This is a genomic window from Georgfuchsia toluolica, from assembly GCF_907163265.1.
In the GTDB taxonomy this organism is placed as follows: Bacteria; Pseudomonadota; Gammaproteobacteria; order Burkholderiales; family Rhodocyclaceae; genus Georgfuchsia; species Georgfuchsia toluolica.
The window spans coordinates 1,609,887-1,839,882 of sequence record NZ_CAJQUM010000001.1 but is presented as its reverse complement, the minus strand read 5'-3'; the positions used below and the strand labels follow the sequence as shown (position 1 = coordinate 1,839,882).

Genomic DNA, 229,996 nt, shown 5'->3' with positions numbered 1-229,996 from the left:
TGGCCTTGACGTCGGCGATGAATTTCTCGACGTTGAAAGTGCGCTCGGGAATATAGATCAGGTGGGGCCCGTCGTCAGGGAACTTCTTGCCGAGCGCGGATGCCGCCGTGAGAAATCCCGCATGGCGCCCCATGACCACGGCCAGATAAACACCCGGCAGCGAAGCGTTGTCCAGATTGGCGCCCATGAATGCCTGCGCCACGAAGCGCGCTGCCGAAGGAAAGCCCGGCGTGTGATCGTTGCCGACCAGATCGTTGTCGATGGTCTTCGGAATGTGAATGCAGCGTAGCGGGTAGCCCGCGCGCCGGGCTTCTTCGCTGACAATGCGAACCGTGTCGGAGGAATCGTTGCCACCGATGTAAAAGAAGTAGCCGATGTCATGCGCCTTGAGAACCTTGAATATCTCCTGGCAGTAACGCAGGTCGGGCTTGTCGCGTGTTGAACCCAGCGCCGAGGAGGGCGTGCTGGCCACCATTTCGATGTTGTGGCTAGTTTCCTGGGTGAGGTCGAGGAAGTCCTCATTGACGATTCCGGAAACCCCGTGATAGGCGCCATAGACCAGTTCGACGTTGCGAAACTTGCGTGCTTCCAGGACAACGCCCGCCATCGATTGGTTAATGACGGCGGTTGGCCCGCCACCCTGAGCGACTAATACCTTCCCGTGCGGCATGATTTGAAACTCCTTTCGTTTGATCGGATTGTGGAGACAGTCCGGGATAGATACGGGTGTGTCTCAAGGGTTTCGCTTGATGGAGCGGATGTCAGCAAGTTGCGTGAATTATATTCGCCATTGAATGCTTCCATCCGAAATCCGATCCGGGTATGGGGATCGATTTTGGACAGTTGCAGGGCGAGATATTCCTGTCGTGGCATGTTAAAATTAACAGTTGAATTAGTTCATTTAATTTTGATAGGGGAGTTTATGGCACCGGGATTGATTTTTGCATTGGCCTGCGCTGTAGTGGCGGTTATCTATGGCTTTATATCGAGCCAGTGGATACTTGCACAGCCAGCGGGCAACGAGCGCATGCGGCAGATCGCTGCGGCCATCCAGGAAGGCGCACAGGCCTACCTCAAGCGCCAATATACGACGATTGGCATGGTCGGCATTGCGCTGTTTGTCATCATCGGAGTGCTCCCCGGCCTTGGTTGGACCACGGCCGCCGGTTTTCTCATTGGTGCCATCCTTTCAGGGGCAGCCGGCTTTATCGGCATGAACGTCTCGGTCCGCGCCAATGTGCGCACGGCTGAGGCCGCGCGCAGCGGCCTTGCCAAGGCGCTTGACGTTGCGTTCAAGGGCGGCGCCATTACCGGCATGCTGGTCGTCGGTCTTGGCCTTCTCGGTGTTGCCGGTTACTACGCCTTTCTCAAATCCGGGGCGGGACCCGATGTACCGTTCGAACAAATATTGCATCCGTTGATTGGTCTCGGTTTTGGTTCCTCGCTGATTTCAATCTTCGCCCGTCTCGGCGGCGGCATTTTCACCAAGGGTGCCGACGTCGGCGCCGACCTCGTTGGCAAGGTCGAAGCCGGCATCCCGGAAGATGATCCACGCAACCCGGCGGTAATTGCCGACAATGTCGGCGACAACGTCGGCGACTGTGCCGGCATGGCAGCTGACTTGTTCGAAACCTACGCGGTTACTACCATTGCCACCATGTTGCTCGGTGCGCTGTTGTTCAGGGCGCAGGCCGAGGTCGCGGTGGTTTATCCGCTGGCACTGGGTGGTTTCTCGATCATTGCCTCTATCGTTGGCACTATGTTCGTCAAGGCGCGGCCCGGCGGCAAGATCATGAACGCGCTGTATCGTGGCCTCGCGGTTGCCGGCGCAATGGCACTGATCGCCTTTTATCCGATCACCAACTATATGCTTCCTGCCGGTCTGATGGCGGCGGATGGTCATGTGGTCAGTTCCACTGCGTTGTATGGCGCCGCCGTGATCGGCCTCATTCTTACCGGCCTCATGGTGTACATCACCGAGTACTACACTGGCACCGAGTTCAAGCCGGTGCAGCATGTCGCCCAGGCTTCGACTACTGGCCATGGTACCAACATCATTGCCGGCCTCGGCGTGTCGATGAAGGCCACCGCGTGGCCGGTACTGGCGGTGTGCGCCGCGATCTGGTCGTCCTATGAACTCGGCGGTCTCTACGGCATCGCGATCGCCGCGACCTCGATGTTGTCGATGTCCGGCATCATCGTCGCGCTCGACGCCTACGGCCCGATCACGGACAACGCCGGCGGCATTGCTGAAATGGCCGAACTGCCTGACAGCGTGCGTGCCGTCACCGATCCGCTTGATGCAGTAGGCAACACCACCAAGGCGGTGACCAAGGGTTATGCCATCGGCTCCGCCGGTTTGGCCGCGCTGGTGCTGTTCGCCGACTTTACGCACGGTCTCGAAGGGCTGGGCAAGCATGTGACATTCGAACTTTCCGATCCCGCCGTGATCATCGGACTCTTTATCGGCGGCATGGTGCCCTACCTGTTCGCCGCCATGGGCATGGAAGCCGTCGGCCGCGCTGCAGGTGCGGTGGTGGTTGAAGTACGCCGCCAGTTCAAGGAGATCAAGGGCATCATGGAAGGCAAGGCCAAGCCGGAGTACGGTACCTGCGTCGACATGCTGACCAAGGCTGCGATCAAGGAAATGATGATTCCCTCGCTGCTACCCGTGCTGGTGCCTGTGGTCACCGCTTTCGGCATGAATGCATTGATGGGTCCCGGTGCCGGCGTGCGCGCCCTGGGCGGCGTGTTGATGGGCACCATCGTCACCGGCCTCTTCGTCGCCATTTCCATGACCACCGGCGGCGGCTGCTGGGACAATGCCAAGAAGTACATCGAGGATGGACATTTCGGCGGCAAGGGTTCGGAAGCGCACAAGGCTGCCGTGACCGGCGACACCGTGGGCGACCCCTACAAGGACACGGCCGGTCCGGCGGTGAATCCGCTGATCAAGATCATCAACATCGTGGCGCTACTGATTCTGCCTTTGGTTGCCTGATGGTTGCCTGATCTTTTTGTTCTGCAAAACGGCAGCCGCGGCTGCCGTTTTTGTTTGTAATTCTGAGTACAACATCGTATTTGCTTTCGAGAAGGACGACCATGACATTCGATAGCTTGCCCTCAGCCAAGGCTCTGCTCGCAGCGCGCTACCAGTCCGGCATCGAACTGCCCGGCGGACCATGGAACGAGGTTATTGCCACCATGCTGAACCATCGTTCCGCACGCGCCTACAAGCCCGACCCGTTGCCACAGGGAACGCTGGAACGACTCATCGCCGCAGCGCAGTCAGCGTCAACTTCCTCCAATCTGCAGGCCTGGAGTGTGGTTGCCATCGAGGATCCGGCCAGCAAGCAAGTGCTTTATGAAGTTGCCGGCAGCGGACAGCGTCATATCCGCCAGGCGCCACTGGTACTTGTTTGGCTCGCCGATCTGCATCGCCTCGAAGTGGTTGCCGCCAGCCGCAACATCAAGCCCGAAGCCCTGAGCTACATTGAAATGCTGCTGGTGGGGGTGATCGATGCTGCGCTCGCCGCACAAAACTTTGTTGTTGCCGCGGAATCGCTTGGCCTGGGCACGGTCTACATCGGCTCGCTGCGCAACAAGATCGATGTCGTTGCCGATCTGCTCAAACTGCCGCCCCAAGTCATGCCAGTGTTTGGTCTCTGTGTCGGCTATCCCGACCCGTCGCGGCCCGGGACAATTCGTCCCCGACTTGAGCCCGGCGCGGTATTGCATCATGAGACCTACAATCGCGCCGTGCAGTTGCCGACGATACAGCGCTATGACAAAATCATGAATGCCTGGTATGCAGAGCAGGGCATCAAGGCTCCCGATAGTTGGACCGGGCAAACTGCACGGCGCATCGAGAACGCTGCATCGCTTTCGGGGCGAGATATCATGCACGAGCTATTACTGAAAATGGGCTTCGGGTTGCGCTAAAGCGCTGAGGATTGACTTTGCGCAATAGCGGTTTTTCGTCGCTTTGCGATAATAAATTTCATACGGAGCCTCGTCTTCCATGACGGAGTTGCCGAGCATGTGCAGTGCTTTCCCAGGGATTGGTCCATGACAAACGTCAAATATCCTCAACCCTCTGACCTGCCCGCAGCGCTTCGGGATGCTCTGCGCAAAATAAATTCCCGGGCCGAGGCCCACGTTGATCCCATTGGTATAGCGACGCCTTTGCTGCATGCCCAGATGGCCTGGCTTGCCCATCCCCAGGAATTGGGTGAGGCCATCGCCGACTTCTCTATGAAAATGTGGAATTTGCAGGTTCACTCCTGGCTGCGTGCGCTGGGGCAGCCCAGTCCCGATGTGGAAAAGCCCCACCCCGATGACGCGCGCTTTACCGATCCGATGTGGACCGATTTCGCCACATGGGACATCGTCAAGGAGTGGTATCTCACCTTTACCCACCATGCGCAGAACATGCTCTACGAAACCCCCGGCCTTGCCAACAAGGAAAGGCGCCGGGCAGCATTCTGGTGGCGCAAGTCGCTCAACGCCCTGGCGCCGACCAACTTTTTCTGGACCAATCCCGTGGCCCAGCGCAAGGCGCTGGAAACCCGCGGCGAAAGCCTGATTCGCGGCATGCGCAACTTTCTCGCCGACCTCGAAGCCGGCAACGTGCGCTTGACTAACCCAAACGATTTCCATGTCGGCAAGAATTTGGCGATCACGCCGGGCAAGGTAGTGTTCCGCAACCGCATGCTGGAAGTGATTCATTACGTCCCCACGCAGGCCAGGGTACATACGATGCCAGTAGTGATCGTCACGCCCTGGATCAACAAGTTCTACATCCTTGACCTTACTCCCAAGAAGAGCATGATCAAATACCTGCTCGACCAGGGACTGGATGTCTATATCACCAGCTGGAAAAATCCCACTGACGAATACCGGGGCGTCACTTTCGATGACTACCTGCTCGAAGGAATAGACCGGATCGTGCAGATTGCGCGTGAACTGTCCGGTGCGGACAAGGTGAATGCGGTCGGCTATTGCATTGGCGGCGCCGCGCTTGCTACCTATATGGCATGGGCCAACCTCCGCTGGGGCGAGCAGAATATGCCCGTGGCCAGCGCCACCTTTCTCGCCACCCTGGTCGATTATCACCATCCCGGGGATATCGAAGTGTTCCTCGATCCGGGCACGGTGGACTGGCTGATCCGTTCCATGGAAGAAAAGGGCTACCTCGACGGCAGTGAAATGGCCGCCTCATTCCGTCTGCTGCGTTCCAACAGCCTGATCTGGCATTACGTCGTGCATGGTTATCTGTATGGCGAAACTCCGCCGCCCTTCGACGTGCTCTACTGGAACATGGATACCACGCGCATGCCGGCGGTCATGCACGGTTGGTATCTGCGCGAGTTTTATCTGGAAAACAAGCTGATCAGGCCTGACGCCCTGAACGTGGCTGGTAAGCCGATCAGCCTGGAACGCATTATCCAGCCGGTCTATGCGGTAGCGGCCGAGGACGACCACATTGCGCCATGGCGCCAGGCCTTCCGCATCGCCAACGCGGTGGAAGGCGACAAGCGTTTTGTTCTCTCCTCGTCGGGCCACATTTTCGGCATCGTCAATCCGGTAGTGCAACCGCCGAAAAGGGAGTTCCGCACCGGGTCGGCATCGCGCCTTGACACCCCGGAAAGCTGGAAGGGAAAAGCTACCGAACATGTTGGAAGCTGGTGGCCGGACTGGATGGATTGGCTCAAGCCCATGTCCGGTACTCTGCGGCTGGCGCCGAAGGTGGATAGCAAAGACTATCCGGCGCTCGGCGATGCGCCGGGGACGTATGTGCTGGAACCGTAAATCACAACAAGTTCTTACAATTCCTGAATTGCGCCGCAAGATTATGTTTCTAGAATGGAAGCTGATCACAACAGTGTTACAGGGAGGTTTGACATGAAAGTATCCCATTCTATTTTTAGTGCTGCCGCGATCGGCGTTCTGCTGCTTGCGCTGGCTGCACCATCTGCATCATTCGCGCGCGAAGAGGCATGCTATCCCGGTGAGCACATGCGGATCGCCATGGAAGATCGGGGGCAGTGGGTCAAGAATCAAATGGCCAGGGAGGCCGCCTGGCTTGAAATCAAGGCCTCCCAGGAGGGCGCATGGGAAGCTTTTGCGGCAGCCAACCTGGAGCTGTCAAATGCATTCGGCAACCGTAAGCCGCTACCACCCGATGTCGACGCTGCCACTGCCATCCGGCAGCGTGCGGAACATGCGGCGGCTTTTGCCCAAAGCCTTTCCAAACTCGCCGCTGCGACAGAAAAGCTGCAAGCGGTATTGAACGAGGATCAGCGCAAGGTTCTTGACCGGATCGTGAGCTTGCACTCTCAATTTCGGGGTGGACACTTCTCCGAAGGCATGGAAGACCACGAGTATTGTCAACACGGATCAGAAATGTCGCCACACGCCTCCAGATCATCACCGAAAGCAGCCGCGCCAGTCAAGCCGAAAAAATGACCTGTGACGCACGAACATGATCGCTTCTTGCAACGCCCATTGCGCTCATGCAACTTATGAATACTGACATGATCGAAAGAAGCGTCAGGCAGTGTCGGCAAAATATTGAGCAAAGCGTTTACATACAATAAAGGATACAAGCCATGAAACGGATCAAATTGCTAATCGTGTTGCTTATGCTGCTGGGGGTGTCCGGCATCGGCACCGCTTGGGCGGGCAGGGGCCACCATGGGAGTGGCGGGCATTTCGGCGTGATGATCGGCATCCCTTGGGAACCGTGGTATTACCCGGCACCTTACTATTACCCGCCGCCTTACTACTACCCGCCTTACTATTCGCCGGTTATTGTGCAGCCACAGCCGCAGGTCTATATCGAACAGCAGCAAGTGCCTGCCGCCCCGCCTGAATCTGCTACAACCACGCCCGCCAACAACTATTGGTACTACTGTGCCACGGCCAGGGGCTATTATCCCTACATCAAGGAATGCCCTGGCGGATGGCAGAGGGTATTACCACAACCTCCGGGCCAGCGCTGAGCCAAACCAGGAATCATTGCCATGAAATCCCCCATTTTCATTCTCGCCGGTATGCTGTCCCTGATGCTTGCCGGGTGCGTTTCCGTCCCGACTGGCCCCACCGTGATGGCCCTGCCCGGGAGCGGCAAAACCTTCGACCAGTTCCGTTACGATGATGCCGAATGCCGCCACTATGCGCAGTCCCAGATTGGCGGGACCGACGCGAACCAGGCCGCGACCGATGCCGGTGTGCGCAGTGCTGTCGTGGGAACGGCAGTTGGCGCAGCCGCCGGCGCAGTCATGGGCGGACATGAAGGAGCCGGGGTTGGCGCCGGCACCGGGTTGCTGGTAGGCAGCATGGCAGGCACCAGCGCCGCCCAAAGCTCCGCCTATGGAGCTCAACGCAACTACGACAACGCTTATATCCAGTGCATGTATGCAAGGGGTGAGCAAGTGCCAGTGCCCGCTTCCATGTCGCGCAGCAGACAGGCACCCGCTGCCCCCGCAGGAACTTATTACCCGCCTCCGCCCCCTCCGGGATATGTGCCGCCACCTCCGCAACCGGGGTACCCATCGCGTTGATCAGAAAATATCTGTTCCTGATTTGGCCGACTGACTATATCAATTCGCCGGGCCGCTAAATTTACAGGAGCATGAGTAACGGCGAATCATGCGAGGCTGTTGCGGCCATTGGAGATTCGCCGTGAAGAATATTATCGCTGTCATGCTCGCTGCTTGCAGCATTCCCGCCTGGTCCCAGTCAGCCTTTGTGGCGAGTGCGGCCAAAGAAGCCGGTGCCATTGCCAGTCCGAGCGGACTCGTTTACCGATCACTGAAAAAGGGTGCTGGAAGCGCCCCGGTGGCTACGGATACCGCGGGTTATTCCTTGCTGGACCGAGGGGTACAGAAGATGAACCGGGTGGCAAAGCCAAGCTGACTTGCCCGCCATCCATTGCTTATGGTGAACGTGGCGCAGGCGGTGTAATCCCTCCCAATGCAACTTTGCAGTTCGAGATCGAACTGCTGTCAATCGTTCGCCATTAGTTCTGCATACTTCATCGATACAGGAAATGCCTCGGCTTCAAAATCATCCCAAGGTCTTCATGATGCAGCCACACCTGATGACTCCGTTGCACTTCAGAGTTGAATTCACCCGGCTAAATATATCAATGCTGTCTTATTATGCCTTAAGCATGGCGGAGAGGGCGGGATTCGAACCCGCGGTAGGCTATGAACCTACACACGCTTTCCAGGCGTGCGACTTAAACCGCTCATCCACCTCTCCGGTTCTGAAGCGCCGCGAATTCTAGCAGAAGCCCTGCACGGCCAGCGGCAGGTTTGCTGTCCATGGTGCTGAAATCTGCCGCTTATGGGGAGTCCGGGAAGAAGGGTTTTGGCCTAGGGCGTGAGGACGGTATTGCGCGCCTTGGCCGACAACTGCGGATAGTCGAGGCTGTAATGCAGCCCACGGCTTTCCTTGCGTTTTTGCGCGCAACGCACGATGAGGTGCGCGTTGAGAACGAGATTGCGCAACTCGATTAGATCATTGCTGATGCGGAAGTTGGCGTAATACTCGGCAATTTCGCGTTCAAGCAAACGGATGCGGTGCAAGGCGCGGGCCAGTCGCTTGTCGGTGCGGACTATGCCGACATAGTCCCACATGAATCGGCGCAATTCCTCCCAGTTGTGGGAAATGACGACTTCTTCATCGGCATCTGCGACGCGGCTTTCGTCCCAGTGCGGCAGCTTGGGTGCGGCCGGCGGCTTTTGCTGTTCGCAAATATCCTTCGCAGCGGCTTGCGACAACACCACGCATTCGAGCAATGAGTTGCTGGCGAGGCGGTTGGCGCCATGCAGCCCGGTGCAGGCGGCTTCGCCGAGCGCATAGAGGGCGGGCACATCGGTGCGTGCCGAGAGATCGGTGACGATGCCGCCGCAGGAGAAATGGGCGGCGGGTACGACTGGAATCCACTGCTTGGCGATGTCGATGCCAAGTTCCAGGCAGCGGTTGTAGATATTGGGGAAGTGTTCGCGCAGGAAGTCGGCGGAGCGATGCGTTATGTCGAGATAGACGCAATCAACGCCATGCTTCTTCATCTGGTAGTCGATGGCGCGCGCGACGATGTCGCGCGTGGCGAGTTCGCCGCGCGGATCGTGCTGGTCCATGAAGCGCGTGCCGTCGGGCAGGCGCAGCAGGCCGCCTTCACCACGCACAGCCTCGGAGATGAGGAAGGACTTGGCCTGCGGGTGATAAAGACAGGTGGGATGAAACTGGATGAACTCCATGTTGGCGACGCGGCAGCCGGCGCGCCAGGCCATGGCAACCCCATCGCCGGTGGCGATGTCGGGGTTGGTGGTGTAAAGGTAGGCCTTGCCTGCGCCGCCAGTGGCAAGCACGGTATAGGGCGCGCCGATGGTAACGACATGGCCGCTTTGTAGGTCGAGGACGTAAGCGCCCCAGCAGCGTTGGCGTTTCAGTCCCAGTTTGGCGCCGGTGATGAGATCGACGGCGATGTGATCTTCGAGTATGGAAATATTGGGGTGTTTGCGCACGATTTCCGTGAGCGTCTGTTGCACGGCGTTGCCGGTGGCATCGGCGGCGTGGATGATGCGGCGGTGGCTATGTCCGCCTTCGCGCGTGAGGTGGAAACCAAACTTGGTTTCGTCACGCGTGAAAGGCACGCCTTTGTCGATCAGCCAGCGCACTGCTTCGGCGCTGTGTTCGACGATGTAGCGCGTGGCGGCTTCGTCGCACAGGCCCGCGCCGGCGATGAGCGTGTCGTCAATATGTGACTTGATCGAATCGGTGGTGTCGAGTACGGCGGCGATTCCTCCCTGGGCTTTGGCCGAGGAGGAGTCTTCCAGCTTGCGCTTGGTGACAAGTGCCACTTTGTGCGTTTCGGCGAGGCGCAGGGCGAGCGACTGGCCCGCCAGGCCGCTGCCCAGGATCAGCACATCGTAGTATTTGATGGGAGAGTGAGGTGAAGGGTGAGACATGAGCGCGCAACTATAACATGTGGAACTTATCAGGTTGCTGCTGGTCTTCTGAGAATGGGCAGGAGAGGGGGTGTCTGTTAGCGGCAAATAGAGTGGCTGCAAGGGCTTCGGATATACTTCGCAAGCGGATCAGATAGAAAATGGGCGTCAATAACAACCGAGGGAATCCTGCGGATGGGAGAGCGCAAAGCGGACCAGGCACTGGTGCAACGCATCCAGGCCGGCGACCAGCAGGCTTTTGGGCTATTGGTGACGAAGTATCAGCGCAAGCTGATGCGGTTGATCATGCGACTGGTGCGTAATCCGGCCGAGGCTGAGGAAGTGACGCAGGAGGCCTTCATCAAGGCCTACCGTGCCTTGCCCGGCTTTCGCGGCGAGAGTGCGTTCTACACCTGGCTATACCGCATTGGTATCAATGCTGCAAAGAACTGGCTGATGGCCAATGAGCGCAAGGTATCAACATTGACCAACGCGGACAATGAGGAAGCGGAAGATTTCGACAGCGGTGAGTTGCTGCGCGATACGGATACACCGGAGCATATTCTGATGTCGCGGCAGATTGCCGAGACAGTGAATGCGGCCTTGGATCGCCTGCCGGAAGACCTGCGCATCGCGGTTACGCTGCGTGAAATAGACGGTCTTTCTTATGAAGAAATCGCGACCGCGACAAACTGCCCGATCGGCACCGTGCGCTCCCGGATTTTCCGCGCGCGCGAGGCAATTGCAGAAGAGTTGAAGCCCTTGCTGGATGTTGCGCCTGACAGGAGATGGTGATGAAAACGAAAATTTCGGCCCTGATTGACGGCGAACTCGATACCCACGAGATGCGCGAGGTTTGTATTTCGATGCATGAAGACAAAGAGTTGCGGCGTATTTCTTGCACCTATGCGCTGATCGGCGACGCCTTGCGTCGCGAGCCGCATCTCGCGACCGAGATTACTGGCACGGTACTCGACCATCTGGCTGACGAACCGGTAGTGCTGGCGCCGCAGGGGATTGTCAATCCATAGCGCGAGCGCGGGGCGGGTGCTGTTACATACGTTTGCAAAACGGAGTGGACCTAAACGCATGTCGCACTTCAGAATAATCATTTCTTGCATTCAAAGAGGAACCCCGGAATATGACAAATATGATTAGAAATGCGTTGGCGGCGGCGTGCCTGATGCTGGCAGCAGCACTCGCGTCCGCGCAATCACGGGACCTGCCCGACTTCACCGACCTGGTAGAAAAGCAGGGGCCTGCGGTGGTTAACATCAGCACGACCCAGGTCGTTCATGCGATGCGCGGGGGGCCGCAGTTCCAGTCTCCCTTCGGCGACGACGATCCGATGGCGGAATTATTCCGCCGTTTCGGCCAGCACCCGATGCCTGGTATTCCACACGACTATGAAAGCAAGTCGCTCGGTTCCGGCTTTATCGTTGGCGCGGACGGCTTGATCCTGACCAATGCGCACGTCGTGAATGACGCGGACGAGGTTCTGGTCAGGTTGACCGACAAGCGCGAGTTCAAGGCCAAGGTGCTGGGCGCCGACAGGCGCACCGACGTGGCGCTGATCAAGATCAACGCCAGAGGCCTGCCGGTGGTCAAACTCGGCGACGCGTCGAAACTTAAAGTCGGGGAATGGGTAGTGGCCATCGGCTCACCGTTCGGTTTTGACAATTCGGTCACGGCTGGCATTGTCAGCGCCAAAGGCCGTCAGTTGCCGCAGGAAAACTATGTGCCTTTCATCCAGACCGATGCGGCCATCAACCCCGGTAATTCCGGCGGGCCGCTGTTCAATATGAGGGGCGAGGTGGTTGGCATCAATTCGCAGATTTTCAGTCGCAGCGGCGGTTACATGGGCCTTTCCTTCGCCATTCCGATCGACGTGGCGCTGGATATCAAGAATCAGTTGCAGACAAATGGCCGCGTATCGCGCGGACGTATCGGCGTGGCGGTACAGGAATTAACCAAAGAGATGGCCGAATCCTTCGGTCTCTCCAAGCTTGAGGGCGCGCTGGTGGCCAAGGTGGAGAAAGGCTCCCCGGCCGACAAGGCAGGTTTGGCCGATGGCGATGTGATCCTCAAGTTCGACGGCAAGGCGGTGGCGCAGTCGGCGGATTTGTCGCGCTATGTTGGATCAACCAGGCCGGGTACGCAATCGATATTGCAGGTCTGGCGTGACGGCAAGCTGAAGACGCTGACAGTCACCGTGGGCGAGATGCCCAGCGAAGATGCCAAGCCGGGCGGGCATCCCGGCAAACGCCGCGGAAAAGCGGCCGAACCGCAGGCCAGCAATCGCTTTGGTCTTGCCCTTTCCGACCTGACGGCCGAACAGAAGCAGCAGGCCGGTATTGACAATGGCATACTTGTCGAAGACGTGAGAAATGGCCTGCGCGGCGATCTGCAGCCCGGCGACCTGATTCTGGGCCTGATGCACAAGGGGGTTCAGACCGAGGTGAAATCGGTCGAGCAGTTCAACAGCCTGCTCGGCAAGATCGACAAGTCGGCGACGCTGACCTTGCTCGTGAAGCGCGGCGAAGCCCAGGTTTTCGTGACCATCAAGGGTGTTGGTGAGAAATAATATCTCTCCCCGGTTCGGCCTGTGGCCCGAACCGCTCCCGTGGGGCCAAGTCAATCTTGTCCCATGGGGATTTCCTTCGGTCAGGGCGGCTTAGGCATTGACTTGTAATCTGACATTTTATGGCCGTACCTACTGTCATCTTTGCGATGACATGCTCGCCGCGCTGGAATCCCTGCGCGGCGAGTTTATTTTCGAGGTGGCGGTGGTCGATGTCGATACCGATTCGGCACTGGAGGCGCGCTATGACGAACTGGTGCCGGTGCTGGCCGATGAAGGCGGCGTGGAGTTGTGTCACTACTTCCTCGACGTGCCGAAAGTGCGTGAGTATTTGGCCCGCTTCCAGTAAAATCGCCCTTCAGTGAAGCACACCCGCCAACCTACCGTAAGGTGCTGAAGAAGCACCTTTTTTATTTTGAAGCACATCCGCAACTTCTCCATCATCGCCCATATCGACCACGGCAAATCGACCTTGGCGGATCGCATCATTCAGCGTTGCGGCGGTCTCTCCGAGCGCGAGATGGAAGCCCAGGTGCTCGACTCGATGGACCTGGAAAAGGAGCGCGGCATCACCATCAAGGCGCAGACTGCGGCACTCTCGTATACAGCGCGTGATGGTCAGCGTTACAACCTGAACCTGATCGACACGCCGGGACATGTGGACTTCTCCTACGAAGTCTCGCGTTCGCTCTCGGCCTGCGAAGGCGCGCTGCTGGTGGTGGATGCCTCGCAAGGCGTCGAGGCGCAGACCGTGGCCAACTGCTATACGGCGATCGAGCTTGGCGTCGAAGTGGTGCCGGTGCTGAACAAGATGGATCTGCCACAGGCCGATCCCGACAACGCCCGGCAGGAAATCGAGGACGTGATCGGCATCGACGCGACCGATGCCATTCCCTGTTCGGCCAAGTCCGGCATGGGCGTGGATGATGTGCTCGAAGCGGTCATCGCCCGCATTCCGCCGCCAAAGGGCGATCCCGAAGCGCCGTTGAAGGCGCTGATCATCGACTCCTGGTTCGACAACTATGTCGGCGTGGTGATGCTGGTGCGGGTGGTGGACGGCCGCCTGAAATCGAAGGACAGGATCAGGCTGATGGCGGCCGGCAGCGTGCATTTGTGCGAACAGGTCGGCGTGTTTACGCCCAAATCGCAGCCAAAGGAAACGCTCGCGGCGGGCGAGGTAGGTTTCATCATCTCCGGCATCAAGGAGATCAAGGCGGCCAAAGTGGGCGACACAGTGACGCTGGCGGACAAGCCCGCCGCGGAGGCGTTGCCCGGCTTCAAGGAAATCAAGCCGCAGGTGTTTGCGGGCCTCTATCCAATCGAGTCGAATCAATACGACACTCTGCGCGACGCGCTGGAGAAGCTGCATCTCAACGATGCCTCGCTGCATTACGAACCCGAAGTTTCGCAGGCGCTGGGTTTCGGCTTTCGCTGCGGCTTTCTCGGCCTCTTGCACATGGAAATCGTGCAGGAACGGCTGGAACGCGAGTTCGACCAGGACCTGATTACTACCGCGCCGACCGTGATTTACGAAGTGCTGCTGCACGATGGCTCGCTGATCCAGATAGAGAATCCGTCAAAGCTGCCGGAAGTGCAGAAAATCGAGGAAATTCGCGAGCCGATCATCACCACCAAGATTTTCGTACCGCAGGAATACCTTGGCGCAGTCATCACGCTGTGCGAGCAGAAGCGTGGTCGGCAGATGGATATCGCCTACCATGGTCGCCAGGTGCAATTGACATACGAAATGCCAATGGCCGAAGTGGTGATGGATTTCTTCGACAAGCTGAAGTCGGTTTCGCGCGGCTATGCCTCGCTCGATTACGAATTCAAGGAATATCGCACTGCCGATGTGGTGAAGCTCGACGTGCTGATCAACGGCGACAAGGTCGATGCGCTGTCCTTGATCGTGCATCGCGCCAATGCTCCGTATCGCGGCCGCGAACTGGCCGCCAAGATGCGCCAGTTGATTCCGCGCCAGATGTACGACGTGGCGATCCAGGCCGCGATCGGTTCCAACATCGTCGCACGCGAGAACGTCAAGGCGATGCGCAAGGATGTGTTGGCCAAGTGCTATGGCGGCGACATCACGCGCAAAAAGAAATTGCTCGAGAAACAGAAGGCCGGCAAGAAACGCATGAAGCAGGTTGGCCGTGTCGAAATTCCGCAGGAAGCCTTCCTCGCGGTGCTGAGAGTAGGTGACAAATGAACTTTGCCCTGATTCTGTTCGTGCTGCTGGTCGCCACTGGCCTGCTCTGGCTGGTCGATCATTTCATTTCGCGCAAACGCCGCCAGCCGGGGACGCCAAATCCGTGGTGGGTCGAATATGGCGCCAGTTTTTTTCCGGTGATCCTTGTTGTCTTCTTTTTGCGTTCCTTCCTGGTTGAGCCCTACAAGATTCCCTCCGGCTCGATGGTTCCGACCCTGCATGTGGGCGATTTCATCCTGGTCAATAAATATACTTATGGCATCCGCCTGCCGGTGATCAACAAGAAGGTCATCGAGCTCAACGCGCCGCAACGCGGCGACGTGATGGTGTTCCGTTATCCGGTGAACCCATCGCTCGACTATATCAAGCGCGTGGTCGGCCTGCCCGGCGACAAAATCGCTTATTTCAACAAGCAACTCATGATCAATGGCAAGCCGGTCCCGCTCGATAAAGACCAGCCCTACCTCGGCGCGGGACTGTTCTATACGCCGCGCTATCAGGAGCAGCTCGGCGCGGTGAAACATTCAATCCTGCTCGACCGTGAAACAGAGGCCCCAATTCTGCCCATTACGCGGTTTCCCCACATCGAGAATTGCCACTACAATGCGAACGGCGTCGAGTGCGTGGTGCCGCCCGGCCATTACTTCATGATGGGCGATAATCGCGACAACTCGCAGGACAGCCGCTACTGGGGGTTTGTGCCGGACGAGAACATCGTCGGCAGGGCTTTCTTCATCTGGTTCAACTTCAGCGACCTGAAGCGCATCGGGTCGTTCAAATAGGGGGAAGACGATGAGGCTTTTGAAGGCAAGGCAAAATGGCATGTCGATAACCGGCTTGCTGGTGGTGTGCGTGATTCTCGGCTTTGTGGGGATTCTAGCCGCCAAGATTGTTCCGGAAGTCAGCGAGTACATGGACATTGTCAGGGAGGTCAAGGCAGTGGCCGCCGATCCGGCCGTGCGCGGCTCGGTGCACGACATCAAGGTCGCGTTTGAAAAACGAGCTGATGTCGCCTACATCAAAAGCATTACGCCCGAGGACCTGGATATTTCCAAGGATGGCGATCAGATCGTGATCTCGTTCGCCTATACCAAGAAAATTCCCCTGTTTGCGAATGCCAGCCTGTTGCTGGACTTTCAGGGTAGTTCGTCCCAGCAGAAGGAAGAATGACGCCGACGCTGGATAGCGTTGAATACGCAATCGGCCATCGCTTTGCCAAGCGCGAACTGCTTGTCCAGGCGCTGACCCACCGCAGCCACAGTACGCCGCATAACGAACGGCTGGAATTTCTCGGCGACAGCGTGCTCAATTGCAGCGTTGCCGCTTTGCTGTACCGCAGCTTCCCCGAGTTGAAAGAAGGCGAATTATCCCGTCTGCGCGCCAGCCTGGTCAAACAGGGCGCCCTGGCTGAAGTGGCCATGCGCATCAAGCTCGGCAGTCATATCAAATTTGGCGAGGGAGAGCTGAAGAGCGGCGGCGAGCGCCGTCCCTCCACCCTTGCCGATGCACTCGAAGCCGTCTTCGGCGCCATCTATCTCGACGCCGGTTTCGATGCTGCGGCCAAGGTGATCGAGTTGCTCTACCAGCCTTTGTTGTGTTGCATTGATCCGGCTGTTGCGGGCAAGGATGCGAAAACGGAGTTGCAGGAATTGCTTCAGGGCCGGCGTCTTGAACTGCCGCGCTACGAACTGCGGGCAACACGCGGCGAAGCGCATGCACAGCAGTTCGATGTGGATTGCCTGATTCCCGATCTCGGCATCAGCAGCAGCGGCTCCGGCGCCAGCCGCCGCATCGCGGAACAGGAAGCGGCCAAGCGCGTGCTGGAACAGATCAAAAACAAATGAGCAACGATTTTCATACTGGGTATCTTGCCGTGGTCGGCCGCCCCAACGTCGGCAAGTCGACCCTGGTCAATCGCCTGATCGGCGCCCGTGTCAGCATTACTTCGAGGAAAGCGCAGACCACGCGCCACCGCATTCACGGGGTGCTGACCACGGACGATTGCCAATTCATTTTCGTCGACACTCCCGGCTTCCAGGCAAGCCACAAGAATGCGCTGAACCGCCTCATGAACCGCAGCGTGTCGCAGACGCTGGTTGATGTCGATGTCGTGCTGTTCGTGATCGAGGCGGGACGCTGGGGCAAGGGCGAACATGACTTGCTGCCGCAATTGCCATCTGAGCGTCCGGTGTTGCTGCTCATCAACAAGATCGACCGCCTCGCCGACAAGACGGCACTGCTGCCCTTCATCCAGAAGGTCGCTGCCGAATATGCCTTTGCTGAAATTCTGCCGCTCTCCGCGGAATCCGGTTCCGGCATCGACGAGTTATTGAAGACGGCGGGCAAATACCTGCCCGTGGGCGAGCCGGTTTTCTCAGCAGACGACATTACCGACCGTTCCGAGCGTTTTCTTGCTGCCGAATTGCTGCGCGAGAAATTGTTCCGTAATCTTGGCGAAGAGTTGCCCTATGGCATCGCCGTCGAGATTGAAAAATTCGAACAGGAGAACGATTTGCGCCGCATCTTCGCCGCCGTGATCGTGGACAAGGAAGCCTACAAGTCCATGGTGATCGGCAAGGATGGCGAGCGTTTAAAACGCATCTCCACCGACGCGCGCCGCGACATGGAAAAATTGTTCGGCGGCAAGGTCTGGCTCGAAACCTGGGTCAAGGTCAAGAGCGGCTGGGCCGACGATGAGGGCGCCTTGAAGTCGCTGGGCTACGAATGAGTGCCGTCCGCCGGGCCGCCCGCGCAAGCGCGGTAAAACATGCCCCCCCTCCCTGCCTCCCCCTCCACGAGGGGGGGGTGACTAATCGCCCCCGCCCTTGGGGCGGGGGAAGAGGGGTGGGCGCAATTATTTCCCAAGGGGAGCGCAAGCGCTCCCCCTTCCTTGGGGCGAAGGCAGGAATTCGCCGAGCATCGCTCGGCGCTGCCGAAGCGGGCGAGCTGTGCAAAGCGAGCCCTTCGGGAGATGGGGGGAAGATACTCCGGTGAGCGCAAAACAGCGTATTGACGGCGCGCGTGTCTTCCTGCTGCATGCGCAGCCCTATAGCGAGACCAGCCTGGTGCTCGATGTGTTCGCGCGCGACTACGGCCGTCTGCCGGTGCTGGCGCGCGGTGCACGACGGCCGCGCTCGGCCTTGCGCGGCGTCTTGATCGGCTTTCAATTGCTCGAACTGGGCTGGTTCGGCGGCGGCGAAGTCAAGACCCTGGCCCGTGCGGAATGGTGCGGCGGCACACCATTGCTGCAGGGGCGTTGCCTGCTGCTCGGCTATTACCTCAACGAACTATTACTCAAACTGCTGCCGCGCGAAGACGCCCATCCGGTGCTGTTCGACAGCTATGCCGCAGCGGTGGGCGCATTGGCAACCGGGGCAGCGGATGCGCCGGAGTTGCGCCGCTTCGAGAAATCTCTGCTCAAGGAAATCGGCTACGGCCTGACCTTCGACCATGACGCCTATGGCGCTCCGGTACAACCGGAGTTGCGTTACAGCTATCTGGTCGAACGCGGTCTGATCGCCGTCGAGGGCAATGAACGATTTACCTTGTCGGGCAAGACGCTGCTCGACATGGACGCCGACGATTACCGCGATCCGCGCACCCTGGCCGAGAGCAAGCAGTTGATGCGGCAACTGGTTGCGCACCAACTCGGCGGCCAGCCATTACAGTCGCGCCGCGTCTTTATGGAGCTTCAGGAACTATGATTGAACTCGGGGTCAACATCGACCACGTCGCGACGCTGCGTCAGACACGTGGCACCAACTATCCCGATCCAGTGCGCGCCGCGCTGCTGGCTGAGGAAGCAGGAGCAGATGCGATCACGCTGCATTTGCGGGAAGACCGACGTCATATCCAGGATCGCGATGTCGAAACCCTGCGCGGCAAGCTGGCAACGCGCATGAATCTTGAATCGGCGGTGACGGATGAAATGATCGCCTTCGCCTTGCATATCAGGCCGCACGACGTTTGCCTGGTGCCGGAAAAACGCGAAGAGCTGACCACCGAAGGCGGCCTTGATGTTGTCACCGGCTACGATCGCGTGCAGTCCGCGGTAAGGCGCCTGACCGACGCGGGGATACGCGTCTCGCTCTTCATCGATGCCGATGTGGCACAGATCGACGCGGCCAGGCGCTGCGGCGCACCGGTGATTGAAATCCACACCGGCGCCTATGCCGATGCCGTGGGCGCTGCCGAGCAGCGCGAATTGAAGCGGATTCAGGAAGCGGTGGCTTACGGCCGCCAGCTTGGGCTCAAGGTCAATGCCGGGCACGGCCTGCATTTCGGCAACGTGCAGCCGATTGCGGCGATTGCCGGCATCGCCGAACTCAACATCGGCCACGCACTGGTTGCGGAAGCGGTATTCATGGGCTGGCAGCCAGCGATTCTCGAAATGAAGCGATTGATGATCGAGGCGCGCCGATGATTTTTGGCGTGGGCACCGATATCGCCCAGATTTCGCGGCTCGGTGACCTGTACCAGCGTCAGGGCGAACGCACCCTGGAAAAGATTCTTACGCCGTCGGAACGGGCGGCCTGCAAGGCCAGCGCCGATCCCGCGCGCTTTCTGGCCAAGCGCTTTGCCGCGAAGGAAGCCTTGGGCAAGGCCTACGGTACGGGCGTTCGCGCACCGGTATTGCTGCCCAATATCGCCATTGAACACGATGAACTGGGCAAACCTTTTTTTGTTTTCTCCGCCCCACTGGCGGCAGTATTTGCCGAGCGCGGCCTGATTGCGCACCTGTCCATTTCCGACGAACGCGAGTTTGTCGTTGCTTTTGTCATTTTGGAACAGCCGTGAAAAAAGTGCCGTGTTTGCCCTTGGGCCCGCTGATGATCGACTGCGCCGGCACCGCCTTGAGCGATCTGGAGCGTGAACGTCTGCTGCATCCCCTTGTCGGTGGCGTGATCCTGTTCGCGCGCAACTATGAATCGCCGGCCCAGCTTGAGGCCTTATGCGCCAGGATCCATGCCTTACGCGAACCACCGTTGCCAATCGCCGTCGACCACGAGGGCGGGCGCGTACAGCGCTTTCGCGGGGGCTTTACGCGCCTGCCACCGATGGGCCGCCTCGGCGAATGGTGGCAGCGCGACGCATCTGCGGCGCTGGAGGCGGCGCGCGGCATCGGTTATGTATTGGCGGCCGAGTTGCGTGCGCGCGGCGTCGATTTCTCCTTTACGCCGGTGCTCGATCTCGACTGGGGCCGCAGCAACGTGATCGGCGACCGCGCCTTTCACCCGGAGGCGGAAGCCGTGATCCAGCTTTCCAATGCATTGATTGAAGGTCTCCATGCCGCTGGTATGGGCGCCTGCGGCAAACATTTTCCCGGCCACGGCTGGGTCGAGGCCGACTCGCATGTGGCGATTCCGGTTGATGAGCGTTCGCTTGCCGAAATCGAGATCGATATGCAGCCTTACAAGGCACTGAAGCTGGACGCCGTAATGCCGGCCCATGTGATTTATCCGCAAGTGGATAGCCGCCCGGCAGGGTTCTCGCCGGTGTGGATTGACAAGCTGCGCCATGACTGCAAATTCGATGGCGTGATTTTCAGCGACGACCTGTCGATGGAAGGCGCCAGCGTCGCCGGTGACATCGTTGCGCGCGCCAATGCCGCATGGAACGCAGGCTGCGACATGCTCCTGGTATGCAATGCGCCGGATGCCGTGGGCGAGTTGCTGGCTCGCTGGCAACCGGTGCTCGACCCGGTTCGCGCCAAACGCATCGAACGTCTGCTGCCGCGGCAGCCTGCACCCAATTGGACCGTGCTGGAGAACGATAGCCGTCGTCGAACAGCGTTGACTGCCATTGAGTCCATGATCGGCTAACACGCATGGTCGCTGGCGCCACCCCCAAGGATGAAAAGGCGCAAAGGCAATCGAACGCCCCCACCCCATACCCCGCCCCGGGGCGAGGCTACCAGTCGGCTCGCTGCGCTCGATATCACTATGGGGCTGTTTCTGCTTTTTCCATGCTAAACAAGAACACACACTAAGCAATCGCGCGTTTGATTTCCTGTTGCCAGCGAGTCAGGCGAGCGCGACGTTCCGTATCTGAAATCGATGGTTCGAAGCGCCGGTCGATCTGCCAGTGGCTTGCCACGTCCTCGGGCGATTGCCAGAACCCGACGGCAAGACCCGCCAGATAAGCCGCGCCGAGCGCGGTGGTTTCGGTGACGCGTGGGCGCACCACGGTGACGCCGAGCAGGTCGGCCTGGATCTGCAGCAGCAGATTGTTGTGCGCTGCGCCGCCATCGACGCGCAGTTCGGCGAGCCTGACCCCGGAGTCGTTTTCCATCGCCGCGAGCAGGTCGGCGCTTTGCAAGGCGATGGCATCGAGCGCGGCGCGCGCGATATGCGCCCGCGTCGTGCCGCGCGTCATGCCGGTCAGCGCTGCACGCGCATCGGGCTTCCACCAGGGCGCGCCAAGGCCGGCGAAGGCCGGGATCAACGTGACGCCGCCGCTGTCCGCTACGCTCATGGCGAGCGCTTCAACCTCGCCCGCGGCTTGAATGATGCCGAGTCCGTCGCGCAGCCACTGGATGATGGCGCCGCCCATGAACACGCTGCCTTCGAGCGCGTAGCTGGTTTCCGTGCCGAGCTTCCATAGCACCGTGGTGAGCAGCCGGTGGGCCGAGGGTATGGCCTGCTGTCCCGTATTCATCAGCATGAAACAGCCGGTGCCATAGGTATTCTTCGTCATGCCCGGCGCGAGGCAGGCCTGGCCGAAAGTGGCGGCCTGCTGGTCGCCGGCGATGCCGGCAATTGGAATCGCTGCGCCTAACCAATGGGCATCGCACTCGCCATATACCGTGCTGCTGGCCACCACCCGCGGCAACAACTCAGGTGGGATATCGAGCAGCGCCAGCAGTTCATCATCCCAATCGTTCGCATGGATGTTGTAGAGCAGGGTGCGCGAGGCATTCGAGGCATCGGTGATGTGCAGCCGGCCACCGCTGAGGTTCCAGACCAGCCAGCTATCGATGGTACCGAAGGCAAGTTCGCCGCGGCGCGCGCGCCCCCTTGCATCCGGAATATTGTCGAGCAGCCAGGCGAGCTTGGTGCCGGAAAAATAGGGGTCGAGCAACAGGCCGCTGCGCGCGCTGAATTCCGCTTCGTGGCCGGCCGCGCGCAATGCTTCGCATAGCGGCGCGGTGCGCCGGTCCTGCCAGACGATGGCGCGATAAAGCGGCCGGCCCGTGGCGCGCTCCCACAGCACCGTGGTCTCGCGCTGGTTGGCGATGCCGATGGCGGCGACCGCATGCGCCTCGATATTGGCCTGCTGCAATACGCTGCGGGCGACGTCGAGCTGGCTTTGCCATATCTCTTCGGCGTCGTGTTCCACCCAGCCCGGCTGCGGAAAATGCTGTGCGAATTCGCGCTGTGCCACGGCGCGCGGATTGCCCGCATGATCGAACAAGATCGCGCGCGAACTGGTGGTGCCCTGATCGAGCGCCAGAATGAATTGTTCGCCGGGCGTCATCGATTTCGCTCCAGCCACAGGGTGAATTCGTCGCGCTGTTTCCTGTTCATCGACAATCCCGCCTTGGTTCGCCGCCACATAATATCGTCCGCATCATGCGCCCATTCCTGCTCGATGAAGTAACGTACATCGCGCTCGCACAGCCCGCCGCCGAAATCGCAGCCGGGATCGGCGCCGCTGTCGATCATGCGATCCGGCAGCAAGGCTTGCGCGGTCCATGCTGGTGCCATTTTCGGAAAGGTCGGCGCGAGCCTGTCCAGCGCCTTTTCCGCAAGGCGGCGATAAGTGGTGAGCTTGCCGCCGATGATGGTCAACAATGGCGCATCGCCCGTCCTGGGCTGGTCCAGCACGAAACGGTATTCACGGCTGACCTGCGACAGGTTTTCCTTGCCGTCGTCGAGCAGCGGGCGCACCCCGGCGAATGTCCACACCGCATCCTGCGGTCGGATCGGATTGCGCAGGTAGCGGTTCGTGGCGCGGCACAGATACGCCACTTCCTCGGTGCTGGCGGCTGGTAATTCGTCGGGATCGCGCACGCGCACTTCGGTTGTGCCGATCAGCGTGAAATTGTCGTGAAAGGGCAGCAGGAAAACGATGCGACCATCGTCGTTCTGCAAGGTGTAGGCGTGGTCGCCAGCATAGAGACGCGGCACCACGATGTGGCTGCCGCGCACCAGCTGGATGCCGATGTCCTCCCTGCCGCCCAGCAGCGTGTGCATCCGCGCCGCCCAGGGTCCGGCGGCATTGGCAATGGCGCGGAAGCGCATGTCGAACACGAGCGCATCTGCGGTCCGCAGCGTGCAAACCCATATGCCATTCTCGCGCCGCGCGCTAAGAAGGCGAGTGCGCGGCAGGATCGACGCGCCGTGGTGCGCGGCATCGCGCACATTTTCAATAGTCAGTCGCGCATCGTTGGTCTGGACATCGGAGTAAACGTGGCCATTGCGGCAGGCCGCTTGCAGCGGGGCGCCGTAAGGACTGTCGGCAAAAGCCACTGCTGCGCTCGGCGGCAGGGTTTTCGCGCCGCCGAGATGGTCATAGAGCCAGAGGCCGAGTCCGATCAGCCATGCCGGACGCGATGTTGAAGAATGCGGCATGACGAAGCGCAGCGGATGCGTCAGATGCGGCGCAATGCGCAACAGGATTTCGCGTTCCTGCAGCGATTCGCGCACCAGCCGGAAATCATAGTGTTCCAGATAGCGCAGCCCGCCGTGGATCAGCTTGCTGCTCGCCCATGAGGTCGCGCCCGCTATGTCGCCTTTTTCGCACAGCGCCACGGCAAGCCCGCGTCCAGCCGCGTCGCGGGCAATGCCGGCGCCATTGATGCCGCCACCAACGATCAGCAGGTCGTGGATACGCGCCGGGTCGCTCATGGTATCCCCCCAAGGATTTTGCCGAAAGGTAACACTGCCTTCACCCTTGCGTAACTATTGACATTTATCAATAACATGGGGCCAGCCGGATGTATAGTGACTATATAACTTTAGTTATAAATGGTTTTTTAATTCCTGTTTCAAAGCAGGTTTGGGGTGCCATATAAAAATTTATATATGGGCGATTTTGGACAAGAAATTTTGGACAAGAAGTGAGCGGCCTACCGGTTGAAGAGGGGGTTTATCATTCCCTCTTCAACAATCTGCTGAACGGACTGGCCTATTGCCGCATTATCTACGAGGACGGCAAGCCGGTCGATTACGTTTACCTCGCGGTCAACGCAGCTTTTACCGGTCAAACCGGGTTGGCCAATGTGGTCGGCAAACGTGCGTCCGAGGCGATCCCGGGCCTGAGTGAACTGGATGGCGACCTGATCCGGATCTACGGACGGGTGGTGGCGACCGGCAGGCCGGAACGGTTCGATTACTTCGTCGTTGCCCTGCAAACATGGTTTCATCTGTCGGTCTACAGCCCCGCGCAGGATCACTTCGTCACGATCTTCGATGTCATCTCCGAGCGCAAGGTGGCCGAGGCAAAAATCCAGCGGCTGTCGCGCTTCAATGCGGCGCTGAACCAGTGCAACCAGGCCATGGTGCGCTGTACCAGCGAGAGGGAACTGTTTCCGCAAATCTGCCGCGCCGCGGTAGAGTTCGGTGGTATGACTATGGCATGGATCGGCGTGATCGACGGTGCGACCCTCAAGGTGCTGCCGGTCGACAGTTTTGGCGATGACAACGGATATCTGAGCAACATCGACATTTCGATCGATGCCGCCAGCCGATTCGGGTGCGGCCCCACCGGCATCGCCCTGCGCGAGAACCGGCCATACTGGTGCCAGGATTTTCGCGATTTTCCTGTAGCCATCCCCGGGCATGAGCGTACCGCACGCGCCGGTTTTGGTTCTTCCGCCGCGCTGCCATTGCACCGGAATGGCGCCGTAATCGGTACTTTCAACCTGTATTCGGACGAGATCAATGCCTTCGATAATGAACTGCGTGAACTGCTGGCCGGCATGGCGACGGATATCAGCTTTACGCTTGACAACTTTGCCCGCGAATCGCAGCGCAAGCGGGCGGAGGAGGAATTGCGGGCGGCGGAAGAGCGATACCGCAGTCTGGTCGAGCAGTCGATTGCCGCCACCTACATTATCCAGGACGACAAATTTGCCTATGTCAATCCGCGCTGTGCCGAGATCATGGGGCGAGGCCAGATAGACGTATTGACCGGCACCAATCCATTGCAGTGGATCGCGCCAGCTGACCGTGACAGGATTGCGGAGGATCTAAGGCAACTGATGGGCGGCAAAACGCAGAAAATCACGCACGAATTTGTGGTCCTGTGCCGGGACGGGAGCATGGTACGGATCGGAGCGAATGCCAGTCGCGCGACGTACCAGGGCCGGCCCGCGATCATCGGCCTGCTGCAGGACATCTCTGAAAGGAAGCGTACCGAAGAGATGACCGAGCGCCACATGATGCAGCTCAAAACCGCAGTCATGAGTACCGTGGGGGTGGCGACGACCATCAGTGGGATGCGCGACCCGTATACTGCCGGTCACGAACGTCGTGTGGCAGAGGTCGCTGCTGCCATCGGCAGCGAACTTGGTTTTGACACGCAGCGGCTGGAGGGCTTGCGGATCGCCGCCAGTTTGCATGACATCGGCAAGATAAAAATTCCGTCAGAAATCCTCTCCAAGCCCGGCAAACTCAGCGCGGTCGAGTATCGGATGATCCAGGGGCATGCCAATGCGAGCTACGATGTGCTGAAGGAGGTGGAATGGTTCTGGCCGGTAGCCGAGGTTGCACTACAGCACCATGAGCGCATGGATGGCAGCGGCTACCCGCAGGGACTCAAGGGCGAGGAAATACTTCTCGAAGCACGCATCATGGCGGTGGCGGACGTGGTCGAGGCAATGTCCTCGCACCGGCCCTACCGTGCCGGCCTCAGGGTCGATCAGGCCCTGGATGAAATCGAGAGCGGGCGCGGGACATTGTACGATCCCGAAGTTGCTGATGCCTGCCTGAAAATATTTCGTGAAAAAGGGGTACACCGTTTCAGCCTGGCGGACATCTAGGATATTGGTATACTGTGCGCACTATACTAACGAGAAAGCTAGTGCGCAAACAGGATGAACCATCGCGGCGTGGACGAGTGTACGCAATCGCGTTTTTATCGTTGCTCGGATTTTTCGGTGGTGCCGCTGCGGAAGAATTAAAAATTGGCGGTAGTGGCGCCGGACTCGGCACCATGCGATTGCTCGGCAACGAATTTACGGCGGCGAATCCGGATGTCACGATCAGCCTATCCCTATTACAAGCGCCTGTTCTTCGTGGCCGGCGCACAGTGCAGCCCGGCCGTTGAACGCTTCATCGCCTTTGCGCAGTCTCCTGGCGGACAAAAAATTCTTGCCCGCAACGGATAGTGGATTCCCTGAGACCGGTAGCGCTTTAATGTCAATAGAATATAAATTTCTCATTATTCTGAAGCGTTTGGCGCGAGTGTTTTCCCTGGTGGTGGGGATCGGATTGCCGATCATGTACTTCGGCCTGAAGTACTCGAACCTTGTCGAGCACGTCGAGACTATGGCCATCATCAAGGCACAAAGCGTTACTTCCCTGGTCACCGCCAACCCGGATTTATGGGTCCACGAGCAACAGCGCATGGAAGAAGTGCTGCTGCTGTCGCCACCGCCACTCGGCGTCGACCGCGCAACCGTCAGCGATGCCGTCGGCAATTCCATCGTCACTGCCGGCTACATTCCTGCCGGGCCAACTTTGGCGCGCTCGTTCCCGATCTACGACTCAGGGCGGGTCGTCGGTCAGGTCGAGATTACACATTCGTCTCGCGCATTATGGTTCGGCACGCTGCTGGTGGCGTTGCTGAGCGCGCTGCTCGGTTGCGCGGTGTATGCCACGCTGCTGTTCCTGCCGTTGCGCGCGCTGCGGCGCATGGGTTTTGCGCTGGAGGCGGAAAAAGCCGCGCTGAGCATACGCGAGGAACGCTTCCATCTCCTCTTCAACCGGGCCAGCGATGGAATCATGATCCTGTCGCTGGCCGGCAAAATTCTTGAGGTCAACGAGTCCTTTGCCCGGATGCACGGTTACAGCGTGGAAGAAATGCTGAACATGAGACTGGAGAATCTGGATACTCTGGAAACCTTGCGCCTGGCTCCCGAAAGGATACGGAGTTCCCAAGCAGGACAATCCATATTTTTCGAGGCGGAGCACTATCACAAGGATGGCCATGTTTTCCCGCTCGAAGTATCGTTAAGCCAGATAGCCGTGGGCAGTGAAACCCTGATTCAGGCCTTCCATCGCGATATCACCCAGCGCAGGCAGACAGAAAATGCGCTGCGTGCCGCGGAAGATCAATTCCGCGGCCTGGTCGAACAGTCGATCGCCGGCATCTACATCATCCAGGACGGCAGGTTCGCCTATGTCAATCCGCGCTTCGCTGCGATACGCGGCTTCAGTGCGGCGGAAGAATTGATCGGTCAGGATCCGTTGCCCTTGATTGCCGAGAAGGACCGCAGCATCATCGCGGAACATAATCGCTGCCTGCTTGCGGGCGAAAAGCGCGACGTCGACTACGGTTTCACCGCGCTGCGCAAGGATGGCTCAAGCATCGAGGTCGGCGTGCACAGCTCCCTGGCAAGCTACCATGGCCGGCCCGCGATTATCGGCCTGCAGCAGGACATCTCGGAGAAAAAACGCGCCGAGGAGGCAATCCGGCATTACATCGCACAACTCAAGACCGCATTCATGAGCACGGTGGAGGTGGCGACGGTCTTGAGCGAGTTGCGCGACCCCTATACCGCCGGTCATGAGCGGCGCGTGGGTAAGATCGCAGTCGCCATCGGGACCGAACTTGGCCTCGATGAGCAGCGGCTGGAAGGCTTGAAGGTTGCCGGCTATCTGCATGACATTGGCAAGATCATCATTCCGTCGGAAATCCTTTCCAAGCCCGGCCGACTCGGCGCGATCGAATATCAGTTGATACAGGGACATTCCCAGGCGAGTTACGATGTGCTGAAAGCGGTGGAGTGGCCATGGCCGGTGGCCGAAGTTGTGCTACAGCACCATGAGCGCCTGGACGGCAGCGGCTATCCGCAGGGTCTCAAGGGTGAGGACATCCTGCTCGAAGCGCGCATCCTGGCGGTAGCGGATGTGGTCGAGGCCATGTCCTCGCACCGGCCCTACCGCTCGGGGCTGGGGGCTGAAAAAGCACTGGCCGAGATCGAGCATGGGCGCGGCAGCGCGTACGACGTGGCGGTCGTCGATGCCTGTCTGCGTTTGTTCCGGGAGAAAGCGTATGTGCTGCCGAATCAGATTGCCGACGCTTGAGACAATCTGTTACGGCTGTAGCGTCGCTTCCTCGACGAGCACCTTGTAAGAATAGCCTGCGCCGAAATCCTTGTTGGTGTGGACGATGCCTTTTGCCGTGACGACATCGCCGACCTTCGTTACGCCCTTGGTTGTCACGAGAATGTCATTGGTATCGTTTGCGGCGGAACCCGAACCATCGCGCAGATGAACCCAGTTTTTCCCCATGATCCCCGCGTTGTACTTGACGACCTTGCCGCGCACCAGCACTGTCTTGTCCTTCAGTTCAGCGCTCTTAGTAACGATTTCTGCAACCGTCCGCGCATTCGCGCCGCTGGCCTTGGCGACATGGATATCGCCGGCATCCTGCGTCTTGGCGGTGGCAGGGTGAGCCGCTGCCGGATTAGTAGCCGCGCCCGGGGCGTTTCCTCCCGCACCACCCAGAGTGCCGAAAAGAATCGTCGGGAAAGTCTTTTTCAACGATTTGCTCTCGAAATTACTCATGACCATCACATTTTCGATCGTGACCTTGTCGCCTGTCTTGACCGGAGCCTTTTGTACCGCAGCCCATGTCTCGCCATTCGTGGTCCTGAGGCGGAGGTAGGTATAACTATCGACGTCCTTGACCTCAAGTACCTCACCCTTGGCGGTGGCAGCCAGAGGTGCGACGGGGGCAGGTTTTTCTGCTGCAAAAATGGTGGTGGCAAAAACAATGGCGATAATCGTCAACAGTGCTTTCATGGTTTGATGCTCCTTAATGACAAGCTGCGAAGCATAACATTGACGCCATGAAATGACCCATTGATGGATCAAGAACCCAGGGTAATTGCCTCAAACCGGGCCATGGTTCGAGGAAGGCCTGGCTAAAGCGGCAAGACATTCACACATTGAATAAACGGCTATTCCATAATGTGCGCAATTGCCCGATATGCGAGGCCACCCTATATGAAGTATCGGCGTTAAACATGTTTCTTGTAGCCAGTGCGGGCCACAGGGTATAATCCGCGCGCCTGTCCGGAGACCCGGCAGGCGAATCAGGGGATGCTGGCTCTATCAAACCGGGGCGGCGTTCTTCACTAAACCGAGTTTGAGAGAAAAAACATGACCATTACTACCGTCACCAAGGCCGGCATCGTCTCCGATTATCAACGTGCTATTGGCGATACCGGTTCTCCTGAAGTACAAGTGGCCCTGCTCACGGCGCGTATCAACGACCTGACGGGGCATTTCAAGGCGCACGTCAAGGATCACCACTCGCGTCGCGGATTGCTGCGCATGGTGAATCGCCGTCGCAAACTGCTCGATTACCTGAAAAACAGGAACGTAGATAGCTACCGTGCGCTGATCGAGCGTCTCGGTCTGCGCAAGTAAGTCGGCACACGTGCTACTGGCATTTGTTGTCGCGTGAGTGAACATGCCGGCGTTGGCTCAAGCCACGCCGGTTTTTGCTTTTTTATGGGCGGTAGTTGATTGCAACTGCGTGTGACGCCCGCTGTGAATGATGAAAGGAAAATCCCTTGTTAACCCCAATTCGTAAAACTTTTGCCTACGGTACCCATACCGTCACGCTGGAAACCGGTGAAGTGGCGCGCCAGGCCGGCGGCGCCGTGATGGTAAGCATGGACGACACCGTTGTGCTGGCAACTGTCGTCGGCGCGCGCGCGGCCAAACCCGGCCAGGACTTCTTCCCATTGACGGTCGATTACGTCGAGAAGACGTATGCGGCTGGCCGTATACCCGGCGGTTTCTTCAAGCGCGAAGGGCGCCCGTCGGAAAAGGAGACCCTGACTTGCCGTCTGATCGACCGGCCAATCCGCCCATTGTTCCCTGAAGGTTTCTACAACGAAGTGCAGGTGGTGTGCACCGTGATGTCGAGCAACCCCGAAATCGATCCCGATATCCCGGCATTGATCGGCGCCTCGGCAGCATTGGCGATTTCCGGCATTCCCTTCGATGGCCCGATCGGTGCCGCGCGCGTCGGTTACCTCGATGGCCAGTACGTGCTGTGTCCGACCTTCTCGCAGCTCAAGGAAAGCCAGTTGAATCTCGTCGTTGCCGGTACGGCGGCGGCAGTGCTGATGGTTGAATCGGAAGCGCAACAACTCTCCGAAGAAGTCATGCTCGGCGCGGTGGTGTTCGGCCACGACCAGATGCAGGCTGCGATCAAAGCCATCAACGAACTTGTCGAAGTCGCCGGCAAGCCGGAGTGGGACTGGCAGCCCGCCGCCAAGGATCAAGCGTTGATTGCCCGCATCCAGGAACTTGCCGAAGCCGATTTGCGCGAAGCCTACCGCATCACCAGCAAGCAGGCGCGCACCCAAAAGACGCGCGAAATCAGCGCCAAGGTAGTGACTGCCCTGTGTGAAGGCGAAGGCGCGGCCGACGTCAACACAGTCAATAACCATCTCTTCGACCTCGAAGCCAAGATCGTGCGCAATCAGATTCTCGACGGCCTGCCGCGCATCGATGGCCGCGACACGCGCACCGTGCGTCCGATCTCGATCCGCAATGGCGTGCTGCCGCGCACCCATGGTTCAGCGCTGTTTACGCGCGGCGAGACCCAGGCCATGGTGGTGGCGACGCTCGGCACCAATCGTGACGAGCAGATCATCGATGCGCTGCAAGGCGAATACCGCGAGCGCTTCCTGCTCCACTACAACATGCCACCCTACGCCACGGGCGAATGCGGCCGCGTCGGTACGCCGAAGCGGCGTGAAATCGGCCACGGCCGCCTTGCCAAGCGTGCCTTGGCAGCCGTGCTGCCCTCGGCCGAGGAGTTTGCCTACAGCATGCGCGTGGTCTCGGAAATCACCGAGTCCAACGGCTCGTCATCAATGGCTTCCGTATGCGGTGGTTCGCTCGCGTTGATGGACGCCGGTGTGCCGCTCAAGGCGCACGTCGCGGGTATCGCCATGGGCCTGATCAAGGAAGGCGGCCGCTTCGCGGTGCTGACCGACATCCTCGGCGACGAGGACCACCTTGGCGACATGGACTTCAAGGTGGCGGGTACGGATACCGGTGTTACCGCACTACAGATGGATATCAAGATACAGGGCATCACCAAGGAAATCATGCAGGTTGCGCTGGCCCAGGCCAAAGACGCGCGTTTGCATATCCTCGGTTTGATGAAGGATTCAATGTCGGGTGCGCGTGAGGATGTCTCTGCCTATGCGCCGCGCATGATCACGATCAAGATCAACCCGGAAAAAATCCGCGACGTGATCGGCAAGGGCGGATCAACGATCCGCGCACTGACCGAGGAAACCGGCTGCGTGATCGACATCAAGGACGACGGCAGCGTGACCATTTCGTCGGTCAATGCGGATGCCGCGCAGGTGGCGAAGAAGCGTATCGAGGACATCACGGCGGAAGTTGAAGTGGGCCGCATCTACGAAGGCACCGTGCTGCGCCTGCTCGACTTTGGCGCCATCGTGCAGGTGCTGCCGGGCAAGGATGGCCTGCTGCATATTTCGCAGATCGCCAACGAGCGCGTCAATGCCGTCGCCGATTACCTCAAGGAAGGCCAGAGCGTTAAGGTCAAGGTCATCGAAACCGATGACAAGGGCCGTGTTCGCCTGTCGATGAAGGCGGCGCTGGCCGATGCGGCACCGGCGCAGGCAGCCCCACAACAGTAAGCTTGGATTACATCCAGCAAAAAAGGACGCCGCGGCGTCCTTTTTTGTTGCTGACTTGCTTTCAGCTTACGACGTAACGTCGCTTTGTGAGTTAGTCTTCGCGAAAAGCAGGTGGCGAAATTTATTTCGCTACCTGCTTTTCGCGTATTTCTTCCAGCGTCTTGCAGTCAATGCACAAGGTGGCCGTCGGACGCGCTTCGAGGCGCTTCAGACCGATCTCGATGCCGCAGCTTTCGCAATAGCCGTAGTCACCGGATTCGATCAATGCCAGTGATTCATTGACCTTCTTGATCAACTTGCGTTCGCGGTCGCGGTTGCGCAGTTCGAGCGCAATGTCCGATTCCTGGCTGGCGCGATCGTTGGGGTCGGCGAATACCGTGGCCTCGTCCTGCATCGTATGCACGGTGCGATCGATATCATCGGCCAACTCATCCTTCAGCGCTTCGAGAATCTTGCGAAAGTGCATGAGTTGTTTCGAATTCATATATTCCTCACCTTTTTTGGCAGCATAGGGAGGGAATTGTTTCTTGTGCAGCAAATCTTCAGCCATCGAATGAATCCGTCTGCGTGGAAAATGCATTTTATAAACGAAACCCCGACACACTGCAAGCCGCTATATAAGGCTGGAGCGTGCCGGAACGAGGGGCGCATTATTCCACCGTTCACCGGAAATATGCGAATTTTCGACAGAAAGAATTTGACCGGGCAGCATGCCGCCGCTAGAATCGCGGCCTGCTCGGGGTGTAGCGCAGTCTGGTAGCGCGCTTGCTTTGGGAGCAAGATGTCGGAGGTTCGAATCCTCTCACCCCGACCAGGTCTCTCACCCCGACTGCCGTGCCGCAGGCCGCCCGTAGCTCAACCGGATAGAGCACCGGCCTTCTAAGCCGGGGGTTGTGGGTTCGAGTCCCGCCGGGCGGACCAGTTTTAAACGGCGGTGGCCGTAGCTCAGTTGGTAGAGTCCCGGATTGTGATTCCGGTTGTCGTGGGTTCGAGTCCCATCGGCCACCCCAAATAAAGAACGCGCTTAAAGCGCGTTTTTTATTTGGGGTGGCCGCGAAACGTACTCCCGCCCCCTCCCAACCTCCCCCTCTCGGGGGAGGCGACAGATCAGTTCGCTGCGCTCAATGTTTACCCATGCGCAAGTTCAACATTCGAGATTCAAGGTTGTTGCGGTTTTAACCTTGGGCCTTGAACCTTGAACTTTTTGACTTGCTTACCCGCGCGTATTCGATTGCGGGGAGAATTCGGCCAGTTCGACCTTCGGTGCCGGCTTCCAGCCTTTCTTGCGATGTTCGGTCACGACGTTGGTGAAAATACCGCCGCGCACGTTGAAGCGCGCCGTCAGGCGCATGAAGCGGGGCCGGGTGGCCTTGACCAAATCGTCGAGAATGCGGTTGGTCACATCCTCGTGAAAATGTCCCTCGTCACGAAAACTCCAGATATACAGCTTTAGACTCTTCAGTTCGACACAGCTTTTGTCGGCGATGTAGTCCAGCATCAGCGTGGCAAAATCCGGTTGCCCGGTCTTGGGGCAAAGGCAGGTGAACTCGGGGATTTCCATATGGATCTGGTAATCCCGATGCGGGGCCGGATTGGGGAAGGTTTGCAGCGCCTTGTTGGGCTTGGTATGCATTAGTCTCTTACCACTGAAGTCTTGACAAAATTGGCGAAAAATTTCGAGCGAAGCGAGCAAATCAGTCACCTTCCCCGTGAGGGGGAGGTGGGGAGGGGGCGGGCCTTTATGCTGCTTTCCCGGCCGGGAGACCGATCCCTCAAGCGAAGTCTTACCTGCTTGGTTCCGGCTTGGTCGGCATAGGTCAATTCCGATGGCGTAGTGCGGAGCGATTATAATGCAGCGTCGCCTGGCTCTACCCCGGGAAGGGTGGTCGAGCCGATCTCCGAACCAGAAAACCTACACGAGCAAAACTTCGCGTGCGCCTGACCAAACTCAAACTCGCCGGTTTCAAATCCTTTGTCGATCCCACCTCGGTAGTTTTCCCGGGTCAGTTGGCCGGGGTGGTCGGCCCCAATGGCTGCGGCAAGTCCAACATCATCGACGCGGTGCGCTGGGTGCTGGGTGAATCCAAGGCCTCCGAGCTGCGCGGCGAATCGATCCAGGACGTGATCTTCAAGGGCTCGGGCACGCGCAAGGAAGTCAGCCGCGCCAGCGTCGAATTGCATTTCGACAACAGCCTGGGCCGGGCCACGGGCCAGTGGTCACAATACGGCGAGATCGTGGTCAAGCGTTTGCTCGACCGCGAGGGCAATTCGAGCTACTACCTCAACAACCTGCACGTGCGCCGCCGCGACGTGATCGACCTGTTCCTCGGCACCGGCCTCGGTCCGCGCGCCTATGCCATCATCGGCCAGGGCATGATCTCGCGCATCGTCGAAGCCAAGCCCGACGAACTGCGCATGTTCCTCGAGGAAGCCGCCGGCGTCACAAAATACAAGGAACGGCGGCGCGAAACCGAAAATCGCCTCGAAGACGCGCGCGAAAACCTGGCCCGTGTCGATGACATCCGCAACGAACTCGATGGCCAGATCCATCGTCTGCAGGCCCAGGCCGAAGTCGCACAACGTTATCGCGATGCCCAGGCCCAACTCGCGCAACGGCAGAACCTGCTCTGGCTCAAGAAACGCAATGATGCGCGCAGGGATGTACAGCGCATTTCCACTGACATCGACAAGATGGTGCTGCGCGTCGATGAAGAAAGTGCACAGTTGCGCGAAACCGAAGCCGGTCTCGAACATGCACGCGAAGTTCACTTCGCCGCATCCGACGCCTTGCATGCCGAACAGGCGCAGATGTATGCGGCCAATGCCGAAGTTGGCCGTCTCGAAACGGAAATCGCGCACATGCACGATTCGCGTGCACGCCTGGAACAGCGCCTGGCCCAACTCGGTGGCGAAGACGAACACTGGCGCGCGCAGTTGGCGCAATTGGAGCAGGAGCGCGATCGCTGGCAGTCCTTGCAGGAAAACGCACAGACGCGTGTGGCGACTGCGGCAGCACGCCATGAAGCGGAAGCGCAACACCTGCCCGAGGCTGAACAGGCATTGCAAGCCGCCGTGGCGGAAGTCACCGCGGCGCGGCGCCAACAAAGCGAAGCCGAGCAGGGCGCGCGCCTGGCCGATGCCGATCGCGGCCACGCGCAACGGGCATTGGAGAATCTCAATGCCCGTCGCATCAAGCTGGAACAGGAAAAATCCGCGCTGATTGCGCCCGATGCCGCGCTGCTGGCGGCGGCACAGGAACGTCACACAACGGCGCAGGAAGAACTCACCCGGCAACAAACAGCCTTGTCCGCGCTGCAAGGCCGGATACCTACGTTGGAAGCCGAGCTGCGCACTGCGCGCGAACGCTTGCAGGTCGCTCACCGCGCGGCGACGGAAGCACGCGCGCGCCGTGATGCGCTTCAGCAATTGCAGCAGCGCGTGCGCCAGACCGGCGACATCGGCGAGTGGTTGCGCGGCAAGGGCCTCGCCGATGCGTCACCGTTGTGGAAGTCGATTCAGGTTGATGCCGGCTGGGAAACCGCTGTCGAGGCGATATTGCGTGAACGCTTGGCGGCTCTGTCCGCCGATGTGGCAACGGCAGCCAGCGCGTTGAATGCGCCGCCGCCAGTGATTTTTGCCCTGGCGTTGGCAGAAGCAGGCGATGCCGTGCAAACCCCCGTGGCTGGGTCGCTGCGGGCAAAGGTACGTTGCAGCGATGCAGCGCTGGCAACGGTGCTCGACGAATGGCTGGCTGGCATACGGGCCGTCGAGGATCTGAGTGCCGTGACACCGGCAGCGGGCGCCGCCTGCGTCTCGCGCGAAGGCCACGTGCGCACGCGGCACGGCTTGACGCTGTATGTGCCGGATGCCAAGACGCATGGCGTCATCGAACGCCAGCGCGAGATCGAAGAACTGGGACAACTGATCGAAGGCAGGGAAGCCGAGGAGTCCGTGGCGCGTGAGGCGCAGCAAGCGACGGAACGCGCGCTGAATGAAGCGCAAGGCGAGCTGGCGCAGTTGCGCCGCAGCGGTCAGGAAGCGCAACAGCGCGCGCACGAGGCGCAGGTGGAAGCGCTGAAGCTGACGCAGGAACTCGCCCGTCATGAAGAACGCATGGCCCAGATCGAGCACGATCTGGAAGAAGTGCTGCGTCAGGAAGAAGCGGAACGCACCAGTCAAATGCGTGCCGAAGAAGGCGGCAGCCAGTGGCAGGAACAGATCGCCGCCATCCTCGAACGCGTCGACGCGGCGCTGGAGCTCCAGCGCAATGCCGAGCAGGCGCTCAAGGAATTGCGTGCGCTCGAACAGCAACTCGCGCGCGAGGCGCAGGAAGCCGGGTTTTCGCAACGGGAGTGCGTCACCAAGCTTGAAGACAACGCGAAGAACAGCGATACTGCACGCGGCCAGATCACGCGCATCGACGCAGCGCGCCAGAGCGCCGCGCAGGAGCTGGCCGCGATCAGCGATAGCGTGTTGCAGGATCAGTTGCAGTCGGCACTGGCTGCGAAGCAGGGTCAGGAGGCGGCCCTGGTCGAGCGGCGCGAAGCGCTGGAAACCGCGGCGTTAGCGCTGCGTACGCTGGATGAGCAACGACAGCGCCTCGAACAAAGTATTGAACCCCTGCGCGAGAAGATCAACGACCTCAAGCTCAAGCAGCAGGCTGCCCAGTTGAACGAAGAGCAATACCAGCAGCGTCTGCTTGAAGCCAATGCCAGCGAGGAGGCTCTGGTGGCCGAGTTGCAGCCGGGACTCAAGGAAAGCGTGCTGCAAGGCGATATTGCCCGTCTTAACAGCGAGATCGAGGCGCTGGGCCCGGTCAATCTTGCGGCGCTGGAGGAACTCGCGAGTTCCACGCAACGCAAGGAGTACCTGGATTCGCAGTCGACCGATCTGGCGCAGGCGATCGGTACGCTGGAAGACGCCATCCGCCGCATCGACCGCGAAACGCGCGAGCAATTGCAGGAAACCTACGACAGCGTCAATCGGCATTTCGGCGACTTGTTCCCGCAACTGTTCGGTGGCGGCGAAGCCAGGCTGATCCTGACCGGCGACGAGATTCTCGATGCCGGCATCCAGATCATGGCGCAGCCGCCGGGCAAGAAGAATTCGACGATTCATCTGCTCTCGGGCGGCGAGAAGGCACTCACGGCGATCGCGATGGTGTTCGCGATTTTTCAACTCAACCCGGCGCCGTTTTGCCTGCTCGACGAAGTCGATGCGCCACTCGACGACAGCAACACCGACCGTTTTTGCGAAATGGTCAAGCGCATGTCGGCGCAGACGCAGTTCATTTTCATCACGCATAACAAGATCGCCATGGAAATGGCGCAGCAGCTGATCGGCGTCACCATGCAGGAGCGGGGCGTGTCGCGCGTGGTCGAAGTGGATATGGATGAGGCGTTGCGCATGACTGAAGACATGGCGGCATGACATTATGGTGATCAGCGAATTCCAACAGGCCTTGATCGGGGCTGGCGCTGCGGCGGTGCTGGGCGTCTGGGCCTACAACAGATGGCAGGAATATCGTCATCGCAAGGCGGCGGAAAAAATCTTTCGCGATAGCCAGCCGGATGTGCTGATCGAACAGGCGGCAGACAGCGCGGCCGATGAAATTTCCGGCGCGGAACTGAATGAACGCATTGATCCGCGCATCGAGCCGGTCTTTACCTCGCCACAGGATGATGAGGTGAGCGGCGAGGCGGTTGGCGCCGATGAAATGGATGGAGCAGCGGCCCCGGCCGGGTTGACTGCTGCTCCATCAAATGATGCGCCGGGGGAAGAATTTATCGACCCCATGATCGAACTCGGTCTCGCCCTTCCTCCCGACCAAAGCGTTGCCGTGTTGCAGGCGGCCTGGCGCGAAACGAATGCCGATTGCCACAAGCGCATTCGCTGGGTCGGCCGTGCTGCCGGCAATGGCGAGTGGATCGAGATTGACGATCCGTCAGTCAGTGCGGCTGACCATGCCTACGTCGCCATTCAACTGGCGGATCGCCAGGGCGCCATCGGCGAGGTTGAGCTGAGATCGTTTTGCCAGGTGGCGGAAGCGATAACGGCCGCAAGGGGAGGACAGGTTGCCATTCCCGCGCTGGATGAAATCCTTGCCCATGCACATGACATTGATGATGTGTGCGCGGCGGTCGACATCCAGATTGCAATCCACATTGTCAGCCGTGCCGGACAGGCATTTGCCGGTACCAAGCTGCGCGGTCTGCTCGAAGCGACCGGTTTGCAGTTGGCCGCGGATGGGCTGTTCTACCTGATCGGCGCCGAAGGCGGGCGTTTGTTTTCGGTGAGCAATTCCGGCGCGGCGCCATTCGATCTCGAACAAATGCGCACCGGTTCCACCTCCGGCATCACCTTCTGGCTCGATGTGCCGCGCGTCGGCAACGGTGCTGCCGTATTCGACACCATGCTGGCCGCCGCGCGTCAGTTGGCCGAAGCGCTCGACGGCATGCTGGTCGACGACCAACACAATCCGCTCGGCAACATGGCATTGGCGACCATCCGCGCCAAGGTCGTGGAACTGCAAGCCCAAATGGCCGCCCACGGCATTCCAGCCGGGGGACGCCGCGCGCTACGCCTGTTTGCTTGATCCTTGGAAAAGCAGTTAGCCACAGAGGACGCAGAGTGCACAGAAGAAAAACAGCGGGTTATTGCCTTGGCACCACTCACCTGACAGGTGAGCATGGAGCTTTAGGCTCTGAAGGCTTTTCTCTGTCCCACGGGGATTTCCTTTGGTCATGATCTCTGTCCCGCGGGGATTTCCTACGGTCATGTCCTCTGTGGCCAGCCTTTGCCGTTTTTAGGTTGATGTCCTTGCCTGCCGGAGTCGCAACCAGGGCTGCGCAACTGCGCGAAGAAATCGAGCGCCACAATCGCGCCTACTACGTGCTCGATGCGCCGACGGTTCCCGATGCGGAATATGACAGGCTATTCTGCGAACTGCAGCAGATCGAGCGCGACCATCCCGAGTTGCAAACTGCGGACTCACCCACGTTGCGCGTGGGCGGCAAGCCGCTGCCCGAGTTTGCGCCGGTGCGGCACGTGGTGCCGATGCTTTCGATCAGGACAGAGACCGATACCGAGCCTTCCGGCGCGCGCAGCTTCGATGCCCGGGTGCGGCGCGAACTCGGGCTTGGCGATAGCGATGTCGAAATCGAATATGCGGCAGAGCTGAAGTTCGATGGCTTGGCAATCAATCTGCGCTATGAGCATGGAATGCTGGTGCAGGCGGCGACACGCGGCGACGGTGAAAGCGGCGAAGACGTGACGCAGAACGTGCGCACCATCCGCCAGATTCCATTGCGATTGCAAGGCCACGCCCCGGCGGTGCTCGAAGTGCGCGGCGAAGCCTATATGAGCCGGCCCGATTTTGAACGCTACAACGAACGCCAACGCACACTGGGCAGACCGACGCTGGTCAATCCGCGCAATGGAGCCGCCGGCAGCATTCGTCAACTTGATCCGGCGCTGGCGGCGCAGCGTCCTTTGTCCTTCTTCGCCTATGGTCTTGGGGAAACACTCGAATGGACTTTGCCGCCAACGCATAGCGGTGTGCTCGATGTGCTGCAAACCTTTGGCGTCCCGGTATGTGAGCATCGCGCAGTGGTACAAGGCGCGGACGGCTTGATAGCTTTCCATGCGCACATCCGCGAGTTGCGCGACAGTCTGCCGTTCGATATCGATGGCGTGGTGTACAAGGTCAATAGTCTGGCTTTGCAACAGCGACTCGGCTTCGTTACACGCGAGCCGCGCTGGGCTGTGGCGCATAAATATCCCGCGCAGGAAATGCTCACCACGGTGGATGCGATCGAGGTGCAGGTCGGGCGCACCGGCGCGATCACCCCGGTGGCGCGCCTGGCGCCGGTATTCGTCGGCGGCGTCACGGTGACCAACGCGACGCTGCACAATGAAGACGAGCTGCGACGCAAGGACGTGCGCGTCGGCGATACCGTGATCGTACGTCGCGCCGGCGACGTGATTCCGGAAGTGGTGTCGGTGGTGCTGGACAGGCGACCGGCAGACACCGTGGAATTCACCATGCCCGCACATTGTCCGGTGTGCGGATCGGCAGTCGAGAGGTTGGAAGACGAAGCGATCGCGCGCTGCACCGGTGGCCTGTTTTGTCCTGCCCAGAGGAAACAATCGCTGCTGCATTTCGCCTCGCGCCGCGCCATGGATATCGAAGGGCTGGGCGAGAAGATCGTCGATCAACTGGTGGATCAGGCCATCATCAAGACGCCGGCCGATTTATACAAGCTCGGCCTGCTTGGGCTGGCGAATCTGGGGCGCATGGCGCAGAAGTCGGCTGCCAACCTGCTCGCCGCCATCGACAAGAGCCGCGCAACGACACTGGCGCGTTTCATCTACGCGCTCGGCATCCGCAACGTTGGTGAGGCCACGGCCAAGGATCTGGCAAGGCATTTCGGCAAACTCGAAGCCCTGATGGACGCCACGGAAGCACGGTTGCAATTGGTGCCCGATGTTGGGCCGGTGGTGGCGTCGTCGATCGCGCATTTCTTCGCCGAAGCGCACAATGTCGAGGTCATCGAGCAATTGCGCGCTGCCGGCGTGCATTGGCCCGAAGGCGATCAGCCTGCCGCCTCCATGTCATTGGCAGGAAAAACCTTTGTCCTGACCGGCACCTTGCCTACAATGTCGCGCGAAGAGGCCAAGGAAAAAATCGAGGCCGAGGGCGGCAAGGTGGCCGGCTCGGTGTCGAAGAAAACGCACTATGTGGTCGCGGGCAGCGAAGCCGGCACGAAGCTGGACAAGGCGAGAGAGCTCGGTGTGCCCATCATCGACGAGTTGCAGCTAATGGAGTTATTGAAGCAATGAAAAAAGTTACCAAGGCAGTGTTTCCTGTCGCCGGCATGGGCACGCGCTTCCTGCCCGCCACCAAGGCGAGCCCGAAAGAGATGATGCCGATCGTCGACAAGCCGCTGATCCAGTACGCGGTGGAGGAGGCGGTGGCGGCGGGCATCACCGACATGATTTTCGTTACCGGGCGCAGCAAGCGCGCGATAGAAGACCACTTCGACAAGGCCTATGAACTTGAAAGCGAATTGGAACGCCGTGGCAAGCTTGAATTGCTGGAGTTTGTGCAAAATCTGCTGCCGAAAAACATCAACTGCATTTACATCCGCCAGGCCGAGCCGCTGGGTCTGGGGCATGCCGTGCTCTGCGCCCAGCGCGTGATTGGCGACGAGCCGTTTGCAGTGATGCTGGCCGACGACCTGCTCGATGGCAATCCGCCCGTGATGAAGCAGATGGTGGATATTTACGATTACTACCACTGCTCGGTACTCGGTGTGCAGGAGGTCCCGCGCGCGGACACGCGCAGCTACGGCATCGTCGCATCCAAACCGCTGGCGGAACGCGTCGAGCAGATTACCTCGATCGTGGAGAAGCCCAAGCCCGAGGAGGCGCCTTCGAATCTTGCCGTCGTCGGCCGCTATGTGCTGACAGCGCGGATTTTCCATCACCTCGAAAACGTCAAGCCCGGTTCCGGCGGCGAGATCCAGCTCACGGACGGCATCGCCGCCTTGTTGAACGAACAGCAGATACTGGCTTACCGCTATGACGGCGTCCGCTACGACTGCGGTTCCAAGATCGGTTACCTCAAGGCCACCGTGGAATTTGCCCTGCGTCACCATGAAGTGGCGGATGAGTTTTCCCGTTATCTAGCAGAAAGAAAATGAACCCCGAGGAAGCGCGCCGGATACTCGATAGCGCAGAGTTGATCCGCAGCGAGGCTGAGGTAACGGCAGCAGTCCGGCGCGTTGCGCAATCAATCACCGAGGCATTGTCCGAGCGCAATCCCCTGGTGCTGGCGGTCATGGGCGGCGCAACCATCTTTGCCGGACACCTGCTGCCGCTGCTGCGCTTTCCACTCGAATACGACTATCTGCATGCGACGCGCTACGGCGATTCGACCACTGGCGGTGAGCTGGCCTGGGTGGTGGAGCCGCGCACGCCGGTGACGGGGCGTATCGTATTGCTGGTGGATGACATTCTCGACGAGGGTATCACGCTGGCGGCGATTCGCGAGCGTCTGCTCAGGCAGGGCGCTGAAGGCTGCTATACCGCCGTCTTCGCCGACAAGGAGATCGGCCGGACCAAGCCGATCGTGCCGAATTTCATCGGCCTCACCTTGCCCAATCGTTTTGTCTTCGGCTTCGGTATGGATATCGAAGGCGCCTGGCGCAACCTGCCCGCCATTTATGCCGTTGCCGAATAATCGGCAAGGGGCTCGCGCTGCGTTTGACCTAAAAACGGCAGAAGCAAGCCATAGAGGACACAGAGCGCACAGAGGAAAACAGCGGGTTATTTGCCTTAGCGCCACTCACCCAACGGGTGAGCGTAGGGAAGTTGGCTTTGAAGGCTTTTCTCTGTGATCTCTGTGTCCTCTGTGGCTAACTGCTTTTTCTTGGTTTATGCAGCCTGTTCGGAGCGGTTGGCCCGCTTGCGATCGATTTCCTTGAGGAAGCGCTTGCGCAGACGGATCGATTTCGGCGTGATCTCGACCAGTTCGTCGTCGGCGATGAATTCGACGGCGGATTCGAGCGTCATCACTATCGGTGGCACCAGACGCACGGCTTCATCGGTGCCGGATGAGCGCACGTTGGTCAGTTGCTTGCCCTTGATGGGATTGACCACAAGATCATTTTCGCGGCTGTGGATGCCGATGATGATGCCTTCATACAACGGATCGTTATGGCTGACAAACATGCGCCCGCGGTCCTGCAATTTCCATAATGCATAAGCGACAGCGGGGCCGCTTTCGGCGGAGATCAGTACGCCGTTGCGGCGTTCGGCCATGACGCCGGCTACCGGACCGTAGTCGTCGAATATATGGCTGGCCATGCCGGTACCGCGGGTCAGCGTGAGGAAGCCGCCCTGAAAGCCGATCAGGCCGCGTGCCGGGATGCGGTATTCGAGCCGGGTGCGGCCCTTGCCATCCGATTCCATATTGAGCAGTTCGCCACGGCGCCGGCCCAGTTCTTCCATGACGCCGCCCTGATGTTCATCCTCGATATCGACGGTGAGCAATTCGTAGGGCTCGCACTTCACGCCGTCGATTTCCTTGTACAGCACGCGTGGACGCGATACCGCCAGCTCGTAACCTTCGCGCCGCATGGTTTCCAGAAGGATGGTCAGATGCAGTTCGCCACGACCGGAGACGATGAACACGTCGGAATCTTCGGTGTCTTCCACGCGCAAGGCTACGTTGGACTGCAGTTCCTTTTGCAGGCGCTCGCGAATCTGGCGGCTGGTGACATATTTGCCTTCCTTGCCAGCCAGCGGCGAGGTATTAACCTGGAAGTTCATGGTCAGCGTCGGCTCATCGACCACCAGCGGGGGCATGCCGACGGGAGCGGCCGGGTCGCAAATGGTGACGCCGATTCCCACTTGTTCGATGCCGGTGACCAGCACGATATCGCCGGCTTCCGCTTCGGTTGCCTGTTCGCGCTCAAGACCCTTGAACATCATGATCTGGGCGATTTTTGACTTGCCCTTGGCCTCGTCCCCGTACATCACGGCGACTTCCTGCCCGGCCTTCATGCGGCCCTGCTTGATGCGGCCGATGCCGATGCGACCGACATAGCTGTTGTAATCGATGGAGCAGATTTGCAGTTGCAGCGGCAGCTCCACATCAACGTCGGGCTGCGGCGTGTGCTTGATGATGGCCTCATAGAGCGGGCGCATGTCGGTGCCGGGTTTGCTTGCATCGAGCATGGCGAAGCCATTCAGCGCCGAGGCAAAAACCACGGGGAAATCGAGTTGTTCTTCCGTGGCGCCGAGCTTGTCGAACAGGTCCAAAGTGTGACTGATGACCCAGTCGGGCCGGGCGCCGGGACGGTCGATCTTGTTGACCACGACAATCGGCTTCAAACCCAGCGCCAGCGCCTTGCGCGTAACGAAGCGGGTTTGCGGCATCGGACCTTCGACGGCATCGACCAGCAGCAGCACGCCATCGACCATCGACAATACGCGCTCCACCTCACCACCGAAGTCGGCGTGTCCCGGTGTGTCGACGATGTTGATGTGGGTGCCTTCGTAGTCGATGGCGCAGTTCTTTGACAGGATGGTGATGCCGCGTTCTTTTTCGAGATCGTTGGAATCCATGACCCGTTCGGTAACGGCCTTATGGGCGGCGAAGGTGCCGGACTGCCGCAGCAGTTGATCGACAAGGGTAGTCTTGCCGTGGTCAACGTGGGCGATAATGGCGATGTTGCGAAGAGAGCGAGACATGAGGGAAAGCCTGTAATGGTGCGCTGCGGGACCGGCAGCGAAAGGGCGCGCATTCTATCACGACGGGGCTGCAAGACCCCGGGTATCAGATATAGTCGGTACCACTGAGGTCTCGGCAGAATTGGTGAAGAATTTCGAGCGAAGCGAGCCGATCAGTCGCCTCCTCCGCGAAGGGGAGGGCGGGAGGAGTCGGGTCGGTGTTGCTTTTCCGGCCAAGCATCAAAGTCCTTCATCGAAGCTACCCACGTTTGGTTCCGGCTCGGCCGGATTAGGAGAAAGCATGCTTGCAATTATCGGCGGCAGCGGGTTGACCCAGCTGGCCAATCTCGACGTGAGCCGGCGCGAAGTGGCGCGTACGCCTTATGGCGATACTTCCGGTGCGCTCATCTTTGGGCGCATTGGCGGCCATGAGGTGGTGTTCATCGCGCGCCACGGTTATGGCCACACGATTCCGCCGCACCTGGTGAACTACCGCGCCAACATCTGGGCCCTGGCCAAGGTGGCCGGCGCGACGCAGATCGTTTCCGTTGCCTCGGTCGGCGCCATCCGCTCCGATCTGGCGCCGGGCGCCGTGGTCGTGCCGCACCAGATCATCGACTACACCCATAGTCGCGGCAATACCTTCTTCGAAGGCGGCGACAGCCAGGTGGTGCATGTCGACTTCACGCATCCTTATGACAAAAAGATGCGTGCGGGTTTGCTGCAATCGGCGCAGCGTTGCGGCGAACAGGTATTCGATGGCGCCGTCTATGCGGCGACACAGGGGCCGCGCCTGGAGACCGTGGCCGAAATCGACCGGCTGGAGCGCGATGGCGCTGATATCGTCGGTATGACCGGCATGCCGGAAGCCGTTCTGGCACGCGAACTGGAAGTACCCTATGCGGCGGTGTGCGTCGTGGCCAACTGGGCGGCGGGCCGGGCCGACAGCCGCGACAGCATCAAGTTCGACCGTATCGAGCAGGTGCTGCAGGAAAACCTGGCGCGGGTGCGCGCCATTCTCGAAAAGCTCTGTCAAGACGGGTATTGCGCCGCATGATCCGGGAAGTCTTGCGCATGGGCGATCCCAGGCTGCTGCGCGTGTCGCGGCCTGTGGCGAAGTTCAATACGCCCGAACTGAATGAGCTGGTCGCCGACATGCAGGACACCATGCGCCATCATGATGGTGTCGGGCTGGCCGCGCCGCAGATCGGCGTCGATCTGCGCCTGGTGATATTCGGCTTCGAGGCCAGCGAGCGCTATCCCGACGCGCCCGCAGTGCCTTTCACCGTATTACTCAATCCGGTGCTGGAGCCGCTTTCCACTGAAGAGGAAGAGGGCTGGGAAGGCTGCCTGTCATTACCGGGGCTGCGCGGCTGGGTGCCGCGCTACCATCGCTTGCGCTATACCGGCTTCGACCAGCACGGCAAGCCCATCGACCGCAGTGTGGATGGTTTTCATGCCCGCGTGGTGCAGCATGAATGCGATCATCTCGACGGCATCCTCTATCCCATGCGCGTGAAAGATATGCGTCTCTTCGGGTTTCAGGATGCCTTGTTTCAGAACGGCGACAACACCATAGAATGATGATTAATAACAAAAAAGATACAAAATGCAACCGCATGAGACATCATGCAACAGGGGTTGCAAGTCGCTAAAAATGTGTGTAACGTAGTGGGTAAAGTTGCTTGTTACCCAATCATTCATGTGGGTAACGTTTTTTTGAGGCCCACCATGTCACTGACCAAGACCGAAATCGAGGCGGCAAAGCCGCAAGGCAAGCCCTACCGTTTGGCGGACCGAGATGGGCTTTATCTGGATGTTCGCGCCAAGTCGAAGTCATGGCGTTACCGGTACCGCTTTGTCGGCAAGGAAAACGTGCATACGCTCGGGCGCTATCCCGAGATGAGTCGGGACGAAGCCCGCGAAGCCTTGATTGCCCTGCGCAAGATGCTGGCGCAGGGAAAAAGCCCCAGCCAGGAAAAGAAGCTCGAACGCATCCGCGTAGCGCACCAGCATGCACAGACCTTCGAGGCGCTCTTCGATGAATGGGTCGCTTCGCGGACCTGGGCTGAAACGACCAAGCGCAACCGCCTGGCGCAGATCGAGTTTCATGTCCTGCCATATCTGGGGCCACTGGCGATCCGCGAAATCACGCCCATGCATGTGCTCGACGTATTGCGCAAAGCCGAGAAACCGGCCAAGAGCGAGAAGAAGCGGGGTAGGGGCGCGCGCGTTCGTGACGTTGGCAGCCCGAATGTGGCGCGACGGCTGCGGCACTACGTCGCCAGCGTCTTCAATGTCGCCATTGCCACCGGCCGCGCCGACAGCAACCCTGCAGGATCGTTACGGGAGGTACTGTCCCCCGCCATCAGAGTTGCGCACAAAACGCCACTACGCCCCAAGCAGGTCGGCGATTTCCTGCGCGGGCTAGATGCCTATCGCGGCGACCCTAAGACTGTCCTGGCATTCCGGCTGTTATGGTGGTCCATGCTGCGGCCGGGGGAAGTCGTCGCCGCCCATTGGAATGAATTTGACCTGGATGCCGCGACCTGGACAATTCCCCGCGCCCGTATGAAAAACAAGAATCCCGAGCTTCCCGCGCACATCGTGCCCCTGCCGAGCCAGGCCGTTGAAAGGCTGCGGACGTGGCATGCATTTACCGGCGGCATTGGCTACCTGTTTCCGCATCGTGACAAATCAGGGCAATCCATGATCGCCTCCACATTGGGCAAGGTGCATGGTCGTCTTGGGCTGGATTTTCCGTACTCGCCCCATGCGACCCGTACCACGGCGTCAACGCACCTGAACCAGATGGGGTACCGCTATGACGCCATCGAGAAGCAGCTCGATCACGAAGACCGCGATGCCATCCGCCGCGCCTACAACCGCGCCGATTACCTCGAAGAGCGGCGCCAGATGATGCAGCAATGGGCGGATCTGTTGGACGAATGGAAGTCCGGCGGGAAGGTGATTCCCGTTGGTTTGCGCAAGGGCCCTGTCGCCTGAGCGAATTTACTCGACAGAGAGGATTGCCATGAATTGCGATAACTGTGGGGCATCAATGGATGAGTCCAAAACCAGATTTTGTTTTCTCGATGAAATTCAATCTTGTCAATGGGGGGCACCACAAGCTATTCCTGCCGTCGAAATTCGGTTGGGAACGGTGTTAGGCAACTATTGTTGTCAATCGCACGCGGACGATGCATTGCGTAGATATTTGGTGCAGGCTGGAGGCAAAGTAAATTGGTCTGATGTTCGACCGATCGAGGTTTGTTCGTGCTGTGGGCAGGATTTTCAGACGAGGGAATGGCACCATGCCTTGGTTCTATCTCAGGAGCAAGGCGCCGAAACCGATCCCGAAATTATTGATATGAAATATCCTGCGCGATTCTGTAATAGTTGTGCCCCGGTTTGAGTTGTCGGCTAATCATTGACACATGTAAATATACGCAATACACTAAAACCGTGATCAAAACTTTTCGACACAAGGGGCTTGAGGACTTCTTCAAACAAGGCAGCAAGGCGGGAATTCAGCCGCCGCATGCTGGTCGATTGCGCTTGCAACTTGCCAAGCTGGATGCATCGAAGAATCACCAAGACATGAATTTGCCGGGCTGGAAACTCCATCCGCTGGCCGGCAATCTCAAGGATCACTGGGCGGTGTGGGTCAATGGCAATTGGCGCCTGATCTTCACCTTCGATAATGGCGACGCCATCCTGGTTGATTACCAGGACTATCACTGACAGAGGGCACCATGACCAGAATGTACAACCCACCGCACCCCGGCGAAGTCTTGCGGGATGGCGTATTCACTGATACCGGCATTACCGTCACCGACTTCGCCGATCGCCTCGGCGTCACGCGGGTAACGCTTTCGCGCGTGCTCAACAGCAAGAGCGGCATCAGCGCCGATATGGCCGTGCGCCTTGCCGCCGCGCTTGGCGGCAGTGCGGAATCGTGGCTGACCATGCAGAACGCCTACGATTTGTGGCAAGCGGAGAAGGCACTCAAGCGCCAGGTGGCGAAGATCGAGCCGTTGAAGATCGCCGCATAGATTTCACCCAAACCCGGCGCGGGTTTTCGCCGGGAAAGCGGCGGGCAAGGAGCAGCAACTCCAAGCCCGCCTGACCACGAAGCACCTGACAAGGAGGTTCAGCATGGCTACCAAGGATTCTACCGTTACGACAAGCCGCCGCCGCCAAGGCGATGCATTGATAGGCAAGGCACTGACAACGCTCGACGCCCGATTGCGCGAACCGGGCACGCTGCTTGGCAGTCCTGCCGCTGTAAGTGACTATCTTCGATTGCGGCTGGTGGATCTGGAACACGAGATCTTTGGGGTCCTCTGGATGGATAACCAAAATCGGCTTATCGAATACGACGAGCTTTTCCGTGGCACGCTCACACAAACGAGCGTGTTTCCGCGTGAAATCGTCAAGCAGGGATTACTGCGTAATGCGGCGGCAGCTATTCTGGTGCACAACCATCCCAGCGGTGTAGCGGAAGCCTCTAGCGCCGACATGTCGTTGACGCATGGCGTCAAGGCAGCCCTCGCCCTGGTCGATATCAAGGTCGCCGATCATTTCATCGTGGCCCGGAAAGAAGTCCTGTCTTTCGCCGCGCATGGCATGCTCGATACCAAACTGGATGTGTCGCCCTCGGTTCAGGCACAGACGGAACAAAGCGTAAAGCTCGAAGATGACGAATTTGCAGCAGCGAACGGGCTCTACAAAGTGGTCACAAGTAAGCCCGGCGCGGCAAAAGATCAGTTGACCGCGCGTCTTGCGCAGCTTGAATCCATGCTGACGATGGTTACTGGTGAAGGGCTTCAAGCATTTACCCTCATTAGCGATGTAAGACAGGACAACTATCTTTGGGGCTGCCTGATGATGGTGGAAGAATGTCGGCAACTGGCCAGAATCGTTTGAGGGGTAATCTCATGGCGAAAAGCAAGCAATTCCCCCAAGACTACCCCCGTCCAGATTGGTTGCCGAATTGGGAAGACAAAACCGAATACAAAAATCACGGGGACGATTTGGAGGCATGGGCATGGGAATGCCTGCGCCGGAATCCTGAGTACCAAGCAGAGTATGTGCGTTGGGCGCGACTGCCTGATACGGTAATCGCTGAAGACGGTAAATCGGTATTGTCGGCCAAAATCCACGGATCAGCCTGTGATTTGTTGCCGATGGCATTCTGTCATGGCGATCCACCAGCTATCAACGCCGATGAAACAGTAAGTGAGTACGAATCAAGGACAGGAGAATCGGCAGAAACGCTACGTAACTACATCTGCCGTAAATGGGGGATGCTTGATCCTCAAGATCCTGCCGAGTGCGATCCCCCTGATTGGGATACGGCGGGCGATGTAAGCAGGGAAATGCCACCCTACTCTATCCCTTTCTGTGAAGAGCTAATTGTCATAAGTGGCTTTAAGCAAGGTTTCGAGGATCACGAGGGGCGATTGCTTCATGCGTGGTGGCCGAGGGAATACGATGCGTATGTCCGGACATGGGCTTTCGATTTGCGCAACGACATTAATGATCAGATTGATTTACTTCGCGAAATTCTCAAGGAGGAGAAAAAGCGCCTGGAGTGTGGAGAGAATGACAGGGGGTTACCCACTTTCGATCCGATGAAACGTGTTACTCGCCCAAACGGGAGAGGTAGAAGCACGCTATTGGACGATTTGCGGATTTTGGATGCAAAATGGTCTGGGGCTTCAGGGGGTGAAATCATTGCATCGTTGTGGGGCGTGCCAAATAAATCACCTTATCCTGACGAGAATTGCAAGGCCATGTGGCACGCAGCCAAGGAGCAAAAAATCAAGGAGGCAATGCAGCGAATTACTTGGCGCATTATTGATGAAGGCTGGCGCGAATTAGTAAGGTGGTCTTCCCTGCCGCAAAGCAAGAAAAACATGAATAAGAAGAAAAACACATAGATCACTGCTTAAACAGGTCGTAGGCGAATACCCCCCCGGTAAATCCCTACGGTGACTGTTGCGTAACGAATAGGCATGCTTCTGCTCATGATGTTTCAAGGAGCGGCCATGCAAACCAAACGCGACTCATTTCCCGACGCCCTGCGTCATTTCAACGACCTCCCCGATAGCGCATTTGTTCGCACGCCTGTAGTTCAAGGGCTGACATCTTGGTCGCGCGCCACAGTGCATCGCCGTGTGGCGGATGGCACCCTGCCGGCGCCCTGTCGCCTCTCCCCTGGTGTTACCGCCTTCCGTGTCGGTGATCTGCGCCGCTTTCTGAACGGGCAGGGCCGGTAATGGGCCACTTCCGTAACACGCCGCGCGGCATGAATGGAATGGGCGACAACATTCGCGCAAATGCACGTCCTATAGCGCTCGAAGACATCATCGCTATAGGTAATCGCGCGCAGCGGCGCTGGGCCGCAAAAAAGATTTTGCGCAGCACCCAACACCGGGCGAAAGCAAACACCACCACAACCAAACCCTGAAAGGAAATCACAATGCCATCCATTGTATCCAGATCAGATTTGCGCTTGAAAGATAGTGAGCGCGCTCTGCACCTGAAAAACCAGGCCACCGCTATCGTAAAGCTTTCTTCCGTGCGGGAAAAGATAGCGGACCTCAAGGACCGTATTGATGCGGCCAGTATCAAGCCCGAGGCGATGGCCGCCGCGATCGCTACCGGAAATTTCGATATCGAGCCGCGCGAGGATACCAGCGGCTTAATGGCCGAGCTGAGGCAACTGGAAAAAATTGAGGAAGCGTTACGGCTCGGTATTGAGAAGATCGAAGAGACGATCGCTGCTCGCGACAAAGTTCTCGATGAACAATATCTATCGAATGTCGAAGAGCTGCAGCGCGAACGATTCAGTGGCGTACTCGATCAACTGCTCACGCTCGCTGAGTTGTCAAAAGCTGAGTGCGCCCTAGTAGCAGAGGCTGACGAGCTGGGGGCACGAATTTGCAAGACCGAATTCTCCTACTGGCGCCATGTTGGCGGCCGCGTCGGCGCCTGCGCCAGCGTAGGGCAGTACCTGAAGATACTGCTCAATCATTACGGGTCACAAATAGGTTTCAAGCCGAGCGAAAAACAGCGTGCTCGATTGGAAGCTTTGGCAGATTGAAAGCTGTACGCCACGCCGGACGAGGCAGCGTCTTCATAGTTCGGTGGGGTGCCAGTCGTTTCTAATTCGTCGCGGCTGGCTTTCATGGTACATGAAGACGCACCATGCTTACGTTGCCTAGTCAGCTGCGCGGCAGTTTAGGGAACAAGGGCACGGCAGCAATGGACGCCGGCGACGGTTGCGAGCTGCCACCTTTAATGTTTTCTTAGGGGAATCTCATGAACAAGCCAAAAAATCCTTTTCTTGAACGCTGCGGGCCAGAAAATGTTCACATGTCACCCGCGTATAGAGCACGCATGAACGTCGCTGAGATCGCTCCGCAAACGTTACCGGTGAGTACGGCTATCCTCTCCTCTTCATCGGGGACGCAGGTTCAAGTTGCTCACGCGGTCGCAACCCCGCAGCAACTGCTGGCAGCGGACATCATTGACCGCTGGAAAACCGATCCCGCAATCCGCGCCGAATTCGGTACTGTCACCTACTACGCGGCTTATCGCCGAGCCATTGAGGCGGGGAATGTGCGTATGTTGCCGAAGGCTCCTGGATTAATTAGGGGTGCCGCGTGACTACTCTCAAATAAAGCGACTAGAAATTTTATTTGAAGAATTTTGCAAGATAATGGGAGCGTCATAATGGCTGATCAAAATAGCAGATTTATTATTTCAGCCGTGGACAACACTGCGGCGGCATTCCGTTCGGTCGCGACTGGTGTCAAGAATCTCGAAAACAGTTTTTCCGTTCTCAACACCATCGCCGGCCGCCTACCGATGCTCGGCGGCGCGCTGGCCGCCGCGCTGGGCGGCGCCTCCTTCACCGCCATCATCAAGAGCACGATCGATTTCGCCGATCATCTGGGCGATTTGTCGAAGAGCACCGGCGTCTCCGTCGGCACCCTGGCGCAGTTCAAACTGGCGGCGGAACAATCGGGAACCAGCCTGGAAGCGGTGGCCAAGGGCATCCAGAAATTGTCGAAGAACCTGGTTGAGAACGAGGACAAGTTCAAGGCCGCCGGCATCAGCACCAAGGATGCGAAAACCGCTTTCCTGCAACTGTCCGATGTCTTCAAAAGCCTCGACGACAACGATCCGAAGAAGGTAGCGCTGGCGCTCCAATTGATGGGCAAATCTGGCGCCGAGCTGATCCCGTTGATGAATGGCGGCAGCAAGGCGATGCAGGCGATGCTAGATCAAAGTGCGGAGCTAGCCGAGAAATACGCCGAACTGCAACCCAAGGCGGACCAGTTCAATGACTCGCTGGCTAAGCTCAAGATCTATGGCGAAAGCGTTGCCATCGACGTGGCGACGCCGTACGTCGATGCTTTTAACCGTATCGGCGAGGCGATGGATAAAGCCGCCAAGCGCGGCGATCAATTGGAAACGGCGTGGCGCATTTTCAAGGACATGAACATCGCCCTCGGCGCCAACATGCTCAAAATGGTCACGCCGGATTCCTTCGCTAAAACCATAGATGAACATGTAGCAAATCAATTAGCATACGATAATCGATTGAATGATTTTCCGGCGCGGGATACCGGAATTAAGAAAATCAGCGGGCTCAAGCCGACCATTCCCCCACCCCAAGCCAACGCCGCCGCCATATTGCTGGGAAAGACGCCAGGCGCCGCCAGCGACAGCCTCGGCGACTGGATGGACAGCAAGATGCAGCGCTGGATTGAGGAGGAGCAGCGCAAACTGGAACAGCAGGCGCGCGCGCAGACCGCCGCCGCGCGCATCGTCACCGATCTGGGCAAGGGTTTTGGGCGCGAAAACGATTCCGCCCTGCGCGCGCAAATGGTGATGCCGGAATCGTTGCGGCAGACGCTCGATTCGCTGGCCAAGGTTAGCGAGCAGGCTGACCGGGCGCGCGAGCAAGTCAATACCCTGTTCGCCCAGGGCCATCTGTCCGCCACTATCTATAACGAAACGCTGGGCAAAATCACGGCGCAGGAGGTTCAGCAGGCGGAAACCGTGCACCTGTTGGCTGCCCAGCAGGACAAGCTCAGTGCTTCCTGGGAATACGGCGCCAACAGGGCCATACAGTCTTATGCCGATTCGCTGCAGAACGTCGCCGCCCTCTCCGAGCGCGCCTTCACCAGCGCCTTTTCCGGCGCCGAGGATGCCGTGGTCAAATTCGTCCAGACCGGCAAGCTCGATCTGAAAAGCCTGTTCGATCAGATCGAGGCCGATCTGATCCGCATCGCCCTGCGCCAGGCCATCATCAAGCCGCTGGCGAATTCGCTGTTTGGCGGCGAGAGCGGCGGCATCGGTAGCCTGGCCTCGGTCATGAACATGCCGACGGCCGACTGGCTGCCGAGTTTCGCGGTCGGTACCGACTACGTGCCGCGCGACATGGTGGCGAAGATCCACCGCGGCGAGCGCATCGTGCCGGCGGCGCAGAACAGCAGCGGCATCGGCGGCATCACCAACAACTTTTATATCACCGGAGCGGCAGATATGCGTACTCAACAGCAAATCGCCGCCGTCGCCGGCATGGCGGTACGGCGCGCCCTGGCGCGCAATACTTGAGGCCGCGCCATGATCCTCTTCGAAACCCGGCGCACCGTCATTGACGATACGAACAGGCAATGACGAAAAAATCGCCAGGCCCTCAAAAAATTGATACAGCGGAATTGCTGGCCAGGATCAATATCATCGACGTCATTGGCCAGTATGTCCAACTCAAGAAGAGCGGTCCCGAATATGAGGCTTGCTGCCCGTTCCATACCGAGGTAACACCATCGTTCAAGGTAACGCCTGCCAAGGGCTTCTATCACTGTTTCGGGTGTGGTGCGCATGGCGATGCAATTGACTTTCTGCGCGCCCATTTGGGTCTGACCTTCCATGATGCCGTTGCGGCGTTGGGGGACAACAAGTTTCCAGCGCCTCAAACCCGTCAAGAACGAGCCGCACGACGTCCGGCGGGCGATAGCGAGGGCAACCGTGATGGGTGTCCCTGGAAACCCATCCTGCCCGTACCCGAGGCCGCCGGCGAGCCTCCCAGGGCGCATATCAAGCGCGGCTTGCCCGAACGGGTCTGGTGCTATCGCAATGCTGCTTGTCAGGCGCTGGGTTATGTTTATCGGTTCAAAACATCGAGTGGCGGCAAGGAAACATTGCCGCTGGTGTATGCGCGCCACGATCAGACCGGCGCGCATGAATGGCGCTGGATGGCGTTTCCCGAACCGAGGCCGCTTTATGGCCTCGATCGTCTCGCGGCAAAGCCCGATGCGACCGTGTTGCTGGTCGAGGGCGAAAAATGCGCCGATGCCGCCGCCGAAGTCCTGCCCGAATATGCGGTGCTGACTTGGCCGGGCGGTTGCAAGGCAGTAAAGAAAGTTGATTGGCGGCCATTGGCCGGGCGCAAGGTGATCTGCTGGCCCGATGCCGATGCCAAGCGCGAGCCCCCCACCAAGGCTGAAAGGTCCGCCTTGTGAGTATAGAAACGCAGGCGGCAGCGCAGGCAGAAAAGCCCATTCTGCCCGAGACAAAGCAACCCGGCATCGTGGCCATGGAACAAGCCGCCGGCGAGATCCTGCGCCTTGGTGGCAAGGTGCGTATCGTGAATGTTCCGCCGCCTGGCGAAAAGCCCGATGGATGGGACGTGGCGGATGCGCTTGCCGAAGGCATGGATGCCGCTGCGCTGCGTGCCTTCATCGGCAATATGCGACTGCCTGTGCTTGCCGCGCAAGCGGCGGCCGGCAACCTTACCCCTGAGTTGGCTGGCGCCGGCAATGAGGATTGGCGGCGTCAGTTACTGCGCAAAGATGATCGGCTGATCGATTGCCGCGAGAATATTTATCTGATCCTGCGCCACCATCCTGCCTGGTGCGGGGTGCTATGGCTGGACGATTTCGCCAGGCGCATAGTGAAGCGCAAACCGGCGCCGTGGGATCCTGCTTCAAGCTTCATATCTGGTACCGAGTGGGCGCCCGAGGATGATCTGCGTCTCGGGTTATGGCTGGCGCAGCAGGAACATTTATTGATTCGCAGCCGGGAAAATCTGAATGCGGCGGCAGCCTGGGCGGCCACTGAATCTCGATATCACCCGCCGCGCGATTATCTTGATTCGCTGGTGTGGGATCGCGAGTCTCGCGTTTCCGAATGGCTGACCGATTACCTGGGTGTAAAAAAAACGGAATACGCCATGCTGGCCGGTCGGATGTTTCTTACCGGCATGGTTGCCCGCATTTATAAACCTGGTTGCCAGATGCGGTTCATGCCGATTCTGGAAGGTGATCAGTTCAAGGGCAAATCGTCTGCACTGCGCATCCTCGGCGGTGCATGGTTCGGTGATACGGTGCTGGACCTCCACAACAAGGACGCCTATCAGCTTATTCAAGGGTGCTGGTTGCATGAAATCGGCGAGCTGGATGCCTTCAATCGCACCGAATCAACACGCATGAAGGCGTTTGTCAGTAGCCAGGTGGATCGTTTCCGGGCGCCTTATGAGCCATCTCCGCGCGATTGGCCTCGGCAGACAGTGTTTGTCGGCACAACAAACCAGCCGGAATATTTCAAAGATTCCACCGGGAATACACGATATTGGCCTTGGCGTGTTGAAGAGGTCGATTCGATCAACCTCGATGGGCTCGCCGCCGCGCGCGATCAACTGTTTGCCGAGGCGGTATTCCTCTATAAGCAGGGGGAGCGCTGGCATCCCTCACGCGATGAACAGCAGCGCTTGTTCGAGCCTGAGCAGGCCGATCGAGAGATCGTGGATCCATGGCAATCGATTATTACGCGCTGGTTGCGCAGCCGGACATCGCCGCGTGTGGCGGCCACAGAGATATTGACCGACTGCCTCAAGATCGAGGCCGGCAAGATCGATTCGACCCGGCAGATGAGTACGCGTGTCGGCATTGCCATGAAACGCCTCGGCTGGATCAAGAAACGCGCTACCAGCGGCGATCGTGATTATTTTTATGTGCAACCGCCGGGCTGGAATTCGCCGGCGCCGGATGTTATTGAAAAGGGAAGCGGCAATGCTCCGTGCTGACCAGGGATCGGACGTCCTACCTCAGGTAGGACGAACCGGAAAAGGTCGGACGGAGCAAACCCGCATGGATAGGGAATCTGTCCAACCTCCTAACCTCGTCCTACCTTCTCCCATGCGCACACGCAGGCGCACACGCACACGCACACGCGCGCTCGCGCGCGTATGCCTTTACCTTAGACAAGGTAGGGAGGTTAGACAGAATAAGGATTGGTGCGGGTTTCCGCCGTCCTACCTTTCGTCCAACCTGTTATTCGGTAGGACATATCCGCTTTACGAAGGGAAATAGTATGAGCCAAGGCCCAATCACTGCCAATGACCTCCCACGCATACGTCGTGAGATGTGCGGCCACGCGGATAACGAAGATTTTTCGGATTCACTGCGCAGCATCTGCCGCCAAATAGTGACCGCGATCGATTCAGTCCAGGGTGATACCCGAGCGGCCTATGCTGATGTGGAAAAAAGCTTTGATGCCTTCGTTGCTGCTTGGCCAATGGAGCTGAAGCGGATTGAGAGGGCAAAGGAATTGCTGGATCGCATACCCCATCTAAAAGACGATCAGAGTATTCGGCAAGTGCTGGGAGAGTTGGCGCCGCTGCTGACAACCAAGTGGAAACTTAATTTGGTTGTGATGCTGAAGCGGGTAGGCATCGAGGCAGATAAATATGATCTTGTCAATCTGCCTGCAGCATCTGATCGCTTACACTGAGAGTTAAAGCCATGCTGAAAATCAAAGTTGATACCAGCGGGTTGATGAGACTCAGAGCAGAGATCGAAGGCAAGGCCAAGCAGGTGCGCTATGCCACGATGCGCTCGCTCAACGCCGCTGCATACAAGGCGTCGCAGGATACCGCGAAAGAGATTGCGCGCGTGTTTGATCGCCCGACGCCCTGGGTGCTGCGCTCAGTGCGCTACGTCAAGGCGACGCGAGATCGATTGGAGGCCAGTGTCGACTTTGACTTCTGGGGCAATAAGCAGGGCGTTACAGTGTCGCAGGTATTGAATGCCGAGATCCATGGAGGGGGGCGGCGATTGAAGAGGTACGAAGTGGCATTGCAGCGTGCTGGCATCCTGCCCGCTGGCATGGCGGCTGTGCCTGGTGCGGCGGCGAAGATGGATCAGTACGGCAACATGAGCAGCGGCCAGATCGTACAGATCATGGCGTGGTTTCAATCCTTCGGCGAACAAGGTTACAAAGCGAACATCAATCAGAAGGGCCGCAACCGACTGATGCGCGGCAGCAAGCGCGGTGCTGCACCTGGATTCGCATACTTTGTACTGAAGCAGCGGCAGGGAAAGCTACTACCTGGGATCTATCAGCGCTTCAACTTCAGCGCGTGGGGCACTGCGGTAAAGCCCGTGATGATCTTTGTTCGGATTCCTCAGTACCGGCGCCGGCTCGATTTCTATGGACTGGCAGAGAAGTCTGCTCGCGCCGAATTCGATGCACAGTTCCCGCGCCAGTTGGACGAAGCCATGAGGACGGCCAGATGAAGTCACGGGTCCTTCCAGCACCTTCCCCAATGCGGGTAGTTCGCACCCCGTTTTTTATCCAGTTTTATCAATGTCTTAGGGGTTAGTAACCATGCGCATCGTTGGCCAGTCTGATCTTTCCTCGATGTTTGGCGTTGTACCGAAGACCATCATCGAATGGCAAGAGACAGGCTTGCCGATTTCGGTGCAGGGCGGACCTGGTGTGCCATCTGAATATGAGAGCGCGGACTGCATTCGCTGGCTGGTCGACCGCGAAGTACGCAAGGTACAGGCCGAAAGCCCGAAGGATAGATTGCTACGCTTGCAGGGCGATGCCCTCGAAATGGATCTTGCGACGCAGCGCGGCCAATTGATTCCCGCGGCTGCAGTCGAACCGGCAATGCGCTCGGCGATCGTGACGGCACGCGAACGGATTCGCAACGAACCAGCGCGTCTCGCTACCTTGATGGAAGGCAAGGATCGGGGCGAACGCGAAAACCTGCTGCGCGCGCTGTTTGACGAAGTCCTGGAAAAGCTATCGCATTGGCGGCGATCGACTGAAGAGGGATGCAGCGATGAACGCGCCGCATGAGATGCCGCTGGCCACCGGCTGGACTGCAGAGGCCATTGATTCGTTCATGGCGCAAATGTGGGGTGAATTCGCGCCGCCGCCCCGGCTGACGATCGACGAATGGGCGGAGCGGTATCGCAAGCTATCACCCGAGGAATCGGCATTGCCGGGAGATTACTCGCTCGACCATACGCCGGCGCTGCGCGAGATACTACAGGCCTGCTCTGATCCTCAGGTGCGCAAGGTAGTGGTACAAAAATCAGCGCAGCTTGGCTACACGGTTGGCGTTGTCTGCAACGTCATGGGATATTACGTGCACCAGCGGCCCAGCGTTCAGCTCGCCGTATTCCCACGCGAGAAATCGGCGAAGGATTTTGCTGCCGAAAAGCTCGATCCGATGATCCGTGCTACTACGCCCCTGGCCAGTCTCATAGCGCTCAAGAGCCGCGCCGCCGGCAATAGTCAAAGCAGGAAACACTATCCCGGCGGACTCATCAAGCTGGTCGGCAGCAATAGCCCCAGCGACGTGAAGAGCACCAGCGCACGCATTGTCATCGTCGAGGAGCCGGATGATGCCTGCAGTAACGTGCGTGGCCAGGGCGATGCCATCAAGCTGTCCGAAGAACGGGCCAAGGCCTACCCCGACCACCTGATTCTGATCGGCGGTACGCCAACAGCAAAGAACGCCAGCAGCATCGAGGCTGAAATCCTCGCGAGCGATCAGCGCAAATTCCATATGCCCTGTCCGCATTGCGGCGACGAACATATTCCGGCCTGGGCGAACGTCATCATCCCCGAGGATGCCACGCGGCCATTGCGCGAGACCTACGGGCACGCGCGCTGGGAGGCTGCTTACTATGTCTGCCCCGCTTGCGGCGTGCCATGGACTGAAGAAGAGCGACATGGCGCCATTCGGCGCGGTCACTTCGAGGCTACGGCGCCGGCAACCGGCGCTGTCGGCTTTATCGCCAACGAGCTGATATCCACCTTCGAGGGCTCGCGTCTGCCGATCCTCGCGCGCAAATACATCGAGGCAAAACACAAGCAGGATGAGGGCGACAACTCCGAAATGATCGCCTTCTGGAATTCCACGCTAGGCCTTCCCTGGGAATACCGCGGCGAGCTGCCTGAAGAGGATGAGCTGCGCGATCGTGCGGAAGCCTATGCGGAATGGTCAGTGCCGGCCGGCGGTCTGGTGCCGGTAGTCACCGTCGACGTACAGCATGATCGGCTGGCAGTTAACTGCTGGGTAATCGGCCGCCGTGAGGAAATGTGGTTGGCGTTTTGGGGGGAACTTCATGGACAAACCATCATTCCCTTCGCCGGCGCCTGGATCGATCTTGAGCAATTACTGGAAAAGACCGTGCGCCACGCCAGCGGGGCTCGCCTTGCCATCGCCGCCGTGGCGCTTGACTCATCCGATGGACAAACATCGGCGGCCGTCTATGACTTCGTACGCAAGCACAATCGACCTGGCAGGCCTGTCTATGCCATCAAAGGCGCATCCGATAGCGAGGGAAAGATTGAGATATGGCGAGCCCCGCAAACCAATTCATTGGATCCGCACCAGGGCGGCAAGAAGGCCTCGAAACATGGCGTACATGTCCATATCGTCGGCACCGCGAAAGCCAAGGACAGCATACTCGGCTGGGCGCAGGAAGGCGGCCGCGTTCGACTCATAGGTGATGGGCCGCAGCGCATGCATTGGTATCAGTCTGTGCGCGCGGATTTCTACGAGCAGCTGCTGAGCGAAATCAAAATCCCGATGCGAAACAATCCACGGCGCCGTCAATGGAAAAAGCGGACCGATCGGCGCAATGAAGTGCTGGATTGCACCGTGTATGCGTTATGGCTGATCCATGCACTACGTCTAAACCTGCACAAAGGGCCTTGGTGGGATCAACTGGAAACGCGCGTTATCCAGCACGGTTTATTTGAACCTGCTGAAGAACAGGCGCCTTCCAGCAGTCCGCAGCATGTTGATAGTGAGGAAATGGAGAAAGGAGCAGCAGTGCAGATGCCTACACCTCCGATCCCAAAGCAAATCATCACTCCTTTGACTACCGCAATCGACCTCAGTCGCTGTAAGCGCTTCTTACGGTGATGAGTAAAGAGAGAGACATTGTCAGCGAGTTGATCTCGAGAATCCAGGCGGCCGCACCTGGCGCAATCAGCCCGGGATTATTGTGCGATATCGAGCACGACTTCCGGCACGATTTCGGTCGTGACAAGCACTATGTCGCCGGCAATCCGCGCGTAAGCGTGGAACAAATTCAGGCTGCTGTAACGGCTTTCTGCGCTAGGGGAGTGCCTGTAACCGAGGCGGCTGCCATGAACGGTATCAGCCGCAGAACGTTGTATCGAGCACTCGGCAGTAAGAGGTAGCGGTTTCGCATAAAACTTTACCCACGAGTTCGACCACTTTGTTTTGACGGCGTCGCAAAATATATGAAATGTGGTAGTGTGTAACGGTGTGGGTAAAGTTATTTTTAGACCTCTTGAAACCAGCACCAGCAAATGAATTCAGAACAATCTTGTACCCCATGCGGATACGAGACTTTACGCGTTTCGGTTTTACCGAAGAACTGTTTCCAGCAGGAAGTGATGCCCCCGACGAGTAAGCACAATGCCGGAACCGCGCATTTAATTTTCCACTATGAAGTCTTGATAAGGTGATGAACAGAATCGCGAGTGAAGCGAGCCTGATTGTTACCTCCCCCGCGAGGGGGAGGGCAGAAGGGGGCGGGTCTTTATGCTGCCTTTCGGGCCAAGAAACAAAAGTCCGTAATCGAAGCCAAAGCGCTTTGCTTCCAGCTTGGCCGGTTTATGCCTACAGCCAATAGACGAAGACAAACAGCATCAGCCAGACCACATCAACGAAGTGCCAGTACCAGGCTGCCGCCTCGAAACCGAAATGACTGTCGGCGCTGAAATGTCCGGCCAGGACGCGGCCCAGGATGACGCTCAACATGATGGCGCCCAGCGTGACGTGGAGGCCATGGAAGCCGGTGAGCATGAAGAAGGTGGCGCCGTAGATACCGGTGCGGATGCTGAAGGCGGCCTCCATGTATTCGTGCGCTTGCAGTCCGAGGAAGGTCGCGCCGAGCAGAATGGTGAGCGCAAGGCCGAGAATGATTTGCCAGCGACGCCCGCTCTGCAGCCCCCAGTGGGCCCAGGTGACGGTGACACCGGAACTGAGCAGGATCAGGGTATTCACCGCCGGGATGCCCGAGCCGGGCATGGGCGTGAAGGCTTCCTTGATGCCGGGTCCGGCGGTGGGCCAGCCGCCGGCATAGCCCGGCCAGAGCAATTGGGCATCGGCCAGTTCCGGTACGGAGATGACGCGAGCATAGAACAGGGCGCCAAAGAATCCGGCGAAGAACATCACTTCGGAAAAAATGAACCAGACCATGCCCCAGCGGAAGGAGCCATCCACTTGGCCTTCCAGCTTGCCGGCCAGGCTTTCGCGAATGACGGCGCCGAACCAGCCGGCGAGCATGGCGATGAGCAGCAAGCCGCCCGCCGCCATCAGGTAGGGTCCGGCGTTGGACTTGGCCAGGAACAGCACGAAGCCGCTGGCGAGAGCCAGCAAGGCCAGCGAGCCGACGATGGGCCAGCGCGACGGTGGCGGCTGGTAGTAGGCGCTAGGCGTGTCCATGGGGAGTATCCGTTTCCAGTATTGGGGGGGTAGTGAACGAGTGGTGGGGCGGTGGCGAGGGCAGGGTCCATTCCAATGTCGTGGCGCCATCCCAGGGCTTGTCGCCGGCCGGGGGGCCGCCACGGACGCACTTGATGACGGTATAGAGGAACAGCAGCTGGCTGGCGCCGAGGGTGAAGCCGCCGATGCTCGCCATCATGTTGAAGTCCGCGAACTGGGGCGCATAGTCGGGAATGCGCCGCGGCATGCCCGCCAAGCCGAGAAAATGCATCGGGAAGAAGGTGATATTGAAAGCGATCGCCGTCAGCCAGAAGTGAATCTTTCCAAGGCGTTCGTCATACATGTGGCCGGTCCATTTCGGTAGCCAGTAATAGATGCCGCCCATGATGCTCATGGCGGCGCCAGCGAAGAGCACATAGTGGAAATGGGCGACGACGTAATAGGTGTCCTGGAGCTGGATGTCGACGGGTACCATGGCCAAGACCAGTCCCGAGAAACCGCCGATGGTGAACAGGAAGACCATGGCCAGAGCAAAAAGCATGGGTGTTTCGAAGCTGATGGAGCCGCGCCACAGCGTCGCCACCCAGTTGAATACCTTGACGCCGGTTGGCACGGCGATAAGCATGGTGGCATACATGAAGAAGAGCTGCCCGGCCGCAGGCATGCCGCTGGTGAACATGTGGTGCGCCCAGACCAGAAAGGACAGGATGGCGATGGAAGCCACCGCATACACCATGGAGACGTAGCCGAAGAGGGGCTTGCGGGCAAAGGTGGGAATGATCGTCGAAACGATGCCGAAGGCCGGCAGGATCATGATGTACACCTCGGGATGGCCGAAGAACCAGAACAGGTGCTGGAACATCACCGGGTCGCCGCCGCCGGCAGCGGCGAAGAAATGGGTGCCGAAGTGGCGATCGGTCAGCAGCATGGTGACGACGCTCGCCAGCACCGGCATCACCGCCATCAGCAGGAAGGCCGTGATCAGCCAGGTCCACACGAAGATCGGCATTTTCATCAGCGTCATGCCCGGTGCGCGCAGGTTGAAGATGGTGGTGATGATGTTGATGGCGCCCATGATCGACGACAGGCCCATGATGTGGATTGATAATATCGTAATGTCATAGGCGATGCCGCCCTGGATGTAGAGCGGTGGATACATGGTCCAGCCGCCGCCAGCGGCGCCGCCGGGCACGAAGAAGGAGGACAGCATCAGGCATGCCGCCGCCGGCAGCAGCCAGAAGCTCCAGTTGTTGAGGCGCGGGAAGGCCATGTCCGGTGCGCCGATCATCAGAGGAATTTGCCAATTGGCGAAACCGACGAAGGCCGGCATGATGGCGCCGAAGATCATCAGCAGTCCGTGCATGGTCGTCAGTTGGTTGAAAAACGCCGGCTGGAACAATTGCAGGCCGGGTTGGAACAGTTCGGTGCGGATCAGCATCGCCAGCGCACCGGCGACCAGAAACATGAGCAGCGAGAACCACAGGTAAAGTGTCCCCACATCCTTGTGATTGGTGGTGGTGAGCCAGCGCATCAGGCCGGTGGGCTGGCTGTCGTGATGGGTAGCGTGGGTAGCGGCGATATCCATGGGTGGGTTCCTGTTATTTATGCAAGGCAGCGACATCGGCGGGCTGGACCAGGTTGCCCGGGGCGGCGACATGGTTGTGCCAACTGTTGCGCTCGTAGGTGACGACGGCGGCGATATCCAGGTCGGATAGTAGTTTCTGCTGGCCGAAGGCGGCCATGGCGGTACCCGGTTTGCCGTTGAAGACACGGTCGATATGCACCGCAACCGGACCATTCACGATGGCGGAGCCATCGAGAGCGGGGAAAGCGCCGGGAAGGCCCAGCCCCGTCGGCTGGTGGCAGGCGGCGCAGTTGGCGTTATAGACCTGCTCGCCGCGGGTCTTCAATTCCGTCAGCGACAGCACTTGCTTGGCAGCGGCTTGAGCAGTTTCACTGGTCGCCTTCATTGCGGCGATCTGCTCGTTCTTCCAGAGAGCGAATTTTTCCGGCGAGACGGCTTCGACGACGATGGGCATAAAGCCATGACCCACGCCGCAAAGTTCGGCGCACTGGCCGCGGTAGGTGCCCGGCTTGTCTACCCGGAACCAGGTCTCCTTGATGAAGCCCGGAATCCCATCCTGTTTGACGCCGAAGGCCGGTACCCACCAGGAATGGATGACATCGGTGGATGTCACTACCAGGCGTACCTTGCGGTTTGTCGGAACAACCAGGGGATGGTCCACTTCGAGCAGGTAATGCGCCGATTGGGGCCGACCGTCGTCAATTTCCTTCTGTGGCGTTGACATATTGCTGATCAGGCGCAGACCGTCCTCCAGATACTCGTATTCCCATTTCCACTGGTGTCCCGTGATCTTGATGGTCAGGTCGGAATTGCCGACGTTTTTCATGGCCAGAATGGTTTTCGTCGCTGGCCAGGCCATGCCGATCAGGATCAGCACGGGAATGATGGTCCACACCAGCTCCAGCCGCATGTTGTCGCTAAAGCGTGCTGCAGCGTGTCCCTTGGACTTGCGGTGGCGCCAGAGGGCGTAGAACATGGGCAGGAACACCACCACAAAAATCCCGACGCAGATCCACAACACCAACGTGTGCAGGTCGAAGATTTCACGGGCGATGCCGGTGGCCGGCGGCGGCAGGTTGACTGCCATCTCGGCAAGTGTGCTGACAGAGGCGAGGAATAATCCGGCGGCAACGGCTGGCTTGATGCAACTCATGTTCGTTTCCTCGTCAGCGAGACAGCTACGGTCGCCAGCAGCAGTGCGGCGCCCAGATTGTGGAATACCCCTATGGACAGCGGCAGTCTGAACAGGACGTTGCTGATGCCCAATGCCAACTGAATGACAAGCGCCGCTGCAATGGTAAGGCCGAAGGGGCGTTGCGTTGGCGTGCGCAACAATACGAAAGCATAAGTGCCGACGATTGCCAGCACCACAATGGCTCCCAGTCGATGCACCCAGTGGATGGAGGCTGCTGCGCCATCGGGCCACCAACTACCTTGGCAGGCGGGGAAATCGGGGCAGGCGAGACCAGCGTAGTGGCTGGATACCCAGCCGCCGAGAATAATCTGACCTAGCACGGTTGCTGCCGTGACTGCACCCAACCCTTGCCACTTGCCGCTATTCCCAATAGCATACTCACGCCGGCAGAGGACGATCAGTACTGCCCATGACAGCATGCCACCCAGCAAATGAGCGGTGACGATGACCGGCTTCAGTAATTCGGTAACTGTCCACATGCCCAGCAATGCCTGTATCACCACAAGGCCGCACAGACCGGTTTCCAGCCAGGGTCTGGCAAACCGTGATTGAGGCCGCTGCCAGGCGGCGAAGGTCAGGGCCAGGATTAACAGGCCGAGGCTGCCGGCCGCATAGCGGTGGATCATTTCACGCCAGGCGCGGCCAATGTCGTCTGCGTGGTCAGGCACCAGCAGGTGGCCGTAGCAGCCCGGCCAGTCCGGGCAACCGAGGCCGGCATCGGTCAGTCGCACGTAGGCACCGAGACCGACGACGCTCAAGGCGAGCACTGTCGCCAATAGCAGCAGTGGCCGGTAAAGGTCGGAGCGGGACAGCGGTACGATCACATCGGCAGCCATGACGCCACCAGTCGGTCAAGGAACATGGCGGCGAACAGCGCGCCGAGGTAGGTGATGGAATAACAGAACAGGCGCCACGATGCTGCATCGCTGTAACTTCGCCAAAGCTGGAAGGCGCGCAGCAGGAAGATCAAGTCGAGTGTGGCAGCGGCAATGGCATAGGCTGTTCCAGTCATGCCCAGGAATACCGGCAGGAAGCTCGCCACGCTCAGCAATGCCACATAGATCAGGCTTTGCATGCAGGTGTGGCGGATTCCGTGGGTTACCGGCAGCATCGGAAAGCCCGCCTTGGCGTAGTCGTCGCGTCGCGCCATGCAAAGCGCCCAGAAATGCGGTGGCGTCCACAGGAAAATGATAAGAAAGAGCGCGATCGACTCCTGTGTGACCTGGCCGGTCATGGCCGCCCAGCCCAGGACCGGCGGCATGGCGCCGGCGGCTCCGCCGATGACGATGTTCATCGGCGTCGCAGGCTTCAGCACCACCGTGTAAATCACCGCATAGCCGACGAAGGTGGCGAGCGTCAGCCACAGGGTCAGGTCATTGACCCAGGCATGCAGCACGTAAAGGCCGATGCCGCCCATGGCCATGGACAGACTCAGCGCTTCGGCCGGGACGATCTCGCCGCGCGGCAGCGGTCGTCCGCGAGTGCGGGCCATGCGGGCATCCACGGTGCGCTCGATGAGGCAGTTGATGGCGGCGGCGGCGAAGGCCACCAGGCCGATGCCGATTGTCGCCGCCAGGAAACGCAGGGGCGGGGGAAGTCCTGTCTGCGCCAGCAGCATGCCTATCATCGCGGTGAATACGATCAGGCTGTTGACACGCAATTTGCATAGCGACAGAAAAGCGCGCAGCCGGGTTGTGCGAACGATGACATCGGTATTCATGATTTCCCCCCTTCAGGTTTAAACGCCGACCAGAGCCAGAGCACGACGGCAACGACTGCAAAGCCGAACCACTGCACGGCGTAGCCGAGATTGCGCGCGACGCCAGCGTCGACCCGCGGCCACTCGCGCACGAATCCAGCGGCCGGGCTTTGCGGCGAGAGCTGGATGACGACTGGCTGAAGCGGCATGTCTGCCAGCCGCTGGAAGCGCCCCAGATCCAGCTTCTGCCAGATGGATTCCCAGCGCTCAGCGGGCTGCGCCAGACTGAAAGTCCCAGTCGGCGGAATCACTGCGGTGCCATCCACCTCAACCGGTTCTTCCGGCGTGGCAACGTTGGGCAATTGGCGGCGGTCGGCGGGCACCGGAATCCAGCCCCGGTTTACCAGCACGCGCAGCCGGCTGCCGGCCACATGCAGGGGCGTGATGACGTCATAACCGGCCTGGCCGTGCCAGACGCGGTTATCGAGAAAAAACTGATAGGCCGGTTCGTAGCGGCCAGAGGTTATGACATGCCGGTCGCGCAGCGATTCGGTGCTGACAACCTCAGCCGGTAGCGCGATGGCGGGTGCCGCAGCGCGTGCTTCCAGCAACTGCCCCGCAGCTTCCCTTCCATTGGCGCGGTCAAGCTGCCAGAAGCCGAGGCCGATCAGGCACGGCAATGCCAGCAACAGCAACAGGGTGGGCACGAGCCGCGGATGGAAACAACGGGCGGCCGCAATCTTGCAGCCTGTTGGACGATGGTATTGTTCATCCTTTGCAAGGAGCGTCGTCATGGTGATCAAGGGACTGGTATTGGTACTCCTGCTGGCGGTACTTGCCAGCCTGTTTGCGGGACTTTTTTTCCTGCTGCGGGACGGCAGCCACGAAAAACGCACCGTGCGGGCCCTCACGGTGCGCATCGTTCTCTCCGTGCTGTTGTTTGCTCTCATCATGATCGGTTTTCAGTCGGTGCTTGGAGTGGGGCGCTGATGGCGATGAGGCGGGGGGGCGGCAAGGGGAAGAAGGCGTAGGCGAGGGTCAGTTCGCGTACGTCCGCATCCAGGTTGGGGCGGATGATGAAGGCCACGATCAGCTCGCGCTCTTCGTTGGGTCCCAGAGACTGATGCGCGAAACAGAAGCATTCGATCTTGTGGAAATAGCGGGCCGCCTGGCCGGGCGTGACGCCAGGAATTGCCTGCCCGGAAATAGTGCGGTCGCTCAGGTTGCGAACCCGGTATTTGACGAGTTGCAAGTCGCCGGGATGAGCCATCAGCGAGCGGGTGAGGGGCTGCATTTCCCAAGGCAGGCCGGGCATGACCGTGGTCGTGAATTCAATCTTCACGACACGGCTGGAATCGACTCCCTTGACGGGGATAACGGCGCCGGCGTTGAAACCGCCTAGCTGAAAATTATCATCATAGGAGCGTCCGTTGAGCCCGGTGGTACGGCACAGCACGTCATAAAGAGGAACCAGTGCCAGGGTGAAGGCGATGGAGAACGCGACGAGCAGAAGGAGGCGCAATGCCAAACGACGATGAGCGGCTGCCGATACCTTTCGGCCGTCATCGGTAACTGGCGGTCTTTGCCTGCTGGCGTTCTGGGGCATTGCCACAATCCTCTCTGACAGGGTCTGCGGAGAGCAGTAAAATACCTGACTATAATAGTATGCTATTCATTTTATCGACAATAATTCAAGAAAGTCAAGTAAGTAGTGAAACATACCAAGCCTTCTCATGGCAGTCCAGGTTGGCCGACTGGGAAACCGGGTATTGAAATGACCCTGCTTGTTGCCGGAATCGGCAAGCACTTCCAGTAAAACTGCCTTACCGGTCCGGGTTCGGCTATACCTGAAGCGCTTCCAACAGATCCTGTTCCAGCCGCACCAGCGTCGAGGTCTGGGACAGTTCCTCCCCGGTGATGAGGAAGCTGTCCTCGGCGCGTTCGCCGAGGGTCACGATTTTCGCGGTTTGCACCGCGATCCCGTGCCGGCAGAGCGTATGCGCGACGGCAAACAGGAGGCCGGGACGGTCGGATGCCGTGATCGACATCAGGTAGCGGCTGCCGCGTTCGTCGGCGCGTATTTCCACTTGCGGTTGTACCGGGAAATGCCTGACCTGGCGCGACAGGCGGCCGCGCACCGGTGCTTCAAGCGGCGGTGGATTCTTGAGCAATTCGGCCAGGTCGTGCTCGATCAGCGCAATCATGTCGCGGTAGGGCAAGTGATCCAGATGCTCCTGCGGGTCGAACAGCACGAAGCTGTCCAGCGCAAAGCCATGTCGCGTGGTGTGGATCTTGGCGTCGAAAATCGAATAGCCGAGCTTGGCGAAGTAGCCGCACAGCCGCGCGAACAGGGCGGGCTGGTCCGGCGTGTAGACCATCACCTGCAGGCCTTCGCCGATCGTGTTGGTGCGGGCACGCACCACGGGTTCGGCCGCGGCGGGGCGGTAGTAGAGCATGCGCGTATGCCAGGCGATTTCCTCGGCATCGTGGCGCAGGAAGTAGGCGGTATCAAGATGCTGCCAGAGCGGCTTTTCCACTTCGGCCTCAAGGCCGTGGTAGCGCAGCAGGCTGCGTGCCTCTTCCTGCTTTTCCGCCAGCCCGGTCATCTCCAGCGGCGCCTTGCCTTGCAGGCGCAGCAAGGTGACGCGATACAGGTCTTCGAGCAGCTTGCCCTTCCAGACGTTCCAGACCTTCGGGCTGGTGCCGCGAATGTCGGCGACGGTGAGCAGGTAGAGCGCGGTCAGATGCCGTTCGGTCTTGACGATGGCGGCAAAGGCCTCAATGACATCCGGGTCGGAAAGATCCTGCTTTTGCGCGACGGCCGACATCGTGAGATGGTTCTGCACCAGGAACACGACCAGTTCCGTCTGTTCCCCGGACAGCCCGTGGGCGCGGCAGAAGCGGCCCGCATCGGCCTTGCCGAGCTTGGAGTGATCGCCGCCGCGGCCCTTGGCGATGTCATGGAACAGCGCGGCGATGTAAAGCAGCCAGTGGTCGTCAAAGGCCGTCATGAGCCGGGTGCAGAACGGGTACTCATGGGCGAAGTCCGGCATGGCGAAGCGGCGCAGATTGCGGATTACCTGCATGATGTGCTGATCCACCGTGTAGACGTGGAACAGGTCATGCTGCATCTGGCCGACGATGCGGCCGAAAGCGGGCAGGTACTGGCCGAGGATGTCGTACTGGTTCATGCGCCGCAATCCGTTGATCAAGTGCTCCTGCTGGAACAACTGGATGAACAAGGCGCGGTTTTCGGGCCGGCGGCGGAATTCGGCGTTGATGCTGAGCCGGGCCTGCCACAGGACGCGCAACGTGCGCGCGGTCATGCCCTTGAGTTCATGGTGCCGCTGCATGACCAGAAATAAACGCAGGATGGCTGCGGGCTGATGCCGGAAAAGTTCTATATCGCGCAGATCGAGCAGGTCGCCGATGGCCTGGAACTCCTCATCGATGATTCTGGGTTCGCTTTGTTGCGGCGGCATCAACCCGGCTTCGAGGTTCTGTACCACCAGTGTGTTGAGCTGGGTGACCAGCTTGGCGTTACGGTAATAGCGCTGCATCAGGACTTCCGCCCCGCGCCGAGTCGCGGTGGCGGAAAGGTTGAAGGCCCTGGCTATGCCTTCCTGATAATCAAACAGCAAGCGGTCTTCACGCCGCCCCACGAGCAGATGCAGGCGAATGCGCAGTTGCCGCAGAAATTCCTCGGCCCGGACCAGCTGCCGCGCTTCTTCCGTGGTGACCAGACCGTGGGCAGCCAGGTCGCGCCAGTCGTGCCCGATGCCGCAAGCGCGGGCGGCCCACATGATGATCTGCAGGTCGCGCTGGCCACCGGGACTTTCCTTGCAGTTCGGCTCCAGGCTGTAGGGGGTATCGTTGTGACGCGCGTAGCGTTCCGCCTGTTCCAACTGCTTCGCCTTGAGGAATTTGAGCGGATCGGTCGCGGCAGCCAGCCGTGCGCCGAGTTCGGCGAACAGCGTGTGGCTGCCGGTCAGGAAGCGGGCTTCGAGCAAGGCGGTGTGGACAGTGATGTCACGCGTGGCTTCCTCGATACATTGCAGGGGCGAACGCACGCTGTGGCCGACATCAAAGCCGATGTCCCAGAACAGGCCGATGAGGGTTTCCAGCCGGGGTTCGATGACCGGGTCGAATCCTTCCGGCACCAGCAGCAGCAGATCGATGTCCGATGCCGGGTAAAGCTCGCCGCGGCCGTAGCCGCCCACGGCAACCAGGGTCAGACCGGAAGGCATCCCCAAGCATGACCACAGATCGCATAATATGCCATCGACAAGATGCGCGCGTCCTTTCAGCAGCAGGGTGGCATTGCCGCTGTTGCGGTAGGCGTCCTCCAGGACAGCCTGTCCCTGCTTGAGGCTGTTGCGCAGTTCGGCGACAACGTCGGGTGGGCTTTCCGGCGTCTGCTGCATGGGGCCTTATTGGGGAGCGATATCCAGGCCGGGCTGGGCGCCGGCCGACAGCGTCAGCACCTCGTGCCCGGTTTCCGTGACCAGTATCGTGTGCTCCCATTGCGCCGACAGGCTGCGGTCGCGAGTGATGACGGTCCAGCCGTCTAAAAGCACGGAGATGGCGGCTTTGCCGGCGTTGATCATCGGCTCGATGGTGAAGATCATGCCGGGCTTGAGTTCGATACCGCTGCCCGTCTTGCCGTAGTGCAATACCTGCGGTTCTTCATGAAAGTTGCGGCCGATGCCGTGACCGCAGAATTCGCGCACCACGGAGAAGCCGTTTTTCTCGGCATGACGCTGGATTGTCGCCCCGATGTCGCCCAGATGCGCTCCCGGCTTGACCCGTGCAATGCCCAGCCAGAGGCATTCGAAAGCGACGTGGCACAGTCTCTTGGCCAGAATCGAAGCTTCTCCGGCGATGAACATGCGGCTGGTATCGCCGTGGAATCCGTCCTTGATGGTAGTGATGTCGAGATTGACGATATCGCCCTTTTTCAGCGGGCGTTCCCCCGGGATGCCGTGGCACACCACATGATTGACCGAGGTGCAGATCGACTTGGGGTAAGGGGTATAGCCGGGCGGCGCGTAGTGGAGCGGGGCGGGAATGCAGCCCTGCACATTGACCATGTACTCGTGGCAGAGCCTGTCGATCTCGCCGGTGGTGATCCCGGGCCGAACGAAGGGCGTGATGTAATCCAGCACTTCACCGGCCAGGCGGCCGGCGATGCGCATTTTTTCGATTTCGGCCGCGGTTTTTGGGATGACGCTCATTCCAGTGGTAGGTTCTCAAGTCGGGGCTGGGCATTTTAACCCGCAACGCACCAGCGACCTGTGGGCTCCTGTTTCAATCCCATTGCCTGAAGACATCTTGAATCGCGGCCAAAATCAAAAGTAACCTGACGAAAAACGTCAATTACTGCCAGATTACAGCTTAATTTGGTAGGGCTTTTGTATTTAATCCTTCGTACAATCCAGTTTTCATGCATGGCATATTCATTGCATGAGATAGCGCCGCAAGCCATCCGATCCCCGCCACGAGATTCCTGGCGGCGGATTTTTGTAACGATCTACCGCAAGGAGAACTAGATGAAGATGCAAAAGGGTTTCACCCTGATCGAACTGATGATCGTGGTTGCGATCATCGGCATTTTGGCCGCCGTCGCCATTCCCGCATTCAGCGAGTACACCAAGAAGGCAGAAAACAAGGCGGCACAGTCCGACACCAAGAATCTTCTGACGTCGGCGATCGCCAACGCCAACAGCTAAATCCAGGAGAACCGTGATGAAAATGAAAAATATTTTGACCGCTACCGCCTTGCTGGCTGGTTTTTCTTTGTCTGGTGCGGCCTTCGCCGCCGCTTGCGATGGCACTGGTGGAGCGCAAACTGCCGGCAGTGCCGCGCCTACTGCAGGGGCCGAGACTTGCGTTTGCAACGGTGGTACTGCAATCAAGAGCACCGTCAACGGTGGTTCAGGCGCGATCGTCACCACCCCGGTGTTCATCAGAACCGGCTTCGACGTGCAGTGCTCGGCCAACACCTTGGTCAGCTACAACGAGGTGTCGACCAATGCATTTGCTACGGCGGGCGGCTCGGTGAAAGGCAATCAATCCTTCATCGGCAGCAGCAACGGCGGTTCGGTGGCGACAGACCAGAAGTGTACTGGTACCAATTCCGCATGTACTGGTTCGGACATTACAGGCGCGCTCGGTCGTGCCGTTACGGCTGCTAGCGGTAGTTAATCAGCATCGGACCTGAAAAAGCGCACCGCGAGGTGCGCTTTTTCTTTTTCGCCATCCGTTTCATTCACCATTTCGCCTGAACCGTTCGATGTGGCAATTTGTCCGCTCCGCCTGGTACGCCGGATTGCGCAGCCGCGCCATCCAGGGCATTCTGGTACTTGGTGTCCTGCTGATGGGTGTCGCCTATCTGTCGGCATCGTTTTCGCCGCGCCAGCCGCGCACGGTGGCGCTTGACGTTGGTCTCTCGGGATTGCGGGTGTCACTAATCCTCCTGGCCTTGTTCTGGGTGCAGGAACTCGTCGGCCGCGAGATCGAGCGGCGCACTGTGCTGTTCGCGCTCACCTATCCCGTCGCGCGCAGCCGCTATCTGCTCGGCCGCTATCTCGGGGTGATGGGCCTCGTCGCGCTGGCGACCCTGCTGCTGGGCATGCTGCTCTGGGTTGTCGTGCTGATGACCGGGCGTAACTACGAGCAGGCGTTTTCCGTGGCGCTCGGCCTGCCCTACTGGTCGACGGTATTCGGCCTTTGGGTCGATGCCGCCGTCGTTGCCGCATTCGCCCTGTGGGTGTCGACCTTCTCGACGGTGCCCATGCTGCCGCTGGCGCTCGGCCTGGCCTTCGCGGTCGCGGGCAAGACGCTCGGCGCGGTCGCCGAGTACCTGGCGCGCGGTGCCGATGGCGACCCGGGGCTGATGCGTTTTGCTCCGATCATCGATGCAATCCAGTGGGTGCTGCCAGATCTGTCGCGCCTGGACTGGCGTCCATGGCCGATGTATGGCCTGACGCCTGACACCAGCGCAGTCATCCTCGGGCTGGTCATGGCGACGACCTATCTGACGTTGCTGCTCGTGCTGGCGGTGGTCCGCTTCAGCACACGCGAGTTCCCGTAGAAGCCGGTGCTCTCGTGACGGTGAAGCGAGTATGGGGATGGTGGCTGGTGGCCGTGCTGTTTGCGGCGGCATTCGTTGCCACCGCCGAGCGGCTTAAATCGGCGCCACGCCAGAGCGTGTCGGCAGAGATACAGGTGGCATTGCCGGTTTTTGTCCAGGTACTGATGTCCATGGGGGACCGCTATCTTGCCGCCAACATTGGCGCAATCCGCGGCCTCGTGGTGTCAACGGAGAAGATGCATCCCGACGAGTACGCGATCCTTGCCAAGGTGCAGAAGGATGTCTCGTGGCTCAATCCGGCGCATGAGGACAACTACTATGTCGCCTTCGCCGTGCTGCCGGATCACGGCGAAGTCGATGCGGCGCAGACCATTCTCAAGCGTGCCGGGCGCGTTCGCTACTTCGATTATCAGCCCGCATTCTTCTATGCCTTCGATCTTTATTTCCTCAAGCACGATCCCGTCGCTGCTGCGGAGTGGTTGCGCCATGCTGCCGAAAGGCTGCCCGACGCTGACCAGCAGCTGACCATGCAGAACATGGCCGCGCGCTGGATCGACAAGGCCGACGACCTCGATCTGGCGATCCGTGTTGTCGAGGGCATGGCACGTCAGGCAAAACGCCCGGATTTCCGTAAATACCTCGAAATGCGCGTGGATCGCCTGCACATGCTGAAGGACGTGCGTGCTGCGGCCGACGAGTTTCGCGCACACGCCGGTCGGCCAGTAAGCAGACCCGAGGAACTGGTCGAAGCTGGTCTTCTGCCCGTACTGCCGCGCGATCCCTTCGGCTTCGGCTTCGAAGTCGACCGTCAGGGTCGAATCATGTTGCGTACTTTGCCACCCAAATCATGACCATAGCCATCGAGATTCGCGACCTGCGCAAAACCTATCCGCGTAATTGGGCGGCTCCGCCGTGCGAGGCGCTCAGAGGCATTTCGCTTGAAATTGGCCAGGGCGAGGCGTTCGGTTTCATCGGACCCAACGGCGCCGGCAAGAGCACGACGATCAAGCTGCTCACTGGTGCCATGCGGCCGAGCGGCGGCAGCCTATCCCTTTTCGGCATCGAGGTTACCTCCCCGGATGCTCGCCGCGGCCTCGGTTACGTGCCGGAAAATCCCAACCTGCCCGATTACCTCAATCCGCTGGAAATCCTGTCAATGGGCCTTGCGCTTCACGGCTGCAGGGTCACCAATCCAAAGCGGCACTGCATGAACTGGCTCGAGCGCTTTGGCCTCGATGACGTCGCAAACAAGATAGTGCGCGGTTTTTCCAAGGGCATGGCGCAACGTACCGCGCTGGCTCACGCGATGGCGGTCAAGCCGCGTTTATTGATACTCGATGAACCGTTGTCCGGGCTCGATCCGGTGGGGCGCCGCGATGTGACCGGTATTCTTGCCGAGTACAAGCGCGAAGGTGGCACCCTGTTTTTTACCTCGCATGTACTCTACGACGTCGAGCGGCTCGCGGACAGATTCGGGCTGATCTATCAAGGTGAGTTGAAAACGATCCAGTCCCCAAATGAGCTGGTGGGCAATGATGAGATGGTTACAGTGCGTTCGCTGGGCAGCGCGCCGGTTGCGCAAATGACGCAGGAAGGCAACGAACAATGGCATGCAGAGTTATCGCGCTCGGCTCTCTGGACCCTGCTGCGCGATATTGAGAACGCCGGCCACAAACTGATCGAGGTCAAGCCGACCCTGACGCTGGAGAGCGCCTTCATGCATTATCTCAGCCTCGACAGGGACAAGTAAGCAGCGGCCCTGATGCCCATTGCCTCGACCAGCTCTTTGCGGACAACTACCACAGCGGCACTGCTGCTGTTGGCGGCGCTCTATTGGCTCCTGTGCCACCGCTACACCGGCATCTGGCATGACGCTGTAATCTATAATCTGATGGCGGCGCAGCGGTTGCATCCGGCAGCCTATGCGCATGATCTTTTTTTTTCCTTCGGCTCGCAGGGGAGTTACAGCCTTTACACCCCGCTCTTTGCCCGCCTGGTCGACCTGTTCGGCATCGAGTTGGCGAATCGCCTGGTTGTCCTTGGCGGTGCGGCGCTATGGATATCCGCGCTGACCCTGCTCGCCAGGGGCATGCACGCGCATGCTGTCCCCATTTTTGTCGCCGTGCTGACAACTGTCGTATTGCAGACCAGCTATTCGCTCAACGGCCATACCTTTGTACTGAACGAGAATTTTGCCACCGCGCGTTCGCTGGCGTTTCCTTTGGCCTTGTTCGCGATTGCATTCGACAATGCCGGGCGGGCGGGGATGGGCGCGGTGTCCGCCTTGCTCGCGACGGCAATGCATCCTCTGCTGGGCATTTGGTCCCTGCTGGTGGGTATTTCAAGGCGATTGCCGGATAGGTGGCTGATCGCCGTCGGGGCTCTGCTGTTTATTCTGCTGAGTTTGGCTGTGCTGTCCGGTGTGTCGCCGTCATTTCAGGTCATGGATGCGCTTTGGGAGGCGCGGGTGCGCCAGAAGGCGCTCGACGTGTTTGCAGGCGACTGGGGACAACTGGCGACTGACCGGATTCTGTTCTGGGTGGCCGCTTGCTGGGCAGGGGGAAGATTTGGTGCGGCAAGAAATCGTCGGATCTATCTGGTGGTCGCCTTGCTCAGCGCCTGGGCGGTTCTGCTCTCGCAAATATGCAGCTACTGGTTTCCGGTCAGCCTGATCATGCAAGTGCAGCCATGGCGCGTTCTCTGGCTTGCCGTGGTGTTGGGTGTTTTTGCCTTGTCCGATAGCGCGTGGCAATTGTTTACCACACACAGGCGGGATATCTATTGGTTGTTGCTTGCTGCGGTCTTGCTGTTTACGCTACGTACCCATTGCGGGTTGATTCTTTTGGCATTGCTGGTGCTCGATGCTGCGGGGCTTTTTTTGGCGCTTGGAAAAGCCGGATTCATGCAGCGAAAGTTGGTCCGTTACCTGCCGGCAACTGTGGCAGTGATCATGATGCCCAGCTGTTTGCTGATGTTGCAGATGGATGGTCTTGCGATAGGCAACCCGTGGTTCGTCGAATACCCCCTCATCAAGGGGCTTGCATTCGGCGGCGGCGGCCTGATTTTTGCGTTCTGGGCATGGCTCGCCACAAGGCGCTGGGGAGCCCAGTCCATTGTCGTTTGCTCCGTTCCATTGCTGATTTTCGTCCTATTGTTCTGGGATGCCGCGTTCCCCGCAACGCGGCGCCATGGAGGCCGGTTTTTCACCGGGGGGTAATCCCGGCCATGCATTTCGCAACTATATTAGGGCAGGAGACATTGTCGCCGGAGTGAATCGTGCCACATACATATGGTTTGTACTTGGCACTGCGGGTTACGTGAATACGGAGCAGGCGATTGGTATTGTTTTTTCCCGGGAGAAAACTCTTGAATCCATGCGCCGCCTTAGAAGGCTTGCGATTGCCGGAGAGCTTCGTGCGGGAGAATTGGAATTGGATGCATGGCGCAGATTGGCGGCGGCCCATCTGCCTGAAACCGAGGCTTCAATTGTTACCGGATATCGCAAGCTTGACATCACCCCCGCTGGCATCGCCTATCTTTGCGCAGACCCCATCGTGGATTGGGTTGTTACCCCCGCCACGCGGTCAAATGTCTTGGGGGTGCAAGCCGTTGCCAGCGATTTGGTCTATGGCAAGACAAATTATCTGTATGACTGTCACGGAGCCGGAACGGCCAACAAAAAATGAATACCATTATTTCCAACGCCGCTGTACGACTGCGAATCAGGTTCGGGCGCGAGTTTATTGGCTACTTTGCCGCGAGCGTAGTTGCCTTGGTAGTGGACATGTTGCTGCTGCTTCAGCTGGCCAAGGTGATGCATCCCGTGGTAGCGGCAACCATAGCCTTTCTCGTCGGCTTGCTGGTCTGCTACGGGTTGTCTGTGCGTTTCGTTTTCGCTTCGCGACGTCTTGCATCGCAGAGAGTGAAAGAGGCTGCGGTTTTCTTTTTGGTCGGACTGGTCGGGCTTGGCGTCAACGATGCAGTGATTTATCTTGGATACATGATATTCATGCTTCCCTTGGCCATGTCCAAGTTGTCTGCGGCAGCGATATCTTTCCTGTTCAATTTTGGCGGCAGAAAATATCTCCTCTTCAGAGCGGCTAGGCGCTGAAGTTCATAATATACAAATGGCATTCACTTTAGCTTCGACTTGGCCTGCTATTCCCTTGGGAAATGTGCGGAAACCCGATGCATTGATGCTCTTGGCCGCAGGCATGGCCCTGTGGCTGCTGAACCACCCTTATGCCGGCATTTGGCACGATGCCCGTATCTATACGCTGCTAGCAGTGCATTGGCTGAATCCAATTCCCTTCGCTGCCGACCCCTGGTTTCATGGCGGTTCGGCCGATGAACTGAGCCTTTTTGCTCCGGTCTACGGCACGCTGATCAAATGGCTGGGCATTTCGGCTGCGGCAAAGCTTATGACACTTGTCGGCGGCTTCGCTTGGGCCGTCGCTACCTGGCTACTAAGCCTCACCTGCTTCGAGCGGCGGCCTGCCGCTTTCATTTTTTTTGCGCTGGTAAGTGTTCCGCTTACCTATTGTCTCGGCAAGCCAGTATTCGTTCTGGCCGAGAGCTTTGTCACAGCGCGGCTGTTTGCCATTCCACTTTCGATTGCCGGACTGGTGGCGGCGATAGGAGGGCGCTTCCGGACAGGATTAGTCCTACAGTTATTGGGAATGCTATTTCATCCGCTGATGTCGGTATGGGGGCTACTCGCGGTAATTTGTCTGAAGCTATCCGATCGTGTTGTCGTCGCGCTGGCGGCGCTGACGCTGGGTATCGTGGCGGTGATGTTCATGAATCCAGCAGACATCGCCTTCCTTCGCATCATGGATCCGGAATGGCAAGCCGCGGTGAAGGCGTCTGCGATGGTGGTTTTTCTCGATCCTTGGCCGAAGATTGCAATCAACGACGCCTTGTGGTGGTTTTCCGTATTGCTTTTTGCCGGACACTTTGGTTTGCTCAAATTACGGCGTCTGTATCAGGTGGTTTGCCTGATTTCCGTACTTGCCCTCCTGGTGTCGTTGATCACCAGTTATTTCCTTCCTGTCGTTTTTTTCTTGCAAGCGCAATTCTGGCGTGCGCTTTGGTTGGCAGTGCTATTGGGTTTTGTCGCCGCCATGGACGTTGGCTGGCTTGCCCTTAAAACCGGCGGCTCCGTTGGCAAGGGGATCGCAGGCCTGCTCGTCGTGACATTTCTGTTCCGCGATTGGGGGGGCGGTCTGGTTTTATTCCTTGCCTTTTGTGTCTGGTCGATCAAATCCCGTCAGATATTGATGCTTGTGGAGAACAGAACAAGTGTGGTCGCCAGAGTCGCATGGATGCTGGTTATCGGGGCACTTGCGTGCGTGCTGCCCGACCTGTTGATGGATATTTGGATACTTTTCGAGTTGCCAAAAGCATCAGCGCAGGGGTTGATCGAGAACATGGTGTTAATGGTAAGCGCAACTTTTTTTTACACGGTAATTCCACTGTTGCTGTGGAGTTGTTTGACGGCCCTCAAAACAGGTCAACGTTATGCAGGCATATTTGCAGCGAGTGTAAGCGGACTATTTTTTCTGGTGGGCATTGGTTTATGGGACCAACGTTCCGATCTCAAGCGTTACGAAGAATCTCGATATCATCGGGGCGGCAATCGGGATATGTTTCCCGGCCTGATCCAACCCGGGAAACAGGTTTACTGGAATGGTCATGTGTTGCGTGTCTGGTTTGATCTGGGGACTTCCAGCTACGTGAGCAGCGAACAGGCAATAGGCATCGTATTTTCCGAAGTGCGAATGAAAGAGGTAAAACGCCGCCTGGAGCGAGTGTTACTGAAAAGCCGGGAACCGCTCGCGGAGCATCCCATGCTTCCCGATGGTGTGCTTCTGGATGCGCGCCTCAGCGAGATTGCCAGTTGGAACAGGTCCCCGCTGAATTTGCATGCCTACGAAAAAACCGAGTTGGTTACACGGGCCGGTTTGCGGAGCCTCTGCCGCGATCCCCAACTGGATTTTGTGATCGATACGATGAATTTAGGCGGCTGGTCCATCTCCGAATACACAGAAATGGTGAGAAACAAAAAAATCACCTATTATCTATACGACTGCCGGAAATTGCCAAAGGGTATGGGATCCTAGAACGAGAGGCAGATGTAGGTTGCTTTTCATATTTATTCGTCACAGCCCGGATGGATTCAGGGCTGATAAAGTCAGTATAGATACCGGCCGCGCCACGAGACAGGTAACGATGCGCCACCCCTGTTTCGTTAACGGTATAGACCAAGGTTCTAATTTTCTGCCGTAGAAATGTCGCTGCATCGATGTCGGAAATATGACCGGGAATGCCGAGATTTTGTCGCATGGATTCAAGGTTGTGATAGGCCACTATCTTGCCATCCCGCGCTTCAAGGAAATCTGTTTCATACCATTTGAAGCCTTGCTTCCGGCTCAATGAAAACGCTTCCGAAGAGTTGGAGTACGTGTGTTGTTCGATGCCACCAAGCGCATGAGCAATCAGAATCGGTCGCTGTGATGCGTCTTTTTCGCAGGGCAGGGAGGCACAAAAAATGGGAGGGGGATGATCGCTAAAAGCAGAAATGGAATGAGAATCCGTGAAATCACCGTTTTACTCGCTGGTTGTCAATGTTTGGGATCAGGACATTGCTCAAGAGGATGCATACGGCAGCGACAAGAAAGCCCGCGGGCAAGTCAGCCAGATAATGCCAACGCGATGCTATGGCTTCCGTCACGAGGAACGTTGAAGGAACAAGATAAGCAATTCCGAGTACCGGAATGTATCGAAAGGCAAACCAAAGCAATACCATTACATGAGCAATATGCAGTGATGGCATGGCGGCCACAGCAGCAATAAAATACTTCGGGCTGAAACTGCTGCCAGAAGACGCCAGCAGGCTGCGTTGAAACTGAATCATGTGGGTCTGTACTTCAGTGGCGAATACGTTGCTTCCTTCGCCATAAATAAAGGGTCCCCAGGCGGGGGCGATTGCGTAGGAAAGCCCCCCAATGATTAGCACTAATGCGACTGCGAATAAGACACGGTCAAATATCCATGTCCGGGTCTGTATGGCGTGCAGAGCGAACGATGCGATAAACATGGCGACGAAAATATCGTGATACGCGTTTGGCCACAGATGCAGGACGGTGGCCAAGAATAGATTGGCTTTGTCGATGATTCCAAGCAGGACGTTGAAATGGGTATCTATCCTTTGGTAAACATCGTCGTACCGGTTTGGATTGAGCAGTTGCGCCCAGAGCTTGAAATTGAAATGAACTAGAACGATCAGCGCCAATGCCAGGGTCTGGCGAGAACGTTGAAAAAAAGCCATTCCGAATTCTGATGAAGGGTTTGGCTGACGCAGAATGCGATAGGCCATGCCCGCGAACAATGGAAGCACCAGCGCTGGAACCATCGGGCCAAGGTAGTGGGATGCAGTAAACGAAATCGCCCCCAAGTCGGGATAAAAAAAATCAACCTTCGTTACTCCAACAAGCAGCAATGCGATTGCAAATGCAATCAACGCCAGCCACTCAATAGGCAATATCTTGCGCATGAAATTGACCTGATCAAGTCAGTTCTGTTTCTCCTCGTGATACTCATCGTCGACATTGATCGACCAGATCGCTTCCTTGCTCGTGCTGCCCGAGAGTATGGCTTCCACCGCGAGATTCGCCGTCAGCATCGAGTGGTCCTGGTTATTGTAGCGGTGCATGCCGTTGCGGCCGACCAGGAACAGGTTTGGAATTGTATCGGCATATTCGCGGATCGCGTCGAATTCGTCGTAGGTGCCGAAATAGGCCGGATAGGCCTTGGGCACGCGCACGACATGCGTGTCGAGCACGTCAACGAGGTCGATCAGGTCGATCTTCGCCAGCTCGCCGATGGCGAAGCGCGAGAACGCATCATCTGGCATTGACCAGAGCTCATCATCTTCCTGACAGAAGTATTCGAGGCCGATCCAGACTGTATCGTTGTTGCGGACAAGTGCCGGACTCCAGTTGTTGAAGATTTGCAGGCGGCCGAGTTTGACGTCTGGTTCCTGGATGTAGATCCAGGTATCGGGGACAAGATTTTGCGGCCCTTTGCCATCCTTGGTCGGCTTGAGCTTCTTCACCAGCAGGCCCATGGTCATGAAGTCGCGATAGCACAGGCCGCTGGCCACGCGGCTGACGGCGGCGGATGGTGGCGGCTGCATAGCGGCAAAAAGATCGCGCACAGCCATGGTGGAGATCAACCAGTCGCCTTGCCAGTTGTGGTGCTTGCCGGCGATGTCGAGGGTGTCAACACTGGCGACTTTTCCTTCAATTAAATTGACGCCGACTACCCGATGTCCGTGGTGGATTTCGCCGCCACGTGCCAATACTTCCGCGGCGACGAGTTGCCACATCTGACCTGGCCCGAACTTGGGGTAGAGAAAGCGCTCGATCAGACTGGTATTGGTATTCTTTTGTGATACATCGGCAGGGCGAGATGAAGCGAACAACTTTTTTGCGGCATGAAGTAGTGTGCCGATGACGGATAGACCTTTGACCCTCTGTGCTCCCCAGTCCGGGCTGATCTCGTGGCAAGGGACGCCCCAGACCTTTTCTGTGTAGTCCTTGAAAAAGGTTCGATACAGTTCACTGCCAAAGCGATTGGTAAAAAAATCTTCGAGGTTGCGTTCGGGTTTGCGCTGGAATACGCAAGACCAGAGATAGGAGACGCCAATCTTAATGAGCCGCCATATGCCCAAGTTGGTCATGGTACCGGCCGACAGGGAAACCGGATAATCGAAAAAATGGCGCAGGAAGTAGATCCGCGACAGGCGCGGGCGGATCAGCATATGGCGGTCGGATTCCGGGATGATGCTGAGACCGTCCTCATTTTTCTCTGGGGCCACCGGCATGATCTCGCGCCACCAGTTCATGACCCAGTCCGACTTGGAGAAAAAACGGTGGCCGCCAATATCCATGCGGTTGCCCTTGTGATTGATGGTGCGGGAGATTCCACCCACATCATCAAGCGTTTCGAAAATGACCGGTTTGATATCTGAGTGGCGAATCAGTTCAAGGGCAGCAGTGAGGCCGGCAGGACCGGCACCAGCGATCAATACGCGTTTTTCCATGGGGATATTGGATGAATATGAAGGCTGAAGTTATTCTAGCTGAGATCAAATCCCAGACCGTGTGCATTATTGGCTCGACAGAAGAAGAAAGAGCTTTAGTACTGAACCGATATCGAAGGCGAATCATCGGAATTGGAACCAGTAATATTGATGTATTGCTGGTTGAGTTGAGGGCTGCGACGGCTGTAGCGCAAGGTATGGATAGTTTGGTTAGCGGTCAGGAAAGGGCGCGGTGCGCTCCAGGCCTCCTGGTGAAACCGCACACAGCCAGCCTAAACGGGCCGAAAAAGCCTGGTTGCAGCCAAGGCAATTGCAAGAACGCCATGCCTATCACGCTATAATGAAAATTAAGGTATAAATATTATCTTGGCGCTAGGCAAAGCCCCGGTTCGCTGGGTCTTGGCATTTTTATGCTGCACTGCCGGAATGAAAGACGCATGCCAGAACAACATGACGAAGCAGGGCGACAGGCGCCGCTGACCGCTGAAGAAGCCTACGCCCGTTTCGTGCCGCGCGAATTCCTCCAGTTGCTGGGGCGACCCAGTATTCTCGATGTGGCGCTGGGAGATCACGTCGAGCAACAGATGACGTTGTTGTTTTCCGATATCCGCGATTTTACCACCCTGTCGGAATCGATTCTTCCCGCCGAAAACTTCCGCTTCATCAACTCCTATCTGAGCACAATGGAACCCGTGGTCAGCTGCCATCAGGGTTTTGTCGACAAATACATCGGCGACGCCATCATGGCATTGTTTCCCAGCGATGCGGACGATGCCGTGCGGTGCGGCATCGACATGCTGCGCCAGCTCGTGAAATACAACGAAGGTCGCTCCAACGCCGGCTATGCGCCGATCCGCATCGGCATTGGCATCAACACCGGGTTGGTCATGATGGGCACGGTGGGCGGCCATAACCGCATGGATAGCACCGTCATTGGCGACACGGTGAACAAGGCGGCACGCCTGGAGGGACTTACCAAAAGTTACAACGCGCCCTTATTGATCAGCGAACACACCCTGCATGCATTGCACAATCCTGATGATTATTGCATTCGTCTTATCGATCGCCTGAGTCTCAAGGGACGTTATCCGGCGCAATCCATTTATGAGGTGTTCGATGCCGACCCCGAGCCTCTCTGGCTGGCCAAGCAGCAGACGCTCGACATGTTCGAGGAAGCGCTGGCCTTCCATCACCTGGGCAATTCCGCGGCTGCACTGCCGCTGCTTGAAAAATGTCTGGAAGTCGCGCCCGACGACCTCATTGCCGAGAGATATTTTGAGCGCTGCCGCGAGACTATCCGCACCGGATCGAACAACAATCAGGCACCCAGAATCGAGGCAGGGTGGCGTAACGAATATTCAATCGGCATCGATAGCCTGGATCGCCAGCATGCGCGCCTGCTTGATCTGATCGACGTACTGGCGCGAGCAATATGTGCTGCCGATGCCGACAGCGGCGCCAAGCCGGAAACGATTGCCGCCGAGTTCGCAGAGCATCTGACGGCGCATTTCAACGCCGAGGAAAATCTAATGCGCCGTTATAACTATCCATTTTTGGCCGAGCATCAGCAACAGCACCAGGTCTTTTTCAATGCCTTCGAAGGGCTGTGGGCAGAGATCGAGGTTCCCAGCATCAGCACGATCCGCTTGCTGTTTCGCATCCAGCTACAGTTGGTCGACTGGTATATCAATCACATCACCAAGAGCGATGTGCATCTCGGCAATTTCCTGCTGCGCGCGGGACTGCGCTAGTCGTTTGGCGGGACTCGCCCCGGCCGGCAATCTGCTTTCCTGCGCGCAAAAAAATCGTCGCCTACTTTGTAGCGGATTGTTATTCCACCAGGGCCACGGTCTTGATCTGGGCCCAGACGCGCTGTCCTGCATTCAGTCCGAGTTGGTCGCGTGAGCGGTGCGTGATGCGGGCCAGCAGCGGCGTTCCGCCCACATCGAGCCGCACCAGCAGATGCGCGGGATGACGCGCGTCGGCAAAGGCTTCGATCACGGCGGGCAGGCGATTGAGGATGCTGCTGTCTTCAACCGGCGTGAGCGCAATGCTCACGTCGCGGGCCTGGATCGAGATGCGCGCCGGGTGAGCGAGCGGCAGCTCGCGCAGGCCGGCATGTACGCAGCCGCCCGGGAAGTCGAACCGCGTCAGATGATAGTCGTGATCATGCGCGCCGACCGTGGCCTCGATCATGACGCTGGCGTCATCGTCCTGCGCCAGCGGCAGGTCCAGCCGCGCGGCAATTTCTCCCATCGGTCCGCTGGCGATGGCACGGCCCTGTTCCAGCAGCACCAGATGATCGGCCAGCCGCGATACTTCGTCGATCGCGTGGCTGACGTAAAGAATCGGGATATCGAGTTCGTCATGCAGGCGTTCGAGGTAGGGCATGATCTCGCGCTTGCGCTCGCGTTCAAGCGCGGCGAGAGGCTCGTCCATCAGCAGCAGTTGCGGCGCTGCCAGCAGCGCGCGGGCGATTGCGACACGCTGGCGTTCGCCGCCGGAGAGCCCTTGCACATCGCGGTCAAGCAGATGGCCGATGCCCAGCAATTCGATGATGGTGCTTCTGTCGCGCGCGTCTTCCCTGGTGCGTCGGGCGCCGAAATCGAGATTGCCCGCTACGTCGAGATGGGGGAACAGGTTGGCTTCCTGAAATACATAGCCGATCGGCCGGCGGTGGGGCGGGAGAAAGGTTTTTCCATCCTGCCAGGTCTCGCCCTTCACGCGCAGGCAGCCTTGGGGCGGACGTTCCAGGCCGGCGATACAGCGCAGCAGTGTGGTCTTGCCCGAACCGGAGGGGCCGAAGAAGGCCGTCACGCCGCGCGCCGGCAGTTGCAGGTCGATGTCCAGAAGGAAACCCGGATAGGCCATGCGGAAACGCGCGTCGATGGACAGGGTTGCGTTCATGCACGTTGCTCGCGCTTCAGCAGGGTGAGCGCCAGCAGCGCGGCGAAGCTGAACAGCAACAGGCCACCGGCGAGCCAGTGGCTCTGTGTGTATTCGAGCGCTTCTACATGGTCGTAGATCTGCACCGAAAGCACGCGCGTTGCGCCGGGAATGTTGCCGCCGATCATCAGCACCACGCCGAATTCGCCAATAGTATGCGCGAAGCTCATCACAGCGGCGGTGATCAGCCCCGACCGCGCCAGTGGCAGAGCGACGGAGAAAAAGGTATCGAGCGGAGAGGCGCGCAAGGTGGCGGCCGCTTCCAGCGGCTGTTTGCCAATGGCTTCGAAGGCCTGCTGGATTGGCTGTACGGCAAAGGGCAGCGAGTAAATGATCGAGGCGATGACGAGTCCGGCGAAGGTAAAGGGCAACAGGCCGAGGCCGAGCGATTGCGTCAGCCTGCCCAAGGGGCCGTCAGGGCCGAGCGCGACAAGCAGGTAGAAGCCGAGCACAGTGGGCGGCAGCACCAGGGGCAGGGTGACGATGGCCGCGATGGGGCGTTTCCATGCCGAATGCGTGCGCGCCAGCCACCATGCGCAGGGGGTACCGAGCAGCAACAGCAGCAAGGTGACCACCGAGGCCAGCTTGAGCGTCAACCAGATGGCGGAACAGTCGTCAGGCGTCATGGGGTCAGGAAAAAACGTTCAACGGGCTTGCCTTATTTGTCGAGTGCATAGCCGTAAGCCTGGATTATGCGCCGTGCCTCGGGACTCCTGAGATAGGCCAACAACGCCTGCGCCGACGCGCTGTCCTTGCCCTTGTCGAGCAGCACCGCATCCTGGCGGATCGGCGCGTAATATTTTTCCGGCACGAGCCACATCGATCCCGACTTGAGCTTGCCATCTCCGCCGATGACTTGCGACAGGGCAACGAAGCCGAGCAGGGCATTGCCGGTGGCGACGAACTGATAGGTCTGCGCGATGCTCTCGCCCTGCACGAACTTCGGTGCCAGCGTATCGTAACTGCCGAGTGCCTTCATCGTTTCCACCGCGGCGGCACCATAGGGGGCGAGCTTGGGGTTGGCGATAGCCAAGTGATCGAACCCGCCGCGCTTCAATACATCGCCATTGCCATCAACAATCGCCTCCTTGGCCGACCACAGCACGAGTTTGCCAATGGCATAGGTAAAGCGGCTGCTCTTCACTGCCGCCCCTTCCCGCTCCAGCTTGCTGGGGGTTTCGTCGTCAGCGGCGAGCAGCACCTCAAAGGGCGCGCCGGCCTTGATCTGGGCGCAGAACTTGCCGGTGGCGCCGAAACTGAGCAATACCTTGTTGCCGCTGGTCTTTTCGAATCCGGCGGCGATTTTCTTCATCGGTTCGGTGAAGTTGGCGGCGACGGCGACGGAGATCTCGTCAGCCAGGGCTGCAAAGGACGCCAGCATATGAAACGCCAGCACGGCCGATAATATAAAGCGCCTCAAGACGTCCTCTTTGCGATCAAAGTGTGTGACTCGACGAGTCTAACAAAAAAGCCGCCAGCGGCGGCTTTCAAGAAGTTCGCAAGGACGAAACTATTGGGGCGTGGATTGGGGTGGGGTATTGCCGCCACCGCTACCGCCTCCACCGCTGCGTGGCGGGTAGCCCTTGTTCGGCCGCCGTCCCTGTTTGCGCGGGTTCTGGTGGCCCTTGTTGGGGGGGCGGGGACGGAAGTTCTGGCCGTTGGGAACCGGATCGCCGTTACGGTTGCTGTCGATCTGGTTGCCCGGCGCAAGACGAATCTCCAGCTCGATAATTTCATCCCATTGCGGATCAGTACGTTCCCGTTCAGGAACCGAAAGCAATTCACGCAAGCGCTGACGAAGTTCGTTTTTTGGCGTGTCCATCTTGATCCATATAATAGTTTCCGGCGCCGATTATACGCCTTGGCTTTACGGATAAAACAGGGCAGGCAGACAGGCTTTTCTGCATAATGTTTCCCGAGGATTTCGTAGAATGGGCTTCGATTTCCGAAACAAAGAAAGGGAGACGCGTGATTCGTTTTGCAGCCCTGGGCAGCGGCAGTCGCGGTAATGCGATGGTTGTCCAGACGGCGCGGACGACCGTGCTGATCGATTGCGGCTTTGGTCAGCGTGAACTGGCACGGCGCCTTGGCCGCCTTGACCTTGCAACCGACGTTGTTGACGCGATTCTGGTTACGCACGAACATAGCGACCATATTGGCGGCGCTGCCGCCTGCGCGCGACGCCACGACATTCCACTCTATATGACGCACGGTACCTGCAGCGCGGGGCTGCGCCAGGGGGATTCCGCAGACAATCTCGATATTCGTCTTATCGACGGCCATGCGCCGTTCGAAATCGGCGACTTTGAAGTACGGCCGTTTCCGGTGCCGCACGATGCGCGCGAGCCGGTCCAATTTACGCTCAGTGATGGTTGCCGGCGCTTTGGCATGCTGACCGATATCGGCGTGGCAACTCCGCATGTGATCGACATGCTTTCCGTCTGTGATGCACTGGTACTCGAATGCAATCATGATGCGCAAATGTTGGCCAGTGGTAATTACCCGTTTGCGCTCAAACAGCGTATCGCTGGACGGCTTGGTCACCTTGAGAATAGTGCGGCGGCGGAAATACTGGCGCGGCTGGATCGAAAGCGTCTCCAGCATGTGCTTGCCGCCCACCTCAGCGAGCACAACAATACGCCGGCTTTGGCGGGGGCGGCGCTGGCCGCGATCCTCGACTGCGATCCGGCATGGATTGGCATCGCCTCACAGGATCAGGGCAGCGAGTGGCGAACGATTTCATGAAGTTGCGGTCGAATTTACGTGGCAGCAATCGTTACGCGGTACGATAAGCATGTTTGAATGTGGTGAGACGGCGATGATCATCCTGAATCTGCAATGCACCAAAGCCCATCCTTTCGAGGGCTGGTTCGACTCGGTCGAGGACTTCGATCGTCAGGCAAACGCGGCAATGGTGGCTTGCCCTCTGTGCGGTGATACGCAGGTGTCGCGCTTGCCCTCCGGCCCGCGCGTAAAGAGCGCCACCAATGTAGTTGCCGAGCCGGGCCGGCAGGCCATGACCCATATGATGAAGGCGTTGTCCGAGATGGCGAAAAACAGTGAAGATGTCGCCGAAAGATTCCCGGAAGAAGCACGGCGCATGCATTACGGCGAAGCAGAGTCACGCAATATCCGCGGCCGGGCGACCTTGAAGGAAACGCGCGAACTGCTGGAAGAGGGTATCGCCGTACTGCCGCTGCCTTTTCCCGCCAAGGAAGAGATTCATTGAGCATTGCGCTCGCGTGCGGCAGATTACCCATGGACGAGCAATTCATGCGCGAGGCGTTGGGGCTGGCGCGGCAGGCAGAGGCGTGCGGCGAAGTGCCGGTGGGGGCGGTGGTGGTCCAGGACGGTTGCATCGTCGGCGCCGGCTTCAACCAGCCGATTGGCAAGCAGGATCCGACGGCCCACGCCGAAATTGCGGCATTGCGCGATGCCGCTTCACGGCTCGGCAATTACCGGCTGCCCGGTTGCGAGCTATTCGTCACGCTTGAACCTTGTGCCATGTGCGCCGGCGCGATCATGCAGGCGCGCATTGTCCGTGTGGTATTTGGAGCGCACGACCCCAAGACCGGCGCGGCAGGCAGCGTGATCGACCTTTTCTCCGAAGCGCGCCTCAATCACCATGCCAAAATCATCAGCGGCGTTCTGGCGGAAGAGTGCGGCGCTATGCTGTCAGACTTCTTTGCCAAGCGGCGTACCCCAGTAGCGACATCATGAGCTTGCGCATTCTGATCAATATTGGCGCGCAGAGCTTGCAACTGCTGGATGACGACAGGCTGCTGTGCGAATATCCGGTTTCAACCGGTGCGCTTGGAGTGGGAGAACAAAACGGGAGCTTCAAGACGCCGCGCGGCCGGCACCTGATTCGCGCCCGCATCGGCGACGGCATGCCCGAAAACACAGTGTTTGTGCGGCGCCGCCCGACCGGCGAAAGCTGGACGCCGGAACTGCATGAACAGCACCCCGGCCGCGACTGGATACTGACGCGCATCCTTTGGCTTTCCGGCTGTGAACCGGGCTTCAACCGCCTGGGCGAAGTCGACACCATGCGGCGCTATATCTACATTCACGGCAGTCCGGACATTACCGCGATGGGATATCCCGGTTCGCATGGCTGCATTCGCATGCGCAACGCCGATGTGATTGATCTCTTCGACCGGGTTCCCATTCATACCCCGGTCGAAATAATCGAGTCGGATTGAATGCGGGATGACCAGAAACGCAAAACCGGCCGTAAAGGCCGGTTTATCGCGTAAATCGCTGGTCGGGGTGAGAGGATTCGAACCTCCGACTCCTGCGTCCCGAACGCAGTAGTCATAGCCTCAGATGTTGATGTCATTGAAACATCGGTGGCAATCACCGCCAGTAATACGATGGCGGCATGTCTGACAAAAGGGAGTAAGTAAGCCCTTCTCTGCTCGTTTTTCTCCGTAACCAGATCGCTTGCCGCAACGACAGTCCAGCGGTCTATGCCTATAATTTCAGCCAGCTTCCCGCATGAGGCGTTCGGTAATCCCCTTCGGCCATGTTTGGCGGCAGTCAGATTCGAATCGATCACCCCTAGTTCTTTTGCAAGTGCTCGAACTGTGTAGCCTGTTTTCTCGGCTAGTTCGATCATTTCACGTAGTTCCATTATTTCTCCTAGGGGTATTGACAATCAAAATTGATCGTTATATGTTGCGGCCTATCAAATTTGATCGTCTATCAGATTTGACTGCATAGCCGCCTTATAAGCCTCACAGGCGGGCCTGTCAAGCAGCAACAGGGGGATTCATGCCAGTCAGAATCAAGAAGGCCAGCAAAGCCGGCCTAGCGTTCCGCCAGAAGGCAAAGCAGGATGATCTATTCCCTTTTCAACTCCTAGCCGAACAGCCCGAGCTCTATTTCGGCCTTGTCCTCGACCGGATGCGCCGGGCGGGGAAGCGGGGCGACGGAGGAGTCCCCCACCCCCGCCCGGCGCTTTACGTACCAGTAACACGTAAAGTAGATGCCAAAAATGGCGCGGTGGCAGGGTCAAAGTAGGTGGATTCCTCCATCTTTGTCGATTGGCTCTCAATGTACCAAGTGCATTCAGGTGAGCAATTGCCTCGAATCAATAAAGGTTGTGTCTGGGCGGTTGATGAGGACGGCAATGTTGAGTGGACGACGGATCGGGCTATCCAGATCGAAGGCTCATACGAAACGAAGCTGCGCCTTAGATGTGATGGAACCAAAGTAGAGGTTTCTGGAAATATTGGCCGTTTCCGGCGTCCGGACAATCTTTTTGGTTTCTCTTACGAACAGTGTGTGGCACGTTGGAATGATGTGCTTCATGACTATGGCCTTCCATCATTCAGTAAAGGCGAGTGCTTTTACTACGCTGGTGATAACCACTTGCAGTGGTCGGGTGCCATCAATACACGCATTGACCTGACTCGTAACTATTGGTTGTTTGGCAGAGACAACCTGACCGCCTTCATGGGCTGGCTTTCTTCACAACAGCATGGACGTTTGAAGGTTGGTATCTCGCCTGATGGCGGCACGATTTCATGGGGCGAAGGTTCCCAATATGTCTATGAGAAGTTTTACGACAAATTGCGTGAGATAGAGTCGCGCAAGAAAACCGCTTGTCATTATGATGCTGATGTAATACAGCTTTGCCGTGATGGTGGAGTCGGACGTCACGAACTCAGTTTAAAGACTCGTTACCTGACGCAAAAAGGTTATCGCTTCATGGGAGAAATGAACATGGGCACATTGGTGCAGTTGTATCGCGAACGTTCTGAATTAGTGCTTACGGACAAATTGTCTTTTGATGATTTCAATGATTTGCCGCGTACATATCGGGCGACAGCAAAGGATTGGCGGGATGGTGTTGATTTGGCAACGTCGATGCCGTTGCGTACATACCAGCGCCACAGACGTGAGTTGCTCAAATACGGCATTGACATATCGACGCGTTGCAAGGTTGAACATCTGCGCCCGAAGATCAAGCACATCGAAATCATGCCGCTGGTCGCGCCGGACTGGTATCGCAAGCGCTACGGATAGATTTTTACTCTCCGCGTTCGTACCCGGCGCGGTTCATATGAGGAAGGGTGCAACTACTAGGAGAATTCAAAATGGAAATGATCACCCAAGGTAAGGTAACAGGCTTCAAATGGTGGAAGTCGGCCGACAAGCAACTCGACGTTGGCACGTTGTATCTCGAATCGAACCTCAAGAACTCAAAAAAGGACGGTTTTGGTGGCGAGAATGGCGAAGGCTTCGCCAAAGGCTATGCCAGTGCGCCGATCAAGTGCGCAAGTGCCGAGGTAGTAAAGAAGATCAAACATCTGGAAACGCCGTTTTCCGCTGAGATAGTGATTGATCAAGAAACGGACGGTGCCGGTGGTGTTGTTCAGGTCTGTATGGATGTGCGGCCAATGCAGCGTGTTGAGCCTGCGAAGAAAGCCGCCTAATGCACCGTCCTCCCACCAGCTTTGACGCATTCTGGGCAGACATGACCTATGTCAGTTTGTTTCTTCTGTCATTGGTATTGTCCTTTGCTGGTGGGGTTTTCTACACATTAGGAGCTATTAGCTAATGGACGCCTTCTCAGTGCAAGACATCCTCTATGGCATTGGACTATTTATTTCCTTTGCTCTCGGACTAATGACGAGTATCAAGGTATGACAACCGCACAGATAGCAGAATTTATCGGGGAGCTTTTTACCGCGTGGCTTCTCGGGTTTGGAAGTGGGTTCATTTACACCTACTTCAAAAGAGCAGTAGAAAACGCGGGCAATTGATGAAAGGGAACAAAATGAAATTGCGTCAATCTGTTGTCGCGATGGCCGAAGCTGGCTATTCGCGTGTCAAGGAGGCTGCTGGTGTTTGCTATGAGTATGTCGACGGCAAGCTGGTACAGATCAGCGGTGCTGTTGGTGGCACGATGCTGACGATTCAGGCCAATGCCACCAGCACGCTTCCACAAGCTGCTCAGGACTTCCAAACTGCCTTCACTGCTCAAGCGACGGAAGTCATTGCTTGGATGTGGACCATCGGCATGATCTGCTTTGGCGGCATTGTGCTGTTCAAGCTGTTCAAGAAGGGCACCAACAAGGGTACCTGAGCATGAAAACGTCAGGGCGTTTTCTACTGGCCTTATTAAGCGTCCTGACGCTTACTTCATGTTCTACAGCCAGTGTGGTCGATGAATGTACTACAACAGGTTTTCCTTGCATTACGTTGCGCGACATACGCGGAGAATGAAAAGATGATAAGAATAAAAAAATACTTATTGTGCGTATTCATTCCGATATTTATCTTAGCGGGAACTGTCCAGTCGGTACGTGCACAAGTCGGTTTAACGGAAGCGTTAATAGCCAGTGTTGCGCTCCATGGTGCGGTGTTGTTTTGGAAGTTCTACAGTGACTACACTAATCCCTATGCGGATTCAACCAGTGGCGCTCCAAGTGGCTCTCCTGTGTTACAGGTGCAAATCAATCCAAAGGCACCTTTAGATACTCCATCTGGATGGACAGCGCCGGTAGCGCCTTCGATTCAACCAGCTGCGCCAACCATCCCAAAACAAAATACGTATGATGTTGTTGGTGGAACTTTAATCACCACGAAAAGCGGTTTTGCGTCTGCAACTGATGCGGGTAATTATTGGGCTGCGAGTTTAACTGCACTAGGTGGAGCCGTATTTACAGCTTGTAATGGTGGCTTGGGTGTTCAGTATCCGGGTTCGGCTTGTATGGCTGCTTATCCCGGCTCGACCTGTAGTGGATCAAATTCATGTGTTAATACTAATACATCGTCATGTCCTACTGGCTATACGGCCTCCGGTTCTAATTGTGTTCCTGCTACGCCCGGCAACCAGTGGAAGCCGTCAGACGGTAAATGTGTCTGGCTACGTGTTCCTAGTTCGGGATGGTCAGCTGATGCCTACGATCCGGATTGTTTGCCGACCAACAAACAAGTTGTTAAGTCAACCAATACGCTCACAATTACCTCCCCTGATGGCAATACGCAAACAGTATTCACATTAAATACTTCGACTAATGTTGCCACTATTACTCGTACCTCGAATAACGGTCTTTACACTCAGCAGGAAACGGCTACTACATCGGTGCCGGATGGAACAACAGGAGCTACTACGGTCACTGGTACTACATTGCAAACAGCATCGGGTGCAGGAAGTACGGTAGGCACATACAGTAACGGAACAGCTAATGCGGTAGCCCCATCTGGTAGTGGCACTAGTACTGATATGAGCGGTGTGACTTCAAGACTAGACACTATACATAATGATTTAAATACAAATCCATCGGCTCTTGATGGTTCATTGTCCGGCGCTATTACGGATTACAACAGCAAGGCGACAGATCACAACAATGCGATTTCAGCAATAGGTACTAATGGCGGTTCGAACGAGGGTGGTGCTCTTCAATTTGATGGATTGCCAACACCACCGTCAACTAATGGTACCTGTACGGACAGGACATTCACTATAGGCACAGTGACTAGAACGTTAACTGGCTGGTGTGATGCGTTTGCCAAAATACGTGATGTTTTTGGATATGTGATGTACATATCGACAGCATTTGGCCTTTTCCATATTGTTGTTCGTCCAAAAGAGGCTTAGACATGCCGGCATTAGTCTGGTTGGGTAATCTTTTATTGACTGTCGTTACTTCGGCAGTAAGTTTTTTTGGTCTACAGCTTGCCAAGAAAACAATCTATCTTGCTACTGCGCTGGCTGCTTTTCTGGCCATGACAGTGACGTTCGTGGGTGTTGTACATGCATTACTCTCGGCTATTGTTTATGCGATGCCATCTTCAATGGCAGAAGGCGCGGATTTAATACTCCCTTCCAATTTTTCTGCATGTATAGGTTCACTTATTGCTGCCAAGATTGCACGGTGGATATATGACTATCATGTCGAGAGTCTCAGAATTGCGGCATCGGTCACCTGATGGCTGATCACATAGTCACTGGTAAGAAGGGTGCCGGCAAAACTCTTTTTTGTGCCGGCGTTATTCGTGATGCTTTGGTGGAAGGCCGGCGAGTAGCCACAAACGTTGATATCTACATGGACGAGATATGCTATCCAACGTCCCGTAAAACCATCATCAGGCTTCCAGATCGGCCAACAGTCCATGACATGCTGGCCATCGGCTACGGTAGCCCACAGGACGAAATGGACGAAAGCAAGAATGGCGTTATCGTTCTTGATGAAGCCAGCCACTTCCTGAATGCGCGTGCGTGGGGCGACAAAGAACGCCAGCCTTTAATTGACTGGCTCACGCTCTCCAGAAAATACAATTGGAATACTTACTTTCTCGCTCAAGGCCTTGGCCAGATCGATAAGCAAGTTCGCGATGCCTTGATCGAATATCACATATCGGTAAAACGTACCGACAAGTGGGCAATACCCTTTGTCACCAAGTTCACTAAGCTCTTCATGAAGGATGGTGTTCGATTCCCGAAGCTCCATTTGGGCATTATGAAACATGGCATGGATCGCGATGCGCTCAAGGTCGATACGATCTGGTACCGAGCTAAAGACCTCTACAACGTCTATAACACTAAGCAAAAGCTTGTCGACAGAGAACATCCCGAGTCGGTTGGGCTCCATACGGTTCTCTCTGCATGGCACATAAAAGGCCGCTACATGCCGCCAGCGCCGCCGACCGGTATGGAACTCGTCAAGGCATTGGTCAAGGGCGAGAATCCGCTTGTGGTTCGTCCTGTGGTGCCTCTCAAGCCAAAGCATCCGATAGTCGAAATCATCATGCGTTTGCCACCAGATGAGCGCGTACGCCATTTGCAGCGCATCGAGAGGCTCAAGCTGCTGGATCGGCCTCGTTTGTCGCTTGTACAGGCTGCAAACCCGTCAGCAATCGATTACCGTTCGGTATCGCATCCGAATTTGAAACTTGTCGTGTCCGCTTGACATATAATTCGTCGTCATGGATGCGCTATTGGCTTTCTGCCAGACAAAAATTCAGTTTTTTTGTAGCTGGTATTCCGCTGGTGGATCAGGGCCTTACTACCTGTGGCTCTCGATCGGAGCGCTATTTTTACTCTTGCTGGCCATCATTGCGCATGCTGTCATGCGCCGTCTGCTTGGCCATCGCAAATTTCGTGGTACTTGGTACAACGAATATCAGTTCCAACAGCTGCTTAAGATGACCTATGACGATCAGCAGCGTGGCCATCGTGTTATGAGGCACGACGAAATGCAGCTGCTCCGTGCTTGGGAATGCGACCGTACTGATTGGGGAGTTAGTGCTAAGCGCGGTAGCTTCTTTTAGAGGCACCGTCGCATTACATTGACCCACAAACAAAAAGCCCGCCGAAGCGGGCTTTTTTCCACAGAAAAAGTGGATAACTAATTTCAAGCTCAATTCCGTCAAGGGAACCGTGGAATAAATGGGAGGGGCCCGCGTAGCGGGAGGCAACCCGTTTATGCCGCGAAAGTCCCTTGATCGGCGCACAGCCCCGCGGGGAATGCTTCTGTAGTGGGGTTGGGTAAGCCTCATCTACCCAACCCCATACAGACCGCTTGCAGCCTTTAGAATCCTGTCATGCTGTTCGATGAGGTCATTACCACCTATCTCGATGCGCGTCGCCACGAAATACGAAGCCACGCGCGTAGTCTCTATGGCTACAAGCGTCTGTATCCGCACTTCGCCGGTCGCAAGATCACTGACATCCGCCGTGCCGATGTCCGCGACTACATCGAATCGCGGCGCGTCGATGGCGTCAAGCCAGCGACTATCAACCGCGAACTCGATTTGCTCTCGGCCGCGATCAACCATGCCCGGTTCGAATTTGAGCTCGACATTCCGAATCCAGTGCACAAGATGTCGCTCAAGGAACCCGAGGGCCGGGTGCGCTGGATCAGCCGCGATGAATCGACCAGGCTGATTGAAGCCTCGCGGCTTCATGCCAGAACGCCGCACTTGGCATGCTTCATCCAGTTGGCTTTGCACACTGGCTGCCGCAAGTCTGAACTGCTAACGCTGGAATGGAAAACCGTCGAACTCAATCACGGCTTTTTCGTCCTCGATCCTAAGAACACGAAGAGCGCCAAGCGCAGAACCATACCAATCAATGACTTAGCGAAGCATGTACTGCTTGAGATCCGGGAGTGGAATTCTGAGAACTGCCCCGGTACGCCTTGGGTGTTCTCGACCCGCCAGAACAGGCGGATCACGACGTTTCAGAATGGATTTGAAGCGGCTTGCAAACGGGCGGGAATTGATGACTTTCGCATACATGACTTGCGGCACACCTGCGCTTCATGGTTGGTCATGCAAGGTGTGCCGCTGTTGGCCGTCAAAGAACTGCTAGGTCATTACTCCATCGAAATGACAGAGCGGTACGCACATCTTGCGCCAGACCACGTAAAAAACGCCGTCCAGCTGCTATTGACCTTCGAATGAACTCGATTGGTCGGGGTGAGAGGATTCGAACCTCCGACTCCTGCGTCCCGAACGCAGTACTCTACCAGGCTGAGCTACACCCCGAAACAAACTTCATGGCTGTGATCGGGAAAGCTCCGAAACCACTGCCCGCCCGATACTCCATTGAACTTAGTAAGCCCGGGCAACTGCAAAGTCGGCGAATTCTATCAGACTAAGCTTGTAGCGCGAAGCGGGAAGCACGGACAGCGCAGCTTTTGCTGCGGCCGACTCCTCGGTTGCAACACGTAAAGTCGCTTCCAGCGCACCGGTGGCGCGTATTGCCGCAATTACTTCGACAAACAATTCGCGGCCGCCGCCCTCAATCGCCTGGCGCACATTTTGCGACTGTTCGGCATTGCCATGTGTCATGGCATGAATCAGTGGCATTGTGGTCTTGCCCTCGGCCAGATCGTCGCCAAGATGCTTGCCGGTTTCGGCCTCGTCACCGGAATAGTCGAGCACGTCATCCACGAGTTGGAATGCAGTGCCGAGATGCGCGCCGTAATCGGCCAGCCCTTGCTCAATGCTTTGCTCCGCATTGGATACTATGGCGCCGATGCGGGCCGATGCCTCGAACAGCTTGGCGGTCTTGTACTGGATGACGCGCCGATAGTCATCCACCGTGATGTCGGGATTGCGGCAATTCATCAACTGCAGCACTTCGCCTTCGGCGATCACATTGGTCGCCTCGGCCAGCACTTCCATGATGCGCATGCTGCCGACGCCGACCATCATCTGGAAAGAGCGCGAATAAAGAAAGTCGCCGACCAGCACGCTGGCCGCGTTGCCGAACAGCGCGTTGGCGGTATCGCGGCCGCGGCGCAGGGTGGATTCGTCGACCACGTCGTCGTGGAGCAGTGTGGCGGTATGAATGAATTCGACCACCGCCGCCAGTTCGTGGTGATGGCTGCCGGCATAACCCGTGGCGTTGGCTGCCAGCACCACCAAGGCGGGCCGCATGCGCTTGCCGCCCCCAGCGATGATGTATTCGGCTACCTGCCGCACCAGAACCACGTCCGAGTGCAGCCGCAAGCGCACAACGGCGTCGACGGCCTTCATGTCGTCGGCAATGAGGGCGTAAAGGGATTCGGGAGACACAGTGTGATTTTCGCGGAAAGGCCGGATGGTAGGGGGCGCCCGGCCCGCCGTCAATGGGGGGACACTTTTCCTTTGACGCCAAGGGCCTGGCTGCGTATAATGCGCGGCTCTTTGCAACACCCCTTGTATTGGAGTCCATCATGTATGCGGTCATAAAAACCGGCGGCAAGCAGTATCGCGTCGCAGCCGGCGAAAAGATAAAGGTAGAACAGATACCGGCAGAAGTGGGCGCGGAAGTCATTCTCGACCAGGTTCTCATGGTCGGCGAAGGCGAATCGGTGAAGATCGGTACGCCCCTCGTTTCCGGCGCCACGGTTACGGCCAAGGTTCTTGCGCAGGGCCGCGGGCCCAAGGTGCAGATTTTCAAGATGCGCCGGCGCAAGCACTATCAGAAGCATCAAGGCCATCGCCAAGGCTTCACGGAGCTTGAAATCAGCGGCATCGCCGCCTAACGGGAGACAGCAACCATGGCCCACAAAAAAGCAGGCGGCAGTTCCCGTAACGGCCGCGACTCGGAATCGAAACGCCTCGGCATCAAGCGCTATGGCGGCGAACTGATTTCCGCCGGCAGCATCATCGTGCGCCAGCGCGGCACCCAGTTCCACCCCGGCGACAATGTCGGCATCGGCAAGGATCACACGCTGTTCGCCAAGGTCGAGGGCAATGTACAGTTTACGACCAAGGGCGCAAAGCAACGCCGCACGGTCAGCATTCTTCCGGCTGCCGAGTAATTCGTTTCGCTCGTTGAGCGAAGCGCGCAGAAGCCCTATCCTTGCGATAGGGCTTTTGTCTTTTGGGTCCTCGATATGAAGTTTTTCGACGAAGCGAAAATTGAAGTTGTTGCCGGCGATGGCGGCAATGGTTGCGCCTCGTTCCGGCGCGAGAAATTCATTCCCTTCGGCGGCCCTGACGGCGGCGACGGCGGCAAGGGCGGCAGCATTTATGCCATTGCCGACCGCAACCTCAATACCCTCATCGACTATCGCTACACGCGGCTGTTCCGTGCCAAAAAAGGCGAGAACGGGCGCGGCGCCGACTGTTACGGCAAGGGCGGCGACGACATGGAGTTGCATGTGCCCGTCGGTACCGTATTCACCGACGCCGAGTCAGGCGAAGTCATCGCCGATCTGGATGTCGATGGCAAGCGCGCCCTGATTGCCAAGGGCGGCAACGGCGGACTGGGCAACCTGCACTTCAAGTCCAGCACCAACCGCGCCCCGCGTCAGCATACGTCCGGCACCGAAGGCGAGCGGCGCATCCTGCAACTTGAACTCAAGGTGCTGGCTGATGTCGGCCTGTTGGGTTTGCCCAATGCCGGCAAGTCGACTTTCATCCGTGCCGTCTCGGCGGCGAAACCCAAGGTGGCGGACTATCCCTTCACCACCCTGCATCCGAATCTTGGCGTGGTGCGCGTCGACAACAACCGCAGCTTCGTCATTGCCGACATTCCCGGCCTGATCGAAGGCGCCGCCGAAGGCGCCGGCCTCGGCCACCGCTTCCTGCGCCACTTGCAGCGCACGCGCCTGCTCTTGCATCTGGTCGATATTTCCCCCTTCGACCCGGATGCCGACCCGGTACGCGACGCGCATTCGATTCTGGAAGAGTTGAAGAAGTATGACGCCTCGCTTTACGACAAGTCGCGCTGGCTCATTATCAACAAGATCGATCTGGTACCGGAAGACGAGCGCGAGCAGCGCATTGCCAAGCTCGTGAAAGGCTACGGCCCGGTAGAACGCTGCTTCACGATTTCCGGCCTCACCGGCGATGGCTGTAAACCATTGACCTATGCGATCATGGAGCACCTCGAAAAACATCAACGTGAAACCGTCTCCGATGAGACAGAAAATAGCGAAGACTAAACGGCTGGTCGTCAAGGTCGGCAGCGCGCTTGTTACCAATAACGGCGCCGGTCTGGCACAGGATTTCATCGCCGATTGTGCGCGCCAGATCGCAGCCCTGCACCAACAGGGACGCGAAGTCGTGCTGGTTTCTTCGGGCGCCATTGCTGCCGGCATGCAGCGCCTGGGGTGGACCACGCGGCCGCACGCCGTGCATGAATTGCAGGCCGCCGCGGCCGTCGGCCAGATGGGACTGGCGCAGGCCTACGAGACCCAGTTTTCAAGTCTCGGTTTGAAAACGGCACAGGTGCTGCTTACCCACGAAGACCTTGCCGACCGTACGCGCTACCTGAATGCGCGGACAACGTTAACCACCCTGCTTGAACTTGGCGTGGTGCCGATCATCAACGAAAATGACACAGTCGTTACCGACGAAATCAAGTTCGGTGACAACGATACGCTCGGTGCGCTGGTTGCCAATCTCGTCGAAGCCGAAGTGCTGCTGATTCTCACCGACCAGCAGGGCCTCTACAGCGCCGATCCGCGCAAGGATCCAAATGCGGAACTCATCGGCGAGGGTAACGCCAATGACAGCCGGTTCGAGGCGATGGCCGGCGGCGCCGGCAGCGGCATCAGCAAGGGCGGCATGATCACCAAAGTGCGCGCCGCGCAACGCGCCGCGCGCAGCGGCGCCCACACCCTGATTGCCAGCGGTCACGAAAGAGATATCACGCTGCGCCTGATGGCGGGCGAAACGCTGGGCACACTGCTGTTTGCCGCCGCCACGCCGCTTGCCGCGCGCAAGCAATGGCTGGCGGACCATCTACAACTTGCCGGCAGCCTGGTGCTCGATGATGGCGCACTCAATGCCCTGCGCGACGGGCGCAGCCTGCTGCCTATCGGTGTCGTTAGCGTCGAAGGCGAGTTCGAACGCGGCGCGGCGGTGGCCTGCCGCGACCAGGCTGGGCGCGAAATCGCCCGCGGTTTAATCAATTATTCCAGTTCCGAATCGCGCCGCATAGCGAAGAGGCCCAGCAGCGAAATTGAATCCCTGCTCGGCTATGTCGACGAGCTGGAACTTATCCATCGTGATCATCTGGTCTTGCTTTGATCTCCGGAGAACAGCATGAACACTTCCCCACCTAAATCCTCACCGGCGAAAGCCCTGGCGAAATATGCCATTCTGTTTGTTTTGCTCGTGATACTGGTAGGCCAACGCGTCGCATTGACCTACGAACAGCACAGAGGCATCCCGACCAGTTGCTTCGGTGAGACGGAGTACTTCATTACCGATGTCAAGGTGATCGCTCAACCGGCGACTCCCTGACTGCGCGTTGAGCAGGAGCGCGGATCCTGCCGCAGCGCCCGGCAAGATGCTGCCCGCCATCAGTTATCCTTTCTGGTCAAGCTCGACAGCCTTTTCAGGCGCGTATCCGTCTTGTGTCCGTCATTGACGTTGTACTTCCAGACATTGCCGCTACGCTCGTATTTCAACTTGAAAAACTCCTTTTTTGCCATTAACCTGAAAATACCAGCCTCATAGGCGCTTTGATTCCTTTAGACTACCCCTTCCTCTACACTCTATCGAAGAACCTGCTCGCCACAGCGTATGTCGAAACCGAGATCACTTTTACTTTCCCGCAACGGTAAATTGGTGTGGATGACGCTGTTGCTGACCATTGTCGTCTGTCTGGTCTGGGTTGTATTCGACGAAAGCCAATCGCCCCGACGCCAGGCCCGTCTTCTTGCCAAGTTGGCCCGGAGCCTGACGTTTCATCTCGAAGCCGGGCCGAGCCCGTCGATCCGCTTCCCGAACTACGGCCCCTTCGATGAACGGCTTGGATACAGCCATCTCCCGGCGTTTCTGGAGCGCCTGTCCGCGAAGGGTTACTCAGTAGCGGAGCAGGCGCGCATTTCGCCGCGCATGATGAAGTTGTCTAAGGAAATGCTGAATAAGCCGCCGCAAAACTCAGCGGTAATCTGGAATTGAGACGAAAACGCGACGCCAATGACATTTTCATCGAAAAACTGGCCTGTTTTGAACGGAAACGCAGGGCATTCCACCTCATTCTGCTCATGCTGGACGCACCTCTCCCGTCAGAGGTCGTCCCCATTTGCCGACGTTGAGCATTGCCAGCATGGCGAAGGCCCGATTGGCGTTCTTCGCCAGGCCGATCGCTCAGCCGGCATCATCTGCGATCAGACGATTGCGCTCGACGGCTTCTACACGAAGCAGGACTACCCCGCGCATCTGCGTCGTGTTCGATTCAAGGATCCCGAGACCGGCAAGACGCTCGTCTTCCTCACCAACCAAATGACATTACCGAGCGCCACCGTCTGCGCCCCCTACAAGAACCGCTGGCAAGTGGAACTATTCTTCAAGTGGATCAAGCAGCATCTTCGGATCAAGCGTTTCTTCGGTACGTCAGAGAATGCGGTCAAGACGCAAATCTGGGTCACGGTGTCGGTCTATGTCCTCGTTGCCATTGTCAAAAAACGGTTGAAACTGGATGCCTCTCTCTACACTTTGCTACAGATATTGTCGGTCACTCTTTTCGAGAAGATGCCCTTGCAGCAAGCCTTTCCGGGCGGCGACTTCAATTTCAACAGCAGTACCATCAACAACCAATTTAATCTTTTCGCGTTTTAACCAGGCAGCAGTGAATATGTATATAAGCACAAAGCAAAATTCAGTTTGACTTTGAGGAGAATTCCATGCAACTGACAATCATCGCAACCATCCTCGTCGCCCTGGTCGGCGCCTTCTTCGCCATCCAGAACAACGTACCGGTGACGATCAAATTTCTGCTCTGGCGTTTCGACAGCTCTCTTGCAGTGGTATTGCCGCTGGGAGTCGCCTTCGGCGCCATCGTCGTCGCGTTGCTGACGACACCGGCAACCCTGAAACGGCAATGGCTGCTGGCGCGGCAGAAACGCCGTATTGATGAGATGGAAAAAACCGCAGCGAGTCTACGAGACAGAATTACAGAATTGGAGACTCATTTGTCCCCTGAAGCCACTGCGGAAAAACCTCCTTACGTCGGCCTCAAACAACTCATCATCGGTCTTGGGAACGAATCGGCTGATGGGTCACGCACCAAGCAGAATTGAGCATGGTTTCTTGACCTGTAGTTACCCGAAACCCGCATGCAAATCTTCCAGGGAATATTTTTGCTTGTTGTCTTTCGGCGTTTATCGCCGGCATCGCCAGTGCCGAAGAACCGGCGCCATCCATCGACCAGATGATTTAGCTGCTGGGGTAGCCCCGCTTCCATCGCAGCAGCCAAGACAGGAAATCCCGCGAATACGTTGGTTTCGGCCCATGCCGGCATTCGTAACCCAGACATGAAATCACCGATCACCGTGAGCATTTCGCGAGTAGTGCAACGGCATTATTTGTTGGTCCCGCTGTCGATTGCGGCCGTAATGATTTTAAGATGGGGAAAGGGGATTTCTATGTTGGCGCGATCGAAGGCTTCCTTCAGCCGCTTCAGGAATTCGCGGCGGACATTCCACTGTTCCAGCGGCACCACCTTGAAGCGGCAGCGGATGACAATCGATGAATCGGCCCAATCGTCGACTCCGGCGATCTCCAGCGCATCAAGTATCTTGTCGCGTAGGTCGGAGCCGTGCCGCATGTCCTCGCCGACTTCGCGCATGGCGGCGATGGCGTGATCGATGTCGGTGTCGTAGGAAATGCTGGCATCGATCACGGCGTAGGCGTAGCCGAGGCTCATGTTGGTGACGACAGAGATTGTGCCGTTGGGGATGTAATGCACGTTGCCGGAATAATCACGCAACTTCAGGTAGCGCAGCGTGAGTTCTTCAACCAACCCGGCCTTGCCGCCGGCCTCGACGACATCGCCGTGGCGAATCTGATTTTCCAGCAACAGGAAAAAGCCGGTGAAATAGTCCTTCACCAGGCTTTGCGCACCGAAGCCGATGGCCAGGCCGATCACGCCGGCGGCGCCGAGAATGGGTGCGACCGAGATGCCGAACTCGCCGAGCACCAGAATGGCTGCAACGGCGACGATTGCGACATTGACCGAGTAACGCAATACACGCGACAGAGTGAGGATTCGTTGGCTGTCTTCCCTGCTGCTTTGTTGCGCGGCGATGTAGTCACGCAGGCGCGGGATGATGCGCTGCGTCAGCTTCAGCAGGATGGAGGTCAGAATCAGTATCACGGCGACGCGCGCTATCGTGTCGGTGTGCCCCATGGCAAGGGCGAGGATGGAATCGATATGTTTTTGCATGATCAGAAGGCTCGATCCCGGCGGATGGAAAGACGGATGGCGGAGTTGATGAGTCCCACCATGCTGCGGGTCCGCGCGTGGTAGCCCCATTGCTCGGCGACGTATCGCGTCGATCGTCGATCAAGGAAGGCATGTGTTGCCACGGGTATGGCTGAGCCATGCGTCTTGAATCGCGGGGCGAAATCCGCAATCTCCATGCGTCCGCCATGCTTACCCGTCGGGCGGGTAACGCGAATTGCGATATTGCCCTTATAACCCGGTTCGGAATTAACGAAGTCATCAAGCGATTTCATAGTGAGATTCCTTTCAGTGACGGCAGGTTTCGGAGCCATGTGCGAACAGCATTGACGTCTTTCAATCGATATTTTGCCCTGGTGCGACCCCTGCCCACCTTGACGGCAAAACCACCAAGGGTATTGACCACTTCGAACCCATGCTCATCCGTCAAATCGTCGCCGATAAAAACGGGAATTCTGCCCATGAAAGGGGGATGAATCATGAACTCGGCGATGGCGGTACCTTTATTAATGCCTGCCGGCTTTATTTCCAGGACTTTTTTTCCTGGTTGCAGCTGTAGCCCGTCATGCTCGGGATCCACCATTTGCCTGAGAAAACGATCCACATAGGATCCCAGCCGGGGAACCCGCCGATAGTGAATCGCCAAGGTTGGTCCTTTGTCTTCCAATATCAAGCCTGGGTGCCTTTCCGTCAACGCGGCCAAGTGATCGGCTATTCTTCTGATGTGATTCGGCGATATTTCGTGGCGATGCAAATGGCCAAATTGATCGCGCCGCTCCAGGCCATGCAGCCCCGCCATAGGTAAGCCGGTTTGGCCAAGACGTTGATCAAGATCGGCCAGCGACCTTCCGCTGATCAGGGCCAACGCTCCGCCACTGCGCAGGTGAACCACACCGATCAAGTCTAATAAACCTTGATCCACATCGATATCCGTCGGTGTTTCCGCCAATTCGATCAGCGTTCCATCGACGTCGAGAAAATATGCCCAATTGGGCGAAGGCCGCGGCAGGGGCTTTGACATCAGCGCACATCCTATTTTTCAGTTATGACATTATTCGACCCGTTTTTCAGCAACCGGCCACGACGACGCATCGTCGCCGCGTCGAGCAACATCCGGCCCGCCCAACGATAAACATTGAATTCCGACACCAGACCGCGCATCAGGCGCATGCGATCACGCTGTTCGGTTTTCGGCATGGTCAGAGCAACATGCATCGCAGCGGCGCATTGGTCGGTGTTGTAGGGATTAACGATCAATGCCTCCGGCAGCTCTCTTGCTGCCCCAGTAAACTGGCTGAGGACAAGCACGCCCTGTTCGTCATTGCGCGCGGCGACAAATTCCTTCGCCACCAGATTCATACCATCGTGCAAACTGCTAACAAAGCACAGGTCCGCTCCACGGTAGTGTTCGTAGACCTGCCGTGGGCCGTGGTGTTCCACCTTGAGCACGATCGCCGGGGCATCGTTTCGCCCGAAGCGCTGGTTGATGCGTGCCGCCGTAAGTCGCACCAGTTCTTCATGGGCGTGATACTCGGGGATGCTGGATCGGGTGGGGGCCGCAATCTGGATGAATGTGAAGCGACCTATCCACTCGGGTTTCAGGCCGAACAGGCGCTCGATCGCGTTGAAGCGTTCAATGATGCCTTTGGTATAGTCGAGCCGATCCACGCCAATACCGATCAACTGATCCTCTGGCAAGCCTGTAGCTTTGCGCAGTTCGCTTTGACATATCTCGGCTGGGGTTTCCATTAACGCCGGATTCGGCGGCCAGTCGATGGAAATGGGATAGCGGCGAACCGCCGTGTTCTTGCCGCCCAGTGTCACCGTGAGCGTCTCGCGGTCAACCCGCGCTTCCATGAACTGGTCGACCGTATCGACGAAGTTGTTACAGTGAAACTGCGTATGGAAACCGAGAATGCTGCTCCCCAGCAGGCCTGTAATGATCTCTTCGCGCCAGGGGCAAATTGCGAATGACTCCGGATTCGGCCATGGAATGTGCCAGAAGGTGATTACGGTCGCATCCGGCAATTTCTCCCGAATCATGCGCGGCGCCAGCGCGAGGTGATAGTCCTGCACCATGACGATAGGGGCGGATGTTTTGGCTTCGGCAATGACCGCATCCGCAAATTTCTGATTTACCGCGACATAGCACGCCCAGTCGCTTGAGCGAAAGGTCGGGCGCACATGAGCGATATGACACAAGGGCCAGAGTCCTTCGTTGGAAAACCCGTAGTAGTAGCCATTCTCTTCTTCCTCTGTAAGCCAGATCCGCCGAATCTGGTAGGAAGGATTATCCGGCGGTACCGCAACCCGGTCCTTACGATCAACGACCTCCCTGTCCGCAGAACCGCCACCGTGGGCTACCCATGTACCGGAGCAGGCGCGCATGATTGGCTCCAAGGCTGTTACGAGACCGCTTGCGGGTTGTTGTACCTCGATGTGCTCGCCCGTTCTGGCATGAATGTAAGGCTCCCGGTTCGAGACAACGATGACGTCGTCGCCGCGTAATTCGCCATGGAGGATCGCGCGCAAGGTGTCCGGCGTCCAGTTAAGTTGTGCCTCGTCTCGCGCGTGGTGTTCGGATTCCAGATCCTTAATCAGCCTTTGCAGATCGCGGGCAATAGGGCGTAATTCCGGAATTTGTATTGACGTTCCCGGTTGGCGCAGCAGCCCTTCGCCACGCATCAATGATCGAATGCCCTGCATCCATCCCCGCCAGCTCAATTGCGCGATGATGACGGTGATCAGGGACACGATCAGTGCGAGCCCGGTGAAGGAGTAAAAAATATAGCGCTTGGTTTCCTCGCCCCGCCGCTCAACAAAACTCAGATCGTGAATCAGCACGAGCTCACCGTCGGGATCTGTTGCCGTCGCCACGGGGTTTATCGCGACATGCAATGCCCCCTTCTCACCGTGCAGGATATTTCCGCCGGATAATTGATATTTCCGAAGGTCATCGCAGTGGATCGCATCAGGCATGGTGCGCGTCGCGAGCATGGGTGCCGATGTGGACTTGCAGTATCCCAGCGCGAAAATGCGTTCATCCTGGGCGATGCGGGTAAATAGAGCCAGCAGCTTCTTTGAAGACTCGGTGCTCAACTGGTCCTGAATCTGGTCCTGAATCGTATTGGCGACAAGCGCCGCACGTAGGTCCAGGTCGCGAATCGACCAGCGCATGGTCATCCTGTCCACCAGCGGAACCGCGGCATAAGCCAAAGCGGCCAGTACGATGAGAAGTGGAATAATGAATCGTAGCGAAAGTCTCATGTGGCTCTCCTTTCGTCAATTAAATGCGCGCCTCAGCCATGGTACGTCTAGTGCGTAATAGCTGAAGTTGAGCGCCGGAATTGAAGTCGTTTGCCAAAGCGGGCGACGGATCGCTTGTGGCGTCATCGACTCGATGTCAATGACTCAGGACCGTATGTCGGATAACGGTTGGAATACTTAAAAAACGAGGGGTCCTAGCCCCTCGAATGTGCTACGAGGGAATAACAATTAATCGCTATATCCGTGGCCTACTGTTTTTTTGCAAAATCGACGGACGATTCTCGGCCCAGCATTTTTCTTCATGACAGGCGCGCGTGGTTTTTCCTCGCCATAGCTGACGACTTCCAACTCGGAATTCGGCATGCCCATGATGACAAGCACTCGTCTGACGATCTCGGCGCGCTTTTGTCCCAGCGCCAGGTTGTACTCGGTACTGTCACGTTCCTCGGCATTGCCTTCAAGCCGGTACCGGCCTTTTGGCACAGATTTCATCAGCATCGGTTTTTTCATGGGCGCAGACGAACATGCCCCCAAGAAGATAGTTAACACAAGCCGCAGCCACTTTCTTATGCATCGATTCAACCCCAATGAAATGAATTGGTGTAAATGTATATTGTATCAATGTAAAATGCAAGTAATGGGTTATTTACCTGCAACATGCGGAGATAGGCATTGGCAAGACGGAAGGAACAACAGCTACCCTTGCGGGTATTGAAGAAGTTCCGCTTGATCTATGGATCGGTTCGCCAGCATTTCAGGCGGGTCGAGGAGAACTGTGGAATATCCGGCTTGCAATTGTGGCTGCTTCAGGAAATCGCGAAAACTCCTGGCGCAGGCGTTTCCGAACTTGCCGACAGGCTATTCATCCATCAGTCCACGTGTAGTCAACTGGTCGAAAAACTGGCTGTGCGTCGACTGGTCCTCAAAAAACGCAGCAAAGAAGACCTGCGCCGGGTGGGCCTGGTTCTGTCTGCCACTGCGAAAGAGATTCTTCAACGCGCCCCCGGTCCGGCGGAAGGAATTCTGCCCGAGGCTTTGTCGGCATTGTCCGAAGACGTACTAACGGACCTTGACGCATCGCTATCCGAAGTTACCGGCCAACTACGGGTGCGTGACGAAAAACTGTCGGAAAACCCCCTCTCGGATTTGTGATGCGCAACAAGTTGATTGCTCTGAAAAAGGCTCGAATGCTGGTTTGCGTGGGAGTAACGTTGATGCAGGTCGGTTGCGGTACTCAAAGCGTTCGACAGGCAGATGCTGACTCTTCGCCCGCATCCCCGCCAACAATGCCGCGGGCCACTATCCGCGACCTGGAGACGCGGACTAAAAGCAGTCCTGTCTTTATAAAACCAAAAACGTCAGTGGCCGTTGCTTCTTCGAATATTCCACTGCCCGATCCGGCTTCAACCATTTTCTTTTCGCTTGGCTCGACGGTACTCGGTAAAGATGCCTACCCTGTCATTGACGCCGCTGCGAAGAAACTCGGCGATGACCGTTCCACAGTTTTGTTGGTCGGCCACAGCGGTGACTTGACGAGCAACGAATATTGCATTGGCTTCTCCGAGAAGCGAATCGCCGTTGTTGAGGCGGAACTCTTGAAACGCGGCATTCGACGGATGCAGATACGCAGGCGCCCCTTGGGCAAAGGCGCATTTGCCTCCAGCGAATGCAGGACAAAATCCTGCCGCGAGGCAAGCCGCTCGGTGGAACTGAAACTCCCTGAATAGCATGGCGTTCTTTCACGGCCCTTTAAGCACCCTTCGCTGGCGTACCCGAATAACGCTTTGGACGGCGGCTTTGCTTGCCGGTCTGATGGTGGTTGCGTTTGCAAAGTTGGCGGATATTGCCCTGGCTTCTTTCTTTGCCCTCAGCGCCGGACGCCCATGGCTGCCTTTCCTGCTGACTCCGGCCATCGGCATGATCGTGGTTTGGTTGACCCATCGCCTGGTGCCTGGCGCTCAGGGAAGCGGCATTCCACAAGTGATCGCGGCAACGCGGCTTGCCGCGCAGGGCCAGGCCGTCGGCCATCTGATATCGCTTCGTATCGCATTCGGAAAAATTTGCCTGGGTACCCTGGCACTGACTGGTGGTTTTTCGGCAGGACGGGAGGGCCCTTCAGTTCAGGTCGCGGCTTCCATCATGCATGCGGCACATCGTTGGCTGCCTCATACGCGGGCGCTGCGCGTACAGGATTTGATCCTGGCTGGAGGCGCTGCCGGGATTGCCGCCGCATTCAATACGCTCTTGGCTGGAATTGTCTTTGCCGTCGAGGAACTCGGGCGCAGGCTGGAAACTCGAACCAGCGGGGTTCTGGTCAGCACCATCATTCTGGCCGGTCTGATGTCAATCGCCTTGCTTGGCAACTACAACTATTTCGGCCACCTCAAGGTCGAGAACCTTGATCGCTCGATAGTATTGCCCGTCATATTGGGTGGTATCGTTTGCGGATTGCTCGGCGGGCTTTTTAGTTGGCTTCTTTTGCTCCCGCAAAAGGCCAAGGGTTTTGTCATCTGGCGTTGGAAAGAACTCCATCTTGTATGGTTCGCGGGCTTGTGCGGTCTGACCGTCGTCCTTATTGGCTGGGTTGGAGGCAACCTATCCTTCGGTAGCGGTTACGGGATCACTTCCCATGTCGTATCCGGGCAAATGAATCTTCCATGGCACGCTCCAGTTACCCGCTTTCTGGCGACCGTGGTCAGCTATTACTCTGGGATACCTGGAGGCATTTTTGCCCCATCGCTGGCTGTCGGGGTGGCCTTGGGCTCCGGCATTGCCCACCTGATGGGCCTGACTGCCGATGCCATCCCGATGATTGCGCTGTACATGGCAGGGTTTCTGGCAGCCGTTACCCAGTCTCCAATTACCTCGGCGATCATCGTGATGGAAATGGTGGATGGCCACGAGATGGTCATCAGTTTGATGGCGATTACACTGATTTCCAAAGCCGTCAGTTCCAGGCTTTCTCCGGAACTGTATCAGCAGTTGGCATCAGTCTATCGGGGCACTCGGCACGAGCTGCAGGAAGATAGCGGCGTAGGGAAAATGAAGGAAATGAAGGAGTCGTCTTGAACAAGAAATTGTTGTGGTTGCTGGCCATGCTTGTCATCGCCGTTATCACCGTCTTTTACTATTACGTCTCGAAACTCGAACAGCAAAGATCCCTCCGTGATCAGCCGCGGGAGGTAAAACTGGCGTCTTCCGCCGCGCCAATGCCGCTTTCTCCCCCGTCTCTGGTAACACAGGCTACGCCGCCACCGGTTATCGCTACTTCGCCATTGCCCTCGCTCTATAGCAGTGATGCAACTGCCGGCGATACCATCGTCCAATTGTTTGGCAAGGAGGCATTTTTCAACCATTTTTACCCAGGCAAGATCATCCAACGCTTCGTCGCCACAATCGACAACCTGCCGCGGAAGCAGGCGCCACTGAGAATGATGCCGGTAAAACCTGTGGCTGGGCCGTTTCTTGTTGTAACCGGTGAAACAGGACTGACCATCAGCCCAGCCAACGTTGCGCGTTATGACAATTACGTCAAAATGATCCAGTCGATTGATGTTGCATCTCTCGTCGACGCCTATATCCGCTTCTACCCGCTGTTCCAGCAAGCCTATCGGGGCTTGGGATATCCGAGGGGGTTTTTCCAGGATCGCCTTATCGAGGCCATGGACGACATGCTGACGGCTCCCAAACTCCCCGCACCGATTTCAGTCGAACAGGCGAAAGTGCTTTATACATTCTCCGATCCCGCGCTTGAAACACGTTCCGCTGGCCAGAAAATCCTGATACGCATGGGCAACGACAATGCGGACAAAGTAAAGGCGGTGCTAGGTGCCATCCGCATGGAGTTAATGCATCGCCTATAGGGTAAATGATCGGATTGGAAGGAAAGTGCTTAAGGCCAATGTACCGTGGTACTAATTATCCGCAGCATCAAGCCAATAAATCTGTGGGAAAAATCAAGAATTGAAGCGTGGTTGTGCGCAAGAACTCGTTCCAGGCTTGTGGAGGTAATCATTGAAGCTCCGGAGGTAATTGGCTAGACACGAAAAAAGCCAGTAACGACATCGTTAACGAAGTCCGATGCCAAAGACGTTATTGAGACATAAACTTTTTATCCTAAAAACCCCATTTGAACTACGGCGAACATGACCGAAGAAAATTCCGTGGGACGACGGAAAATCAAGTGCTTGCTCAAGAACAGTGCTTCACCCAATGGATGAGAATGCCAATCCTTATTATGTCTTGTGCTTTCGCCGTGTCACCGTGGTGAACTGTTTTTCTAGGTTTATATGAACATCGTTGATAAACTTCCCGGTAGCGGAAGATTATTGGCAACATGGCTCGTTGCTACTGTGACATTCGCAATGCTTGGGACATTTCGCGTTTATGCAGAGGCTGACCACGCACCTGCATCCGCTGCGATCACGATCCGGGACAGTGCTGGATTTCTATCGTCGCGTGCACGATCTCTTCGTGTACCGAGAGCCATTCCCGCACCTGGTTCGGGGTCAGTCCCGCATCATGGGTGACGATGGAAAGCGCACAGGAATAGGCGCGCTTGCCGACGCGCCAGACATGCAGGTCGGCGATCTCGATATCGCCACGTTGCACGGCTGCGCGAATCTCGGCGACCACGGGGTGGTCCATTTCGCGATCGAGCAGCACCTTGCTTGTCTCGGCAATCAGGTTTTTGGCCCAGGTAGCGACCAGAGCCGCACCAACAACACCCATGGCGGGATCGAGCCACGACCAGCCGTACCACCAGCCGCCGAGGAGAGCGACGATCGCCAGGACAGAGGTCGCCGCGTCGGCGATCACGTGAATGTAGGCGGACTTGAGGTTGAGGTCCTGATGGTGCTCGTGATGGTGGCCATGGCCGTGAACGTCGTCGTCATGGTCGTGGGCCTTGCCGAGGATGCCGGCGCAAACCAGGTTCACGACGAGGCCGAGTACGGCGACGGTGATGGCTTCGGGATAGTGGATCGTTTGCGGCGAAACCAGGCGTTCGATTGAACTGAACACCATCATGGCGGCAACGACGAGCAGGAAGATCGCACTGGCAAAACCGCCGAGGACTTCGATTTTCCAGGAACCGAACGCGAAACGCGCATCGCCGGAAAGTCGGCGTGCGGCAGCATACGCGGCGGCGGAGAGGCCAATGGCGACGGCATGCGAACTCATATGCCAGCCATCCGCCAGCAGGGCCATCGAGTTGTAGTGCCAGCCGGCCACGATCTCGATCGCCATCATGACCACGGTGATCCACATTACCGCGCGCGTACCGCTTTCGGCGGCCTTGTTGCCGCTGTGGAACAGGTGATCGTGAGTCCAGTCCGAAATATTGTGGGAGTGCATGATCTAAGCCGGCCAAGCCGGAACCAGACAGGAGAACATGCGAAGCATGGCTTTGATGCTTGACCAGGAAAGCGACAGTAGCGCCCGCCCCCTCCCTGCCTCCCCCTCACGGGGGGCGTAGGCGGGGTTTCGCAAAGCACTGCTTTGCGCCGCCGTAGCCGGCCGGCTGTGCAAAGCCGGCCGTGGACGGTGATTACTGGGCTCGCTTCGCTTGCAATTTTTCACACTAACTGTGGGTAGCCCGTCAAACCACCGCTTCCTGTTTTTCGACCTTGACCTTGATGAACTGTTCGCGCGAGACGCCCAGCCACATGACCAGTGGGCTGGCGACCAGTACCGAGGAGTAGATGCCGAACAGGATGCCGATGGTCAGCGCCAGTGCAAAATAGTGCAGCGCGGCGCCGCCGAACAGCAGCATCGATGTCACCATCAACTGGGTGCAACCGTGGGTGATGATGGTGCGCGAGATGGTGCTGGTGATGGCGTGGTTGAGCACGTCGGGTGTGCTCATGCCGCGCTTCTTCTTGAAAGTTTCGCGCACCCGGTCGAAGACCACGACGGATTCGTTGACTGAATAGCCGAGCACGGCCAGCACCGCCGCCAGCACAGGCAGCGAGAACTCCCAGTGGAAAAAGGCGAAGAAGCCGAGAATGATCACCACGTCATGAAGGTTGGCGATGATAGCGGAAACCGCAAAACGCCATTCAAAACGAATCGCCAGGTAGATCATGATGCCGATCACCACCAGCAGCAGTGCCATTGCGCCGTCGGATGCCAGTTCCTTGCCCACCTGCGGGCCGACGAACTCGATGCGTTTTTTTTGCGGATCGCCACCCAGCGTTGTAAGAGCGCTCATGATGCGGTCGCCAACTTTCGCCGCCTCGGTGGCCTTGGCCAGCGGCACACGGATCAACACATCGCGCGAGGTGCCGAAGTTCTGTACCTGGGCATCGGCAAACCCTTCCTTGCCCAGCGCGGAACGAATGTTTTCAAGATCGGGCGCCTGGGCGTAACTGACTTCCATCAGCGTGCCGCCGGTGAACTCGACGCTTAAATGCAGCCCTTTGGTAATGAGAAAGACCACGGCCAGGATGAAGGTGATCAACGAAATGATGTTGAACACCAGTGCATGGCGCATGAAGGGGATATCTTTTCTGATGCGGAAGAATTCCATGATTATTTCCCCTTGCCGGCAGTAACAATGCCGGGCTTCCATATCTGTCCAATGGAAAGCGCAGCGAGCTTGCGGCGCGAGCCGTAGATCAGGTTGACCAGAGCGCGCGACATGAATACAGAACTGATCATTGAGGTTGCGATCCCGAGACAATGCACTACGGCGAAGCCACGTACCGGACCGGAGCCGAAGATCAGCAGTGAGATACCGGCGATGAAAGTGGTAACGTTGGAGTCGAGAATCGTCGCCCAGGCGCGCTCGTAACCGGCCGCGATGGCCGCCTGCGGCGAGGCGCCGTTGCGCAGCTCTTCGCGGATGCGCTCATTGATCAGCACGTTGGAGTCGATGGCCATGCCCAGCGTAAGCGCGACGGCTGCAATGCCTGGCAGCGTCAATGTTGCCTGCAGCATCGACAGCAGCGCGATCAACAGCAGCAGGTTGGATGCCAGCGCCAGCACCGACACCAGTCCGAACAACAGGTAATAAATCATCATGAAGCCGGCGATCGCGGTGAAGCCCCACAGCGTCGAGTGAAAACCCTTGCTGATGTTTTCGGCGCCGAGGCTGGGGCCGATGGTGCGTTCCTCGATGATGTCCATCGGCGCCGCCAGCGAACCGGCGCGCAGCAGCAGGGCGACGTCGTTGGCTTCGACCGTGCTCATGCGGCCCGATATCTGCACGCGGCCGCCGCCGATTTCGGACCGGATCACCGGTGCGGTCACCACTTCGCCCTTGCCCTTTTCGATGAGCAGGATGGCCATGCGCTTGCCGACGTTTTCACGCGTGATGTCCTTGAAAATGCGCGCGCCGGCCGCGTCGAAGTTGAGATGCACGGCCGGCTCGTGGTTCTCGTCGAAGCCGGGCTGCGCGTCGGTGAGGCGGTCGCCGGTGAGCACGACCTGCTTCTTCACCAGCAGCGCGCGGCCGCCGCGTTCGACGTAATACTCGGTGCCGAACGGCGGCTGGCCCTTGGCCGCCGCTTCCATGACGCCTGGGTTGGTGCTGTTTTCGTCATCGACCATGCGCACTTCGAGCGAGGCGGTGCGGCCGAGGATGTCCTTGGCCTTGGCGGTGTCCTGCACGCCGGGCAACTGCACGACGATGCGGTCGGCGCCCTGTTGCTGGATGATCGGTTCGGCGACGCCAAGTTCATTGATGCGGTTGTGCAGTGTGGTGATGTTCTGCTTCAGCGCGAAGTCCTGGATATTTTTTTCAGCGGTCGGTTTGAGCGTCGCGGTCAGCTTGAAGTCGCTGCCATCCTGGCTTGGGGCCAGTGCCAGGTCGGGCTGCTGGTCGGCAATGACGGCCTGCGCCTGATCGCGCATTGTCGCGTCGCGGAAGCGCACCACCAGCATCAGGCCTTCGCGGCTGATACCGTTGTGACGGATGTTCTTGTCGCGCAGCAGGGAACGCAGGTCGGCGCCGGTCGAATCGAGGCGCTTGGTGAGCGCGCCCTTCATATCCACCTGCAACAGGAAGTGCACGCCGCCGCGCAAATCAAGGCCGAGGTACATCGGCAAGGCATGCATGCTGGTGAGCCAGCCCGGCGAGTTCGATACCAGATTCAGCGCAACGCTGTAGGAGGCGTCGTTCAGATCGGGGTTCAACGCCTTCTCGATGGCGTCCCTGGCCTTCAACTGAGTATCGGTGTCGGCCAGGCGGACGCGGATGCTGTTGGGATCGGAGAAGAGACCGGTGTAGCTGATCCCGGCGGTCTTCAGCGTGTCTTCGACCTTGGCCAGCAGTGCCGGATCAAGCTTGACCGTGGCCTTGACGCTGGCCACCTGGACGGCTGGAACTTCGCCGTAGAAATTGGGCAGCGTGTAAAGCAACCCCAATAACAGCGCCATTACGACGATGGCGTTTTTCCAGATCGGATAGCGGTTCATTTGGTAGTAAAGAGTGAGGAGTGAGGAGATAGAAGTGAGGAGTTGGGGGCGGAGGGTCAGGGTTTACTCCTGACTCATCACCCCTCACTCCTCACAGGGTTTTGAGTGTGCCCTTGGGCAGCAACGCGGAAACAGCCGATTTTTGCACGATGACCTCGACCGCGCCGTCCTTGGTTTCGGCCACGGCAAGCGTCAGATAGTTTTCGCCGACCTTGCTGATGCGGCCGGCTACGCCGCCCTGAGTGAGGACTTCATCGCCTTTTTGCAGTGCGATGACCATTTTCTGATGCTCCTTGGCTTTCTTCTGCTGCGGGCGGATCATCAGAAAGTAAAGTACCGCGAACATCAGTACCAGCGGCAGGAAGCCCATCATGCCGCTAAATGGATCGTTGGCGGCGGCGCCCTGGGCGGTTTGGGCAAAAGCGTTGGAAATCAGCACGGGGAACTCCTGAAAGGCTGTGGGGAACGCGGCATTATACCGATCCGTTCCGGCCTATCCCGTTCGCTTCCGGTGAAATTCGGCCGTGAAATGATCAAGTAACCCGGCCTCGATGGCGGCGCGCAGTTCGGCCATCAGCGTCTGGTAATAGAACAGGTTGTGAATCGTGTTGAGGCGGGCACCAAGAATTTCGCCGATGCGGTGCAGGTGGTGCAGATAGGCGCGGCTGAAATGGCGGCAGCAGTAACAACCACAGGTCTCGTCGAGCGGACGTGTATCGTTCTTGTATTGCGCGTTCTTGATCTTGATGTCTCCATACCGGGTGAACAGCCAGCCGTTGCGCGCATTGCGTGTCGGCAGCACGCAGTCGAACATGTCGATACCAAGACCCACCGCATACACCAGGTTTTCCGGCGTGCCGACGCCCATCAGGTAGCGCGGCTTGTCGCCGGGCAGGCGCGGCGCGGTATGGGCCAGGATGCGGGCAAACTCTTCCTTGGGTTCCCCCACCGAAAGCCCGCCGATCGCCATGCCGTCAAAACCGATCTCGTTCAGTCCGGCCAGCGATTCATCGCGCAGATCTTCGTGCATGCCGCCCTGCACGATGCCGAACAGGGCGTTGGCATTGCCCAGGCAATCATGCTCATCGCGCGAACGCCGCGCCCAGCGCAATGAAAGTTGCATGGAGTCGGCGGCTTCCCGCGCGTTGGCCGGATACGGTGTGCACTCGTCGAAGATCATCACGATGTCCGAATTCAGCGCATGCTGGATCTGCATCGAATCCTCGGGCCGCATGAACAGCCGATCGCCATTGATCGGCGACTGGAACCTGACGCCTTCCTCACTGATCTTGCGCAGGTCGCCGAGGCTGAATACCTGGAAGCCGCCCGAGTCGGTGAGAATCGGCTTGTCCCAGGCCATGAAGCCATGCAGCCCGCCGTGGGCGCAGATCACGTCAAGCCCCGGCCGCAGCCAGAGGTGGAAAGTGTTGCCAAGCACGATCTGCGCACCGAGATCGACCAGTTCGTCCGGCGCCATGGCCTTCACTGCGCCATAGGTGCCGACCGGCATGAAGACCGGCGTTTCCACGCTGCCGTGTGCCAGATGCAGGCGGCCGCGGCGCGCGGCGCCGTCGCTTGTGATGAGGTCGAATTTCATTGGTCTGTGCGATGGATCAGCATGGCATCGCCATAGCTGAAAAAGCGGTAACGATAATCGATGGCGTGTTGATAGGCGGCGCGCAGATTGTTCAGCCCGCCGAAGGCGGCGACCAACATCAACAGGGTGGATTTCGGCAGGTGGAAATTGGTCAGCAACAGATCGACGACGCGAAACTCGAAGCCGGGTGTGACGAACAAATCGGTATCGCCGCTGCCGGCCAACAGTGTTCCTGACCGCGCTGACGATTCAAGCGCGCGCAGCGTTGTCGTGCCGACGGCAACGACGCGTCCGCCGCGTGCGCGCGTCGCGGCAATCGCATCGACGGTCGCCTGCGGCAGAAAATAACGCTCGCTGTGCATGCGATGCTCGGCAAGATTATTGACGCGTACCGGCTGAAAGGTTCCGGCGCCGACATGCAGCGTGACATGGGCGATGCCGATGCCATTTGCCTCGATTTGCTTCAGCAGTTCCTCGTCGAAATGCAGGCCGGCAGTCGGTGCAGCAACCGATCCGGCCGCTTTCGCAAATACGGTCTGATAGCGCGATTCATCCTCGTCTGCGGCGGCGCGCTCGATATAGGGCGGCAGCGGCAGGCGGCCATGGCGTTCGATCAGGTCAAATGCATCGCCATCGAAACGCAGACGATAGAACTCCCCTTCACGACCCGACACCTCGACCTTGATCCTGTCTTCCAGCAGCAGAGCGCTGCCGGCACGCGGCGGCTTGCTTGCCCGCACCTGGGCCAGCACTTCGTTATCGCCCAGCAGGCGTTCTACCAGCACCTCGATCTGACCGCCACTCGCTTTCCGGCCGAACAGGCGCGCATGCAGCACTTTCGTATCGTTCATCACGATCAAGTCGTCCGGCCGCAGCAAAGCGGGCAGATCGGTGAAAGTGCGGTCGTCGAGCGACGAGCGCTGCAATACCAGCAGCCGGCTGGCCGAACGCCGCGCCAGCGGCGCCTGCGCAATCAGCTCTTGCGGTAGTTCGTAATCGAAATCGGCAAGCGTAAGTGGAGAATTATTCGACATCGGTTGAAGCAAAGCCGCGATTCGCGGATAATGCGCGCTCTTTTCGCAGGGCGCGCCATTGTACGTGACCCATGCCCTTGCCGGGATGGCGGAATCGGTAGACGCAGCGGACTCAAAATCCGCCGCCAGTGATGGTGTGGGGGTTCGAGTCCCCCTCCCGGCACCAGATAACCTATCTGGAATCATCCAAAGCAGTCCGATTTAGCAGCCAAAGCCCGCACCAAATGGGCATTTTGTGAAGTTAGCTAATCCGATTGCTACTTATGTTATCCATTGCAATGCGGGGGTATGTGGGGGTACAGTGTGGGGTATGCGACCTACCCCGTGAGGGAGATACCCCAATGGCACTGACTGATATTGCGATACGCAAAGCCAAGGCTGGCGACAAGCCAATCAAGCTATACGACGAGCGGGGATTGTTCCTGTTACTTGCCCCAACTGGCGGCAAGTTGTGGCGGCTGAAATACCGATTCGATGGCAAGGAAAAGCTACTCTCTCTTGGCGCATACCCTGACGTAACACTTGCCAAAGCCCGAGATAGGCGCGACAAGGCGAGGGAGCTTCTTGCTGACGGTATAGACCCTAGCGAACACCGCAAGGTTACAAAGGCAATGCGGGCGGAGTTGGGAGAGAATACATTTGAAGTCATCGGACGCCAGTGGTATGCGAAGACTGCACCAACCCTGGCTGAAAGCACAAAGGAAACATTGCTGCGACGCCTTGAGATGGACGTGTTTCCGTTAATGGGTGATAAACCTATATCAGAGCTTGCTGCACCCGATCTGCTGGCCGTGATTCGCCGTATCGAAGGGCGGGGGGCAATGGATATTGCAAGGCGTGTGCATAACGTCTGCGGGCGGATATTTCGCTATGCCGTTGGGCATGGTCTGACATCGCGTGATCCATCACGTGATATAGAACTACGAGACATATTGCCACCAGAAAATGTCCACCATCATGCCTCGGTCACCGATCCCAAGGCTGTTGGGGGACTCCTCAGGGCAATTGAAGAATTTACTGGAGCGTTCACGACTCGCTGTGCCCTTCGCCTCGCTCCATTGCTGTTCGTGCGTCCCGGCGAATTGCGACATGCGGAGTGGGTAGAGATTGACTACGAAAAGTCAGAGTGGCGTATTCCCGCGGGAAAAATGAAAATGAAGGAACAACACATAGTTCCGTTATCAGCGCAAGCAACTGCCATCCTAAAGGAGATTCAGCCGGTGACAGGACATGGCCGCTACGTTTTCCCGAGTGAGCGTGGTGGAGGTCGCCCCATGTCGGACAATACGATCAATGCAGCCTTGCGGCGCATGGGATATACGAAAGAGGAAATGACAGGCCATGGTTTCCGCTCTATGGCATCGACACTGCTTCACGAACTTGGACTGCCCCATGCTGTCATCGAACGTCAGTTGGCCCACGGCGAACGAAATAAAGTATCAGCAGCATATAACTTTGCAGAGTACCTACCTGAGCGCCGGAAGATGATGCAGCAATGGGCAGATTATCTGGACGGTCTGAAATCAGGGGCGAAAATAATTTCAATCAGCGAAGCGAAATCTGGTTGACTTTGGATATGCGATTCGCGCAGAATTAGCACAGCACTTGCCTTCTGGTGGAAGTGTCAGTCGCTGGCCGGAATACCGCAGCAGGCGAGGTGCGGGGCGTCCTCGGTAGATAGGGGCCGTTTGGTGTGTGACGTTGTAGTGGCCGTAATTTGGCTGTACAGCGTCACACACCAAACGGCCTTTTTCTATTCTTTATTTGAGGAAACGCAATGGCAATCACGATATTGAGAACAAAGGCCGTAACCAAGCCGGAGAAGCGCAAGAGCAGCGGTCATACCAAACCAAAGCAACCAACCACGTCTCTCGATAGCCCCGGAAGGCAAATGGTCTGCAACATGTTGGCCATACTCAGCGTTGGCCATACGACCTTCTGCGCGGGAATCAAGAATGGACGATACCCGCCGGCAGACGGATATGACGGAAATCGACCATACTGGCTCAACGAAACCGTGAAAAAGTTCTTGTCGGAATCTCATGGGGCCAAACGCCCTTTGCTGGTCAAGCACCATCACACGAATTCGGCGGCGGTAATCGCACACCAAACTGCACTACTAGCAAGCCTCAAAAACGCCCATGGCTCGGCTTTACTACCTGCTGTGACGCAGGACGGCAAGAACTAATGTCAGGTACACGAGAGCCTTCGATCTAGCACAACCGGGTCGTTGGCTCTTACGTACTAGTAAGCCAGTAGGTTGGAAGTATCAGGGCCAAGGAGTGGTCTGTGGCAGTTACTATATGGAGGTACTTAATTGTGGATCGTATCGGTATAACCGTTGTGATCTCTGGCCAAAACCTATACAAGCATGTCTATGGTCAGTTCTATTCCATGCGGGATGAGCAGAAGCAGCTACTCCCAGAGGGGAAGATCAAAATCAGGCAGAACAAGTACTCGATGCGCTTGGATTACTACGCGGCGTACACGCACAAGAAGGCGGGGCGGAGGAAGATCGCGGACATAACCCTCGGTGCCAACAAGCTACCGGGCAAGCTGGCTTTGCATAGGTACATGACCCTGACCTTATACCCATCGCAGTTTCAAGATGGGGAGTTCGATCATTTCAAGTCGGTGTTTGACATGATGTTCGATCCGATTATGTATCCCGTGTTGTTCCAGACTGGCAAGGTCAATTACTTGGAACTCGCTGCCGATTCACTGTCCCATAATCATCACAGTTTTTTGCCCTATCGCAAGTACGTGACGAAATCTGACATTTATAAGAAGGGTGATAGTTACCTTGGTACGACATACCTTGGCAGTAATACCAGTGGCCTGCGTTTTCGCTTGTACGACAAGGCCAAGCAGCTAAACGATACGGGCAAATCGACCTTCACCAAGATATTCCCACATACCCGGATAGAAGCTGTTATGCGGCGACTTGGTGTGGCTCCGGTTGATCTGATTAAGATGAAGAATCCATTCAAAAAAATGTTGATTGCCGACCTTGCCAAAGCCCAGTCGGCCTGCGCGGATGAGGAATGGCAGAACTTCATGTCCGAAAGTCAGCAAGAGGGGGTGCCAGCGGCTTTGTCCAAGCTCCCGGCGAACAAGCGAAAGAAGTACCTTGGAATGTTGGACGATATGCAAGTGCCGTGGTGGAATCCCGACGAAGTATGGAAAGAACTACCTTTAGCTCTTAGTCGAATTGAACCATAGCTAATAGCTATCCAATAACGTCCGACTATCTCCAGCACTCAATTGCAAAGATAGGGAGCAGCCATGCACGATCTTGAATCCATGAACGTCGGGGACATCACCCCTTGCCAAACCCCAAGAGCACATGGAGCACACGGGATCACGTTTAAGAGAACATAAAGATAACAGGGAGCACGGAAATTTTGGTCAATGCCACTGTTCCCTGCTGCTTTACAGACACATCATGAGCTAAATCGCTCAATTCCAATATACTAGTTGTGCCGTAATGCGAAACTGAACAAACTGAATGCTGCGTCTCGTGTATCCAGCGATGCCGCATTGAGTGTGATGAGTCTTGGCCTTTTTGTTTGATTTCTCGCACACTTGCGACAAGCTCAGGACACGTCAATACCGATAGACAGGCCTCCAAAACCTGCCTTACTGACGAGTGTGGGATTGACACGGAATTCCAAATTCCTGTCCTGAGCCCTTTATGCACGAGGATTAACAATGACAAACATCTTGAACATTACACAACGAAAAGAACGGGCCAGCAAAATGGAAAGGCGTGCTTCAGAGATGCTTGCTGAACTTTGGCCGGAGATTTCTGAGGAATATTTATGGGATCGCAAGAAGGCGGCAGGCTTCACCACGATGCCTCGTACGATGGCGTACCTGATGAACATGATCGGAAACCTGACAAAGGGCCAGAATGCTGGCATGACGTACCTAACGATTTGGTGCCGATTGTTCTACTCCGGTATTGTCGAACTTCCCAGTGAAAAGCAGATGGCATTTGAGACCGGTTTTACGGGGGAGCGTGCAGTAGACACATGGCGCAAGCGAATGCGGCATCTAAAAAGGCTCGGATTTATTGACTACAAAGGTGGGGCCGACCACGATTTTCAGTGGGTACTTGTATATAACCCACATCACGTAGTTTGCAGGCTAGGCACAAAGGTTCAACCGCGTTTAAGGGCGGCTTGGTTGGATCGGGCCATTGAAATCGGTGCTAAGGATATGGATGAATTGCCAGAAATGGCTATTAAGAGGCGGGAAAAAGAAATCGCAAAAAAAGCCGCTGATGAAACAAAAACCAAGGAGGAAACAAAAAAGCCATTAAAGAAGAAAGTTGTGCGTCGAAAACTTATCCAATCTTCGTAATTATTTAGCTGGAAAATCACGTGTCCGATCTTTCATCCATAGAAAAACGACGGCTTGAGCGCCTATTTGGTACGGGTAGCGGATATGTGCTCAACTCCCACGACAGGCAAGCTGGATTAGATCGCCTGTACAAGGAGCGGCATTCAGCTATGTAGTGGATTGGTTGCTTGAAGACGACATCGAACGGCCCAATTAACGATGTCTACCGGCCCACATCATTGTGACTCGTGAAACCATTGAAGACTATATTGCCGCCGATGAGAAACGACAGGAATGGGCAGATCGAAAGTTATTTGATTTCGTCTCGGGCGCCTTAAAGTCGTACAACCCTAATCACGAAACTCCACGGGAAAAAGTACCCACCCCATTCACAATATGCGTCGGCCCAACAGACATCATGAGGTACTGATGTACATGCTTCTTGGGGTTTTTGGATCGGTACATTGATTACCCTGAACCGGGTTGTCGGCGGTGAGCAGGGCAAACGGCGAAAATAATTCGTTATTGGCGAAAAAAACTGGACATGACGGTGTCAATGGCTACGCTCATCAGTACATTCACATGTACATCGAGCCTATGCCAAAGCCAGAACTGCCATTCGCCAGCAATGCTAAATCCAGCCAACCTCTGATTGAGCGCATAACCGCCTACCGGCCACAGTTCACGGACGAGCACATACCGATAACTGTTGATAAATGGGTGCTGGCCTCCAACCTGCAAAAGAGTATTCGGCGTGGGTTGGAGGCAACGGCTGAGGCCACGGCCATGCGACTACTGGCCGTCGATGCTAGGTATTTCTGGCGCAGATTGCTGGTCATCGGGTACGAAGACATCGGTCTTGCAGATGTTAATTTGTGCCACGATCTGCTTAAGACCTTCAGGCGCGAAGCCCTGCACCGACAACTTGGCCCTGAGCGTGTAGCCGCGTATTTCGCGTCCGAGCTTGCCCGCGCCTGTAAGAGCCGCAGCCTGTGCGATGCCATCGCCGCGCTGGAATTCTCTGTACATCGAGGGGGACATGAGCGCCAATGCTTCGGACTCACAAACGAGCAGTTGCTGACCACTGCATGTGATGCCAATGCGCCAGTTATTGAACGAGTTGCCGCACTTCGGCATGTCAGCGGGTACGGAAGTTTTTCAAAAGGCATGTACCGGACTGATGTACCTGCCAACAAAGAACTGATGCGCGAAATCGCCTGCCGTGTTGAACTGAGCGAGGTCGAAACCACATTGTTTCTATCGGGTAATGGCATATCCGAGGGCATGAACATCCCCCTGCCGTTGGTCTCACAGTTGCACCGACAAGGACACCAATCAATACAGAAGACCGCGCAAAAGTTTGAGGGCAAGAACGGCATCGTGTACGCTGCGCTCGACAAACACACCCGCGCAGGGAAGCGATGTCTAGCCCGGCTGGCCAAGGAGGTGGTGCCAGTGCGCGAGTTCTTCGCCTGCCGCCCAGCGGCTGATCCTTTGGCTGTACTTGGTGCCGGGTTGTTTATTGTCGAGGGCGGGGCGCTTGATCGTCAGTTGGTGTTCGACGGCACGGATGAACTACGCCAGATGTTCAACAAAAACTTTTTGGAATTCGCGGGCCTCGATCTGGATGATCATGACGAACTACTGGTGTTGGTGAGGGACAACCTACAGCGATTGAATCGCATCCGTCCCGAGGAGATGGGCTGATGGACGGCCATTTGGTTGCCGATTTCACTAGCGATAATCCCCAATTAACACTACTCAAATTGGGCCATGTAGAGGTCGTAGGAACGGCGGTCAATAACGGTCAGGGTATGCAATCACTTGCCGGACGGCCCCGGATGGTTTCAGCCTACATCACAGCGGCCTTGGCAGACAACAGCAGGCGAGCATATCAGGGTGACCTTCAAGATTTCTTGTTGTGGGGAGGCCAAGTACCGTGCTCCCCTGAAATGTTGGCGCAGTACATCGCGGAGCGGGCGGGAGTCCATAGCCCGCACACGATCACCCGCAGGGTGGTAGGTATCAGCCGAGCGCACACCAGCAAAGGACTTGCAGACCCGGCCAAGAACGATCTGGTGCGGGTTGTGCTGCGAGGCGTGAGGAAAGCCCACGGGAAGCCGCAACGACAGGTAGTGCCATTACTCCGCGAAGACCTGTTTGCCATATTGCCGCTCATGCACGGGACGAAGGGCATTCGTGACCGGGCGCTGATCCTGTTGGGTTTCGCGGCTGCGCTCAGGCGATCTGAGCTGGTGGCGCTCGATGTGCAAGACCTCGAGTTTGTCAAAGAAGGGTTGGTCGTTCATCTACGAAAAAGTAAGTGCGACCAAGAGTCCGAAGGTCGAAAAATTGCAATTCCCTGGGGAAGAACCAGCGCATGTCCGGTCAAGGCTGTTCAGCTTTGGTTGGATCACGCACAGATCAGTTCTGGCGCAGCTTTCCCGTCTGTCAATAAATCTGGAGTAACAGGGGATCGTCTGACCGCGCAGTCGGTGGCGCTGATCGTTAAAACCTATGCTCACGCTGCTGGATTACCAGCCCGCAATTTTTCTGGTCACTCGCTACGTGCTGGGTTGGCAACATCCGCTGTACAGGCCGGAGCCAGCATCTTGAAGATCAAGGAACAGACGGGACACAAGAGCGACGCAATGCTATACAGGTACGTACGGGCCGGGAATCAATTTGTAGACAATGCGGCGGGGCTAGTCCTATGACCCAAGTCTATCCATACTCATCCGGCATTCAATTGCACCAGCAGAAGCAGAGAGTTAATGATGTAGCAGTCCTCGACAGTGTCGATAAATGCAGGGGCCACTCAGGGATCACCAGTAACGCTCTTTATGCCCAATTGTCGGATGTGGACTTGCTCAAGAAACTTATTGGCGCTCGGGAATTACGGCGGCTTTATCGGGGATCGTTGCAGCCGCTGTTCTCACCCGCGTCTGATTCAATTCCACAAGAGAAGTGCGCGGCGGCACGGGAACTTGTAAAACGATGGCTGGGCGAAGAACTGCAAAGAGGGGAGGTGTTATCCCGACCATCAGCCGTTTGCGATTACCTTCGGATTCACTTTGCCGGGCAGGAGTACGAAAGTTTCGTGGTGCTGTACCTTGACACCCAAAACCGTCTAATTGCTGCCGAAGAACTATTCAGGGGGACACTCAGCCAGACATCGGTCTACCCCAGAGAGGTAGTTAAGGCCGCGCTCCAGCACAATGCCGCTGCCACAATCCTAGCTCACAACCACCCTAGCGGGATAGCGGAGCCCAGTCGGGCAGACGAACTGCTGACCAGCAACTTGAAGCAGGCGCTGGCACTGGTTGATGTGCGGGTGCTGGATCACTTTATCGTGGTCGGGGAGAAAACGCTGAGTTTTGCTGAACGGGGACTGTTTTAGCCATTCTTCCTCACTGTTGAATGCCGATTACGGTTGTAGTCTGCGACCAGCTTCAACTAATTATTGAGTGGCTCATGTGGTGGGCCTCCGGTATGTCAAAATGCTTTATCTCTTGATTTTGACATAAAGTTATCTGGACTCTTTACCGTGGTAAATCTGATTCCAAAACGTCTGATTGACGAGGTTCTGGACATTGAATCCGGTATACCCGTGCGGGCATCTACCCTGTTGGAACGAAACGAGTCTGATGTGTGGGAAGTACGCCTTAGATTGAAGAAACTGGAGAAAGAAGGTAAGGAGTGGTTGGTTTGCGCTGTCTGTAAGGTGCCGGTATATGTGGCGGGGAATACTGACCGCAAGACCTTTTACTTCAAACATCGGCATGAACGTGGCGAATGTCCCATCAAGACCAGAGGTATTTACAGTCAAGAACAGATAGATGCGATCAAGTATCAAGGTGCCAGAGAAAGTCACGCCCATGTGAGGTTAAAGGAGCTTATTCGCCAGAGCCTTGTTGCTGACAGCAGATTTTCTGACTTAAAGGTCGAACACATCTTCCATTCTTTGGTTGAGACAGAACAGTGGCGAAAACCCGACGTGCGAGCCACTTTTAACGGTCAGGTCATCGCATTCGAGATTCAGCTTTCAACGACCTACATTGATGTAATTATGGAACGCTGGAACTTCTACAAGCGGAATGGTGTGCTTCTTGTGTGGATATTTGGGCGCTTCAACCCGGAGTACCAAAGATTTACTGAAAAGGATGTGCTGTACAACAATAACCGAAACCTTTTTGTCGTCAATGACGAAACAGTTAAGGAGTCCATTGAAGATGGCTGTTTCATCATGGAGGCCAATTACCAAGTACCTCAGGTAGCCGGCAACCAAATAGAGGTTAACTGGGAGAGTCGAAAAGTAGGGATGGATGACCTGCATTTTGACAAACTGGGCAATAGAGTTTTTCACTATGACGCTGAAGCCGCGTTTGCGAAAACGAAAGCCGAGTTACAGCGCCCGGAACAGATAGGAACAGCTACTGACGGTCTCGCTGACCTCCGGGCGGATTTCGAGGAGTTTTGGATATCTGAAAGCATACTCGATAACGAAGATTGGCACAGCCTGTACAAAAGCTACTGGGGCCGCTTTCGTGCCGCTGGTCTAGTTGTCGATGACTACTATGGTGAACGGCTACCGAATGGGTTGTTGAATGCCATCTATTCACTAAAACACGGCAAGATAATTGGATTCGGATTCAATTTGCACGTTGAAGTCGTGCATCAAGTCTTCGAGCGTTATCGCGGTTATTTGAGGCAGTATTGGTGGCTGGCTAAGGCTTACCAGCGTGTCGAATGGATAAATAGTGAGGATGCCTCTGGCAAACTTGCAAAAAAGATCGAACGTGCGAAGGCTGCAATGATAAATAATCATTCGGACTATGCCTACAATGGCCGCTTCGATCAACTTTTGATTTTTTTGTTTCCGCCCTTGTTGCATCACATGCGCGGGAAACCATTGCCGAGCAGTTAATCTTAACAATCTACCTCAGGAGTATGGCTATGGAAGGAGTCGTAATAAGCTCGGTCTGGAGACTGCTTGGGTGGCTACCGGGTTTCCTTCTTAGACGAAAATTTAGTACAGGATGGCTGAGGGAGCATACCAATATAGATGTAAGGGCAAGGCATGATCCAATTACGATCTATGGGGGTGAATTACCGCATATCGATATCTGCCTGACCTTAACTAACAACGGGCATTTTGAGATTGAGCTAGATAGATTGATGTTTGAGCTTTTATACGGAGCCGCAACGCCGAGTTTTCCGTACTTACAACGACTGCTTTTACTGCCGGGTGAGACGAAAGAAGTTTATATCCGGGGCACACTAACTGAAGCTCAAGTGAAGCATATTGCCAAACAGCCTAAAGGCAATTCGTACATCTCTTTTCAAGTGAAGGCGGAGTTCAATTGCAAGATAGCCAACTTTACTGTCGATACAGGTCAATTGACGGGTATCAATCCTCGTTTGGTGAACATTATATAATTGTCATTTGCTATAGTGAGTCCGCGACCGAATAACCCTTGTGCGTGATCTTGTAAATTCTTGAATGAAGATCAGAAGACTGCGGCTGAAGTTCTATCAATAGGTTTTTGACCATTAAATTGATGGCCTCCTCAAATCGCGCAATTGTCCGGGCATTGGTGTTTTCTGCTAAATCCTTGTTGCCCGCCCGAATCATTTTCCCGCCAACCAAGTCGGCAACAATCAGATATCCTTGTTCATCAGCGACCAGTTCTTTCAGAATCGTACGAAATTCCTCGGACACCGATGGCGCGACTGATTTGCCGCCATGAACCGGAGTTGAGGTAGTCGGTGGAAACTTCACGAGCAGACTGTTCATCATCTTGGCAAGGTGCCCGGAGAATTGCTGCGTGAAGCTGTCTACGTTGTCAACGCTCCCGATGATGCCTCTATTACGCAAGGATGCCTCCAATGATCGGCGGGCGTTTAATTGCTGTGTGTCGATTTGATCGAGGCTATCTGGTGCCTTGTCGGAGAAATAAACCATCACGGGTTTTCCAGCAGTTGCCAGCCGCTCTATTTCTTCGACAGTGCCACTGACAAATTCCCCCGTAGGAGTTCCTACCCGCATCCAGAAAACGGCAATGGCAAGATCAGCACGGTCTATCACCTGCCGATTCACAAGTGCTTGGGGACGGTCACCCAGAACAGGAATCGAATCGCGTTCCCATCTCACGGGATGGAGGATTGCGCCGGTGGCATGAGCATGGGACGAGTTCCAGTCCAACACTACACGCTCAGCGGCGTTGCGCTCCTCCAATGCGTCACTAGGGGAACATATTGCGATAGTAAAGGTGATAGTTTGAATGGGCATATAGGATAAGTCTTCAACCAACCCGATCCCGAAGTTCCTTGCCGGGTTTGAAATGCGGAACTGCCTTTGCCGGAACTTGAACGCACTGGCCGGTTTTCGGATTTCGGCCTGTTCGCGGTAGTCGGAAGTTGATCTTGAAACTGCCGAAGCCCCGTTTCTCAATCCGGTCACCATGGGTTAGGGCTTCGGCCATACGTTCAAGAATGACGTTGACCGACAGCCCGGTGTCATTGGTTTGCAGTTGAGGGAACCGCTGGGCAAGGGCAGTAACAAGTTCAGAGCGGGTCATACGCCAATTCTATCCGCATTTGACCGGCACTCAATTGCCTAGCAGGGTCTCGACCTTTTCAACGATCTTGGAGGCGGTAACGCCGAGGGCACGAGAGAGCGATAAAACCGTTTCCAGCGTTGGCTGCCTCAGGCCGCGCTCCAACATCGAGATGAAGGTGCGATCCAACCCGGCATCGAGAGCTACTGTCTCTTGAGTCTTGCCCGTGCCGGTACGTAGTTCCCGAAGAACCGCACCAAAAGCCTGCTCGACCGTTACCCGTCTTTTCATGCGACAGAAGCATGCGGATTCGGACTGTTGTCGTCATCGGACAGTTGTCTACATTTCGGTTATCCTATGCGTATAAACCCGTGGCATTTGCCACTTGAATTGAGAGGAAAGGCATGACGCTTAAACAAATAGTTGCCGCCCTGATGTTTCTCCCGATGTTCGCCGGTTGCTCTCAGCTTGCGGGCATGCCCAATGCCAATCCCTTTCCCGATGCGAGTCTAAGAAAAGCCAAATCCGCCGAGCACTGGAACGTCATCGCTGGTGACGTGGCCGCGCAGACAGCCGGTATGAAGGATCGCCCGGAACTCCGGGGGAAGCCGCTCTATGTCACACCGGGTGACAACAGCGATTTCTCACGTGGCTTTCAGTCCATGCTGATTTCGAAGCTGGTCAATTACGGCCTGAACGTGGCGACCAAGCCCGAGGGTACGGTCGAGGTCACGTACGAGGCTCAGGTCGTACGTCATCTGGCGGGGCAGGGGAACTACCAACCGGGCATGCTGACAGCCCTCGCTGGGGGCATCCTCGTAGGACGACAGATTGCGGTAAGTAACGCATCGGACACGGCCAGAGCAGCAGGCGCTACGGCGCTGGTGGCGGGCGCTGAGTTATTGGGGGCGGAGGTCAAGCTGCATAGCGCGACGAATACCGAAGTCATCGTCACGACCTCGCTGATCGACAGCAATCGTTTCCTGATGCGGAAGACCGATGTCTACTATGTTGAGGACGCCGAAGGCGTGATGTTCGAGGCACCATTCCGCGCTCAGACCAAGACCATGGGAGTGACCGGACAATGAAGAAGATCGCCCTCCTACTATGCACGGTTGTCCTGACCGCCTGCGCCACGGGGCCGAGCTATCAGGGTGCACAAACCAGTGACTTCACTTCGGCGAACTACGCGGCTGTTGATAAGCTCGTAGCGGCAACGGCGGTGCCTGTCGACAAAAAGGTGCCAATGCTGATCGCAACGGTCGTCAATATCGACAGCCTTAACCAGAGTTCACGATTTGGGCGGCTGATCTCCGAGCAGATCGCCACCCGGCTGACCCAGCAGGGCTACAACGTGGTGGAAATGAAACTCCGCAGCGATGTGTATATCCGGGAGGGCACGGGCGAACTAATGCTTTCCCGGAATGTGCGTGACCTGTCGAAGAGCTACAACGCCCAGGTGGTGGTGGTTGGTAGTTACGCGGTGGCCGCTGATTACGTGTATCTGACGCTCAAGACCGTCACGGTTACCGACAATCGGGTCATCGGAGCCGTCAATTACCTGCTGCCGTTGTCGCAGAACAATCAGGCGTTGCTGGCGGAGCAGAGGGACTAAGGCTTAACGCTGTAAGTAACTACGGGGCCAGTCGATTACAGCGCAAGAGGCCGGGAAAGGGCGCATACGGCGTTCCAGACCGTAACCATACCAACCTCAACCCTAGCGCCGTTAGTGACTATAGGCCCGGCCTAGTGCGATCCCAGCGGAGATTGACGATACTTTTTTCCAGTAAGTGCTATGCCGATCTCTACTCCCGGTGTTCCAGTTTCTTCATGAGCTTGATTCGATATTCATCAATGTACTCAGCAAACTGAACGGGCTCGCGCTTCAGCCAGCAGTATTGGCCTGTATATCCAGGACTCTCTGGCCGCGTCATCTGTTCTTTCTTAAAGAACGGTGCAAAGATATTGGCTGAAAATCGTAGATTATGGATTTCATTTCCACCAAGAAGTTCTGAGTCTTTCGGGAGCAGCACAATACAAGCACCTGCCTCATCCAAGGTCATCAGTGGATGGAATTCACCGTCGTTCGATGTGCATCCAAATATCAGGTTCTCTGGCGTGCCCTGCTGATCAAATCCAAGGGCTTCGAGTTTGTCAATAATCAGTGAGGCAACTTGACTGTCTTCCAGAGAGAGAAGCTGTAATAACGTGACCTTGGAAAGCGGTACACCGGACTTAGTCGGGCGATTCTCATGCCCTTCGCCACAAGTAGGGCGATAAAAGTAATCAGTCACTGGTTTCTCCCTGACACTCAATGATGACAAGCTATCACACCACTGGCTCACCAGATGCGCCTGCCAAAGCACGTGGTTGCATTTACTTGATGGCATATATTCTGGGAGGGGTAGATGTTTTCCAACTGCCTGTGGTGACAATCGCTCATAGGCGTTGAAAGGGCGCAAAAGGTATTTCAGTCTGTGCCAATACCAACACCTACCCTCACACTCATAGTGAGCTTAGGCTCGGCCCTGTGCGACCCCAGTGGCGATTACCGGCATTCATCCAACTTGATTGCGGGATAGGCAGCAGTGTTATGTGGTGGCCGAACTCAGTCCGCAAGGGGCGAAGGCAACCAGATAGTGTGGGGGTAGGGATGGGGGTATGTCGCCAAGCAGAATACCTTGATGCCTTGTAGATAGTGGCTCTGCAACTATATTAGGGCTCCCCCTCCCGCACCAGTCGTAGAGCGGGTTTCCATGGATTGCCGGTTTCCATCCAATGCCCATTCTTCTACAAAAACCAAAGGCTTTTCTACAAAATCATCGTAGTGGCTTAACACGGTCGCCTTTTCTGTCGCGCGTGTAGTGTTCTGTCATGGTTCGCGTCTTGTGGCCGAGTAAGCGTTGCGCATGGGCCAGATCACCGGTATCGGTCGCGGCCTTGGCGCGGATATCCCGAAACTGAAAATCGACGCCAGCGGTCTTTCTCGCAGCGTCAAAGCGGTGTCGCAGGCTCCACTGCGACAGGGGTTCCCCATCGTCGTCGATAACGAGGCTGGCCGATTTGCCCGGCCTGGCCACGATGCGAGCAATCACGGTTTCCAGTTCGCCGCTGATTTCGATGGCGATGCGTTTGCCGGTCTTGTTTTGGCGAATGTGCAGTGCCCCATCGTCGATATCGGTTCGCGTCATTTTGAGCACGTCAGCGGGCCGCTGGCCGGTCAGCAGGGCCAAATCCATTGCGTCGCGTGTCGGAGCGTCGGCAGCGAGCCATACGGCCTTGTATTCGGCGTCAGAGATATAGCGGTCGCGGCCTTTTTCTTTGTGGCCCTTGATGCCGGCGCAAGGGTTCGTCTCGATGGTGTAGCCCCATGCCCGCGCGTGGTTGTAGATATGAGAGAGCAGCGCTTTTTCCCGGTTGGCCTGGACGCGCGCTGTTTGGCCACGATGCTGCATGTATTCGGCAACATCGACAGGGCGAATTTCATCAATGGGATAGTGACCGAACGCCGCGATCAGCAACTTGAGCTGGCGCACATTATCTTTCTGTGTCCGGTAAGCCTTGGTTGGAATGATCTCGCGTTCGTAGCGTGCAGCGACGACGCGGAAAGTTTTATCGTCAGGGTCAGTCTCTTGACCTTCCAGCTCTGCCCACTTTCTGCGCGCTTCATTGAGATCGCCACCAAGCGCGATCCACTTGCGCGGCAGGCTGGTAGTGACGTAGTAGTACCGATTCCCCTTGCGATGTAGCCGGGGCGGAAGATCGTGCTGCTTGGTACGGCGACGCCCCATGTATCAGGTCGCACTCACGGCCGCGAGATTCGGACGAAAACGGCGTTCGTTCGGGTTTGTGCCTGAGCCGAGCCGGTATTCAAAATAACTGCGCGCGACGATGGGCCGACCGACAGCATTGACTTCATGTTTCCAGCCCTTGGTCACCAGCCATTTGATTTGCAGGCTGACCAGCTTGCGCCCGGTGAGTTCGATCAACTCATCCGGCGTCAGATACAACGAAGGGCGGCTTACCGCTTCCATGCAGCCTTCCCTGTTCCGGCCCGTCTGGCGTTGCGGCGCATGATCGCGCGGCCCTTCGATGTCGGCTTGTAACTTTTTCTGTAAGTGCGGATGTAGGCATGCATCCGCATGATGATGATCGAGGTCGAAAACGCAAGCGGATCAGTGTGCATGGTGCGAGGTTTCATGATTTCTCCATGTTGAAGTCGAACGGAAGGGTTTTCATGCGCGCATAGCATTCATGTGAAATTCGGAGCGATGTAGAGGCAACCCCGCCTTTACGATAGCGTTCTTGATGTTCTGCACTGGAGTGTCATAACGCTTGGCAAGAGCGGGTTTCGTCCATTCGCCAGTTGCCCACAGTTGCGCCACTTCCCGCTCTTGAGCAGCATTTATTCGTTTGCGCGCAAGGCCCGCCCTTCGAATCGCCCGCTTGATGCTCGATATGTGCGTGCCATACTTACGTGCAAGAGCAGCTTTCGTCCAATCCCCCGTTTCCCATAGCCGCATCGCTTCGGCCTCTTGCTCATCTGATAGCGCCCGGGGTGCGCCAAACCTTGCTCCCCGTGCCAAAGCGGCAGCCATCCCCACCCTGGTTCGCTCCCGGATCATCGACAGTTCGAATTCTGCGAATGCGCCGAGCATTTGCATCAGCATCCGCCCTGTCGGCGTTTTTGTGTCTATGGTTTCCGTGAGGCTATTAAAAGTTGCTTCCACACTCTCAATGCGTGCCAAGATGAAGAGTAGGTCTTGTAATGAGCGTGCTATACGATCCAACTTGTAAACCAAGACAACATCGCCAGGCCGTAGCTGACTGAGCATTTCCTCAAGGATTGGCCGTTGCAGATTTCCGCCCGACCGTTTTTCTTCATAGATAAAATCGCACCCGTTCTTTTTGAGTGCATCGACCTGGGCATGCACTTCCTGTTCCTCGGTTGATACCCTTGCATATCCGTAGCGCATAGAGCGGCCGCCTTGGGTAACGACAGGCAATGAAGGGGCGCACGGTTCAATTTTCTTGGCTGTACTTTCTGTATTTTTCATAATGAGGATGGTGAAAAAGGTCGAGAGGTGAGGCCTGATGACAATCCAACATTGCCCACCGGCCCGGCACGCGGAAACGCAATCACATTGCTGCCCATTCCTTCTGAGGAATTCGATGCAAACCCGCTTCCTGTGCGGGGCGCACAATTATTGACACGAGTCCAAGGTCGGTATGCGGCGGCCGAATTGTCGGCAAAACTCCACGCGTATTTGCCAGGCCGAATGCGGATTTCCCATCGCTTGCGCTCGGATTCGAACACCTTGCCTGGCTTGTTCTTGTGGAAGATGCCAAAGGGCTTGGTTGTCTGTTCGTAGCCATAGCGGCCGATGTGTTCGCCTGCCTTGGTCGCGAGCTGGATGGTTTGATCCGCGCGCTTGACCGTAGGCCCGCCAACGGCACGCATCAAGCCCGCAAAGTCGGCGTTTTGGTCAGTAGTCTTCTGCGCTGCACGCCATGCGGCTGCAATTTCATCCGGCGCCAGGGTGACTGTCGCGCTGTGGATGCGGCGCAGTTCCCGCCAAAGCCCGACAGGCGGCCCGCCAATGAAGTCGAATTGGTGGATGCCATGCAGACGTGCCCATGCGGTAACGCGACCGATTGACTCTTGAGCCGGGACACCGTTTTCATCGAGGTCGATGCCGGTTCCGTCGATGTTCTTGCCGATGTACTTTGCGATATAGGCAGCAGCGCCGCCCTTCTGTGGATCGATCATTTCGAACTTCACGCGATGCTGCTGTGCACCGGGTTCGTCGGGAGTGTCAATCAGCGCATATCGCCGGATGGTTTCCTTGACGGCGCCGACATGCAGCGGTGTGACGAACAGCAGCATGTGCCAATGTGGTGTGCCGTCATGGTGCGGCTCAGCAATACGAAGCCCATATGGGCTGGCGTATTCGTGGCGCAACACGGAGCGGATGCGCGCCAATAGGTCACCGAGATAGGCTTGTGCCTGCTTGGGCTTGGTGCCATCGTAGGCGGGGTTCGGGGCACCATTCGAGGACAGACGGGCATGCATGCGGCTGGGACAGGTCAGCGTGACGAAAATCCCAACATGTCCAAGCTCGTTCGCAACGGTTTCGTAGCCCTTAATGCGCACCATCATTTCGCCGCGGCGCAGCGCCGGATTCGACAGGCTGTGTTCAGCCAGTTCGGCGATAGTGAAAATCTCGCCATCCTCGCTGACCGCTTCCATGCCTTCGAGAATTGCCGCGTTGCGCCGCTGCTTGTGGCTCTCGGCTTCGAGCGATTCACGGCTGATGTAAATGTCTCGATGCTTGTGTACGTAGCCAAGAGCAATGGAGATATTCTCGCGCTCGCGGCCGGCTTCGCTACGCAGCTTTCGCCGCCACCAGAGTTTGTCGGTCATGCGCGCCAGTGCGCCGGCATCCCCGATGTTCTCGCCTGGTGGCTGAATGCCGAACTCGATACAGAGCTTATCGAGCTGGCGCCGCATCTTCATGGAGCCGCTTGCTGCCCATCGTTGAGCACGTTCCATCGCGCGCTTGGCCTGCTTTTCGGCAATGGCCATAATGTCGGTGTCTGTCGCATTCGGTGCGATCCGGCATGCGGCGAACTTCTCTACAAAGTCGGTGAGCCAAAGGTCTGCCGGTTGCAGGCCGTTCAATGCGCATTTTTTCTGATGTATGGCAATTGCATCGCGCTTCCAGCGGGGCGGGAGCGATGCTGTTATTGTTTCGAGCCATTCCTGATGCTGCTCTGCCTCTAAAGCATCGAAGCGATAGGGCGTCTCGTAAATACGTTCTGTAGCGTTCATGCCGCGAACTCGCCACCGCAGATGGCGCAGCGCTCGACCGTCAATGGCTGGATAACCAGCCAAGGGCGCTTCATGCTGCACAAATTGCGCGCGCGATTTACGGCGTCTGAATAGCTAAGACGTGCGGCATAGCTCGCTTCGGCAGTGAAGGGCTGTGCGCAAGGAATAGGGGTTGCCCATTCCCTGCACAGAGGGTCATAAATGCCGTGCTGACCGGCATTCTCCGCATGCTGCATTGTCTGACGCATGGCGGCTTGCCGATCAGTAGATTGATGGCGTTTTCGGTTGCTCTTTGTTTCGGGCCGCTAGATAGAAAGCGAGCCCGATCAGCATTGCGGTGACAAAGGTGGCTGTTGCTCCTGCCTTCCCGCCGATCGGAAAGGCTACTGCGGGCAGAGGTACGTTCATTACACGGCCCTCCGTTCTTTTTCTTCGCCTTCCACTGCGGCACTGCCGAGTAAGCCGGCAGCGGCAAAGTTGTCTGTCATGCTGGCGATGATCGCCGCTAGTACATCGTTTCCTGACAACTTGTCATTGGAGGCGGACAGCCCGATTTCAGGCCATCCACCGATGGCGCGTACTTGAAGGTAATTGGCGGCAAGCAGGCTAAGGCTCTCCCTGATTGCTTGCAATACTTCTTCTGTGTAATCGCCTTCGCCAAACAGGGAGCTTTCGCGTTCCGCCAAGGTAGCGAGCGACTCGGCGAGCTTCTTGTCGTTGGCTCGGATGTTGGCGAGCGTGGAGGCTAATGTTTCATCCGATACCTCGTCGGCCACGGGGAAGAAAAAGCGCTTCGCCTTGACGGCTTCGATTGAGGCGGCTGGCGTTTCTTCAGCGTCGCCAAAGGTCAGTTCGATTTCTTCGCCAGCGGCGCGCGCCTCTTCCAGCTTGTTTTCATAGAAGGTGCGCAGCTTGCGAAGTTGCGCGGAAGTGAAACGCTGCGCTGTCTCGCTCTCAAACTCGCTGAGATATTGGCGCTTGAGGCCGGTTGCTTCCGCAACGTCGGCTTGAGAAAGACCAAATTCCTTGCGCGCCTGGCGGGATTGATCTGCACTTAGGATAGCCATTATTTCAGTCCATTAAGCCAGAAAAATATCTGGATATCCGGACTGTAGGCTAGTCGTTATTCTTTGTCAAGATTATCTAAAAAATATCTTAAAGTGCAGACATTACTTCTTTTCGTCCTTCACTTCAAATAGGAATCGAGCGTGTGTATCGCTTCTCGAATTGAGCTTTCCCTTATCTGAAATAAACAACTTGCTGCTCTCAGCTTGATCGAGAAGGTCGATAAGTGCGTTAGCTAATTGGGACGCCGCGTTTTCCGCCTGGTTCCACTCATAGCCCAACAGTAGCCAATTGGGTGACACGTTGAGAGCTAAGCATAGGAGACGCAATTCTCGCGCACCTGGCTTTGTTCCACCAGATTCGTATGCATATATTGTTGCGCGTGAAATACCACTTTTCCCTGCGCTGTCATACTTGGAAGTAAGCGCTGCAAGCTGATCAACCGATATTTTATATTCCTGCCGTTTCTCTTGGATTCGCTGCCCTATGCCTTCTTCTGGCGGTGGTGGCGGCACTGATGAAATCACCAACTCCGTATTTTTTTTGTTTGCCATGGTGTCAGAGACTTGTTTTCGTCGGTCAAGAAAATGTTGGAGTTCCGCTGCTGGCAAGGGTTTGACAGCCGCAACATAGGCAAAGCCAAGAGCCACCCTTTACCAAGGCAGATGATAACCGCCCCCCGCCTGGGTGTCCAACCGGCAGGTTACCCACCGATCCACCGCCGCCAGCCTCATAGGGGCGCGGCGGCGGCTCCGTGGATAACCCGCCTAACCCGGTGAAGCCGGATATTGTCCGGGATACCGTCGGCATGGTAAAGCTATGACAATGCTTGCAGGATGGTGTTCTTTTCGGCAGCGTCGAGGGTCTTGGCGAATTTCACCGCAGCGAGTATCTGCGCCCGTACATCCTGGCTGATCTCGCCTTTTATTGCCCCAACGTCGGTCATCAACTCTCGGATCACATCGCTTCTGTTCAAGACCAGCAATTGGTGGCAGGCGATGTGCGAATCACGTGTTAGAAAAGGATGGTTTGCACGGTCAATGGCGACCTGGCACATGGCGAGGTGCGGTCTATTCGCGACGAAAGGATGAGTCTCGGAATTGACGATGAAGGTTAAGCAATCAGGATCGCGTTCGCCCACTAACACCAAAAATTTTGGCTTCGTCTTCTCCGGAAAAGTTACCTCGATGCGAATGACTCGCCCTGGGGTGAGTTGCTTGACGACGTGTTCCCTGACCCTATCAGGAGGGAAGTGATCGCCAAGCGGTGCCATCAATGTGCGGCTTCGAGATACGCAGCGACTTCGCCAGCGTTGGGCAGCGTAGCAACGATATCAGTCAGTGATATTGGTTTGTTTTCGTCGGTGACCTTCCAAGCTCCGTCATGGGTCAGGTCTGTCAGTTGGCCAAAGGTCTTATGCCCATGCTCTTCGACGACGGCATTGATACAGTCGATTTCGGATTCGGAAAGCACACTGGTATCAGCATTGCGTTTTGGTACGACGTTACGGCCGTGTGTGATCTCAATGGCTTCTATGACGGCTTCGTCAATATCAGGATCGAAAGAGAAGCGGCCAGTCGGCACCTTCATCATGTTGTAGGCGGTCGATGGAACCGGGCCGTATTCCATAGCGATATAGTGGTCGCCGCAGATCAGGCGACCGAAGTCCTGCAAATGAAGCTTGTCCGACAGATACAGCATCTTGGCGATGCTATGCATGGTCGGCGCCTTCAATTGCGCTGCGATAAACAGGATTGATTCGAGCGCTTTCTCTCGGTTAAACAAGCGCGCATGTACTGCCATGGTGCCCTCCAATGTCCCACTCCAGGGCTACTGGCGCCCCACCTGGGACGCGAAAATGCGAGCGAATGATACCAGATACCCAGCGCCCAGCTATGGGCTGAAAGGCTAAACACAAGCCCTTGGTGCAGCCATATCACCACATTCGACCAGGGCAACGGGGGGCGGTTCCCAGCTAAACCCGTTCTACAAATCAAAACGGGGCCGCGTGGCGCAAGGGTTTGCGGGACGCGATCAGGCAAGTTATGTAGAAGAGATTTACTGCACATGCCTGATTCGGCTTGCAATCAATAAAGCCTCAAAATCCGCCGCCAGTGATGGTGTGGGGGTTCGAGTCCCCCTCCCGCACCAGATTGGAATCCAGGCATATCCAAGAATGTCCTTAAACCCGCTCCAGTAGCGGGCTTTTGTTTGTCGCTTGCGCCTCGGATTGATTGAATCCGCGGATATCCAGCAGCATGTGGGGGCATAATCGAGGGCACATTCGCAATGTCATCGTGATGAATGTCCCCCAATCGACATGACCAGATGAAACGCCTCATTAAGTCTCTCGCATTTGCCTCGAACAAGCACCGCAATCAGCGCCGTAAGGATGTTGCTGCCTCTCCCTACATCAACCATCCAATCGCTTTGGCGGATGTACTGGCAAATGAGGGCGATGTCGAGGACGAGCGCGTGCTCATGGCCGCAGTTTTGCATGACACGATTGAGGACACGGAAACCACCGAGCAGGAATTGGTCGAGGAATTTGGACCGGAGGTCGTGGCCATTGTCCTTGACGTTACTGACGACAAGTCCTTGCCCAAGGCCGAGCGCAAGCGACTTCAGGTGGAACATTCATCTGCAATCAGCAGCGGCGCCAAGCTGGTGAAGCTTGCCGACATGATTTGCAACCTCAGGGATATTCTCACCGGTCCGCCTGCCGATTGGTCCGTCGAGCGACAGCAGGAATATTTCGATTGGGCCAAGGCGGTAGTCGAGGGCTTGCGTGGGGTGCATCCCGAACTGGAGCGCGTGTTCGACAAAGTCTATCGGGAACGCCCGAAGCTATAGCCTGTTGTCATTAGCGAAAAGCGCTTTCTTTGATGGAGGAGCGTGAAATCCCAGGTTAACCTGAATGGCCAGGTTTCTGTCACAGCGAGCAAATGAAAAGCGGCCCTCATCGCTGAGGGCCGCTTGAATACTGGTGGCTAGGGGCGGAATCGAACCGTCGACACGCGGATTTTCAGTCCGCTGCTCTACCAACTGAGCTACCTAGCCACTGTTTGCTACTCGACAAGCTACTGCCACGCGGATTTTAGTTCCGGCTAACGCTCACTTTGCTCGCATAAGCCTTCACTGCTGCGCCGTCCCGCGGCCGGCTGGTCAGTCCGCTGCTCTACCAACTGAGCTACCTGGCCGCTGAGAGACTTGCAAAAAGGCCGCGCATTATAACCGAGCAATCTTCGCTTTGGAACGTCTCAACATGGGAAAGCCCCGCCGAAGCGGGGCTTTCGTGTGAAGCAAACTTCCAGTAGGAAGAGGGTACGAGATGATTGGGTAATCGGCTTTGCCAATTACATATCCATGCCGCCCATACCGCCCATGCCACCCATGCCACCCATGCCGCCCATACCACCACCCATACCGCCAGCGGGCTTGTCTTCAACCGACTCCGCCACCATGCAATCGGTGGTGAGCATCAGGCCGGCAACGGAAGAAGCGTTCTGCAGCGCGTAGCGCGTAACCTTGGTCGGGTCGAGCACGCCCATTGCCACCATGTCGCCGTACTCGCCTGTGGCAGCGTTGTAGCCGTAATTGCCCTTGCCTTCGAGCACCTTGTTGACTACCACGGAGGGTTCGTCGCCGGCGTTGGCAACGATCTCGCGCATCGGCTGCTCGATCGCACGCAACACGATCTTGATGCCGGCATCCTGGTCGTGATTGTCGCCCTTGAGGTCCTTGATCACGGAACGGGCACGCAACAGCGCAACGCCGCCGCCGGCCACGATGCCTTCTTCAACGGCGGCACGCGTGGCGTGCAGCGCATCTTCGACGCGGGCCTTCTTTTCCTTCATTTCGACTTCGGTCGCGGCGCCGACCTTGATCAGCGCAACACCGCCGGCCAGTTTGGCCACGCGTTCCTGCAGCTTTTCCTTGTCATAGTCGCTGGTCGCGTCTTCGATTTGCTTGCGGATCTGGGCAACGCGGCCCTTGATCCCGTCTTCCTTGCCGGCGCCGTCGATGAGGGTGGTGTTTTCCTTGCCCACTTCAACGCGCTTGACCTGGCCGAGTTCGGCCAGCGTGGCCTTTTCCAGCGACAGGCCGACTTCTTCCGCGATCACGGTGCCGCCGGTCAGGATGGCGATGTCTTCCAGCATGGCCTTGCGGCGGTCGCCGAAGCCCGGCGCCTTGACGGCAACGGTCTTGAGAATGCCGCGCAGATTGTTCACCACCAAAGTGGCCAGAGCTTCGCCTTCGACGTCCTCGGCGATGATCAGCAGCGGACGGCCAGCCTTGGCGACTTGCTCAAGCACGGGCAGCAGGTCGCGAATGTTGCTGATCTTCTTGTCGTACAGCAGCACGTAGGCGCTTTCGAGAATGGCGATCTGCTTGTCGGGATTGTTGATGAAGTAAGGCGACAGATAGCCGCGGTCGAACTGCATGCCTTCGACGACTTCGAGTTCGTTTTGCAGCGATTTGCCATCTTCAACGGTGATGACGCCTTCCTTGCCTACCTTGTCCATGGCTTGGGCAATGATGTCACCGATGGAAGCGTCGGCATTGGCGGAAATTGCACCGACCTGGGCTATCTCCTTGTTGGTGGTACAGGGCTTGGAAATCTTCTTCAACTCATCAACGATGGCGATGACCGCCTTGTCGATACCACGCTTGAGATCCATCGGATTCATGCCGGCGGTGACATATTTCATGCCTTCGCGGACTATGGACTGGGCCAGCACGGTGGCGGTGGTGGTGCCGTCACCGGCGACGTCGGAAGTCTTCGATGCGACTTCCTTCACCATCTGGGCGCCCATGTTTTCGAACTTGTCCTTGAGTTCGATTTCCTTGGCGACCGATACGCCATCCTTGGTTACGGTCGGACCGCCGAAAGAGCGCTCCAGCACCACGTTGCGACCTTTGGGGCCAAGCGTCACCTTGACGGCGTTGGCAAGAATATTGACACCATTGACGATTTTCGCGCGCGCTTCGTCGCCGAACAGAACTTGTTTTGCAGCCATTGATTGGTCTCCTATTTCAGTTTGATGGGGATGCCAGGCGCTTAAGCCTCTACCACGCCCATGATGTCTTCTTCACGCATGACCAGCAGTTCATCGCCGTCAACCTTCACGGTCTGGCCGGAATACTTGCCGAACAGCACGCGGTCGCCGACCTTGAGGGCGATGGGGCGAACCTTGCCGTCGTCAAGAATCTTGCCGCTGCCCACGGCCAGCACTTCACCCTGGTCGGGTTTCTCGGCTGCAGTGTCGGGGATGACGATGCCGGACGCGGTCTTGCGCTCATCTTCGATGCGCTTGACGATCACACGGTCGTGCAAAGGACGAATTTTCATACACTTATCTCCTTGTTTCGCGATTGACTGGTAAAGCGGCTGGCTGTTTGGAAGCCAATGAACTGCCGCCACAGGGGTCGACGGAGCGTTGAAGCCCGGTTATTGCAGGCATCGTTATTAGCACTCTCTACCGACGAGTGCTAATAATATAGGTTTGAACTTGGTTTTTCAAGTTCAATCAAAAAAGAGTTGTTGCGAGTTCATGAGCTGGCTTCGTGGCACGCCATCCTCCGGCAGCTGCACTTCACCATTCTCTGTGGCCGGCTTATGGGAAGACCGCCACCTCCAGGGCCGCGTCCTGCTGTGCGCAAAAATAAAAAAAAGGGCTCGTCCTGCGACGAACCCTTGTGTCACGCAGAAAATAGCAATTACTTCTTTTTCTTGCCGGATACGGCAGCCTTGAACCCGGCACCAGCGGAAAATTTGGGAACGGTGGTAGCTGGGATTTTGAGCGAAGCGCCGGTTTGAGGATTCTTGCCAACGCGTGCTGCGCGCTTGGCGGATTTGAAAGTACCAAAACCTACGAGGGTGACGTTATCCCCTTTGGATACAGCTTTGACAATTGCATTTATCACGGAGTCCAGCGCCTTGCCGGCAGCAGCTTTGCTAATATCAGCCTCCTTGGCGGCAATCTCAATCAGTTCCGCTTTATTCATCTCACTTCCTTTCCGGTTGGTGAAGGCCACATGGCCTAGAGCGGATTTTAACCACGTCTGGAGGGGAAAGGGCAAGCGTCATATGTGAAATTCCTTGCAGGGAGTGACTTTCCGTCAGTTTTATCAAAAAACCAAGCCAGTTTCCCGGAATGCTGCGGAACATCCTCTGGCAAGTTTTAATTTGCATTGACCGCTTCGGCGCATATGCCTATAATCCTGCCTCTCTCAGGCGCGGGGTGGAGCAGTCTGGCAGCTCGTCGGGCTCATAACCCGAAGGTCGCAGGTTCAAATCCTGCCCCCGCAACCAAGGAAGAAGCAGGCAGGCCAAGCGTTTACAGACGTTTGGCCTTTTTGTTTTCTGCTCGCAAAAGCAACCTGTGGCAGTTCTGTGACACTTCTGTGCCATATTTGTGCCAGTTGCTTGCAAATCGGATATTGGTAACCTCAGCATTTGCCCTTCGGGCATTTGACTTTCGGAAGTTTTCACCAAAGGTCATCAAGTGCCAGGGTAGCCCCGTACATCAACTGCCTGGATGCCTTTTGTTCGGCCGAAGCGGTCAGATCGACAAATGACAAATAAGTGCCTGATTGCCGCTATCCGACAAGCCGTCTGATGCGACGTTGGGCGTTCTGCATGGTTCAGGCCGCAAGTGCTCTTTGGAAATCCCTGATAAGCGGAAACCGTCGGAAGTAAGACGCCGGAACCATGCCGAAAAACCCCTCTTGGGCGACATGCATCAGGCCCGCATCCGGCATTTTTCCTCCGTGATTAGCCTCTGCTCTTTGTGGTGTATGAGCGCCACGAGGGCTCTCCCTGAAGAGGTGAGCGGCGCAACGAAGTCGGCTGCATTCCTCTATCACTTCACTTAGTCGATGTCATCGTATTTGGAGCAAGCCTGCTCGGTGCTCCAAGCGATACCAGCAATGCTGCAATCCTTGTTGCAGGTTCGGGTGTTGCGATGCTAATCCTTGATCTGTGGAGAAATCACTTACACCTGCGTCAAGTTGCGGGGTTGGCAGCTCTTGCGAGGATGGCGCTATTGCTTCTGATGACCTTTCATTAAGCATCCCGGCCGCTGTTGTTCTGGGCAATCGTAGCCTGGTCCGTTATGTTTTTCCCATGTCCCGTACAGCTTGCGCCATGCGATCATCATTGACCCTAAATAATAGTAGTAATGTTACTTGGCTGCTTTGGGGGCAGCGATTCCAAGCCATTCAAGGGCTTCGTCAAAATCGGTGGTTACAAAGAGATCCAAAGCGCGACTGACAGCCGCCGCCTCCGCAACCCCATGCGGAGATGCAAATGGTGGATTCCCAACGTAAGCGAACTTTACAGGCGGGAGCCCTTTGACTGCAAAGCTCGAATAGGCCAATGCAATGAACTTGCCGTACAGGAAAACATCAGTTGTCGGTGGTGAGCCACGAATCGAACGGTAGTCCACAAGAACTTTCGATTGGCCTTGTTCAAGGCAAGAATCAAGAATGCGTACGAAGAGGCGGTCCGCTTCAGGAAGTGTGAATACGCCGTCAACCATTGCGTAGAGATATGTCTTCCTTACTTCAAGTCTGAGGCTCAGGCTCATTGTTACCTTCTCCGTTGGGTAGCCAACGATTTCACTATAGTATGTGCGTTGGAATTTTTCTTCGGGGCTATGTGACAGGCCGGAGTGATACGGCTGAGCTCTCATAGGCTTCATAGCCTCAACTGAAGGCCAAAAAATCATTGTCGGGTACAGCTACGAAAGCACTTTGAAGAAAGGCAGTACACAACTTCGCTTACGCCCGACAATACGACTGGAGCTTGTCTCGTATTGCCGCGCTGCGTCGATAGTCGGCATAACAGCAACGGCAGGAAGAAGGGCACGGGGAACACCAAGAACGGTAACAAGTACATGTCCTGGGCATTCATGGAAGCCGCGCATTTCGCACTGCGCTATTGTGCCGAGGCGAAGCGATTCTACGAACGGAAGAAGGCGAGGACGAACAACGTGGTCGCGATCAAGGGCGCTGGCACAAAACCATGTCATTGGATCCTATCGTCATCATTGCTGCCGCACGCACGCCCTTGGGCGCGTTCCAGGGCAGCCTCAAGGACGCCATCGCGCCACAGCTTGGAGCGACGGTGATGGCCGCCGTCCTGAAACGCGCTAAGCTCGATCCGGCGTTGGTGTCCGAGGTGTACTATGGGCTGTGTGCTCACCGCCGGCCTGGGTCAGGCGCCGGCGCGACAGGCCGCGTTGGGCGGACATCTGCGTACCGGTCTGGAAGACACTTTTTATCTGCCCGATTGCAGTTAGGTCACATCGAACGGACCCTGATCGAGCAGATCGCGTCCTACGCACGCGAGGCCGGGCGCGATATTGCGAGTCCAGACGAATCGCGCGCTATGCTTCACCTGAGCAGAGGGACGCACCATGATCTTTGATGAGGGCACAAGCAAGCTTCAAGAAGACGTGAAAGGTATTGCTGGTCAAACAGCCCGTAGAACTCCCTGAAGTTACTACCGTTTCCTTGGACTCTACAACGTGCGTGGCTCGCTTAATGCGAGACTTTGCCACGATTCTCTAGATCGAATTGGTCCGATAAAACCGGTCAGGTCAGAATAAATAATCATTGCCAGCTGTCGTTACAAATAATCGGGTCAAAGATGACGCAAGCTGAACAGAACAAGGCATGCAAGAAATACTGTCTCGCCCACCATTAAGGCAACTGGGCGAAATCCCACAGTAAGAATGTCCTTCAGATGTGTCTTCATGCCTAGCGCACTGATGGCTATAACCAGGCACCAGCGGGACATTTCATTGCCAGCATTTTGTATCGGCGCAGCAATCCAACCGATACTGTTGATAGCAGCGAAGACGAGAAACCCTATGCCAAACCAGGGAAATAGGGGCGGGCGTTTCCCACCTTCGCCAGCGCCACGGGAGCGGGTGAATAAGGCTGTACAGAGTATGACTGGCAGCAACATGGCCACCCGCATCAACTTGATTACAGTAGCCGTATCGCCAGTCTTAGTAGACATGCTGTATCCAGCTCCAACCACCTGCGCAACATCATGTATCGTACCGCCGAGAAACATGCCAGCCTGAACAGGGTCAAGTTGCATTGTCTGGACAATCATCGGGTAGGCAATCATGGCAATAGTCGAGAGGGCGGATATTCCGATGACAGTGAATAGTGTGGCCTGCTCCTTGCGTGGATCACTGGGCAATGCGGCAGATAAAGCGAGCGCAGCAGACGCCCCGCAGATAGCCGTCGCACCACCGGTCAGCATGCCGAAGATAGCCTTGAAACCCAATACACGTGCAGCAAGAATCGATACCAGAATAGTAATGAGTACCGAAACCATCACCAGAATTATTGGCTCCCAGCCGAGGGCCGAGATCTGAGCAAAACTGATGCGGATGCCCAAGAGGGCAACGCCCACCCGCAACACTTCGCGCGCAGTGAACTCAATGCCGGGCTTGCATGTGCCCTCATCCGAGAGAAAATTAACAGCCATGCCCAGAAGCAAGGCGAACAGCATCACCGGCGCACGGTAATGTTCTGACAAGAAGCTTGCTGCGACAGCTACCACGGCGCTGATCGAAATGCCAGGTCCAAAGCGCCGGAGGTTTTCCTTGGTTGTCATGATCCAGTCAATGCTCACGCTTAGCCTCATTATGGCTTCGTTCCAAAAACCGTCGACATGCCTCCTGCAATGCCGGAGTTGACATTGAATCCAGCGCCGACAACATCAAGTCCCCCTATGCGTTGAAGGCGACCATGGCAACTTTAGAAATACACGTTTGTCTTTAAAGCACGCTTCATCTGATTTATCGTTATTTAGAAGCGAGGCTACGCTTTGGATAAGTTATCGTCTTGACAATACCAGTCACCAAGTTGACATTATGGGACAGGCAATAAGCATGGTAATTATTTGGTTTAATGGCGTTGTGCTATATTTATCAACCCCCTGTATCGCTTATCAGCGATTAGGGTGGAAGTCCGGCCTCATACATAGTGGCGACTCTTGGCTTATGTCGTCGCTAACCGCAGAAATTTTTCCTGCAGTTGATCCTTGCTCTCAAGATTGTTCGGATCAGAAACGATGGAATCCACAGGGCATACTTGTATGCATTGTGATTTATCGAAATGCCCGACACACTCGGTACATTTGGTTGGGTCGATTGCATACGCTTCTTCGCCCGCAGAGATCGCCCCGTTTGGACACTCCGGTACGCATGCGTCGCAACTGATACAGTCGGAATTGATCATCAATGCCATCTCACTACCCTCCTTCAGAATTGAAAAAATCAATTGGGATAAAACGTCGCCGATTTGCTCAAGGGATCGCAATCCTGCTTCAGTGCTATTGGTAAGGCACCAATTGGATCCTTTTAAACAATATTAGGCTTCTTGAAGCCTTGGGAATGTATGACTATTAAAGACATATTTTTGACATTTTGTGACGCAATGTCGCAAATCAAAATCATGGCAACTGGCTTTGCCCTAAAAGTATGCAATGCTTTATAGCAGTACTGTACCGGATGCTGGATTACACTTCATCACTACCATCTTTGCATCAGTCAGAAACTAACGCGACGGGACATTGTCAGATTTTTGATTTTGCCGCCAGCTTTTGGCTGTGCAACCAAAGCGGTGAGTAAACCAACGTGAAAAGGCTGATGGCTCTGAAAATCCAAGTAATTCCGCCAATTCTTTAATTGGCCGATGGTATTGCACCAGATACTTAATCGCCATATCGCTTCGAATGCTGTCTAAAATATCCGAGAAACTCTGTCCGTTTTTTTGCAGGTGACGATGCAAAGTTCGGCGATTTAGGCCAATGTGTCGCGAAACAATCTCAGTCGAGCATCGTCCGGTAGGCAAAAGTACCCAAACGAGTTCCCGCACTTTATCCGTTACGGAATGCGTGGGTTGTGTGTTTATGACATCCAGCAGTTTTTGCAAATAGCGTGCAGTTTCCGGATCATAATTGGGTAGTGGGTCATCCAGATTAGAGGCACGACAGATAATCCCGTCGATATTACTGTTGAACTGCAGGCGGCTATCAAATACCCGTCGATGTACGCTCATATCGTTGGGCGGAGGATGGCGAAAACACACGGCGCTGGGCCGCCATTCGTCGCCGAGCAGTACATGCAATGCTCGGTATAGAACGCCAAGCGATAGCTCAGTAGCTTGACGAATGGGTTCAGGACGGTCTGGCATCAATTCTTCACGGATGATCAGAATCCCATCATTTTCCTCGAAGAGAAATGACACCGCCTCAGCTTGCAAATGGCTGTAATTGCGTAGCGCTTCGAGCGCCTTGCGCATAGTTGATTGACTTCTGAGCACAACGGCGAGCGGCCCGAGATTGGACAGTTTTCGTCCCTCCGCCATGCGCAGGCCAAAATTTTCTACTCCCGCCGCCTGCGCGGAGTTTTCCATCAACTGAATAAATGCAGAAACCGGGATCTTGATGTCCGGATTAGTCAGACAGGCTGAATTGATGTTGACCCGTCGAAGCTGTTCCAGCGGAGAGATGTGCAATGCCTTCGCAACTTCCTCGTAGTTGGTGAGGCAGGCACTTCGATGTAGTTTCTTCAAGGCCATTGGCGGTTTTGAAGTTCAAACAAGAAACAATGATTTATATTATTACCGTATCACGAAATGTCAAGATAGTGTCCTGAATTGTCAAGCTTCCTTCCTCGGATAAAGCGCTTAATTTATCTGCGCTGAACCGATCCACTATTTCTATTAGGAGGAACTTGCTATATGAGCGAGCACTGTAGTTTCAAAATCGTTGACGTGATTCCGCATGAAAGACTTGCCGCAATGCAACCAGTGACAACTGTCGGGATCGATATTGGTTCCAGACAATCCAAAGCAGTCATGGTCAGTGGTGACTATATCCATACTGCCATCTGCGCCAGCGGTGTTCATCCAGCTCAAACGGCTGCCCGGTTGGTTGACAGATTACTGAAGACGGCACAACTGGAGATGAAGCACATCGCCCAGATATGCGGCACGGGCTATGGCCGGATTTCGATGAACTTCGATGAGATTCCAACCGAAATCATCACCGAAATTACCTGCCATGCCATGGGAGCACATCATCTCCATGCCGGCACGAGAACCATCATTGATATCGGCGGACAGGATTGCAAGGCCATCAAGGTCGATACCAAGAACGGCCGCGTAACCGAATTCGCGATGAACGACAAATGCGCGGCGGGCTCCGGTCGCTTTTTGGAAAAAACGGCTGAGATGCTTGGCTATGACTTGCTGGAACTGGGCGCCCGGTCCCTGGAGTCGAAGAAACAGCTCGAAATGAGCAGCCAGTGCGTTGTCTTTGCCGAGTCCGAAATAATTACGTTCAAGGCCCGTGGGGAAAGGCGCGAGGACATCGCGGCAGGGATCCATATGGCCATCGCCCGGCGCGTGTGCAACCTGATCAACCGCGTTGGACTCGACCCGGAACTGCTCTTTTCCGGCGGCGTCTCGAACAACATCGGCTTCAAAAACGCTCTGGAAACTTTGCTCAAGCGGCCGTTCATTACGCCACGGCTTAACGCCAGCTATTGCGGAGCTCTTGGCGCGGCCATGATCGCGCAACAAAAGGCCTGCGGTAACGCTGACCTGTCAGCGGAATCGACGGCATCACAGGTGGAGGTGGAGGCATGAATACTGAAAACGTGGTTAAAGGCAAGCGCTCGGAACTCAAGGGAGCGGAATTTGCTAATGTAGGTACCGACGTCACCATGACCGTAAACATCGAAGACGTCATTGATCCTATCCTGATCAAGGAAATCAGCGGCGTCACCGCGATGGGCGTCGATATCGGCTCGCGCAATGCCAAAGCGGTATTGCTGCATCAGGGAAAACTTCATACGGCGCTTCTGCCCACCGGCATCAATATGCAGGAGACGGCCCAGGAGCTGCTGGAAGAATTGTTCGGCACAGCCAACATCAAGCTGGAAGACATCGGCTTCATTGTCGGCACGGGCTACGGCCGGGTCTCTCTGAATTTCACTACGGTTCCGTGCGAGATCCTGACGGAAATCTCTTGTCATGCGATGGGTGCGCACTATCTGAATGCCGGCACGCGGACCATCGTCGATATCGGCGGACAGGATGCCAAGGCGATCCAGGTCGATCCCGCGACAGGCAAAGTGGTCAAGTTCAGAATGAACGACAAGTGCGCAGCGGGGACTGGACGCTTCCTCGAAAAGGCCGCCGCATTGCTGGACCTCGACATGTTTACCGTCGGGCCGGAGTCGCTGAAATCCACAAAAGACCTCGACGTCAGCAGCCAGTGCGTTGTTTTCGCCGAGTCGGAGGTGGTATCCCACCGTGCCAAGGGGGAACTGGAGGCAGATATCTCTGCTGGCGTGCATATGGCATCGGCCCGGCGCGTCACGACCTTGTTGCGTGTCATTCCGCTCGAATCCGACATCGTTTTCACCGGTGGGGTATCCAACAACGTCGGCATGCGGCATGCGCTGGAAAGATTGCTCGGCAAGACCATCGTCGTGCCGCACCTTGACATGGTTTACGCCGGTGCGCTGGGTGCCGCCGTCTATGCCCAACGCATGGCCATCGAGGCGCGCAGGCCAAAGACTTCCGAAGCGATGGCCAAGGCCGATCTGTCGGATCTGACGCGACGCATCGAAGATGCTGAACTGTCGCTGGTCGAGCGCAAGGATGTGAAGAAGGTCGGCTATCTTTGCACCTACACGCCGCATGAAATGTTTACCGCCGCCGGTGTCGCCTACGGACGACTCGACAAATGCGGCGCGCCGGAAGTGGTCAATGCGGGCGAGGTGATCACCAAGAGCGTTTTCTGCGACATGAGCAAGAGCGTTCTCGGCCACTTCAGGACCAAGGACCCGTTCTACGATGCCCTGGATCAAGTGGTCACCTTCTATACCTGCGACACGATGCGGGCGGTGTCCAATGCGATCGACAACTACTTTAAGCCGTCGCATGGCTACGTAGTGCCGCGGACCAGCGGCAAGAACAGTTCTCGCGATTTCTTCCGGCAGGAAATCATCAACTTCAAGAAGGATATGGAGAACCTGACGGGCAAGAAGATCGACGACGAACAGTTGCGCGAATCAATCAGGCTCCATGACAAGCTGCGCAAGATGATCCGCAAGATTTCCGAATTGCGCAAGCGCAATCGTCCGCCGCTGACTGGCAGCGATTTCCTGGAAATTACGCGTGCCTACCGTTCCATTCCCGCGCAGGAGCAACTCCCCGTCCTCGAAGAATTGTATGCGCGCCTGTCGGCCGTTCCGGACGATGACGTACCCCGTCTGCGCATCATGATCGCCGGCGGCATCATGGCCGATGGCGACCGCCGGGTAATGGACTTGCTGGAAAAGGATATCGGCGTCAATGTGGTCGTCGAAGATCATTGCACCGGGTTGAGCTCTTTCTACTACGATAGGGCGGAAACCGACGATCCTTATCGCGACCTCGCCAACGCCTATCTGGATCAGGCGCCTTGCGCGCGGCAGTCGCCCATTTCCAGACGCATTGAGTTTTCCGGAATGCTGGCCCAGGAGTACAAGGTCGATGCCGTCCTTTACTACTTCCTCAAGTTCTGCCCCTCTTTCTCCCAGACGAAGAGCCTCTTCATCCGCAAGTACCAGCAACTGCAACTGCCGACGCTGGAACTGGATACCGACTTTTCGCAAGGCGATACCGGCCAGATCAAGACCCGCCTCGAGGCATTCGTAGAAGTTCTCAAGGAATCCAAAGGAGCTAAAAAATTATGCGCGGCCTAAACGAAGTGCAGTCGTCAACCGAACAAAAGATCCACTTGATGAACAACAAAACCCTCCCGAACGGCGACGAGCCCGAGGGCGACTGGGAATCGCCGACCAACCAGATCGAATTCATCGAGCAAAGCCGGCACGACCATAAGTACTCCAAGGGCGTCAGCAAGCTGTTCGACTTTGCTTTGTCTTACATGGCGGACGCCGAGAAGGGCAACCAGAACGGCAAGCCGGCAGTCTGGTCGACCGGGCTGATGGAAGCTCCCTTGATATACGCCTGCGACATCGTTCCGATGGCGGTTTATGACTTGGGACGACTGGGTTCTGCGGAAGGGGCGGCGCAATTGTCGGAAGACCTTTTCGATATGCCCAAGGAAACCTGCTCCATGGTTTCGGCCCTGCTCGGCGAGTGGTACCAGCGCCGCAACAACTCGGTCAAGAAAGTGGTGGCCCTGAGTACGGTGTGTGAACCGCTCAACATGGCGTACGAGATGATCCGCGAATTCGGCTTCGACATACACCGGGTCGATCAGGTCATCAAGCCGATACAGGGCGGCGAAGAGCGACTGGAGCAGATGATCCAGTACCTGACCAGGGAACTGGCCGACGTAGCGGTCTTCCTGACTGGAAAGCCGCTGGATGAGGCCAAGATGGCCGTCGAAATCAAGCGCATGAACCGACTGATGGCCAAGTTCCGGGAGATCATCAAGCTGCGCGTGGCCAATCCGCTCTACATCAAGAGCCTGCCCATGCTGTTCCTGCTGATGGGATCAGGGCACTACTTCGGCAAGCCGGAGGCGTACGAAGTCCTGCTCGACGAGTTGATCGACGAACTGAAGAACGCGGAATACGTTCCCTCGCCCCTGGGCAAGATCGTTCCGCTGACCTGGGTTGGCGCACGCGGACTGGAGTTCGGCGTCTACAAGGCGGTCGACGATCTGGGCGGAGCGCTGCTCAGTTGGTTTACTCCCAACCCCTACGACCGTATCTGGCGCGAAGACATTCCTCCGCTAGAGGCGATGGCACGCTTCATTCTCGAGTACTTCGTCACGGGTTCGCCGGTCAACCAGATCAAGTACATCGAGAAGATGATCGAGGATTCGGGTTCGAAGGGAATGTTCTTCTATACGTACGTTGGCTGCCCCTATGGCGGTCTACACGTCGAACTGTTCCGCGACTATTTCCACAAGAAGGGCATCCCGAGTTCGGGTCTGGAAGGTAGCTGGCAAGTCGGGGCACCGTCCGGTCAGTTGATAACCCGTGTGCGAGCCTTCATTGAGATGCTGTCTTAGTACGGTATTCAGGCATGCCTTTGCCCTAACGCGTAAGTCATAGGGGGTTGAGCGATGTCGCTGCTCAACCCCCCATCGTTACAGAATGCTGAATCGATATTTCGAGGAGACGATCATGACGACAAAGAAGGATATCGACCGCGGCAATTCGCGCTGGAAGGTCAGCGCGCAGAACAGCATGCAACACAAGATGAAATTCACTGGTTTGGATGCGTACTACACCGGACGAGACAAGAAATGAAAAAATCTCAGTTGAAACGATGACTACCGGCTTCATACGCCGGTCCTGGGAGACGCCGACCATCGAACAGGCTGAAGCGATTGCCCGCAAACTCTCCCTAGCCGCAATTGGCGACCCGATCTATCCCAATCTGTTTTTCGCCGTTGAAATAAATGGAACCCTGCGCTGTCACTTTTTCGGTGGTATCCGAGAGCAGTCTCCCATGGCAGCGTAGATATACGCCGGTGTCCATTGACTGGCAGTCATCGGGCGAAGATTTTTTGATCAAAGAGATTCGCCTCGGCGAGGGTGTGATGAATGAAATAGAGCTTACCCCCCCCGGGCAAAATTGAACTAAGGAGATAGAAGTGAGCAACTTCATCGTTAGTAAAGTGGCGGTACTCGGCGCCGGCGTCATGGGCGCGCAGATCGCCGCTCATTGCGCGAATGCCGACGTGCCGGTGCTGCTGTTCGACCTCGCCGGCAAGGACGAGCCCAACGGCATTGTCAGGAAGGCGCTCGACGGCCTCAAGAAGCTGGAGCCTTCGCCGCTGGCGGCGAAGGACCGCGTCGCCTACATTGACGCTGCCAACTACGACCAGCACCTCGATCAGCTCAAGGGCTGCGACCTCATCATCGAGGCCATCGCCGAAAAGATGGAGTGGAAGGAAGACCTGTACCGCAAGATCGCGCCGCACGTCGCGCCGCACGCGATCATCGCATCCAACACCTCGGGTCTGTCGATCAACCATCTGGCCTCGGTGCTGCCCGAAGCTTTGCGCACGCGCTTCTGCGGCATCCACTTTTTCAACCCGCCGCGCTACATGCATCTGGTCGAACTCATCGCGACCAGGCAGACGGGAGCGGCGTTGCTCGACAACCTCGAATCCTGGCTGGTGACGCGCCTCGGCAAAGGCATCGTGCGCGCCAAGGACACGCCCAACTTCGTCGCCAACCGCGTCGGCGTGTTCTCGATTCTGGCCGTGATGCATCACACGCAGCGCCTGGGCCTGGGCTTCGACGAGGTCGATGCGTTGACCGGCCCGAAGATCGGTCGCCCCAAGAGCGCCACCTATCGCACCGCCGATGTGGTCGGTTTGGACACCATGGCGCACGTGATCAAGACCATGCAGGACACGCTGCCGAACGATCCCTGGCACGGCTACTACGCCGCGCCGGTGTGGCTGGCGGCCTTGATCGGCAAGGGCGCGCTGGGCCAGAAGACCAGGTGCGGCATTTTTCGCAAGGCGGGCAAGGAGATTCAGGTGCTCGACCTTGCGGTGCAGGACTATCGCGCTGCGACGGGCGCCGTCGCCCCCGAAGTCGACGCCATCCTGAAGATCAAAAACCCGGCCGAGAAGTTCGCTGCGCTGCGCGCCTCGCCGCATCCTCAGGCGCAGTTCATGTGGGCGATCTTCCGCGATGTGTTCCATTACTGTGCCTACCATCTGGCCGACATCGCCGACAACGCGCGCGATATCGACTTCGCCATGCGCTGGGGCTTCGGCTGGAGCCAGGGGCCGTTCGAGACCTGGCAGTCGGCTGGTTGGAAAGCCGTCGCCGCAGCGGTCAAAGCTGACATTGACGCCGGCAAGGCCATGTGCAACGCGCCGCTGCCGGACTGGGTGTTCGAGCTTGAGGGCGTGCATGCCGCAACGGGTTCGTACTCGGCGGCCGACAAGGTGCTGAAGGGCCGCTCCCAGCTACCCGTCTATCAACGCCAGATTTTCCCCGAGCAGGTTTTTGGCGCCGCGCAGATCGCACCCGCCAAGGCCGGCGAGACGCTGTTCGAGAACGCCGGCGTGCGCCTGTGGTGCCTGCCCGTGGTCGATGCCGGCATCGCCATTCTTTCCTTTAAAACCAGGATGCATACGCTGGGACGCGACGTCATCGTCGGCCTGCGCCAAGCCATCGCCTACGCCGAGCAGCACTGCCAGGGTGTCGTCATCTGGCACGAGGCTCCGTTCGCCGTCGGCGCCAACCTGCAGGAAATCGCCCAGGCCGTCGAGGCCGGCCAGTTCGATCTGCTCGACAAGTTCGTCGCCGAATTCCAGCAGGCGTCGATGACATTAAAATATGCCAAAGTGCCGGTCGTCGCTGCCGTCAGCGGCATGGCGCTGGGCGGCGGCTGCGAGTTCCCGATGCATTGCGCCCGCCGCGTGCTGGCGCTGGAGTCTTACATCGGCCTGGTCGAGGCCGGTGTCGGCCTGATCCCGGCGGGAGGCGGCTGCAAGGAATTCGCCCTGCGCGCCGCGCGCAATGCCGCCAGGACCGCGAACAACGTGCCCTTCGATTTCATCCAGCCGGTGTTCACTACCATCGCCATGGCCAACGTCTCGAAGAGCGCGTTGAATGCCCGCGAACTGGGCTTCGCCGATGAGGCCGACGTCGTGATCTTCAACCCGGACGAGCTGCTCTACGTCGCGTTGCATCAGGCGCGCGGACTGGCGGAGACCGGTTACCAGCCGCCGCTGCCGGCGCGCAACATCCCGGTCTGCGGCCGCACCGGCATCGCCACGCTGGAGATGATGTTGGTCAACATGAAGGAGGGCGGCATGATCTCCGCGCACGACTATGTCGTCGCCAAGGCTGCCGCCACGGCGCTGTGCGGCGGCGACATCGAGGCCGGCAGCCTGGTCGACGAGAACTGGCTGCTGACCGTGGAGCGCAAGCTCTTCATCGAGCTGCTGAAGAATGAAAAGACCCAAGCCCGCATCGTCCACATGCTGGAAACGGGAAAGCCGCTGCGCAACTGAGAAACGCAAAGGACATCGAAATGAGCAAACAGATTCAAGACGCCTACATCGTCGCCGCCACGCGCCTGCCGGTGGCCAAGCGCCGCGGCATGTTCAGGAACGTGCGTCCCGACGACATGCTGGCCCACGCCATCCGCTCCGTCATGGCGCAGGCGCCGGGACTCGATCCGGCGCTGATCGGCGATGTCATCGTCGGCTGCGCCATGCCGGAAGCCGAGCAGGGCATGAACGTCGCCCGCATCGGTCTCTTGCTGGCGGGCCTGCCCAATACCGTGCCGGGCATGACCATCAACCGCTTTTGCTCCTCGGGCGTGCAGGCCGTGGCCGACGCGGCGGCGCGCATCCGCCTCGGTGAAGCCGATGTCATGATCGCCGCCGGTACCGAGTCGATGACGGTGATGCCGCAGATGATGGGCAACAAGATCGCCATCAATCCGGCCTTCTTCGAGAAGGACGAGAACCTTGCCATCGCCTACGGCATGGGCCTTACCGCCGAGAAGGTGGCGCAGCAATGGAAAGTGACGCGCGACGAGCAGGATGCCTTCGCCGTGCACAGCCACCAGAAGGCGGTGGCCGCGATTGCCGCCGGCAAATTCAAGGCCGAGATTTCGCCTTACGCGTTTGCCGAGCACCTGCCCGACTTGAAGAGCGGCGCGGTGAAACTCAAGCAGCGCAGCGCCGACACCGACGAAGGCCCGCGCCCGGAGAGCAGCCTGGCCGATCTCGCCAAGCTGCGCCCAGTGTTTGCGGCCAGGGGCTCGGTGACGGCGGGCAACAGCTCGCAGATGTCGGACGGCGCGGCGGCGGTCTTGCTGGTCAGCGAAAAGATGTTGAAGCAGTTCAACCTGGCGCCGCTGGCACGCTTCGCCGGCTACGTGGTGGCCGGCGTGCCGCCCGAGATCATGGGCATCGGCCCGATCGAGGCGATTCCGCGTGCGCTCAAGCAGGCCGGCATTGCCAAGTCGGACCTCGACTGGATCGAGTTGAACGAAGCCTTCGCCGCGCAGGCGCTGGCGGTGATCAAGACGCTCGAACTCGACCCGGCCAAGGTGAACCCGCTCGGTGGCGCCATTGCGCTGGGCCACCCGCTCGGCGCCACCGGCGCGATACGCACCGCCACCGTCGTCCATGCGCTGCAACGCGAGAAGCTCAAGTACGGCATGGTGACGATGTGCATCGGCACCGGCATGGGCGCCGCGGGCGCGTTCGAAGTCTGCTGAGCGCGTATCGTGGCGACGAGGCGAGTCATTCCCATCACGCTGATCGGCGATGCTTTGCGTCCGTTCATCAACCCCGCGCATACGCAGCTCGAGCGCGCGGGCTTCATGCGCATGATGGTGCTGGGCGAGCCGCGCCTTTCCGAGATCGTCGAGAAATTCAAGATGCGCAGCTACGAGGTCGAGGTAGTGCCCTATGTGCCCGAAGGCGTCGACGATGAGACTGCGGCGCAGAATGAGCCGCTGCCGATATCCGGCACCGTCTACGTGCGCAAGCTTGAACTCATCAAGCCATGACTGCCTCCGCCACTGCCCTACCCGCTGAAGCTCCTGCCGCCGAGCGCCTCCCCGGCTATCTAGCCGTCTGGGCTTTCATCCTGGCCGAAATGCTGCTCTTCGCCGTTCTATTCGCTTCCTACGCCTTCACCCGGGTGGACAACGTGGAGATGTTCAACCTTTACCAGCAGACCCTGGACCGCAACGCCGGTGCCATCAACACCCTGCTACTGGTGACCGGGTCCTGGTTCGTGGTCTTGGCCGTCCAGGCGGCCCGTCGGGACGACAGCCGGGCCGCCAGCCGCAACATTGCCTTCGGCTTCCTCTGCGGTGCCGGCTTCCTGTCCATCAAGGTGTTCGAGTACGCCGCCAAGTTCGGCGAGGGGATTTCCCTCTCCACCAATACCTTCTACAGGTTTTACTTTGGACTGACCTTCTTCCACTTCATGCACGTCACCTTGGGCATGGTGATCCTCGCCATCCTGTGGGTTAAGACCCGCCAGGGTGCCTACGGCAGTCACGATGTCCACGGCCTGGAGAGCGGGGCCGCCTACTGGCATATGGTGGATCTGTTGTGGATCGTGCTGTTTCCCTTGGTTTATGTGATGCGATGAGTAGCTTTTTCGTGAATCCCGCCAACCGGGCCTGGCTCGTTCTCCTCGTCGCCACCGGCGCCACCTGGTGGCTCGGTGAAATGGGTGCCGCCGGCACCGGTGCCATCCTCGCCATGCTGGCTATCGCCTTCATCAAGGGCCGGCTGGTCATTCTGGATTTCATGGAATTGCGGGGCGCCCCCCTGATGTGGCGCCTTCTTCTCGAAGGCTGGCTCATCCTGGTAGGCGGCCTCATTCTTCTCGCCTACTGGATCAGCCTCAAATGACGGAACACGCGCTGCCCAAGCCGCCTGCGCATTGACTCCCCCCCCCGAGATGAGGGGGAACTACGCCCGACCTCGGGAATAAAGTAGACATCGTCTCAATCAGTATTCACGACCGCGACTGCGCGCACCGGGACCTGACTGGGGGGAGCAAATGATTAACGACAACCTAATCGAGGTGACGAGATGGTTTCAGAAAGCGCGACAAACAAGATCGAGATGTGGCTGGCCGGAAGTGGAATGTTCTGCATCGTCGGCTACGTGATCGGCTGGGGAATTCTGGGCATGTGTGCCGGGCCGTTCATGATCAGTCCCGCAGCGACTGCCCAGCAGCACTTTGACTTTTACCGGGATCACAGCACCCGCATCATGATCGGAATGACCATCGCCAGCTTCGATGCCGGCGTCTTCATGCTGTTTGTTTCCCAGATAGCCACGCAAATGAGGCGAAGGGAAAGGAATGGTCACCACGTGCTGTCGACGGTGCAGCTCGTCGGCGGTCTGCTGACGGCCTGGGTCGGGATGATGGCCGTCATGATGTGGTGCGCCCTGGCTGAGTTTTCCACTCAGTTGGATCCTGTCATGGTCAAGTTCTTTCACGTCATGACCTGGTATGTGTTCGATGGCACCTACTGGGTCACCATCGCCCAGTTTGGCGCCATTGGCCTGATGGGGCTATATGACAACGGCAAGGATCCGCTCATCCCGAAATCCACCGGTCTGATTGGTGTAATGCTCGCGTGCGGCTATGCCACCCTGGCGCTCATTCCGTTCGACCACACCTTCATCTTCTCGTATGACGGTCTTTGGAATTGGTATTTCGTCTGGATCACATTCTTCTGCTATCTCATGTGGGTGAGCCGGTTGTGTATCAAGGACCTCAAACGTACCCAGGTCAGCACCCAGACGGCCGGCGCCCATGCGCTGACTCACTAGGCAAACCTTCGACTGGGGAACTTGAATGATTAACCTGAAGACCGAACTGACGCTTCCGGCCGTGGGCTTGACCGGCTTCGAGGCACCGCTCAACGACATCGAACTGTCGATCCAGGACACCTTGCACAAGTTTGCCAAGGACGTGCTCCGGCCCGCCGGCCAGGAACTCGATAAGATGACCGCAGAGCAGGTGATTGCCCCCGGATCGCCCTACTACGAGGTTCTGGGCAAGGCCGCGCAACTCGGCCTCGATTCCAGCCTGCTGGCGCAAATGCCGCCGGAAACGGCCATTCGGGTCGAGTCGATCATCGGCGAGGAAATGGGCTGGGGCGACGCCGGCCTGGGTGTTTCGCTGGCCTGCGTCACCTTTCCGCTGGAAATGGCCAAGGCCGTCGGCAATCCCGAATTGGTCGACCTCTGCCGCGACAAGATCGGCTGCTGGATGAGCACCCAACCTGACAAGGGCAGCGATGTCCAGATATTCGACATGGCGCGCGAGTGGCCGGTCAAGGGCGGCCAGGGAAACAAGGGTAATGTTTGGGGAGCCGTGGGCAAGGATGAAATTGTCATTAACGGCCAATGTTCGGCCTGGGTCTCCAACGGCGTCATCGCGCAGGTGGCGCTGGCCTACATTGGCGCCGACTATGGCGACGGATTCTTCGACGCCAACGGCCGCCCGAACGGCGCGGTGCTGATCATCCCCCTCGATCTGCCCGGCGTCTCGAAGGGCAAGCCGCTGGACAAGATCGGGCAGCGCGCGCTGCCCCAAGGCGAGATCTATTTCGACAACGTCCGCGTTCCCAAGCGTTTCGCGATTGCGCTCAAGGACGAGTTTTACGGCAATTTGTCTTCGGTGTGGGCCTTCGCGGGTTGCCACATGGGCCAGATATTTACCGGGGTGGCACGCGCCGCCTTCGAGATGGCGCTGCAATATTGCCACGAGCGCAAGCAGGGCGGCCAATTGCTGATCGATCACCAGCTCACGCGCTGGCGGCTGGGCGACATGCTGCGTCGGGTCGAACTCTGCCGCGCCGTCGCCCGCCGTTCGCTCACTTATGCCCGCCTCACGCCGGCCGGACACCCCTATGCGACGGCTTCGTCCAAGGTCACGGTGACCGAGGAAGCGATGAAGATCACCACCGAGGCGATGCAGCTCTTCGGCGGCAATGGCACCTCGCGCGAGTACCCGATCGAAAAGCTGTTCCGCGATGTGCGCTCCGCGCAGATCGAAGACGGCGAAAACTATATCCTGACCATGCGCCTGGGCCTGCTCGCGCAGCAGCTCTACGCGGATGGCTGGTCGAACAACTAAAGGGATTCAGAAAATGGCCAAGCATTCCGTCGTCGTCTATGGTGCCAGTGGCTACACCGGCATGCTCATCATGGACTGGTTGATCGACCAGAACATCCCCTTCACGGCCGTCGCGCGCAACGCCCAGCGCACGCGCGAGATGATGGCCCAGCGCGTCGTGCGCCTGGAATCGGCGGTCTACGAGATCGTCGAGGCGACGCACGACGTCGAATCGCTGGCGCGGGCGTTCCAAGGCGCAAAGATCGTCTGCAATACGGTGGGGCCCTTCGTCAACTTCGGTCTGACGACCGTCGAGGCGACGCTCCGCGCGGGCTGCCATTACCTCGACACCACGGGAGAGCAGAGCTTCATACGGGCGGCCCGCGAGCGCTTCGGTGAATTGTTCCGGCAGGCTGGCCTGCTGCTCGCGCCGTCGACGGCCTATATGTACACGTTCGCCGAGATCGCCGCCGAACTGGCCCTGGAGACGCCCGGGGTCGATGCGCTCGAGACCGCCACGCTTTGCCGCGGACCGCGCAGCGCCGGGTCCGGGGTCACGGTGGGTTCGACCGCATCGATCTTCGAGATCTTTCGCCATGAGGCCTGCTATCTCTGGGAGAAGAAGCTGGTTCCGCATGCGGCCAATGCCTCGTACAGCGTCGCCGTGCCGGATCTCCTGCAACCCGTGTTCACGATCCCCTGGGGCGGCACCTCGCTGCCGGTCCTCTACCAGAACGATCCGCGCGTGAACAGTTGCATCTCCAGCGTCGGTTTCTACGACAACGAGGTGATGAAGTTCGTGCATGCCGTGGGCCAGAAGTGGGAGAGCGAATACAAGGATCTGTCCAAGGAGGCGCAAGACCAAGTGGTCAAGGGTCTCGTCGACTCGACGACGCCCTCCATGCCGCCGCGCGAGCGCACCACCCTGACACGCACGGTCGACGTTGCGATCGGCCGTGGGCAGCTCGCCGCGACGCGCGCGACGGTACGCGGCGTCACGCCCTACATCTCGACCGGCGCGCTGCAGACGGCTGCCGTGATGAAGCTGCTCGACGGCGAGACCGCGAGAGTCGGCTTTGCCTCGGCCTGCAAGGCCTTCGGCCACCGCTATCTGCTCGGTTTCCTGGAGCAGCGCGGACTGGCGCGCGCCAGCGTCGCCGCGCTCTGAGGGGCTGATCATGGCGATCATCGACTTCTTCGACCGCGGCTGGCGTATCAACCCCGAAGGTGCGGCCTACATCCAGGGAGACCGCAGCTACAGATTCGACGAGGTCGGGCGGCTGAGCTGCCGCATCGCGCGCGCGCTGCTGGCAGCCGGTTTCGGGCGCGGCGGCAAGGGCGCTGTCTGGGCCGGCAACGACGCCACCGCGTGGACCTGCGCGCTCGGGTTGTGGCGGGCCAATATGGCCTGGATTCCGGTGGGCGCGCGCAATGCCGCCGACGAGAATCGCCACGTCCTCGATACCTTCGACTGCGAAGTGCTGTTCTTCCAGAAGGAGTTTGAGGCATCGATCGCGGCCTTGCGGCCGCGGTTGCCAAAGATCAAGCGCTACGTCTGCATAGATGGCGAAGCGGAGGGCGCCGTCTTGCTGGCGGCCTGGGTCGCTGGCCACGCCGATACCGGTCCGTGCATTTCGGTCGATCTTGACGATGTGGTCGCGATCTCGCCCACCGGCGGCACCACGGGGCTGCCCAAAGGGGTGATGAACACCCACCGCAGCATCCAGACCTTCGTCGCCCATTTCATGATCGCCTGCAGCTATGGAGCGCCGGATCGTCCGGTCAACCTGGCGGCGGCGCCGATGACGCACACCGCGGGCCTGCTGTCGCTGCCGTGCACCGCTCGTGGCGGCGCGGTCGTCATTCTTCCCAAGCCCGATCCGGCGCTGATGCTGGCGGCGATTCCTCAACACCGGGTGACGGAATTCTTCCTGCCGCCGACGGTGATCTACCGTCTGCTCGATATCCCCGACCTGAACAAGACGGTCGACTTCTCGTCGCTGAAGTATTTCCTCTACGGCGCGGCGCCGATGTCGGTCGACAAGCTCAAGCGCGCGATCGAGGTCTTCGGACCGGTGATGATGGGCGGCTACGGCCAGACCGAAGCTCCGGGCGCTATCGCTTACCTGCGTCCCGACGAGCATTTCGACGCCGGCGCGGTGGCCAGCGACGAGCGGCTGTCGTCGGTGGGACGGCCCAATCCGCTGATCCGGGTCGAGATCCTCGACGACGACAATCGCGTCCTGCCCCAGGGCGAAACGGGCGAGATCTGCGTCCGTGGCGATCTGGTGATGAAGGGCTATTACAAGGACCCGGCCAAGACCGCGGAAACGATTGTCGACGGCTGGCTGCATACCGGCGACGTCGGCCACTTGGACGCCGGCGGCCACCTCCACATCACCGATCGCAAGAAGGACATGATCATCAGCGGCGGCTTCAACGTCTACCCCAGCGAAGTCGAGCAGGTGATCTGGGCCCATCCGGCGGTGCGCGACTGCGCCGTGATCGGCATCCCCGACGAGAAGTGGGGAGAGGCGGTGAAGGCGGTGGTCGAGTTGAACGCCGACCAAAGCGTGAGCGGCGAGGAACTGATCGCCCTGTGCAAGCAGAAGCTGGGCTCGGTCAAGGCGCCCAAGACGGTCGACTTCGCCGCGCTGCCGCGCAGCCCGGTCGGCAAGGTATTGAAGAAGGACTTGCGCGTCGAGTACTGGCGCGCCACCGAGCGGAAGATCTAGCACCATGACGCGGCTCTACATCGCCGGCATCGCCATGACGGTCTTTGGCCGCCACCCGGAGCGCAGCCTGCACGACCTGGCGGGCGAAGCGCTCGCCGGCGCGCTCAAGGACGCCGGCTGCGGCGCTGCCGACATCGGTGCCGCCTACTACTCGGGCATGACCAACGGCCCACTGCAAGGCCAGATCTCGGTGCCAGGCCAAGTGATCTTCAGCAAGATCGGGATCGAGAGCATCCCGGTATTCAACGTCGAGAACGCCTGCGCCTCGGGCAGCAGCGCGTTTCATCTCGCGCTGCAGAGCCTGAAGGCGGGCGCTACCGACGTGGCGCTGGCGATCGGCGCCGAAAAGATGAACATCCCAGACAAGGCCCGCGCGATGGCGCTGTTCGAGGGCGGCTGGGACGTTTCGCGCGTCGAAGAAAACTACGCGACCCTGATCCGGATGGGCGAGGGCATCACGCCGCCACCGGGGTCGGAATCGACCCGGCCCTACAGCCGTTTCATGTCCATCTACGCCGCCATGTGCCGCTGGCACATGCGGACCTACGGTACCACGCAACGGCAGATCGCCGCCGTCTGCGCCAAGAACCATGGTCACTCGGTGCACAACCCCTACTCGCAGTTCCGCCAGCCCTTCACCATTGACGAAGTGCTGGCGGCGCCGCCGATCACCTATCCGATCACGCTGCCGATGTGCGCGCCGCTGTCCGACGGCGCCGCTGCCGCCATCGTCTGCACCGAGCAAGGGCTGAAGCGGATCGGCGCCGATCGTCGCCGCGCGATCGAGGTTGCTGCCAGCGTGATCCGCAGTTTCAGCCACCGTGGCATCGACGAGCCGGAACGCGCCATCGGCCGCCTGGCGGCGCTGCAGGCCTACGAGATCGCCGGCATCGGTCCCGGCGACATCGACGTCGCCGAAGTCCACGACGCCTCGGCGATGGGCGAGATCATCCAGGCGGAAAACCTCGGCTTGGTCGCCTTGGGCGAGGGCGGCCCGGCTGCCGAGCGCGGTGAATTCACCATCAGCGGCCGAATCCCGATCAACCCCTCGGGCGGCCTCGAATCCAAGGGTCATCCGCTGGGCGCCACCGGCATCGGCCAGCTCTACGAACTGGTGACCCAGTTGCGCAGCGAGGCTGGTGCGCGCCAGGTCGATGGCGCCCGCCATGCCATGCAGGAGAACGGCGGCGGCCTCCAGGGCGTCGAAGAAGCCGCGTTGGCGATCCATATCCTGAGGCGTTGAGCGGGAGATGGCAGAGCTATATCTCGTCAGGCATGGTCAGGCAAGTTTCGGAGCAGCCGATTATGACCAGCTTTCATTATTGGGGCAGCAGCAGGGACAACTGCTCGGGGAATACTTTGCTGAACGAAAGATAGTCTTCGACCACGTATTGCTCGGGACGATGAATCGGCACCGGCAAACGGTGGAGGCAATATTCCAAGGCTCAACTGAAGTGGCCAGCGTCAAGGAACATCCGGGACTCAACGAGTACGACTTCGTCGCGCTGATTGACTGCCTGGGTGAGGAGCACCATGAATTGAAGCTCCAGGCAAAGAATAGCAAGAAGGACTTCTACCGGGTCTTAAGACAAGTATTGCTGTTATGGATGGAAGATCGCATCGACGGACCGATCCCTGAGACATGGTCGGAGTTTCAGCAGCGGGTGGCTGATGCCAGGAGCTATATCCAGGGACTAAAAGGGCAAAGGATATTGGCAGTCAGTTCGGGGGGGGCCATAGCCACAGTGGCGCAGCAGACGCTCGGCGCTCCCAAGGCAACAGTCATATCGCTCAACTTTCAAATCAACAACTGCAGTTTCTGCCGCTATTTCTTCAATGCTGATTCATTTCATCTGGCGACGTTCAACAGTATTCCGTATTTCGACAGAGCAGACCGTTCCAATTTCATTACCTATGGGTAGTCATGATCGTGACCAACGAAATCCACCAACTTGACGTCGTCGGGCTGTGCAAATATTTGGAAACCCATGTTAAGGGGTTTGCCGGGCCATTGAGCGCAGAAAAATTTTCGGGTGGTCAATCAAATCCTACATATTTGTTGCGGGCAAAGAGCGGCGACTATGTCCTGCGCCGGCAGCCGCCGGGCCAGCTCCTGAAATCGGCTCATGCGGTGGATCGTGAATATCGCGTCATCACCGCTTTGTCATCGACGCAAGTGCCCGTTGCGCATGCCCATCATCTCTGCACTGATACGAGCGTAATCGGCAGCATGTTCTACATCATGGATTACCTGGATGGGCGCATCTTTTGGGATCCATCGCTGCCCGAACTCGACATTGATCAGCGCAGACCCGCTTACGATGCATTGATCGCGGCCCTGGCATCACTGCATGACGTCGATGTCGATCGGGTCGGCTTGAGTGATTATGGCCGCGCGGGGAATTATTTCGAGCGGCAAATCGGCACATGGACGAAGCAATATCGTGCTTCTGAAACCGAGCGACTGGAATGCATGGAAGCCTTGATTGATTGGCTGCCGAAGCATTGCCCGGCGGAAGACGGTAGACCGGCGCTGGTTCATGGCGACTTCCGCTTCGACAACCTCATTTTCCACCCCAAAGACCTGCGCGTCTTGGCCATTCTGGACTGGGAACTTTCCACACTGGGTAATCCCCTGGCGGATCTCGCATATTTCTGCATGTGCCTGCGTTTACCGGTGGATGCTTACGTCACCGGGTTGGGCAGCAAGAATCGGGGTGCTCTTGGTGTACCCGAAGAAGCTGAAATAGTCCGGCGTTACTGTGAGTTGCGTGGCATCACAAGAATAGAGAACTGGAATTTCTATATTGCATTTAGCTTTTTCCGCCTTGCTGCCATCGCTCAAGGGGTAAAAAAGCGTGCCATCGACGGCAATGCGTCCAGCCTGCATGCGCAAAAAGTCGGAGAGATGGTGGTACCGCTCACCGAAATGGGCCTTGCCGCAGCGAACGAAAAGGAAACGCCGGTTGGTTCAACAATTGCGCGGAATATGGAAAGGAGTATGTCATGACGACCAAACTATTCGACCTGGAAGGCAAAATCGCCTTGGTGTCGGGGGCAAGTCGCGGCATCGGCGAAGAGATCGCCAAGCTGCTGGCGGAACAAGGCGCGCATGTGATCGTTTCCAGCCGAAAAGCAGAAGACTGCCAAAGAGTAGCCGACGCTATCCGTGATGCGGGTGGATGCGCGAGTGTGCTTGCCTGCAATGTCGGCAAGATGGAAGACATCGCTGCTGCATTTGAACAGATTGAAAAGCTCCACGGCCGCCTCGACATCCTGATCAACAACGCCGCGGCCAACCCCTATTACGGGCATGTGCTGGATACGGATCTTGTTGCTTTTACCAAGACCGTCGAAGTCAACATTCGCGGTTACTTCTTCATGTCGGTAGAGGCAGGCAAGATAATGAAGAAGCAGGGCAAGGGGGCGATCGTCAATGTCGCCTCGGTGAATGCTTTGCGCCCCGGGGAGAATCAAGGCATCTATTCGATTACCAAGGCGGCGATCGTCAATATGACCAAGGCCTTCGCCCGAGAATGCGGCTCGCTGGGAATCCGCGTCAATGCCTTGCTCCCCGGGCTGACCAAAACCAAGTTTTCGACCGCGCTATTTAATGACGAAAAGCTCTATGGCGAATGGATCTCCAACATTCCCTTGCGCCGTCACGCTGAACCGCGCGAGATGGCTGGCGCCGTGCTTTACCTGGCATCTGACGCCGCCAGCTTTACCAACGGCGACTGCATCGTCGTCGACGGCGGCATGACGCTTTAGGAAGTCGCGGCGGGATTTCAACGAATTAAGGAAGAAAGAAACATCATGGATTTTGCCTACTCGTCCAAAGTAGAAGAACTTCGGAAGCGCGTGCGCAGCTTTATGGACTCATATATTGTGCCGCGCCAGAGCCAATGGCTTGAGGAAGTGCATCGCGGCCAGTTTCCGGTGTCCTTCATGGCGGATCTGAAGGCGCTGGCCAAGTCGGAAGGCCTGTGGAACATGTTCCTGCCCAGCCTGCACGCTAACGAACCGGGTACCGGCCTGACCAACTTGGAGTACGCGCCTCTGGCCGAGATTATGGGGCGTGTGAGCTGGGCGTCCGAAGTCTTCAACTGCAATGCCCCGGACACCGGCAACATGGAACTTCTGCACATGTTCGGCACCCCGGAGCAGCAGAAGACTTGGCTGCGGCCACTGCTTGATGGCGAAATTCGTTCGGCTTTCGCAATGACAGAGCCTGACGTAGCATCCTCGGACGCCACCAACATCACCACTTTGATCCGGCGGGAGGGCGATGAATATGTCATCAATGGCCGCAAATGGTTCATCACCAACGCCGCTCATCCGCACTGCCGTATTTTCATCGTCATGGGTAAGACTGACCCGGAAGCCGAGCGGCACAAGCAACAGAGCATGATCCTGGTCCCTCGAGACACGCCGGGTTTGGAAGTTGTACGCAATATCAATATCGTGAACCACCATTCGCCGGAAGGCCACTGCGAGGTAGTCTTCCGTAATGTGCGCGTGCCGGTATCCAATCTGCTCGGTGAGGAAGGCAGTGGCTTCGCCTTGGCCCAGGCGCGTCTCGGTCCTGGGCGTATTCACCACTGCATGCGATCCATCGGTGCTGCCGAGCTTGCTCTGGAAATGATGATTGACCGAAGCCTGGAGCGACGCGCGTTCGGAAAGTATCTACATCAGCATGGTTCGATCGGCGAGTGGATTGCGAGATCGAGGATCGAGATCGATCAGGCGCGCTTGCTGGTGTTGAAGACTGCCTGGATGATCGATCAGTTTGGCGCCAAGCATGCGCATAAAGAGATTTCCATGATCAAGGCCCTGGTCCCTGGGCTTTATACGGCGGTATGCGATCGTGCCATGCAGGTATTCGGGGCCATGGGTATCAGTCCCGATACGCCGCTGGCTGACATGTGGACCTGGGGCCGCGCTTTGCGCTTCGCTGACGGCCCGGATGAAGTGCATCTACAAAATATCGCCCGCATTGAAATCAAGAAAGGACAGGAAAATCTGGGCGCTACTGCACCCTATTTGACAACGCCAGAGCGCTGCTGACACACACGCCCAGTCGCTCGAGATCAGGCGATCAAGTGGATTCTCGCCGGAGCAAGATAATGGTCAACGTCATACCGATTCATATGGCTCCTTCCGCGGCAATGCAGAGCGCGGTAAGCGTGCATAACAATCTTGTTCGCGACGGCTGGATAAGGCAGATGCTGATCTGCGAACCGCGTTTGTCGGAACTGGTCGATACCTACAAAAAGCTGGGTTACGAGGTCCGGGTCGAGGACTACGTCGCCGCGGATGGTGACGGCAACGCGCCTGATACTGCGGGCGGCGATAGCGGACAGCAGGTGCGTGCCTTGTACGTCCGCAAGATCAAGGCATCTGAAGGCGACGATAAATCACTTTGAACCGGCAACAAGAATGATCGGCAGGATGCGTGGGCGATCTGGCCGGCGGTGTGGCGGCCGCGCGTGAAACGGGTGGCGATCAAGACGGAGGCACTGCGGGCCTCCTTGCACTGCATCGCATGCGCAGCCAGTTGGTGACGTTTCGCACCGCTCAGATCCACTGCCTGCGCGGCCTGCTCACCGACTAAGGCGAAGTGATGCCGCAGGGTATCCACTTGCTTCTGCACGTCCCAAATTACTAGGGCCTGTTCACACTTGGGCGACGTGTGCGAACGAGGCGAATCTGGTGCAGGGCAAGGCGCGAGGAGAGCGATTTGGTGGTTCCAAATAAACGACGAGCAACGCCACCATGTGCCAGATTCGCCCGTTCCCTTCGGGTTGCGGCGAAATGCGGCGTCTGCGGCGTTGTCGAGCTTGCCAAGGGGGCCGGCCATTGGCTGCGCCCTCCGCCTTGCATCCATCCGCATTTCGCCAGCAACGCATCGCGCCGACCAAGTGTGAACAGGCCCTAATACATCTCCCGTCCGAGACCGAACATCAATCCGCCGATAAATCCGATCTGATGCGTCCGGCGATGTGCTGGATGTCAGTTCAGCGTATCGGCATGTTATCTTGCGGTCTGATCGACATAAAACATGATGCATCCGATGCAGAGGCATGCACGACGCGGGAGAGAAGCGCACGATGAATCCTGGAGCAACGGATCCGCAACTGATCCTGAAGGCAACGCCACCACGGCTTTCTAAGACTCTGTTGTTGCGTCCCCGGCTGAGCAGCAGCGTCCCGCAGTTGGCCGACAAATCCCTGGTCGTCATTCAGGCGCCGGCAGGTTTCGGCAAGACGTCGCTGCTGTCGCAATGGCGCCGGGAGGCACTCAGAAGAGGCGCTGTGGCCGCATGGCTGACTCTTGACGAGCGGGATGATGTGACGCGCCTGGCCCTGGGACTTGCGTTGGCGATCCGGATGGCCAGCGGCCGTGCCAGTTTTGGAAAATCATATGCCCACGTGACCAGCTCCTCGGAAGGGGGGCTGGAGGCCTTGACCAGCTTGCTGGCCGAAGTGGCCCACATGGCTGTCGAGGTCGAAATCATCCTTGACGACGTGCATACGCTGCCCAAGCCGACACTTGAAACCTGCCTGACCTATCTATTCCATAATGCACCCGCCAACCTGAAACTGTTTCTCGGGTCGCGCAAGCAACTTGCGATGCCGGTTGAGGAACTGCTGACCCATGGGCAGGTCGCATTTCTCGACGCAGATGCGCTGAGGTTTACCCGCGCTGAAACCATTTCCATCGTCACTTCCCGTTTTGGTTCGCGCGCCGATTCGGATATCTGCGTACGCATGCATGACTTGACGGAAGGCTGGCCTCTTGGGCTGCAACTGGTGATCGCAACCATTGAGAAGAGTCCGAGCCTGGGTGATGCGATCACGGGATTTTCGGTTCGGAGCGGGGACATCCAGCGTTACTTCGTCGAGTGCCTGGTTAACCGCTTGCCCTCGTCGCTGGTTCAATTCCTCGTTCAGGTTTCTTGCGTCGATGCCTTGCATCCAGAGTTGTGCCAGGCGATCACTGGGCGCAAGGATTCTGCCGAGCTGTTGCAGCGGTTGCAGGATACGACGCCCATCTTTCTTAGCGGCATCGACAGTGATTGGTCGCGCATTCATTCGCTGGCACGGAAGTTTCTGCGGGACCGTTTTGCGGCGCTGCCGAGCGAAGACCGGCGCACGGCACATGAGCGGGCGGCACGCTGGCTGGCGGAGCGTAGCATGTTCGAGGCGGCAGCCCGTCAGGCATTGCAGGCGGGCCAGGATCAACTGGCTTACGAATTCGTCGCCCATTGCCTCTACGACTTGGTCACCGCCGGACAGGTTGCCAGGGTTACGGAATGGATCGAACGCCTGCCCGCGGCCGAGATCGAGAAGCATCCCCGACTGCGGCTGGCGGTAGCGTGGACTTTGGCCATGAGCGAGCAGCATGGCAAGGCAGCAAGACTCGTTGAACCGCTAATTGACGACCCGACGACCGATCCGGACGAACGCCGCGAGAGCGCCGAAATCTGTGCCGCAGCCGCATTCTTCGCCGACGACTTCGATGGTCTGGACCGTAACGTGACGCCGTGGGTCAGTTCGTTTCCGACCCAGCCGGCCATGCTGCGCGCCGTTGGCATCAACCAATTGGCGATGCTTGATCTTTACCATGGTATGCCTGAGAAGGCGCGCTATCACTATCAGCAGCTGTCGCCGGTCGAGGTAATGAGGGTGGGGGAATACACCCGCGGCTGGATGGACTGGGTGGTCAGCATCAGCTATCTGTGGCAGGGCCAGGTGGTTCTTGCCGACGAAGTTCTGCAACCGGCGCTGGCGCGCGCCGAGGAGCAATGCGGGCGTCGCAGTCCGATCGCGGTCGTGCTCGCCTCGGCCCTGGCGATGGTTCTTTGGGAACGGGACTTGACTGGGGACCTGACGGCACTGCTGGCCAATCGGCTTGACGTACTCGAACGCCATGCGGCACCTGATGCCATCGCCATGGGTTATGTCTGCGCCGCGCGCAATGCATCCAAGGGCGCGCTGGAGCGGCGTGCCTTCGATCTGCTCGAAAACCTTTATGCGCTGGGTGAGGCGCGCGGCTTGTCGCGCTTGTGTGTAGTCAGTCTGGCCGAACAGATCCGCATGCAGGCCTTGCGTTCTCACGGCGACACCTGCTCGGCGCTGATCGCGCGATTGAACCGATTCACGACGCCCAAGGAATACAAGCGCTGGGGGCTGCTCGGGCCCCTTGTAAAGCTGCAGGCCGGCATTGCCCGGGCCTACGAGGCGGTGGCATTGCAAGACTGGGAACGCGTGCTCGTCGAACTTAAAGTGTGCAAGCCGATTGCGGAACAGCTGCGACGAATCCGGGATGGCGTGCAGATCAGCCTGTTGCAGGCATTGGCGCTGAAGCGTTGCGGCGAGGACGGCAGGGCCCAATTCAGCGAAGCCATCAGCATGGCGAATTCGCTGGGCCTTGAGCGGATACTCGTCGATACGCATCCGGACTTGATCGACTGGATGCAACGTGTTCAGGGAGGAAACGGTGTCTCGGGCCGGCTGGAGGCAGCCCGGGTTGCAGCAATCGATTCGGCGGTGCGACCTTTGCCGCGCGCCAGAGTTTCCGCGAGTGCGCTGCTCACATCCAAGGAGAGCGAGGTATTGCAGTTACTGGCCGGCAACCTTTCCAACAAGCAGATTGCGCTGGCACTGAATGTCGGCGACGAGACCGTCAAGTGGCACCTGAAAAATTTGTTCAGCAAACTCGACGCCGGAAACCGCAAGCATCTGCTCGACCGGGCACGCCTGCTTGGCGTTCTCGATACGGTGAGTTGATGTATTGCGGTCATGACCTGCCAGCCAAGGCCACCCCGACATGGGTAGGGTACCTCTGTCGCATTTTCCAACCTGCTTTGTCTGATCCATTTCCTGCCCTAAGCTCGGTGTTCATTGCGGGTCGCGGCGAAACGCTCGAACCAGGCAAGGCTCTCCGGATTTGCCATGGTGTCAGGGTTCGCCACTTCCTTGAGTGATTTTCCGAGCAGCAGCTTCTTGATTGGCAGTTCCATCTTCTTGCCCGAGAGTGTCCGTGGAATTGCCGGGACGGCAAAGATGTCGTTGGGTACATGGCGGGCGGAAAGCGCGTCGCGAATACGGTTGCGCAGCGTGTCACGCAAGGCTTTGCTCAGCGTTTCGCCGGGACGCAGGACGACGAATAGCGGCATGTAGGATTCCTTGCCGAGGTATTCGAGGTCGACGACCAGGCTGTCGAGCACCTCGGGCAGGTCTTCAACGGCGCGATAGAGTTCGCTGGTGCCCATTCGGATGCCGTGGCGGTTGATGGTCGCATCCGAGCGGCCGTAGATGATGGCGCCACCACGTTCGGTGATGCGCACCCAGTCGCCGTGGCGCCAGATACCGGGATAGGTGTCGAAGTAGCTGTCCTTGTAGCGCAGGTTGCCCTTGTCGTTCCAGAAGTACAGCGGCATGGAGGGCATCGGCGCGCAGCAGACCAGTTCGCCGACCTCGTCGATCAGCGGCTTGCCGGATTCGTCGAAAGCCTCGATCTTGGCGCCGAGGCAGCGGCATTGCATCTCGCCGACGTACATCGGCAGCGTCGGCACGCCGCCGACGAAGGCGCTGACGAGATCGGTGCCACCCGAGATCGGGTTGATCCACAAATCGCCGCGCACATGGTCGAGCAGCCAGCGGTAGTTTTCCGACGACAGCGGCGAGCCGGTGGAGCCGAGGCCGCGCAGGCGCGCGAGGTTCGCGACCCGCGCCGGCTCGATGGCGGCCTTCTGGCAGGAGGCGTAAAAGGCTGCGCCAGCGCCGAAGAAGTCGACCTGCTTCTCGCCGACAAAGCGCCACAGCGCGTTGAGGTCCGGGGTGCCGGGATTGCCGTCGAACAGGCATATGGTGCAGCCGGCGAGCAGGCCGCCGACCTGGAAGTTCCACATCATCCAGCCCGTGGTCGAGTACCAGTGGTAGCGGTCGCCGGGACCGAGGTCGAGGTGGAAGGTGATCGACTTGAGGTGCTCGATGACGACGCCGCCCTGCGAATGCACGATGGGCTTGGGCAGGCCGGTGGTGCCGGATGAATAGACCACCCACAGTGGATGATTGAAGGGCACGTGAGTGACCCGCAGCGGCGTGTTGCCGGCGATGGCGTCGGCCCAGAGCGTCGCCTTCCGGAAGCCCGTCGTGCCGGCAGCCGGGTCGAGCGTGGGCAGCAGGATCAGGTATTCGACCGTCGGCAGTTCGCCGAGCAGTTCGGCGACCAGCGTGCGGCGGTCGTGCGCCTTGCCGCCGTAGCGGTAGCCGTCGACGGCGATCATCGCCTTCGGTGCGATCTGGCGGAAGCGGTCGAGGACAGCAACGCGGCCCATGTCCGGCGAGCAGACCGACCAGATGGCGCCGATGCTGGCGATGGCCAGGAAGGCGACCACCGCCTCGGGAATGTTGGGCATGAAGGCGACGACGCGGTCGCCCGTCGTGATGCTTTGCGCGCGCAGGGTCGCAGCCAGGGCGGCGACCTGACGCTGCAGTTCTACCCAGGACACCTCGCGGTCTTCGCCGGCCTCGTTGCGAAAGACGATGGCCGGATGTTCGCCGCTGGCGTGGCGGAAGACCTGCTCGACATAGTTCAGCTGCACGCCGGGGAACCATTCGGCGCCAGGCATCTGCGCATTGCCGAGAACGCGCCCGCGCGGTGTGGTCGAGCGTATGTCGAAGTAGTCCCAGACGGCGCCCCAGAAGGCCTCCAGGTCGCTGACCGACCATTGCCAGAGAGCGTCGTAGTCGTTGAGCTGCAGGCCGCGCTCGCTGGCCAGCCAGCGTTGGAAGGCGGTGATGCGCGCGGAGTCGATCCGTTGGGGAGAGGGAATCCAATCGGGAGTGGTATCGGTCATGTCTGTTCTCTGGAGGATGAGTCGGAGGAATGTCGGATCAGTGAGGGGCAAGCACCAGCGACTTACGGGCGGCATCGAGCAGAACGGCTGCCGAAACGGCGCCGGAAACGGGAAAACGGCGATTGATGACGTAGAAAGGCACGCCATTGACGGCATGGCGGGCCGTGCCGGTAGTGAGGAAATCCTGGCCGGCGCGGCCGTTATAACAGTCGGCGACAGTGTCGGCATCGAGACCATATTCGCTGCCGATGCGGGTGAGCACCTCGAGGCTACCGATATCCTGACCCTCGAGGAAATAGGCAACGAACAAGCGGTCGATCAATGCGTCGAGCGGTAGCTGGCGCGCGGCCGCGGCGGCGATCAGGCGGTGGCCCGGCAGCGTGCTGGGCATCATCCGGATGCGGTCAAACTGGATGGCCAGGCCGGCATTACGGGCGGTCGCCTGCACCTGTGCCCGGCGGGCGGCGATGGCCTCGCGGCTGCCCAGGCGGCGCAGATAGAACTCGTCGTAGGGGACGCCGCCATTCGGGATGTCCGGCAGCAGGGGCACGGAATGCCAGAGAATCTCGGCGTCGATGCCCGGTTCAAGGCTGCGGAGCTCGGCCAGCGCCGCATGCAGATTGCGTGAGCCGATCAGGCACCAGGGACAGATCAGGTCGAAATAAACCTCGACGGTCAGTTGCGCGTTCATGCAGGCGCGGTAACGGCGTGACGGATCGCTTGCCTTTCCCAGAGCAGGCTGATGGTGCCGGCGGCAGTCAGGCAGGCCACGCCAAGGGCAAGATGGGCCAGCGAATCACAGAGCAGGGGCACGAGCAGTCCGGCGACCAGCGCGCTGGTTCCGTGCTGCAGAAACATCTGGCAGGATGAGGCAACGCCTGCCCGGTTGCCCATCGGCTCCAGGCCAAGGCCGAGCAGCAGCGGTACGGCGATGTACATGCCGATCGCATAGACGAACAGCGGCAGGAAATGAATCAGCCCGGGCGGCAGGGCCATGGCCAGGCCGACGTTGAGCAGGGTACCGACGCCGAGGATGCCGTAGGCCAGCATCAGGGTGCCTTCGGGCCCATGGCGGCCAGCGATGCGTGCGAACAGCCAGAAACCGAACACCATGCCCAGCGCCAGCGGACCGAAGACGAGGTAGATGTGGGTCGCGTCCAGTCCGAGATGGCGCATCACCAAAACCGGTGCGGCAACGACGTAGGCGACCATGCTCACCCAGTTGGCGACGTGCGCGGCGGTGAGGCGCATGAACGAGGCAGAGCCGAGAACGCCCAGATAGCTGCGAACCAGCGCCATGGGGCGCAAGGGCTGGCGCCGTGCGCCGGACAGGGTTTCCGGTAGCCAGCGCCAGTAGATGACGATAATCACCAGGCAGATGCCGGCGAAGGTCAGGAACAGGGCACGCCAGCCCCAGGCGACGGTGATCGAGGCTCCAAGAATTGGCACCAGGACAAAGGCGATGGTCTGGAGCAGGGAGATGCGACTGAGCAGGTGCTGTACTGCCAGGCCGTCGTGCCGGTCGCGCACGATGGCGCGGCTGACGACCATGCCCGCGGCCGCAGCCATGCCTTGAATGGCGCGCAATATCCAGAGCTGGCGAATGTCGCTGCAGTAGGCGCTGGCCAGCGCGGCCAGCATCAGAACCAGCAGGGCGCCGATGATGACCCGCCGCCGCCCCCAGGCATCTGCCAGCGCTCCATGCCAGAGCGACATCAGGGCACAGGTGAGGAAGAACAGGGAGACAACCTGCTGCGTCTCCCAAGGCGAAGCCGACAGGTTGCTGCCAATCTGCGGCAGGGCGGGCAGCAGCATGTCCGAACCGAACGAATTCAGCAGACCCATTACGGACAGGAGCAGCACGAGCACCATGGACCCCGGAGGGTTTGAGGTCATGTTGGCAAGATTCCGATCCGCGTCATATCAGCAGTTCGCGAACCAGCTCCTCGCCGCGCGGCCATTCGCCATAGCCGGCCGCCGGATTGAGGTGTCCGACGGCGCCGACGTTGACCAGGCGGCTGCCCCAGTCTCGCGCCATCCGCTCGATGCGCTCGTACTTGCCGAGCGGGTCGTTGGTGCTGGCGGCGGCGATGCTCGGGAAGGGTAGCGGCTTGCGTGGTATCGGCAGCCAGCCGTGTTCCGCAAGCGTCTCCGCCTGCGGGTAGCCTTGGGGCATAGGGTTTTCGAGATCGGCTGGCGCGGCGAGCAGGGCACCGTGAATGGGGCGTGAATATTTCTGCGCCCAATGCACGGTGATCATCACGCCTGCGCTGTGGGCGACGAGTACGACGGGGCCGTCAATGCTGCTCAATGCGGCTTGCAGTGCTTCAACGCGGGCATCCCGGGAGAGCTTGTCGGCTTCCAGCGGCGGCACGATGCGGGACCCCGGCACCTTGCGCGCAAACAGAGTCTGCCAGTGGTCTTCGACATGGTCGCGCAAACCGGGAACGAACAGCAGGGCCGGAGTGAAGTATTGTTTTGTCATTGTAGCGATTTTTCATCGAGCGGCTTGCGTCCGCTTGCGCAACAGGTCAGCGTCATAGTGGCGCCAGGCCATGGTCAGGGCCACGGTGGAGACGATGCACGCCAGCGGCATCCACTGGAACGCCACGTCGAGGCCTAGCTTGTCTGACAGCAGGCCGGTGACGAAGGGTCCGGGGAAGAGGCCGAGCAGGTTATTGATCAGCGTCAGGACCGCCATCGAGGTCGAGTGCATCGCCATCGGCGTCAGGTTGGCGACGACGGCCGTCGTGGGACCCCAGGTGCCCGAACTGACAAAGATGCCGAAGCCCAGCAACACCAGTTGCGCCGGGCCGGGCGGCAGGCGGAAGGCGAGCGCCAGGAGGAAGAACGACAGGATGGAATAGACGATGCAGGCGAGCAGTTTGCGGCTCGGATGGTTGCGTGCCAGGCGATCGGCGATATTGCCGCAGATGCCCATGCCCAGCCCGGACATGAGGATGAAACCCGCTGCCATTATCGCCGCCTTTTCGGTCGGCAAATGGTAGTAGCGACCGAAGTAGGTGGGGGTCCACACGATCAGCGCACCGGTGATGAACAACTGCGCACCGCTGCCGAGGTAGGTGTAAAGCACTGACGGGGTCTTGAACAGCGCGGCGACGAGGTCGCGCCGGTTCAGCCCGCCCAGCTCGGCCCGACGCGAAGTGGTTGTCTGCCCGAGCTTGGCTTCGCGCACGAAGGTCATGTACAGGCCGACCAGGATGAAGCCGAACACCGCAATTAAGTCGAAGGCGCCCCGCCAGCCCAGCGCCGCCGCCAGCTTGCCGCCGATGGCGAGGCCGATCACGGCCCCCAGCAACGCTGCGCCGCCGTATATTCCGCTGAGCGTGGAGCGCCAGTGCACAGGGAAAACGCTGAAGATCACCGCCAGCCCGACGCTGCCATAGGCGGCTTCGCCGAGGCCGATTACCGTACGCGCCATCAGCATTTCGCCGTAGCCCTGGGCCATGCCCGACGCCAGGGTCGCCAGCGACCACAGTGCGGCCATGAGGACGATGCTGCGCACGCGGCCGAGTCGGTCGGCGAGGAAGGACAGCGGTACGGTGAGGATGCCGACCATCAGCGGCACGATGCCGCCAAGCAGGCCGAGCTGCTTGTCACTGAGCGACCATTCCGCCTTGAGCAGCGGAAAGACGACATTGATTACCTGGCGCGACATGTAGTCGGACAGCAGCAGGCCGATGGTTAGGGCGAACACCAGCCAAGCGAACGCGCGCGAAGTTTCTGCGATTTTGCCGATCGGCTCTTGTGCCTGCGCGACGGATAGTTTAGTCAATGTGACCTCCTGGAAACTGGGCGGAAGATGCCGCCCGCATGCTTCATTGTTGCTCGTCTTACGTCGCACGGGCCAGCTGCGTGAAACCCTTCTGCCCCGGCTTGCGGTTAGGTGCAAAGCCGTTCATCGCCAGCGTTTCGTCGGCATCCTTGTAGAACGTGCCGATCTTGTAGATTTCGCGCGCTTCCTTGCCATTGGCCACATCGCGGCCGAACTCACGGGAGAGCCGCACCAGTTGCTCGATCTGCTCGACTGAACCCATCTTGCGATCGCGACGTTGCGTCCAGATATTGTCCTCGATCCCGCAGCGTACATGCAGGCCCATGGCGATGGCCATGATGTTGAGCGGCAGCACATTTAGCATCGAGGTCTCAAGTGTCAACACCGAGCCATCTGGGCAGGCACGAACAAAATTCGCCAGGTTGTAGACATTTGGCGCCTCGAAACCACCGCCAATCGCCACCCAGGTCACTATCAGGGGCACGTTGCAGACATTGCGACGCATCATGCGCTCCACGGTTTCCAGTTGCGCAATGTTGGCCAATTGGAAATGGGTCTGGATCTTGTTATTCGACAGACGCCTGATGTGCTCCTCCACCCACTCCGGACCGGCGGGGATAGTCATCTCGCGGTAGGCGCGGTAGTTGTCCGGATCGGCCAGCGAGGTGCCGGCAATGTCGGCGGCGCACATCTGTTCGACCACGTTCATCTGGTTGCTGTTGATGGCAATCGTGACCTGGTCAGGTGCCGGTTTCAGTTCGGCGAGCATGTGGCGCGTGTCGTCCGACAGCCACTTGGCGACATCGCCTTCATTCTCCGGAGCGAAGGAAATGGAGCCGCCGACTTGCAGGATCAAGTCCGGCACGCGGGCCCGGATTCCGGCCAGCAATTCGTTGAACTTGGACAAGCGCTTGGAGCCTTTGCCGTCCAGTTCACGGACATGGGCATGCAATACCGTGGCACCGGCGTTATAGCAATCGACGGCCTTCTGGATCTGGGCTTCCATGCTTACGGCAATATCCTCGGGAAAGTCCGCCGGCATCCACTCAGGGCCATAGGGGGCGGCGGTGATGACAAGCTTCTGCTGGTTTTCGGGGAACAGGGAACCATCCGTGAAATTCATTTTCTTGCTCCTATCTATCGATATCTTGCGGGGTTGTAAAAATAATCTATTGACATGTGCACATCAGAACGGCTTGTCGCCGATGATTGCGGCGCGTTCCATCTTGCGGTGGCAGGGCGGGTAGTCCATTACGGCGTAGTGCGTGGTAGCGCGGTTGTCCCAGATCGCCACGCTGTATGGCTGCCAGCGCCAGCGCACCTGGTACTCGGGGATTTCCGACTGGCCGATCAGGTATTGCAGAAGATCCTGTCCAACACGGTTGTAGTCCTGGCCGTAGCGCACCCGATCTCTGGTGTGGTAGTTGACGAAATGCGTGGTGAAGGCATTGACAAACAGGATCTTCTCTTTCGTTTCGGGGTGAGTGCGCACCACCGGGTGCTCCGCATCGGGATGTTTCGCCCGCATCGCCAAGCGCTGTTCCTGGGGCATCGCCGCGGCGAACGAACTGTTGAAGCTATGGTTGGCCCACAGGTCGGCGATTTCCGCCTTTACATCGGCGGGTAGCTTCTCGTAGGCCAAGGCCATGTTGGCCCACATCGTGTCGCCCCCGACCGGCGGGCACTCAATGCAGCGCAGCACGCACCCCATCGCGGGGGTGTCACGCCATGTTCCATCACAATGCCAGGCATTTTCGTAGCGATCGATCGGGCTGTCCGGGTTCTTGTAGATCTGGACCAGGCCCGGAGCATCGGGATGCGAAGGTGCCATCGGGTGATCCTCGAGTTGGCCGAGACGCCGGGCGAAGGCCATGTGGTCCTTGCGCGACAGACGATCCAGGTTCTGGTCGCGCAGGAACAGCACCTTGTACTTCAGCAATGCCGCGTAGATTTCATTGAACAGATCGTCGTTGCGAACGGCGTCGCCAAGATTGACATCGAGCAGTTCGGCGCCAATGGCGCAGGTCATTTGTGCGATGCGCATTTTTTCTCCTGATGAATTCAAATGACGAAAATGGATGAACCGGTGGTCTTGCGCGATTCCAGATCGCGGTGCGCTTGTGCCGCATCCTTGAGTTTGTAGCGCTGATTGATGTCGATACGGATGCGGCCTGCGGCAACATGGCCGAAGACCTCGGCAGCGAGTTCGGCCTTTTCTGCCGGATCGGCGATGTAATCGGCGAGGGCCGGGCGAGTCAGGTAGAGCGATCCCTTGATGGCCAGCAATTGCGGATCGAACGGCGGTATGCCGCCGGAGGCCGTGCCGACGCAGACCATCAGGCCGCGCCGCCTGAGCGAATCGAGCGAGCTCATGAAGGTGCTCTTGCCGACGCTGTCGAACACCACCGACACTCCCGTGCCGCCGGTGAGTTCGCGCGCTCGCTTCGCGACGTCCTCGTGGCTGTAGTTGATGACGTGGTCACAACCGTGGGCACGTGCAATCTCAGCCTTTTCTTCGGTCGACACCGTGCCGATCACCGTGAGGCCGAGCAGCTTGGCCCATTGCGACACGATCAGCCCGACACCGCCCGCGGCAGCATGAAGGAGAATGCTGTCGCCCGCCTTGAAATCGTATATGCGCCGCATCAGGTAGGCCGAAGTCAGGCCGCGCATGGTCATCGCTGCCGCGACTTCGCAGCTGATCCCGGCAGGCAGCTTGATCAGCGGCGCCGACGAAATCAGGCGCGAGGTGGAATAGGCACCCAAGGTGTTGAGAAAGCCGGTATAGCTCACGTGATCGCCGATGGCGACGTTATCGACTCCCGCGCCGACAGCCTCGACAATTCCCGCCGCCTCGACGCCCATCCCCGAAGGCAGCGGCACGGGGTAAATGCCGCTGCGGAAATAGGTATCGGCGAAGTTAAGGCCGACGGCGAGGTGGCGCAGCCGAACCTGTCCGGGACCGGGATCGCCAACCTCGACATCCTCCATTCGCAGGACGTCAGGGCCGCCGGTTTCATGAAAACGAATTGCTTTTGCCACGTTGCTCTCCTTGGTGGGTCCTGAGTCCAGGATCGTGCTGGTAATTCCTGATGGACTCCTTATTTGCCGTCAGGTGATGGCACCAGGGCGACGATGCGGGAATACAGTTGCCGGAAGTTCGCATCAGCAGTGCCGCTGAATCGAGGATCGCCATTTTTCGAAAACGCCTCGTTCAGTTCGTTCCAGTCGTTGTCGGTTAACTCGCGTTGCGCGGCCGGCAGGATCACTCCTTCCTCGCGGCCCATGTGTTCCCACATGAAGTGCGCATAACGATTCACGGCGGCGTCGAGTTCGGCGACGCCAAGCTTGCCGGCGCAATAGCTTTCCACCGATTCCGCCAGTGCGTCGGCCAGTTCGCGGTCGCGCTCGTGCTGGCGCTCCAGTTCGTCCAGTTCGGCATCGAATTCGTTGGTTCGTTCGCGCAGCCGGGCAAACAGGTATTCCGTCTCCTTGGGGTGGTGCAGGGCGACTGGGAATGCCTTGATGTAGTGCACCATTTCTCGCAAAAGCTGGTGATCAAGTGGCGCGCCACCGGCGGCGATACTGGTGCTGCCGAGATGCAGCCACGCACGCAGGACCTCTGCCAGCAAACGATGCTCGTTGCGAATGATGCCGATAGCCAGTGTCTGTATCGGCAAGTTCCTGGTTGATGACACCAGCACGGGTATTTCGGAATTCATCAGGACCTGCAGGGTTTGTGAACCCAACGTCATCCCCATGTTGCTGCGGAGCCCGTGCGAAGCCATGAAGATGAGATCGCAATTAGCCTCGCCGGCAGCGTCAATGATCGCCTGGTAGAGACTGTCGCTGACCGAGCTGGCAACGGCACAGGCAACGCCCTGTGCCTGCGCCGCCGCCTCGGCCTTGGTCAGCAGTTCGCCGGCCTGCTCTTGAAAATTGTAGCCGGCGTTCTCGGAGGCGTTGATGAGGAATGAGGAGGAACGATTTATCTGTGCGTGGAAGAAGGTAATGCGCGCCCCCAGTGCGCGGGCTAACTCGACAGCATTGCCAACGGTTACGGTTGACAAATCCGTTTCGTCAATTGGCACTAACAGGTGACGGTACATGGCGACCCCTTTTTCTACGGCGACCGGCTTGCAGGACTCTTGTCCTGAATAGCTGTCTGCCGACATTGCGTGTGTCGCATCCTAGGCCTTCAAACACTGTCTTGCCCCCCCTATGAAATGGGGGGGGAGGGGGGAGGCGAATGTCGTGTCTATAATGCTGAATGCGAAGAGGAGGTACGATCGACAGTCCGGTCCTGCGAAGCGGGCAGAGCGGCCCTCGCGACAAAGCAACGGCAATGCTGGCCACCGCTTGCCAACAATTTTGAGAGGCGTGTTGAATGAGTACCGTGCCCCGCGCGGCTGACAATTCGATCCCGGAACTCCTGCTGAAGACCATGCCGCCGCGTTCTCCGCGCCATCTGCTGGTGCGGCCGCGGCTCGGACTGGATGACGAACAGTTCCGCGACCAGGCCTTGACCATCGTTCAGGCGCCTGCGGGATTCGGCAAGACCTCTCTGCTGGCCCAGTGGCGCCGCGAACATCTGGCCCGCGGTGCCGCGGTTGCCTGGATTTCCGCCGACGGTAGCGAAGATCCGATGCGATTCATGTTGAGCCTGATCCTGGCCGTGCGCAGTGGCTGCGGCCGGTCGAACTTTGGACGCGGGTTGTCTGACGGAGCGATTTCATCACTTGGTGAACTCGATGGAATCACTGCCTGGCTGGCAGAAATAGCTCAAACGGCGCTCCAATTGGTTCTTGTGGTTGACGAGGCTGAACGGCTGGCGCCCGCCCGTTTCGAGGGCCTTTCTTACCTGATACACAATGCGCCAGCGAATTTGCGCCTGGTGGTCGCGGCACGCGGTGGTCTCGATCCAATCTTTGCAGACTTAGCGGCCTACGGTCATTGCTCCGTGGTAGGACCTGAACAATTGCGGTTTCGTTCCGAAGAGACCCTGAGCCTGGTCCGTGGCCGTTTTGGCAACCGCGTCGATGCGGACACATGTGCGCGCCTGCACGAGATTACCGAGGGTTGGCCGCTGGGGTTACAGATAGCGCTGACAGCCATGGAACGCGTTGCCGATCCGCGCCTTGCGGTCGATGCGATGTTCGCCCGCGGTCGTGGGCAGCGTGAGCAACTGGTGGCGGGACTGCTGGCAGGGTTTTCCGCGGATGAGTCGGATTTTCTCGTTCGCGTTGCGGTCGCCGATCTGATCCATCCGGATCTCTGCGTTGCGCTGACCGGGCGCACCGACGCGGCTGAGATGCTGGCGCGTCTGGTGCGCGATACGCCGATCTTTGTCGTCGGTGATGACGGCGAATGGGTGCGCCTGCACAATCTGGCGCGGGATGCGTTGCGAGCGCGTTTCGACCGATTGCCGGAGGCGGAGCGCAAAGAACTGCACAGCCGCGCCATGCACTGGATGACGGCGCACGGAATGATCGAGCATGCCGCACGTCATGCCCATGCCGCCGGGCAGCGCGAGGCGGCCTGCCAGTTGGCGGAGCAGGGGCTCTATGACGCCGTGCTGAGTGGACAGCAGGCAGCGGTGTTCGAGTGGCTCGACATCCTGACACCGGATGAGTTGAGCCGTTTTCCGCGCCTGCGGCTTGCGGCGGCCTGGGCCCTTGCACTCAGCGAACGGCACGAGGAAGCCGGCCGACTGGTCGCCGACATCCAGGAAAACCCCGATGTCGATCCGGATCTCCGCTATGAATGTGCGCTGATCCTGAGCGGTGCAGCCTACTACGGCGACCTGCCAGATCGTTGCGTGGAAGTCTTCGCGCCCTGGATCGACGCGGCGCCACCGAAGCACCCGCGCCTTCGCCAGATGCATGCCAATCGCTTGTCGTTCCTTGCGCTGCTGGCAGGAGATCCTGGCCAGGCCCGGCGCTACTACCAGCAAGCCTTATCGCGTAAGGATGTCGATCCCACTCAGGCTTATGCCGCACGGGTGGGCGAATTCGCGATCGGGCTCAGCTATGTTTGGGAGGGACAGATCAAGATCGCCGAAGACTTTCTGCGTCCGGTACTGGCGCGTACGGACATGGAACTCGGGCGGCGGCATCCGCTTTCAAGCATGTTGTCAGCATTACTCGCGGCAGCGGTTTACGAGCGCGACGAGCTTGACGAAGCGGTCACCCTGCTGGCCAACCGCCTGGATGTGCTGGAGCGCGTCGGTACGCCGGAAACCGCACTGCTGGGTTATCGGACAGCGGCCCGAATCGCGGCGGCACAAGGAATGGAACATCGTGCGCTCGACTTGCTGGAAGCCCTGCATGCAATTGGGGTATCGCGCAGCCTGCCACGACTGTGCATCGTTAGTTTCGCTGAACAGGCGCGACTGCATGCTGGCCGTTTTCGGGCCGAGACCTGCCGGATGCTAGTCGAGCGGATGGATAAAACCATCGCCATGCCGTCGGTCGCCGAAAAGCCGTTGCTGTTTCGCGCGATGGAACACCCGCGGCTTATGGCGCATGCCTGGGCGGCAATTGCCGCGCAAGACTGGGGCCGGGCCGGCGATTTGCTGGCGCAGGCGGCGCAACCAGTGGAGGCAATGAGGCTTGGGCGGGCTCGTATCGAGATCATGGGCCTGCGCGCCATCGCCCTCAAGCGCACATATGGGGAGGGTGACGAGATGTTGCGCGAGGCATGGAATCTGGCGCGGACATACGGCCTGATGCGGACCTTGGTCGATGCCCACCCCTTGCTGGGGGACGCGGCGCAGCGCATTGCCGAGGAAGATCCCCGAAGCCGTATGGCCGGTGTGCTGACAACGGCCCGCGCCATTCGGCCGGGCGGCCTCGGCGCTAAAGTACCCCATGCCGTGCCAAGCATGGTGCTGACCCCCAAGGAACGCGAAGTGCTCGAATTGTTGGCGCGCAACATGTCCAACAAGGAAGTCGCGCTAGCGCTTGATGTTGGCGAGGAAACCGTGAAATGGCATGTGAAGAACCTGTTCGGCAAGCTTGATGCGGGGACCCGCAAGCACGCGGTTCGCCGCGCGCAGATGCTCGGCCTGCTCGAAGGCAGCGAATAGAACTCTCGTATACCCCCCTCGATGTTAGGGGGGAGAACCGTGGGCAGTCTGCGTAAGCTTCCATTCCAATGGCGCATTGGTTGATACCGGACAATGCGGGTAACCCGGCGCCGTGCCGCCAAACCAGGAAAAATGGAGTCACGAATGCATGACAACCTGATTGTTCCGACGCAGTCCGCCTATACCTATCCGCTGCTGATCAAGCAGCTTCTGAGCAATGCCCTGAGCCTCTACGGCGAGCAGGAGATTGTCTATCGCGGGGAACGTCGCTACAGCTACAAGGAATTCCGTCGTCGTATCGGGCAGCTGGCGTCGGCACTGGCCGGTATCGGTATCCGTCATGGCAGCACCGTTGCCGTGATGGACTGGGACAGCCATCGTTATCTGGAGAGTTATTTTGCGATCCCGATGATGGGCGCGACGCTGTTCACTGTTAATGTCCGCCTCTCGCCGCAGCAGATTCTCTATACCCTTAACGACGCCGAGGCCGAAGTTGTGCTGGTGCATGCCGACTTCATCCCGTTGCTGGAGCAGATCAAGGACCAGCTCAGTTCCGTGCGCCAGGTCATTGTCCTCGCTGACGATCAGGCAGTTGCCGCCAACACCCTGCCGCTGGCCGGCGAATACGAGGAACTGGTCGGGAACGCTTCGCCCGATTTCGAGTTCAAGGATTTCGACGAGAACACCAAGGCCGCCACCTTCTACACCACGGGGACAACCGGCGATCCCAAGGGCGTCTGCTACAGCCATCGCCAGATCGTGCTGCATGCGCTGGTGGTGTCGACCAGCCTGTGCTCGCCGCGGGAGGGGCAGCGCCTGCACCGCGAGGATGTTTATATGCCGATCACGCCGATGTTCCACGTCATAGCCTGGGGCATTCCCTACATCGCAGTGATGCTGGGTCTCAAGACCGTGCTGCCCGGACGTTATCAGGCCGACCTGCTGCTGCGCCTTAAACAGCGCGAAAAGGTCAGCTTTTCCCATTGCGTGCCGACCATCCTGCAGATGCTGCTGCATGGCGCCTATGCTAAAGGCATTGACCTGTCGGGCTGGAAGATCATCATCGGAGGCTCGGCACTGTCGCCCGCCTTATGCAAAACGGCACGCTATTCGGGGATCGATGTCTTTGCGGGCTACGGCATGTCAGAGACCGGCCCGATTGCCTCGCTCGCCCAGTTCCCGCCTGGCTACGTTCCGATGGATACAGATGATGACGTAAAAAAACGCTGCATGACCGGGCGGCCGATACCGCTGACGGACTTCCGGATCGTCGACGCGCAGATGCGGGATGTGCCGCGCGACGGCAAGACCCGTGGCGAAATCGTGCTGCGCGCGCCTTACCTGACCCAGCTTTATTTCAAAAAGCCGGAAGCTTCCGAAGAACTATGGGCAGGTGGCTACCTGCATACGCAGGATGTCGCAGTGGTGTTTCCCGATGGCTACGTGCAGATCGTTGACCGCACCAAGGACGTGATCAAGACCGGTGGCGAGTGGGTTTCCTCGATCGAGGTGGAAGCCCTGATCGACGAAGTCCCCGGAGTGCAGGAAAGCGCTGTAATCGGGGTCAGGGATGAGACCTGGGGCGAACGGCCGCAGGCCTATGTGGTGGCAAAACCCGGGGCCGCCCTTGCCGCCGAAGACATCCGCCGGCAGTTGCTGCACTACGTCGAGGCTGGGCGAATCAGCAAGTTCGCGGTGCCCGAGGCCGATCGCATTCGCTTCGTCGCGGAAATCCCCAAGACCAGCGTCGGCAAGATCGACAAGAAGCTGCTGCGCGAACAAGAAGCCTAGGAAACACAATTCTGGCAGGCGCTGATTTCCCACGGCAAACCGTCGCAGCGCCAGCCATTGACATTGCCGCGTTGCTGGTTGTTGCCGAGATCACCCTCGAAGCCGTGCAGCACCGTGAAGACGCGTGAAAAACCGCAGGCCTCAAGAGCCTTGCCGGCATCCACCGAGCGGTCGCCAGTGCGGCAAATCAGTACCACTGGTTGGTCGAGGGTATTGCCGGCAAGTCTGATTACCTCGTCGACAAAATGCGGATTGATTTCCCAGCCCGGACCGTCGTTCCAGGAGATGTGATGCGCACCTGTGGGGTGACCGACAAAGCGGAACTCCATCTCGCTGCGGCAGTCGATGAACAGTGCCTTCGGGTTGGCGTGCAGGAATTGCGCCGTTTCTTTGGGGGTAAGATGTTCCATCTCTGTTCTCTCATTCGATTAACTTTTCACCTGTAGGGCTAGCCTATCATCACAGCCGAGTTCGTGAATTGATTCGATTCAACCCAGCAGCAGGCTGCTGTCGGCGACGGTGGAATCCGCCATCATCACCGTTTCCCCGTATGCAGAGGCACCAGGCAGGACATGGACAAAGTAGAACTCGGCGAGCGCGGCCTGTGCCGCAAAATAGGGATCCCGAGTCTGGTTGTCTTGCGCCGCCGCCAATAGCGCTGCGCGCCCCCATTGCCAAGCCCCGCAGACAATGCCGGCAAGGTGCATGAAGGGTACGGCGACCGACAGGGCGGCTGCCATATCGGATTTGCCCAAGGACAGGAGGTGCTGGCTGGCGCTGTCGAGCAATGCTACCTGCTCCCGCAGGCGTATACCCAGGGCGATCAGCCGGTCATTATTCGAGTCGAACAGGCGGGTCACATCGGTGGACATCTCCTGGATCAGGAGGCCGAAGGCTGCTCCTCCATCACGCATGAGTTTCCTGCCGATCAGGTCGTTGGCCTGGATTCCCGTGGTGCCTTCGTAGATTGGCACAATACGGGCATCGCGGAAGTACTGGGCGGCGCCGGTTTCCTCGATGAAGCCCATGCCCCCGTGAACCTGCACGCCGAGGCTGGTCACTTCGCAGCCGACTTCCGAACTCCAGCCCTTGACCACCGGCATCAGCAAATCGACGAAGCCATTGCTGCGGGATTTCACTTCGGGGTCGGGGTGGGCATGTGCATAATCGAATTGGGTTGCCACCCAATAGGCGATGAAGCGTGCCGCCTGGTTGAGTACCTTCATGCGCAGCAGCATGCGGGAAACGTCCGGGTGGCGGATGATGGGGACATGATTTTCGCCACTGACGGTGTCACGCCCCTGAATCCGTTCCCGGGCGTATGCAAACGCCTTCTGGTAGGCGCCTTCGCCCTGGGCGATGCCTTGCAGGCCGACGTTGAAGCGGGCCTCGTTCATCATCACGAACATGTACTCAAGTCCGCGATTGGTTTGCCCGACCAGATCGCCGACCGCGCCGCCGGCATCGCCGAATGACATCACGCAAGTCGGGCTGGCATGAATGCCCAGCTTGTGTTCTATGGAAATGCATTTCACATCATTACGCTCGCCTAGGGATCCGTCCTTGTTCACCATAACCTTGGGCACAACAAACAGGGATATCCCTTTCACGCCGGCGGGAGCATCCGGCAAGCGGGCCAGCACCAGATGAATGATGTTTTCGGTGAGATCGTGTTCGCCGTAGGTGATGAATATCTTCTGACCAAAGATGCGGTAGCTGCCATCCGCTTGAGGTTCTGCCCGGGTGCGCACCGCCGCCAGATCAGAACCGGCGTTTGGCTCGGTGAGGTTCATGGTGCCGCCCCAGATGCCGGCGATCATCTTGGGCAAATAGCGCTTTTTCAATTCGTCGGAGGCGTTGCAGAACAGCGCCTCGGCGGCACCGTAGGCGAGCATGGGCATTAACGAAAATGCCATGTTGGCGCTTTGCCACATCTCGCCCACCGGCGTGGAAACGGATTTGGGCAAGCCCTGGCCGCCGAAGTCCGGCGTGCTTGCCAACGCCGGCCATCCGGCGTCGCGAAACGCTTCCCAGGCCTCGCGCCACCCTGGGGCAGTGCTCACCCCGGCATCGCTCCACTGGCAGCCTTCGATGTCGCCGATGCGGCGCAACGGGGCCAGTGCATTTCCGGCAAACTTGCCTGCCTCTTCCAATATTGCCGCGACCACATCCGGCTGGGCGTCCTCGAATCCGGGGAGAGAGGGTATTGCCGAGAACCCGGCAACATCCAGAGCGAACTGCATATCCCGAATCGGGGCAACATACTGTGTCATCGTTTTACTCCTGAAAGTTTGGGAGCTTCAAAAATGCCTGCGGCACCCATGGGCGTACCTGTCCATTTGACGCGCCATGCATTTGGAGAGCGTTGCTGGGCAAATCTCACGCCTCGCTGACAGAACAACGACGCAGCCAGATAATTGCAGTGCGACGAATTTGTCAAAATTTACATAATAAGGATTATGGACTCGGCAGCTACCCCCAACGTCGGGGGGGCAATAGAGATTTCAGCGTTTTATGCTCATGCCAGAGAATGGGTTCGCGAACCATCGACCATTCAGGGACAAAAGGCTGAGGGTATGGGTAATACGATTAAGGGTGTCAGCTCATTACTGCCTTTCCTGACACGATTGGCGAGGGGAACCCTTGTCAAGGGGCACCGCAAGTTGCCAGTAGCTTCTCTAGAACTTTACGAAGCTGAATTCTGCCCTCATTGCCGGTACGTACGTGAAGCGCTTACCGAACTGGACCTTGACGCAATGATCCATCCGATCCCCAAGGACGGCAACCACTTCCTGGAGTTAGTCATCGGAATGAACGGAAAAGGACGTGTTCAGATCGTATGGATGCCTCCGCGAGGCATCCATACAAGTGCTTCCATAGATCCGCATGGCGACAGAACCTCTATGAGCTCCGCGTAGGCGTACCCTTGTGACAGCCCCCCCGAACTTGGGGGGGGGTTTTGGGTGGCGATTCAGCACAATGCGCATTGTCCGGGCGTGGTGATGTACCGGCGCTATCGCAGGTGGAGCTTGAAGACAAACTAAAAAAGGAAAAACGATATGATGATTACGAGGACGAGGACGAGATCAATCACTGCCAGAACGATACGTTGCTCTGTCATTGGCGCAGCGGTCGGTGCAGCGTTGAGCGGCCAAGCAATAGCATTCGAGATCGACACCAACAATCCGGATGTACAGATGCGTTGGGACAACACATTGCGCTACAACTGGGCGCAGCGTGTTGGTCACCGCGACAAGAAGATCGCAGCTGCCCCCAACTTTGACGAAGGTAATTATCTCTTTGATAAAGGAGACACCGTCTCCAGCCGCCTGGACGTATTGTCCGAACTGGATTTTGTCTACAAGAAAAACATGGGCTTTCGTGTCAGTGCAGCGCTCTGGTATGACGATGCCTATGGCGACAAAGGCAAGTCGAATCCGGCGATTGCCAATCCCAGTTATATCAACAATGAATTCAGTCCTTTCGTAAAACGTTACTACCATGGGCCTTCCGGGGAGTTCCTCGACGCATTCGCGTTCACCAACTTTAATGCCGGTGACGTACCCATCAAGCTGAAAGTCGGACAGCATACGGTGACCTGGGGTGAAGGTTTGTTCCTCGGAGGTGCGATGCACGGTGTCTCCTACTCCCAAGCGCCGCTGGATTTGCAGAAAGGCTTTGCTACCCCGGGAGTGGAAGCCAAGGAACTGTTCCGACCGCTCGACCAGATTTCTGCTCAGGCCCAGATCACCGACAAACTGTCGATTGCAGCGGAGTACTTTCTCGATTGGCAGCCATTTCGCTACCCCGAAGGGGGAACCTTTCTGGGACCGGTGGATTTCGCTTTCAACGGGCCTGATCGCGTGGTTGTGGCGCAACTTCCCAACATAGCGCCTCTCGGCCCATATGCCGGTGCCTTGATCGGCGCGAAACGGGGCAATGCCGCAACCCCGGAAAGGAGTGGCGAATATGGTCTTGCAGCACGGTGGTCGCCCGAGATGCTCGACGGCACAATGGGCTTCTACTATCGTCGCTTTGCCGACAAGATGCCGCAGCTGCTTTTGACAAACATCGCGCTGACGCCGGCAGCATTTCCAGCGTCCATCAGTAATCTGCCGCTGGTCACGGGTAGCACCTACAATCTTATCTATGCCGACCATATCGACTTGTATGGCATTAGTCTGGCAAAGAATATCGCCGGTGTCAGTTTCGGCGCCGAGTTGTCCTATCGGAGGAATACGCCACTGACCTCGAAGGTTCTCGGCGTCGCCCTGGGACTCCCCTCCAAAGGCGACACCAAGGGGCCGCGCGGAGATACCTATCACGGACTTGTCAACGCCCTCGGCACGATAGCGAGCACACCCTTGTTCGACGCCGCCATCTGGGCAACTGAACTGACATGGAGCCGCTGGAACAAAGTGCGCAGCGGTGCCAACCTGTTCAATGCGGTCGGCTTTGCCGGCTGCTCCACATTGACCGGTGCACCGCTTGGCAAAGATAGCGGATGCGCAACAAAGAACTATGTCGGCATAGCCGCTGCGTTCACCCCGACCTGGTATCAGGTCATGCCCGGTTATGACCTGTCGATGCCCCTGACCTACTCCGTTGGCCTGAATGGTAACGCTGCCACGACTTTTGGCGGAAACGATGGCCTAGGCAGCTTTAGCGTCGGTCTGGGTCTTGATATCCGGCTGAAGTACAAGGTTGATCTTAAGTACAGCGGATATATGGGTAACTACCAGACAAATGCCGCCGGCACTCAGGTAGTCTCGCAAAACGGGTTTACCACATTGCTCAAGGATCGCGATTTCCTTAGTCTGACCTTCAAAACATCCTTTTGAGGAGGAGATAACAAATGAATATTAAAAAAACGGTTATTGCCCTAATGCTGACAACAGCGTTAAGTGGTGGTCTTGCCCAGGCGGCTGTTTCGGCTGACGAAGCGAAACAGCTTGGGACTACCCTGACTGCCATTGGAGCCGAGAAGGGCGCCAGCAAGGATGGCTCCATTCCTGCCTACACCGGTGGCAATATCACGGTGCCTGCCGGCTTCAAGGAAGGTGCCGGTCTGCGCCCCGATCCTTTTGCCAACGAAAAGCCGGTGCTGGTGATCGACAGGAAAAATATGGCCTCCTATGTGGCCAGGTTGACTGAGGGAGCCAAGGCGCTGCTCACCAAATATCCAAGCTATCGCCTTGAAGTGTATCCGACCCATCGCAGCGTAGCCTTCCCGAAGTTCGTTACCGATAACACGGTGAAATGCGCGGTGACCGCCAAGACCACCAATGGGGGGCGGTCGATGGAAGGCTGTCATGCCGGTTTCCCTTTCCCGATACCAAAGGACGGCTTCGAGGCAATGTGGAACCACCTGCTGCGCTTCAATGGCGTCGCCTACGAGGTGAACTACAGTAACTGGAACGTCGACGCTTCGGGCAGGGCGGCGTTGTCAACCAAGGGCACCATTGTCCAGGAATATCCCTACTGGAACATGGCTACGACCGAGACTGGCATCTACTATAAGCAGCGCATCAACTACACGGGCCCGGCGCGCCGGGCTGGCGAGGCCATCCTGTGGATTGATCCGCTGAACTTCGCCGAGAAGGATCGTCGCGCTTGGCAGTATCTGCCCGGCCAGCGCCGGGTCAGGGTTGCTCCGGATCTGGCTTTCGATACGCCAAACCCGGGTACGGGTGGCGCCAGCACTTTCGACGAAATATTCCTCTTCAACGGTTCGATGGATCGCTTCAACTTCAAGCTGATGGGCAAGAAGGAGATGTATGTTCCATACAATGACTATCGCATGGCCTATTTTTCGACCAGTGCCGATCTCGCCAAGCCCAATCACCTGAATCCGGATCTGGTGCGCTGGGAACTGCATCGCGTCTGGGTGGTCGAAGCGACACTGCGCGAAGGCAAGCGTCATGTATATAGCAAGCGCGTGTTCTATCTCGACGAGGACAGTTGGGCGGCCATCGCCAGCGATCAGTACGACGCTCGCGGGCAGTTGTTCCGCTCGGGTTTTGCCTACGCTACGCCGAGCTATGAGGTTCCAGCTCCGTGGTCCGATATGCACAGCATCTACGACCTGATCTCCGGTTCGTATTCGTTGACGGGCTTTACCGCCGAGACCGGCGGCCTGCGCTATACCAAGCCGCTGCCGCTTAGCGACTGGACTCCGGACTCTCTCGCGGGGGGGGGGCTCCGCTGATTGGACTAGCTGAACAGCCGGGAGCGAGACCCTCAGGTACGCCCTCCCGGCTGTCTTCTTTCTAACTCCTACAGGCACCTGCGTCCATGCGCTTCCGTTCCATCTTCACTTCCGTTCTGGTGGCCGTCATGTGGCTGGCGACGGCAACACCTGTCTTTGCCGCAGGGTTCCGCGACGTGCTCGATACTCCGGCCAGCCTGAGCCCCCTTGCAGCGCATTCATTGCTCAATGGCCTTGCCAAGGCTGGCGACCGCATCGTTGCCATTGGTCAACGTGGCCACATCGTCTATTCGGACGACGCAGGCAGCACATGGAAACAAGCGAAGGTTCCGGTTAGTTCAGACCTGCTGGCGGTCAGTTTCCCGACACCCAAGCTCGGCTGGGTCGTTGGACATGACGGAGTGATACTGCATAGCGCCGACGCTGGCCTGACCTGGACCCTGCAACTCGATGGCCGCCGCATCGGCGACATGATGCGTACGTACTATACCGCGCTGGCCGGCAAGGGTGAACTGGGCACACCTGCCGATACGCAACGCATGCTCGACGACATCGCCCGCGTCGCCGATCAGGGACCGGAGAACTCTCTGCTCGATGTCTGGTTCGCAGATGAGCGAAACGGATTTGCGGTAGGAACCTTCAATCTGATCTTCCGCACCGAGGATGGTGGCAAGACCTGGGTGCCGTGGTACCACGCCACCGACAATCCGAAACGCCTGCATTTTTACGCTGTACGCGGCATTGGCGCCGATGTTTATCTCGCCGGGGAGCAGGGACTGCTGCTCAAACTGGCGCCCGACGACAATCGCTTCCGCAACCTGACCACCCCCTACAAGGGCACTTTTTTTGGCATCGTCGGCAATGCCACGGCGCTGGTGGCTTTCGGCCTGCGCGGCAATGCATTCCGCAGTACCGATGGGGGCGCAAATTGGTTTAAAGTCGAGACGCCATTTCAGGACGGCATCACCGCCGGCACCCCGTTGAATGGAGACACGCTCTTGCTGGCCAGCCAGTCCGGTCAGCTCCTGCTGGGGCAGCATATGGGCGAAAGTTTCGTTGCCGCCAAGCTGGAGCATATGGTCCCGGCCGCAGCAGTAATCGGTATCGGTAATGACGTTGTTCTGGTCGCCGGTCCACGTGGCATCCAACGCCATTCTTTGCGCTAATCTGAGAGTCCTGACATGATTGCAGATGCCAACTCCCCCGATCACACCAATGCGCCAGTAACCTTGGCTGATTTCGATGTCCACTCGGGAATCAGGCTAGAACGTCTGATTTTCAACAACCGGATTGTGGTGGTCATGGTTTGCGCACTCCTCACCGTGGTCATGGCCTGGGCGGCGTTCACCAAGCTGACCCTGAATGCAAGTTTTGACAAGATGATCCCGCGCAGTCATCCCTACATCAGGAACTATCTGGACAACCGCGAAAGTCTGCGCGGCCTGGGTAATGTTTTGCGCATTGTGGTCGAAAACAGCAAGGGCGATATATTCGATCCAGCCTACCAGGAGGCGCTGAAAAAGATCAACGACGAGGTGTTCCTGACACCCGGTGTCGACCGTGCATGGGTGAAGTCGCTATGGACCCCGTCCATGCGCTGGACGGAGGTTACCGAAGAAGGGTTCCAGGGCGGGTCGGTAATGCCAGACAACTACGACGGATCGCCCCAGGCCACTGAAAAGTTGCGGCTCAACATCAGCCGCGCCGGGGTGGTCGGACGCTTCGTTGGTACCGATTTCAAGTCGAGCATGATAGTTGTACCGCTGCTGGACAAGGATCCATCCACCGGGCGGCCGATCAACTATCGCGCGCTATCACGTGTGCTAGAGGAAAAGCTGCGCACTCACTACGAAGGCATTTCTGCCAACAGCGGCATTCGGGTGCGCATCATCGGCTTCGCCAAGTTGGTCGGCGACCTGATCGACGGGCTAGCTCAGGTCATCAGTTACTTTGGTTTCGCCGTCTTGGTCGCTGTGCTAATGATTTACTTCTATACCCGCTGTGTGCGCAGCACAGTACTTGTCATACTATGCTCTACTGCGGCAGTGGTGTGGCAACTCGGCAGTATTGCTTGGCTGGGTTTCGAACTGGATCCATTTTCCATACTGGTGCCCTTTCTGATCTTCGCCATCGGCGTTTCGCATGGCGCGCAGAAGATGAACGGCATCATGCAGGACGTCGGGCGCGGTATGCATCGGCTTGTCGCCGCGCGCTACACCTTCCGCCGCCTGTTCCTGGCTGGCATCACGGCCCTGATTGCTGATGCCGTCAGTTTTGCGGTACTGATGGTGATCGATATTCCGGTGATCAAGGACCTGGCGCTGACCGCCAGCATTGGCGTCACCATGTTGATCTTCACCAATCTGATCCTGCTACCCGTTTTGCTGTCCTATACCGGCGTCAGTGAACGGGCCGCCAAGCGCGCACTAAGCGTCAAAGGCACGCCGCAACTGGGCGGAGGCAGCACTCTGTGGAACTGGATTGAGCGTTTTACCGAACGCCGCTGGGCCATCGGGGCGCTGGCAATTTCCGCCCTGCTCATGCTGGCCGCATTCATTGTCAGCCAGCGTCTCGCCATCGGCGATCTCGAACCCGGCGCACCGGAGTTGCGCGCAGACTCGCGATACAACCGTGACAACACCTACATCACCGGGCATTACTCGCTCTCCAGCGATCAGTTCGCTGTCATGATCAAGACAGAGGCGGAAGGTTGCCTCAAGTACCCGACCCTGATCGAAGCCGATCGCCTGGCTTGGGAAATGCAGCAGCTGCCCAGCGTTCAGACCACGGTATTCCTTGGCAACGCCATCCGCCAGATTACCGCGGGTTCCTACGAGGGCAGCCCGAAGTGGCTGACGCTGGCGCGCAACCAGGATGTGCTGAACTATGGCGCCCAGCAGGCCTCCGTGAACAATCCCGACCTGTTTAACAACGATTGCTCGCTGATGCCCGTGATAGCGTATCTGACCGATCATCGTGCGGAAACCCTGGACAGCCTGGTGGCGGTTACGCACCGCTTTGCTGAGGAACACAGCACGCCGGAGCGCCAGTTCCTGTTGGCAGCAGGTAGCTCCGGTATCGAGGCTGCCACCAACATCGTGGTGCGTGAGGCCAATCGCACCATGTTGATCTATGTTTATGCAGCTGTAATCGCGCTGTGCTTCATCACCTTCCACAACTGGCGCGCCGTGGTGGTGGCGGTGGTGCCGCTGGTGATGACCTCCATCCTGTGCGAAGCGCTGATGGTGATTCTCGGAATCGGCGTCAAGGTTGCCACGCTGCCGGTGATCGCGCTCGGAGTCGGCATCGGGGTCGATTACGCGCTATACCTGCTCAGCATCCAGCTGGCGCAGCAGCGTCTCGGTGCATCGCTGGCGGTAGCTTGCAAGCGTTCAATCGAATTCACCGGCAAGGTGGTGGCGCTGGTGGGCTTTACGCTCGCCGCCGGCGTAGTGACCTGGATTTTCTCTCCAATCAAGTTCCAGGCCGACATGGGCATACTTCTTACCTTCATGTTCATCTGGAACATGATCGGCGCGCTGATCCTGATCCCGGCCTTGTCGCATTTTTTGCTCAAGACGCCACAGCAGGCGGGAGCCAAGAACCAATATTTGGCAACAGACCCTGGAGAGTTATTTGTTGGCCAGCGCGCTCGAGCGCATCAGTGATGCGCAAAGACTTCTGCCTACCGGCCTGATGCAGCGCATGCGTCCGTGATTATGTCAATCGGATGCTGATGCTCAAATGAATTGACGCATCAACACCTTTTCCCGGTCCTCTCAAAATTAGGCGCCAACTACAGGTCTTGGTAAATGTTGATTCATCTGCGCCCGTTGCCGCATTGCCGTTGTCATTTATCCTTCCGGATCCAGATTACTGCGAAAGAAACAGGCTCGATAGTGTCAACTGAAACCGGGGCGATTCAATGGTGTTTTCTCGATCAATGATCAAGGCTTGATCATATGAGCATTTTGATTGGGACGGTCATTGGTTTTATATTGGGCCTGACTGGTGCGGGCGGGTCTATCCTTGCCGTACCGTTGCTCATGGCTGGTCTTGATTGGCCTATTACACAGGCAGCCACGGTTTCACTTCTGGCAGTGGCTGTTGCAGCGGCAGTTGGCGCATTGATGGCATGGCGCCACAGCTACGTGCGCTACCGTACCGCGACTTTTATAGCTGTTATAGGTGTAATGGTTGCGCCGTTCGGAATCAGAGTGGCGAACACTTTGCAACCATCAATGCTGATCATTATTTTTTCCATAGTGCTCGGGATTGTTGCCATCCGCATGTTTCGCTCTGCGGTAATTGCCTCAAAGGAGGCAACTATCGTAAGGGCCACTGTGGATGGAGAAGGTGAACCGTGTTCCGGGAAAATCTGCAAACTAAATCCACTTAGCGGTCGGCTGATCTGGAATTGGGGAACTCTCTGCCTTCTTGGTTTGGTCGGCACTGCGACAGGGTTTCTTTCAGGTCTCCTTGGCGTAGGAGGAGGGTTTGTGATCGTGCCGGCATTGCGTGCCACGACTCCACTTTCAATACACTCGGCAATCGCAACCTCGCTCATGGCAATAGCCCTGATCAGTACGGGAACTGTTGTAAGCGGACTGATGGAGGGAAGATCGTTACCTCTTGAAGTAGCTCTTCCGTTCGTTGCAGGCACCGTAAGCGGCATGGCCTTGGGGCGCGTGGCAGCCCCATATATTGCGGACCACAAGTTGCAAAAAGGTTTCTCCCTACTTGTTCTGGCCGTTTCAATGTCAATGATGGTACATGCGTTAGCCAGATTCTGAAATCGGATATTGCACATTTCATAAGCTGAATACGCGCCTGCCATAAGCATTGGTACCTGATTACCAATGAGGCTCAGCTAGTGAGTCAGTAGGTGTAGCAAAGTGGCATTGCTTGAATAAACAAGGAGATAATTGATGCCGAAGAATCGAGTGCAATTCCAGAAGGGGCTGAGTTTGTGCGAATTCATGGCGCTGTCCCGAACGTCGGCGGTAGCCGCTTTGGGAGCACAATTGCTCAGCACGAGGGGTGTCCATGGTCGGGTTGGTTTAGGTGTTTAGTCCCGCGTTCTTGTAGCTATTGACTTGCGAACTCAAATGCTAAGAACTTATCCGTAAAATAGTTATACTCTCGTTCCGAGTCGCAGTAAGCGCGGCGAAGGAGCGAGGCGATGGCGAAGCGAGCCGAATCTTGGGTAGTAACGGATGCATTCTGGCAGAGGATTGAACCGCTGATTCCGCAGCGGGCTTCCCCACCGAATAAGAAGTACCTACGCAAGCCGGGTGCCGGACGACCGCCGAAGCCGGCACGACAGGTGTTCGAGGCCATCGTGTATGTACTACGCACGGGCTGTCAATGGAAGGCTTTGCCCAAGGAACGTTTTGGCAGCGCGAGCGCCGTCCACAAGCGCTTCCTCGAATGGGAAGCAGCGGGCTTCTTCGAGGCGCTATGGAAAGCGGGGTTGGCAGAATACGACGATATGGAGGGCATCGCTTGGCGGTGGCAAAGCGTCGATGGTGCGATGATGAAGGCCCCCTTGGCACAGGAAGCCGTTGGCCCAAACCCGACGGATCGGGGGAAAAAAAGGCAGCAAGCGCCATCTGCTGGTAGACGGTCGTGGCGTCCCCTTGTCGATCGTCGTGACCGGGGCCAATGTCAATGACGGCAAGCGACTCGACGAGGTACTTGGTGCCATCATGGTCAAACGCGAGGCCCCGTTGCTCAGGCGCAGCAAGCACCTGTGCGCCGATGCCGGCTACTGCAGCGCCGACAACCTCGGCACCATCAAAACGCACGGCTACATTCCACATGTCGTCGATCGCCGCAAGGAGGCCGACGCCAAGCGGCGCGACCCGAAGAAGAAGGCCCGGCGATGGGTGGTCGAGGTCTGCCATAGCTGGTTCAATCGCTTTCGCAAGCTGCTTGTGCGATATGAGAAACTCGAACGCAGCTTCGTTGCCTTCAACCATCTTGCCGCCGCCATCATCGCCTTCTGCAAGGTGCCGCTCGACGTCAATATAATTTACGGATAAGTACTAAAAGCAGGGAAATATCGGAAGAGAAAATCAGACCTCTCCATAGCGTTATGCACCGGTGCTAGGTTAATTGGCAGTCAAGGAAAAACGACTAACGCTTGGTCGACCTGGATGGTGTGCGCCGCTCCCCTTTAACCTGGCTGGTTCCAGCGGATTTTGTGTCCTTAACCGATTTCTTCGGCGGCTCCGGCATTTTCGGTGCCGGAATATATTCCGCTACTTTTTCAATCGGGCATTTGAAGTACTCGCAGAGTGCATCTATCGTGTCGCTACCTGTCACATAACCCCTCTGGTTAAGCATTCTGGATAGCGTAACTCTGCTGATACCTGTGGCCCCCGCAACCTCCGTGACAGTGATGGTCCGCCCCTCGGCAAACTGCTTGTCAGCCATCAATTCCTGAATCCGAAAGCGAATCACTTGCCTTATTCCTCCCAAAAAAAACTTGCACTCACAGAAAGGAGTGTTAAACGTACGATACATATGTATCAATAGTGATTCATTTAATCGGTAAGTGATAAGGAGGGCATTATGCCAGCAAGCAACAAGACATACCTAACGACAGAGGAACTGTCGTCCCGCATCAAATACGACTGCCGCACTATCCGCGAGCGGCTCAAGGACAGTGTCCTGCTCGAAGGCGTCCACTACATCCGTCCCTTCGGCGGCCGCAAGATCCTCTACCTTTGGGAGCAGATCGAGACAGACATGGGTAATGCCTCCGGACTTGCCGCTATATCGATCCCGATGGCCAATGGCGGGGTGTGTCATGGCTAAGATTCGCGGACGCAAGGAAACCGGTACGCTTTACTTTGACCTCTTCTATAAGGGCCAGCGTTGTCGCGAACAGACGGCCTTGGAAGACACCAGTGCCAACCGGAAGAAACTCGAAAGGATTCTCGAGCGTATCGAGTTCGATATCCAGTCGGGAACCTTCGACTACCGCCGCTACTTCCCCCACAGCAAGATGGCGGCGAAGTTCGATACAGAGCAGCCCGTCGCCTCGACGCAGGTTCTACAAGCGAGCGGCGTAACTGGAAATACAACAACCATCGCCACCGGCATCGTCGGCAATACACCAACCTTCACCGAGTTCTCGCGCACCTGGGTTGTGGAGAACGAAGTCGCCTGGCGCCGCAGCCATCGCCGCACCATAGACGACATCCTGCGCCGGCATCTCCTACCCGCCTTCGGCGACAAGGTGGTCGGCCACATCACCAAGTCGAAAATCCTCGCCTTTCGCTCGACACTCGCCAAAGTACCCGGGCGCAAGGCAGACACACTTCCCGCAAAACGCATCAACGCCATCATGGCGCCGCTGCGCCAAATCCTCAACGAAGCAGCCGACCGATTCGAATTTACCACGCCGTTTCGCAACATCAAGCCGCTCAAGATAGTGAAGAGCGACATTACCCCGTTCAGCCTGGACGAAGTGAAACAAATCCTCGAGACGGTACGCGCGGATTTCCGCGACTACTACGCGGTGCGCTTCTTCACCGGCATGCGCACCGGCGAAATCGACGGCCTCAAGTGGAAATACGTCGATTTCGAGCGGCGCCTGATCCTGGTGCGTGAAACCATCGTGCTCGGTGAAGAGGACACCACCAAGACCGACGGCTCCCAGCGCGAGATCCAGATGAACGAAGCCGTCTATCAGGCCTTGCGCAACCAGGAGCAGACTACTCGCCAGTTGAGCGCCTATGTCTTCTGCACCCGCGAAGGCAACCCGCTCGATCACAATAACGTGACCAAGCGCGTCTGGTATCCGCTGCTGCGGCACCAGGGCCTGACGCCACGTCGTCCCTACCAGAGCCGGCACACGGCAGCGACGCTGTGGCTCGCCGCCGGCGAGAGCCCATTGTGGATTGCGCGGCAGATGGGGCACACGAGCACCGAGATGCTGTTCAAGGTCTATGGCCGTTTCGTGCCCAACCTCACGCGCCAGGATGGCTCCGCCTTCGAGCGCCTGCTGCTGCAATCCGGCGCGGCAACGCCTGCCGCATCCGCGCTGATTGCCCCACGAGCCGTCGACACTGCGGAGGTGGCCCATGACACCGTCTGAGCGGGCAACCCGGCCTATTCCCCATTCCAGCCTGGCCCGGCTCAATCCGGGCGAACGGGTAGGGGGCTTCTACCAGCTCCAACGACAACGTCGCCGCCGTCGGCGCGTGCCAACGCACCCCCATCACGATGACGCCGTATTTGCGATGTTCGATTCTTCCTTCGCTATAATCGACGCCGTCATTCAGAATCTTTCTTCCTTCCCATGTGCGGAATCGTCGCGGCCATTTCCCGCAGCAATGTAGTTCCCTTCCTTATCGAAGGACTTCGGAAACTCGAATACCGAGGCTACGATTCGGCCGGCCTGGCGGTACTCAATTCCGGCTTGCAGCGCCTGCGCAGCGTTGGCCGGGTGGCAGAGCTGGCGGCCCAGGCAGAAGGCCTGTCGGCGCAAACCGGTATCGCCCATACGCGCTGGGCGACGCATGGCGTGCCCTCCGAGCGCAATGCCCACCCGCATGTCTCGGGCGGGCTGGCGGTGGTCCATAACGGCATCATCGAGAACTTCGCCGAGATCAAGCAGGGTCTCTCGGCCCGCGGCTATGTCTTTGTCTCCGATACCGATACCGAGGCCATTGCCCATCTGATCGAAGATACGTTGAAACGCGTTCCCGACCTGTTCGAAGCAGTGCGCCTGTCGGTGGCGCAACTGGTCGGCGCCTATGCCATTGCGGTATTACGCGAAGGCAAATCGCGCGTCATCGTGGCTCGGCACGGCGCGCCCTTGCTGCTCGGCGTTGCGGATGGCGGAGCGTATGCAGCATCGGATACTTCCGCGCTATTGCAGGTGACGCGCACCGTGGTTTACCTCGAAGACGGCGATGTCGCCGAGCTGACGCCGGCCGGGCATCGCATCGTGCTGGCCGATGGCACGCCGGTAGCTCGTCCGTGCCACGAGAGCACCCTGTCTGCCGATGCCGTGGAACTGGGCCAGTACCGCCATTACATGCAGAAGGAAATTTTCGAGCAGCCGCAGGCGCTGGCCAATACGCTGGAAATGATCGGCGGCGCGCAAACCATCGCCCCCAACCTGTTTGGCGCCCGGGCGCCGCAGATATTCGCCGAGGCAAAATCGGTACTGATCCTGGCCTGCGGCACCAGCCATCACGCCGGTCTCGTCGCGCGCTACTGGATCGAGCAAGTGGCAAAACTTCCCTGTACTGTTGAAATCGCCAGTGAATACCGCTACCGGCACTCGGTTCCCAATCCCGATGCGCTGGTGATCGCCATTTCGCAGTCCGGCGAAACGGCCGACACGCTGGCGGCAGTGAAGCACGCCCAATCGCTGGGACTGACCAAGACACTGGCTATTTGCAACGTGCCGGAATCGGCCCTGATCCGCCTGGCGGAACTCAAATTCCTGACGCGTGCCGGTCCCGAGATCGGCGTCGCTTCGACCAAGGCCTTCACGACGCAACTCGCGGCGCTGGCGCTGCTGACTCTGGCGTTGGCGAAACAAAAAGCGGCTCTCCCGTTGGCAGACGAAGCGAAACATCTCACGGCATTGCGCCACCTGCCGGTCGCAGTGCAAAAAGTACTCACGCTGGAGCCGCAGATCGAGCAATGGTCGAAGCGTTTCGCCGACAAGCACCATGCGCTCTTCCTCGGCCGTGGCCACCATTATCCGATCGCGCTCGAAGGTGCGTTGAAGCTCAAGGAAATCTCCTATATCCACGCCGAGGCCTATCCGGCGGGCGAACTCAAGCATGGACCTCTCGCGCTGGTCGACAAGGACATGCCGGTCATTTCCATCGCGCCCAATGATGCGCTGCTGGAAAAGCTCAAATCCAATCTGCAGGAAGTCAAGGCGCGCGGCGGCGAACTCTATGTCTTCGCCGACGCCGATTCCGCCGTGGAAGCATCAGAGGGAGTTCACATCCTGCGCCTGCCGGAACACTACGGCCTGTTCTCCCCGATCCTGCATGTCGTGCCGCTGCAGTTGATGGCCTACCATGTGGCGCTGGTAAAGGGCACCGATGTCGACAAGCCGCGCAATCTGGCTAAATCGGTCACGGTGGAATGAGTTCGCCGTGATCGGATGACCGCGCTGCTTGCAGAGGAGGCTAATCCGCAAGCGGGGTTAAGGCCGCGTCAGCGGCCGGTTGTAACTACAAGCCGCGCAATTTGGCCAAATCAGTCACGGTGGAATGACAAGAGGTTATTCCGCGTAAAGATGATCGCGCGTGAAAGGATAGGGCAGGCTGCCGTCTTCATGCACCTTTCCCGCCAGCACCTGATGCAGCGACATCCAGCCGCGGCTGAAAGCATGCGCGGAGCCGCCCATGTAGATGCGCCAGATGCGATATTTTTCTTCGCCGACCAGTTCGCGCGCGCGCTCGGCGCTGGCTTGCAGCCGCTCCACCCAGCGCCATAGCGTCTTGGCGTAATGCGGGCGCAGCGATTCGACGTCGAGACATTCGAGCCCCGCTTTGCCCAGGGCTTCGAGTACGCGCGATATATGCACCAGATCGCCGCCCGGGAACACATATTGTTCGACGAATTCGCTGATGCCGCTGCGCAAGCCCTGGGTATCGAGATCGGCTGCTGTAATGCCGTGGTTCATGACCAGGCCGCCGGGTTTGAGCAGTTTGTTGATCGAGTTGAAGTAAGTGACGAGGTTGCGGCGCCCCACATGCTCGAACATGCCGATCGAGGCGATCTTGTCGAAGGGCTGCCCGGCATGCAGTTCGCGATAATCCAGCAAATGCACTTCCATTTTTGAGCCGAGCTTGCGTTTTTCGATTTCGTTTTGCACATAGGCGTGCTGTTCTTTTGACAGCGTAATGCCGCTGCCATGCACACCATAATGCTCGATGGCCCAGAACAGCAGGGCACCCCAGCCGCAGCCGATGTCGAGAAAACGTTCGCCCGGCTTGAGCATCAGCTTGCGGCAGATCAGGTCCAGCTTTTGTTCCTGGGCGCGTTCGAGGCTGTCATCCGGGTGGCGGAAGTAGGCGCAGGAATAGACTAGGCGCGGGTCGAGCCAGAGACGGTAGAAATCGTTGGAGACATCGTAGTGGCGGCCGATATTGCGCCGGTCGGCGGGACGGGTGTGGCGCAGCCAGGCAAAGGTGGCGCTGCCCCTGGGATCGCGTGCCGTGGCGGCATCGCAGAGTTCCTCGCCTATGTCGAGGATGTGGCGGATGTCGCCTTCAAGATCGAATTTCTGTTCGACATAGGCGCGGGCCAGGGAACCGAGCGTCGGTGTTGCCAATGCACGTACCGCCTCCGGCGAGTGCAGCCGCAACAGCACTTTTTCGGGCACCTTGGGAACGTATTCCACCTCGTCCCAGAAGATCACGCGCAACGGCAACTTGCGGCTGTCCAGCCGCTTTATGGCCTGCCTGATCCAAAGCTTCTTCCACATTCCCGCTCCCTGCAGAGATGAGTCGGTCAAAGCGATGCGATTACATTATCCGTCCATTGATCCCCGGACAAGTATCAATCATATGCCATCAGCCAGCAAGGTCAATCCAGTACGTGCGATACCAGTCCATCGGCGAGTTTAGGCTCGAACCAGGTCGACTTGGGCGGCATTATCTCACCTGCATCGGCCACGGCCATCAGCTCGGTCATGCGCGTGGGGTGCAGCGCGAACGCCGCCGCCATTTCGCCGCTGTCGACGCGCTGTTCGAGTTCGCGCAAACCCCGGATACCGCCGACGAAATCGATGCGCTTGTCGCGGCGCAGGTCGGTGATGTTCAACACGGGACCGAGCAGATTGTCCGACAACAGGCTGACATCGAGACGCGCCACCGGATCGGCGTGCGGTATCAGTTCCGGTTTGACCGTCAGCGTGAACCAGCGCCCGGGAAGATACAGCCCGAACACGCCGGGTTGCGCCGGATGCACGGCCGAAGCGGACGGCTCGATGGCGAAGCGCTCGCTGCTGCGGGCAAGGAAGTCCGTCTCGCTCATGCCGTTCAGGTCCTTCACCACGCGGTTGTAGTCCATGATCTTCATTTCATGATGCGGGAAGATCACGGCGAGAAAGTGCTGCGCGGCGGCATTGCCGCGCCGGGCCGCTGCAACGCGCGAGGCGGCAGCGGAGCGATGATGGCCGTCGGCGATGTAGAGCGTTGGCATGGCATCGAAAATGCGGCTGATCTGGCCGATCAGGGCGGTATCGCGAACTACCCATATCTGATGACGGATGCCATCGGCGGCGATGGCATCGGCATCGGGCTGGCCGCCGCTCGCCGTGGCGATCAAGGCATCGGCTGCGTGCGAATTCGGGTAGGCGAGCAGCACCGGGCCGGTCTGGGCGCCCAAGGCCTCGATCTGGCGCACGCGGTCGTCCTCCTTGTCGGGCCGCGTGAGCTCATGCTTGCGAATGCGGTTGCTGTCGTAGTCGGCCACCGCTGCCGCGGCCACCAGGCCAGTCTGCACGTGCGATCCCATGGTCAGCCGGTAAGCGTAATAGCAGTCCTTGTCGTCGCGTTGCAGAATGCCCTGGTCGAGCATGGCTTTCAAATTGCTAGCTGCCTTCGCATAAACCTCGGGTGCATAAGGGTCGGTATTCGCCGGCAAATCGATTTCGGGTTTCGAGATATGCAGGAAGCTCCACGGCTTGCCATTGGCGCGGACGCGGGCTTCCGCGGTGGACAGCACGTCGTAAGGAGGCGCGGCGACATCGCCGGCACGGCCGGGGGCCGGGCGCAGACCGCGAAAGGGTTTGATGAGCGGCATAGTCAGTTCAGTCAAAAAAACGATTAGCCACAGAGGACATGACCGGAAGAAATCCCCGTGGGACAGTGTTCACGGAGGAAACCCCAACGCCAATTAGTTTGTGGTTTTGTTTTTTCTCTGTGGTCTCTGTGTTCTCTGTGGCTTGCATTTGGGCTTTTGGGTTAGGTCAATTTTTTCAGCAATTCGCGTATCGCGGCCACGCGTTCCTTCAGCGCCGGCGTTTCCTTTTTCCAGATCAGCTTGTCCTGTCCCGCCAGCTTGAAGGCGCGGTCGGACTGGATCAGCCGGATGATTTTCCCCGCGTCGATCGGCGGATTCGGGACAAATTGTAATTGTATCGCCTGCGGCCCCGCATCCAGTTTGGCGACGCCGAGCGGGCGCGTGGCGATGCGCAGCTTATGTGTCTCGATCAGGACGCTGGCCTGCGGCGGCAGATCGCCGAAACGGTCGATCAGTTCTTCCTGCAGTTCGCGCAATTCATCTTCGTTGCCGCAGTTGGCCAGCCGCTTGTACAGCGTCAGCCGTTCATGCACATCGGGACAGTAGTCGTTTGGCAGCAGCGCCGGCGCGCGCAGGTTGATTTCGGAAGTGACATCGAGCGGCTGCGTCAGGTCGGGCACAGCCTTGCCTTCCCTCAGCGCCTTCACTGCGGCATTCAGCATGTTGGTGTACAGCGCGAAGCCGATTTCGTGAATCTCGCCGCTCTGTTCCTCGCCCAGCACTTCGCCCGCGCCACGAATTTCCAGGTCGTGCATGGCGAGGAAAAAGCCGGAGCCGAGTTCCTCCATGGCCTGGATCGCATCGAGGCGGCGCTGCGCCTGCGGCGTCGGCTTGGCGTCCTCGTGCGTGAGCAGGTAGGCATAGGCCTGGTGGTGCGAACGGCCGACGCGGCCGCGCAACTGGTGCAACTGGGCGAGGCCGAAGCGGTCGGCGCGGTTGATGACAATGGTGTTGGCATGCGGGTTGTCGATGCCGGTCTCGATGATGGTCGAACACAGCAGCAGGTTGTGCTTCTGCTGCGTGAATTCGCGCATCACGCGCTCCAGCTCGCGCTCCGGCAACTGGCCGTGGCCGATCACGATGCGCGCTTCGGGCAGCAATTTTTGCAGCCGCTCGCGCATGTTGTCGATGGTGTCGACCTCGTTATGCAAAAAGTAAACCTGACCGCCGCGCTTGAATTCGCGCAGGCAGGCTTCGCGCACCTGGCCGTCGGACCACTTGCTGACAAAGGTCTTGATCGCCAGCCGCTTTTGCGGCGCGGTGGCGATCACGGAAAAATCGCGCAGGCCTTCGAGCGAGAGGCCGAGCGTGCGCGGGATCGGCGTCGCGGTCAGCGTCAGCACGTCGACCTCGGCGCGCAGGGCCTTCAATGCTTCCTTCTGGCGCACGCCGAAGCGATGTTCCTCATCGACGATGACAAGGCCGAGGCGCTCGAACTCCACGTCTTTTTGCAGCAGGCGATGGGTACCGATCAGGATGTCGATCTTGCCGGCGGCGAGATCGGCAACAGCCTGCGCCTGTTCCTTCGCATTCTTGAAGCGCGAAATCTCCGCCACCTTCACCGGCCACTCTTGCGCGATGGCGGCGAAGCGGTCGCTGAAGGTCTGGTAGTGCTGCTCGGCGAGCAGCGTGGTGGGGCAGAGCACGGCGACCTGCTTGCCGTCGGCGATGGCGATGAAGGCGGCGCGCAGCGCGACCTCGGTCTTGCCGAAGCCGACATCGCCGCACACCAGCCGATCCATCGGCTTGCCCGAGCGCATGTCGTCGATCACGGCATTGATCGCGGCAAGCTGGTCCGGCGTTTCCTCGAAGCCGAAGCCCTCGGCGAAGGCGTCAAGGTCGTGGGCGTTGAAACGGAACTGATAGCCGCTGCGCGCGGCGCGCTGGGCATACAGATGCAGCAGTTCGGCGGCAGTGTCGCGCACCTGCTCGGCCGCCTTTCGCTTCGCCTTGTCCCAGTGGCCGGAACCGAGCCGGTGCAGTTCGATGCTTTCCGGGTCGGCGCCGCTGTAGCGCGAAATGACATGCAGTTGCGACACCGGCGCATACAGCGTATCGCCCGCGGCGTATTCGAGATGGAGAAATTCGTTTTCCCCATCGCCGTAATCCATATGCACCAGGCCCCGGTAGCGGCCGATACCGTGGCTTTCATGCACCACGGGATCGCCGATCTTCAGCTCGGAAAGATCGCGTAGCCAGCCTTCGAGATTGGAGCGGCGCACTTCGCCGCGCTTGTGACGCGGGCGCGCGGTGGCGGCATAGAGCTCATTTTCGGTGATTAACGCAAATCTGGCAAAAGACTGTCGTTCCCGCGCAGGCGGGAACCCAGAATTTTTTAAAGCTGCTGGATCCCCGCCTGCGCGGGGATGACGAAGAGGTATTTCAGCCTGTACAACAAACCCGCCCGATACCGGCGCGACTGCCAGCATCAGCAGTTCATCGCTGGCGAGGAAAGATTCGAAGTCGTTGCATTGCGCCGGCTGCAAACCCTGCTCGGCCAGGTACTCGGCGATGGTTTCGCGCCGTCCCGGCGATTCGGCCAGCAAGAGGACACGGCCTTCGAAGCCACCAAGGAATTCTCGCAATGCCTTGATCGGATCGTCCGCTTTGCGGTCGATAGCGAGTAAAGGCAAGGCGTTCGCCACAGAGGACACAGAGAAGTTCTTTTGGGTTTCCTCCGCGTTCTCTGTGGTGAGAATTCTGAATTGTGGATATGACTTCGCCGCGACAAAGAACTGCTCGGCGGTGAGGAACAGTTCGGTCGGCGGCAATACCGGCCGCGCGCGGTCGCCCTTCAACAGGTTGAAGCGGCTGTTGGTGTCGTTCCAGAATTCGGCGATGGCGTCGGGAACATCATGGTGCAGCAGCAGCGTGGTATTGGCTGGCAGGTAGTCGAACAACGTCGCCGTGGTATCAAAAAAAAGCGGCAGGTAATACTCGATGCCGGCCGGCGGCGTGCCGTTTGACACGTCCTTGTAGAGGCTGACGCGCGAAGCGTCGCCTTCGAAGGCCTCGCGAAAGCGCTGGCGGAATTTGGTGCGGCCGGCCTCGGTGAGTGGGAACTCGCGCGCCGGCAGCAGGCGGATCTCCGACACCGGATACAGCGTGCGCTGCGAATCGACATCGAACACGCGCAAGGTCTCGATCTGGTCGTCGAACAACTCGATGCGGTAAGGCAGGGCGGCGCCCATCGGGAACAGGTCGACGATGCCGCCGCGCACGCTGTATTCCCCGGCGGCGACCACTTGCGTGACATGAGCATAACCGGCGATGGTGAGCTGGTCGCGCAGCTTACCGAGATCGAGCTGCCCCTCCTTCTTGAGGAAGAAGGTATGCGCGGCCAGAAAACTCGCCGGGGCGATGCGCGCCAGCGCGGTCGACGCTGCGGCGATCAGCACATCGCATGCGCCGCTGGTCACCGCATACAAGGTCGCCAGCCGTTCCGAAATCAGGTCCTGGTGCGGCGAGAAATTGTCGTAGGGCAGGGTTTCCCAGTCAGACAACAGATGCACGCGCAGCTTCGGCGCGAACCAGGCGATTTCCTCCTGCAGGCGCTGCGCGTCGAGCGGGCTGGCGCTGATGACGGTCAGCAGCTTGCCCGGCGTTGCCAGTTGGGCGATCGCCAGCGAGTCGGCGGAACCGTGCAGGGCGGGCAGGTCGAGACGAGCACCGGCCTTGGCCAGGCCAAATGAGCCCAATGCGGCAAGCTGCGGCAACAGCGCAGGCAATGATTCGGACACGGCGACAACGACACCTGCGGAAAGGAGGGCGGATTATACCGGCCGGGGTGTGGGGAGTACTTTACTGGTGCGGTGGAGCAGATGCAGTGGCTATAGGGCTGTTACTCAGCCTTTGCTGACACTTGCCTCTTCTTCTGGCAACTACCGCTTTGTGCCAACAAGGGGACATAACCCTCTGATTCAATTATTATGCATATGCGGTAAACTTGTGAGGTTATCAATGAATTAATAAGTTGTTTCAAACCTTCGTGCTTTCCTATTTTTAACAATGCGGACCGCTGGGTATACATAAGCCCCAATGTGCTTACGAAGAATTCACCGAGAGTGGTAAATGACTGAACAAGAAATCGAACAAGCGCTGATTGAGAAACTGGGCGATCTCAAATACAGCTACCGCCCCGACATCCGCGACCGCGCCGTGCTGGAGCACAACTTCCGCCAGCATTTCGAGTCGCTGAACCGCGTACACCTCACCGATAGCGAGTTCGCCCGCCTGCTGGAAGAAATTATCACCCCGGACGTTTTTGCCGCCGCCCGCCACCTGCGCGAGCGCAACAGCTTCAACCGTGACGACGGCACGCCGCTCTATTACACCCTGGTCAACATCAAGGATTGGTGCAAGAACAGCTTCGAGGTCATCAACCAGTTACGCATCAACACCGATTACAGCCACCACCGCTATGACGTGATCCTGCTCATCAACGGCGTTCCAGCGGTGCAGATCGAGCTGAAAACCCTGCAAATCAGCCCGCGTAAAGCGATGCAGCAGATCGTCGATTACAAGAACGATCCCGGCAACGGCTACGCCAAGACCCTGCTGTGCTTCCTGCAACTTTTCATCGTCAGCAACCGCGGCGACACCTGGTACTTCGCCAACAACAATACCCGCCACTTCAGCTTCAACGCCGATGAGCGTTTTTTGCCGCTGTATCAATTTGCGGGCGAAGACAACAACAAGATCACCCATCTGGACAGCTTCGCCGAGAAGTTCCTTGCCAAATGCACGCTGGGCGAGATGATCAGCCGCTACATGGTGCTGGTGGCCAGCGAGCAAAAGCTGATGATGATGCGCCCCTACCAAATCTACGCGGTCAAGGCGATAGTGGAATGCATCCACCAGCACTGCGGCAACGGCTACATCTGGCACACCACAGGTTCAGGAAAAACCCTCACCTCATTCAAGGCATCGACACTGCTCAAGGACAACCCGGATATCGACAAATGCCTGTTCGTGGTGGACCGCAAAGACCTCGACCGGCAAACGCGGGAGGAATTCAACAAGTTTCAAGAGGGCTGCGTCGAAGAAAACACCAACACCGAAACCCTGGTGCGGCGGTTGCTCTCCGACGACTACGCCGACAAGGTGATCGTCACCACCATCCAGAAGCTCGGCCTGGCGCTCGATGGCACCAATAAGCGCAACTACAAGGAACGGCTGGAGCCGCTACGCCAGCAGCGCATGGTCTTCATCTTCGACGAATGCCACCGCTCGCAATTCGGCGACAATCACAAAGCTATCAAGGAATTTTTCCCCAACGCCCAGTTGTTCGGCTTTACCGGCACACCCATCTTCGACCAGAACGCCAACTATCAGCAGATCGAAGGCCAGCAGGCGAGTTACAAAACCACGGCGGACATCTTCCAGCAGCAACTGCACGCCTACACCATCACCCACGCCATCGAAGACCGCAACGTCCTCAAGTTTCACGTCGGATTACTACAAGCCCGAGGGCAAGAGCCAGCCCAAGCCGGGCGAAGCCTTGGCCAAGCGCGCCATCGTCGAGGCGATTCTGACCAAGCACGATGCCGCCACCGCCGGGCGCAAATTCAACGCGGTTTTGGCAACGCAGTGCATCAACGATGCCATCGAATATCACGAACTGTTCAAGACAATGCAGGCCGAAAAGCAGGCCGCAGATGGGGACTTCCAGCCGCTCAACATCGCCTGCGTCTTCTCACCGCCCGCCGAAGGCAACAAGGACGTGCAGCAGATTCAGGAAGACCTGCCGCAGGAAAAGGCCGACAACGAGCAGGAACCCGACAAGAAGAAGGAAGCCCTCAAGTCCATCATCGCCGACTACAACACCCGCTTTGGCAGCAATCACAGCGTGGGCGAGTTCGACCTCTACTATCAGGATGTGCAAAAGCGCATCAAGGACCAGCAATACCCCAACAGCGACCTGCCGCACAACAAGAAGATCGACATCACTATCGTGGTGGATATGCTGCTCACTGGCTTCGACTCCAAGTTCCTGAATACCCTCTACGTGGACAAGAACCTCAAGTACCACGGCCTGATTCAGGCGTTCTCGCGCACCAACCGCATACTCAACGACACCAAGCCCTACGGCAACATCCTCGACTTTCGCCAGCAGCAGGAAGCCGTGGATACCGCCATCGGCCTCTTCTCCGGCGAGGCGGGCAAACCGGCCAAGGAAATCTGGCTGGTGGACAAGGCCCCGGTGGTGATCGAAAAATACGAAAAAGCAGTCGCAGCGATGGGGCAGTATATGCAGCAAAACGGTTTGGTTTGCGAGCCGCAAGCCGTCTACAACCTGAAGGGTGATGCCGCCCGTATTCAGTTCATTAACCGCTTCAAGGAAGTGCAACGCCTCAAGACCCAGCTTGACCAATACACCGATCTTGATGAAGCACAAAAACAGAAAATCAACGCCATTTTGCCCGAGGACGAGCTGCGATCTCTGAGGTGTTCCTACCTTGAAACTGCCCAGCGCCTCAAAACCCAGCAGGGCAAAACCGGCGAGGAGGCGAGTGACGCGCAAGACGCCATCGAGCAGCTCGATTTCGAGTTTGTGCTGTTTGCCTCCGCCGTCATTGATTACGACTACATCATGGCCCTCATCGCACGCTACTCGCAGCAAACGCCTGGCAAGCAGAAGATGAGCCGCGAGCAGCTCATCGGCCTGATCCAGTCCGATGCCAAGTTCATGGATGAGCGCGACGACATCGCCGACTACATCAACACGCTGGAGGCAGGCAAAGCGCTGGACGAGCAAGCCATCCGCGCCGGCTTTGAGCGCTTCAAGGCGGACAAGCACGCCCGCCAACTGGCCGAGGTTGCGGGCAAGCACGGGCTGGACGCTGCCGCCCTGCAAGGCTTTGTGGAGGGCATCCTGCGCCGCATGGTGTTCGACGGCGACCAACTGAGCGACCTGCTTGCCCCGCAAGGGCTGGGCTGGAAAGCGCGCACACAAAAAGAACTGGCGCTGATGGAAGAGCTGATTCCGCTGCTCAAGAAACTCGCCCAAGGGCGGGAGATTTCAGGCTTGGGGGCGTATGAGCAATAAGATGGAAGACAAGGCGATGCAGCCAGCAGTACAACGTGCCTCGGTGCCTAAGCTGCGCTTTCCTGAGTTTCGGGCGGTGGAGGAGTGGAGCAAAGAAAAGCTTGGTGCAGTTGCCACCCTATACAAGGGCAAAGGAATTTCAAAAGCCGAGATCGTTGAGGATGGCGTTCAGCCATGTATTCGCTACGGCGAGCTCTATACGACCTATGGTGAGACGATTCACGAAATAGTTTCCAGCACTAACGTCGATGCCAGCGAGTTGTTCTTGAGCAAGAAAAATGATGTGATCATTCCTGCATCTGGTGAGACGAAGATTGATATTGCGAAGGCTTCATGTGTGATGAACGACGATATCGCTCTTGGTAGTGATCTCAACGTAATTCGCTCAAACCAAAATGGCATCTTTCTCAGCTACCAACTGAATGGGCCGCTTCGGTTGTCGATAGCAAAGGTCGCCCAAGGTGATACGGTTGTTCATCTCTATCCGACTCAAATAGAGCGGCTTGATGTTCTCGTTCCAAGCCCCATCGAACAACAAAAAATTGCCGACTGCCTCTCCTCTCTCGACGAACTGATCACCCTGGAAGCGCAAAAGCTAGCCACGCTCAAGACCCACAAGAAGGGCTTGATGCAGCAGCTCTTCCCCGCGCTGGACGAGGTGGACGCATGAATTTCGCGGACATTGCCAAGCAACTTAAAGCGCTGAATGAAAATATCGTGCTTATATATGCATTTAATGCCACAGGTAAAACAAGGCTATCTGTGGCTTATAAAGACGCAACCAAAGACCCTAATAGCGGCCAGCATGCCGGTGTCTATTACAACGCACTCAGCGAAGACCTATTTGTCTGGGATAACGACGAAGACAATGACAACGCGAACACCCAACTGAAGATATTGCCTAGCAGCCTTAACCGCTTCCATAGTTTTTTGTATGAAGATCCGGATTCGGTTATGGCAAAGCTTGCAGCATATTTCCCAAAATTCACATTCCAATTCAATGCGCATGACGACCCAGAAATGGGTATCGAATCAGTTACATTTTTTTCCGTCACTGAAAAAGGGAATCCGATAAAGATTTCACGCGGTGAAGAACGCATTTTTGTCTGGTGTTTTTTCTTGGCGCTATTGGAAGTCGATGGCTGGGCAAATGAGCAAGATGCCCACATATTTATTGATGACCCAGTATCCAGTCTCGATGAGCACAACATCTATATCACTGCGGATACGATTTTTGCGCAAATTGAGAATCACTACCTTAAGAAGCGAATAATCATAACCACGCACCATATCGGACTGTTTTCTATTTTGGCCGATCGCTTGATGAAAGGCGAAAAAAGCAGCCGATATAAGAAATTGACGAAGCTTTTTATTCTTGGAAAATCCGGAAATGAATTGTCTCTTGATAACCCAGGCGGCAATGTCTTTCTATATCACCTGCATCTTTTGCAAGCATTGGCAGAGGCTAACCGCACTCAACTCTATGCCCATCATGTGGTTTTGTTGCGGCAGGTTCTGGAGAATATCGCCTCATTCCTCGGGGTCGGCCGTATTAATTTTGCATTAGAGCAGATAGGGGTCGAAAACGTGGAAAGCACAGCAAACACTATCAACTCTCTTTCTCATAAAGATGCCTACTACGCCCAAAGTGACTTGATGTCACCGCCAGTTGAGGCGGTCTTCAGGGATGTATTTGCCAAGCTACTAGCTAAGTACCCATTTGTATTGCATGCAGGATAAGTCATGACCAAACAAAACCCAAATCAGTGGAGGCCATGCCATGGATAAACAGCTGCAAGCCTTGCAGCACAACCTTGAAGCCGCCGTGCAGCGCACCGATGCGGAAGGCATCGAATTCTGGTTTGCCCGCGATCTGCAAGACCCCCTGGGTTATGCCCGTTGGGAGAATTTTCAAACCGCCATCCAGCGCGCCATGGAATCCTGTGAAGCCTCTGGCCATAAGGCTTCCGATCATTTTCGTGGCGTCACGAAATTGATCGTCCACGGCAAGGGTGGGGAGCGGGAAATTGATGATTTCATGCTCACCCGCTATGCCTGTTATCTGATTGCCCAGAACGGCGATCCGCGCAAACCTGAGATTGCCTTTGCGCAAAGCTATTTTGCCGTGCAAACCCGCAAGCAGGAGCTGATTGAAGACCGCATGCGGCTACAGGCAAGAATGGAAGCGCGCGACCGGCTGCGGGAATCTGAAAAATCCCTGTCGCAAAATATCTTCGAGCGCGGCGTGGATGATGCCGGATTTGGCCGTATCCGCTCCAAAGGCGATCAGGCCTTGTTTGGAGGGCACACCACGCAGGCCATGAAAGATAAATACGGTATTGTGAAAAGCCGTCCGCTGGCCGACTTTTTGCCCACGCTGACGATTGCCGCCAAAAACCTTGCCACCGAAATGACCAATCACAATGTGGAGCAGGCCAACTTGCAGGGGGAACATGCGATCACTCATGAGCATGTGAAGAACAACGAAAGCGTGCGCGATATGCTGGGGCAGCGCGGCATCAAACCTGAAAAACTGGCCGCCGAAGAGGATTTGAAAAAGCTGGAGCGCCGGGTAAAGACCGATGAAAAGAAACTGGCAAAGCACACCAAGACCTTGCCCCCGCATGACGACTAAACAAGTAGAGCCAAATCAACCATGACCGAACAAGACCAAAAACAACTGGGCAACACTCTGTGGGGCATTGCCGACCAACTGCGCGGGGCGATGAACGCGGACGATTTCCGCGATTACATGCTGTCTTTCCTGTTCCTGCGCTATCTGTCGGACAACTACGAGGCGGCGGCGCATAAGGAGCTGGGGCCGGATTATCCGAAGCTGGAAAAGGACGACCGCCGCGCGCCGCTGGCGGTGTGGTATGCGCAAAATCCAGCTGACACCGCCGAATTTGAAAAGCAGATGCGCCGCAAAACGCATTACGTGATCCAGCCAGCCTACCTGTGGGGCAGCATCTCGGAGATGGCGCGCACGCAAGACGGCGAGTTGCTGCACACGCTGCAAAAGGGTTTCGATTACATCGAGAACGAATCCTTTGCCAGCACCTTCGGCGGCCTGTTTTCCGAGATCAACCTGAACTCGGAAAAGCTGGGCAAGGGCTACACCGCGCAAAACGCCAAGCTCTGCACCATCATCAAGGCGATTGCCGAGGGGCTGGAAAAGTTCTCCACCGACAAGGACACCCTGGGCGATGCTTATGAATACCTGATTGGCCAGTTTGCGGCAGGTAGCGGCAAGAAGGCGGGCGAGTTTTACACGCCGCAGCAAATTTCCAGCATCTTGTCGGGCATCGTCACGCTGGACAGTCAGGAACCCGCCACCGGCAAGAAGAAGCAACTGGAAAGCGTGTTTGACTTCGCCTGCGGCTCAGGATCGTTGCTGCTGAATGTGCGCCACCGCATGGGGACGCACGGCATCGGCAAAATCTACGGGCAGGAAAAGAACATCACCACCTACAACCTGGCGCGCATGAACATGCTGCTGCACGGGGTGAAGGATTCGGAGTTCGAGATTTATCACGGCGATACCCTGACCAACGACTGGGACATGCTGCGCGAAATGAACCCGGCGAAGATGCCGAAGTTCGATGCGGTGGTGGCCAATCCGCCGTTCAGTTACAGATGGGAGCCAACCGACGCGCTGGGCGAGGACATGCGCTTCAAGAATTACGGTCTGGCGCCCAAGTCTGCTGCCGACTTCGCTTTCTTGCTGCACGGCTTTCATTACCTCAAACCCGAAGGCGTGATGGCCATCATCCTGCCCCACGGCGTGCTGTTCCGTGGCGGCGCGGAAGAACGCATCCGCACCAAATTGCTTAAAGACGGCAACATCGACACGGTGATCGGCCTGCCCGCCAATCTGTTTTTTTCAACGGGCATCCCGGTGTGCATTCTGGTGTTGAAGAAATGCAAGAAGCCGGACGATGTGCTGTTCATCAACGCCTCCGGCCCCGAGCACTTCGAAAAAGGCAAGCGGCAAAACCGCCTGCTGCCTGAGCACATCGACAAGATCATCAACACGTATCAATTCCGCAAGCCCGAGGGAGAAGAGCGCTACGCTCGCCGCGTGTCGATGGAAGAGATCGAAACCAACGGCTACAACCTGAACATCTCACGCTATATCAGCACCGCGCAGGCGGAAGAAGAGATTGATTTGCAGGCAACCCATGCTGACCTCGTCGCACTGACCCGGAACGCAGAGGCAGCACGGGACAAACACAATGCCTTCCTCAAAGAGCTGGGCTTGCCGCCCTTGCCGTGACCAGATTCTTTTTGGGACTTCCAATGGGTGGTCGGCGCCGTTGAAGTGGCCGCATAAGAGGACGCTATACTGGATGACTATTCCGCTGCTCTTCATAGCCACCAGTGCGCTTGATCGTTGACCGGCAGCTATAGAGAGTGCAGCGGACTCTTGAAACTGTGAGACCAGGCGGCTGCTTCGGCCGATGACCAGCCGAATATCTACGCCGCCGCGTGCAGCCGCACCGGTATGCGCCGTGCGCCGAAAGGCGTTTCAAAGCTGCCGAAGCGTCCTGCGATGGCCGTGCCGCAATGCTGGCACTTGCCGTCGTCGGTGAGCGAGTAGTTGAGGATTTCGTACCAGTCGCGTTCGATCACGGCCGCGCCGCAGCCGGGGCAAAGCGTGATGTCGCCCTCGCGGTCATGCACGTTGCCGGTATAGACGTAATGCAGCCCGGCATCGAGCGCGATGCGGCGGGCACGACTTAAAGTTGCTGCCGATGTGGCGGGCACGTCGTCGAGCTTGTAGTCGGGATGGAAGGCGGAGAAGTGCAGCGGCACGTCGGGCCCGAGTTCCTGCATCACCCAGGCCGCGAGCGCCTTCAGCTCGGCGTCGGCATCGTTGCGGCCCGGAATCAGCAGGGTGGTGATTTCAAGCCAGCACTGGGTGTCGTGGGCGATGTAGGCCAGCGTGTCGAGCACGGGCGTGAGATGCGCGCCGCACAGCTTGACGTAGAAGTCATCGCTGAAGGCCTTGAGGTCGACGTTGGCGGCGTCCATTTTGGCGTAGAACTCGCGCGCCGGCGCGGCATGCATGTAGCCCGCCGTCACCGCCACTGCGTTGATGCCGTGGGCATGACAGGCATCGGCCGTGTCCATCGCGTATTCGGCGAAGATCACCGGGTCGTTGTAGGTGAAGGCGACACTCTTCGCCCCGTAACGCTGCGCGGCGAGGGCGATGGCCTCGGGTGTCGCGTCGTCCATCAGCGTATCCATTTCGCGCGACTTGGAGATGTCCCAGTTCTGGCAGAACTTGCAGGCCAAGTTGCAGCCGGCGGTGCCGAAGGAAAGGATGCTGGAACCGGGATGGAAATGGTTGAGCGGTTTCTTTTCCACCGGGTCGATGCAGAAGCCGGAACTGCGGCCGTAGGTGGTGAGCAGCATCGCGTCGCCCTGCCGGCCGCGCACGAAGCAGGCGCCGCGCTGGCCCTCGTGCAGTTTGCAGTCGCGCGGGCAGAGGTCGCATTGGATGCGGCCGTCATCGAGCAGGTGCCACCAGAGCGCGGGGACTCCGCTTATCGATTCTCTTTCCATTTCTGCACCTCGTAGCGATACAGCTTCACGTCATTGGCCCAAAAATCGCCGGGCAGGCCGGCCTTGCGCTTGAGCTGCGAGAGAAACTCCTGCGGCTCGGGCAGGGATTCCCACACCTGGGGCAGGAAGGTGCTGCGCCGGCTGCCATGCTCGAAGATCACGCCGTCAACGCTAGGCCGCAACTGGTGCAGCGCATCGATCTCGTCGCTGAATTTCATCGGCATCGCGACCGAGAGCAGGGAAACCTCCACCCGCACTTCAGGCCATTCCTCGGCCCGCACCGGCTCGAAGCGCGGATCGCGGATCGCCGCGGCAATGGCATTGGCGCGCACGTCGCGATCAAGACTGCGATGCGCTTCAAGCGAGCCGATGCAACCGCGCAACTGACCATGCTTGGTTAGAGTCACGAACGTGGCGCCAGGTTCCTGCAAGGCCGGATGATCCGGTTCCGCCTGCGTCGGCAATCCGAGCTGGTCCGCAATCGCGTTGCGGGCGCGTACCAGCATGGCTTGGCCGAGGTCAGGCATGATCTTCGCTGAAGGCAAAGGAGCCGTAACCAACAACACGCGACTTGTCGCCCGCAGTGTCGCCCGAGTTGCGCAGGTCGAGCAGTTGCGGTTTCAGTCCGTGCCGGGACGCGCAAACGAGCAGGCCGTTGATGGGCGTCGCGCCGCAGGCCTGCTCGTGGCTGGGGAGCTGATCGAGGTGGAGGATCGAATCCGCCGTGTCCTGGTCGATGCGGCGTGCCACAGCATGGGGAAGGTAGTGCGACAGGTCGGAGCTGACGACGATCAGCGTTTCCGCGCCGCCCCAGAGCAGTTCGAGCACGGCGGCCACTTCTTGCGCCGTCGCATCGCCGACGGCGAAGGGAACGATGGAAAAATCGTCGAGCACGGTTTGCAGGAAGGGCAGGTGCACTTCGAGCGAATGTTCCGGCGCATGGGCCTCATCGTTGATCGTTACCTGCGGCAACTGCAAGGCTTGATCGACCGCGGCGCGATCCACGTTGACTTTCCCCAGGGGCGTCTCGAATGCCGCGGCGCCGGTGGTTGCCAGCCCGCGCACCGGCACGCGATGCACCGGCCCCAGCAGCACCACGCGGTGAATGTCGGCATGCAGCGGCCGCAGCGTTGCATAGGCGCTCGCCGCCACGGGGCCGGAATAGATATAGCCGGCATGCGGTACGATCAGCGCCTTGGGATGGATTGCAGCCGCTTGCGCCTCGGCAATCAGCGTCGAGACTTCGACGCCTAGCTCCTGCGGCTCTCCGGGATAGAACAGGCCGGCGACGGCGGGTGGACGCAGCATCATGTGGCGGACTCCTTGCTGCCTTAAGGCTATAAATACCCAGCCATTATGCGCTCAGGCGCGAAAAATATTCCAGGCCCGGCACCCTGGCTTTGAGGAATTGCCGAGCAAGTTAATACCGTTCGGGCTGAGCTTGTCGAAGCCCAGTGCTGGAGCGGCTTGCGCTTCGACAGGCTCAGCGCGAACAGATTTGTTCGGTGATTCCTTAATCGGCATTTTCTTAATTGTCGGAGCGTGCGCGCCAGGGCAGTGGTTACCTCTCGCGGCGGGTGGTAGCATTTCCCCGATGAACGATTTCACCAACGCATTGCGCATCGACAAATGGCTATGGGCCGCGCGCTTCTTCAAGACGCGCAGCCTGGCGGCGGCAGCCGTTGAGAATGGCAAGGTCAGGCTCAATGGCAGCCCGACCAAATCGTCGCGCGAAGTAAAACCGCATGATGCGATCGATATCGCCGTCGGCGAACTGCGCTGGTCGGTGATCGTGAAAGGCATCAACGCGCAGCGCCGCCCGGCCGCCGAAGCGCGCCTGCTCTATGAGGAAACCGAAGCCAGCCTGGCGCGCCGGACGCGGGAAGCCGAGATGCGCAAGCTCGCTCCGGTGCCGGGGTCGGATCTGAAAGGCCGACCTACCAAGCGGTCGGGGCGCCTGATAAGGAGAGTTGGCGCTTAGTCGAGCAGCGCTTTCTGCTTTCCAGCAGTTCAAAACTTGTTGCCTCAATCCGACAGGGCAATATCGCGTTTGTCCCAACTGCCTGATTTGCCGCACTAATGGAAGTCTTTGTTTGCCGACAGAAAATTGACTCACAAAAATGATTTTCTAAGGCAAACTCCATCGGATATGAAAGCAATTCTCGAACAGCTATTAGCCAACCCCGGCACGCGCGACATCGGTCCGCTGCGTGCGCTGGTGCGTACCCTGCGGCCAATCCGCAGCGGTGAAGTGACACAGGCCACGGTGCATTTGTACGCACTGATCCAGTTGCTGTCAGCGCGGCCTCAATTGGCGGCAGTGCTACGCAATTATCTTGCCGAGGTTATCGGCTCGCGCAAGCTTGTCCACCTATGCACCGACACCGGCATTCTTGAAAGCGCGGGATTTTTCGGCGAATTATGGAAACGCTTCAATCACCGATGGCTGCCGCCCACGGTCAACGACGACTACGTCAAGGACGTGTTCTCGCTGGTCTTCGACCACAGTGACGACTGGCAATGGGTGTGCAGCATCGACGACGAAGTATGGGAAAGCTTGCTGCTTGTACTCGGTTTTGAGTGGCGTGAATCTCTTGAACTCCATGATCGCGTGATGCGTGAATTGCTCGAAGCGGTGCAGGTGCTGTCTTACCGCATCACGGCGATCGGTCTCGAACCGGAACTGGTGCGCAATTATCCGGACATAGAGCGCTTCGAGTCGCCGTTCATGCGCCAGAACGCGGAAGTGGTGGACTTCGTCGAGCGCTATCAGTGCTGGCTGCAAGAGCGTGGCAAAGGAAGGGACGATGCACGCCATATCGAGGTGCTGCTCGGCCAATGCGAAGAAGTGGTCGTGAAGATCCGCCGCCAGGCCGCACAGAGCGGCGTGTCGGTCAGCCTTACCCGCTTGTTGCTGCGTTTGACGCAAAGCATCGATCGTTTGCGTATCTTGCTCACGCTGCTCGATCCCGTTTCCATCGCCGCCGCACGCAAATCGGGTATCGCCCTGTTCAAGATGCTGGTTTACGCCGATAACCTCAAATGGAGCCTGTCCGAGTTGTTCCAGACCAACACGGAACTGCTCGCGCTGCAGGTTACCGAGCGCGCCAGCCGCAGCGGCGAGCACTACGTTACGCGCGATGCCGCGGAATGGAAGGAGATGTTCCGCTCTGCATCAGGTGCGGGCTTCATCGTCGGCTTCATGGCCATGATCAAGGTGCTGCTGTCGAAACTTGTGCTCGCGCCTTTCGGTTATGCGCTGTTCTACAGCCTCAACTATTCCTTCGGCTTCATGTTCGTTCATGTGCTGCACTTCACCATTGCCACCAAGCAACCGGCAATGACAGCCGCATCAATCGCGGCGACCATCGATGCGGGAAGGCAGTGTCTGCACGAATTGGCTGAACTCGTAATCTGCGTGTTTCGCTCGCAATTCATTGCCATCGTCGGCAATGTGCTGGTCGTCATGCCGACGGCCTTTGTCGCTGCGTGGTGCTGGTCATCTTTGAGCGGCAGGCCGCTCGCCGACCCCGACAAGGCATTGCATCTGTTGCATGATCTTGATCCATTTCACAGTCTGGCGCTGTTTCATGCAGCGATTGCGGGCGTATGCCTGTTCCTTTCCGGTCTGATCTCGGGCTACTACGACAACAAGGCCGCCTACAACGAGATTCCGGCGCGCTTGCGGCAATTGGCATGGTTGCGGCGGCTTATCGGTGAAGCACGGCTGGCGCGAATCACTGCCTACATTGGCGATAACCTCGGCGCGCTGGCGGGAAACTTTTTCTTCGGTGTGATGCTGGGGTCGATCGGCACACTTGGCTTCATCTTCGGCTTGCCCATCGATATTCGCCACATCACGTTTTCCAGCGCGAATTTCATCTTTGCACTGATGGGCATGAATTACCTGCTCACGCCTGAACAGTGGATTCTGTCATTGCTTGGCATTGCCCTGATCGGCGCTTTAAATCTGATGGTGAGTTTTACGCTGGCACTCGCCGTGGCATTGCGCTCGCGGCGCGTCAGTTTCAGGCAGGGCGGGACTCTGATCGGCCTGGTACTGAAACGCTTCTGGTATATGCCGCGCGACTTTTTCCTTCCGCCACCCGCTCTGGAGGACCAAGGAAGCACTTAACCGAAATGCCGGACTTCGATCGGCAGCGCACGAAGATTCACGCCAGCCACCATCGGATGTCCAAAGGTCCACCCGAAAGTGACTTGCCGGTGAGTTGGCGTCAGCGAGAAAGTAATTCCACGCTGGGTTGTTTTGCCGGGCGCTTCATTTTTTCCATCTGCTTGTCATGCAGACCTGCCAGCAGGAAAATGCCGGTCAGTGCGCCGGTCAGCGCCATGAACATGTCCCATTGCGTGTCCCACACATCGCCTTGCGTGCCGAGAAAGTCACCCGCGCCCTGGCCCAGGGCCAGCGCCGCCGCCCATTCAATCAACTCGTAACAGACCGATACCGTCATCGCCACGCACAGGGCGAGAAAACCTGCCATTGCGCGGCTACGCACATAGCCCAGGCGCAGCAGGATTTCGCGCGCCACCAGCGCCGGCACCAGGCCCTGAAAAAAATGGCCGATGCGGTCGTAGGGATTGCGTTCGAACGACAGCATCTCCTGCAGCCAGAAACCCAAGGGTACGCGTGCATAGGTGTAGGTCCCACCGGCAATCAGAATCAGCGCATGAATCGCGATGAGGACATAGAGCAGCCGCGTTAACGGAAAGCGCTGCCGGCTTGCGATCAGGATCGGCGCGGCGATCATCACCGGCAGCGTTTCCATCAGCCAGGTCGGGCGGTCGTAGGGGTGCAGGCCCGAGATCAGCAAGGCCAGCAGCACGCTGGCGAGCAATGCCGCGGGAAGAGCGCGTTGTTGCATCGTGCCAGCGGAAACCGGATTGCGTTCAGCCGAAAGGCTGCACGCCGATCAGCAACACATGAAGCTTCATGATAAAGGCCGCCCACAAAGCGATGCCGATCACGATGGCGATGACGGTGCGCGACAGGGGGCCGGCGGGGTAGGTGACGCCTGCTGCGCGATCACGCCGGCGCGCGGCGCTGAATGAAAATACCGCCCAGACCAGGAAGCTGCCGAACAGCAGCAGGCCGGCCAGCCTGCCGTTCGTCAGCAGATGCGCCAGCGCCCAGATATTTACCCCGGCCACCATCGGATGGCCGATGGCCGACTTGATCCGGTTGCCCGGAATATAAGCCGCCACCAGCAGCACCAATGCCGGCAGCATCAGCAGCGCCACCACATGCCGGGCCCATACCGGCGCTGCCCACAAAACGACCGGCTCGGCGCGCGCCAGGCCGAAGCCCCACACGAGCAAGCCGAATCCGAGGAGGGAGACCAGGCCGATCAACGCCTTCCAGCCGAGGATGCCGGTGCGGCCGATCATGGCGCTGCGCCAGCCGTCGGCCACGATGCGTACCGAGTGGGTACCGAGAAGAATGATTAATCCCAGAATCAAAACAAGATAGCCGTTCATGTTTATTCTCTCCCTGATGTGCCGCTTGCGCGACGATTATTTTGGCTGGAACAGAACTGCGATTACGCGAAAAGCATAGAGCCGTCGCGGTGTGACTGTACGAGATTGAAACTTCATTGCAGCAGAAAACATTTTAACCTGCCCCTTGCAGCCTGCCTCCACTTCCGTATGTTGCACTGCGACATGAGACTCTGGTAGCCATTGGATATCCGTTGCTCTTTTCGGATAACACCTTGCCGACCAATCGCGTTAACCTGAATCTGTGCCGGTTTCATTCGGGCGGCTGCCGACGAGAGTCAGGGCATCGTCCCCGGTGAATCCGGTTTCGCGGCAAGAACCGGAGACGATGGCATCACGTGGACGGCCGGAGTGGTTCTTGCCCCCTTTTGTCGGGAGATGTCATGGCTTTGAACAATCTGAAGAACTTTTATACGCCCGCCAGCGTGGATGAGGTGTTCGACCTCCTCGACAAGGATGCGGAAACACTGGTGCTTTCAGGGGGCACCTTCCTGCGCGGCCTTGAGACGCGCGGCCTGCTGAGCGGTGTCGAGGCACTGGTGAATATTCGCAAGCTCGGGCTCGACCAGATCGCCAGCGATGCGAACGGCATGAATATCGGCGCCAGCGTGACCTTCGCCGCCCTGCAGAATGCGGATGAGGTCAAGACTGCGCCCTGGCTGGGCGCCGTTGCCGATGCCCTGGCTTATCCTCCGGTGCAGATTCGCAATACTGCGACGATTGGCGGCTGCGTCTCGGCCTCATGTCCCTTCTTTGATATTCCAACCGCATTGCTGGCGCTGGATGCCGTCGTGATTGCGCGCGCGCGCCAGGGAGAACGGCGCATGGCGCTGCCCGATTTCTTCGCCGGCATGTTCGCCAATGCGCTGGAACCCGGTGAATTTGTTACGGGCGTTGTCATCCCGCGCATCCAGGGTAATACGGCCGGAGCATTCATCAAGCTGGAAGGCACCGCCAATGACCTTGCCATCGTCAACGTCGCAGTGCGCATCAGCATCGATGCCAACCGGAAGTGCTCCGGCGTCAGCGTGGCGCTCGGCGGCGGCGTCGCCGAGACGGCGGTGCGCGCCCCGGCGGCCGAGAACATCCTGCTCGGTTCGAAGCTCGATAGCGGCACGCTGCTGGCGGCCAGCGCCGCCGTGGTCGAGGATATCGAGCCGTTATCCGATCATCGCGCCTCGGCCGCCTATCGCGGCGAGATGGCAAAGGTGCTGACCCGCCGGGCGCTGGAAAGCGCCGTGGCACGTTTGGCTTGAAGGGAGACGGAACCATGAAACAGATGATGACACTCGAAGTGAACGGCGAAATGCATGAGCTGCTGGTCGACAAGGACGCCACCCTGCTCAAGGTCCTGCGCGAACAGCTCGGCCTCAATGGTCCGAAGCGCGGCTGCGATAGCGGCGGCTGCGGCTGTTGCACGGTGCATATCGACGGCAAGGCCGTGTACTCCTGCCTGTGCTATGCCTTGGCGTACGATGGCGCGAAGGTGACCACCGCGGAGGGACTCTCCAGCGGCGAAGAATTGCACCCCCTGCAATCGGCGTTCATCGAGACCGGGGCCGTGCAGTGCGGCTATTGCACCTGCGGCATGATGATGTCGGCAAAGCAGTTGCTCGATGACTGCCCGCACCCCGACGAAGAACAGATTCGTCAAGGCATTTCCGGCAACCTCTGTCGCTGCACCGGTTACGCCAAGATCGTCGACGCCGTGAAGCTGGCGGCGGAGGGTTGATTAATTCACTCGGCCGCGCGGCAAGATCAATCGCGATGGGTTCCGAGTTCTTGAGAGGGCGACACCATGAACAAGCTTAATGTGGTCGGGCAAAGCGTCGAGCGGCCCGATGCGTATGACAAGGTAACGGGTGGCAAGGGTTATCCGATGAATGTGCGGCTCCCCGGCATGCTGCATGGCAAGATGCTGCGCAGCCCGTATGCCCACGCGCGCATCGTCAGCATCGACGCCACGCGCGCCGAGCAACTGCCGGGCGTCAAGGCGGTACTGCTGCCCAAGGACGTGCCGCAGGTCAAGTTCACGCCGGTGTATTTCGTGCCGGTGCAGGCGCCGAGCATGATCCTCGACTTCGACGTCATGAACGGCGAAATCGTGCGTTACGTTGGCCAGCCGGTGGCAGCCGTGGCGGCGACCTCGGCGGAAATCGCCGAGGCGGCGCTGGAGTTGATCGATGTCGAATACGAGGAACTGCCGGCGGTGTTCGATCCCGAGGAGGCGATGCAGCCGGATGCGCCGCAACTGCATGCGGACGCGCCGAACAATATCGCCAAGAATCCGGTTTTCGAGTTTGGCAATCTCGACCAGGGTTTTGCCGACGCCGATTTCGTCTTCGAGGGCGTGTACCAGACCCAGCGCGTGCATACCTGTTACATGGAGCCGCGCGTCTGCATCGTCGATATGGATCGTCGCGACAATGTCACCATCCACGTGACGACACAGCATATTTTCGGCACGCGCGAGAAACTGGCCTTCGCGCTGGGCATTCCCGAGAGCAAGGTCAAAGTCGTCAAGCCGCCCTACATCGGCGGCGGCTTCGGCGGCAAGCTGGAACTGACTGCGATGGAACCGGTCGCCGCGCTCCTGAGCAAGAAGTCCGGCCGCCCGGTGCGCATCGAGCACACGCGCCATGAGGATTTCATCACCACGACGCGCAATCCGATCAAGGTGTTTCTCAAGACCGGAGTGAAGAAGGATGGCACCTTTACCGCGCGCTACGCCAAGAGCATTCTCGACTGCGGCGCCCACGCGACGCATGGCTCCGAGGTGATCATGGTGCACGGCGCCTTCGGCATTTTCTTCAATTATCACGCGCCGCATTCGAAGTGGGAGGGCTTCACGGTTTACACGAACAACATGATCGGCGGCGGCTATCGCGGTTATGGCGCCCCGCAGGGGAGCTTCGCCGTCGAATCGCAGATCGACGAAATCTGCACCAAACTTGGCCTTGACCCGATCGAGATGCGCCTCAAGAACGCGCGCAAGAAGGGCGAACCGCATCCGTTCAACCCGGCCTTCACGATCGCTTCCTATGGGCTTGAAGATTGTCTGCGCCAGGGTGCCGAAAAGATCGGCTGGGCGGCGGCCAGGAAGGCGCCGCACGGCGAAGGCAGCAAGAAGCGCGGCATCGGCCTTTCGGTGCACCCGGTCTGGGTCAGCGGCTGCATGGGCTTTCCCGACATCTACGAGCATTCCGGCGCAATCGTCAAGATCAATCGCGACGGCACCGCGGACCTGGCGACGGCGTCGATGGATATCGGCTCGGGCCAGATCACCACGCTCTGTCAGATTGCCGCCGAAGAGCTTGGACTGCCGGCCGGCGCCGTGCGCATGAGCAGTCAGTGCGACACGGACAACGTGCCGTTCGACGCGCCGACGCACGCCAGTCGCGTTACCTACTCGTCCGGCAATGCCATCAAGGCGGCGTCGGCGATGGCCAAAAAGCGCCTTCTTGAAGTCGCGGCGATCCTCATGGAAGTCAGCCCGGACGATCTTGAGGTGGCCAATGGCATAGTCAGCGTCAAGGGCTCGCCCGGAAAGTCGGTCACGGTGGCGCAAGTCGCCCAGCGTGCCGAGTCGCCTTTCGTGCAGATGACCGCTGAGGGACCGGCACCGACCACGGTGGAAGAAAAAGGCACCATCGTCGGCATCGCCAGTCTCGCGCCGACCTCGAATCCGACGCCATGCGCTGCGCAGTTCGTCGAGGTCGAGGTCGACACCGAAACCGGCGAGGTCAGGGTGCTGCACGCCGTGTATGCGCATGACATTGGCCGTACGATCAACCCGAGGGCGGCGGAAGGTCAGGTCGAAGGCGGCTTCCAGCAAGGCATGGGCTACGCCCTGATGGAACATATTCAGTTCGATGCGGAGACCGGCTCCTGCCTGACTTCGGATTTTCTCGACTACAAGATGCCGACCGCAATGGAAATGCCGCGCAAGATAGACAGCATCTTCATCGAGACCGACGAGCCGACCGGCCCGTTCGGCGCCAAGAGCCTCGGCGAATGCTGCGTCATCACCCCGGCGCCGGCCATCGCCAATGCGATTTTTGACGCCATCGGCGTGCGCTTCAGGGATCTGCCGATCACCCCCGAGAAGATCCTGACCGGGCTCGGGAAGCTATAGGGAGAAAGCCGGCCGGATATTCCTGAAATGGAGACGCGGTTCGGATAGTCAAAATCGATCCGCTTCATCGCTGCCGACAGCGCCGGTGAATTGGGCAGCATTCCGGCTTCGCCTGCTGGCGGCAATACCGGGTCAAACCGCCGGGCGGGGCCGGGGCGCCGATATTCGTTGCGCTCCGGGGCAGATAATTCCGCTCTAACAATCAAGAAATCAATCCGACAGGTACTAAGATGGTAGCTGGGAATGTGTTCTTTTGCCGGGAACCATCCAATAAGTTACCGCTTTGATCGAGGAGAATTCTGGATGTATATCGAGCGCACATTCGTTCTCGACGCGCCATTGCAGCGCGCGTGGGCTTTCCTGAACGAGCCGCAGGAAGTCGGCAACTGTTTGCCGGGCTGCCACACCGTCGAGGTGGTAGAGCCAGGCAAATACAATGCTTCGGTGGGCGTCAAGGTCGGCCCGATCAAGGTTGGTTTCGATGTGCGGGTCGAAACCAAGGAAGAGCGTCGGCCGGAATACGCCGCCTACACCATACAGGGAAACGGCAAGGACGGCAGCAGCAAGGTGAGTGCGGAGTGCACCCTGGCGCTGCAGAGCCTCGAAGAACAGCGTACCGAAATCACCTACACGTCGCATGTGAATATCGTCGGCAAGCTCGGCAAGTTTCCCGGTGGCGTCATGCAAAAGTTCGCCGATGGCATCAACGATCAATTTATTGCTTCGATGCGCACCCGCGTTCAGGAACTCGAAAGTCAGCGCGGCGGGGCGGAAGCTGCAACGGTCTCGGCAGGCGTGCTGGGAAAACTGAAATCCATGTTCATGAAGTTCCTGGGGATGCTGCGCGGGAAGTTCTGAGCTTGTGGGAGAATGCATCGCCGTTCTGCGCAGATTCCGAAGGCGGAAGGAGAATGGATATGGATATCGCACAGCGTAACTCGCCGTATGCCAATGAGCCGCTAGCCCGCCATTTGCTGTTTCAGACTACCGATGCGATTGAGGCGCGCGAGCGGGTGGCGGAGATTTATTGCCCGCATGACCTGAAAATCGTCGGCCCGGACCGATGTCTGGTCGATACGTCGATGAGCCGTGTTGAACTGGGCGGGATTTCCCTCAATCGCCTGCGCTACGGCCCCACGGTCAACATCGACGTGGGCTGCCTCGGAACTTTCCTGCTTGTCATGATGCCGATGGTCGGCACCGCACATGTCAGTTGTGGCGACCAGACGCTGTGCGCCAGCCCGGATCATGCCGCTGTCGTTTCGCCGACGCTGCCGTTTTACCAAACCATCAATGCCAATTGCGATCAGATCATGGTGCAAGTCGATCGCTCGTTGCTGGAGCGTATTTGCGCGCAACATGTCGGGCATGACTTGCGCGAGCCGGTCCGATTCGGGCTTGATCTGGCGATATCGAATCATCATGCCAACGGCTTTCTGGCGCTCGTTTCCCACCTGATCAATGAACTGGACAGTCCCGCGTCCTACCTGAAATCGCAACTGGTGCGCTCATCGATCGAGCATCTGGTGGTGGTGACGCTGCTGCATGCACAGTGGAGCAACTACAGCGAAGAACTGACCCGCCCGGCGCCGTCGGTCGCCCCGAGCCACGTCAAGCGGGTTGAGGAATACATCAAGGCGCATGCGGCGGAACCGCTGACGATAGCCAGCCTGGCGGACTTTGCCGGGGTCAGCGCCAGTTCGCTTTACACGGGTTTTCGGGAGTTCCGCAAGACCACTCCGATGGCCTATCTTC

The 229,996-nt window shown here is 58.0% G+C and carries 219 protein-coding genes, 8 tRNA genes and 6 pseudogenes (2 of these 233 only partly in view); 149 read left to right on the top strand and 84 right to left on the bottom strand.

The features are described from left to right. Positions 1-670, bottom strand: the 5' portion of a protein-coding gene (locus K5E80_RS08665; RefSeq protein ID WP_220635772.1) for a 6-phosphofructokinase. The gene continues 551 nt to the left of window position 1, outside the view; the window shows 670 of its 1,221 coding nt (coding positions 1-670); it begins with the start codon at positions 668-670; the stop codon falls past the left edge of the window. A gap of 252 nt (positions 671-922) precedes the next feature. Between K5E80_RS08665 and K5E80_RS08660 the strand changes: the two genes are divergently transcribed. Next, complete coding sequence (locus tag K5E80_RS08660; protein ID WP_220635771.1) at positions 923-3,001, top strand: sodium-translocating pyrophosphatase; 2,079 nt, start codon at positions 923-925, stop codon at positions 2,999-3,001. A gap of 101 nt (positions 3,002-3,102) precedes the next feature. Further along, positions 3,103-3,942, top strand: coding sequence for an NADPH-dependent oxidoreductase (locus K5E80_RS08655; protein WP_220635770.1), 840 nt, complete (start codon positions 3,103-3,105; stop codon positions 3,940-3,942). Here the strand turns inward: K5E80_RS08655 and K5E80_RS16740 are convergent. Next, entirely contained in the window at positions 3,913-4,281 is a 369-nt protein-coding gene (locus K5E80_RS16740; protein ID WP_246590922.1) for a hypothetical protein, read from the bottom strand. The two genes, K5E80_RS08655 and K5E80_RS16740, sit on opposite strands and share 30 nt — an antisense overlap. Here K5E80_RS16740 and K5E80_RS08650 point away from each other — a divergent pair. The 6 genes from K5E80_RS08650 to K5E80_RS16730 all read left to right on the top strand — a co-directional run bounded on the left by K5E80_RS08650 (position 4,255) and on the right by K5E80_RS16730 (position 8,027). Beyond that, entirely contained in the window at positions 4,255-5,811 is a 1,557-nt protein-coding gene (locus tag K5E80_RS08650; RefSeq protein ID WP_246590921.1) for a PHA/PHB synthase family protein, read from the top strand. The two genes, K5E80_RS16740 and K5E80_RS08650, sit on opposite strands and share 27 nt — an antisense overlap. Positions 5,812-5,865: 54 nt before the next feature. After that, positions 5,866-6,468, top strand: coding sequence for a Spy/CpxP family protein refolding chaperone (locus K5E80_RS08645; RefSeq protein ID WP_220635768.1), 603 nt, complete (start codon positions 5,866-5,868; stop codon positions 6,466-6,468). A 143-nt stretch (positions 6,469-6,611) separates the two neighbouring features. Next, positions 6,612-7,004: a hypothetical protein gene (locus K5E80_RS08640; RefSeq protein WP_220635767.1), complete on the top strand. Its 393-nt coding sequence runs from the start codon at positions 6,612-6,614 to the stop codon at positions 7,002-7,004. 21 nt (positions 7,005-7,025) lie between these two features. Then, positions 7,026-7,565, top strand: coding sequence for a glycine zipper family protein (locus tag K5E80_RS08635; RefSeq protein WP_220635766.1), 540 nt, complete (start codon positions 7,026-7,028; stop codon positions 7,563-7,565). 121 nt (positions 7,566-7,686) lie between these two features. Next, a complete protein-coding gene (locus K5E80_RS16735) occupies positions 7,687-7,920 on the top strand; it encodes a hypothetical protein (protein WP_246591114.1) in 234 nt (77 codons plus the stop codon). Then, positions 7,917-8,027 (top strand): FKBP-type peptidyl-prolyl cis-trans isomerase, encoded by a 111-nt coding sequence (locus K5E80_RS16730; RefSeq protein ID WP_281420340.1) that lies wholly within the window; start codon positions 7,917-7,919, stop codon positions 8,025-8,027. The genes K5E80_RS16735 and K5E80_RS16730 overlap by 4 nt, the downstream gene beginning before the upstream one ends. Before the next feature lie 150 nt (positions 8,028-8,177). On the opposite strand, the gene K5E80_RS08625 is transcribed toward K5E80_RS16730, so the two are convergent. After that, a tRNA-Ser gene (locus K5E80_RS08625) sits at positions 8,178-8,268 on the bottom strand. 113 nt (positions 8,269-8,381) lie between these two features. Beyond that, the gene (gene nadB / locus K5E80_RS08620; protein WP_425514538.1) at positions 8,382-9,980 is read right to left on the bottom strand and encodes an L-aspartate oxidase; all 1,599 of its coding nucleotides are present in this window, start codon (positions 9,978-9,980) and stop codon (positions 8,382-8,384) included. Between the two features lie 174 nt (positions 9,981-10,154). On the opposite strand from nadB, the gene rpoE reads away from it, so the two are divergent. The 13 genes from rpoE (at position 10,155) to nagZ (ending at position 20,571) form a co-directional block, all read left to right on the top strand. Then, entirely contained in the window at positions 10,155-10,754 is a 600-nt protein-coding gene (gene rpoE, locus K5E80_RS08615) for an RNA polymerase sigma factor RpoE (protein WP_220635765.1), read from the top strand. Next, on the top strand, positions 10,754-10,990 hold the full coding sequence (locus K5E80_RS08610; RefSeq protein ID WP_220635764.1) for a sigma-E factor negative regulatory protein: 237 nt from the start codon (positions 10,754-10,756) through the stop codon (positions 10,988-10,990). The genes rpoE and K5E80_RS08610 overlap by 1 nt, the downstream gene beginning before the upstream one ends. A 110-nt stretch (positions 10,991-11,100) precedes the next feature. Next, positions 11,101-12,543 carry a DegQ family serine endoprotease gene (locus K5E80_RS08605; RefSeq protein ID WP_220635763.1) on the top strand — a complete coding sequence of 481 codons (1,443 nt, stop codon included), beginning with the start codon at positions 11,101-11,103 and terminating at the stop codon, positions 12,541-12,543. A 97-nt stretch (positions 12,544-12,640) separates the two neighbouring features. Then, positions 12,641-12,889 (top strand): glutaredoxin family protein, encoded by a 249-nt coding sequence (locus K5E80_RS08600; RefSeq protein ID WP_246590920.1) that lies wholly within the window; start codon positions 12,641-12,643, stop codon positions 12,887-12,889. A 66-nt stretch (positions 12,890-12,955) separates the two neighbouring features. After that, positions 12,956-14,749, top strand: coding sequence for a translation elongation factor 4 (gene lepA, locus K5E80_RS08595; RefSeq protein WP_220635762.1), 1,794 nt, complete (start codon positions 12,956-12,958; stop codon positions 14,747-14,749). After that, positions 14,746-15,531, top strand: a complete 786-nt coding sequence (lepB, locus tag K5E80_RS08590) for a signal peptidase I (protein WP_220635761.1) — start codon at positions 14,746-14,748, stop codon at positions 15,529-15,531. The genes lepA and lepB overlap by 4 nt, the downstream gene beginning before the upstream one ends. Before the next feature lie 40 nt (positions 15,532-15,571). Continuing rightward, positions 15,572-15,919: a DUF4845 domain-containing protein gene (locus K5E80_RS08585; protein WP_220635760.1), complete on the top strand. Its 348-nt coding sequence runs from the start codon at positions 15,572-15,574 to the stop codon at positions 15,917-15,919. Beyond that, positions 15,916-16,593, top strand: a complete 678-nt coding sequence (rnc, locus tag K5E80_RS08580) for a ribonuclease III (protein WP_220635759.1) — start codon at positions 15,916-15,918, stop codon at positions 16,591-16,593. The genes K5E80_RS08585 and rnc overlap by 4 nt, the downstream gene beginning before the upstream one ends. Continuing rightward, positions 16,590-17,477, top strand: a complete 888-nt coding sequence (gene era / locus K5E80_RS08575; protein ID WP_220635758.1) for a GTPase Era — start codon at positions 16,590-16,592, stop codon at positions 17,475-17,477. Before rnc ends, era begins: the two co-directional genes overlap by 4 nt. 262 nt (positions 17,478-17,739) lie before the next feature. Beyond that, positions 17,740-18,453 carry a DNA repair protein RecO gene (gene recO / locus K5E80_RS08570; protein ID WP_246590919.1) on the top strand — a complete coding sequence of 238 codons (714 nt, stop codon included), beginning with the start codon at positions 17,740-17,742 and terminating at the stop codon, positions 18,451-18,453. After that, the gene (gene pdxJ / locus K5E80_RS08565) at positions 18,450-19,172 is read left to right on the top strand and encodes a pyridoxine 5'-phosphate synthase (protein WP_220635757.1); all 723 of its coding nucleotides are present in this window, start codon (positions 18,450-18,452) and stop codon (positions 19,170-19,172) included. Before recO ends, pdxJ begins: the two co-directional genes overlap by 4 nt. Continuing rightward, entirely contained in the window at positions 19,169-19,546 is a 378-nt protein-coding gene (acpS, locus tag K5E80_RS08560; RefSeq protein WP_220635756.1) for a holo-ACP synthase, read from the top strand. Before pdxJ ends, acpS begins: the two co-directional genes overlap by 4 nt. A 14-nt stretch (positions 19,547-19,560) precedes the next feature. Next, positions 19,561-20,571 carry a beta-N-acetylhexosaminidase gene (gene nagZ, locus K5E80_RS08555; protein ID WP_220637271.1) on the top strand — a complete coding sequence of 337 codons (1,011 nt, stop codon included), beginning with the start codon at positions 19,561-19,563 and terminating at the stop codon, positions 20,569-20,571. 163 nt (positions 20,572-20,734) lie between these two features. Here the strand turns inward: nagZ and glpK are convergent, their stop codons facing one another. Further along, positions 20,735-22,225, bottom strand: a complete 1,491-nt coding sequence (gene glpK, locus K5E80_RS08550; protein ID WP_220635755.1) for a glycerol kinase GlpK — start codon at positions 22,223-22,225, stop codon at positions 20,735-20,737. Next, the gene (glpD, locus tag K5E80_RS08545) at positions 22,222-23,598 is read right to left on the bottom strand and encodes a glycerol-3-phosphate dehydrogenase (RefSeq protein WP_220635754.1); all 1,377 of its coding nucleotides are present in this window, start codon (positions 23,596-23,598) and stop codon (positions 22,222-22,224) included. Before glpD ends, glpK begins: the two co-directional genes overlap by 4 nt. A gap of 212 nt (positions 23,599-23,810) precedes the next feature. Between glpD and K5E80_RS08540 the strand changes: the two genes are divergently transcribed. The 3 genes from K5E80_RS08540 (at position 23,811) to K5E80_RS08535 (ending at position 28,002) form a co-directional block, all read left to right on the top strand. After that, entirely contained in the window at positions 23,811-25,733 is a 1,923-nt protein-coding gene (locus tag K5E80_RS08540; RefSeq protein ID WP_220635753.1) for an HD domain-containing phosphohydrolase, read from the top strand. A 213-nt stretch (positions 25,734-25,946) separates the two neighbouring features. Continuing rightward, positions 25,947-26,081 (top strand): hypothetical protein, encoded by a 135-nt coding sequence (locus tag K5E80_RS16945; RefSeq protein WP_281420223.1) that lies wholly within the window; start codon positions 25,947-25,949, stop codon positions 26,079-26,081. A gap of 28 nt (positions 26,082-26,109) precedes the next feature. After that, complete coding sequence (locus K5E80_RS08535) at positions 26,110-28,002, top strand: PAS domain S-box protein (protein WP_220635752.1); 1,893 nt, start codon at positions 26,110-26,112, stop codon at positions 28,000-28,002. Between the two features lie 9 nt (positions 28,003-28,011). On the opposite strand, the gene K5E80_RS08530 is transcribed toward K5E80_RS08535, so the two are convergent. Further along, positions 28,012-28,722 carry a nucleotide-binding protein gene (locus tag K5E80_RS08530; RefSeq protein WP_220635751.1) on the bottom strand — a complete coding sequence of 237 codons (711 nt, stop codon included), beginning with the start codon at positions 28,720-28,722 and terminating at the stop codon, positions 28,012-28,014. Positions 28,723-29,082: 360 nt separating this feature from the next. Between K5E80_RS08530 and rpsO the strand changes: the two genes are divergently transcribed. Both rpsO and pnp read left to right on the top strand, forming a co-directional pair. Continuing rightward, the gene (rpsO, locus tag K5E80_RS08525) at positions 29,083-29,352 is read left to right on the top strand and encodes a 30S ribosomal protein S15 (protein ID WP_220635750.1); all 270 of its coding nucleotides are present in this window, start codon (positions 29,083-29,085) and stop codon (positions 29,350-29,352) included. A 146-nt stretch (positions 29,353-29,498) separates the two neighbouring features. Further along, positions 29,499-31,616: a polyribonucleotide nucleotidyltransferase gene (pnp, locus tag K5E80_RS08520; RefSeq protein WP_220635749.1), complete on the top strand. Its 2,118-nt coding sequence runs from the start codon at positions 29,499-29,501 to the stop codon at positions 31,614-31,616. Positions 31,617-31,737: 121 nt separating this feature from the next. Here the strand turns inward: pnp and dksA are convergent, their stop codons facing one another. After that, positions 31,738-32,166, bottom strand: coding sequence for an RNA polymerase-binding protein DksA (dksA, locus tag K5E80_RS08515; protein WP_220635748.1), 429 nt, complete (start codon positions 32,164-32,166; stop codon positions 31,738-31,740). A 187-nt stretch (positions 32,167-32,353) separates the two neighbouring features. Between dksA and K5E80_RS08510 the strand changes: the two genes are divergently transcribed. The 3 genes from K5E80_RS08510 to K5E80_RS08500 all read left to right on the top strand — a co-directional run bounded on the left by K5E80_RS08510 (position 32,354) and on the right by K5E80_RS08500 (position 32,626). Beyond that, positions 32,354-32,430: transfer RNA gene (locus tag K5E80_RS08510), tRNA-Pro, on the top strand. Positions 32,431-32,460: 30 nt separating this feature from the next. Further along, a tRNA-Arg gene (locus tag K5E80_RS08505) sits at positions 32,461-32,537 on the top strand. Between the two features lie 13 nt (positions 32,538-32,550). Continuing rightward, a tRNA-His gene (locus tag K5E80_RS08500) sits at positions 32,551-32,626 on the top strand. 203 nt (positions 32,627-32,829) lie between these two features. Here K5E80_RS08500 and queF read toward each other — a convergent pair. After that, positions 32,830-33,249, bottom strand: coding sequence for a preQ(1) synthase (queF, locus tag K5E80_RS08495; RefSeq protein WP_220635747.1), 420 nt, complete (start codon positions 33,247-33,249; stop codon positions 32,830-32,832). Positions 33,250-33,548: 299 nt separating this feature from the next. On the opposite strand from queF, the gene smc reads away from it, so the two are divergent. The 5 genes from smc (at position 33,549) to K5E80_RS08470 (ending at position 41,859) form a co-directional block, all read left to right on the top strand. Further along, complete coding sequence (gene smc / locus K5E80_RS08490; RefSeq protein ID WP_220635746.1) at positions 33,549-37,046, top strand: chromosome segregation protein SMC; 3,498 nt, start codon at positions 33,549-33,551, stop codon at positions 37,044-37,046. A 4-nt stretch (positions 37,047-37,050) separates the two neighbouring features. Then, complete coding sequence (locus tag K5E80_RS08485; RefSeq protein WP_220635745.1) at positions 37,051-38,211, top strand: cell division protein ZipA; 1,161 nt, start codon at positions 37,051-37,053, stop codon at positions 38,209-38,211. A 218-nt stretch (positions 38,212-38,429) separates the two neighbouring features. Then, entirely contained in the window at positions 38,430-40,457 is a 2,028-nt protein-coding gene (ligA, locus tag K5E80_RS08480; protein ID WP_220635744.1) for an NAD-dependent DNA ligase LigA, read from the top strand. Continuing rightward, on the top strand, positions 40,454-41,320 hold the full coding sequence (galU, locus tag K5E80_RS08475; protein ID WP_220635743.1) for a UTP--glucose-1-phosphate uridylyltransferase GalU: 867 nt from the start codon (positions 40,454-40,456) through the stop codon (positions 41,318-41,320). The genes ligA and galU overlap by 4 nt, the downstream gene beginning before the upstream one ends. Continuing rightward, positions 41,317-41,859, top strand: coding sequence for a hypoxanthine-guanine phosphoribosyltransferase (locus K5E80_RS08470; protein ID WP_220635742.1), 543 nt, complete (start codon positions 41,317-41,319; stop codon positions 41,857-41,859). The genes galU and K5E80_RS08470 overlap by 4 nt, the downstream gene beginning before the upstream one ends. 194 nt (positions 41,860-42,053) lie before the next feature. Here the strand turns inward: K5E80_RS08470 and typA are convergent, their stop codons facing one another. Beyond that, positions 42,054-43,874: a translational GTPase TypA gene (typA, locus tag K5E80_RS08465; RefSeq protein ID WP_220635741.1), complete on the bottom strand. Its 1,821-nt coding sequence runs from the start codon at positions 43,872-43,874 to the stop codon at positions 42,054-42,056. A gap of 280 nt (positions 43,875-44,154) precedes the next feature. Between typA and K5E80_RS08460 the strand changes: the two genes are divergently transcribed. From K5E80_RS08460 to K5E80_RS17270, 18 genes are all read left to right on the top strand, one after another. Beyond that, complete coding sequence (locus K5E80_RS08460) at positions 44,155-44,910, top strand: S-methyl-5'-thioinosine phosphorylase (RefSeq protein WP_220635740.1); 756 nt, start codon at positions 44,155-44,157, stop codon at positions 44,908-44,910. Next, positions 44,907-45,437: a peptide deformylase gene (def, locus tag K5E80_RS08455; protein ID WP_220635739.1), complete on the top strand. Its 531-nt coding sequence runs from the start codon at positions 44,907-44,909 to the stop codon at positions 45,435-45,437. Before K5E80_RS08460 ends, def begins: the two co-directional genes overlap by 4 nt. 147 nt (positions 45,438-45,584) lie before the next feature. Beyond that, positions 45,585-46,859, top strand: coding sequence for a tyrosine-type recombinase/integrase (locus tag K5E80_RS08450; RefSeq protein WP_220635738.1), 1,275 nt, complete (start codon positions 45,585-45,587; stop codon positions 46,857-46,859). Between the two features lie 459 nt (positions 46,860-47,318). Beyond that, positions 47,319-47,597 (top strand): type II toxin-antitoxin system RelE/ParE family toxin, encoded by a 279-nt coding sequence (locus K5E80_RS08445; protein WP_220635737.1) that lies wholly within the window; start codon positions 47,319-47,321, stop codon positions 47,595-47,597. Positions 47,598-47,608: 11 nt separating this feature from the next. Further along, complete coding sequence (locus K5E80_RS08440) at positions 47,609-47,908, top strand: HigA family addiction module antitoxin (protein ID WP_220635736.1); 300 nt, start codon at positions 47,609-47,611, stop codon at positions 47,906-47,908. A 103-nt stretch (positions 47,909-48,011) separates the two neighbouring features. After that, complete coding sequence (locus tag K5E80_RS08435; protein ID WP_220635735.1) at positions 48,012-48,782, top strand: JAB domain-containing protein; 771 nt, start codon at positions 48,012-48,014, stop codon at positions 48,780-48,782. Positions 48,783-48,793: 11 nt separating this feature from the next. Beyond that, entirely contained in the window at positions 48,794-49,798 is a 1,005-nt protein-coding gene (locus tag K5E80_RS08430) for a transcriptional regulator domain-containing protein (RefSeq protein ID WP_220635734.1), read from the top strand. A gap of 108 nt (positions 49,799-49,906) precedes the next feature. Further along, entirely contained in the window at positions 49,907-50,137 is a 231-nt protein-coding gene (locus K5E80_RS08425) for a helix-turn-helix transcriptional regulator (RefSeq protein WP_220635733.1), read from the top strand. A 203-nt stretch (positions 50,138-50,340) separates the two neighbouring features. Beyond that, complete coding sequence (locus K5E80_RS08420; RefSeq protein ID WP_220635732.1) at positions 50,341-50,964, top strand: hypothetical protein; 624 nt, start codon at positions 50,341-50,343, stop codon at positions 50,962-50,964. Positions 50,965-51,182: 218 nt separating this feature from the next. Continuing rightward, the gene (locus K5E80_RS08415) at positions 51,183-51,530 is read left to right on the top strand and encodes a hypothetical protein (RefSeq protein ID WP_220635731.1); all 348 of its coding nucleotides are present in this window, start codon (positions 51,183-51,185) and stop codon (positions 51,528-51,530) included. A 66-nt stretch (positions 51,531-51,596) separates the two neighbouring features. After that, positions 51,597-53,489, top strand: a complete 1,893-nt coding sequence (locus K5E80_RS08410) for a phage tail tape measure C-terminal domain-containing protein (RefSeq protein ID WP_220635730.1) — start codon at positions 51,597-51,599, stop codon at positions 53,487-53,489. 59 nt (positions 53,490-53,548) lie between these two features. Then, positions 53,549-54,397 carry a CHC2 zinc finger domain-containing protein gene (locus tag K5E80_RS17185; protein WP_220635729.1) on the top strand — a complete coding sequence of 283 codons (849 nt, stop codon included), beginning with the start codon at positions 53,549-53,551 and terminating at the stop codon, positions 54,395-54,397. Next, positions 54,394-55,959 (top strand): virulence-associated E family protein, encoded by a 1,566-nt coding sequence (locus K5E80_RS08400; protein ID WP_220635728.1) that lies wholly within the window; start codon positions 54,394-54,396, stop codon positions 55,957-55,959. Before K5E80_RS17185 ends, K5E80_RS08400 begins: the two co-directional genes overlap by 4 nt. Before the next feature lie 287 nt (positions 55,960-56,246). Then, positions 56,247-56,666, top strand: a complete 420-nt coding sequence (locus tag K5E80_RS08395; RefSeq protein WP_220635727.1) for a hypothetical protein — start codon at positions 56,247-56,249, stop codon at positions 56,664-56,666. Positions 56,667-56,677: 11 nt separating this feature from the next. Beyond that, positions 56,678-57,451: a hypothetical protein gene (locus K5E80_RS08390; RefSeq protein WP_220635726.1), complete on the top strand. Its 774-nt coding sequence runs from the start codon at positions 56,678-56,680 to the stop codon at positions 57,449-57,451. 91 nt (positions 57,452-57,542) lie between these two features. Beyond that, positions 57,543-58,022 carry a terminase small subunit gene (locus K5E80_RS08385; protein ID WP_220635725.1) on the top strand — a complete coding sequence of 160 codons (480 nt, stop codon included), beginning with the start codon at positions 57,543-57,545 and terminating at the stop codon, positions 58,020-58,022. Next, positions 58,006-60,105: a phage terminase large subunit family protein gene (locus K5E80_RS08380; RefSeq protein ID WP_220635724.1), complete on the top strand. Its 2,100-nt coding sequence runs from the start codon at positions 58,006-58,008 to the stop codon at positions 60,103-60,105. Before K5E80_RS08385 ends, K5E80_RS08380 begins: the two co-directional genes overlap by 17 nt. A 158-nt stretch (positions 60,106-60,263) precedes the next feature. Further along, a complete protein-coding gene (locus K5E80_RS17270) occupies positions 60,264-60,386 on the top strand; it encodes a helix-turn-helix domain-containing protein (protein ID WP_484840042.1) in 123 nt (40 codons plus the stop codon). Between the two features lie 445 nt (positions 60,387-60,831). Here K5E80_RS17270 and K5E80_RS08375 read toward each other — a convergent pair whose 3' ends face one another. The 6 genes from K5E80_RS08375 to K5E80_RS08350 are packed head-to-tail and all read right to left on the bottom strand — an operon-like array spanning position 60,832 to position 66,932. Continuing rightward, positions 60,832-61,659, bottom strand: coding sequence for a cytochrome c oxidase subunit 3 (locus K5E80_RS08375; protein ID WP_220635723.1), 828 nt, complete (start codon positions 61,657-61,659; stop codon positions 60,832-60,834). Continuing rightward, positions 61,646-63,244, bottom strand: a complete 1,599-nt coding sequence (gene ctaD / locus K5E80_RS08370; RefSeq protein ID WP_220635722.1) for a cytochrome c oxidase subunit I — start codon at positions 63,242-63,244, stop codon at positions 61,646-61,648. Before ctaD ends, K5E80_RS08375 begins: the two co-directional genes overlap by 14 nt. A 13-nt stretch (positions 63,245-63,257) precedes the next feature. Beyond that, positions 63,258-64,397, bottom strand: a complete 1,140-nt coding sequence (gene coxB, locus K5E80_RS08365) for a cytochrome c oxidase subunit II (protein ID WP_246590917.1) — start codon at positions 64,395-64,397, stop codon at positions 63,258-63,260. Next, on the bottom strand, positions 64,394-65,275 hold the full coding sequence (locus tag K5E80_RS08360) for a COX15/CtaA family protein (protein WP_220635721.1): 882 nt from the start codon (positions 65,273-65,275) through the stop codon (positions 64,394-64,396). Before K5E80_RS08360 ends, coxB begins: the two co-directional genes overlap by 4 nt. Further along, on the bottom strand, positions 65,260-66,159 hold the full coding sequence (gene cyoE / locus K5E80_RS08355; RefSeq protein WP_220635720.1) for a heme o synthase: 900 nt from the start codon (positions 66,157-66,159) through the stop codon (positions 65,260-65,262). The genes K5E80_RS08360 and cyoE overlap by 16 nt, the downstream gene beginning before the upstream one ends. Then, a complete protein-coding gene (locus tag K5E80_RS08350; protein ID WP_220635719.1) occupies positions 66,156-66,932 on the bottom strand; it encodes an SURF1 family protein in 777 nt (258 codons plus the stop codon). Before K5E80_RS08350 ends, cyoE begins: the two co-directional genes overlap by 4 nt. Between K5E80_RS08350 and K5E80_RS08345 the strand changes: the two genes are divergently transcribed. Continuing rightward, positions 66,931-67,128 carry a twin transmembrane helix small protein gene (locus K5E80_RS08345; protein ID WP_220635718.1) on the top strand — a complete coding sequence of 66 codons (198 nt, stop codon included), beginning with the start codon at positions 66,931-66,933 and terminating at the stop codon, positions 67,126-67,128. The genes K5E80_RS08350 and K5E80_RS08345 overlap by 2 nt on opposite strands. Here K5E80_RS08345 and K5E80_RS08340 read toward each other — a convergent pair. The 3 genes from K5E80_RS08340 to map form a co-directional block, all read right to left on the bottom strand. Further along, positions 67,088-67,744, bottom strand: a complete 657-nt coding sequence (locus tag K5E80_RS08340) for a cytochrome c oxidase assembly protein (protein WP_220635717.1) — start codon at positions 67,742-67,744, stop codon at positions 67,088-67,090. The genes K5E80_RS08345 and K5E80_RS08340 overlap by 41 nt on opposite strands. A 235-nt stretch (positions 67,745-67,979) precedes the next feature. Then, positions 67,980-70,562 carry a [protein-PII] uridylyltransferase gene (locus tag K5E80_RS08335; protein WP_220635716.1) on the bottom strand — a complete coding sequence of 861 codons (2,583 nt, stop codon included), beginning with the start codon at positions 70,560-70,562 and terminating at the stop codon, positions 67,980-67,982. Between the two features lie 6 nt (positions 70,563-70,568). Next, entirely contained in the window at positions 70,569-71,372 is an 804-nt protein-coding gene (gene map, locus K5E80_RS08330; RefSeq protein WP_220635715.1) for a type I methionyl aminopeptidase, read from the bottom strand. A gap of 315 nt (positions 71,373-71,687) precedes the next feature. Between map and K5E80_RS16715 the strand changes: the two are divergent. The 9 genes and pseudogenes from K5E80_RS16715 to K5E80_RS08285 all read left to right on the top strand — a co-directional run. Further along, a pseudogene (locus K5E80_RS16715) lies at positions 71,688-71,778 on the top strand (type IV pilin protein); the annotation flags it as partial. Between the two features lie 105 nt (positions 71,779-71,883). Then, entirely contained in the window at positions 71,884-72,342 is a 459-nt protein-coding gene (locus tag K5E80_RS08320) for a hypothetical protein (RefSeq protein ID WP_220635713.1), read from the top strand. An 88-nt stretch (positions 72,343-72,430) separates the two neighbouring features. Then, complete coding sequence (locus K5E80_RS08315) at positions 72,431-73,231, top strand: ABC transporter permease subunit (RefSeq protein WP_220635712.1); 801 nt, start codon at positions 72,431-72,433, stop codon at positions 73,229-73,231. A 14-nt stretch (positions 73,232-73,245) separates the two neighbouring features. Next, complete coding sequence (locus tag K5E80_RS08310; RefSeq protein ID WP_220635711.1) at positions 73,246-74,082, top strand: hypothetical protein; 837 nt, start codon at positions 73,246-73,248, stop codon at positions 74,080-74,082. Then, positions 74,079-74,981, top strand: a complete 903-nt coding sequence (locus tag K5E80_RS08305; protein ID WP_220635710.1) for an ABC transporter ATP-binding protein — start codon at positions 74,079-74,081, stop codon at positions 74,979-74,981. The genes K5E80_RS08310 and K5E80_RS08305 overlap by 4 nt, the downstream gene beginning before the upstream one ends. A 12-nt stretch (positions 74,982-74,993) precedes the next feature. Beyond that, positions 74,994-76,448, top strand: coding sequence for a hypothetical protein (locus tag K5E80_RS08300; RefSeq protein WP_220635709.1), 1,455 nt, complete (start codon positions 74,994-74,996; stop codon positions 76,446-76,448). A 52-nt stretch (positions 76,449-76,500) separates the two neighbouring features. Then, positions 76,501-76,917, top strand: coding sequence for a hypothetical protein (locus tag K5E80_RS08295; RefSeq protein WP_220635708.1), 417 nt, complete (start codon positions 76,501-76,503; stop codon positions 76,915-76,917). Next, entirely contained in the window at positions 76,914-77,342 is a 429-nt protein-coding gene (locus K5E80_RS08290; RefSeq protein WP_281420219.1) for a GtrA family protein, read from the top strand. Before K5E80_RS08295 ends, K5E80_RS08290 begins: the two co-directional genes overlap by 4 nt. Positions 77,343-77,358: 16 nt before the next feature. Then, positions 77,359-79,353, top strand: a complete 1,995-nt coding sequence (locus K5E80_RS08285) for a hypothetical protein (RefSeq protein WP_220635706.1) — start codon at positions 77,359-77,361, stop codon at positions 79,351-79,353. Here K5E80_RS08285 and K5E80_RS08280 read toward each other — a convergent pair. The 3 genes from K5E80_RS08280 to K5E80_RS08270 all read right to left on the bottom strand — a co-directional run bounded on the left by K5E80_RS08280 (position 79,301) and on the right by K5E80_RS08270 (position 82,337). Then, positions 79,301-79,666 carry a hypothetical protein gene (locus tag K5E80_RS08280; RefSeq protein WP_220635705.1) on the bottom strand — a complete coding sequence of 122 codons (366 nt, stop codon included), beginning with the start codon at positions 79,664-79,666 and terminating at the stop codon, positions 79,301-79,303. The genes K5E80_RS08285 and K5E80_RS08280 overlap by 53 nt on opposite strands. Positions 79,667-79,832: 166 nt before the next feature. After that, positions 79,833-80,786 carry a phosphatase PAP2 family protein gene (locus K5E80_RS08275; RefSeq protein ID WP_220635704.1) on the bottom strand — a complete coding sequence of 318 codons (954 nt, stop codon included), beginning with the start codon at positions 80,784-80,786 and terminating at the stop codon, positions 79,833-79,835. A gap of 18 nt (positions 80,787-80,804) precedes the next feature. Next, positions 80,805-82,337, bottom strand: coding sequence for an NAD(P)/FAD-dependent oxidoreductase (locus K5E80_RS08270; RefSeq protein WP_220635703.1), 1,533 nt, complete (start codon positions 82,335-82,337; stop codon positions 80,805-80,807). 437 nt (positions 82,338-82,774) lie between these two features. Here K5E80_RS08270 and K5E80_RS08265 point away from each other — a divergent pair, with 437 nt between their 5' ends. Next, positions 82,775-84,088 (top strand): hemerythrin domain-containing protein, encoded by a 1,314-nt coding sequence (locus tag K5E80_RS08265; protein WP_220635702.1) that lies wholly within the window; start codon positions 82,775-82,777, stop codon positions 84,086-84,088. Positions 84,089-84,167: 79 nt separating this feature from the next. On the opposite strand, the gene modC is transcribed toward K5E80_RS08265, so the two are convergent. The 4 genes from modC to K5E80_RS08245 form a co-directional block, all read right to left on the bottom strand. Continuing rightward, on the bottom strand, positions 84,168-85,244 hold the full coding sequence (gene modC / locus K5E80_RS08260) for a molybdenum ABC transporter ATP-binding protein (protein ID WP_220635701.1): 1,077 nt from the start codon (positions 85,242-85,244) through the stop codon (positions 84,168-84,170). After that, on the bottom strand, positions 85,241-85,909 hold the full coding sequence (modB, locus tag K5E80_RS08255; protein ID WP_220635700.1) for a molybdate ABC transporter permease subunit: 669 nt from the start codon (positions 85,907-85,909) through the stop codon (positions 85,241-85,243). The genes modC and modB overlap by 4 nt, the downstream gene beginning before the upstream one ends. 32 nt (positions 85,910-85,941) lie before the next feature. After that, positions 85,942-86,664, bottom strand: coding sequence for a molybdate ABC transporter substrate-binding protein (modA, locus tag K5E80_RS08250; protein ID WP_220635699.1), 723 nt, complete (start codon positions 86,662-86,664; stop codon positions 85,942-85,944). Positions 86,665-86,793: 129 nt separating this feature from the next. Continuing rightward, a complete protein-coding gene (locus K5E80_RS08245; protein ID WP_220635698.1) occupies positions 86,794-87,105 on the bottom strand; it encodes a hypothetical protein in 312 nt (103 codons plus the stop codon). A 146-nt stretch (positions 87,106-87,251) separates the two neighbouring features. Here K5E80_RS08245 and K5E80_RS08240 point away from each other — a divergent pair, with 146 nt between their 5' ends. The 4 genes from K5E80_RS08240 (at position 87,252) to K5E80_RS08225 (ending at position 89,488) form a co-directional block, all read left to right on the top strand. Then, the gene (locus K5E80_RS08240) at positions 87,252-88,028 is read left to right on the top strand and encodes an MBL fold metallo-hydrolase (RefSeq protein ID WP_343213238.1); all 777 of its coding nucleotides are present in this window, start codon (positions 87,252-87,254) and stop codon (positions 88,026-88,028) included. A gap of 73 nt (positions 88,029-88,101) precedes the next feature. Beyond that, positions 88,102-88,512 (top strand): DUF1178 family protein, encoded by a 411-nt coding sequence (locus K5E80_RS08235; protein WP_220635697.1) that lies wholly within the window; start codon positions 88,102-88,104, stop codon positions 88,510-88,512. 29 nt (positions 88,513-88,541) lie between these two features. Next, positions 88,542-89,003, top strand: coding sequence for a tRNA adenosine(34) deaminase TadA (tadA, locus tag K5E80_RS08230; RefSeq protein ID WP_246590916.1), 462 nt, complete (start codon positions 88,542-88,544; stop codon positions 89,001-89,003). Between the two features lie 2 nt (positions 89,004-89,005). Further along, on the top strand, positions 89,006-89,488 hold the full coding sequence (locus tag K5E80_RS08225) for a L,D-transpeptidase (RefSeq protein WP_220637267.1): 483 nt from the start codon (positions 89,006-89,008) through the stop codon (positions 89,486-89,488). Here the strand turns inward: K5E80_RS08225 and K5E80_RS08220 are convergent. Further along, positions 89,455-89,919, bottom strand: coding sequence for a hypothetical protein (locus K5E80_RS08220; RefSeq protein ID WP_220635696.1), 465 nt, complete (start codon positions 89,917-89,919; stop codon positions 89,455-89,457). The genes K5E80_RS08225 and K5E80_RS08220 overlap by 34 nt on opposite strands. A gap of 389 nt (positions 89,920-90,308) precedes the next feature. On the opposite strand from K5E80_RS08220, the gene K5E80_RS08215 reads away from it, so the two are divergent. From K5E80_RS08215 to K5E80_RS08190, 6 genes are all read left to right on the top strand, one after another. Further along, positions 90,309-91,316, top strand: coding sequence for a phage/plasmid replication domain-containing protein (locus K5E80_RS08215; RefSeq protein WP_220635695.1), 1,008 nt, complete (start codon positions 90,309-90,311; stop codon positions 91,314-91,316). Between the two features lie 71 nt (positions 91,317-91,387). Then, positions 91,388-91,726, top strand: a complete 339-nt coding sequence (locus tag K5E80_RS08210) for a hypothetical protein (RefSeq protein ID WP_220635694.1) — start codon at positions 91,388-91,390, stop codon at positions 91,724-91,726. 344 nt (positions 91,727-92,070) lie between these two features. Further along, positions 92,071-92,379, top strand: coding sequence for a major coat protein (locus tag K5E80_RS08205; protein WP_220635693.1), 309 nt, complete (start codon positions 92,071-92,073; stop codon positions 92,377-92,379). 81 nt (positions 92,380-92,460) lie between these two features. Then, a complete protein-coding gene (locus tag K5E80_RS08200) occupies positions 92,461-93,897 on the top strand; it encodes a hypothetical protein (protein ID WP_220635692.1) in 1,437 nt (478 codons plus the stop codon). Positions 93,898-93,899: 2 nt separating this feature from the next. Continuing rightward, positions 93,900-94,229: a DUF5455 family protein gene (locus K5E80_RS08195; protein WP_220635691.1), complete on the top strand. Its 330-nt coding sequence runs from the start codon at positions 93,900-93,902 to the stop codon at positions 94,227-94,229. Next, on the top strand, positions 94,229-95,209 hold the full coding sequence (locus K5E80_RS08190; RefSeq protein WP_220635690.1) for a zonular occludens toxin domain-containing protein: 981 nt from the start codon (positions 94,229-94,231) through the stop codon (positions 95,207-95,209). Before K5E80_RS08195 ends, K5E80_RS08190 begins: the two co-directional genes overlap by 1 nt. Positions 95,210-95,336: 127 nt before the next feature. Here K5E80_RS08190 and K5E80_RS08185 read toward each other — a convergent pair whose 3' ends face one another. Beyond that, on the bottom strand, positions 95,337-95,657 hold the full coding sequence (locus tag K5E80_RS08185; RefSeq protein WP_220635689.1) for a hypothetical protein: 321 nt from the start codon (positions 95,655-95,657) through the stop codon (positions 95,337-95,339). A 186-nt stretch (positions 95,658-95,843) separates the two neighbouring features. Here K5E80_RS08185 and K5E80_RS08180 point away from each other — a divergent pair, with 186 nt between their 5' ends. Beyond that, positions 95,844-96,704, top strand: coding sequence for a tyrosine-type recombinase/integrase (locus tag K5E80_RS08180; RefSeq protein ID WP_220635688.1), 861 nt, complete (start codon positions 95,844-95,846; stop codon positions 96,702-96,704). Between the two features lie 7 nt (positions 96,705-96,711). On the opposite strand, the gene K5E80_RS08175 is transcribed toward K5E80_RS08180, so the two are convergent. Both K5E80_RS08175 and ispB read right to left on the bottom strand, forming a co-directional pair. After that, positions 96,712-96,788, bottom strand: a tRNA-Pro gene (locus tag K5E80_RS08175). Between the two features lie 66 nt (positions 96,789-96,854). Continuing rightward, the gene (gene ispB, locus K5E80_RS08170) at positions 96,855-97,823 is read right to left on the bottom strand and encodes an octaprenyl diphosphate synthase (protein WP_220635687.1); all 969 of its coding nucleotides are present in this window, start codon (positions 97,821-97,823) and stop codon (positions 96,855-96,857) included. 140 nt (positions 97,824-97,963) lie between these two features. On the opposite strand from ispB, the gene rplU reads away from it, so the two are divergent. The 5 genes from rplU to K5E80_RS08145 all read left to right on the top strand — a co-directional run bounded on the left by rplU (position 97,964) and on the right by K5E80_RS08145 (position 100,988). Then, positions 97,964-98,275 (top strand): 50S ribosomal protein L21, encoded by a 312-nt coding sequence (gene rplU / locus K5E80_RS08165; protein WP_220635686.1) that lies wholly within the window; start codon positions 97,964-97,966, stop codon positions 98,273-98,275. 15 nt (positions 98,276-98,290) lie between these two features. Continuing rightward, positions 98,291-98,554 carry a 50S ribosomal protein L27 gene (gene rpmA, locus K5E80_RS08160; RefSeq protein WP_220635685.1) on the top strand — a complete coding sequence of 88 codons (264 nt, stop codon included), beginning with the start codon at positions 98,291-98,293 and terminating at the stop codon, positions 98,552-98,554. A gap of 75 nt (positions 98,555-98,629) precedes the next feature. Then, positions 98,630-99,682 carry an Obg family GTPase CgtA gene (gene cgtA / locus K5E80_RS08155; protein WP_220635684.1) on the top strand — a complete coding sequence of 351 codons (1,053 nt, stop codon included), beginning with the start codon at positions 98,630-98,632 and terminating at the stop codon, positions 99,680-99,682. After that, complete coding sequence (proB, locus tag K5E80_RS08150; protein ID WP_220635683.1) at positions 99,657-100,772, top strand: glutamate 5-kinase; 1,116 nt, start codon at positions 99,657-99,659, stop codon at positions 100,770-100,772. Before cgtA ends, proB begins: the two co-directional genes overlap by 26 nt. Positions 100,773-100,787: 15 nt before the next feature. After that, positions 100,788-100,988: a hypothetical protein gene (locus tag K5E80_RS08145; RefSeq protein ID WP_220635682.1), complete on the top strand. Its 201-nt coding sequence runs from the start codon at positions 100,788-100,790 to the stop codon at positions 100,986-100,988. Between the two features lie 59 nt (positions 100,989-101,047). Here K5E80_RS08145 and K5E80_RS16940 read toward each other — a convergent pair whose 3' ends face one another. Continuing rightward, entirely contained in the window at positions 101,048-101,179 is a 132-nt protein-coding gene (locus K5E80_RS16940) for a hypothetical protein (RefSeq protein WP_281420216.1), read from the bottom strand. 142 nt (positions 101,180-101,321) lie between these two features. On the opposite strand from K5E80_RS16940, the gene K5E80_RS08140 reads away from it, so the two are divergent. The 3 genes and pseudogenes from K5E80_RS08140 (at position 101,322) to K5E80_RS08130 (ending at position 102,772) form a co-directional block, all read left to right on the top strand. Further along, the gene (locus K5E80_RS08140) at positions 101,322-101,651 is read left to right on the top strand and encodes a hypothetical protein (RefSeq protein ID WP_220635681.1); all 330 of its coding nucleotides are present in this window, start codon (positions 101,322-101,324) and stop codon (positions 101,649-101,651) included. 183 nt (positions 101,652-101,834) lie between these two features. Further along, positions 101,835-102,311: pseudogene (locus tag K5E80_RS08135) on the top strand (transposase); the annotation flags it as partial. Positions 102,312-102,376: 65 nt separating this feature from the next. Continuing rightward, the gene (locus tag K5E80_RS08130) at positions 102,377-102,772 is read left to right on the top strand and encodes a LapA family protein (RefSeq protein WP_220635680.1); all 396 of its coding nucleotides are present in this window, start codon (positions 102,377-102,379) and stop codon (positions 102,770-102,772) included. 281 nt (positions 102,773-103,053) lie between these two features. Here K5E80_RS08130 and K5E80_RS08125 read toward each other — a convergent pair whose 3' ends face one another. The 5 genes from K5E80_RS08125 to K5E80_RS08105 form a co-directional block, all read right to left on the bottom strand. Beyond that, entirely contained in the window at positions 103,054-103,917 is an 864-nt protein-coding gene (locus tag K5E80_RS08125) for a mechanosensitive ion channel family protein (protein WP_220635679.1), read from the bottom strand. 2 nt (positions 103,918-103,919) lie between these two features. Then, a complete protein-coding gene (locus K5E80_RS08120) occupies positions 103,920-104,210 on the bottom strand; it encodes a hypothetical protein (protein WP_220635678.1) in 291 nt (96 codons plus the stop codon). Beyond that, entirely contained in the window at positions 104,207-104,956 is a 750-nt protein-coding gene (gene otsB / locus K5E80_RS08115) for a trehalose-phosphatase (RefSeq protein WP_220635677.1), read from the bottom strand. Before otsB ends, K5E80_RS08120 begins: the two co-directional genes overlap by 4 nt. Before the next feature lie 11 nt (positions 104,957-104,967). Further along, positions 104,968-107,118: an alpha,alpha-trehalose-phosphate synthase (UDP-forming) gene (locus K5E80_RS08110; protein WP_246590915.1), complete on the bottom strand. Its 2,151-nt coding sequence runs from the start codon at positions 107,116-107,118 to the stop codon at positions 104,968-104,970. A 312-nt stretch (positions 107,119-107,430) separates the two neighbouring features. Continuing rightward, entirely contained in the window at positions 107,431-107,712 is a 282-nt protein-coding gene (locus K5E80_RS08105) for an OmpA family protein (RefSeq protein WP_246590914.1), read from the bottom strand. Positions 107,713-107,874: 162 nt separating this feature from the next. On the opposite strand from K5E80_RS08105, the gene K5E80_RS08100 reads away from it, so the two are divergent. The 4 genes from K5E80_RS08100 to K5E80_RS08085 all read left to right on the top strand — a co-directional run bounded on the left by K5E80_RS08100 (position 107,875) and on the right by K5E80_RS08085 (position 111,065). Next, positions 107,875-108,354 (top strand): MarR family winged helix-turn-helix transcriptional regulator, encoded by a 480-nt coding sequence (locus K5E80_RS08100; RefSeq protein ID WP_220635675.1) that lies wholly within the window; start codon positions 107,875-107,877, stop codon positions 108,352-108,354. Further along, positions 108,354-108,929, top strand: coding sequence for an OmpA family protein (locus K5E80_RS08095; protein ID WP_220635674.1), 576 nt, complete (start codon positions 108,354-108,356; stop codon positions 108,927-108,929). Before K5E80_RS08100 ends, K5E80_RS08095 begins: the two co-directional genes overlap by 1 nt. Before the next feature lie 85 nt (positions 108,930-109,014). Then, positions 109,015-110,271 carry a chloride channel protein gene (locus tag K5E80_RS08090; RefSeq protein WP_220635673.1) on the top strand — a complete coding sequence of 419 codons (1,257 nt, stop codon included), beginning with the start codon at positions 109,015-109,017 and terminating at the stop codon, positions 110,269-110,271. Further along, a complete protein-coding gene (locus K5E80_RS08085; RefSeq protein WP_220635672.1) occupies positions 110,268-111,065 on the top strand; it encodes a DUF3014 domain-containing protein in 798 nt (265 codons plus the stop codon). The genes K5E80_RS08090 and K5E80_RS08085 overlap by 4 nt, the downstream gene beginning before the upstream one ends. 559 nt (positions 111,066-111,624) lie before the next feature. On the opposite strand, the gene dmeF is transcribed toward K5E80_RS08085, so the two are convergent. The 6 genes from dmeF to queA form a co-directional block, all read right to left on the bottom strand. Further along, positions 111,625-112,557 (bottom strand): CDF family Co(II)/Ni(II) efflux transporter DmeF, encoded by a 933-nt coding sequence (dmeF, locus tag K5E80_RS08080; RefSeq protein ID WP_220635671.1) that lies wholly within the window; start codon positions 112,555-112,557, stop codon positions 111,625-111,627. 244 nt (positions 112,558-112,801) lie between these two features. After that, positions 112,802-113,731 (bottom strand): protein translocase subunit SecF, encoded by a 930-nt coding sequence (secF, locus tag K5E80_RS08075; RefSeq protein WP_220635670.1) that lies wholly within the window; start codon positions 113,729-113,731, stop codon positions 112,802-112,804. Positions 113,732-113,733: 2 nt separating this feature from the next. Continuing rightward, complete coding sequence (secD, locus tag K5E80_RS08070) at positions 113,734-115,620, bottom strand: protein translocase subunit SecD (RefSeq protein WP_220635669.1); 1,887 nt, start codon at positions 115,618-115,620, stop codon at positions 113,734-113,736. A 91-nt stretch (positions 115,621-115,711) separates the two neighbouring features. Beyond that, positions 115,712-116,059, bottom strand: a complete 348-nt coding sequence (yajC, locus tag K5E80_RS08065) for a preprotein translocase subunit YajC (RefSeq protein WP_220635668.1) — start codon at positions 116,057-116,059, stop codon at positions 115,712-115,714. Positions 116,060-116,113: 54 nt separating this feature from the next. After that, entirely contained in the window at positions 116,114-117,217 is a 1,104-nt protein-coding gene (tgt, locus tag K5E80_RS08060; protein WP_220635667.1) for a tRNA guanosine(34) transglycosylase Tgt, read from the bottom strand. Then, complete coding sequence (queA, locus tag K5E80_RS08055; RefSeq protein WP_220635666.1) at positions 117,214-118,251, bottom strand: tRNA preQ1(34) S-adenosylmethionine ribosyltransferase-isomerase QueA; 1,038 nt, start codon at positions 118,249-118,251, stop codon at positions 117,214-117,216. The genes tgt and queA overlap by 4 nt, the downstream gene beginning before the upstream one ends. Before the next feature lie 79 nt (positions 118,252-118,330). Here queA and K5E80_RS08050 point away from each other — a divergent pair. From K5E80_RS08050 to K5E80_RS08005, 10 genes and pseudogenes are all read left to right on the top strand, one after another. Continuing rightward, positions 118,331-118,417, top strand: a tRNA-Leu gene (locus tag K5E80_RS08050). Positions 118,418-118,592: 175 nt separating this feature from the next. Next, a complete protein-coding gene (locus tag K5E80_RS08045; RefSeq protein ID WP_220635665.1) occupies positions 118,593-119,819 on the top strand; it encodes a tyrosine-type recombinase/integrase in 1,227 nt (408 codons plus the stop codon). Between the two features lie 209 nt (positions 119,820-120,028). After that, positions 120,029-120,439, top strand: coding sequence for a hypothetical protein (locus K5E80_RS08040; RefSeq protein ID WP_220635664.1), 411 nt, complete (start codon positions 120,029-120,031; stop codon positions 120,437-120,439). 131 nt (positions 120,440-120,570) lie between these two features. Then, positions 120,571-121,473, top strand: coding sequence for a replication initiation factor domain-containing protein (locus K5E80_RS08035; protein WP_220635663.1), 903 nt, complete (start codon positions 120,571-120,573; stop codon positions 121,471-121,473). 489 nt (positions 121,474-121,962) lie between these two features. Next, positions 121,963-122,616, top strand: a complete 654-nt coding sequence (locus tag K5E80_RS08030) for a hypothetical protein (protein WP_220635662.1) — start codon at positions 121,963-121,965, stop codon at positions 122,614-122,616. A gap of 471 nt (positions 122,617-123,087) precedes the next feature. Beyond that, positions 123,088-124,302: a hypothetical protein gene (locus K5E80_RS08025; RefSeq protein WP_220635661.1), complete on the top strand. Its 1,215-nt coding sequence runs from the start codon at positions 123,088-123,090 to the stop codon at positions 124,300-124,302. Further along, the gene (locus K5E80_RS08020) at positions 124,302-125,312 is read left to right on the top strand and encodes a site-specific integrase (RefSeq protein ID WP_220635660.1); all 1,011 of its coding nucleotides are present in this window, start codon (positions 124,302-124,304) and stop codon (positions 125,310-125,312) included. The genes K5E80_RS08025 and K5E80_RS08020 overlap by 1 nt, the downstream gene beginning before the upstream one ends. A 257-nt stretch (positions 125,313-125,569) precedes the next feature. After that, a pseudogene (radC, locus tag K5E80_RS17180) lies at positions 125,570-125,995 on the top strand (RadC family protein); the annotation flags it as partial. A gap of 147 nt (positions 125,996-126,142) precedes the next feature. Next, positions 126,143-127,522, top strand: coding sequence for a DUF6035 family protein (locus tag K5E80_RS08010; protein ID WP_220635658.1), 1,380 nt, complete (start codon positions 126,143-126,145; stop codon positions 127,520-127,522). A 29-nt stretch (positions 127,523-127,551) separates the two neighbouring features. Further along, positions 127,552-128,034, top strand: coding sequence for a hypothetical protein (locus K5E80_RS08005; RefSeq protein ID WP_220635657.1), 483 nt, complete (start codon positions 127,552-127,554; stop codon positions 128,032-128,034). Between the two features lie 10 nt (positions 128,035-128,044). Here the strand turns inward: K5E80_RS08005 and K5E80_RS08000 are convergent, their stop codons facing one another. The 3 genes from K5E80_RS08000 to K5E80_RS07990 are packed head-to-tail and all read right to left on the bottom strand — an operon-like array spanning position 128,045 to position 129,446. Further along, positions 128,045-128,887, bottom strand: a complete 843-nt coding sequence (locus tag K5E80_RS08000; RefSeq protein ID WP_220635656.1) for a hypothetical protein — start codon at positions 128,885-128,887, stop codon at positions 128,045-128,047. Positions 128,888-128,900: 13 nt separating this feature from the next. Further along, positions 128,901-129,176: an integration host factor subunit beta gene (locus tag K5E80_RS07995; protein WP_220635655.1), complete on the bottom strand. Its 276-nt coding sequence runs from the start codon at positions 129,174-129,176 to the stop codon at positions 128,901-128,903. 30 nt (positions 129,177-129,206) lie between these two features. Beyond that, positions 129,207-129,446: a helix-turn-helix domain-containing protein gene (locus K5E80_RS07990; RefSeq protein ID WP_220635654.1), complete on the bottom strand. Its 240-nt coding sequence runs from the start codon at positions 129,444-129,446 to the stop codon at positions 129,207-129,209. Between the two features lie 113 nt (positions 129,447-129,559). Between K5E80_RS07990 and K5E80_RS07985 the strand changes: the two genes are divergently transcribed. Together K5E80_RS07985 and K5E80_RS07980 are read left to right on the top strand one after the other, a co-directional pair. Continuing rightward, positions 129,560-130,243, top strand: a complete 684-nt coding sequence (locus tag K5E80_RS07985) for a hypothetical protein (protein ID WP_220635653.1) — start codon at positions 129,560-129,562, stop codon at positions 130,241-130,243. Next, a complete protein-coding gene (locus K5E80_RS07980; protein ID WP_220635652.1) occupies positions 130,240-130,770 on the top strand; it encodes a FlgO family outer membrane protein in 531 nt (176 codons plus the stop codon). Before K5E80_RS07985 ends, K5E80_RS07980 begins: the two co-directional genes overlap by 4 nt. 190 nt (positions 130,771-130,960) lie before the next feature. On the opposite strand, the gene K5E80_RS07975 is transcribed toward K5E80_RS07980, so the two are convergent. The 11 genes from K5E80_RS07975 to K5E80_RS07925 all read right to left on the bottom strand — a co-directional run bounded on the left by K5E80_RS07975 (position 130,961) and on the right by K5E80_RS07925 (position 138,855). After that, the gene (locus tag K5E80_RS07975) at positions 130,961-131,449 is read right to left on the bottom strand and encodes a hypothetical protein (RefSeq protein ID WP_220635651.1); all 489 of its coding nucleotides are present in this window, start codon (positions 131,447-131,449) and stop codon (positions 130,961-130,963) included. Positions 131,450-131,974: 525 nt separating this feature from the next. Beyond that, the gene (locus K5E80_RS07970) at positions 131,975-132,946 is read right to left on the bottom strand and encodes a tyrosine-type recombinase/integrase (protein ID WP_220635650.1); all 972 of its coding nucleotides are present in this window, start codon (positions 132,944-132,946) and stop codon (positions 131,975-131,977) included. Between the two features lie 3 nt (positions 132,947-132,949). Further along, positions 132,950-133,189: a DUF4224 domain-containing protein gene (locus K5E80_RS07965; protein WP_220635649.1), complete on the bottom strand. Its 240-nt coding sequence runs from the start codon at positions 133,187-133,189 to the stop codon at positions 132,950-132,952. After that, a complete protein-coding gene (locus K5E80_RS07960; RefSeq protein ID WP_220635648.1) occupies positions 133,177-133,356 on the bottom strand; it encodes a hypothetical protein in 180 nt (59 codons plus the stop codon). Before K5E80_RS07960 ends, K5E80_RS07965 begins: the two co-directional genes overlap by 13 nt. Positions 133,357-133,390: 34 nt before the next feature. Beyond that, positions 133,391-134,212 carry a recombinase family protein gene (locus K5E80_RS07955; RefSeq protein WP_246590913.1) on the bottom strand — a complete coding sequence of 274 codons (822 nt, stop codon included), beginning with the start codon at positions 134,210-134,212 and terminating at the stop codon, positions 133,391-133,393. Continuing rightward, positions 134,209-135,987 carry a replication endonuclease gene (locus K5E80_RS07950; RefSeq protein WP_220635647.1) on the bottom strand — a complete coding sequence of 593 codons (1,779 nt, stop codon included), beginning with the start codon at positions 135,985-135,987 and terminating at the stop codon, positions 134,209-134,211. The genes K5E80_RS07955 and K5E80_RS07950 overlap by 4 nt, the downstream gene beginning before the upstream one ends. Beyond that, positions 135,984-136,235: a hypothetical protein gene (locus tag K5E80_RS07945; protein WP_220635646.1), complete on the bottom strand. Its 252-nt coding sequence runs from the start codon at positions 136,233-136,235 to the stop codon at positions 135,984-135,986. The genes K5E80_RS07950 and K5E80_RS07945 overlap by 4 nt, the downstream gene beginning before the upstream one ends. Before the next feature lie 159 nt (positions 136,236-136,394). After that, a complete protein-coding gene (locus tag K5E80_RS07940; RefSeq protein ID WP_220635645.1) occupies positions 136,395-137,054 on the bottom strand; it encodes a helix-turn-helix transcriptional regulator in 660 nt (219 codons plus the stop codon). Positions 137,055-137,156: 102 nt separating this feature from the next. Next, complete coding sequence (locus tag K5E80_RS07935) at positions 137,157-137,702, bottom strand: helix-turn-helix domain-containing protein (protein WP_220635644.1); 546 nt, start codon at positions 137,700-137,702, stop codon at positions 137,157-137,159. 167 nt (positions 137,703-137,869) lie between these two features. Then, positions 137,870-138,325 carry a hypothetical protein gene (locus tag K5E80_RS07930; protein ID WP_220635643.1) on the bottom strand — a complete coding sequence of 152 codons (456 nt, stop codon included), beginning with the start codon at positions 138,323-138,325 and terminating at the stop codon, positions 137,870-137,872. Further along, complete coding sequence (locus K5E80_RS07925; protein ID WP_220635642.1) at positions 138,325-138,855, bottom strand: Panacea domain-containing protein; 531 nt, start codon at positions 138,853-138,855, stop codon at positions 138,325-138,327. Before K5E80_RS07925 ends, K5E80_RS07930 begins: the two co-directional genes overlap by 1 nt. A gap of 525 nt (positions 138,856-139,380) precedes the next feature. On the opposite strand from K5E80_RS07925, the gene K5E80_RS07920 reads away from it, so the two are divergent. Continuing rightward, complete coding sequence (locus K5E80_RS07920; protein WP_220635641.1) at positions 139,381-139,905, top strand: HD domain-containing protein; 525 nt, start codon at positions 139,381-139,383, stop codon at positions 139,903-139,905. Between the two features lie 131 nt (positions 139,906-140,036). On the opposite strand, the gene K5E80_RS07915 is transcribed toward K5E80_RS07920, so the two are convergent. From K5E80_RS07915 to K5E80_RS07900, 4 genes are all read right to left on the bottom strand, one after another. Further along, positions 140,037-140,112, bottom strand: a tRNA-Phe gene (locus tag K5E80_RS07915). A 296-nt stretch (positions 140,113-140,408) separates the two neighbouring features. Next, on the bottom strand, positions 140,409-142,073 hold the full coding sequence (groL, locus tag K5E80_RS07910) for a chaperonin GroEL (protein WP_220635640.1): 1,665 nt from the start codon (positions 142,071-142,073) through the stop codon (positions 140,409-140,411). Between the two features lie 41 nt (positions 142,074-142,114). After that, on the bottom strand, positions 142,115-142,405 hold the full coding sequence (gene groES / locus K5E80_RS07905; protein ID WP_220635639.1) for a co-chaperone GroES: 291 nt from the start codon (positions 142,403-142,405) through the stop codon (positions 142,115-142,117). 368 nt (positions 142,406-142,773) lie between these two features. Further along, on the bottom strand, positions 142,774-143,061 hold the full coding sequence (locus K5E80_RS07900) for an HU family DNA-binding protein (RefSeq protein ID WP_220635638.1): 288 nt from the start codon (positions 143,059-143,061) through the stop codon (positions 142,774-142,776). A 230-nt stretch (positions 143,062-143,291) separates the two neighbouring features. Between K5E80_RS07900 and K5E80_RS07895 the strand changes: the two genes are divergently transcribed. Continuing rightward, positions 143,292-143,368, top strand: a tRNA-Met gene (locus K5E80_RS07895). Between the two features lie 871 nt (positions 143,369-144,239). On the opposite strand, the gene K5E80_RS07890 is transcribed toward K5E80_RS07895, so the two are convergent. After that, entirely contained in the window at positions 144,240-144,644 is a 405-nt protein-coding gene (locus K5E80_RS07890; protein WP_220635637.1) for a SpoIIAA family protein, read from the bottom strand. A 437-nt stretch (positions 144,645-145,081) separates the two neighbouring features. Here K5E80_RS07890 and K5E80_RS07885 point away from each other — a divergent pair, with 437 nt between their 5' ends. Continuing rightward, a complete protein-coding gene (locus tag K5E80_RS07885) occupies positions 145,082-145,486 on the top strand; it encodes a thiolase family protein (RefSeq protein ID WP_246590912.1) in 405 nt (134 codons plus the stop codon). Positions 145,487-145,702: 216 nt separating this feature from the next. Here K5E80_RS07885 and K5E80_RS07880 read toward each other — a convergent pair whose 3' ends face one another. The 3 genes from K5E80_RS07880 to K5E80_RS07870 all read right to left on the bottom strand — a co-directional run bounded on the left by K5E80_RS07880 (position 145,703) and on the right by K5E80_RS07870 (position 148,662). After that, complete coding sequence (locus tag K5E80_RS07880) at positions 145,703-146,710, bottom strand: YeiH family protein (protein ID WP_220635636.1); 1,008 nt, start codon at positions 146,708-146,710, stop codon at positions 145,703-145,705. Between the two features lie 368 nt (positions 146,711-147,078). Further along, positions 147,079-147,318, bottom strand: coding sequence for a YfhL family 4Fe-4S dicluster ferredoxin (locus K5E80_RS07875; RefSeq protein ID WP_343213262.1), 240 nt, complete (start codon positions 147,316-147,318; stop codon positions 147,079-147,081). Positions 147,319-147,636: 318 nt separating this feature from the next. Then, the gene (locus K5E80_RS07870) at positions 147,637-148,662 is read right to left on the bottom strand and encodes an AraC family transcriptional regulator (RefSeq protein WP_220635634.1); all 1,026 of its coding nucleotides are present in this window, start codon (positions 148,660-148,662) and stop codon (positions 147,637-147,639) included. Positions 148,663-148,824: 162 nt separating this feature from the next. Between K5E80_RS07870 and K5E80_RS07865 the strand changes: the two genes are divergently transcribed. The 22 genes and pseudogenes from K5E80_RS07865 (at position 148,825) to K5E80_RS07765 (ending at position 172,224) form a co-directional block, all read left to right on the top strand. Continuing rightward, positions 148,825-149,733: an acyl-CoA dehydratase activase gene (locus K5E80_RS07865; RefSeq protein ID WP_220635633.1), complete on the top strand. Its 909-nt coding sequence runs from the start codon at positions 148,825-148,827 to the stop codon at positions 149,731-149,733. Continuing rightward, complete coding sequence (locus K5E80_RS07860; RefSeq protein ID WP_220635632.1) at positions 149,730-151,841, top strand: 2-hydroxyacyl-CoA dehydratase; 2,112 nt, start codon at positions 149,730-149,732, stop codon at positions 151,839-151,841. The genes K5E80_RS07865 and K5E80_RS07860 overlap by 4 nt, the downstream gene beginning before the upstream one ends. 38 nt (positions 151,842-151,879) lie before the next feature. Then, positions 151,880-153,124, top strand: a complete 1,245-nt coding sequence (locus tag K5E80_RS07855) for a 2-hydroxyacyl-CoA dehydratase family protein (RefSeq protein WP_220635631.1) — start codon at positions 151,880-151,882, stop codon at positions 153,122-153,124. Positions 153,125-153,239: 115 nt separating this feature from the next. Beyond that, the gene (locus K5E80_RS16935; protein ID WP_281420211.1) at positions 153,240-153,365 is read left to right on the top strand and encodes a hypothetical protein; all 126 of its coding nucleotides are present in this window, start codon (positions 153,240-153,242) and stop codon (positions 153,363-153,365) included. Between the two features lie 19 nt (positions 153,366-153,384). Then, positions 153,385-153,579, top strand: coding sequence for a hypothetical protein (locus K5E80_RS07850; protein ID WP_220635630.1), 195 nt, complete (start codon positions 153,385-153,387; stop codon positions 153,577-153,579). A gap of 133 nt (positions 153,580-153,712) precedes the next feature. Then, a complete protein-coding gene (locus tag K5E80_RS07845; RefSeq protein ID WP_220635629.1) occupies positions 153,713-156,100 on the top strand; it encodes a 3-hydroxyacyl-CoA dehydrogenase/enoyl-CoA hydratase family protein in 2,388 nt (795 codons plus the stop codon). A 20-nt stretch (positions 156,101-156,120) separates the two neighbouring features. After that, positions 156,121-157,320 carry an acetyl-CoA C-acyltransferase gene (locus tag K5E80_RS07840; protein WP_220635628.1) on the top strand — a complete coding sequence of 400 codons (1,200 nt, stop codon included), beginning with the start codon at positions 156,121-156,123 and terminating at the stop codon, positions 157,318-157,320. 9 nt (positions 157,321-157,329) lie between these two features. Then, positions 157,330-157,614 (top strand): hypothetical protein, encoded by a 285-nt coding sequence (locus K5E80_RS07835; protein WP_220635627.1) that lies wholly within the window; start codon positions 157,330-157,332, stop codon positions 157,612-157,614. Then, a complete protein-coding gene (locus tag K5E80_RS07830; protein WP_220635626.1) occupies positions 157,611-158,207 on the top strand; it encodes a cytochrome c oxidase subunit 3 family protein in 597 nt (198 codons plus the stop codon). Before K5E80_RS07835 ends, K5E80_RS07830 begins: the two co-directional genes overlap by 4 nt. After that, complete coding sequence (locus K5E80_RS07825) at positions 158,204-158,473, top strand: cytochrome C oxidase subunit IV family protein (RefSeq protein WP_220635625.1); 270 nt, start codon at positions 158,204-158,206, stop codon at positions 158,471-158,473. The genes K5E80_RS07830 and K5E80_RS07825 overlap by 4 nt, the downstream gene beginning before the upstream one ends. Before the next feature lie 183 nt (positions 158,474-158,656). Beyond that, complete coding sequence (locus K5E80_RS07820; RefSeq protein ID WP_220635624.1) at positions 158,657-159,406, top strand: hypothetical protein; 750 nt, start codon at positions 158,657-158,659, stop codon at positions 159,404-159,406. A 25-nt stretch (positions 159,407-159,431) separates the two neighbouring features. Next, positions 159,432-160,718 (top strand): acyl-CoA dehydrogenase family protein, encoded by a 1,287-nt coding sequence (locus tag K5E80_RS07815; RefSeq protein WP_220635623.1) that lies wholly within the window; start codon positions 159,432-159,434, stop codon positions 160,716-160,718. 13 nt (positions 160,719-160,731) lie between these two features. Beyond that, entirely contained in the window at positions 160,732-161,865 is a 1,134-nt protein-coding gene (locus tag K5E80_RS07810; RefSeq protein ID WP_220635622.1) for a saccharopine dehydrogenase family protein, read from the top strand. A 10-nt stretch (positions 161,866-161,875) separates the two neighbouring features. Next, the gene (locus K5E80_RS07805; protein WP_220635621.1) at positions 161,876-163,432 is read left to right on the top strand and encodes an AMP-binding protein; all 1,557 of its coding nucleotides are present in this window, start codon (positions 161,876-161,878) and stop codon (positions 163,430-163,432) included. A 4-nt stretch (positions 163,433-163,436) separates the two neighbouring features. Beyond that, positions 163,437-164,675, top strand: coding sequence for a thiolase family protein (locus tag K5E80_RS07800; RefSeq protein ID WP_220635620.1), 1,239 nt, complete (start codon positions 163,437-163,439; stop codon positions 164,673-164,675). A gap of 7 nt (positions 164,676-164,682) precedes the next feature. Then, positions 164,683-165,354, top strand: a complete 672-nt coding sequence (locus tag K5E80_RS07795; RefSeq protein ID WP_220635619.1) for a histidine phosphatase family protein — start codon at positions 164,683-164,685, stop codon at positions 165,352-165,354. A 2-nt stretch (positions 165,355-165,356) separates the two neighbouring features. Then, positions 165,357-166,442, top strand: coding sequence for a phosphotransferase (locus K5E80_RS07790; RefSeq protein WP_220635618.1), 1,086 nt, complete (start codon positions 165,357-165,359; stop codon positions 166,440-166,442). Further along, positions 166,439-167,203 carry an SDR family oxidoreductase gene (locus tag K5E80_RS07785; RefSeq protein WP_220635617.1) on the top strand — a complete coding sequence of 255 codons (765 nt, stop codon included), beginning with the start codon at positions 166,439-166,441 and terminating at the stop codon, positions 167,201-167,203. Before K5E80_RS07790 ends, K5E80_RS07785 begins: the two co-directional genes overlap by 4 nt. A 45-nt stretch (positions 167,204-167,248) precedes the next feature. Continuing rightward, entirely contained in the window at positions 167,249-168,499 is a 1,251-nt protein-coding gene (locus K5E80_RS07780; protein ID WP_220635616.1) for an acyl-CoA dehydrogenase family protein, read from the top strand. Between the two features lie 59 nt (positions 168,500-168,558). Next, a complete protein-coding gene (locus tag K5E80_RS07775; RefSeq protein WP_220635615.1) occupies positions 168,559-168,858 on the top strand; it encodes a hypothetical protein in 300 nt (99 codons plus the stop codon). A 6-nt stretch (positions 168,859-168,864) separates the two neighbouring features. Further along, positions 168,865-169,043 (top strand): annotated as a pseudogene (locus K5E80_RS07770) (IS110 family transposase); the annotation flags it as partial. Between the two features lie 499 nt (positions 169,044-169,542). Continuing rightward, complete coding sequence (locus K5E80_RS07765) at positions 169,543-172,224, top strand: winged helix-turn-helix domain-containing protein (RefSeq protein ID WP_220635614.1); 2,682 nt, start codon at positions 169,543-169,545, stop codon at positions 172,222-172,224. Positions 172,225-172,322: 98 nt separating this feature from the next. Here K5E80_RS07765 and K5E80_RS07760 read toward each other — a convergent pair whose 3' ends face one another. From K5E80_RS07760 to K5E80_RS07720, 9 genes are all read right to left on the bottom strand, one after another. Then, positions 172,323-174,299 (bottom strand): acetoacetate--CoA ligase, encoded by a 1,977-nt coding sequence (locus K5E80_RS07760; RefSeq protein WP_220635613.1) that lies wholly within the window; start codon positions 174,297-174,299, stop codon positions 172,323-172,325. Between the two features lie 37 nt (positions 174,300-174,336). Further along, positions 174,337-174,990: a DsbA family oxidoreductase gene (locus K5E80_RS07755; RefSeq protein WP_220635612.1), complete on the bottom strand. Its 654-nt coding sequence runs from the start codon at positions 174,988-174,990 to the stop codon at positions 174,337-174,339. Further along, positions 174,987-176,195 (bottom strand): multidrug effflux MFS transporter, encoded by a 1,209-nt coding sequence (locus tag K5E80_RS07750; protein WP_220635611.1) that lies wholly within the window; start codon positions 176,193-176,195, stop codon positions 174,987-174,989. The genes K5E80_RS07755 and K5E80_RS07750 overlap by 4 nt, the downstream gene beginning before the upstream one ends. Positions 176,196-176,217: 22 nt before the next feature. After that, complete coding sequence (locus K5E80_RS07745) at positions 176,218-176,784, bottom strand: RBBP9/YdeN family alpha/beta hydrolase (protein ID WP_220635610.1); 567 nt, start codon at positions 176,782-176,784, stop codon at positions 176,218-176,220. Between the two features lie 12 nt (positions 176,785-176,796). Further along, entirely contained in the window at positions 176,797-178,095 is a 1,299-nt protein-coding gene (locus tag K5E80_RS07740) for an MFS transporter (protein ID WP_220635609.1), read from the bottom strand. 58 nt (positions 178,096-178,153) lie between these two features. After that, positions 178,154-179,218, bottom strand: coding sequence for a beta-keto acid cleavage family enzyme (locus tag K5E80_RS07735; RefSeq protein WP_220635608.1), 1,065 nt, complete (start codon positions 179,216-179,218; stop codon positions 178,154-178,156). A gap of 63 nt (positions 179,219-179,281) precedes the next feature. Then, on the bottom strand, positions 179,282-180,139 hold the full coding sequence (locus K5E80_RS07730; RefSeq protein ID WP_220635607.1) for a TauD/TfdA dioxygenase family protein: 858 nt from the start codon (positions 180,137-180,139) through the stop codon (positions 179,282-179,284). A gap of 17 nt (positions 180,140-180,156) precedes the next feature. Next, positions 180,157-181,137 (bottom strand): quinone oxidoreductase family protein, encoded by a 981-nt coding sequence (locus K5E80_RS07725; protein ID WP_220635606.1) that lies wholly within the window; start codon positions 181,135-181,137, stop codon positions 180,157-180,159. A 59-nt stretch (positions 181,138-181,196) separates the two neighbouring features. Next, positions 181,197-182,270, bottom strand: a complete 1,074-nt coding sequence (locus K5E80_RS07720) for a universal stress protein (protein WP_220635605.1) — start codon at positions 182,268-182,270, stop codon at positions 181,197-181,199. A 212-nt stretch (positions 182,271-182,482) separates the two neighbouring features. Between K5E80_RS07720 and K5E80_RS07715 the strand changes: the two genes are divergently transcribed. Together K5E80_RS07715 and K5E80_RS07710 are read left to right on the top strand one after the other, a co-directional pair. Then, positions 182,483-185,182, top strand: coding sequence for a winged helix-turn-helix domain-containing protein (locus tag K5E80_RS07715; protein WP_220635604.1), 2,700 nt, complete (start codon positions 182,483-182,485; stop codon positions 185,180-185,182). A gap of 144 nt (positions 185,183-185,326) precedes the next feature. Next, positions 185,327-186,973: a fatty acid--CoA ligase gene (locus K5E80_RS07710; protein WP_220635603.1), complete on the top strand. Its 1,647-nt coding sequence runs from the start codon at positions 185,327-185,329 to the stop codon at positions 186,971-186,973. Here K5E80_RS07710 and K5E80_RS07705 read toward each other — a convergent pair. Next, entirely contained in the window at positions 186,970-187,383 is a 414-nt protein-coding gene (locus K5E80_RS07705) for a rhodanese-like domain-containing protein (protein WP_220635602.1), read from the bottom strand. The two genes, K5E80_RS07710 and K5E80_RS07705, sit on opposite strands and share 4 nt — an antisense overlap. A 78-nt stretch (positions 187,384-187,461) precedes the next feature. Continuing rightward, on the bottom strand, positions 187,462-189,246 hold the full coding sequence (locus tag K5E80_RS07700) for an acyl-CoA dehydrogenase (protein WP_220635601.1): 1,785 nt from the start codon (positions 189,244-189,246) through the stop codon (positions 187,462-187,464). 186 nt (positions 189,247-189,432) lie between these two features. On the opposite strand from K5E80_RS07700, the gene K5E80_RS17175 reads away from it, so the two are divergent. The 7 genes from K5E80_RS17175 to K5E80_RS07665 all read left to right on the top strand — a co-directional run bounded on the left by K5E80_RS17175 (position 189,433) and on the right by K5E80_RS07665 (position 199,225). Next, positions 189,433-189,891: a glutathione S-transferase N-terminal domain-containing protein gene (locus K5E80_RS17175; RefSeq protein WP_425514536.1), complete on the top strand. Its 459-nt coding sequence runs from the start codon at positions 189,433-189,435 to the stop codon at positions 189,889-189,891. Positions 189,892-190,032: 141 nt separating this feature from the next. Beyond that, positions 190,033-191,814 (top strand): DUF1302 domain-containing protein, encoded by a 1,782-nt coding sequence (locus K5E80_RS07690; RefSeq protein ID WP_343213237.1) that lies wholly within the window; start codon positions 190,033-190,035, stop codon positions 191,812-191,814. A gap of 14 nt (positions 191,815-191,828) precedes the next feature. Next, the gene (locus tag K5E80_RS07685; RefSeq protein ID WP_220635598.1) at positions 191,829-193,181 is read left to right on the top strand and encodes a DUF1329 domain-containing protein; all 1,353 of its coding nucleotides are present in this window, start codon (positions 191,829-191,831) and stop codon (positions 193,179-193,181) included. Between the two features lie 86 nt (positions 193,182-193,267). Next, entirely contained in the window at positions 193,268-194,347 is a 1,080-nt protein-coding gene (locus tag K5E80_RS07680) for a WD40/YVTN/BNR-like repeat-containing protein (protein ID WP_220635597.1), read from the top strand. A 15-nt stretch (positions 194,348-194,362) separates the two neighbouring features. Further along, positions 194,363-196,849: an efflux RND transporter permease subunit gene (locus K5E80_RS07675; protein ID WP_220635596.1), complete on the top strand. Its 2,487-nt coding sequence runs from the start codon at positions 194,363-194,365 to the stop codon at positions 196,847-196,849. 294 nt (positions 196,850-197,143) lie between these two features. Then, positions 197,144-197,974 (top strand): sulfite exporter TauE/SafE family protein, encoded by an 831-nt coding sequence (locus K5E80_RS07670; RefSeq protein WP_220635595.1) that lies wholly within the window; start codon positions 197,144-197,146, stop codon positions 197,972-197,974. Between the two features lie 389 nt (positions 197,975-198,363). Then, positions 198,364-199,225 (top strand): IS5 family transposase gene (locus tag K5E80_RS07665; RefSeq protein ID WP_220635594.1). Its coding sequence is split into 2 segments (ribosomal slippage): positions 198,364-198,779 and positions 198,778-199,225, totalling 864 coding nucleotides; the frame shifts between segments, so codons are not numbered across the junction. A gap of 94 nt (positions 199,226-199,319) precedes the next feature. On the opposite strand, the gene K5E80_RS07660 is transcribed toward K5E80_RS07665, so the two are convergent. Continuing rightward, positions 199,320-199,619, bottom strand: a complete 300-nt coding sequence (locus K5E80_RS07660; protein ID WP_220635593.1) for a helix-turn-helix domain-containing protein — start codon at positions 199,617-199,619, stop codon at positions 199,320-199,322. A 138-nt stretch (positions 199,620-199,757) separates the two neighbouring features. On the opposite strand from K5E80_RS07660, the gene K5E80_RS07655 reads away from it, so the two are divergent. From K5E80_RS07655 to glmS, 3 genes are all read left to right on the top strand, one after another. Further along, positions 199,758-200,003 (top strand): hypothetical protein, encoded by a 246-nt coding sequence (locus K5E80_RS07655; RefSeq protein ID WP_220635592.1) that lies wholly within the window; start codon positions 199,758-199,760, stop codon positions 200,001-200,003. Next, positions 199,996-201,288 (top strand): site-specific integrase, encoded by a 1,293-nt coding sequence (locus K5E80_RS07650; protein ID WP_220635591.1) that lies wholly within the window; start codon positions 199,996-199,998, stop codon positions 201,286-201,288. Before K5E80_RS07655 ends, K5E80_RS07650 begins: the two co-directional genes overlap by 8 nt. A 204-nt stretch (positions 201,289-201,492) precedes the next feature. Further along, the gene (gene glmS, locus K5E80_RS07645) at positions 201,493-203,310 is read left to right on the top strand and encodes a glutamine--fructose-6-phosphate transaminase (isomerizing) (protein ID WP_220635590.1); all 1,818 of its coding nucleotides are present in this window, start codon (positions 201,493-201,495) and stop codon (positions 203,308-203,310) included. A gap of 135 nt (positions 203,311-203,445) precedes the next feature. Here glmS and K5E80_RS07640 read toward each other — a convergent pair whose 3' ends face one another. From K5E80_RS07640 to mfd, 3 genes are all read right to left on the bottom strand, one after another. Continuing rightward, on the bottom strand, positions 203,446-204,654 hold the full coding sequence (locus tag K5E80_RS07640; RefSeq protein ID WP_220635589.1) for a class I SAM-dependent methyltransferase: 1,209 nt from the start codon (positions 204,652-204,654) through the stop codon (positions 203,446-203,448). A gap of 101 nt (positions 204,655-204,755) precedes the next feature. Then, entirely contained in the window at positions 204,756-205,991 is a 1,236-nt protein-coding gene (locus K5E80_RS07635; RefSeq protein ID WP_246590910.1) for a DUF1015 domain-containing protein, read from the bottom strand. 146 nt (positions 205,992-206,137) lie between these two features. After that, a complete protein-coding gene (mfd, locus tag K5E80_RS07630; protein WP_425514535.1) occupies positions 206,138-209,716 on the bottom strand; it encodes a transcription-repair coupling factor in 3,579 nt (1,192 codons plus the stop codon). Positions 209,717-210,047: 331 nt separating this feature from the next. Between mfd and K5E80_RS17170 the strand changes: the two are divergent. The 7 genes and pseudogenes from K5E80_RS17170 to K5E80_RS07605 form a co-directional block, all read left to right on the top strand. Then, positions 210,048-211,361, top strand: a pseudogene (locus tag K5E80_RS17170) (DEAD/DEAH box helicase family protein); the annotation flags it as partial. A gap of 115 nt (positions 211,362-211,476) precedes the next feature. After that, positions 211,477-212,028 (top strand): annotated as a pseudogene (locus K5E80_RS17165) (type I restriction enzyme subunit R domain-containing protein); the annotation flags it as partial. Positions 212,029-212,100: 72 nt separating this feature from the next. Continuing rightward, a complete protein-coding gene (locus K5E80_RS16705; protein WP_425514553.1) occupies positions 212,101-213,024 on the top strand; it encodes a type I restriction endonuclease subunit R, EcoR124 family in 924 nt (307 codons plus the stop codon). Beyond that, positions 213,014-213,694 carry a restriction endonuclease subunit S gene (locus K5E80_RS07620; RefSeq protein ID WP_220635587.1) on the top strand — a complete coding sequence of 227 codons (681 nt, stop codon included), beginning with the start codon at positions 213,014-213,016 and terminating at the stop codon, positions 213,692-213,694. The genes K5E80_RS16705 and K5E80_RS07620 overlap by 11 nt, the downstream gene beginning before the upstream one ends. Beyond that, the gene (locus tag K5E80_RS07615; protein ID WP_220635586.1) at positions 213,691-214,764 is read left to right on the top strand and encodes an AAA family ATPase; all 1,074 of its coding nucleotides are present in this window, start codon (positions 213,691-213,693) and stop codon (positions 214,762-214,764) included. Before K5E80_RS07620 ends, K5E80_RS07615 begins: the two co-directional genes overlap by 4 nt. A 40-nt stretch (positions 214,765-214,804) precedes the next feature. Continuing rightward, a complete protein-coding gene (dinD, locus tag K5E80_RS07610; protein WP_220635585.1) occupies positions 214,805-215,659 on the top strand; it encodes a DNA damage-inducible protein D in 855 nt (284 codons plus the stop codon). A 21-nt stretch (positions 215,660-215,680) separates the two neighbouring features. Next, positions 215,681-217,300 carry a type I restriction-modification system subunit M gene (locus tag K5E80_RS07605; RefSeq protein ID WP_220635584.1) on the top strand — a complete coding sequence of 540 codons (1,620 nt, stop codon included), beginning with the start codon at positions 215,681-215,683 and terminating at the stop codon, positions 217,298-217,300. Between the two features lie 200 nt (positions 217,301-217,500). Here K5E80_RS07605 and amrS read toward each other — a convergent pair whose 3' ends face one another. From amrS to amrB, 3 genes are read right to left on the bottom strand one after another with little or no spacing between them, the layout of a single operon-like run. Next, positions 217,501-218,592: an AmmeMemoRadiSam system radical SAM enzyme gene (amrS, locus tag K5E80_RS07600; RefSeq protein ID WP_220635583.1), complete on the bottom strand. Its 1,092-nt coding sequence runs from the start codon at positions 218,590-218,592 to the stop codon at positions 217,501-217,503. Then, positions 218,574-219,119: an AmmeMemoRadiSam system protein A gene (gene amrA / locus K5E80_RS16700; RefSeq protein WP_246590909.1), complete on the bottom strand. Its 546-nt coding sequence runs from the start codon at positions 219,117-219,119 to the stop codon at positions 218,574-218,576. The genes amrS and amrA overlap by 19 nt, the downstream gene beginning before the upstream one ends. Continuing rightward, positions 219,112-219,903 (bottom strand): AmmeMemoRadiSam system protein B, encoded by a 792-nt coding sequence (gene amrB / locus K5E80_RS16695; RefSeq protein ID WP_246590908.1) that lies wholly within the window; start codon positions 219,901-219,903, stop codon positions 219,112-219,114. The genes amrA and amrB overlap by 8 nt, the downstream gene beginning before the upstream one ends. 283 nt (positions 219,904-220,186) lie before the next feature. Between amrB and K5E80_RS07590 the strand changes: the two genes are divergently transcribed. Both K5E80_RS07590 and K5E80_RS07585 read left to right on the top strand, forming a co-directional pair. Further along, positions 220,187-220,573: an RNA-binding S4 domain-containing protein gene (locus K5E80_RS07590; protein WP_220635582.1), complete on the top strand. Its 387-nt coding sequence runs from the start codon at positions 220,187-220,189 to the stop codon at positions 220,571-220,573. 168 nt (positions 220,574-220,741) lie between these two features. Beyond that, positions 220,742-222,727, top strand: coding sequence for a site-specific recombinase (locus tag K5E80_RS07585; RefSeq protein ID WP_220635581.1), 1,986 nt, complete (start codon positions 220,742-220,744; stop codon positions 222,725-222,727). A gap of 100 nt (positions 222,728-222,827) precedes the next feature. Here the strand turns inward: K5E80_RS07585 and K5E80_RS07580 are convergent, their stop codons facing one another. Beyond that, positions 222,828-223,475: a DUF2238 domain-containing protein gene (locus K5E80_RS07580; RefSeq protein ID WP_220635580.1), complete on the bottom strand. Its 648-nt coding sequence runs from the start codon at positions 223,473-223,475 to the stop codon at positions 222,828-222,830. A gap of 25 nt (positions 223,476-223,500) precedes the next feature. Next, positions 223,501-224,088 carry an NnrU family protein gene (locus tag K5E80_RS07575; RefSeq protein WP_220635579.1) on the bottom strand — a complete coding sequence of 196 codons (588 nt, stop codon included), beginning with the start codon at positions 224,086-224,088 and terminating at the stop codon, positions 223,501-223,503. A gap of 401 nt (positions 224,089-224,489) precedes the next feature. On the opposite strand from K5E80_RS07575, the gene K5E80_RS07570 reads away from it, so the two are divergent. From K5E80_RS07570 to K5E80_RS07550, 5 genes are all read left to right on the top strand, one after another. Then, positions 224,490-225,362: an FAD binding domain-containing protein gene (locus K5E80_RS07570; protein WP_220635578.1), complete on the top strand. Its 873-nt coding sequence runs from the start codon at positions 224,490-224,492 to the stop codon at positions 225,360-225,362. Positions 225,363-225,376: 14 nt separating this feature from the next. Continuing rightward, the gene (locus tag K5E80_RS07565) at positions 225,377-225,838 is read left to right on the top strand and encodes a (2Fe-2S)-binding protein (RefSeq protein ID WP_220635577.1); all 462 of its coding nucleotides are present in this window, start codon (positions 225,377-225,379) and stop codon (positions 225,836-225,838) included. A gap of 66 nt (positions 225,839-225,904) precedes the next feature. Continuing rightward, entirely contained in the window at positions 225,905-228,241 is a 2,337-nt protein-coding gene (locus K5E80_RS07560) for a xanthine dehydrogenase family protein molybdopterin-binding subunit (protein WP_220635576.1), read from the top strand. Between the two features lie 303 nt (positions 228,242-228,544). After that, the gene (locus K5E80_RS07555; RefSeq protein ID WP_220635575.1) at positions 228,545-229,099 is read left to right on the top strand and encodes an SRPBCC family protein; all 555 of its coding nucleotides are present in this window, start codon (positions 228,545-228,547) and stop codon (positions 229,097-229,099) included. Between the two features lie 59 nt (positions 229,100-229,158). Continuing rightward, on the top strand, positions 229,159-229,996 hold the 5' portion of the coding sequence (locus K5E80_RS07550; RefSeq protein ID WP_220635574.1) for an AraC family transcriptional regulator. It continues 170 nt past the right edge of the window; 838 of the gene's 1,008 nt are visible here — the first part of the coding sequence; its start codon is at positions 229,159-229,161; its stop codon lies beyond the right edge, outside the window.

Bases quoted from the DNA above. Each gene is read 5' to 3' on its own strand.
- K5E80_RS08660 (WP_220635771.1), top strand. From the start codon at position 923: ATGGCACCGGGATTGATTTTTGCATTGGCCTGCGCTGTAGTGGCGGTT.
- K5E80_RS08655 (WP_220635770.1), top strand. From the start codon at position 3,103: ATGACATTCGATAGCTTGCCCTCAGCCAAGGCTCTGCTCGCAGCGCGC.
- K5E80_RS08650 (WP_246590921.1), top strand. From the start codon at position 4,255: ATGAAAATGTGGAATTTGCAGGTTCACTCCTGGCTGCGTGCGCTGGGG.
- K5E80_RS08645 (WP_220635768.1), top strand. From the start codon at position 5,866: ATGGAAGCTGATCACAACAGTGTTACAGGGAGGTTTGACATGAAAGTA.
- K5E80_RS08640 (WP_220635767.1), top strand. From the start codon at position 6,612: ATGAAACGGATCAAATTGCTAATCGTGTTGCTTATGCTGCTGGGGGTG.
- K5E80_RS08635 (WP_220635766.1), top strand. From the start codon at position 7,026: ATGAAATCCCCCATTTTCATTCTCGCCGGTATGCTGTCCCTGATGCTT.
- nadB (WP_425514538.1), bottom strand. From the start codon at position 9,980: ATGTCTCACCCTTCACCTCACTCTCCCATCAAATACTACGATGTGCTG.
- rpoE (WP_220635765.1), top strand. From the start codon at position 10,155: ATGGGAGAGCGCAAAGCGGACCAGGCACTGGTGCAACGCATCCAGGCC.
- K5E80_RS08610 (WP_220635764.1), top strand. From the start codon at position 10,754: ATGAAAACGAAAATTTCGGCCCTGATTGACGGCGAACTCGATACCCAC.
- K5E80_RS08605 (WP_220635763.1), top strand. From the start codon at position 11,101: ATGACAAATATGATTAGAAATGCGTTGGCGGCGGCGTGCCTGATGCTG.
- lepB (WP_220635761.1), top strand. From the start codon at position 14,746: ATGAACTTTGCCCTGATTCTGTTCGTGCTGCTGGTCGCCACTGGCCTG.
- K5E80_RS08585 (WP_220635760.1), top strand. From the start codon at position 15,572: ATGTCGATAACCGGCTTGCTGGTGGTGTGCGTGATTCTCGGCTTTGTG.
- rnc (WP_220635759.1), top strand. From the start codon at position 15,916: ATGACGCCGACGCTGGATAGCGTTGAATACGCAATCGGCCATCGCTTT.
- era (WP_220635758.1), top strand. From the start codon at position 16,590: ATGAGCAACGATTTTCATACTGGGTATCTTGCCGTGGTCGGCCGCCCC.
- pdxJ (WP_220635757.1), top strand. From the start codon at position 18,450: ATGATTGAACTCGGGGTCAACATCGACCACGTCGCGACGCTGCGTCAG.
- acpS (WP_220635756.1), top strand. From the start codon at position 19,169: ATGATTTTTGGCGTGGGCACCGATATCGCCCAGATTTCGCGGCTCGGT.
- glpK (WP_220635755.1), bottom strand. From the start codon at position 22,225: ATGACGCCCGGCGAACAATTCATTCTGGCGCTCGATCAGGGCACCACC.
- glpD (WP_220635754.1), bottom strand. From the start codon at position 23,598: ATGAGCGACCCGGCGCGTATCCACGACCTGCTGATCGTTGGTGGCGGC.
- K5E80_RS16945 (WP_281420223.1), top strand. From the start codon at position 25,947: ATGTCACGATCAGCCTATCCCTATTACAAGCGCCTGTTCTTCGTGGCC.
- K5E80_RS08535 (WP_220635752.1), top strand. From the start codon at position 26,110: ATGTCAATAGAATATAAATTTCTCATTATTCTGAAGCGTTTGGCGCGA.
- K5E80_RS08530 (WP_220635751.1), bottom strand. From the start codon at position 28,722: ATGAAAGCACTGTTGACGATTATCGCCATTGTTTTTGCCACCACCATT.
- rpsO (WP_220635750.1), top strand. From the start codon at position 29,083: ATGACCATTACTACCGTCACCAAGGCCGGCATCGTCTCCGATTATCAA.
- dksA (WP_220635748.1), bottom strand. From the start codon at position 32,166: ATGGCTGAAGATTTGCTGCACAAGAAACAATTCCCTCCCTATGCTGCC.
- queF (WP_220635747.1), bottom strand. From the start codon at position 33,249: ATGCATACCAAGCCCAACAAGGCGCTGCAAACCTTCCCCAATCCGGCC.
- K5E80_RS08485 (WP_220635745.1), top strand. From the start codon at position 37,051: ATGGTGATCAGCGAATTCCAACAGGCCTTGATCGGGGCTGGCGCTGCG.
- ligA (WP_220635744.1), top strand. From the start codon at position 38,430: ATGTCCTTGCCTGCCGGAGTCGCAACCAGGGCTGCGCAACTGCGCGAA.
- galU (WP_220635743.1), top strand. From the start codon at position 40,454: ATGAAAAAAGTTACCAAGGCAGTGTTTCCTGTCGCCGGCATGGGCACG.
- K5E80_RS08470 (WP_220635742.1), top strand. From the start codon at position 41,317: ATGAACCCCGAGGAAGCGCGCCGGATACTCGATAGCGCAGAGTTGATC.
- typA (WP_220635741.1), bottom strand. From the start codon at position 43,874: ATGTCTCGCTCTCTTCGCAACATCGCCATTATCGCCCACGTTGACCAC.
- K5E80_RS08460 (WP_220635740.1), top strand. From the start codon at position 44,155: ATGCTTGCAATTATCGGCGGCAGCGGGTTGACCCAGCTGGCCAATCTC.
- def (WP_220635739.1), top strand. From the start codon at position 44,907: ATGATCCGGGAAGTCTTGCGCATGGGCGATCCCAGGCTGCTGCGCGTG.
- K5E80_RS08450 (WP_220635738.1), top strand. From the start codon at position 45,585: ATGTCACTGACCAAGACCGAAATCGAGGCGGCAAAGCCGCAAGGCAAG.
- K5E80_RS08440 (WP_220635736.1), top strand. From the start codon at position 47,609: ATGACCAGAATGTACAACCCACCGCACCCCGGCGAAGTCTTGCGGGAT.
- K5E80_RS08435 (WP_220635735.1), top strand. From the start codon at position 48,012: ATGGCTACCAAGGATTCTACCGTTACGACAAGCCGCCGCCGCCAAGGC.
- K5E80_RS08430 (WP_220635734.1), top strand. From the start codon at position 48,794: ATGGCGAAAAGCAAGCAATTCCCCCAAGACTACCCCCGTCCAGATTGG.
- K5E80_RS08425 (WP_220635733.1), top strand. From the start codon at position 49,907: ATGCAAACCAAACGCGACTCATTTCCCGACGCCCTGCGTCATTTCAAC.
- K5E80_RS08420 (WP_220635732.1), top strand. From the start codon at position 50,341: ATGCCATCCATTGTATCCAGATCAGATTTGCGCTTGAAAGATAGTGAG.
- K5E80_RS08415 (WP_220635731.1), top strand. From the start codon at position 51,183: ATGAACAAGCCAAAAAATCCTTTTCTTGAACGCTGCGGGCCAGAAAAT.
- K5E80_RS08410 (WP_220635730.1), top strand. From the start codon at position 51,597: ATGGCTGATCAAAATAGCAGATTTATTATTTCAGCCGTGGACAACACT.
- K5E80_RS17185 (WP_220635729.1), top strand. From the start codon at position 53,549: ATGACGAAAAAATCGCCAGGCCCTCAAAAAATTGATACAGCGGAATTG.
- K5E80_RS08395 (WP_220635727.1), top strand. From the start codon at position 56,247: ATGAGCCAAGGCCCAATCACTGCCAATGACCTCCCACGCATACGTCGT.
- K5E80_RS08390 (WP_220635726.1), top strand. From the start codon at position 56,678: ATGCTGAAAATCAAAGTTGATACCAGCGGGTTGATGAGACTCAGAGCA.
- K5E80_RS08385 (WP_220635725.1), top strand. From the start codon at position 57,543: ATGCGCATCGTTGGCCAGTCTGATCTTTCCTCGATGTTTGGCGTTGTA.
- K5E80_RS08380 (WP_220635724.1), top strand. From the start codon at position 58,006: ATGAACGCGCCGCATGAGATGCCGCTGGCCACCGGCTGGACTGCAGAG.
- K5E80_RS08375 (WP_220635723.1), bottom strand. From the start codon at position 61,659: ATGGACACGCCTAGCGCCTACTACCAGCCGCCACCGTCGCGCTGGCCC.
- ctaD (WP_220635722.1), bottom strand. From the start codon at position 63,244: ATGGATATCGCCGCTACCCACGCTACCCATCACGACAGCCAGCCCACC.
- coxB (WP_246590917.1), bottom strand. From the start codon at position 64,397: ATGAGTTGCATCAAGCCAGCCGTTGCCGCCGGATTATTCCTCGCCTCT.
- K5E80_RS08360 (WP_220635721.1), bottom strand. From the start codon at position 65,275: ATGGCTGCCGATGTGATCGTACCGCTGTCCCGCTCCGACCTTTACCGG.
- cyoE (WP_220635720.1), bottom strand. From the start codon at position 66,159: ATGAATACCGATGTCATCGTTCGCACAACCCGGCTGCGCGCTTTTCTG.
- K5E80_RS08345 (WP_220635718.1), top strand. From the start codon at position 66,931: ATGGTGATCAAGGGACTGGTATTGGTACTCCTGCTGGCGGTACTTGCC.
- K5E80_RS08350 (WP_220635719.1), bottom strand. From the start codon at position 66,932: ATGACGACGCTCCTTGCAAAGGATGAACAATACCATCGTCCAACAGGC.
- K5E80_RS08340 (WP_220635717.1), bottom strand. From the start codon at position 67,744: ATGCCCCAGAACGCCAGCAGGCAAAGACCGCCAGTTACCGATGACGGC.
- K5E80_RS08335 (WP_220635716.1), bottom strand. From the start codon at position 70,562: ATGCAGCAGACGCCGGAAAGCCCACCCGACGTTGTCGCCGAACTGCGC.
- map (WP_220635715.1), bottom strand. From the start codon at position 71,372: ATGAGCGTCATCCCAAAAACCGCGGCCGAAATCGAAAAAATGCGCATC.
- K5E80_RS08320 (WP_220635713.1), top strand. From the start codon at position 71,884: ATGAAAATGAAAAATATTTTGACCGCTACCGCCTTGCTGGCTGGTTTT.
- K5E80_RS08315 (WP_220635712.1), top strand. From the start codon at position 72,431: ATGTGGCAATTTGTCCGCTCCGCCTGGTACGCCGGATTGCGCAGCCGC.
- K5E80_RS08305 (WP_220635710.1), top strand. From the start codon at position 74,079: ATGACCATAGCCATCGAGATTCGCGACCTGCGCAAAACCTATCCGCGT.
- K5E80_RS08300 (WP_220635709.1), top strand. From the start codon at position 74,994: ATGCCCATTGCCTCGACCAGCTCTTTGCGGACAACTACCACAGCGGCA.
- K5E80_RS08290 (WP_281420219.1), top strand. From the start codon at position 76,914: ATGAATACCATTATTTCCAACGCCGCTGTACGACTGCGAATCAGGTTC.
- K5E80_RS08285 (WP_220635706.1), top strand. From the start codon at position 77,359: ATGGCATTCACTTTAGCTTCGACTTGGCCTGCTATTCCCTTGGGAAAT.
- K5E80_RS08275 (WP_220635704.1), bottom strand. From the start codon at position 80,786: ATGCGCAAGATATTGCCTATTGAGTGGCTGGCGTTGATTGCATTTGCA.
- K5E80_RS08270 (WP_220635703.1), bottom strand. From the start codon at position 82,337: ATGGAAAAACGCGTATTGATCGCTGGTGCCGGTCCTGCCGGCCTCACT.
- K5E80_RS08265 (WP_220635702.1), top strand. From the start codon at position 82,775: ATGCCAGAACAACATGACGAAGCAGGGCGACAGGCGCCGCTGACCGCT.
- modC (WP_220635701.1), bottom strand. From the start codon at position 85,244: ATGAACGCAACCCTGTCCATCGACGCGCGTTTCCGCATGGCCTATCCG.
- modB (WP_220635700.1), bottom strand. From the start codon at position 85,909: ATGACGCCTGACGACTGTTCCGCCATCTGGTTGACGCTCAAGCTGGCC.
- modA (WP_220635699.1), bottom strand. From the start codon at position 86,664: ATGCTGGCGTCCTTTGCAGCCCTGGCTGACGAGATCTCCGTCGCCGTC.
- K5E80_RS08245 (WP_220635698.1), bottom strand. From the start codon at position 87,105: ATGGACACGCCAAAAAACGAACTTCGTCAGCGCTTGCGTGAATTGCTT.
- K5E80_RS08235 (WP_220635697.1), top strand. From the start codon at position 88,102: ATGATCATCCTGAATCTGCAATGCACCAAAGCCCATCCTTTCGAGGGC.
- tadA (WP_246590916.1), top strand. From the start codon at position 88,542: ATGGACGAGCAATTCATGCGCGAGGCGTTGGGGCTGGCGCGGCAGGCA.
- K5E80_RS08220 (WP_220635696.1), bottom strand. From the start codon at position 89,919: ATGGAACTACGTGAAATGATCGAACTAGCCGAGAAAACAGGCTACACA.
- K5E80_RS08210 (WP_220635694.1), top strand. From the start codon at position 91,388: ATGGAAATGATCACCCAAGGTAAGGTAACAGGCTTCAAATGGTGGAAG.
- K5E80_RS08205 (WP_220635693.1), top strand. From the start codon at position 92,071: ATGAAATTGCGTCAATCTGTTGTCGCGATGGCCGAAGCTGGCTATTCG.
- K5E80_RS08200 (WP_220635692.1), top strand. From the start codon at position 92,461: ATGAATGTACTACAACAGGTTTTCCTTGCATTACGTTGCGCGACATAC.
- K5E80_RS08195 (WP_220635691.1), top strand. From the start codon at position 93,900: ATGCCGGCATTAGTCTGGTTGGGTAATCTTTTATTGACTGTCGTTACT.
- K5E80_RS08190 (WP_220635690.1), top strand. From the start codon at position 94,229: ATGGCTGATCACATAGTCACTGGTAAGAAGGGTGCCGGCAAAACTCTT.
- K5E80_RS08180 (WP_220635688.1), top strand. From the start codon at position 95,844: ATGCTGTTCGATGAGGTCATTACCACCTATCTCGATGCGCGTCGCCAC.
- rplU (WP_220635686.1), top strand. From the start codon at position 97,964: ATGTATGCGGTCATAAAAACCGGCGGCAAGCAGTATCGCGTCGCAGCC.
- rpmA (WP_220635685.1), top strand. From the start codon at position 98,291: ATGGCCCACAAAAAAGCAGGCGGCAGTTCCCGTAACGGCCGCGACTCG.
- cgtA (WP_220635684.1), top strand. From the start codon at position 98,630: ATGAAGTTTTTCGACGAAGCGAAAATTGAAGTTGTTGCCGGCGATGGC.
- proB (WP_220635683.1), top strand. From the start codon at position 99,657: ATGAGACAGAAAATAGCGAAGACTAAACGGCTGGTCGTCAAGGTCGGC.
- K5E80_RS08145 (WP_220635682.1), top strand. From the start codon at position 100,788: ATGAACACTTCCCCACCTAAATCCTCACCGGCGAAAGCCCTGGCGAAA.
- K5E80_RS16940 (WP_281420216.1), bottom strand. From the start codon at position 101,179: ATGGCAAAAAAGGAGTTTTTCAAGTTGAAATACGAGCGTAGCGGCAAT.
- K5E80_RS08140 (WP_220635681.1), top strand. From the start codon at position 101,322: ATGACGCTGTTGCTGACCATTGTCGTCTGTCTGGTCTGGGTTGTATTC.
- K5E80_RS08130 (WP_220635680.1), top strand. From the start codon at position 102,377: ATGCAACTGACAATCATCGCAACCATCCTCGTCGCCCTGGTCGGCGCC.
- K5E80_RS08125 (WP_220635679.1), bottom strand. From the start codon at position 103,917: ATGCAAAAACATATCGATTCCATCCTCGCCCTTGCCATGGGGCACACC.
- K5E80_RS08120 (WP_220635678.1), bottom strand. From the start codon at position 104,210: ATGAAATCGCTTGATGACTTCGTTAATTCCGAACCGGGTTATAAGGGC.
- otsB (WP_220635677.1), bottom strand. From the start codon at position 104,956: ATGTCAAAGCCCCTGCCGCGGCCTTCGCCCAATTGGGCATATTTTCTC.
- K5E80_RS08110 (WP_246590915.1), bottom strand. From the start codon at position 107,118: ATGACCATGCGCTGGTCGATTCGCGACCTGGACCTACGTGCGGCGCTT.
- K5E80_RS08105 (WP_246590914.1), bottom strand. From the start codon at position 107,712: ATGAAAAAACCGATGCTGATGAAATCTGTGCCAAAAGGCCGGTACCGG.
- K5E80_RS08095 (WP_220635674.1), top strand. From the start codon at position 108,354: ATGCGCAACAAGTTGATTGCTCTGAAAAAGGCTCGAATGCTGGTTTGC.
- K5E80_RS08090 (WP_220635673.1), top strand. From the start codon at position 109,015: ATGGTGGTTGCGTTTGCAAAGTTGGCGGATATTGCCCTGGCTTCTTTC.
- dmeF (WP_220635671.1), bottom strand. From the start codon at position 112,557: ATGCACTCCCACAATATTTCGGACTGGACTCACGATCACCTGTTCCAC.
- secF (WP_220635670.1), bottom strand. From the start codon at position 113,731: ATGGAATTCTTCCGCATCAGAAAAGATATCCCCTTCATGCGCCATGCA.
- secD (WP_220635669.1), bottom strand. From the start codon at position 115,620: ATGAACCGCTATCCGATCTGGAAAAACGCCATCGTCGTAATGGCGCTG.
- tgt (WP_220635667.1), bottom strand. From the start codon at position 117,217: ATGAAATTCGACCTCATCACAAGCGACGGCGCCGCGCGCCGCGGCCGC.
- queA (WP_220635666.1), bottom strand. From the start codon at position 118,251: ATGTCGAATAATTCTCCACTTACGCTTGCCGATTTCGATTACGAACTA.
- K5E80_RS08045 (WP_220635665.1), top strand. From the start codon at position 118,593: ATGGCACTGACTGATATTGCGATACGCAAAGCCAAGGCTGGCGACAAG.
- K5E80_RS08040 (WP_220635664.1), top strand. From the start codon at position 120,029: ATGGCAATCACGATATTGAGAACAAAGGCCGTAACCAAGCCGGAGAAG.
- K5E80_RS08030 (WP_220635662.1), top strand. From the start codon at position 121,963: ATGACAAACATCTTGAACATTACACAACGAAAAGAACGGGCCAGCAAA.
- K5E80_RS08020 (WP_220635660.1), top strand. From the start codon at position 124,302: ATGGACGGCCATTTGGTTGCCGATTTCACTAGCGATAATCCCCAATTA.
- K5E80_RS08005 (WP_220635657.1), top strand. From the start codon at position 127,552: ATGGAAGGAGTCGTAATAAGCTCGGTCTGGAGACTGCTTGGGTGGCTA.
- K5E80_RS08000 (WP_220635656.1), bottom strand. From the start codon at position 128,887: ATGCCCATTCAAACTATCACCTTTACTATCGCAATATGTTCCCCTAGT.
- K5E80_RS07995 (WP_220635655.1), bottom strand. From the start codon at position 129,176: ATGACCCGCTCTGAACTTGTTACTGCCCTTGCCCAGCGGTTCCCTCAA.
- K5E80_RS07990 (WP_220635654.1), bottom strand. From the start codon at position 129,446: ATGAAAAGACGGGTAACGGTCGAGCAGGCTTTTGGTGCGGTTCTTCGG.
- K5E80_RS07985 (WP_220635653.1), top strand. From the start codon at position 129,560: ATGACGCTTAAACAAATAGTTGCCGCCCTGATGTTTCTCCCGATGTTC.
- K5E80_RS07980 (WP_220635652.1), top strand. From the start codon at position 130,240: ATGAAGAAGATCGCCCTCCTACTATGCACGGTTGTCCTGACCGCCTGC.
- K5E80_RS07970 (WP_220635650.1), bottom strand. From the start codon at position 132,946: ATGGGGCGTCGCCGTACCAAGCAGCACGATCTTCCGCCCCGGCTACAT.
- K5E80_RS07965 (WP_220635649.1), bottom strand. From the start codon at position 133,189: ATGGAAGCGGTAAGCCGCCCTTCGTTGTATCTGACGCCGGATGAGTTG.
- K5E80_RS07960 (WP_220635648.1), bottom strand. From the start codon at position 133,356: ATGAAACCTCGCACCATGCACACTGATCCGCTTGCGTTTTCGACCTCG.
- K5E80_RS07955 (WP_246590913.1), bottom strand. From the start codon at position 134,212: ATGAAAAATACAGAAAGTACAGCCAAGAAAATTGAACCGTGCGCCCCT.
- K5E80_RS07950 (WP_220635647.1), bottom strand. From the start codon at position 135,987: ATGAACGCTACAGAACGTATTTACGAGACGCCCTATCGCTTCGATGCT.
- K5E80_RS07945 (WP_220635646.1), bottom strand. From the start codon at position 136,235: ATGCGTCAGACAATGCAGCATGCGGAGAATGCCGGTCAGCACGGCATT.
- K5E80_RS07940 (WP_220635645.1), bottom strand. From the start codon at position 137,054: ATGGCTATCCTAAGTGCAGATCAATCCCGCCAGGCGCGCAAGGAATTT.
- K5E80_RS07930 (WP_220635643.1), bottom strand. From the start codon at position 138,325: ATGGCACCGCTTGGCGATCACTTCCCTCCTGATAGGGTCAGGGAACAC.
- K5E80_RS07925 (WP_220635642.1), bottom strand. From the start codon at position 138,855: ATGGCAGTACATGCGCGCTTGTTTAACCGAGAGAAAGCGCTCGAATCA.
- K5E80_RS07920 (WP_220635641.1), top strand. From the start codon at position 139,381: ATGAAACGCCTCATTAAGTCTCTCGCATTTGCCTCGAACAAGCACCGC.
- groL (WP_220635640.1), bottom strand. From the start codon at position 142,073: ATGGCTGCAAAACAAGTTCTGTTCGGCGACGAAGCGCGCGCGAAAATC.
- groES (WP_220635639.1), bottom strand. From the start codon at position 142,405: ATGAAAATTCGTCCTTTGCACGACCGTGTGATCGTCAAGCGCATCGAA.
- K5E80_RS07900 (WP_220635638.1), bottom strand. From the start codon at position 143,061: ATGAATAAAGCGGAACTGATTGAGATTGCCGCCAAGGAGGCTGATATT.
- K5E80_RS07890 (WP_220635637.1), bottom strand. From the start codon at position 144,644: ATGAGCCTGAGCCTCAGACTTGAAGTAAGGAAGACATATCTCTACGCA.
- K5E80_RS07885 (WP_246590912.1), top strand. From the start codon at position 145,082: ATGTCATTGGATCCTATCGTCATCATTGCTGCCGCACGCACGCCCTTG.
- K5E80_RS07875 (WP_343213262.1), bottom strand. From the start codon at position 147,318: ATGATCAATTCCGACTGTATCAGTTGCGACGCATGCGTACCGGAGTGT.
- K5E80_RS07870 (WP_220635634.1), bottom strand. From the start codon at position 148,662: ATGGCCTTGAAGAAACTACATCGAAGTGCCTGCCTCACCAACTACGAG.
- K5E80_RS07865 (WP_220635633.1), top strand. From the start codon at position 148,825: ATGAGCGAGCACTGTAGTTTCAAAATCGTTGACGTGATTCCGCATGAA.
- K5E80_RS07860 (WP_220635632.1), top strand. From the start codon at position 149,730: ATGAATACTGAAAACGTGGTTAAAGGCAAGCGCTCGGAACTCAAGGGA.
- K5E80_RS07855 (WP_220635631.1), top strand. From the start codon at position 151,880: ATGAACAACAAAACCCTCCCGAACGGCGACGAGCCCGAGGGCGACTGG.
- K5E80_RS16935 (WP_281420211.1), top strand. From the start codon at position 153,240: ATGACGACAAAGAAGGATATCGACCGCGGCAATTCGCGCTGGAAGGTC.
- K5E80_RS07850 (WP_220635630.1), top strand. From the start codon at position 153,385: ATGACTACCGGCTTCATACGCCGGTCCTGGGAGACGCCGACCATCGAA.
- K5E80_RS07840 (WP_220635628.1), top strand. From the start codon at position 156,121: ATGAGCAAACAGATTCAAGACGCCTACATCGTCGCCGCCACGCGCCTG.
- K5E80_RS07830 (WP_220635626.1), top strand. From the start codon at position 157,611: ATGACTGCCTCCGCCACTGCCCTACCCGCTGAAGCTCCTGCCGCCGAG.
- K5E80_RS07825 (WP_220635625.1), top strand. From the start codon at position 158,204: ATGAGTAGCTTTTTCGTGAATCCCGCCAACCGGGCCTGGCTCGTTCTC.
- K5E80_RS07820 (WP_220635624.1), top strand. From the start codon at position 158,657: ATGGTTTCAGAAAGCGCGACAAACAAGATCGAGATGTGGCTGGCCGGA.
- K5E80_RS07815 (WP_220635623.1), top strand. From the start codon at position 159,432: ATGATTAACCTGAAGACCGAACTGACGCTTCCGGCCGTGGGCTTGACC.
- K5E80_RS07810 (WP_220635622.1), top strand. From the start codon at position 160,732: ATGGCCAAGCATTCCGTCGTCGTCTATGGTGCCAGTGGCTACACCGGC.
- K5E80_RS07805 (WP_220635621.1), top strand. From the start codon at position 161,876: ATGGCGATCATCGACTTCTTCGACCGCGGCTGGCGTATCAACCCCGAA.
- K5E80_RS07800 (WP_220635620.1), top strand. From the start codon at position 163,437: ATGACGCGGCTCTACATCGCCGGCATCGCCATGACGGTCTTTGGCCGC.
- K5E80_RS07795 (WP_220635619.1), top strand. From the start codon at position 164,683: ATGGCAGAGCTATATCTCGTCAGGCATGGTCAGGCAAGTTTCGGAGCA.
- K5E80_RS07790 (WP_220635618.1), top strand. From the start codon at position 165,357: ATGATCGTGACCAACGAAATCCACCAACTTGACGTCGTCGGGCTGTGC.
- K5E80_RS07785 (WP_220635617.1), top strand. From the start codon at position 166,439: ATGACGACCAAACTATTCGACCTGGAAGGCAAAATCGCCTTGGTGTCG.
- K5E80_RS07780 (WP_220635616.1), top strand. From the start codon at position 167,249: ATGGATTTTGCCTACTCGTCCAAAGTAGAAGAACTTCGGAAGCGCGTG.
- K5E80_RS07775 (WP_220635615.1), top strand. From the start codon at position 168,559: ATGGTCAACGTCATACCGATTCATATGGCTCCTTCCGCGGCAATGCAG.
- K5E80_RS07765 (WP_220635614.1), top strand. From the start codon at position 169,543: ATGAATCCTGGAGCAACGGATCCGCAACTGATCCTGAAGGCAACGCCA.
- K5E80_RS07760 (WP_220635613.1), bottom strand. From the start codon at position 174,299: ATGACCGATACCACTCCCGATTGGATTCCCTCTCCCCAACGGATCGAC.
- K5E80_RS07755 (WP_220635612.1), bottom strand. From the start codon at position 174,990: ATGAACGCGCAACTGACCGTCGAGGTTTATTTCGACCTGATCTGTCCC.
- K5E80_RS07750 (WP_220635611.1), bottom strand. From the start codon at position 176,195: ATGACCTCAAACCCTCCGGGGTCCATGGTGCTCGTGCTGCTCCTGTCC.
- K5E80_RS07745 (WP_220635610.1), bottom strand. From the start codon at position 176,784: ATGACAAAACAATACTTCACTCCGGCCCTGCTGTTCGTTCCCGGTTTG.
- K5E80_RS07735 (WP_220635608.1), bottom strand. From the start codon at position 179,218: ATGAATTTCACGGATGGTTCCCTGTTCCCCGAAAACCAGCAGAAGCTT.
- K5E80_RS07730 (WP_220635607.1), bottom strand. From the start codon at position 180,139: ATGCGCATCGCACAAATGACCTGCGCCATTGGCGCCGAACTGCTCGAT.
- K5E80_RS07720 (WP_220635605.1), bottom strand. From the start codon at position 182,270: ATGTCGGCAGACAGCTATTCAGGACAAGAGTCCTGCAAGCCGGTCGCC.
- K5E80_RS07715 (WP_220635604.1), top strand. From the start codon at position 182,483: ATGAGTACCGTGCCCCGCGCGGCTGACAATTCGATCCCGGAACTCCTG.
- K5E80_RS07710 (WP_220635603.1), top strand. From the start codon at position 185,327: ATGCATGACAACCTGATTGTTCCGACGCAGTCCGCCTATACCTATCCG.
- K5E80_RS07705 (WP_220635602.1), bottom strand. From the start codon at position 187,383: ATGGAACATCTTACCCCCAAAGAAACGGCGCAATTCCTGCACGCCAAC.
- K5E80_RS07700 (WP_220635601.1), bottom strand. From the start codon at position 189,246: ATGACACAGTATGTTGCCCCGATTCGGGATATGCAGTTCGCTCTGGAT.
- K5E80_RS17175 (WP_425514536.1), top strand. From the start codon at position 189,433: ATGGACTCGGCAGCTACCCCCAACGTCGGGGGGGCAATAGAGATTTCA.
- K5E80_RS07690 (WP_343213237.1), top strand. From the start codon at position 190,033: ATGATGATTACGAGGACGAGGACGAGATCAATCACTGCCAGAACGATA.
- K5E80_RS07685 (WP_220635598.1), top strand. From the start codon at position 191,829: ATGAATATTAAAAAAACGGTTATTGCCCTAATGCTGACAACAGCGTTA.
- K5E80_RS07680 (WP_220635597.1), top strand. From the start codon at position 193,268: ATGCGCTTCCGTTCCATCTTCACTTCCGTTCTGGTGGCCGTCATGTGG.
- K5E80_RS07675 (WP_220635596.1), top strand. From the start codon at position 194,363: ATGATTGCAGATGCCAACTCCCCCGATCACACCAATGCGCCAGTAACC.
- K5E80_RS07670 (WP_220635595.1), top strand. From the start codon at position 197,144: ATGAGCATTTTGATTGGGACGGTCATTGGTTTTATATTGGGCCTGACT.
- K5E80_RS07660 (WP_220635593.1), bottom strand. From the start codon at position 199,619: ATGGCTGACAAGCAGTTTGCCGAGGGGCGGACCATCACTGTCACGGAG.
- K5E80_RS07655 (WP_220635592.1), top strand. From the start codon at position 199,758: ATGCCAGCAAGCAACAAGACATACCTAACGACAGAGGAACTGTCGTCC.
- K5E80_RS07650 (WP_220635591.1), top strand. From the start codon at position 199,996: ATGGCTAAGATTCGCGGACGCAAGGAAACCGGTACGCTTTACTTTGAC.
- glmS (WP_220635590.1), top strand. From the start codon at position 201,493: ATGTGCGGAATCGTCGCGGCCATTTCCCGCAGCAATGTAGTTCCCTTC.
- K5E80_RS07640 (WP_220635589.1), bottom strand. From the start codon at position 204,654: ATGTGGAAGAAGCTTTGGATCAGGCAGGCCATAAAGCGGCTGGACAGC.
- K5E80_RS07620 (WP_220635587.1), top strand. From the start codon at position 213,014: ATGAGCAATAAGATGGAAGACAAGGCGATGCAGCCAGCAGTACAACGT.
- K5E80_RS07615 (WP_220635586.1), top strand. From the start codon at position 213,691: ATGAATTTCGCGGACATTGCCAAGCAACTTAAAGCGCTGAATGAAAAT.
- dinD (WP_220635585.1), top strand. From the start codon at position 214,805: ATGGATAAACAGCTGCAAGCCTTGCAGCACAACCTTGAAGCCGCCGTG.
- K5E80_RS07605 (WP_220635584.1), top strand. From the start codon at position 215,681: ATGACCGAACAAGACCAAAAACAACTGGGCAACACTCTGTGGGGCATT.
- amrS (WP_220635583.1), bottom strand. From the start codon at position 218,592: ATGGAAAGAGAATCGATAAGCGGAGTCCCCGCGCTCTGGTGGCACCTG.
- amrA (WP_246590909.1), bottom strand. From the start codon at position 219,119: ATGCCTGACCTCGGCCAAGCCATGCTGGTACGCGCCCGCAACGCGATT.
- amrB (WP_246590908.1), bottom strand. From the start codon at position 219,903: ATGATGCTGCGTCCACCCGCCGTCGCCGGCCTGTTCTATCCCGGAGAG.
- K5E80_RS07590 (WP_220635582.1), top strand. From the start codon at position 220,187: ATGAACGATTTCACCAACGCATTGCGCATCGACAAATGGCTATGGGCC.
- K5E80_RS07585 (WP_220635581.1), top strand. From the start codon at position 220,742: ATGAAAGCAATTCTCGAACAGCTATTAGCCAACCCCGGCACGCGCGAC.
- K5E80_RS07580 (WP_220635580.1), bottom strand. From the start codon at position 223,475: ATGCAACAACGCGCTCTTCCCGCGGCATTGCTCGCCAGCGTGCTGCTG.
- K5E80_RS07575 (WP_220635579.1), bottom strand. From the start codon at position 224,088: ATGAACGGCTATCTTGTTTTGATTCTGGGATTAATCATTCTTCTCGGT.
- K5E80_RS07570 (WP_220635578.1), top strand. From the start codon at position 224,490: ATGGCTTTGAACAATCTGAAGAACTTTTATACGCCCGCCAGCGTGGAT.
- K5E80_RS07565 (WP_220635577.1), top strand. From the start codon at position 225,377: ATGAAACAGATGATGACACTCGAAGTGAACGGCGAAATGCATGAGCTG.
- K5E80_RS07560 (WP_220635576.1), top strand. From the start codon at position 225,905: ATGAACAAGCTTAATGTGGTCGGGCAAAGCGTCGAGCGGCCCGATGCG.
- K5E80_RS07555 (WP_220635575.1), top strand. From the start codon at position 228,545: ATGTATATCGAGCGCACATTCGTTCTCGACGCGCCATTGCAGCGCGCG.